Origin of the sequence: Thioalkalivibrio sp. ALJ7, assembly GCF_000376865.1 — a bacterium.
Taxonomy (GTDB): domain Bacteria; phylum Pseudomonadota; class Gammaproteobacteria; order Ectothiorhodospirales; family Ectothiorhodospiraceae; genus Thioalkalivibrio.
This window is the reverse complement of the sequence record NZ_AQXQ01000011.1, coordinates 170,011-400,696: the sequence shown is the minus strand read 5'-3', so window position 1 is coordinate 400,696 and position 230,686 is coordinate 170,011. Positions and strand designations below refer to the sequence as shown.

The window sequence follows — 230,686 nt, the reverse complement described above, 5'->3', positions numbered from 1 at the left end:
GGTCAACTTCTCCCACGTGATGGGCGACAACCTCCCGGCCTCGGCCACCGCCCACCGTCCGGAGATGGCCGGCCGTTCGTTCCAGGCCACCGGGGTGTCACTGGTGATCCACCCGCACAATCCCTACGTGCCCACCTCGCACGCCAACGTGCGCTTCTTCATCGCGGAGAAGCCCGGCGAGGCGCCGATTTGGTGGTTCGGCGGCGGCTTCGACCTCACGCCCTACTACGGCTCCGACGAGGACTGCATCCACTGGCATCGCACAGCCGAGGCCGCCTGCCGCCCGTTCGGCGAGCACCTCTACCCGGCCCACAAGAAGTGGTGCGACGAGTACTTTCACCTGAAGCATCGCGACGAGCCACGCGGCGTCGGCGGGCTGTTCTTCGACGATTTCAGCGAGGGCGGCTTCGAGCACGCCTTCGGCTACATGCAGAGCGTGGGCAATGCGTATCTGGATGCCTACACCCCTATCGTCGAGCGCCGTCACGATACCGAGTACGGCGACCGCGAGCGCCAATTCCAGCTCTACCGCCGCGGCCGCTATGTCGAGTTCAACCTGGTCTACGACCGCGGTACGCTATTCGGCCTGCAGTCGGGCGGGCGCACCGAATCGATCCTGATGTCGCTGCCGCCACTGGTACGCTGGGAATACAACTACCAACCAGAACCCGGTACGCCCGAGGCCGCACTGTACGAGCGCTACCTGAAACCCCGCGACTGGCTAGCCGAGGCCACCCGCTGAACCCAAAGGACCCGGCATGACCGCACCGATTGCCCCGTATCCCGCCGGCCGTCCGCGCCGGATGCGCCGCGACGCGTTTTCCCGTCGTCTGATGCGCGAGCACCACCTGCGCGCCGATGACCTGATCCTGCCGGTGTTCGTCACCGAGGGCGAAGGCGTCCGCGAGGCCGTGCCGTCCATGCCCGGCGTGGAACGCGTGTCGATCGACCAGCTATTGGAAGAGGCCTCCGCGGCCGTGCGCCTCGGCATCCCGGCGCTGGCGCTGTTCCCGGTGGTCCCGACGGAAAAGAAGAGCCTGGACGCACAGGAGGCCTGGAATCCGGATGCCCTGGCGCAGCGCGCGGTGCGCGCGCTGAAGTCGGCCCACCCCGAGCTCGGCGTGATCACCGACGTCGCCCTGGACCCGTTCACCACCCACGGCCAGGACGGCATCATCGACGATGACGGCTACGTGGTGAACGACATCACCGTCGAGGCCCTGGTGAAGCAGGCGCTGTCGCATGCCGCGGCCGGCGCCGACGTGGTTGCCCCCTCCGACATGATGGACGGACGCATCGGCGCGATTCGCGGCGCGCTGGAGGACGGCGGGAATGTGCACACGCGCATCCTCGCCTACTCCGCCAAGTATGCCTCCGCCTTCTACGGTCCGTTCCGTGACGCCGTCGGCTCGGCCGGCAACCTCGGCAAGGGGGGCAAGGAGACCTACCAGATGGATCCGGCCAACAGCGACGAGGCCCTGCACGAGGTCGCGCTGGACCTGGCCGAGGGTGCCGACATGGTGATGGTCAAACCGGGCATGCCGTATCTGGACGTGGTCCGCCGCATCCGTGACGAGTTCCAGCGCCCGACCTTCGTCTATCACGTCTCCGGCGAGTACGCGATGCTCAAGGCCGCCGCCGAACGCGGCTGGCTGGACGAGCGCGCCTGCGTGCTGGAGGCCTTGACCGGCATGAAGCGCGCCGGGGCCGACGGCATCCTCACCTACTACGCCCGCACCGTGGCCGAATGGCTGGCGGAGGACGCCGCCCGATGAGCGAACCGCGCCCGGATCGCTACGCAGTGGTGGGCAACCCGATCCACCATTCGCTCTCCCCGCGCATTCACACCCTGTTCGCCGAACAAACCGGTCAGTTTCTCGTTTATGACGCCCGTCAGGGCACACCCGGGCAGTTCGCCGAGGAGGTCAATGCCTGGTTCGCGGAAGGCCTGCGCGGCCTGAACGTGACGGTCCCCTTCAAGGAAGAGGCCTTCGCCCTGGCGCGCCAGCTCAGCGACCGCGCGCGCCACGCCGGCGCCGTGAACACGCTATGGCGGGACAGCGAACTCCAGATCCATGGCGACAACACCGACGGTATCGGCTTCTGCCGCGACCTGGAACGTCTGGGCTTTCAGGTACGCGACCGGCGTATCCTGATCCTGGGCGCGGGCGGTGCCACCCGCGGACTGCTGCAACCGCTGCTGGAGGGCGCGCCGGAGACCCTGGTGATCGCCAACCGAACGCCGGAACGCGCGGAGGCGCTCGCCGAGGCCTTTCGCGATATTGCCCCGGCGACTCGCCTCTCCGCCTGCGGCCTGAACCGCCTGCCCTCCCACTCGTTCGACCTCGTGATCAACGCGACCGCGACCGGCCTCGGGCAGGACGGATTGGACCTGCCCGACCACCTGGTTCACCCGGACAGCCTGGCCTACGACCTGGTCTACGGCGCCGGTGCCCAGCGCTTCCTCGCCTGGGCCCGCAACGCCGGCTGCACGCACGGCAGCGATGGCCTCGGCATGTTGGTGGAACAAGCCGCCGAAGCCTTCTCGATCTGGCGCGGGGTCCATCCCGAAACCGCCCCGGTGCTGCACGAACTGCGTCACGAAATCGACGGCCAATAGCCCACCACTTCTCCGGGTTCATGGACGGTTCACCCCGCGGACCGCAAGCTGGGATTCATCACGTCCGCTGCCTTGCGGATCACACGAACACGGGAGAACCGCCATGCAACGCATTCTCGCTCTGGCCGCCACCGGCGCCCTGGTGCTGGTGATGGGCTGCACCACCACCGATCCATACACCGGGGAAGAACGCGTCTCGCGTGCCACCATCGGGGCCGGCATCGGCGCGGCCACCGGCGCCGTGCTCGGCAGTGTCACCAGCAGCCGCAACCGCACTCAGCGCGCCATGATCGGGGCTGGCATCGGGGCCCTGGCCGGCGGCGCCATCGGCAACTACATGGACCGTCAGGAAGATGCCCTGCGCGAACAGCTGCGCGGCACCGGCGTCAGCGTCACGCGCGACGGCGACAACATCATCCTCAACATGCCGAGCAACATCACCTTCGATTTCGACCGTGCCGAGGTCAAACCGCAGTTCCAGGACGTGCTGGATTCCGTCGCTCTGGTCCTTGAGGAGTTTGACCAAACCGGCATCGAGGTGGCCGGCCACACCGACAGCACCGGCCGGGTCGAGTACAACATGAACCTCTCCGAACGCCGAGCCGAAAGCGTGGGCCAGGCGCTGATCCGCCGCGGCGTGCAGTCCGTACGCGTGCACACCATCGGCTTTGGACCGCACCAGCCGGTGGCCACCAATGAAACCGATGCCGGGCGCGAGCAGAACCGCCGCGTGGAGCTCACCCTGTTCCCGCTCACTGCCGACTCATAAGCCGTCGACCGCCCCGGAATCACCCCCGGGGCGGTCGCTTGTGCTGGACACCCCCACCCTTCCTGCGGCAAAATCCCAAACATTCGCCGCACCGTCATTTTTCGGTGTAATCGCGTCCATTGTCTACAGGATCGCTACCGATTCCCCCTGCTATGGCCTCCATTCTGCTGCTCAACGGCCCCAACCTGAACCTGCTGGGACAGCGGGAGCCGGAGCGCTACGGCGCCCAGACCCTGGCCGACATTGAGACCGACCTGCGCGACCGTGCCGAACAGGCGGATACCACGCTCGACTGCTTTCAGAGCAATCATGAGGGCGATCTCATCGACCGCATTCATGCCGCCCCCGGCGAGGGCGTACAACGCATCCTGATTAATCCCGGTGGCCTGACCCATACCAGCGTCAGTCTGCGCGATGCCCTGCTGGGGGTCGCCATCCCGTTTTACGAGATCCATATCAGCAATATCCACGCCCGCGAGCCGTTCCGCCAGACCTCGCGTCTGAGCGATGTCGCCGCCGGTCTGGTCAGTGGCTTTGGGGTCATTGGCTACCGGCTGGCGCTGGATGCGGCGCTTGCAGCTATCAAGGAATAAGAGGCTTCCATGGACATTCGCAAGGTCAAGAAACTGATCGACCTGCTCGACGAGAGCGGCATCCACGAGATCGAGATTCACGAGGGCGAGGAATCAGTCCGCATTACGCGTTCCGCCAGCGGGACCGCCGTAGCCGCCCCGGCGCCGCTGCCCGCGCCGGCACCAGCGGCCGCCCCTGCTCCAGCCGCGCCGGCCGATACCACGCCCGCCGCGCCGGAGATGGATGGTCACCGCGTCACCGCCCCGATGGTCGGCACCTTCTATCGCGCGCCCAGTCCGGGTTCGAAGCCGTTCGTCGAGGTCGGCCAGACCGTCGAGGTCGGCGAGACCCTGTGCATCATCGAGGCCATGAAGATGCTCAATCCGATCGAGGCCGATCAGGCCGGCACCATCCGCGACATCCTGATCGAAAACGGCAACCCGGTGGAATACGGGCAACCGCTGTTCATCATCGGATGAGCCCATTCGCCGGGCCCGGTCCCGGCTCCGCTGGAAACAGGTTCGAGCATGTTTGAGAAAATTCTGATCGCCAACCGCGGCGAGATCGCTCTGCGGGTCCTGCGCACCTGCCGCGAAATGGGCATTGCGACTGTCGCCGCGCACTCCAGTGCCGACCGCGACCTGAAGCACGTCCGCCTTGCGGACGAATCCGTTTGCATCGGTCCCGCGGCGTCCGGCGAGAGCTACCTGAATATTCCCGCGCTGATCGCCGCCGCCGAGGTCACCGATGCCGGCGCGATCCATCCGGGCTACGGTTTTCTGTCGGAGAACGCGGACTTCGCCGAACGGGTCGAGTCCTCGGGCTTTGCCTTCATCGGCCCGCGGGCCGACACCATTCGCCTGATGGGCGACAAGGTCTCCGCCAAGCAATCGATGCTGGAGGCCAACGTGCCCTGCGTCCCCGGCTCCGGCGGTGCCCTGGGCGAAGACGCAGACACCAACCTGGCGCTGGCGCGTGAGATCGGCTACCCGGTCATCATCAAGGCCGCCGCCGGCGGTGGTGGCCGCGGCATGCGCGTGGTGCATACCGAAGGGGCCTTGCTGAGTGCGATCTCGCTGACACGCAACGAGGCCCAGCAGGGCTTCGGCAACGACACCCTGTACATGGAAAAATACCTGGAGCAACCACGCCACGTGGAGTTCCAGATTCTCGCCGACAGCCACGGCAACGCGGTTTGCCTGGGTGAGCGCGACTGTTCCATGCAGCGCCGTCATCAGAAGGTGATCGAGGAGGCCCCTGCCCCCGGCATTACCGATGAGCAACGCCAGGCCATGGCGCAGCGCCTGATCCGCGCCTGTCAGGAGATCGGTTACCGCGGCGCGGGCACCTTCGAGTTCCTGTACGAGAACGGGGCCTTCTACTTCATCGAGATGAATACCCGCCTGCAGGTCGAACACACGGTCACCGAGCAGGTCACCGGGATCGACCTGGTGCGCGAGCAGATCCGCATCGCCGCCGGGGAGCCACTGGGCTACACCCAGGACGATGTGCGCATCACCGGCCACGCGATCGAGTGCCGCATCAATGCCGAAGACCCAACCACCTTCATGCCCAGCCCCGGCACCATCCAGCAGTACCACGCGCCGGGCGGTCCGGGTATCCGCATGGATACTCACATCTACAACGGTTACGTCGTGCCACCGTATTATGACTCGATGATCGGCAAGCTCATCGCCCACGGCAATAGCCGAGCGGTCGCCCTCGCGCGCATGCGAGGGGCCCTGGGCGAGATCGTCGTGGACGGCATCCAGACCAACGTCGCGCTGCACCACGACCTGATGATTGACGCGAATTTCCAGCGTGGCGAGACCGACATTCACTATCTTGAGAAGAAACTGAAGGCACAGGCCTGACGGCCCGCGTCATCCGGAGCCCCCATGAGCCTTGCCGAACTCGAATGCCAGATCACCCCGGAACAGGCCGAGCCACTTGAAGACACCCTGTTCGAACTGGGCGCGGTCAGCGTCGAGCTATTCGATGCCGCCGATGAGCCGCTGTTCGAGCCCCCAATAGGCACCCATCCGCTGTGGTCCACCGTGCGCCTGAAGGCGGTATTCCCGGACACGACCCAGGCCGATCTTGCGGCCGCGGCACTGGAACGCCAGGCACAGGCACCAGAGGGGATCCTGGTCCAGGCGATCGAGGATCAAGACTGGGTGCGAGCAGGCCTTGACGGCCTGGGCGCGATCCATTGCGGCCACTCGCTGTGGATTGTGCCTTCCTGGGAAGACGAGCCCGCCATTGAGGAAGGCACGTTCGTCCGCCTGGACCCTGGACTGGCCTTCGGCACCGGTAACCACCCGACCACCGCGATGTGCCTCGCCGCCCTGGCCCAACAGCCACCGCGCGATCTGGACGTCCTGGATTACGGCTGCGGCTCCGGCATCCTTGCCATCGCGGCCCTCAAACTCGGCGCACGCCAGGCCGTGGGTATCGACATCGACGCACAGGCCGTGCAGGCAACCCGCAGCAACGCCGATGCGAATGCCGTACCCCCGGCCCAGCTGGAAATTGGATTGCTCGACCATCCGGTACCGACGGCGGGCTTCGACCTGGTACTGGCCAACATCCTCGCCAAACCCCTGATCGACCTCGCGCCGGAGCTGGCCCGCGCGGCCAAACCGGGCGCACGTATTCTGCTCGCCGGCCTGCTGGAGCGCCAGGCGGATGAGGTGATGGCCGCCTACTCCGATGCCTTCGACATCGGCGTTGAAGACTGTCGCGAAGGCTGGGCATTGCTGGGCGGCCGGCGGCGCTAGCTATGTACATGAGGCACAGGCAAGAGCATGGGGCATTACGCGTACGCTTGACCCACCTCGCCTGACAGCCGAATCGGACGATGCTGGCCCGCTGCCCTGAATGCCGCGTCACCCACGCCCTGGCCAGCGGCGACAAGGTCCGCCTGCACAAGGTCCGCTGCTCTAACTGTGGTGCCGAGTTCGCCCTGTTCCCGGCGCTCGAAATCGGCGGCGCAGGAGAACGTGTGCTCGGTGAAGGGGTCGTCTCTGCCGATCGCCCCCCACCACCCCAAATCGAGTCCATCCCGAAGGTGGCATGGAAGCTCGACATTGAGGCCCCACCGAGACTTCTCAACCTGCACGCCGCCAGAGGTAGACGGACGTGGCCGGGTCTCGCCCTGGCCTTGGGGCTGCTCGCTTTATTCGGGCTACAGGTATTGATCATCCCCCCTATTGCGCCCGGTCAGCAGGCCGAGCTGGACCAAGCGCGCAGCATGCTGTGCGGCGTGATCCAATGTCCCGACTGGCACCCACCACGAGTGCCAGGGCAGGTCCGCGTCTCGACGCCCGATTTCGTGATCACCACCGACGGAACTCTGCACCTGCGATTCGAGCTCGAAAGCCCAATACGCCAAGCCTGGCCGGTCCTGGATATCCGGCTGACAGACCGGCTGGGCACCTCGCAGGGCAGGCTACGCCTGAACCCGGCCGACTACACCGACCCACAACGCCCCATGGACGCCCACCAATCCCATACCGTACGGGCGATCCTGTTGCCTCTGAACGACCGCGTCGCAGGCATCGAGATCCGCCCTCGCTAAGCCCACCCAGGGGTCTCGACCCTCAATGACCGGTACCTCTGGCCCCTGCCATTGAGCGAGAAGTCGCGCCCCTGAACTGCTAGACTCGCATGCCCCCTCGGCTGTCGGCGACCCACATGAAGATCGGAAGCCACCACTTTGCGGACCCCGTCGTGTTCCTGGCTCCGATGGCCGGGATTACGGATCGTCCGTTCCGATTACTCGCACGGCGTCTGGGCGCCAGTGCCGCGGTGTCCGAGATGGTCACGTCCGACACCCGGCTGTGGAACAGCGACAAGAGCCGGCACCGCCTCGACCATCGCCAGGAGCCCCGGCCGCGCATTGTGCAGCTGCTGGGGAACGAGCCCGGCCCGCTGGCCGCTGCGGCCCGCGAGAACGTGCGCCGCGGGGCCGACGTGATCGACCTCAACCTCGGCTGCCCGGCCAAGAAGGTCTGCAGCAAGGCGGCCGGATCGGCATTGCTGGGCGAACCGGAACGGGTGCGCGAGTTGTTGCAGGCACTCACTGAGGCCGTCACGGTGCCGGTCACCTTGAAGATGCGCCTGGGTCTGGACCGCGAACGGATGAACGGCGAAGCCATCGCCGCCATCGCCGAGGACAGCGGCATCTCGATGCTGACCGTACATGGCCGTACCCGAGCCGATGCCTACCGCGGACAGGCCGACTACTTCGCGATCGAGCGGATTGTGCGGACGGTCTCCATCCCGGTACTCGCCAACGGCGATATCACCTCACTCCAGCGGGCACGGCAGGTAATCGATATGACCGGTGCGGCCGGCGTAATGATCGGTCGTGCGGCCCAGGGACAGCCTTGGCTGCCCGGCCAGATCCGTGCAGCACTGGCCGGCGAACCGATCCCGCCGGCACCGGATCTGGCAACGCGTCTGGGCCTGATTCAGGACCACATTACCGAATTGCATACCCAATACGGCGAACCGCAAGGCGTACGTATCGCGCGCAAGCATCTAGGCTGGTATCTTCAGGGTCTGGGTCTCGACGAGGCCTGGACACGGGCGGCCCGGGCTGACCTTCTTGCCGCCCCCACCGCCAGCGAACAGTTACGGCGCCTGCGCGCCCACCTGACGGGAATCGCAAGCGAGGCTGCATGAGCACGAACATGCCACTCGAACAAGAAACGGATGTCCGGGATGCCGCACTGGCGGGCACTCTGTCCTACGACTGCGTGCTGGCGGAATCCGTGCGCCACGCGCTGGACCAATACTTCGAGACCCTGGACGGCCAAAGCAGCCACGACCTCTACGCGCTTGTAATGAACGAAGTGGAACGCCCCCTACTCGCCAGCGTGCTGGAGCGCTGCGGGGGCAACCAGAGCCGCGCGGCCGCCCTGCTGGGGCTGAACCGAGCCACCCTGCGCAAAAAACTCCGCACCCACGGCCTCGTAAACCTCAACGGCAACGGTGCTGCGACCTGACGTTCCGTTCTGGTCACAGGAAGATCGGAAAGTCAGAAAGCTTTCGCAAGATCCTGGTCCGGATGCCTTATCCGGCGATTTGGATTACCAGCAGGTTTCTGCTGCAGGACCTGTACGGCGACCGCTCCGAGATGCATGAAATTACTCGCCATCCTGCGACCACCCGCACGATCCCCCTTTCAATCTTCCCGCCTTCCTGTAAACCGCCCTTCCTTCTCCGTGTCCTCCGTGCACTTGGTGGCGCAAGAATGAACGGTTAGCCCTGCCAGGCGAGACGGTTCAGGACGGCCTGGTGCAGTTCCGGGGTGGCGGCCGCGAGGACGTTGGCCGTGTTGAGGTCGAGCTCACCGCCGGAGAGGTTGGTGAACACGCCGCCGGCCTCGCGCACGATCACTGCCAGTGCGGCGATATCCAGGATGTTCACATCGGACTCGACGATCAGGTCGATGCTACCGCGCGCCAGAAGGTGGTAATGGTAGAAGTCGCCGTACCCGCGGGTGCGGTTCACCTCGGCCGTGATTCCGCCCAGCGCCTTCCAGCCCTCGGCATTCTGCGCCAGGGACTTGAGGTTGCCGGTGGACAGCGAGGCACGGCCCAGGTCGGTGGTCTTCTCGACCGCGATCGGATCGCCATTGAGGAAGGCACCCTGGCCCTTCTCGGCCCAGGCGCGCTCGCCAAACTGGATGCCATTGGACAGCCCCAGGATCAGCTCGCCCTTGTACATCAGCGCGATCTGCGTGGAGAAGAACGGATAGCGGCGCACGAAGCTCTTGGTGCCGTCGATCGGGTCGATCAGCCAGACGTAGTCGGAATCCATATCCGACTGCCCGGTCTCCTCGCCGTAAAAACCGTGGTCCGGAAAGTGCTCGCGGATCACCTGGCGGATCGCCTGTTCGCTCTCTACGTCGGCCCGAGTCACCGGGGTGTCGTCGGGTTTGGTTTCGACGTCGACACCCGTCTCGTAGTAGTGGCGGATCACCTTCTCGGCGGCATCGGCGGCGGCCTGGGCGGCCTCCATGAACGCGCTTCGCGACATGCTCGTGTCCCCTCGGCAAAAGCCGCTATCGTACCATGAGGCAAAACCGGGGCTGATCCTGCGGCGACCCTGCCACCTTCGCGGGTTGGTTGTCGCAGCCCGGGCATGCCCCGATAATGCCGCGATTATTTCGAGGAGCATGACATGTCCAAGAAGCTGCCCGACGTCAGCAATATCGAACGCCTGGAACTGTTTGGCGAGGACTACAACCCCACCGCCAGCATCGAGAACGTGGATGGCCAGAGTCTGTCGCTGCAGATTTACTACCAGCTCGCGCTGGACTATGGCGGCATCGGTCCGAAGGCGGCAAACTCCGGCCTCCTGATGTATGGAAGCCATGCCGACGATGCCCGCGCCAACCCTGGCAAACACCCGAACATCGATCGCCTGATCGACGTACTGAACAACGACTACTACCTGTCGGTGAAGGCGGTCCCCAAGCGCGACAGCAAGGCCGGCTAAGCGCGTGCTACACCCGGTTGGCGTGAATCAGGCGCCAGCCGCGCGCGGGATGTCGATGTAAACGGGTACGGCTCGCGTAGTCGCATTCGAACTGGAACAGCCGATCGTCCGGCACGCCCATGACCCATCCCACCAGGGCGCGGATCACCCCGGCGTGCGCCACCACCAGCACCCGTTCGGCGGCCAGGCTCGCCACCGCGCTCTCGAAGCCTGCTTCTACCCGGCGCCGGAAGGCCTCCAACGGCTCGGCCCCGGAAGGGCGAGCATGGACGGGATCGGCGTAGAAGGCGCGATACTCCTCGGGCCGATCACGTTGCAACTCCACCCGTGTGCGTCCCTCCCAATCGCCGAAGCCCACCTCGCGCAGGTCTGACTCCAAGGTGATGGGCAACGCCTGGCTGCCCGCAAGATGTTCGGCAAACGCGCGGCAGCGCTGCATCGGAGAACTGACCACGTACTGCCACTCCTCCTCGCCCCGAACCGCCCGCTCCATCTGGCTCCAGCCGCGCGCACTGAGCGGGTCGTCACAGCCATGTCCTCGATAGCGCTGGCCACCCTCGGGCTCGCCATGGCGCAGCAAATCCACAATCATGCCGTCACCTCTCGAATCTCGCGCTGCAGCCGGGCCCAGTCGAAGCGGGGCCCCGGGTCGGTCTTGCGCCCGGGCGCGATGTCGCTGTGTCCAGTCAGGGCGTCGGGTCCGATGTCCTTGTAGTGCACCCGGAGCCAGCGCACCAGGCGCGCCAGCTCGGTGTACTGCACTGGAGCAAACGGCTCCTCGTCGGTTCCCTCCAGCTCGATCCCAATGGAAAAGTCATTGCAGCGCTGGCGCCCCTCCCATTGCGATACGCCCGCGTGCCAGGCCCGCTGGGAGAACGGAACGAACTGAGTGAGGCGACCCTCGCGATCAATCAGAACATGTGCCGAAACCTGCAATCCCGCGATCTCGGCGAAGTAGGGATGAGCCGCCGGGTCCAGGCGATTCTGGAACAGCTCCGCGATATGCGGCCCACCGAACTCGCCCGGCGGCAGGCTGATGGCGTGCACCACGATCAACTCCGGCCCCTGCGCCGGTGGCCGCGCGTCCTGATTCGGACTCTCCACCCGGCGCGCCGGCGGGTACCAGTCGCGGGACGAATCCAACATGGGCTCTGATCGGCTCAAGGCGCCTCCTCCGGCGGGCGGGACAGCACATCCGCCAGCGTTTCCCGCAACAACGGCAGGCGCGGCGGGGCCTCCAGGCGCCCGTGGTAGGCCCCCGAGTGGAACACGAACAGCGCCGGGAGATGGAAAACCTCGAACTCCCGCACCAGGGCGGTATCGGTCTCGACATCCACCACGAACAAGGCAGGCGAGTCCGATTCTGTCTGCCACTGCGCCAGGACACGCCCCATCACCTTGCACGAGCCACAACCCTGGCGGGTAAACAGGATGACCGCCGGACCGGACACATCCATCAAGCACTGATGAAAATCGAACTGGGTCAGGCGCGGAAGGGGTTCGGGACCCTCGGCGGATGCCGCAGTGCGCGGTACGTTGGTCAATGGATTACCCTCACCGCTGCTGTCTTTATGAATGCGGGATCGTGGGTTAGTTTACGCGCCCTGCCTCGAAGGAATCGACCGCCCCGGTGTCCGAACTCAACCCCCAACAACAGGCCGCCGTGACCACCACGGATCACCCCCTGCTGGTCCTGGCCGGCGCGGGCTCCGGCAAGACGCGCGTGATTACGGAAAAGATCGCGCACCTGATCGAAAAGCGGGGCCTGGCCGCGCGCCAGATCGTGGCCATCACCTTCACCAACAAGGCTGCGCGCGAGATGCGCGAGCGGGTGCAGGGGCGACTGTCGCGCGAGCAGTCGCGCGGCCTCAATGTCTCCACCTTTCACACCTTTGGCCTCCAGTTTCTGCGTCGCGAGCTGCAGGCCGCCGGGTTGCGCGCGGGCTTCTCCATCCTGGACCCCGGCGATTGCCGGCAGCTGCTGCGCGAGATCACCTATCGTGACGACACCGGTTCCGAGGTCGACGCGCTGATCGGCCACATCAGCCGCTGGAAAAATGACCTGATGACGCCCGTGGAGGCGCTGCACGAGGCCAGCCAGATGGCGGACGCGCCCGAGGCCATCGCCGCGGCCAACCTGTATCCGCGCTATGAGGACGCCCTGCGCGCCTACAACGCGGTGGACTTCGACGACCTGATCAAGCGCCCGGTGGACTGCCTGCGCGACGACCCGGAACTGCGCAATCGCTGGCAGGACCGCATCCGCCACCTGCTGGTGGACGAATACCAGGACACCAACTCCGCCCAGTACCAGCTGGTGCGGCTACTGATCGGCGTCAGCGATGGCCTCACGGTGGTCGGCGACGACGACCAGTCGATCTACGCCTGGCGCGGTGCGCGCCCGGAAAACCTCGTGCGGCTGCAGGAAGACTTCCCCCGTCTGGAGGTGATCAAGCTGGAGCAGAACTACCGTTCCACCAACCGCATCCTGCATACCGCGAACGCCCTGATCGGCAACAACCCGCACGTGTTCGAGAAGCGCCTGTGGAGTGCGCTGGGCGAGGGCGAGAAGATCGAGGTCATCGGCTGCTCCGACGCCGACACCGAGGCGGCGCGGGTGGTCTCCGAGCTGATGCGGCGACGCTTCCGCCTGAATGACGGCTGGGGTGACTTCGCCATCCTCTACCGCAGCAACCACCAGTCCCGGCTGTTCGAGAAACTCCTGCGCGAGCAGGGCATCCCCTATCGCCTGAGCGGCGGGCAGTCGTTCTTCGAGAAGGCCGAGATCAAGGACCTGGTCGCCTACCTGCGTCTGCTCGCCAACCCGGACGACAACACCGCCTTCCTGCGTGTGGTCAACGTGCCGCGCCGCGAGATCGGCCCGGCGACCCTGGAAAAGCTCGGCCACTACGCCAACCAGCGCGGCACCTCGCTGCTGCAGGCCGCACGCGGCGCCGGTCTGTCCGAATACATGGACGCCCGCGCCCAGGCTCGTCTGGAGCGCTTCACCGATTGGATCGACGGGTTTCAGCGCCGCGGACAGGAGGAAAGCGCGGATGCCCTGCTACGTGGCCTGATCGAAGACATCGATTACGAATCCTGGTTGCTGGAAAACAGCCCCAACCCGCGCGCTGCCACACGGCGCATGGAGAATGTGCGCGAGTTCATCGACTGGGTGGGGCGCATGGGTGGCGGCAACACCAGCGCCGAATACGGCGACGACGAGGCGGAGGATGATCAGGGCATGGACCTGGCCGACATCGTCAACCGCATCAGCCTGATGGATATCCTGGACCGCAACCGCGAGTCCCAGGACGGCAACGAGGCGGTCCAGCTCCTGACCCTGCATACCGCCAAGGGTCTGGAGTTTCCGCATGTCTGCCTGGTCGGCTTCGAGGAGGAACTGCTACCCCACCGGGTCAGCGTCGAGGACGACTCCATCGAGGAAGAACGCCGCCTGGCCTACGTCGGCCTGACCCGCGCCCAGCGGACCCTGCTGATCACCTACGCCCAGCAACGCAGCCGCTACGGCGAGAGCATCGACTGCGAGCCCTCGCGCTTCCTCGACGAACTGCCCGAGGAACACCTCGAATGGCCCGACGCCAAGCCGCCGGACCCCGAGACCCAGCAACTCACCGCCCGCGCCCACCTCGCTGGCCTCAAGGCCATGCTGGAGAAGTAACCCCCCGAAAACCGCGCGCGGTCAGTTTGGCTTGAGCAGCTTGAGGCCGACGCGGGTGATGCGGGGGCCGTCCATTTCGCGGATGACCAGGCGCATGGGGCCAAGGTCGACGGCGTCGCCCACGACCGGTTCGGCCTGGAGTTCCTGGCGCAGGTAGGCCTCCAGGGTGTCGCCCTGGCGCTCCGGCGGGACGGGGGCACCGTAGGCCATACCCACCGCGCCCAACTGGGCGTCGCCGTTGAGCGCGAATTCCCCGAACACACTGCGCTCGGTGAGGCGCTCGGGCACCTCGTCCTTCGGCACGAACAACCGGTCGAGGTCATGAAGATCGGTGGGCGCCACCATGATGTAGAGGTGGTCGCCGGCGTGCAGATCCAGCAGCTCCAGCGTCTCCAGCAGCTTGCCGCCGCGCAGGTGGGCAACGACCCGAGCCGTACCCGGCAGCCGGAAGTTCGACCAGGCCTCGCGCACCACCGGCGTGGTCTCGGCAAGGCGATATCCCACCAGCTCCATCTCCTGCTGCCCGGGGATATCCAGCTCGGTGCGCTGTACCCGCGCCGTGGTCGGCGGCAGCTCCAGACCCAGCCAGCGCGCCAGCGGGGCGACGGTCCAGCCCTGCACCAGCAGTGACAGCAGGACCACGAAGAACACCACATGGAAGAAGTAGCCGGCCAATTCCAGCCCGGCCAGCAACGGGAACAGGGCCAGGATAATGGGCACCGCTCCACGCAAGCCCACCCAGCCGATGAACAGTTGTTCGCGCCAAGGGAAATGGAACGGATAGAGGCACAGCCAAACCGCCAGTGGGCGGGCCACCAGGATCAGCACGGCCGCCAGCAGACCTGCGTCCAGCGCCACTGGCGGCAATTCGGAAGGCGCAACCAGCATTCCGAGCATCAGGAACATGCCGATTTGCGCCAGCGATGCGATGCCGTCATGGAAGCGCTTGATGTTCTGCGAGGCCTCCAGCGGGCGGTTCCCCAACAGCAGCCCGGCCAGATACACCGCCAGGAATCCGGAACCCCCGACCAGTCCGGTCAAACCGAAGATCGCGAGCGCTCCCGCCATCGCAAACAGAGGGTAAAGACCGGCGGCCATGGGCACCCGGTTGATCAGCGCCAGCAGGGCGAAACCACCGCCGACACCGACCGCGGCGCCCAGTCCCATCTGCTGGACGAACTCGATCAGCACCACCCAGCCAAAGCCCTGATCCGGCATCAGGATCAGCTCGATCAGCACGATGGTGAGGAAGATCGCCATCGGATCGTTGGCGCCGGATTCGATCTCCAGCGTAGCGCCGACACGGCTCTTCAACTCCAACCCGCGCGAGCGTAACAACGAGAACACGGCGGCCGCATCCGTGGAGCCGACAATGGCCCCCAGCAACAGGCCTTCCAGCCACGACAACTGCAGCCACCAGACCGCAAACAGCCCGGTCAGTCCCGAGGTCACGACCACGCCAACGGTAGCCAGACCCGCCGCCGGCTTCAGTCCGATGCGGAAGTTGCGTGACGGTGTCCGCATCCCACCGTCGAACAGGATGACTGCAAGGGCCGCGGAGCCGATCAGGTGGGCAAGAGTGATATTCTCGAAAACCAGACCGCCCGGGCCTTCCGGGCCGAGCAGCATCCCAATGACGAGGAACACCAGCAGCAGGGGCACCCCCAGCCGCGAGGTGATCACGCTCGAGAGGATGCTCCCCAGCAACACGATGGCGGCCAGGAAGATGATCTGGTTGGAGAGGTCCATGCATCGATCATACCGGAACGCCCATGGGTCCCGCCGCACGCGCCAGGGCCTGGCCACGGCCGTTCTAGCCGGAGGGGCGCTGTGCCTGACCGCCGTCCCGGCCGAGGCCCAGCGCGGCGTGGATGCGGTGCATTTCGAGTTCGAGAACGACCTGTTCGCGGGCGAAGATCGCTACTACACGAACGGCTTCCGGATCGGCTGGACCCGCAGCGAGGAGCGCGTCCCTTCCTGGCTGCAATCGGTGGCCGACAGCCTGCCGTTTTTCGTCCAGCGGGACGAACCAGGGCGCCTGAAGGCGGCGATCCACCTGGGCCAGAACATGTACACGCCGGAGGACATCGAGCGTACGCCGCCGGACCCGGATGACCGGCCCTACGCTGGCTGGCTGTACCTGAATTTCAGCATGGCCGAGGAACACGGCGACCGCCTGGACCGGCTGCAGGTCACCCTGGGTACAGTCGGGCCCGCATCCTTGGCAGACCGCACCCAAAGGGAGGTACACCGCTGGTCCAGCGCGCCGGAGCCAAAGGGTTGGGACCACCAGATCGGCAACGAGGCAACGCTAATGGTCGCCTACGAACGCCAGCTGCGCAGCCGGTCCCATCGCGGGGAGAACGGATGGGGCGCGGACCTGACGCCCCACTGGGGCGCCACGGCCGGAACGCCGTTCACCTTTGCGAACGCCGGCGCCATTGTGCGCGCCGGGCGCAATCTTCCACGCGACTACGGCCCACCCCGGATCGGGCCGGCGCTTTCGGGTTCCCATACCTTTGAAACCACCGCGCGTGCAGGCGGCTACGCCTTTGCCGGCGTGGATACCCGGCTGATGCTCTACGACCTGTTCCTGGATGGCCCCGTGTTTCGCGACGGGCCGTCCGTGGACAAACATCCAGTCGTAGGCGAATTCACCGCGGGGGTGGTATTCCACCTCTCCAACGTTCGCGTGGGCTATACCCATGTCTGGCGTTCGCGCGAGTTCAGTGGCCAGGCCAAGCGCGCAGCGGAATTCGGCTCGCTACACGCCACCTGGCAGTTCTGACCTCAGAAGATCGCCGCTTCCACATCGGGATAGGTCGTCGCCACCGACCGCTCGATCTTCTCCTCGAATCCCGGATAGGCTTCGATCAAATCGCCCATGTGCTCGCGCACGAGCGGTACGGTCTCGAAATCCGCCAGACCGCGCTCCACACCCTCGGCGATGCCGTCCCACAGGATCGTCAAATAGCGCTGCAGGCGCGTCAGGGTCTCTGCACCTTCCAGGCGCCCGTGACCGGGCACCACGACCTCGGGCTCCAGCGCAATGAGGTCGTCCAGCAGGTCGATCCACTGCGCCACGTCGCCATCCCAGACGGACGGCGCCCGGTCGCTGTACACCACGTCGCCCGCCAAAAGGACCCGCTGCTCGGGGAGCCAGACCATCAGATCGCCCGGCGAATGGGCACCGCCCGAGGGCATGACCACGACCTCCGTTCCGGCCAGGTCGAGCACCTCGCGTTCATCCACCATACGATCCGGGAAGGCCGGGGTGGTCTTGCCTGTCGCGCCTTCAGTCATTTCATTGAAGTTCTCGATCCAGCCATCGGCCTCGGCCTGCATACGCTCCGCGGCCGCGGAACCCGCCATGATCTCCGGTTCGTCGTCGACAAAAGCGTGATTGCCCAGCCAGTGGTCACCGTGGCTATGACTGTTCACGATCCAGCGCACCGGCTGATCGGTGACCTCGCGGATCGCCTCGCGCAGCGCCACGCCCATGGTCTCGGAGGAACCGGTATCAAATACCAGCACACCGTCATCGGTCACCACGAAGGCCATGTTCGCGTTCCACCCCAGGTTCTCGCGGCTGGGCAGATCTCGTGCGGGCGTCATTACGGCATAGACCCCGGGGGCCACCTCCTCCGCCGCCATCGCATAGTCTTCGGGTGCCGCAGGCCCCTTCGCCTGCCCGCCGGAGGCGTCATCCGCCTGTAACGGGGCCATGCCAACGATCACCAAAGCCAACAGCCAGGTCGGTATCCATGCCTTCATCGTCTGTTCCCTGCCTTGTAGTAAAGTCTGTCGCGATAACGAATGGACCTTTGGTGCGACCCAAAGTGCCGGTACATCCGTACCACTCCCCCGAATGGGTTAGCATCGACAGCTACGCTTTCCCGCGCGGAGCCAGCTGTGCAACGAATCTCTCGCACCTTCCTGACCGGCCTGGCCGCCATCCTGCCCATCGTGATCACGCTGGCCTTGCTGTGGTGGCTGGGCAGCACCGCCGAAAGGGTCCTCGGAGGCCTGCTGCAGGCCGTCCTGCCGGACCTGCTGTATTTCCCGGGTATGGGCATCCTCGTCGGCATTGGGCTGGTATTCGGGCTGGGTGTGCTCCTGCAAGCCTACGTAGTGCGCTGGCTGCTCGGATGGCTGGAAGGGCTGATGCAACGCATCCCGGTGGTCAAGACCATCCACGGCACGGTGCGCGACGTCACCAAGCTGCTATCGGGCGACATCCACAAGCAATTCGGCCAGGCGGTGCTCGTGCAGTTTCCCGGCAGCGACTTCAAGCTGGTCGGGTTCGTCACCCGCGAGGACTTCGCCGGCCTGCCCGACAACCTCGGGGGCGAGGAGACCGTGGCCGTCTACATGCCGATGAGCTACCAGATTGGTGGCTACACCCTGATGTTGCCGCGCAAACGCATCGAGCCGCTGGACCTGTCGCTGGAAGACGCCATGCGCTACGCCCTGACCGCCGGTGTCTCGGCGCGCAAGGATCCGTCCTGAAACGGCTGACAGGTTAGAATCCGCGCATGGACGAAGACACGTCAAAGCCGCGCATCCTGGTCGGCGTCAGCGGCGGCATCGCTGCCTACAAGGCTTGCGAACTGGTGCGCGAACTCAAGCGCGCCGGCTGCGCCGTGCGCGTGGTGATGACCGAGGGCGCCCAGGCCTTCGTCACTGCGCTGACCTTCCAGGCCCTGTCCGGCGAACCGGTACGCACCGGCCTACTGGACTCGGAAGCGGAATCCGGGATGGATCATATCGCCCTGGCGCGCTGGGCCGACCAGGTCGTCGTGGCCCCAGCCACCGCCGACCTGATGGCCCGCATGGCCCATGGCCAAGCGGATGATCTGCTTACCGCCCTGCTGCTGGCGACTGAAGCCCCGGTTGCCCTGGCCCCGGCAATGAACCATCGCATGTGGGCGCACCCGGCCACCCAGGCCAACCACGCACTGCTGCAAGAACGTGGGGTGCGCTTTCTCGGCCCGGATGCGGGCGACCAGGCCTGCGGCGAACAGGGGCCCGGACGCATGTGGGAACCTGCCACCATTGCCCACGCACTGCTGCACCCGGCGCCCGGGCCCCTGGCCGGACGCCGGGTGTTGATCACCGCGGGCCCGACCCACGAACCGATCGACCCGGTGCGCTTTTTGGGCAACCGCAGCTCCGGCCGCATGGGCCTGGCATTGGCGGCCGCGGCCCGGGACGCAGGTGCCGAGGTCACGCTGGTCCATGGGCCGATCGCGCTGGCACCCCCCGCGGGCGTGGACCGCATCGCGGTGGATACCGCCGCCGCTATGCACGCGGCCGTGCTCGAACAACTGCCCGAGGTCGACGTGTTCATCGCCGCCGCGGCCGTGGCCGACTATCGCCCAAGCGAATCCCAAACGGAGAAGTTGAAGAAGTCCTCGGATACGCTAACGCTCCCGCTGGAGCGCACCACCGACATCCTGGCCGACGTGGCCGCCCGCACCGACCAACAGACACCGCGACCGTTCCTGGTGGGCTTCGCTGCCGAAACCGGGAACCTGCGCGAGTACGCCCGCGGAAAGCTCGAAGCCAAGGGGCTGGACCTGATCGCCGCCAACGATGTCAGCGCCGGCCAGGCCATCGGCACGCCGGACAACGCCCTGCTGTGCCTGTGGAACGACGGCGAACGCGAACTCGCGCGCCAGCCCAAGGACACGCTGGCGCGGGCTTTGATCGAACTCATTGCCGAACGCCTCCCCGCGCGCGAACCCAATCCATCCCGCAAAGAATGACTGGCCGCAAGGAATGACTGGATGCCTGCCCCCGAAATCGACCTGAAGATCCTCGACCCGCGCATGGGCGCGGACTTTCCACTGCCCGCCCCTGCCACCGATGGCTCGGCCGGCGTGGACCTGCGCGCGATGATCGAGCAGCCCCTGACCCTGGAACCCGGCGCCGCCGAGCTGATCCCCACCGGCCTGTCGATCCATATCGAGGACCCGGGCTACGCCGGGATGATCCTCCCACGCTCGGGCCTGGGACATAAGCACGGGCTAGTGCTGGGAAACCTGGTCGGCCTGATCGATGCCGACTACCAGGGCCCACTGATGATCTCCTGCTGGAACCGGGGCACCAACGCCTACACCCTGGAAGTCGGCGAACGCCTGGCCCAACTGGTGATCGTGCCAGTCGTCCAGCCCCGCTTCCGCGTAGTCGAGGACTTCGAGGAAAGCCACCGCGGCACAGGCGGCTTCGGCTCCTCGGGCCGCGGCTGACACCGACCGAGGCGTCGACCCGCGTCAGGTCTCCAGCGCCGACGCCGGCCCGAAGAACTCGTAGCTCACCTGATCATCCGGCACACCCAGCCCGCGCAGATGGGCGCGCACCTGTTGCATAAACGGTTTTGGCCCCAGGAAATAGACATCCACATCGCGCGGGTCGGGCAACCACTCGGCGAGCTGTTCGCGACTCAGGAAACCCTCGGCATGCGGCTGGTCCCCGGCGCGCGGCTCGCTGTAGCAATAGCGCCGGGTCAGACTGGCCGTACGCCCCGCCTGCCGCTCCAACCAGTCGCGAAAGGCGTGCACGCCGCCGTGTCGTGCGCAGTGAATAAAGTGCACCTCTCGGCCCTCCGCCAGCGCCGCCTCGGTCATCGCCATCGCTGGCGTAATTCCGACGCCCGCGGTCACCAGAGCCACCGGGCGGTTGGTCGGCTGCAGCACAAAATCCCCGGCCGGCGGGAAGACGTCCAGCGCATCACCCTCCTGTACCCGATCATGCAGGAAGGTTGAGGCGACACCGCCCGGTTCGCGCTTGACGCTGATGCGCAGGGTTTCGCCATTCGCGGCCGCCGAAAGGGAATAGTTCCGGCGGACTTCCTCGCCGTCGATCATCAGGCGCAACCCGAGATACTGCCCCGGCTGATGCGGCGGCACCGGTTCTCCGTCGACGGGCTTCAGGTAGAACGAGGTGATCTCGTCGCTCTCGGGCACCTTGCGCTCGACCCGAAAGGCACGAGCACCGCGCCAACCACCGAGCTGCTGCTCATGCGCGGCGTAGACGCCTTCCTCGGCCTCGATCAGGATATCGGCAAGCTGCTGATAGGCCGCGCCCCAGGCTTCCAGAACCGGAGCCGTCGCTACATCCTCGCCCAGCACTTCACGCATCGCCTGAAGCAGGCAGTCGCCGACGATTGGGTAGTGCTCCGGCTGCACCTGTAACGAGACGTGCTTGTTGACGATCTGGCCCACCAAAGGCCCCAAGGCCTCCAGTTCGTCGATGTGCCGCGCATAGTTCAGTACCGCATTGGCCAGCGCCCGAGCCTGTTCGCCGCTGACCTGATGGGCCTGGTTGAAAAGGGGTCGAACCTCGGGATAATCCTGCAGCATGATCTGGTAGAAGTGCCGGGTCAGGGCCTCGCCACCCGCTTCTAGGAGTGGAACGGTTTTCTGAATGATCGCCTTCTGTTCGTTCGAGAGCATGTGCCAACCTTTTTTGTTGCATTTTAAAAGAAGCTTTATACCGGCCCCCACCACCGACGTCAAACGATGCAACTTATGTACATGTTTTAAGCGCGACTCACCGCACCAAGCAGACCGGGTGCTAAACTACGCGGCTGCAAAAACCGACAACCGGACCCGCCATGGATACCCAGACGGCCCATTCCGTTGCCCACGTACTGATCGAGGCGCTGCCCTACATCCAGCGCTTCGCGGGCAAGACCATCGTGATCAAGTACGGCGGCAACGCCATGACCGAGGACCACCTGAAGGCCTCGTTCGCGCGCGACATCGTGCTGCTGAAACAGGTGGGGGTGAATCCGGTGGTGGTGCACGGCGGTGGGCCGCAGATCGGGGACCTACTGAAACGCCTGGGCAAGGAGACCGAGTTCGTCAACGGTCTGCGCGTCACCGATCGCGAGACCATGGACGTGGTGCAGATGGTGCTCGGCGGCATCGTGAACCAGGAGATCGTTTCGCTGATCAACCGCTTCGGCGGGCGCGCCGTCGGCCTGACCGGGAAGGACGGGCAGATGATCCGCGCCACCCCACTACGCGACTTCGGCGCCGCGGAAGGCCAACCCACCGTGGACCTGGGCCATGTCGGTCAAGTCGAGGGCGTGGACCCAGCGATCGTGCATACCCTGGACGACAGCGATTTCATCCCGGTGATCGCTCCCATCGGCTTCGACCACGACGGCAAGGCCTACAACATCAACGCCGACACCGCTGCTGAAAAACTCGCGGTCGTGCTGGACGCGGAAAAGCTGTTCCTGCTGACCAACACCCCCGGCGTACTGGACGGCAGTGGCAAGCTCCTGACTAAGCTCTCAGCCCCTCAGGTCGACGAGATGATCCGCGACGGCACCATTCACGGCGGCATGATCCCGAAGATCCGCTGTGCCCTGGATGCCGTCCGCAGCGGGGTAAACGCTACCCACATCGTGGATGGCCGAGTGGAACACGCCGTATTGCTGGAGCTGCTGACCGACCAGGGCGTCGGCACGCTGATCAGCCGGTAACGAACCGGCCCCGGCGAGCAGGATGGGATAAGCGCCGCGAATCGCTTCGTGCTTGTCTGAATCAGGGCGAGCGCTACGAATCACGCCCGTTGAGCACCAGCTGCTGGAAGTCGCGGCGATCCAGGTCCAGGCGTTCGTGGATCGCGGATAAACGATCACGCTGACCGCGACGATACTGGCGTTCGCGCGCGATACGCGCGTCCAGTTCCTCCATCTCCGAGCGGTAACGCTCCAGCAGAGGCGATCCATCAGGGGCGTTGTCTTTCTGCCGCCGAATACGTTCGCGTTCGCGCAACAGCGTCGTCTCCTGCGCTTCGCTGCGCTGGATGGTCCCACCGATGGCACGCTCACGACGCTCGCGCAGCTCCTCGATCTCGTCCAACGACTCGTACGCTCGACGCAACTGGCGCTCGCGCGCGGCACGGTCCTGGCGCGCTCGCAGCGCCGCCTCCAGCTCGCGCTCGGCCTGCTCGCGCTCGGCAGCGGCCTGTGCCCGCTCCTCGGCACTCATCGGTGCCGGTAGAACCTCGCGCACACGGCCCTCGGAATCAAAGATGTGACGTTCACGCTGACTCGTTTCCGGCTGCGGAGTGCTGGAATAGTGTACGGTCCCGTCATCATCCACCCAGCGATAAATGTCCGCCTGAACGGGTGCCGCAAGGCCCAGCAACAATGCACCGGCCAACCCCGCCCGCCACAGGCTTGATCGCTCCCGGTTCCATGCACCCCAAATGACCATTTTCGAACACCTCGGACTCGTCTTCATCGCCATCATCGCCAACGGGTTCTCCGCGCTGGCCGGCGGCGGGGCGGGATTGTTGCAGCTGCCCGCTCTGATTTTTCTGGGCCTTCCCTACCCGGTCGCGCTGGCCACCCACAAGATCGCGTCGGTCGCACTGGGCGCCGGCGCCGGCTTGCGCCACCTCAAGAAAAGCACATTCGAGCCCGTACGCCTAGGCATTATCCTGCTGGCCGGTCTACCTGGGGTGCTAATCGGTGCCTGGCTGGTGCTTGGAATCCCGCCACGAGCCGGCGAAATCGCCCTGGGACTGCTGACCATTGGCCTTGGATGGTACTCCTGGCGCCGCCCGCAATTGGGGCAGGTGGTGCGCGAGGTCGGTTTTTCCTGGCGCCATGCGCTAATCGGGGCGGCGGGTCTGTTCCTGATCGGCGTCCTGAATGGCTCGCTCGCCTCCGGTACCGGGCTGATGGTCACCCTGTGGCTGGTGCGCTGGTACGGCATGAGCTACACCCAGGCCGTTGCCTACACCATGGTCCTGGTCGGTCTGGTCTGGAACGGCGCGGGCGCACTGGTACTGGGGACCTTCGGCACGGTGCAATGGGACTGGCTGCCGGCCCTGCTCGTCGGCAGCTTTGTTGGCGGCTATCTGGGCGCCTGGGCCGCCCAGCACTACGGCAACCGCCTGGTGAAACGCGCATTCGAGGTCGTCACCGTCCTCACCGGCATCGCCCTGCTCCTCCCCGTCCCCTGATCAATATCACCACGAAGCACACGAAGGCACGAAGAAGAGCAAGGTCAAAGGCTAGTTACCACAGAGGACACGGAGTTCACGGAGTTCACGGAGTTCACGGAGAAAATCGAAAGGCGACCAGCAGGATAGGTGACTTCCGCGGCATTCAACCCCGTTCCAGCGTGTGACCATGTGCTCGCGAATGTTTCTCCCGAACCATCTTTTCTCTGTGTCCTCTGTGTACTCCGTGGTGATAAAGGTTTTTCGCCTTTGACCTTGCTCTTCTTCGCACCTTCGTGTGCTTCGTGGTGAAAAAACCGGGTTATTCGGCGGCCTCGGTGTCCGTGGCCTTGTAACCGTTGATGAGATCGAAGTGCTCGATGCCTTCGAGGATGCCGCGCGCATGGGTCTCACCGGCGAAGAAGATCCGCTGGAAGCCGCGCAGGCTTTCCAGCTCCGGTTGGTGATTGCCAACCACCACACCCAGTAGCCGCCCTCGCAGCATGTCCTCGTCGTTGCCGGAATCGCCGGCCACCAGTACGTGTTCCAGTGGAATTCCCCACTTATCCGACAGATAGCGCACGGCCAGCCCCTTGGAGGCGCGCACCGGAAGCAGGTCGAGATAGCGGTCGTGCGAGTAGATCACCCGGGCGTGCAGGTCCTCGCGATAAAGCCGCGTCTCAATCGTCGAGACATCCAGGCTGCCGGACGGCTCGACGAAGAAGCTCACCTTGTGCGTGCGCTGATCGACATCGGGCTGCAGGACCAGGTTCTTTTCCTTTAGCAGGCATTCGCGCAGCCGGTCCGGCTCCCAGCGATGGCTGATATGCCGTGCCCAACCGCGATCCTCGGTCTGCTTGGTGCCGTAATGGATCTCGCTGCCCACCGAGGTGATCCAGACATCCGGCGTGGGCACGCCGTGCTCCTCCAGGATCGCGGCGGCGGAATCGATCCGCCGTCCCGTGGCCACGCCGAAGGCCACTCGTTTACGGTTGCGCTTGAGCCAAGTCACGAAGGCCCGCGTGGCCTTGTCGTCGCCCAGCAGGGTGTTGTCGATGTCCGTGATGACGGCCCGGTCCATCTGTGCCAAGTGTCCCGAGACTCGACGTTCGTGGTGCTTCTCCTGACGCACTTCGCGGGTCAATGTCTTCGTAAGCTTCACGTACTTATCGGCGTGCCCGTCCCAGGAGTAGTGCTGGCGCACACCCTTCAGCCCGGCACGCGAGTAGCGCTGCCAGCGCGGCCGATCGGCCAGGATGCCCTGGATCGCGTCGGCGATGCCCTCCGGGTCCAGCGGGTCGATCAACTGGCCGTTGTGGCAACGGGAGATGATCTCCTCCGGCCCCCCATCGTTGGTCGCCACAATGGGCGCCCCACTGGCGGCGGCCTCGATCAGGGTCAGGCCAAAGGGTTCCGTCAGCGCGGGGTTCACGAACACACCCTTGCTGGAGGCCACCAGCCGATAGAGATCCGGCACATCCTCGGAATCGTGGTGTTTTGGATACGCGACCTTCCCGTGCAGATCATGGCGATCGATCCGCAGGAGCAGATCGGTCAGGACATCGCGCGCGCCCTTGTCGAGATCCGCGATGTCGTCACGATTGCCGGCGACGATCACCAGATTGGCGTTCTCGCGCAGCCAGTCGTTGCCGGCGTAGGCCTCGACCAGGGCGCGGATATTCTTGCGTTCATCGGCACGCGACAGGGCCATGATCAGGGGCCGATCGGGCTTTTCCAGAAAGCGCCGGATCTCCGCCCAGATCGGCGGCTTGCGCTGCCCTCGCTTGGGCGGGTAGAAGCGCGCCAGGTCGGTACCCGGCGGGATCACCTCCATGCGCTCCGGCTGATAGTTGTCGTAGGTCGCGTACTGTTCGCCGATCTCCTGGCGGGTACTGGCGATGACCCGGTGGGCATGGGCCAGCGCCTCTTCCTCCGCGTGGATGCGAGTCGAGATGTTGTAGCGGGCCTCGATATCGGCATCGGACATGCCGCTCTCGCGCAGGCGCTCGCGCTTCACCCGCCCCAGCGAATGCCCGGTCTGCAGCATTGGCGCGCCCAACAGGTTGGAGAGCTGCACCGCCACGTGTCCGGCATCGGCGTAGTGCCCGTGGATCACGTCCGGGCGCAGACCGACGCGACGGATATGCCCCAGGGCGTTGTCGGCGAAGCAGTCCAGATAAGGCCAGAGCTTTTCCTTGCGCAGGTAGCGCCGGGGCCCGCAGTCGAGGCGTACGAGATGGGCCCCATCCCCGAGATCTTCTTCCGACTCGGCGTAATCCTTGGCCACCTTGCTGTCGACGACCCGTCGCGTCAGCAGGTCGACCCGACCGACCTGCGGGTGGCGGGCCAGGGCGCGCGCCAGTTCGACCGCATAGAGCGTCTGCCCGCCAGTATCGGCATCACGTCCAAGCTCCAAGTCCTGCCCACGGATCAGGCCGTGGACGCTGATCAGGACAAGGTAGAGGCCTTCGCCGTCGCGGGTCTTGCTCTGGGTCTTTTTCATGGCACCTCGGGTTCGGGGCTGCCGAACAGGTTCATGGTCTCGGGATTGTCGATCAGGGCCTGCGAGACCAGTACGGCGGTCGCCGACCAGGTCTGACGGTGGTTGGCACGACGTCCCACCAGGCGGCCATGGCGACCGTCGTAGTATTCCGGCCACTGGTCGCGATGCAGGCGCTCAGCCGCCACCGCGTGCACGCTGCGCGCCAGATCCGGCCGCCCGACGCGCAGCGCCGCGCCGGTAAAGGCCCACAGCAGCGCCGGCCAGTTACCCCCATTGTGATAGGACCAAGGGGTGTTCTTTGGGTCCGAGCCGGTCAGCAGGCGCCATTCCTCGCCAATCATCGCCGGGTAGCAGATCTTCACCGGCATGGTGCCGATCAGGTCCTCGAAGCGCTGCTCGAAGGTCTGCATGATCGAGCGCGACTGATGCTCGTCCGCCAGCCCGAACAGTACGGCCAGCAGGTTACCGAAACTGAAAAAGCGGAAATCCATCCGCCCCGGCCCCAGGTTGCCCACCAGATAACCGCTCTCGGAAGGCAGCCAGTCGACCAGCCAGTCCGGGATGCTCTCGGGGTAGATATTCAGGGAGTTCTCCGACTCGTGCCCGAAGTGCTCCGTGCGATAGCGATGGATATCGTTCAACCGCTCCAGATCCAGCCAGTAGTAGTGGCGGATATAGTCCGACAGCTGGTGAGTACGGATCGCGGACTGTTCACACAGGAGTTCGGAATCCCGGTCACAGGGCTCCAGCATCGCCAGCGAGGCTTTGAGCATCCCATAGAACAAGGCCTGGATCTCCAGCGGGTGGCCGAACACCCCCATGCGCCGATCGATCATGAAGCTGCCATCCGGCACCAACAGCGTCGGGAAGACCTCGAAGCGGTCCTGCAGGCAGATGCTCAGGATCAGGCGGATACCGCGCTGGACGTCGGCACTCTTGATGAAGTCATGGTCGCCCGTGCGGTTCTGGTAGGCACGCAACAGCAACACCCACCACATCATCGAATCCACCGGCGCCACGCGCCCGATCGCGCGATCGCCAAAGTCCGCCGCCAGCGATTCACGGCCATCGGCATCGGTAAACACACGGAAGCTCGCCGGCATCACCCGTGGCAAACGGCGGTGCCCCTCGATCTCTTCCTGGGTGTCGCGGATCTGCAGGATCAGCGAGAGAAAATCGCGCACCACCTCGGGCTCGTCGTTCAGCAAATAGACAAGCCCCGAAGGTACGAAATCGCGAATAAAACAGTCGGCGTAGTTCTCCGCGGGCGCGCGCTCGTCCAGGCTCGCTACGGAACCCACCGTGCGACCGCGATAGCGCACCTCGGCATCGCGTAGTAGCTGATAGGCAGATTCGAGCGTCGGGTTACGGGCATCAGGGGGAAGCTGGTTCATAACACCCGAGTCTATGGAAAGCGCGGCCGATGTGCACGCGCCGCGAAACCTGTCGCCAACGCGGAATCAGGCCGGTTCGGGGTGTTGCGGCAACGGCGGCTCGGCAGCGGGGCGAGCGAACAGGTAACCCTGGCAGTAGTCGACGCGGTCCTTCAGCCAGCGCCATTCGTCGACGGTCTCGATACCCTCGGCCACCACCTGGATATCCAGGTCGCGCGCCAGCTCGACAATCTTGTCGAGGATCTTCTGCTGATAGATATCTCCGCTGATGCCGCTGACCAGCTCACGGTCGATCTTCACGTAGTCGGGACGCAACTGCGACAGCATGTTCAGCGAGGCATAACCGGCGCCAAGATCGTCCAGGGCGACCTGGAACCCTGCCCGCCGATAGCGCTCCACGATCCGCGACAGGTGTTCGATATCAGTGACCTGGTCGCTCTCGATGACCTCGAACACGAATCCGCTGGGACCCATGCGATCCGCGGGGCGCGAATTGATCTCGCGTACCGTGGTCTCCAGGCAAAAGGCCGGGTCATAGATCGCGGTCGGGTTGAAGTTGATAAACAGCCGGCTCCCGATCCGGCGCTCGGTCGCCCGCCGGATGGCATTGATGCGCGCGGAGCGATCCAGATGAAACAAGAGTTCCGCGTTGCGCGCAGTCTTGAACAACTCCGGCGGCGGTATGGGATCCCCCGCCGGGGTCGAAGCGCGCACCAGCGCCTCGTAGGCGAAGACCTCGGAGGGGTCGGACGCCAGCACGATCGGCTGGAAATGAAAATCCAGCGCATCGTTGGCCAGAATCGCGGCGAGATCACGGGCGTTGTGGCGCGCAATCAACGTGGACAGCAAGTGGGTATCCTGCAGATGCCCCAGCCCGAAGTTCTCGCCTTCCGGGACAAAGGTCGCCCGACATCCGGCCTGTTCGGAGCTACTCAGCGCCTGCTCCAGTCGGACCAGCATCTCGCCCAGCCCACCGGTTCCCGCGACCGGCAATGCCAAAATTCCCGACGTCGGTTCGGCACAGGGCAACTGCTCGTCGACCATGCGCTGACGTAGCGCCGCACGGGTGTGCGCCAGGACCGGCGCGAGATACAGGGTGCCGGAGGCCGCCGGCAGAAGATCAATACGTTCACAATCGGGACAACCCACGACCACCTCTAGGGAAACGCTGGTTAATGTACACGCTCGCGCTCGAGTCGCTTTTGCGTGCGAAAAAGGCGCGGTGAGTGAAGTGTAGCCGAGTTACATAAGCGAGCCGCAACGCCGCTCCCACGCCAAAGCGGCCGAGCCCCTGCTTTCGTTCGTTTGCGGGGTTGGCGCCCCAGGTTCTCCGATCCTGCGTTGCGCCCCGGATCCATCCGAAACGGGCCGGTAGAACCACTACCCGCTGCACCACGCGCCTTGCCTCGGAAAACCTGGAGTGCCAACGCTAGCGTGTACATTAATCAGCGTTTCCCCTAGCGGTCTAGTCTTTCGCCAGGCCGACATGAACCGGGGATAATCGTCCCGGTCCACTGATAGGCCCATTCATCGTTCACAGACAATCGCACCGACCCGGAGGTTGCATGAGCCCATCCGATCGCCCCACGGACGCCGAGCTGCGCGCCCGACTCACGTCAGAACAGTACCGCATCGCCCGCGAAGGCGGAACCGAGCGGCCCTTCACGGGTGCGTACAACGACCACAAGGCCGATGGCATCTACCACTGCGTCGCCTGCGGTGCGCCGCTGTTCGACTCGCACGCCAAGTTCGATTCAGGCAGCGGCTGGCCCAGTTACACCGCCCCCGCCAGCGAGGCCGCCGTGGACGAACACCGTGACCGCTCTCTCGGAATGGAACGCACCGAGGTGCGCTGTGCACGCTGCGAATCCCATCTGGGCCACGTCTTCCCCGACGGTCCGGCGCCCACCGGCCTGCGCTATTGCATCAACTCCGCGGTCCTTGATTTTCATCCGCGTGCTTAAGGCCACTCTGATTCAGATGCACCGCCTGGGCCATGACGGCCCAGGCCTTCTACGAAGGGAATCCGATGTCTGGCCAGACCACCCCGCGTGAACACACCAATGTCCTGATCCTCGCGCTCGGCCAGGCCCTGTTCCTGATCGCCGCGGTGACCGTTATGACCCTCAGCGGCGTCGTTGGCGAAGGCCTGGCCACCGATCCAACCCTGGCAACCTTGCCGGTGGCCGCGATGATGGTCGGCACCCTCGTGACTACCCTGCCCGCTTCCCTGTTCATGAAGCGGTTTGGCCGTCGTACCGGATTTCTTCTGGGAGCCGGAATCGGGGGCTTCGGCGGTGCGGCCTTTGCTGCCGTCGGGGTATTTACAGAGTCCTTCTGGCTCTTTGTGTTCGGCAACCTGCTGCTGGGCGGATACCAGGCCTCCGCCATGTACTACCGCTTCGCAGCGGCGGATGTCGCCAGTGATGCCTTTCGGCCTCGCGCGATCTCGCTGGTCATGGCCGGCGGTGTGGCAGCGGCCTTCCTTGGTCCCTGGAATGCCCACCACACCCAGAGCCTTCTGCCCAGCGCGCCGGAGGCCGGGCCTTACCTCATGCTGGGTGCCCTGGCCCTGCTGGCAATGGCGCTGCTGGCCTGGCTACGCGTCCCTGCACCGCCGCCGGAGGAACGCGGGCCCGCGCGCCCAATGCGCGACATCCTGCCGCAGGGTCGCTTCCTCGTCGCCCTGACCGCCGCGGCGCTGGGTTATGCGGTCATGGTCCTACTGATGACCGCCACCCCGCTGGCGATGCGCCAGGCCGACTTCGACATGGCACAGGTCGCCCTGGTGATGCAGTGGCACGTACTGGGCATGTTCGCGCCCTCGTTCGTGACCGGCCACCTGATTACTCGCTTCGGGGTCACGCGCATCCTGGCGCTCGGCAACGCACTGGTGCTGTTCAGTGTGGCGATCGCCGCGCACGGGGAGACGCTGGCGCATTTCTGGCTGGCGCTATTCCTGCTGGGGGTGGGCTGGAACTTCCTGTTCATTGGCGGCAGTACGCTGTTGACCACTACCCATAGCGCCACCGAGAAGGGCAAGGTTCAGGGTGTGAACGACCTGACCATCTTCACGCTGGTCACGGCCGGGTCGCTGCTGGCCGGGGCGCTGCTGCGGCCGCTGGGCTGGGATGGCCTGAATCTGGCCATGCTGCCAGTGATCGCGCTGCTGACCATCGCCATCGCCTGGCTCTGGTTCGACGACGCCCGCGCCCCGGCCCGCACCTGAGCTCGCCCCACGACAACCACGAACGAGCGCGCACTGGGCCTCCTTGTCTCTGATTGGCTGGGCGTGATTCGAGATCTCGAGTTAAGAGTGCATTCGGTCAGCCGCCTGCCTCGTGATGGCAGGTCCTGGTCCGTCCTCGGGTGTTTACGGTGCCTTCGCCCCACCCCCTACCCTGCCGTGGCTAGGCCCGGATCGTCGCTTGGTGTTTACGGTGGCTCCGATCCGCATACTGCCTGGCGCTGACTCGCCAGCGCGCCCCGAGGTCCTTTCTTGCTTGCCCAAGAAAGGACCCAAAGAAGGGCACCCGGATTGCGCCCGGGAACCTCGCTCCGGACGCGCTGGGCCGGCGGCGCTGAACTCGCTGCGCCTTCGGCTCCGCTCAGACATCCAGCGCCTTCTCCCGGCCCATCACGCCCTCCGCGAGGGGCTCCATACGGGAGGGGAAGGTCAAGACATAAGGTATTCCGGCTCCACGAAACAACAATGGGCCCTGCCGCCTGAAAGCCCCCGGCGCCCGCGTGCGGGCGCGGCACGCACCGGCCCAAGGCCGAGCGTGCCCAAGATGTCCGAAGACCCAGCCTTCATCCACTGGCACGATCGTCGGGACAGCCGTTGTCTTGACCTGCCTCCCCGTTGTCGTCGCGCCGAGTGGAGAGGGTTTTCGCGGGAGAAAAGGCGCTGGATGTCTGAGCGTAGCGAGTTCAGCGCCGCCCGCGAAAAGCCTCGGAGCGAGGGAAACCCCGGCCCGCGCAGCGGGCCGGGGTCGCGGCAGTCGGGCGTGTTTCTTGGGTACTTCTTTGCACGAGCAAAGAAGTACCTCGCGGCGCGCTCGCGAGTGAGCGCCGGGCAGTATGTGGACCGAAGGCACGTAAACACCAGCAACGAACCATGGCCAGCCACATCAGGGCTGGCGACTGGCACTCGACGGTCAGGGCTCAGCGCGAGGGGCGGTGGCGGCGCGGGCACCGCGGCGCTCGCCGTCGACGTCGTCGATCTCGTCGTCCAGGTCGTGCAGGCGCCGGGTATTTGCCAGCGGCGAGGTCGTGCCGCGCGCGACCAGGCGATACGCCGCGGGGATCACAAATAGGGTGAACAGCGTGGCAAACAGCACCCCGGAAAACACCGCCACCCCGATTACGAAGCGGGTCTCCTGACCCGGTCCGGAGGCCAGGATCAGCGGAATGGACCCGGCCACGGTGGTCAGCGCCGTCATCAACACCGGCCGCAGACGCATACGTGCCGCCTCGACCACTGCCGTATCAAAGTCACGCCCACGGTCGCGCAACTGATTGGCGAACTCGACGATCAAGATGCCGTTCTTCGCGGCCAACCCGATCAGCATGACCATCCCGATCTGACTGTAGATATTCAGCGTCTGGCCCGTCAGATGGAGTCCAAGCAACGCTCCGACCACCGCCAGCGGAACCGTCAGCATGATCACAAAGGGGTGCACGAAGCTCTCGAACTGTGCTGCCAGAACCAGGAAGACCACCAGCAAGGCCAGCGCAAAGACGAACAGGATCGCCTCGGAGCCCGCGCGAAGGTCCAGCGATTCCCCCTTGTAGTCAATGCCGGCCTCGGCTGGAAGCAACTCGGCGGCCAGTTCATCCAGGGCATCCAGGGCCTCGCCCAGCGTCATGCCATCCGCCAGCCCGGCGGTCAGGGTGACCGCCCGCGAGCGGTTGTAGCGTTCCAGAGAGGACGGCCCGGCCTGCTCTTCGTAGGTCACCAGACTCGACAAGGGCACCATGTCCCCGGCGGACGAGCGTACATAGAGGTTGTCGATATCCCCCGGCGTACGCCGCTGGTCGGTCAGCCCCTCCAGAATGACGTCGTACTCCTCACCCCGGTCCACGAATGTGGTGACATCGCGCCCGCCGAGGACGATATCCAGCGTGCGGCCCACGTCCAGCATGGATACGCCCAGGTCTCCGGCCCGGTCGCGGTCCAGGCGCACATTGAGCTGTGGCTGGGTCGGCTCATAATCGAGATCGACCCGGGTCAGCCCTGGTATCTCGGTGGCGGCCTCGCGCATGGTCTCGCCCCATTCCTCGAGCTGCTCATAGTCCGGCCCGGAGATCACAAACTGTACCGGCGGGCCGACACGACCTCGCGACAGCCCTTGGCGCATGACCACCCGGGCCTCAACACCGGGCATCTCGTCAACAATGTCGCGAATCTGCTCGATGACCTCCTGCCCCGAGACATCGCGGTCATCCCAGTGCTCAAGGATCGCGATCACGAACCCGTTGTTCATGAGTTCCGAACCCCCAAAACCGCGCGGGGTGCGCACCAGGGCACGACGGATCGGGCCGTCCTCGACCAGCGGCATGATCCGGGCTTCGACCTCGGCCATCTGCTGGCTCATGTATTCGAAATTGGCCCCCTCGGGCCCGTCGACCATCACGAAAAACGCGCCACGGTCCTCCTGCGGCGCGAACTCTTCGGGAAGGGTGTCGAACAGATACCAGGCCGCCGCCAGCACGGCCGCCAGGATCGGGACAATCAGCCAGGATGCCTTCAGGCCCGTCTGGAGGGCACGCCCGTAGCCGCGCTCCAGGGCCGCAAACCCGCGCCCGATATAACGCGCAGCACCGGTTTCATCGTCCCCCTTGTGCATCAACCGCCCGGAGAGCACGGGTGCAAGGGTTAGCGCCACCAGGCTCGAGAAGAACACGGCGATCGCCATGGCGATCGCGAACTCGGTGAACAGGCGCCCAACCGTGCCCTCGAGGAACGCCAGCGGTACAAACACCGCGATCAGTACCGAGGTGGTCGCCACAATCGCGAACCCGACCTGCCCGGCCCCGCGATAGGCCGCCAGGAGTCCGGGTTCCCCCCGCTCGATTCGACGATGGATGTTCTCCAGCATGACGATGGAGTCGTCCACCACCAACCCAACCGCCAGCACCAGGGCCAGCAGGGTGAGCAGGTTGACCGAAAAACCGAACAGGGTGATCCCGATAAACGCGGCGGTGATCGCCACAGGCACGGTGACTGCGGGGATCAAGGTGGCGCGCCAACTGCCCAGGAACAACCAGATCACGAACACGACCGCGGCCGTCGCAACCGCCAGGGTGATGTAGACCTCGCGGATCGCGCCCTCGATGAACACCGACTCGTCGTAGGTGGTCACCAGCGAGGTGCCTTCCGGGAGGCTGTCCTGCAGATCTGCGGCCATGGCCTTCACGCCATTGGCCACATCCAGGACATTGGCGTTCGACTGACGGATAATCCCCAGCCCGATCATATCCTCGCCATTGCCGCGGAACTCACTGCGCTCGGTATCCGCCCCGATGTTCACATCGGCCACGTCACCCAGACGAACCAGCTGCCCCTGCTCGCCGCGTTTGAGCACCAGATTGGAGAAATCCTCCGGCGTTCGATACTGACGGTCCACCCGCACGGTGAACTCGCGCTCGACCGATTCCAGGCGCCCTGCCGGGAGCTCGACGTTTTCCTCCTCCAGGGCGTTGGAGATATCCAATACCGTCAGCTCGCGCGCCGCCAGTGCCTCGCGGTCCACCCAGATGCGCATGGCATAGCTGCGGGCCCCGCCACGTCGGACCAGGGCTACGCCATCCACGACGGAGATACGATCGATCAGGTTGCGCTCGGCGTAGTCCGCCAGCTCCAGCGCGTCCATCGTGGTACTGGACAGGTTGAGCCAAAGGATCGGGTTGGCATCGGCATCCGCCTTGGTCACCTCGGGCGGATCGATATCCTCGGGCAGGTCGCGCATTGCGCGACTGACGGCCTCGCGCACGTCATTCGCCGCCGCATCCAGATCGCGGTTCAGGTTGAACTCGATCGTAATTTGGGACTGGCCGTCCTCGCTGGAGGACTCCACAAAACGGATACCCTCGATGCCGGCAATCCGATCCTCCAGCCGCTGGGTTACCTCGCGCTCGATGATCTCGCCACTGGCACCGGGATAAACGGTGTTCACCGTGACCACGGGCGGATCCACATCGGGGTATTCACGCAGCGGAAGACTGTTGTAGGCGATCAACCCGAAGGTGATCAGCAACAGATTGAAGACAATCGCCAGTACCGGCCGACGATTGGCGACATCCGAGATGATCATTGGCCGGAGCCGCCCCCACCGGCCCCACGCGGTACGCTCGGTGGCAACACTCGAACCTCGCGCCCATCACGCACACGCGAAACGCCCTCGGAAACCACGACGTCACCCGGATCGAGCCCCGACAGAACCTCGGCGTAGCCGGGGTCTCGGCGGCCGATGCGGATGCGCACGCGCTCAACGGTTTCGTCTTCGGTCAAACGAAATACGAAGTGCTGGTCCGCCACCTGGCGGATCGCGCCCTCCGGCACGGCCAGGCGGTCCACCGGATCCAGCGACAGCCGCACATTCACCAACATGCCCGGCCGCAGAACGAGGTCTGGGTTTTCCACTCTTGCCCGCACGATCAGGGTACGAGTGGAGACATCCATACGGTTACTGACAGCCGAAACCTGCCCCTCGAATTCGCCTTGAGCACTGCGGCCATGGATCACGCGACCGAGGTCAATCACCCCGGCATGGCGCTCGGAGACCGCAAAATCCACCTTCACTGTGGCGACATCATCCAGTTCGACGACTGGAGTTCCGGGGCTCACCAGGGCCCCTGTGCTCACCTGGCGCAGACCCAGACGGCCGGAGAACGGCGCGCGGATCTCGCGGTTCGCAACACGCGCCTCCGCGGCAGCCAGTCGGGCCTCCGCTTCGCTCAATCGGGAACGCTGCTGATCGACTTGCTGCTGGGTCACCACACCATCCGCCACGCGGTCGCGCACGCGCTCCAGCTCGCGCCGGGCCTCGTCGACCTGAACGCGGATCTCGCGCACGGCCGCACGCTCTTCCTCCGCATCCAGCCGCACCAGCAACTGCCCCGCCTCGACCTCGTCGCCGTCGTCAAACAGCACCTCGACGACGCGCTCGGTCACGCTGGCCGTGACGGTGACCGATTCACGGGCCTCCACCGTGCCCAGGGATTCCACTCGGGTCTCGAAGGTCCGAGGTTCGATAACGGAAGTGCGAACGGGGGTGCGGGTGTCACGTTCGGATGGTGCCTCATCGAGCTCGGCCGAGTCGTCGCCTTCACTCTGCAGCGGGTCGATCGCGTGCCAGGCGGCCCAACCGGCCGCCACCACGATCAACAAGCCCAGCAACCACCCAATCGCCTTCACTCGGCACTCCCCTCAGCATAAGTGTGGCCCGGGGATCGCCCGGGCCACGGAACACGGCTTCGTTTTCGGTGCCGCCACAAGTGTAACGACCGTCACATTTCGTCGGCGTTCCGCAGTGCTGCGGGCAACGTCCCGAGCGGTCGGCCATGCGGCGCACTGTAATCGATCACCGGCCCCTTCGGCACGATGCCGCTGGGGTTCAGCATCGGGTGACTCCCGTAGTAATGCGCCTTGATGTGATCCATGCGTACCGTCTCCGCCACGCCGGGGCGCTGGTAGAGCATGCGCAGGTAGGCCGCCAGGTTCGGGAAGTCCAGCAGGCGCTGACGGTTGCACTTGAAGTGGCTGTAATACACCGGATCGAAACGCACCAGCGTGGTGAACAGCCGCCAGTCCGCCTCGGTCAGCCGGTCCCCGACCAGGAAGGGCTGCCGCGCCAGACGCTCTTCCAACCAGTCCAACGCCTCGAACAGACGGTCGAAGGCCGCCTCGTAGGCATGCTGGGTGGTCGCAAACCCGGAACGGTAGACACCATTGTTCACATTCTCGTAGACCCGATCGTTGACCGCATGGATCTCCTCGCGCAGGTCTTCCGGATAGAAATCCAGGGTGTTGCCGGTGATGTGATCGAAGGCGCCGTTGAACATGCGCACCAGATCTTCGGACTCGTTATTTACGATCCGGTCGGCCTGCGTGTCGAACAGTACTGGCACGGTAATGATGCCGGTGTAATTCGGGTCGGTCCGGGTGTAGAGCTCGTGCATGTATTTCGAACCGTGCACCCGGTCCCCGGTGCAACCATCGCAGTCGTCGAATGACCAGCCAGGATCACCCATGTAGTGGTGAACGACCGACAAGCCGATATGCGACTCCAGCCCCTTCAGCTTGCGCAGGATCAGCGTGCGGTGCGCCCAGGGACAGGCGTAGGAGACATACAGGTGGTAGCGCCCGGATTCGGCAGGATACCCCCCCTCGCCCAGCGGACCGGGCGAGCCATCGGCGGTCACGTAGTTGCGGTACTGCTGGTCCTGACGCACGAACTCGCCGTTCTCGTCGGACTCCTCGTCCAGCCAGCCCTCGCGCAGCTCGCCATTGATCAAGAGGCTCATGTGGGCTTCTCCAGGGTTCCGGCCCGCCGGGACACAGCACGGACCCTTCCGATGATTGTGCCCCCATCATCGCATCGATTTTATCGAAGATAAATTGCGTTAAATGGGCCTGATGGTTCGAATAAATCGAATGCTCAGGCCCGGCATCAGGAAGCCCGCAGACTGCCCTCGAAGTAGCGCGCCAGGAAGGTATCGAAATCGAGTTCATCGGCCTGCTCGATCGCTGTCTGCTCGGCGAGGCTCTGGCGCGCCAGCGCCTCCAGCGTATCGGCGCGCGGCAACGGTCCATTAAAGCGGAAGGCCTCGCGATGCTGAGCCGACAGGCGGCTGGCGTAGCGATAAAACCCCTCTTCGCGCGCCATCATGTCTTCCAGCATCCGCGCCGAAGGGGTCAGGTCGGCCTGTTCCACCTTGCCCCATTGTTCGCTGAGTGCTCGACGGTACGGGTCACCCGGCAATTCCTGATCGAGGATCGCGGCCACCGGCCGCATCAGGGCCAGCAGTTCGCGCGCCCAGTCCTGCAGCAGCACGTGCTCGTCCTGCCGGCGCAGCTCGAGCCCGGGGCGGCGGCCGTAATGCGCCACGTCCAGCAGGTTGCGGTCGATCGCGTCGAGTTCGCCGTCCGCCAGCAGGGGGCTGGGCTGCAGCAGGCAGGTCAGGGCAAACACCTCGAGAAAGCGCAGCTGGGTCTCGTCCACCCCCAGCGGGTGCTGGGCGTTGATATCCACCGAACGCAGCTCGACGTATTCGATCCCGCGCGCCTCCAGGGCATCGGTCGGCTTCTCGAAGCGCTCCAGCGGCTGCTTCGGGCGCACGGTCGAGTAGTACTCGTTCTCGATCTGCAGGATGTTGGCGTTCAGCTGGCGATATTCGCCGTCGACCTTCACGCCAATGTGCTCCCACTCCGGGCTCGGCGTATTGATCGCGCAGCGCAGCGAGTCGACGTAACCACCCAGGGAGTTGTAGTCCGCCTTGATGCCGGTATCCGCTTCCTTGCGGTTGGTGTAGCCGATATCACCCATGCGCAGGCTGGTCGCATGCGGCAAATAGGAGGTATCGTCGTCGAAGTCCTCCAGCACCGCGCCATGCCCCTCGAGAAACGAATTGCACACCGCCGGCGAGGCGCCGAACAGATAGGGCACCAGCCAGCCAAAGCGCAGCAGGTTGCGGATCATCCCCATCATCCGCTCGTCGCGGAACGCGCGGCCGTCTGTCTCGCCCAGCACATCGGCCAGGGCCGGCCAGAACTCCGGGCGTGGCGAGTAATTGAAGTGCACGCCCGCGATCACCTGCATCTTGCGCCCGTAGCGATGGCCGAGCCCGATGCGGTACACGGTCTTCATGCGTCCGGCGTTGGAGCGACCGTACTGCGCCACCGGGATCGCATTGTCGTTCGCCGTTACGCAGGGCATGGAGGTCGACCACAAGGTCTCGTCACCGACATTCGCGGCCGCGAAGGCCTGCAGGTCGTGCAGAAACCCCAGCGTCTCCCGCACATCATCGAACGGCGGGGTCACCAGCTCCAGCAAGGCCTCGGAGTAGTCCGTGGTGATATGCGGGTGCGTCAGCGCCGAGCCCAGAGCGGCGGGATGCGGGGTCAGTGCCGGCGAGCCTTCCGGGCCCACGCGCAGCGTCTCCTTCTCCAACCCGATCCGTCCGTGCAAACCGACGCCGGCCAGCGCCTCCGCCAGGCGCGCCACCAGGCCCTGCAGATTACGTTCGTCGGTTCCCACGGAAGCCATGCCCTGCACAAATGAAAACTCGGGGAACATACCCGAATGCGGCGATGGGGTCACATGCACGGGCCCACACCATTGGTTGCCCCGTGCACGCGGTTGCGCCCGATCGCGGCACGCCGCAACCTTGGCCCCACCTCGGAGCATCATAGAAGCCCTCCATGCCCACCCACCCAATCCCCACCGAACTCCTCGAACGCCTGGCCGATCGCGCACAGGCCGAGGGCGTGAGCGAATCGGTCCTTCTACAGCGCTGGCTGGACGCCGCCGCGCCCACCGCCAGCCTGTACGTATCGGCGCCGGTGAATGCGCTCGTGGAGGGGCTGTACCGCGAGGACACGACCATCGCCGACATCCTGTCGCAAGGTGACTTCGGTCTGGGCACCTTCAACGACCTGGACGGCGAGATGGTGGTGCTGGATGGCGAGGTCTACCAACTGCGCTCGGATGGACGCGCCTATGCCGTCACCTCGGACACGCGCACCCCGTTTGCCTGTGTCACCCACTTTCGCCCCTGGAGCGAGGAGATCATCGACACCCCTCTCGACTACCCAGGACTGCAAGGCCTGTTCGACCGCCTGATCCCGTCGCACAACATGGTGTACGCGATCCGACTGGATGGGCTCTTCGACTACGTCCGGACCCGATCGGTCCCACGCCAGGACGCCTACCGACCGCTGGTCGAGGTCGCGCGCGAACAGCCAGAGTACGAATTCGAAAACGTCGAGGGCTCAATGGCCGGCTTCTGGACGCCCGAGTTCATGCAGTCGGTTGCCGTGCCCGGCTACCACCTCCACTTCGTCGATGCCGCCCGCCAGCACGGCGGCCACCTGCTGGAGGCCCGCCCGCGGCAGATCCGCATTCGCCTGCAGCACTTGCCTCGGGTCGATCTCGGCCTGCCGATGACCCTGGACTATCTGACCGCCGACCTGACTCGAGACACCCGCGACGACCTGAACGAAGCGGAACACTAACTCCCGACCGTTGCCCCACCAGCAGTCTTGCTAACATTAGAGATTGCTAATCCATTTCGGGCACCGCCACCATGGAACCCACACCGCCTCGCCGTAGCTGGGACGAACTCGTTGTGGACGCCCTGCGTGCCCCCGCCACGGGGTTGTTCGTGCTCGGCCTGATACTGGGTGCAGGCCTGATGCACTGGCTGGTGGAATCGCCTCCGCCCGAGGGCGTGCTGATGGTCACCCTGCACAACGACAGCGATGTCGCCATTCGATCCGTACACTTCGACTTCGGTCACGAGCTATCGGAGTCCAGCCTTCGCGAGGGAGAAATCGGCGCGGGTGAACGCCGGCGCGTCGCCCTGAACCATGTCCCGGCGGCCGGCTTCAATGCCGAAATCCGCTACGCGGACGGGCACGTTCAGGAGTTCTGCGCCAATCGCGGCGTCGAGGGCTGGGAACAAGAAGTCCGCGTCTACCGCTGAACGGGCCGCATTTTCAGGCATCGTTACGCAGTCGTCCGCCCTCGCACACGCGTTGTACTGGCACCTCACAAGAACCTCGACAAGTCCGGCGGGAGCGCTTCCTGCGACGCGCGGTTTCGGCGTGACAGTCGAGCCCTGACCGGCCGCATTGCAGCGCAACGTCGTTGCAGCGAATTCGTCATCACACGGTCACGTGGACGATCCAGACTCCGGATTTCGAGTCTCGTGACAGGCGCCGCCGTGCACATACTGATGCTGAGTGACGTGTATTTTCCCCGGATCAACGGGGTCTCCACTTCACTGGCCAGCTTCCGCTCGCAGCTCCAGCAACTGGGCCATCGTGTCACCCTGGTCGCCCCGGCCTACCCCGGACTGGGGGCGCACCCGGGTCCGGCCCCGGATGACAAGGACCTGATCCGCATCCCGTCGCGCTACCTGATCGTGGACCCGGAGGATCGCATCCTGAAGGGCCGCCTGATCCGCCGAACCCTGCACGAGGCCGGTATCGAACGGACCGACCTGATCCACATCCACACCCCCTTCGTGGCGCACTACGCCGGATTGCGTCTCGCGCGACACTGGCAGGTACCGGTGGTCGAGACCTATCACACGTTCTTCGAAGGGTACCTGCAGCACTATCTGCCGTGGCTGCCCGCCGCGTGGCTGCGGGCCTTCGCGCGGCGCGTGTCGCGGGCTCAATGCAATGCGGTGGACCGGGTCATTGCCCCCTCGGTGGCGATGCGTCAGACGCTACTGGAATACGGCATCGAAACGCCGATTGTCCGCCTGCCGACCGGTATCGATCCGGCGGCCTGGTCCGGGGGCGACGGCCATCTATTCCGGGCCGAACGCGACATCCCCTACGGCCGCGAGATGCTGGTTCACGTCTCCCGCATCGCCTTTGAAAAGAACATCGGCTTCCTGCTCCAGATGCTGCAGCACCTGCGCAGTAAACGCCCCGACATCCTGCTATTGATCGCGGGCGAAGGGCCGGCCCGGGACGATCTGGAACGCCAGGCGGAGCGCCTGGGCCTGCAGGACAACATCCACTGGTGCGGCTACCTGGACCGGGACACCACTCTGATCGACTGCTACCGCGCCGGGCATGCCTTCGTATTCGCCTCGGCGACCGAAACCCAGGGGTTAGTCCTGCTGGAGGCCATGGCCAGCGGCCTGCCGGTCATCTCCACCGCTTGCCTGGGTACCACCGACATCCTGACTGAAGCATCCGGCGCCGAGGTCGTGCCCGAGAACCCCGCGCTCTTTGCCGAGCGGGTGGCCGCGGTACTGGATGACCCCGAACGCCAACGCGCCATTCGCGAGGCACACGGGCGCTGGGTACAGCAATGGAGCGAACGCGAGATGACCCAAAAACTGCTCGCCCTGTACCAGGAGCTGGCCGGCAGCGGCGATGCGATCGCTGGCTCACAGGCCGCGGCCACCCGAACCCACTGACCCTCTGCAAACCGTATTCCTGGAACCAACATGGCCAATGGTGGCGCAACCGGCATCACCCGCATCCTGCGAGCCTTCGTGTACTCGTGGCGCGGCCTTCGGGCGACCTTTCGTCACGAAGAGGCCTTTCGCCAGGAACTCGTGCTCGTCGTACTGCTGGCGCCCCTGACACTGGTCATTGGCAACACGCCGACCGAGCGCGCCCTGCTGTTCGGGAGCCTGTTCCTGATCCTCATCATCGAGGTCCTGAACTCCGGCATCGAAGCCACCGTGGATCGCTTCGGGCCGGAACAGCACAAGCTCGCGGCGCGCGCGAAGGACATGGGCTCCGCCGCCGTCCTGCTCGGCTTTCTGCACGCCATCGTGATCTGGCTGCTGATCCTCTGGCCCTGAGCACGTACGCCCGCCATCACCCAATCGTCATCATCCCGCCACCCGATGGTCACGCCACCGCGCGATGCTGTCGGCACGCCCCCGCGGGAGTCATCGATGGCCACTCTGGATTGCCGCACCCTGTTTCTGTCCGACCTCCACCTGGGTACGCGCGAGTGCCGAGCCGACTACCTTCTAGACCTCCTGAGAAAGGTCAACTGCGACCGCCTGGTACTGGTCGGCGACGTGTTCGACCTCTGGGCCATGCGCCGCCGCATCTTCTGGAACGCGACCCAGGCCGCCGTCGTCGAGCAGGTCATGTCCCTCGCGCTGCACGGCGTCGAGGTGATTTACATCCCGGGCAATCACGATGAACTAGTGCGGGGCTTCGTCGGCTCCGAAATCCGCGGCGTGCGCATCGAGCACGAGCTGGTGCACTGGACCGCCGACGGCCGCCGCTTCCGCGTGACCCACGGCGACGAATTCGACGGCGTCGTGCGCCACAGCCGCCTGGTCCACGCCCTGGGCGACTTCGGCTACAACCTGCTGCTACGCGGCAGTCGCTATCTGAACGGCATCCGCCGGCGCCTCGGCCATCCGTACTGGTCCCTGTCCGCCTGGCTCAAGACCCGTGTCAGCGGGGCCGCCCGCGAATACATCCGCCGCTTCGAAAACGCAGCCGCCACCGCCGCGCGCAAGGGCGGTTTCGACGGCTGCATCTGCGGCCACATCCACAAACCGAACATCGAATCCTTCGGCGACATCCTCTACTGCAATGACGGCGACTGGGTCGAACACTGCACTGCCCTGGTGGAAGACCGCGCTGGTAACCTCAGCCTTCTGCACTGGTCCGACCACGGGACCGTGGAACGCGCCGAGGCGGCCACCCCCACCCTCGACTCACTCGACCTCGAATCCCTCCTCACTAAGCGGTAACGCCCTCGCGCGCGCCTCACCTTAGACATCCGATACCACCGTCGAAATTGAGCTTTCAAGACCCTAATACGGCCTGATTACACACACCCATCTCATTGATTTTTAGATCCCTCCTGAGGTCCGACCCCGTCATTGCCGCCCGTCATGGCCGTCATTCCGCGATGCTCTCGGCGCGCCAGGAAAGCGTTTGTCACCGAGCTGTCATGCCTCTGTAGTAACTTGGCCACATGAGTGAATCACGATCCCGCCACTGGGCGGGAGCAGGCGCCGACCTGCTCCTGTTGCTGGAATCCATCGAGAACCACGAACAGGCGCAGCGCCTGGCGCGTGTGGCCGGCTGGGTGCTGGTGTTCGCGGGCGTTGTAGTGGTGATGCTGGGTGTGCTGGTCGCGCATACGCCTACCATGACGGAGGGGACGCTGGTTGCGCTGTTGGCACTGGTGGGTGGCTGGCTGCGGAGCCGGGTCGCCGCCGTGTTGCTGATGCTGTTGATGGCGCTGGGCCTGGCGACCGGGCTTGCGGTGGGTGCGGCCACGGGGGGCCTTCTGCTGCAGGTTGCGTTGTTCGGGGTTGCGCTGCGGATGGTTGAGGGGACTTTTCGGTTTCGGCGGCCTGCTGCGGCGGGGTAGGTTGGATTGGAAGGAAGCTCGAGCGTGGTGCTTTAGCGCGCTGTGGCTTCGGATGGAGGTTACTCGATCCGCTCGCCCTTTGGGCCGACCTGCGCCCGTTCAACGCGCTTCGCGCTTTTGTGCTTCGTGGCTACGCTCCTCGCAATGACGGGCGGGATGGGAGCGGGGAGACTTGAACCCACAGGTCCGGGCCGACAGGATTAGACTTTCCGCCATCCGTGAAGGAAACGCTTACGCGATGTCCGTCGTCGCTCGCCTACAAACCCGAGTGCGAGGCTTTATCTGGCCTGGCTGGGCCAATCGTATCCTGAGGACGCTGTCGATCCCAGGGTTGATCCTGGCCTCGCTGTTCTTTGCCGCGTCACTGACGCCCAGCCTGATCCCGCGCACCGACGACGTTCAGGGCATCCTGTCCGGGCTGTCACTAGCGGCGGGTTACGGGCTGGGCGTATTCCTCCACTGGTTATGGTCGTACCTGGAGCTGCCCGAGTTCAGTGATCGCACGCATAACGTGCTGGTGCTGATCGCCGGGGGTGGCGCCGCCGTGATTGTGCTGGTCTTCCTGTGGCAGGCCACCGAGTGGCAGAACACCATCCGCGAGCTGATGGAGCAGGAACCGGTAGACGGCAACTTTCCCATCCGCCTGGGGCTGATCGCCGCCGCAGTCTTCGCCGCCACCCTGGCGGTGGCCCGACTGTTTCAGCTACTGGTGCGCTTTGTGGCGATGCGGCTGCGCCGATTTATCCCGCGTCGACTGTCCAACGTGATCGGCGTGTTGGCCTCCGTGGCGGTGTTCTGGGCGGTGATCGACGGGGTCATCCTGGAATACGGTCTGCGAACTGCCGACCGCAGCTTTCAACAGTTCGACGTGCGTGACTTCCCCGGGGCCGAGCAACCCACGGACCCGTTAAAGACCGGCAGTGATGCGTCTCTGATCCCGTGGGACCCGGGCCTGGGCCGCCAGGGGCAGCGCTTCGTAACCCAGGCACCGAGCGGAGAGGAGATCGGCGCGTTTCTGGAAGCCGAGGCCCAGGATCCGCTGCGCGTCTATGTCGGGTTGAACGCCGCCGAAACCATCGAGGAGCGCGCACGCCTCGCACTGGAGGAGCTGCAGCGGATCAATGCCTTCGACCGCTCCGTGCTCGTACTGGCAACGCCCACCGGACGCGGCTGGGTCGACAGCCGCGCCATTACGCCGATGGAATACCTGCACGGTGGCGATATCGCGACCGTGGCCGTGCAGTATTCCTACCTGCCCAGCTGGCTGTCCCTGATGGCGGAATCGCAGTACGGCCACGAGACCGCGCAGGCAGTGTTCGCCGAGGTCTACGGGCACTGGAAACAGCTGCCGGCGGACGAACGCCCGGAGCTGTACCTCTACGGGCTTAGCCTGGGGGCGCTGAACTCGGAACGCTCAGCCGACCTGTACGACGTGATTGGTGATCCATTCTCCGGAGCCTTGTGGAGCGGGCCGCCATTTCGTAGCGAAACCTGGCGTGACATTACCCGCCAGCGCCACCCGGATTCCCCGGCCTGGCTGCCCCGCTTCCGCGACGGCTCGGTGGTGCGTTTCACCAATCAGGAAAACCACCTGGATATCGCCGATGCCGACTGGGGGCCGATGCGCATCGTCTACCTGCAGTACGCCAGCGACCCGATCACCTTCTTCGAGCCGCAGGCGCTGTACCGCAAACCTGAGTGGATGCAGCACCCGCGCGGGCCGGACGTCTCGCCGGACCTGACCTGGTACCCCATGATCACCATGCTGCAGCTGGCCGTGGACGTCACCATCGGCGATGCGGCGCCGCGCGGCTACGGCCACGTGTATGCCACCGAGCACTACATCGACGCCTGGAACGCCGTCAGCAACGCCGGCTGGTCCGACGAAGAACTCCGCTGGCTGAAGCGCCACCTGGCCGACTAGGCCGCGCAAACATGCACGTTACGGCGTGGCTTCGTCTGCGACCAGGCCCCGCTTGCGCAAGCTACGCCCCGTGGAGTGAACCATTGCAGCGATGAACAGGGCGTAGATCAGCGCGACGACCCCGAGGATGCCCAGGAACAGCGCGTCTGGTTCGACCTCGCCTGCGAAGACAGCGAGGAGGCTCAAAGGGACATCTGTGAGCAAGAACATCGCGACCATGCCGGCAATCACCCGCCATTTCTCTCCGCGCGCGAGGTAGCGCCCGTTCTTGCGACCGAAGGACTCGCAGGGCCATACGACGGAGACACCCAGGATCGCCATGCCGATTGCGGTGCCGATCCCCTCCAGTTCGAAATGGGCGATCGCGACGCTCGCGGCGATCATCAGCGAGAAATAGAGCAGTGCAAAGCGAAGCAGCAGACCCTTGATGGACATCGTTTCCCCTCCTTGGGATATCGGCGGATGCGCTGATTGAATCGCACCCCCCACTAAAGGCCGCACCATCCTGTGCGGCGAATAAGGGTGCCAGATCCTTCTGGCACCCAAAGCTATCGTGGAACGGTCATTCCTGTTCGGTGAACTTGGCGCCCTCGATGAGCACCGGGTAGGTGTAGCCCGCACCGAAATCGCGATCCAGGGTCAGGGTGCCGGTCACGACCACACGATCGCCGACCTCGGGCATTTCCGTCGAGGTGATGGTGATGTAGTCCCCTTCGCCCCCGGTTCCATCCACAAAGTGGATGAAGTTGCGTCCCATGATGTCGTCATTCACCCGGCCCACGATGCCTTCCAGGCGAACTTCTTCGCCATCCAACTCGGCCGGGGCCTGATTCAACTGCTCCACGGTATGAACGTCGTCAGCACTGGCAGAGGTCAGCCAGAACGATGCCACCAGAAGCGATACCAGGATTCCCGTTCGCGTGTTCATTCACTTAACTCCCGTTGCGTGCAATGTCTCGGCCGCGTGCCGACCCAACTCCGTGATTCTGGCATAGATCCCGAATCACCCGCGCAGTGCCGTTCGGCGTGAACTGTGCCACCATCCCCGCGGGCCATCGACACGGCCTTTAACGCGATCGCACTCAAGGGAGAACCTCATGCACCAGACAACCCGTATCGGCGTGGCCGTGGCCGGCGCCTTCACCTTGCTGGCCTCCGCCAGCGCCGCCCATGCCAGCCCGTTCCACGGTGCCTACGTTGGGGGGCAGCTCGGCTGGGCCAGCTACGACACCGACTACGACGAGGGCGATGGTGACGGCATTTCGGGTATCAGCGCCACCGGCTTCACTGGCGGCGCCATGGCCGGCTTCGGTACCGTTCTGGATAACGGCCTGTACCTGGGCGGCGAACTGGACTTCCAGTCCGAGGATGCCGACCTGACCGTACGCCTCGACGATGCCGAACTGGGTCAGGACATCAAGTACAGCTACGGACTGACCGGCCGGATCGGCCACGTGGTGAACGACCAGGTGTTGTTTTACGGGCTGGCCGGCTACCAGCGCGCCCGCACCGATACGCGGCTGAGCGACGACGGCGACCAGCTGGGCCGCTTCAAGAACAGCCTGAACGGCGGTCGCCTGGGCCTCGGGGTGGAATACCAGATGGAGAACCGCATGTTCCTGCGGGCCGAGTATTCGTACACGTTCTTCGAGCGCGAACGCATCCGTCCGGAACCCGGCACAACCCTGCGCTTCGACACGGACGCCTCCCGCTTTATGGTGGGCGTGGGCTACCGGTTCTAGTAACGCCGGCGAACCGATCGGAAGACGGCCCCGCTACCCTCGGAGCGCGGGGCCGTCCGATTCTTGTGCCTCGACACCGCGCACGCCACCGGTCAGACGATGTTTGATCCCTTCGGCGGCGTGATTCACGAGCAGATAGAGACACGGCACAACCAGTAGCGTCAGGACCATCCCCGCAATCAACCCACCAACCACGGTCAGCGCCAGCGGGCGCATGATCTCGGCTCCCTCACCCAGACCAATCGCCAGCGGCAGCATGCCGAGCACGGTGGTAATGGTCGTCATCAGGATGGGGCGCAGGCGCAGCGCACCGGCCTCCACCACCGCCCGCGCCGGGCTCAAGCCGCGCCGTCGCCGGCCCTGCTCGATGTACTCCACCAGCAGGATCGCGTTGTTCACGACCACCCCGATCAGCAGGATCGCCCCGATCATCACCGGCGCGGAAACCGGCGTATTCGTGGCCCACAGAATCGCCACCACCCCGATTAGCGAAAGCGGAGCGGCGGCCACAATAATCAACGGATTGGCCAGACGCTCGTATTGCACGGCCAGCACCACCAGAACCAGGAAGATCGCTAGGGCCACCACCGTCGCCATCTCGCGTTGGGTCTCCTGGATGGTCTCCCACTCGCCGCCGATCAGCAGGCTGTAGTGCTCGGGTACCTCGACCTCGGCCAGGCGCTGTTCGACCTCGGCCATCACCGAACCGACATCGCTGACCTCGGTATTGATATCGCCGTTCACCCGCACCACCCGGCTCTGGTTCTCGCGCTCGATATGGGCGGGCCCCTCGCCGATCTCGAACTCGGCCACGTCGGCCAGGCGCACAGGACCCCCGTTGTCGCGGAACAGGATCATCCGTCCCAGTGTGGCCGTGTCCTGTACATCCTCGCGCGGCAGGCGGACGCGCAAGTCGTATTCGCGGTCATCGCGTACATACTGGGTCGGTACCGCACCCTCCACCGCATCGCGGATCGCCTGACCGACCGTGCCCACCTGCAGGCCCAGCGCGGCCGCGCGATCGCGATCCACGTGCACGCGCAGAATCGGGCTCTGGTCCTCGCGCCCGACCTCGACACCCTCAAGGCCCCGGATGCCCTCCAGGCGCCCCGCGATCTCGCGGGCGATGGTGCGCATCTCGGTCAGATCCGCCCCCACCACGCCGATCGACAGGTCGTCGCCAGTCACGCTGAACTGCAACCCGTCGATACTCGGCGGGCGCACGGTAATCCGCGCCCCGGGCAGGTCCAGTTCGTCCATCGCCGCCTGTGCCTCGGCCACCCATTGCCCGGCGGTCATTTCACGCTGTCCGGCCGGGGTGAGCTGCACCGTGAGATTGGACGTCCCCGGACGCTCGTTGACCACGCCACCCCCCAGGTGCCCGCCGACCATGGCGAACACGCTCTCGACATGCGGCAGCTCCTCGAGTGCGGCCTCGATGTCGCGAGCGGCGGCATCGGTCTCGTGCGGCGGTGTACCCGGCGGCAGGACCATGCGCACGCTGACCTGACCATCGTCCACCTGCGGCAGGAACTCGGTGCCCAGCTCCCCGCCGACCTGTACCGCACCAACCAACAGGACCCCGGCGGCGCCCAGCACTACCCAGCGCGCGCGCAGCACCTTCGGCAGCAGACGCCGGTAACGTCGGCGCAGGCCCTGCACCCCGCGGTCGAAGCCGCGCAGCAGCCGGGTCCGGTCCAGCCCGCTCTCCCAGCGGATGCGCGCGAGCAGGGCCGCCAGCATCGGCACCAGCGTGATCGCCGCAGCCAGCGTGGCGATGATCGCGAACGACAGCGTCAGGATCAGCTCGCGGAAGATCAGCGCCCCGATGCCCGTAATCAGCAGGAACGGGAGTACTGCCGCGAGATTGGTCAGCGTGCCGGCGGTGACCGCCGAGACGACCTCGCCCGCCCCGTCGTGGGCGGCCTGCTCCGGCGATTTCCCGAGCTTGTCACGATGGCGGTAGATGTTCTCCAGCATCACGATCGCGTTGTCGAGCAGCAGCCCCACGCCCAGCGCCAGCCCGCCCAGGCTGATGATGTTCAGGGTCAATCCGCCCAGCCCCATCATCGCGAAGGTCGCCATCAGCGCGATCGGGATCGACAGCCCGATGATGAAGCTCTTGCGCAGGCTGCCGAGGAACAGGAACACCGCCAGCATCGCCAGCACCCCTCCGAGGACCGCCGCGGTGCCCACGGAGGACACCGCGCCACGGATAAACGGGGCCGAATCGCTGACCACCTCCCACTGGATGTCCTCGGGGATGAAGCCCGATCGCTCCAGCCGCCCGAGCGTCGCGCGCACGGCATCCACCGACTCGACGGTATTGGCCTCCGGCAGCTTGAACACCGACACGCGCGCGGCCGGGGTGCCATCCAGGCGGATGAACAGGCGCTGCTCGCCGTGGCCGTCGCGCACCTCGGCCAGCTCGCCCAGGCGCACATGCGCGGACTGCGGCCCCGGCAGCGGAATCAGCACGTTGCGCACATCCGCCTCGGAGGTGAACAGTCCTTCGGTCTTGGCCATCACGTCGAAGGTGTCCGAGGTCACCCAGCCCCCGGCGACCTCGCGGTTCTCGTCCGCCAGGGTCTCGCTGATCGCCGCCAGCGACAGGCCGTAGCCCCTCACCCACTCCTGATCCAGGATCACCTCCAGCTCCCGCTGCTGACCGCCGGAGGCCTCCACCGAGGAGATCCCGTGGATGGCGATCAACTGCGGGGCCAGCTCGTGCTCCACCCAGTCGCGAACGGCGGTCTCGGAACGCACGGTGGAGGAGAAGCCCGCCTCCCAGATCGGATCCTGCGACGGGTCGAACTTGTACAGGCGCAGGGATTCGAAATCGTCCGGCAGCTGGGTGCGCGCCAGCTCCAGGTGACGCGCCGCATCCTGCAACGCCAGGTCCAGATTGGTCCCGTATTCGAACAGCAGGTTGACGTTGGTGCGCCCCTCGGAGGCACGGCTGTAGATCCGGGTCAGGTTCTCGGTCGCCGCAAGATTGCGTTCCAGCACCCGTGTGACCTGCTCCTCCATCACCTCCGGCGCGGTGCCCGGGTGGTTCACCGTCACCCGGATGTGCGGGTACTCCACGTGCGGCAGCAGGTCCACCGGCAGGCGATCGACAAAGAACATGCCCAGCACGATCACCACCGAGGCCAGCGCCATGATCGCGACCGGCCGGCGGATGGAGAAGCTGGTCACCCGCCCGTGCGGGCGCTGGGGATCCCCTGTATCGGCCATGCCCTAGCCCCGCCAGCCGACAATGCGCACGCGCTGGCCCTCGCGCATGTCGATCGGATTGGTCGCCAGCACGATCTCGCCTTGTTCCAGGCCCTCGGTAATCTCGGTCCAGGGGCCCCGGGTCACACCGGTCTCGACCGTGCGCCGTTCCAGCTGTTCATCCACCACCACGTACACATAGCGCGCGTCATCGTCCTCGCCGATCGCCGCGGCCGGGACCGCCAGGGCGTTCGGGCGCTCGTCGACGGTCATGCGGATGCGCGCGAGGTTGCCCGGGCGCACACCGTTGTCGGCGGCCTCGGCCGGCAGCGCGATCTCCACCGTCACCTGCTGGGAATCCGGCGAGGCCGCCGGGAAGATGCGACGAATCTCGGCGACGTAGTCAGCATCAGGAAAGGCGTCCAGCCGAATGGGCACGTCCTGGCCCACGACCAGGTCGCGCACGTCCAGCTCGGACACCCCGGGTCGCAGCACCAGCGTAGTAATATCGACCAGCTCCAGCAGCGCATCGCGCGCAGCGACGGCCTCTCCAGGCTCCACCATCCGCTCGGTGATCACGCCGTCGCGGCCGGCAGCGAGCGCCCCGTAATCGACCCGCGCCTGCCACAGGGCCTGCTCGCTCTCGGCCGAACGCAGCGCGGCGCGGGCCCGTTCGTAGCTGGCGCGGCTGGAAATCCCCTCGTCACGCAACTCGGAACTGCGCGCGTATTCCAGCTGCGCCTCTTCGGCATGGGCATCGGCGCGCGCCAGCTCCGCCCGTTCCTCGGAGACATCCAGTTCCACCAGGGTCTCGCCCTGCTCGACCCGGTCTCCTTCCTCGACATGGACGGCCTCGACCACGCCATCCGCACGCGCCGCCAGACGCACCCGCGCCATCGGCTCGACCCGCGCGGAGAGGCGCAGCTCGCGCGACAGATCCCGCGGCTGAACCTCCAACGCCGCGATGGGCGTGGCCGCCTCGGCGGCCGATGGGTCAGCCGCCTCCGAGGGCTCGGTTCCACAGCCGGCGAGCCCCAGAGCAAGAGCCAGCAACAGGCCACCCGCCCTGCGGGGAACCGGCAGGACCCACAGCAACAACACGGGGAGCCGTCGGATGGACTGCGCCGGGAAGTAGAAGGTCTCGAGTTGCATCCGTCGGATTGCTCGCGGGGAGTGGGCGAATACACAGGGTAGCCGTTGTATGACCTTCGGCGCACAAAGGCGCCCACGGGCCGGTGTCAGGCGGTCAGGTCGATCTGCTGCACGCTGCCGCTACGTCCATCCTCGCCGACCCAGACGCTGGTCGCCTGCACCTGGCCCAGCAGGCTGTTGTCGCCGCCATGGCGCAGGTCAAAGGGGGTGCTGACATGCCCCAGGTAGATCGCCCCCACCCCCACCTCGCCCAATGCCAACAGCTGGTCGCGGCCCTGGGCGTCGCGGGTCCATACGCGCAGGCGGTCATAGACCGGGTCCGCCGCATCGATCCAGCCGTTGCCGTCATGATCGAAGCGGCGCAGCTCGGCGAAACCGTCACCGGTCAGCGGTCCGAACAGCTCGGAGCCGTCATCGACCTGCCCGCTGCCCGAGCGGTCGATGGCCAGAAAACCGCTACCGGGCTGGAGGAATGCCACTTGCTGCGGCGAACCATCGGCGTCCAGATCGAACTCGAAACGGGTGTCGGTCAGGGCCGCAGCCGGGGCATCGAAATTGATCACCAACGGGTCGTGCAGCTCGCCATCGACACCGCCCTGAATGCGAGTGCGCTCGACGAATTCGCGGCTCATGGTCAGGGCAATGTCGATCTCGATGGTCTTGCCGTCGGCCGTCTGCACCCGCCCCTGGGCCTGGAAGGCCGTGCGCTCGATCTCCACCCGGGTCTGCTCCACCGACCAGGCCACAGCGAGGCCGCCACCTGCCCGCGGGGCGTCCAGGCCCCTTGCTACGGGCGGTTCGAGAAATTCCGGCGGGTTCGCACCCGCTTTTGCCTCAGGCCGGAGGTCCGCCGGGTCCACGACGCGGATCTCGCGACCGGTAAAACGTTCCAGGATCAGCCGGAGCAGTTCGGTCCGCAGCTGATCCACCGAGGTCATCTCGCTGTCCGCCGGGGCCACGGCCACGAAGGGGGCGCGCATGGCCGCAACGGAGGCCGGGTCCGGCCGTTCGTCCCGTCCTGGGCCCACAATCCCGGGCGCCCCGGCGCCCTGGCGGGGCTCCGCCGGGGGCGCGGCCCCGCCCCCTTGGCTCACCGTCAGGCGCGCCTCGCGCCGGGTGGCCTCCAGCGACAGGCGCTGGCTCGAAAGCTGCATGGAGTAATCGGTAATGTGCATGGAGGTTCCCCGTCAGGACGGCTACTGGAGGGGGTAACGGCTGGTCGGCGGCAAATCTTAGCCGCCAGCGGCAAGCGGCTGCCGCGGGCGGACGCGGAGCCTCCAAACATGCGACGATCGGGCGATGAACTCGACACCGCAATTCCCGCTGCGCGGCCTGTTCCGCCGCCTGCTCGGGCCGTTCGCCGGACTGGAACCGGAGGCGATCGCCCTCGACAACGACGAGTGGGAGGCCCTGCGCCGGCGGGTGCCGTTCGTCGCCCGCCTCACACCGGAGGAACGCTCCCGGCTGCGCGAACTGATCGGGCAGATCCTGGCGCAGAAGGAATTCATCGGGATCGCCGCAGAACCCGAGCCGTGGCAGTGCCAGGTGATCGCGGCCTACGCGGCGCTGCCCGTACTTGAGCTCGGGCTTGAACCCTATCGCGATTGGCGAACCCTGATCCTCTACCCGGACACCTTCGTACCGGAACACGAGTGGGTCGACGAAGCCGGCATCGTGCATCAGGGGGCCATTCCCCAGTCTGGCGAGGCCTGGGAGCGCGGCCCGGTAATCCTATCCTGGAACGATGTCGAGCGCGATGCGGCCGTGGTGGTCCACGAGATGACCCACGTGCTGGACGCAGGCAACGGGGAGGTCAACGGCTTTCCACCGTTGCCTCGCGGGCATTCCCCCGAGGCCTGGACCAAGGACTTCTCGCGCGCCTTCGACGGCTTTGTCGCCGCTGTGGAATCGGGTCAGGTACCGGAATCCGAACTGCCGCTGGATCCCTACGCGGCCACCGCGCCGGAAGAGTTCCTGGCGGTCGCGGTAGAATCATTCTTCTTCGAACCCGGCCGCCTGCGCGAAGCGATGCCGGAGATTTACGAACACCTGGTGGCATACTTTGGCCAGGAACCCCATCGACGCGGAACGCTGATCGCCTCCAGCACGCAGACCGCAGTGGAGAACGCCCCATGATCCGCCCCACCTTTTTCGCCCTGCCCACAGCCCTGCTGGGCCTCATCCTGCTGCTGGCCGCACCGCTGGCCACCGCCGTGGATGACCTGGATAGCCATTACGTGACGCTGGAGCCGGTGGTCGTGAACATGGAGGCCTCTGATCGGGGGCGTTACCTGCAGGCCTCGATCCAGCTGGAGGGTAACAACCTGGAAGATGCCCGCCAGATCCGCGAACACATCCCGGCGGTACGCGACCGGCTGATCCGAATCCTCGGTGGTCGCAGCCCGGAGAGCCTGACCGGAAGCGGCGCCCGCGAGGACCTGCGCAACGAGGCGACGGACGAGCTGAACGCGCTACTGGAAGAGATCACGGGTTCACCCCGAATCGCCGCGTTGTACTTCTCGGACTTCATCCGCCAGTAAGCCCGCTGAAGGGCCAGGTCTAGCTCGGTTCACAGGAAGACGGGAAGATCGCGAAGGGTCTGGATGGAAGGGTTAAGGAGACGCTGATTGAATCGCACGTCCGCGCTCGAGTCGCTTTTGCGTGCGAACAAGGCGCGGTGACTGCCGTGCAGTCATTCTGCACAAGGGAATCGCAATGCCGTTCCCGCGCCCGTCTTGATCAACAACGGGCGGCCGGGCCCGCTCTTTCAATCACTTGTCGGGTTGGTGCCCCCTGTACCCCGATCCTGCGTTGCGCCCCCGAACCCATCAGAAACGGGCGGGTAGAACCACTACCCGCTGCACGACGCGCCTGGTCTCGGAAAACAGGGGGCACCAACGCGGACGTGCGATTCAATCAGCGTCTCCTTAAGTTTGATCAAGGGGTACCACAGAGGCGGGGAGAAAAGGCAAGAGCGTTTTACGCCAGCAAGCGTACCCGCAGAATGACTCACACCCGCGCGTAAAAAGGCCCCGGCGGACTTAACCGCCGGGGCCAAGAAGGGACCCTGAATAAGGGGTCACGGGTCCCGTTGGGGGCCCCATCGATCCTGTAGCAGGTGTCAGTGCGGGCGATGCAGCAGCGGCATCTCGCCACGTTCGATCATGTGCCGGATCAAGGTGGCACGGCCGGGCTCCTCCCGCTCCAGCTCCTCGGCACATTGCGAAGGTTCGTGCGCCGCTTCCGCCAGCATCACTTCAAGCTCGCGCAGATCGACCTTGGGCTCCTGAAGGTCCTCGGGTTTCGGGTTCTCCAGCATGTGGGTCTCCCAGAACATACGCGGGTGCCAGCAATGCAGCTTCGCATCCGGGTGGTGAAAGAGCTCGACACAGCGACGATTCAGTTCCTGTGGATTCATACGAATCACTCCTCGTTCCGGTGCATTCACCCTCTTGTATAGACCCCGCAATACCCGAGTTCAAGGCTCGGTTTTTGCGATGAGACTTATTCCGCAGTCTCTCCCCGGGCTGCCTCCAACGCTTCCAGGGCCTCCATCCACTGGCCCTCCAGCGTCTCCAGGCGGCTACGCAATTCGCCCTGTTCGCGGGTCAGTTCCGCCAGGCGGTCGCTGTTGTCCGCCGCGTACAGGGCGGGATCGGCCAGCTCGGTCTCCAGTGCCTGCAGGCGTTCCTGGGCCTGAGTACATTCCCGCTCCGCCTGGTCCGCGCGCTTTTGCAGCGGCTTGAGGGCCGCGCGCGCCTGCGCGGCCTGCTGCCGGCGCTCCTTCTGGGACATTACCGGGGTCTGTCCATCGGCGATTCCCGTGGTGGATTGGGACGCCGCCCCCTGAGGGGCCTCCGTGGCATCGCGTTGGCGCGCCTGCAACTCGCGGGCGTAATCGTCCAGGTCACCATCGAACTCGCTGAGCACGCCATCCTCGACCTTCCAGAAACGGTCGCAGACCCGCGCCAGGAGTTCGCGATCATGCGCGACCACCACCAGCCCTCCGGCATAGTTCTCCAGGGCCTCGGCCAGGGCCTCGCGCATATCGAGGTCCAGATGGTTGGTGGGTTCGTCCAGCAACAGCAACGACGGGGCCTGCCAGATCAACAAGGCCAGCACCAACCGCACCCGTTCGCCCCCCGAGCATTGCCCGACCGGCGCATCCGCCTTCTCGCCGGGGAACCCCATTCCGCCCAGGAAATTGCGCAGCCGCTGCTCTTCGGCCCGCGGGTCCTGGCGTTGCAGGTGTACCAACGGCGACGCCCCCAGATCCAGCTGCTCACTTTGATGCTGGGCGAAGTAACCGACTTTCAGGTTGGGCTCGACCCGGCGCTCACCCGCAGCCGGTTCGAGTTCGCCGGCCAGCAGCGTCAAAAGTGTCGATTTTCCGGCACCATTGGCCCCCAGAACACCGATTCGATCCTCCGGCCGTAGACGTAAACTCGTCGCATGCAGGCGCACGCGTTCTCCCGACCGGACCTCGGCATGGTCCAGGGCCAGCAGGGGATCCGGCAGACGCTCCGGGGTCGGGATCTCCAGGTGGATCGGCCGCGCCGCCCGGATCACCGCGACTTCGTCCATCCGCTCCAGGCGTTTCAAGCGACTCTGAGCCTGGCGCGCCTTGCTGGCCTTGGCGCGAAAGCGGCGCACGAAGTCTTCCAGGTGCGCGCGTTCGGCCGCCACCTTGGCAGCCGCGGCCTCGCTCTGAGCGATCGCCTCGGCGCGCTTGGCCTCGGCATGGGTATAGCTGCCGGCATACAGCTCGATACCGCCGCGCTCGATATGGGCGATGTGGGTACACACCGAATCGAGAAAACGCCGGTCATGCGCGATCACGATGACCGTTCCGGGGTACCGCGCCAGCCAGCCTTCCAGCCACAGGATAGTCTCCACATCCAGGTGGTTGGTGGGCTCGTCCAGTAGCAGCAGATCGGAGCGCGTCATCAGTGTGCGGGCCAGGCCCAGGCGCATCCGCCAGCCACCGGAGAAGTCCCGCATCGGCCGGGCGGCATCCGCCGTCGCAAAGCCGAGACCCGCTAACAGCCGCCGTGCGCGCGCATGGGCCGTCCAGCCGTCGATTGCCTCCAGCGCCGCGTAGAGTCGGGCCTGCTCCGCTCCGTCCGAGACCTGTTCCAGCCGCGTCTGCAAATCACGCAACTCGGCATCGCCGTCCAGCACGTAGTCCACCGCGCTGCGGTCGCTGCCCGGAACCTCCTGGGGGAGATGCGCGACCACCCAGTTCGCAGGCTGGTCGATGGTGCCGGCGTCCAGGCTCAGCTCACCCTGCAAGGCCGCCAGCAGGCTGGACTTGCCGGAGCCGTTGGCCCCTGTCAGACCTACCCTCCAACCGGCATGCACGGTCAGGCTGGCGTGCTGCAACAGCACCCGGCGGCCGCGGCGCAGCTCGATATCTTGCATCCGAATCATGCGGCGCAGTGTAGGGAGACACCGATCAATGTGCACGCGGGTCCCGACACACCCAGGGCGTCAAAAATATGCCACCCCTTGCCGCAACCGGTGGCCAGACTCTGCCGCCTGTGGCGAAATCCCGCCGTTTTTCCGGCGCATCGATCCAGAGAAATAGCCCAACTATATTGTTTTTAAATCATTTTTTACGATTGGCACGTTTATCGCTTGATGCAGGACCCAACGATCTTTGCAAGCGAGACGGCCATGAACCGTGACGGGAATGCCCAAAATCTTCGACTGGTATCCGGCAAGGGCAAGACCAGTGGTGACTCCGGAACCCCCTTTGACGCCCTGGAGTTTGTTCAGTCCCTGTCCTCCAGCCTGGAGCTGGGCACGGTATTGGCCCGCCTGCATGAGCATCTGCATTCGCAGATCCAGCACAGCGGCTGGTTCTTCATCCTGCAGGAAAGCGACGAGACCTGGTCCGGCGGCGACGAAGACCGTCACCGCATCGAGTACGGCATGAGCTTTAACGGCGAGGCCATGGGATCGTTGATCCTGATGCGCGGCCGCCGCTTCAGCGACGCCGAGCAGGAGAAGATCGAGGCCCTGCTGGGGCTGGCCGCACCGGCACTGGCCAATGCCCTGCGCTTCCAGCGCCTGAGCACGAGCCTGGAGACCGACGAGCTGACCGGGCTGGGCAATCGCCGGGCCTTCGAGAAGCAGGGCGCGCAGTGGCTGGCGGATTGCCGCCGCCAGGATCGCCCGATGTCGGTGCTGGCGATCGATCTGGACCACTTCAAGCAGATCAACGACGAATACGGACATACCGTGGGCGACGAACTGCTGCGCCTCGTGGCCCAGACCCTGATCAACACCACCCGGGAATCCGACCTCTGCGTGCGCATGGGCGGGGAGGAGTTCCTGGCGATCCTGCCCGGCGCCGACCTCAGCAGTGCGATGGAATGCGCCGAGCGCATCCGCCTGGCGATCGCCGCACTACGCACCCGCGCCACGGCAGGCGATACGTCCGGCCTGGAGAGCGACGGCCTGGTCAAGGTCACCGCCAGCGTGGGGGTCGCCACCATTGGCCGGACCTCGACCCTGCAGGCGGCCTACCAGACGGCCGACGAGGCCCTGTACGCCGCCAAAAGCGCCGGCCGCAACCGCGTCCTGGCCGGCAACGGCTAGAAATCGCTCTACGTTGCGCCCGGCTGGATAAAGTCCACGCAAGTCAGCGGGGTTGAGAGCACCGCCTGGCGCAAGGCCTCGATCGCCTCGGGACGCGGAAAGCTCGTACGCCAGGCCAACGCCACACGGCGACTGGGCGCCGGATCTTCAAAGCGCCGCACCGCCAGCAGCCGTTGGGCGTAGCGATCCGCCCCCACAGCCGTACACGGCAGGATGGTGACTCCCATCCCCGAAGCCACCATGTGGCGGATGGTTTCCAGTGAGGACCCCTCCAGATTGCGGGGTGTGCTTCCATCGGCCGTGACCGTCCGCTGGCAATCCGGACAGCGCTCCAACACCTGGTCGCGGAAGCAATGCCCGGCGCCCAACATCAGCAACGTGGCATCGGCCATATCTTCCAGATGCAGGGGTTCCTTGTCTTTCAGCGGGTGGGCGGCGGGCAACACGGCCATGAACGGCTCGTCGTAAAGGGGAAGCGTGACCACGCCCGGCTCCTCGAACGGAAGCGAGATTATGATCGCATCCAGCTCGCCCTGCTTGAGCCGTTCGCGCAGACGCCCGGTATAGTTTTCTTCGATTACCAGGGGCATGTTGGGGGCGCGCTCGCGCAGCGCCGGTATCAGCTCCGGTAACAGATACGGACCGATGGTGTAGATCGCGCCCAGGCGCAACGGTCCGGCCAGCTGATCCTGACTCTGGACGGCGACCGAGCGCAGCTGTTCCACCTCGGCCAGCACCCGCCGCGCCTGGGCAATGATCTGCTCCCCGGCCGGGGTCACACTGACCTCGCCGCGGCCACGCTCGAACAGAGTGACGCCCAGTTCCTCCTCGAACTTGCGCACGGCCACCGACAACGATGGCTGACTGACATGACAAGCCTCTGCCGCTCGGCCGAAGTGACGGGCATTAGCCACCGCGACGACATAGCGCAACTCACTCAGGGTCATCGGGACGGCCCTCCATCCGGGTCATCGGCCCCCGGTCCCTGGAACTCGCGCCCGCCATCCGGCCAGTCGAGGGTGACTCGCCTCAGCTGCCGCCCCTCTAGCGAGATCTCGCCCGGATGACGCCCCGCACCATCGGCCGAAAACTCAAAGCGATAACGCCGCTGCAGGGCCAGGCCGCGCTCACCCCAGGTCAACCGCTGCCCGATACGCACAACGGTCGCATCCAGCAGCTGCACACCCGCCCGCTCGCAGGCCTGACGCCCGACCCGCCGGGCCCGTTCATTCGCCCGCCAGGTGTCGTTTACGTAAAACGCGACCAGCGCCAGGGAGAGGATTATCATCAAGCCCGTCATGGACCGGTATGATAAGCGCATTCGAATCCGAGTTTGTCGGCATCCTCCGGCCCACCCAATCCGCAACTGCGTCGCCCCAGGCCTTCATGACAGTCAATGCCACCTCATTCTTCGATCTCGCCCAAGGCCTGCGCGAGATCGGCCAGCGCGAATTGCTGCCACGCTTCGAGGCCGATATCGCCGTTGACTACAAGGCGGACGGCAGCGTCATCACTCAAGCCGACCATGCGGTGGATGCTCGCGTGCGCGAGTTGTTGCCCCGACATGGGCAGCACGAACCCATCCTGAGCGAAGAACAGGCCCGCGGCGAACAGGCGCGCGTCCTGGAGACTGCCCCGGCGTTCTGGCTGGTCGACCCGCTGGACGGCACTTCCAACTTCGCCGGGGGCATGCCGTTCTTCGCCATTTCCATTGCCCGTATCGAGGGGGACCGGGTTACCCACGGGGCCACCTACGATCCGGTACGCGACGAACTATTCACCGCCACACAAGACACCGCGCTGGAGCTGAACGCCGCCAACCCGCCCGCGACCACACGTCCGCCGGCCGCAGAGCTGGGACGCGCGATCGCCCTGGTGGACTACAAGCGCCTGAATCCCCCCCTAGCGCGCGAACTGGCCGCCGCAGCGCCATTCCGATCGCAACGCAACCTCGGCGCCTGCGCCCTGGAATGGGCCTGGCTGGCCGCCGGCCGTGCCGATCTGTACCTGCACGGAGGCCAGGCGCCCTGGGATAGCGCGGCCGGCGGCCTAATGCTCGCACGTGCCGGGGGCGCCATGTGCTGCCTGAATGGCGGCCCCGTCTTCGGCCGTTCGCTGGCCAAGCGATCCGCGGTCGCCGCCCGTTCCGAGGCATTGCTTGCGGACTGGCGCGGCTGGCTGTCCCCCTGGTTGGCCGCCACGGAGTCTTCCCCATGATCGGCCGCCGCCGCTCTCGCCACAGCGCGCGCCTCGTGAGCAGCGCCGACTTTACCCCGCGCTATCTACCCATTGCGTGGAAGCTTGTCGCGGCGATCGCGGGACTGACGCTGGCCGGGATCGTGACCCTGTCCGCGGTAGTCCTGAACCAGGTCAGCAACGTGCTGGACAACCAGATTCGCGCACAGGCGGAAAGTACGGTCGCGCCGGTAGCGCGGACCTCAGCAGAACTGATGCTGGCCGAGGACTACCTGACCCTGGAGACCCTCCTGAACTCCCTGGTGGAAGAAGGTCGCGTCGAGTCGATCGCGGCGTACGCAATCGACCGCGGCCAGGTCGCCAGTGCGGGGACCCCGCCGGAACAGTCGTTGACCGAAGGCGTCTGGCCGCTGGCCCCGACGGTAGAGCCCTACCGACAGAATGTACGATTCCAGGACGTACAAGTGGGCTATATCGAGGCCTACATCGACACCTCGCCCATGCAGGAGCTCATACGCAACACCCTGAACGCCGGCATCGCCACGGCCATCGGGGTCTTCCTGCTGAGCCTGTTGCTGGCGATCGACATCAGCAAGCGCCTGGTCCGACCGCTGGAACGCCTGGCCGAGAGCATGCGCGCGCGGGTCCGGCCCATGGACGACCAGGGCAACCCGTTACCGATGATCCGCCAGGACGAAATCGCCCAGCTGACCGACGCCTTCAACGACATGGCCCGGGACCTGCTGCGCAAGGACCAGGTAGAGGCGGCCCTGCGCCGCTACGTTTCGGACGCCATCGCCCAGGACATCCTGGAGAACCTGGACCGGGTGGAGCTGGGCGGGCGCGCGGTGGAGGGTTCGGTTCTGTTTGCCGACATCCAGGGGTATACCGCGCTGTCGGAGCGCTGCAGCCCGGCCGCCCTGGGCCGCATGCTCAACGAATTCTTCGGCCCGATGTCAGAATGCATTGCCCGTCACGGTGGAACGGTGGACAAGTACATGGGCGACTGTACCATGGCGGTCTTTGGCCTCGGATCCGATCCCGGCAACCATCGCCTGACCGCCGTACAGACCGGTCTGGCATTGCTGGATACGGTCGCCTCGATCAACGCTGAACGCGAACGCCGCGGCGAAAGCCGGGTGGAGTTCCGCATCGGCCTGAACGCTGGAGAGATGCTGGCCGGCAACATGGGCGCCGAGGACCGCATGCAGTTCACCGTCGTGGGGGACACCGTCAACCTGGCTGCCCGCCTGGTCACAGTGGCGCCACCTGGCGGACTGGTTACGACCACCGCATTCATGGAGCACGAGCAGGTGAAGGGGCACTTCCGTACCGAAGACTGGGGCACCCACGAGCTGCACGGCGTCAGCGAGGCCGTCGCGGCCACGCGCGTGCTGCCCGGCGCGACCAGCGCATGAACCGAGCGGGCCACTCTCCCTGGCGCGCCGCCCCCCTCCTTTGGGCCCTGCTCTCAATCCTGCTGTTACAGGGTTGTGCGGCCCTGGATCCCTTTAGCCCCCCGGAACAACGTATCGAGCGCGCGCTGGAGGCGGGCGATTACCAAAGCGCCCTGGAACTGATCGATGAACACGACCCGGAACCGCGGGCCGAATGGGCCGAACGCCGCGAGGCCATCGTGGCCGACGCCGATGCCGCCGCGGAAGAAGCCATGCGCGAGGCCCGAGCGGCGTCGGCCGAGGGTGCCGTGGCCCGTGCCCTGGAGGTCCTCGAGACCGCCGAACAACAGCTGCCGGCCGATACCCAGCGCACGGACTTCATCCAACAACTGGAACGCCAGCGCCAGGTGGGCCTGCGAACCCTGGAGCAACGCCACGACACCCTCGAGGCCCGCGCGCTGGTCCAGCAACGGCGGCTGCTGGAAGTGATGCGCCCGTTGGTCCGCCAAAGTGAAAACCTGCCGGATGACCCGGAACGCCTGGCTCAACGCAGCGAGCCTCTCGCCCGATCCATGGATGCCTACGCCGCCGCCACTGATGGCGAAGAGCGCCTGGAGCTGCTTCGGCTCGCCCAGGGATTGATGCCCGAGTCCTCGCGTGCAGAACGAATCGCGGCCCTGGAACGCGAGCTACGCGAGCCGGACCGGCCCGAGGCTGAGGACGAGGTTCCGCGCTCGACGATCAACGCCCGTCTGCGTCAGGCCCTTGAAGCTGACGACCTCACCACCGCGGCACGTTGGTGCCAGAACGAAATCACCCCCGATGCCGATGCGTCCGGCCCGGATCAGGCGGCCCAACGCGCCCACCGCGTGCTGTGCGAGGAATGGCGCGAGCGCCGCGATGCACGCGCGGAACAGCTATTGGAAGAAGGCCGCAGCCATTATTCCGCAGGGCGTATCGAAGAGGCCCTGGGGCATTGGGAAGAAGGACTTGAACTGGTCCCCGAGCATGCCGGCCTGATCGCCGCGCACGAACGCGGCCTGCGGGTTGCGGAGCGGCTGGAGAGCCTGCGCGTACCGGAGCCGCTACCGGATCCGGATGCGGCGACGCCCGAGGATGTCCCGCAAGCCGAGCCCGTCACGCCGTGAGCCATGCACACCGGCATCATGGCGTCCCGCTCTGCGGGAACGTTTTTTTCGCCGTAGAATAGCGCCGCCCTACCGGACCAAGAGCCCGCCACGCATGAATCCCGCCGTCCAGGAACTGATCGCCGACGAACCCCATCGCGTCCTGCAGCTGGGAGACACCGAGGTCCTGGTGCTGGGGACTGCCCACGTATCCCGTGCCAGCGCCGACAAGGTACGCGCCCTGGTGGATACCGGCGCCTTCGACAACGTGGCGATCGAACTGTGCGAGAGTCGCCAGCGCGCAATGCTGGACCCGGACGCCGTTGGCCGCATGGACCTATTCAGCGTGATGCGCAAAGGCCAGGCGCCCATGATCGCGGCCAGCCTCGCGCTGGGCGCCTATCAGCAACGCCTGGCCGACCAGTACGGCATCGAGCCGGGTGCCGAGATGCGCGCCGCCATGGATGGGGCCCTGGACCGCGGCCTGCCGCTAGCCCTGATCGACCGCGACATCGGCCTGACCCTGCGCCGGACCTATCGCGCGGTGCGCTGGTGGGAGCGTATGGGGCTCATTGGCGGCCTATTCAGCTCGGTCCTGTCCCGCGAGAAAATCGACGAGTCCGAGATCGAGCGCCTGAAGGAAGGCGACATGCTGGAGTCCACCTTCAGCGAATTCGCCGAGCAGTCGGAAGACCTCTACCGCACCCTGATCGAGGAACGCGACCACTACATGGCCGCCCACCTGCGGCGGCTCGCGGCCAACCCAGAGACCCGGTGCATCCTCGCGGTGGTGGGCGCCGGGCACCTGCCGGGCATTGCCGAGCAGGTTCAGGACGAGTTGACCCCGCCGGAGGCGATCCTGAACGCCCTGGAGCAGTCTCCGCCCAAGGCGCGCTGGCCGAAGTTCGTCCCCTGGGTGGTGATCAGTGTGATCCTGGCCGGCTTCATCATCGGCTTTTCACGCAATCCGGACATCGGGATCCAGATGGTGACCGACTGGGTGCTGATCAACGGCGGCCTCGCCGCTATCGGGGCCATCATTGCGCTCGCTCACCCACTCACGGTCGTCACGGCAGCACTCGCCGCACCGCTAACTTCACTGAATCCCACCATCGGGGTGGGCTTCGTCGCGGCCGCGGCCGAGCTGTTCCTGCGCAAGCCGCGAGTCTCCGACTTCGCCAGCCTGCGCCAGGACACCACCACGCCACGCGGCTGGTGGCGCAACCGCGTCTCACGCGTACTGCTGGTCTTCCTGCTGACCACCCTGGGCTCGGCCGCCGGCACCTACATCGGCGGCGCCCGCGTCTTCAGCCACCTCTTCGGCACCTAACAAGGGCTGATTGATTTCACCACGAAGGGCACGAAGGCACGAAGAAGGGCAAAGGTCGGATTAACCACAGAGGGCACAGAGTCCACGGAGAAAGGGCCGGTGCTCTCAGCTGCGTTGGTTCGGTTCCGCTGTAATTCTGATGTCCGGTGACCGGCCGCCAGAGGGTGTTCTCAACCCAAGTAATGCCTTTCTCCGTGTCCTCTGTGCCCTCTGTGGTGCAAACGCCCTTGACCTTGACCTTGCCCTTCTTCGTGCCCTTCGTGGTGAACCCAATACCTACTCGGGGATGCGCAGGACGAGTTTGCCGCGGCGGCCACCGGCCTCGATGCGGCGGTGGGCCTCGGCGGCCTCCGCCAGTGGCAGGCTGTCCTCGACGTTCACCTGTAGCCGGCCGCTGGCCAGGCGCGCCAGTCCCTCGCTGACCAGGGTCGCCTGGTGCTTCAGACGGCGACGGTCGTTCTCCAGCATCGGGGTCAACATCAGCTCCAGGCTGATGCTCGGGTTGCGCAGCCGCGCCGGGTTCCAGTCGGTATCCGCTGGCGGCGCGAGCAGGGTCACCAGGTCGCCGCCATAGGCCACTTGGGTCAGGCCCTCGCGGAAGACCTCGCCACCCACCGTATCCAGCACGATGTCGAACCCGCGCCCGTCGGTGTACTGCTGAATCGCTTCCGCCGCATTGGCCTTGCGCAGGTCGACGACGTCGGCACCCAGCGCCTTGACGATGGCGACCGCCTCGTCGCGACGCACCAGTCCCAGCACCCGACCTCCCGCTGTCCGGGCGATCTGGATGGCCATCTGGCCCACCCCGCCAGCCGCCGCATGCACCAGCACACTTTGGCCCCGCTGCAGGTCGGCGCGCTCGAACAAGGCTTCCCACGCGGTCAGCCAGGTCAAGGGGAGTGCGGCGGCCTGAAGATCGGATACGGCCGCCGGTACCGGGACCACCGCCGCATCCGGCACCACCACCTTTTCGGCATAGGTACCGGGGTCGGCGCCCACACCGCCGAAACAGAAGGCGACCCGCTGTCCGGGCCGCGCGTGGTGCGCCCCGCTGCCACACTCCTCAACGATGCCCACGCCGTCGCAACCAGGGGTGTTGCGCGGTGCGCCAGGCACGATCATCCCACCCGAACGAACCTTGGTATCCACGGGATTGACGCCCGCGGCCAGCATCCGGATACGGACCTGGTCAGGTGCCGTCAGCTGTGGTTCTGCCACGTCCTCCAGGCGCAGGACTTCAGCGGCGCCCGGTTCGTCATAGACCACTGCTCGCATGGAAACTCCTTCTGCTTGGGGATTGAACGACCGGCGCGAACGGCGAGCGCCCCAGCGGCCGCGAGGTCGACAGGCCTACAGGCCGATACCAATACCGATGCCGAAGCGCACGCCGCTTGAAGGGCGCGGGGGCTCGGGCTCTGGCCATAGGTGCACGGAGTGGGCGTCCAGCACCGGGAAGACGTATTCCAGCTCGCCAATCGTGCCGTCCTCGACACCCGTCACCGTCCCTACGCCGGTCACGCGACGCCCGCTTCGGTAATCCACGGGATCAGCGAAGCCGTCGACACGCATGCGGAATCGGCCCGTCGTGGACTGCCGAGTCTGCGGCTCCTGGCGACTGAGCGGATAGCCAACGACCTCGATGAAAGTCGCCTCCGAACGGTTATCCACGCGTGCGATCACACCACCCCAGACCTGCTCGTCTTGCGGCAGATTGTCCGCGGTGACCGCGCGTGGCTCCATCTGCACCGCCGGGTCATCGGGGGCCTCCAGTGGCCCGGAAGCACAACCCGTCAGCCACAACGGCAGCAGCAAACCCAACAAAAGGATCGGCAACCTGGACATGATTACCAATACCAGGGATGTGGGTGGTAACGCCCGTAGAGGCCATAGCGTGGGCCCCAGGGATCATAAAACGGGTCGTAGAACGGATCACGGTAGGCGCGCTCTCGCGGTGGCGGGCGCCGCGGCCACAAATGCACACTGTCCGCCTGCAGAGTCACGAAGGTATAGGCGTAATCACCGATGCTGCCCTCTTCGGTGCCGTGGATCGCACCGCGCACGGTCACTTCGCGGCCTTCCTTGTAAATCTGCGGATCAAGGAAGCCTCCACTGACCACGCGGAAACGCCCTGCCGAACGATCGGACTCGCGCGGCCGCCCCTGGCGATCAAGCTCGCGCCCGACCACTTCCAGCCGGGTGCCGCCGGAGGTGTTTTCGATTGAAGCGATCACGCCACCCCAAACCACCGTCTCGCCCTTGACGGCCGCGGGGTCATCCAGCACCTGGTCGCGTTCAAGCGCCGTGGCGGGCAGCGGTGCCAGGTTCGCCGGAACGCCGGCACAGCCCCCCAGAAAGGCCAGCAAAGCAGCCACGAGAAGACCGCGCCAGGCAATAGAAGAGGCTTGTTGATTCATATCCTGTCCGACCGGCGCCGGCGAGCAAGGTTCTCCGCGCGCACCCATCACCGTGGTGCTCCATCGTGTGCCGGGTCGCATAGATCCTGCACCGCGAGCACCTCGTGTTGCGCCTCTTCCACGGCGGACAGCAAGACCTCCGGCGCCATATGCAGCGCTTCCCACACCGCCGGATCCACCGGCGGGGCATCTCCCCAGTCACGTGAGTCGATCTCGGCGAGATGGGCACCGGTGTTAGCCAGGTGCACCAGCATGACCGCCGTGCGGTGGCGCTCCGGCGCCTTCATCGGATGGTGATGCCCGGCCAGGCAGTCCACCAGGAGATCCGGCAGCCCCCAGTGCGCGGCCAGGGCTCCACCCAGCTCCGCATGATCGAAACCCAGTTCGGCGCGCTCCGCACCCTGGGGACTCAGGCCATCGCCGACATCCAGACTGGAGAGAAAGGCCCGATGGGCCGATTCCGGTGACTGCGAAAACAGCAGCAGCTTTCCCAGATCATGCAGCAGCCCGGCAAGAAAAATGCCGCTCGCCTGGCGCGGGAGCACACGCATCGCCAATTGCCGCGCAATCACCGCGCAGTAGGCCGAGTGGCGCCAGAACACTTCCAATGGGAGGCGTTCCTGGTCCGGGATGCTCGCCGTCGCCCGGGTGATCGCACTTGCCACGACGAGGCGCTGCAGGGCGTCACGTCCCAGCATGGCGATCGCCCGGTCCACCGAGTCGACCGGGCGAGCCGGGGCATAGGCGGGGCTGTTGGCGATACGCAAGACCAGGGCGACCAGCCCAGGGTCGCGCCCTAGGCTCGCGGCAATCTTGGTGGCCGTCGCGTTATCGTCTTCCAGCAGGCTTGCCACCTCGAATACAACCTGCGGCATGGCCAGCAATTTGTCAGCCGATTGGACACGGGCCTCCAGGGAATCGTTGGCGGCATTCTCGGACATTGGTCGATCCTCTTACCCGAGGCGGACCGGGAATCGAACCGCCTCACTCGTCCTGCGTCAGAACCCCCTTCAATGGGTCGTCTCTGACGCTTCTACTGTAGCGGCTGTCCCGCGCGTTGTAACCCGGCCATATGCGAACCATACTCAAGGATCCAGGTCGAATTCTCGCTGATTCGATAACCAAGGAGGTGTTCGATGTTCGCCAAACCTGCATTTGCCCCGCTCGCCGTATTGCTCGCCGGGTTGATTCCCGGACTGGCCTTCGCCGGGATTCAAACCGAAGAGATCACCTACGACCACGACGGCGACGAGATGACCGGCTATCTCGCCTACCCGGACGCGGACGGTCCGCACCCGGCCGTGCTGGTCATCCACGAATGGTGGGGCCACAACGACTACGCCCGCGACCGCGCTGAACAGCTGGCCCGTGAGGGCTACACCGCTTTCGCGCTGGACATGTATGGCAGCGGCAAGCTGGCCGACCATCCGTCCACCGCCGGCGAGTTCGCCGGGGAGATTCGCGAGAACCGCGACCTGATGCTGGGACGCTTCCAGGCCGCCTATGACTGGCTGCGTGACCACGACGCCAGCGCCGACGAGGCTCCCTCCGCAGTCGGCTACTGCTTCGGTGGCACGGTCGCGCTTGAAGCCGCGCGTGCCGGGATGGATCTGAACGTGGCGGCCAGCTTCCACGGCGGGCTGGGGACCGAACATCCGGCAGAGGCCGGCAAGATCACGGCCGAGCTGCTGACCTTCACCGGCACCGCGGACCCGATGATCCCGCCGGAACAGATCGCCGGGTTCCACGAGGAAATGCAAAACGCCGAGGCCCGCTACACGGTTGTGGAATTCTCCGGCGTTAAACACAGCTTCACCAACCCGGGGGCGGATGCCATCGCGGAAGAGTTCGACATGCCGGTCGGCTACGATGCCCGCGCCGATCACGACTCCTGGCACCACCTGCTGAACGTGCTCCGCGACCGCCACTGATAGCCGCGGATCATCACCTAACGAGACAATCTCGCGACCTCACGGGGCACCCACTTCGGGTGCCCCTTTGCGTTGCAAACGGCAACGCGAGACAGAGCGCTTCGGACCGCGCTAAAACCCGCGCAGGTAGATCGCAATCGCCAGGGCAAGGACGACGGCCAACACCCCGAAAAATGCCAACTGGAACCAGCGCCGCCGCCCCAGGCGGGTCGATTGCGCCGGCCTGGAATCGCGCGGCGGGGCCCGCAGGGCATCGTCGTCGTCAGCCGTAGCATCCGCGGGGATGTGGGGTTCCGATGAATCCACTCGCTCAACCGCCGCCGTGGTGGAAGACCCGGTCAAGGCGTGCTCCAGGTCACGGATACGACCACGCAAGTCCTGGTTGCGCGCCGCGGCTTCCGCCAGCTCGCGCTCCCGCGCCACCAGGCGCTCGCCGATATCCGAGGCGGACTCCTGGGTATCCGCACAGCGCTGCTCCGCCTCGGCCCGGGCCTTCTCGGCCGCGGCCGCACGCTCGCACTGCTGATTGCGCTCACGACGCAGGCGGTCGGCCTCGTCCTGAGCCGTTTTCAATTCCTGTTGCACCAACTCACGCTGGCGCTCCATCTCGACGAGGTCGTGATCCAGACGGACGTTCTCACCCTCCAGCTCGTGCAGCCGACTGCGCAGGCTGGCAATCTCGTCCGAGGACTCGGCCGACTCAGCCGCCTCGAACTCCGCCACACGAACCCGCAATGCCTCAAGCTCTTCCTCGCGCGCCGCGGCCTGCTCGCCGTCGGCGGCCGCCGCCTCGCTCTGAGCCCGCGCCTCGGCCAACGCCGCGTCAACCTCGCTGACCCTCGCCTGCAGAGTCGCGATCTCGCGCTCGTATTCTTCGGCGCGCTGGAAGGCGGCGGTCGACTCATCGCGCGCCTCGCCCAAGGCGTTGCGAAGCCGCTCCAGTTCCTTCTGGGCCTCGCGCTCGTTGGCGGATTGCTGGCGCAGCATCAGCTCACGACGCAGGCGTTCGATCTCGTCGCGGAGGGCTTGGACCTCGGCGGTCGCGGAGGCATCGTCCGTCACCTGTGGCTGCGGCAATAGCGTCGCCACCACCTCGCGCACACGGGTCGGGACAAAGGGCTTCATCAGCACGGCATTGGCACCCAGCGAGCGCCATTCGTTGCTGGCCTCCTCATCGCTTTCCTGGCCGGTAACGATGGCCACCGGGAGATCGGTGGGCACGTCTTCCATACCGTCGCGGACGCGCAGCAAGAGGTCCTGCCCGTCGATCCCGGGCATGGAAAGATCCGTCAGCACCAGCCCGATATCGGGATTGTGCTGCAGCAACTCCAGGGCCTGCTCACCATCGGCGGCCTCGTAGACCGTATGCTGCCCCTGCAAAATACGCTGCAGCGCGACCCGGATGACCTTGGAGTCATCCACCACGAGAATCGCGGTGCGCTTCGGGTCCGGTTTCTGATCGCTCATGCTTCCCCCTGACTGACATCCGCCCGCCGGGCGGCGGCACATCGTCCGGCCACACGTTATTTCATGTAGCCGAGCATCCCTGTAGTCGCAAGACTACGGGGCCGCGGGTCCGGATACCAGTAGGGCCGCCGGGGCAATCGGAACGTGGTCACGTTTTTCGGTGCCGAAGCGACCGACAGGGCCGCGCGTCATACCGGCTTGGATTTCCACTTGACCGAGTAGAGGTCGCGACGGCGGTCGCGCAGGTTGCGCACCGAGCCGTGATTGCGCAGTTCCTTGAGGTTGTCGAGATCGAGATCGACGATCAGGGTCATCTCGGTGTTCGGGGTCGCCTCGGCCGCCACCGCATCGTGCGGGAAGGCGAAGTCGGACGGGGTGAACACCGCAGCCTGGGAATACTGCATATCCATATTCTCGACCTTGGGCAGGTTGCCCACCGAGCCGGACATCACCACGTAACACTCGTTCTCGATGGCCCGGGCCTGGGCACAACGGCGCACCCGCAGGTAGGCGTTCTTAGTGTCGGTCCAGTAGGGGACGAACAGGATCTGCAGCCCATGGTCCGCCATCACCCGGGGCAGTTCAGGGAACTCCACGTCGTAGCAGATCAGGATCCCGATCTTGCCGAAGTCGGTATCGAAGACGTGCACCTCGTCACCGCCCTGCAGTCCCCAGTAGGAGACCTCGTCGGGCGTCACATGGATCTTGTACTGGCGATCCCAGGTACCGTCGCGGCGGCACAGGTAGGAGACATTGCGCAGTACGTCGTCGGTGTATTCGGGCATCGAGCCCGCCACGATGTTGATGTTGTAGGCCAGTGCCAGGCGCACCATCTCCTCGCGTACCGCCTCGGTGTATTCGGCCAGACGACGCACGGCCTCGGCCGGGTAGTCCTGGTTGAACGCCCCCATCAGCGGTCCGTTGAAGAATTCCGGGAACAGCACGCAATCCGCGCGGTAGCCGGAGACCGCATCCACGAAGTACTCGACCTGCTGGAACAGGGCGTCCAGGTCCACGGTCGGCCGCATCTGCCATTGAACCACGCCGATGCGTACGTCCGAGCGACTACCGCCGATCAGCTTTTCCTTCTCCTCGTAGTAGATATTCAGCCATTCGATCAGGGTGGCGTAGGCCCCGGATTTCTCGTCGTCCGGCAAGTAGTTGGTAATGATCTTGCGGACGTGGAAGTCGTTCGCCAGCTGGAAGGTCAGGATCGGGTCGGTGATCTCGTGGTTCTTGACCCGGCGCACGTACTGCTGCGGCGTGAGTTCGTCGCGGTACTGATCGTAGCCGGGGATACGCCCGCCGGCGACGATCGCCCGCAGGTTCAGCTTCTCGCACAGCTCCTTGCGCGCGTCGTACAGCCGCCGTCCCAGGCGCAGCCCGCGATAGTCCGGATGCACGAAGATATCCACGCCGTAGAGCGTGTCGCCGTCCGGGTCATGGGTGGTCAGGAAGCCGTTGCCGGTGATCTGCCAGTAGTTGTGGTGATCGCCGAAGCGCTTGTATTCCACGATCAGGCTGATCGCCGCAGCCACCACCTTGCCGTTGTCCTCGATGCAGATCTGGCCCTCGGGAAAACGCTTCACCTGGGAGCGGAACTGCGCCTCGCTCCAGGCACCGTCCAGGTCGTGATAGACCCGCTCCATGATCTCGCGGATGTCCTCGTAGTCCTCAATCCGGGTCGGGCGCAGGGTCAGGTGGTGCTGGGGATTCGCGTCGTTGTCCGCGTCGGTCGTCACGGTCAGGGCTCCGGGGGTTGAGAGAAAAACGCAGGATGCACGGTGCGCTGGCCTGGATCAAAAGATCCAGGCCAGCATCAGCCAGAAGAACACAAAGAACAGGAAAAAACCGGGGATCATGAACTGCAGCTCCCCGATCAGGCCTTCGCCAGCGGCCAGGGCAAACACGATCGACACCAGGACCGACACGATCGCCGCCACCAGGGCCGCATTCTTCAGGCCCATGCCGTCGTCAAAGGTCATCGCCACCCAGTCCGACAACCCCGGCAGCGAGACAGCCGCGGCCAGGACCAGCAGGGCCACCAGCAACGCGACCAGCGCCGATGTGCCGAGCAGGATACGCAGTGCCAACCGACTGTCGCGGCGGTCGGCGCGGCTCATGCCACGGCCTCCCGGCGACTGCGTACGTATTCACGTACGCGATTCGGATCCGGAATCCCGTTCACTTTGAACTCGGGGTTGTCACCCGTGGTGTACACCGCGATCTGTCCAACCCGGAAGATCCGATCGAAGAAGCTCTGGTCCACCTTCACGGTCCGGATCTGGCCGATGTCCAGATCAACATGCGACTTCGACAACAGCCCCCGCTCCAGGTGGACCTGGTCGGCGTCGATGCGCAGGCGGACCGAGCGCGTCTGTAGGTACCACCACAACAGGATCAGGAGGCCCAGGCCGAACGCCAAAATCAGGATCAGGCTGAGGATGAAGCCGAACGGGTGATTCCGGAACATCGCCGGTCGAGCGTCAATCGCGGATTCGCGGGCGGACATACGCAGACTCCGGTTGGGGACAGGCCGCCCCGACTTCGGGCGGGCCTGTCCAGTTTGGCGCGACGCCCCAAACAAAGCGAGCCCCGCACAGGGCGGGGCTCGCAGTTTGCCGGAAGGGAACCATAACAACCGGTCCTTCCGGATGCAGGATCGCCGGTTTACGCGGTCCGGGCCTCGCGCTCGGCCTTGGCTTCCGCCTTGGCCTCGTCGCTGTCGTCGTAGCCGATGTTCGGCGCGAGCCAGCGCTCGGCATCTTCGAACGACATGCCCTTGCGCTTGGCGTAGTCCTCGACCTGGTCGCGGTTGACCTTGCCCAGACCGAAGTAGCGCGACTCCGGATGGGCGAAGTACCAGCCGGACACGGCCGAGACCGGCAGCATCGCGTAGCTCTCGGTGAGCGTCATGTCCGCGTGCTCTTCGGGCTGCAGAAGCTCCCAAAGCGTGCCCTTCTCGGTATGCTCGGGGCAGGCCGGGTAGCCCGGGGCCGGGCGAATGCCCTGGTACTTCTCCTCGATCAGGTCCTCGTTCGGCAGCGCCTCGTCCGGGACATAGCCCCAGTAGTGCTTGCGCACGTACTGGTGCATGCACTCGGCAAAGGCCTCGGCCAGGCGGTCCGCCAGGCTCTTCACGAGGATCGCGTGATAGTCGTCGTTGGCCTTCTCGTATTCTTCGGCCTTCGCGTCGACGGCGCCACCGGCGCTGACCGCAAACGCACCCAGGTAGTCCGGGCCACCGGCCTCCTTCGGCATCAGGAAGTCGGCCAGCGAGTGGCTCGGCTGACCACGGCGCTTCTCGGTCTGCTGACGCAGGTGGTGCAGCTTCTTCAGCACCTTCGAGCGGCTCTCGTCGGTGTAGACCTCGATGTCGTCGTCATTGACGGTGTTCGCCGGAAAGAAGCCGACCACACCACGCAGGGTGACCCACTTCTCCTCGATCATGCGATCGAGCATCTCCTGGCCATCCTTGAACAGCTTGCGCGCCTCTTCGCCCACCTTCTCGTCATCGAGGATGCGCGGGTAGGCGGCGTGCAGCTGCCAGGAGTGGAAGAACGGCGTCCAGTCGATGAAGTTCTTCACCTCTTTAAGGTTGAAGTCATCGAAGCGCAGCAGCACGGAGCCGTCGCCATGCGGGTGCAGCAGCTTCGGCTCGCCCGGCAGCTTGTCGGTCTCCAGCGCCTTCGGCCTGGTCGGGGTGTAGCTGGACCAGTCGATCTGCGGCTTGTTGGAACGCGCCTTCTCCAGGGTGACCCACTGGGTCTTCTTCTTGCGCCCGGCGTTCTGCACGCGCAGCTTTTCGTATTCCTCGCGGATCTCGGCGGCGTAGTTCTCGCGCAGCTCGGGGCTGATCAGGCTCTGGGCCACGCCCACCGCGCGCGAGGCGTCCTTCACCCAGACGACCGGGCCGGAGTAGTTCGGCTCGATCTTGACCGCGGTGTGGGCGCGCGACGTGGTCGCCCCGCCGATCATCAGCGGCGTGCTCATGCCCTCGCGCTCGAGATCGGCGGCGAAGTTGGCCATCTCCTCCAGCGAGGGCGTAATCAGGCCGGACAGGCCGATCACGTCGACATTGTGCTCCTTGGCGGCCTTCAGGATCTCGGCGCCCGGCTGCATCACCCCGATGTCGATGACCTCGAAGTTGTTGCACTGCAGCACGACGCCGACGATGTTCTTGCCGATGTCGTGGACGTCGCCCTTCACCGTCGCCATCAGGATCTTGCCGTTGTTCTCGGTGCCGGTCTTCTCGGCCTCGATGTACGGGATCAGGTGGGCCACGGCCTTCTTCATCACGCGCGCGGACTTGACCACCTGCGGCAGGAACATCTTGCCCTCGCCGAACAGGTCGCCGACCACGTTCATTCCGTCCATCAGCGGACCTTCGATCACCTGGATCGGGCGGTCATAGGCCTGGCGGGCCTCTTCGGTGTCGTCCACCACGTAGGTGTCGATACCCTTGACCAGGGAGTGCTCGAGGCGCTTGGTGACTTCCCACTCGCGCCACTCGAGGTTCTCTTCCTTCTTGCCGCCGCCCTGGCCCTTGTACTCCTCGGACAGGTCAAGCAGCCGCTCGGTCGCATCGTCGCGACGGTTCAGGACCACGTCCTCGACCGCTTCCTTCAGCTTCTCGTCGATGTCGTCGTAGACCGCCAGCTGGCCGGCATTGACGATCCCCATGTCCATGCCCGCCTTGATGGCGTGGTACAGGAACACCGCATGGATCGCCTCGCGCACCGGCTCGTTGCCGCGGAAGGAGAACGACACGTTGGACACGCCACCGGAGACCAGCGCATGCGGCAGGTCCTGCTTGATGCGGCGGGTGGCCTCGATGAAGTCCACGCCGTAGTTGTTGTGTTCCTCGATGCCAGTCGCGACCGCGAAGATGTTCGGGTCGAAGATGATGTCCTCGGCCGGGAAGCCGACCTTCTCGGTCAGCAGCTTGTAGGCACGGGTGCAGATCTCGACGCGGCGCTGCTCGTTGTCGGCCTGGCCGTCCTCGTCGAAGGCCATGACCACGATCGCGGCGCCGTAGCGGCGGCACAGCTGGGCCTGCTTGATGAAGTTTTCCTCGCCCTCCTTCATGGAGATCGAGTTGACCACCGGCTTGCCCTGCACACACTTCAGGCCGGCCTCGATGATCTCGAACTTGGAGGAGTCGATCATCACCGGCACGCGAGCGATGTCCGGCTCGCCGGCCAACAGGTTCAGGAAGCGGACCATCGCGTCCTGAGACTCGAGCATCCCCTCGTCCATGTTGATGTCGATGATCTGGGCGCCGCCCTCGACCTGGTTCAGCGCGACTTCCAGCGCGACGTCGAATTCCTCGTTCTGGATCAGACGCAGGAACTTGCGCGAGCCGGTCACGTTGGTGCGCTCGCCGACGTTCACGAACAGCGAGTCGTCGGTGATGTTGCACGGCTCGAGGCCGGACAGGCGGCAGGCCGGGGCAATCTCCGGCACCTTGCGCGGGGCGTGCTTCTCGACCGCCTCGCGCATCGCGCGGATGTGCTCCGGCAGCGTGCCGCAGCAGCCGCCGATGATGTTCAGCATGCCTTGCTCGGCCCACGGACCGACGTCCTCGGCCATCTGTTCCGGGGACTCGTCGTAATCACCGAACTCGTTCGGCAGACCGGCGTTGGGGTGCGCAGAGACGTGGGTGTCGGCGATGCGCGACAGCTCTTCCACGTACTGGCGCATTTCCTTCGCGCCCAGCGCGCAGTTCAGGCCGATGGAGACCGGGTTCGCGTGACGCACCGAGTTCCAGAAGGCCTCGGTGGTCTGGCCGGACAGGGTACGGCCGGAGGCGTCGGTGATGGTCCCGGAAATCATGATCGGGAGCTCTTTCCCGAGCTCGTCTTCGAGCGTCTTGACCGCGAAGATCGCGGCCTTGGCGTTCAGGGTGTCGAACACCGTCTCGATCAGCAGCAGGTCGGCGCCGCCCTCGATCAGGGCCGCGGCCGCTTCCTTGTAGGACTCGACCAGGGTGTCGAAATCGACGTTACGCGCGCCCGGGTCGTTCACGTCCGGAGAAATGGAGGCGGTACGGTTCGTCGGGCCGAGGATGCCGGCGACAAAGCGCGGCTTGTCCGGGGTCTTCTCCGTCCACGCATCAGCGGCCTTGCGCGCGAGCTTCGCGGATTCGCGGTTCAGCTCGGGGACCAGGTCCTCCATGTGGTAGTCCGCCATCGCGATGCGGGTACCGTTGAAGGTGTTGGCCTCGATGATGTCGGCGCCGGCCTCGAGATAGTCGTTATGGATCTGCTCGATGATGTCCGGACGGGTCAGCGACAGGAGGTCGTTGTTGCCCTTCAGGTCGGACTCCCAGTCCTTGAAGCGCTCGCCGCGATAGTCGGCTTCCTCCAGCTTGTACAGCTGGATGGTCGTGCCCATCCCGCCGTCCAGGATCAGGATGCGCTCTTTCAGCGCCTTCTCGATGTCGTTTCGCGTTGCCGTCATGTGCCGTACACCATTGGTTTCGAATGGGATAAGTGTACACGCCGGGGTTCCATCCCGGTCGTGGAGCCCACCTTGGTGGCAGGCTCTTTGATGTTCTTCGCGACCCCGGATGTGGCCTGTTTGCGCCCGTGATCAGACATGTCACGATGGCGCCATGCAGGAACATCCGATCCGCTGGTTCATCACCGCTCCGCAGGCGTGCCCCTACCTGGACGACCGCGAGATGCAGAGTCTGCTGGTCGACCCGGCGGTCAGCCTGGGCGGCGAACGCTTCGGCCAGCTACTGGCCGAGGGCTTTCGCCGTAGCGGTCAATTTGTCTATCGGCATCACTGCCCCGACTGCGCCGCGTGCGTGCCGGTGCGCATCCCGGTGGCGAGCTTTCGCCCGAACCGGAGCCAGCGCCGCTGCCTGGATCGCAACCACGATCTCGCGGTCGCCATCCGCCGGCCGCCGGAGCAGCCCGGACATGTACCCGCCGCGGATCTCGACGAGCACATGCCGCTGTTCTCGCACTACCTGTCCAGCCGCCACGCAGGTGGGGGCATGGAACAGATGGGGCGCGAGGATTACGCAGGGATGCTGGCCCACCGCAACGGCCCCGTCGATCTGATCGAATTTCGCCGTGGCCACCGATTGGTCGCGGTGGCCGTCACCGACCGCACCCCACAGGCACTATCGGCGATGTACAGCTTCTTCGATCCAGATCAGCCATGCCGCGGCTTGGGCACCCTCGCAATCCTGACCCAGGTAGCCCATGCGCACCGCCTGGGTCTGCCCTACGTCTACCTCGGCTACTGGATCGACCAGGCGCCGAAGATGGAATACAAGACCCGCTTCCAGCCACTCGAAGGCCGCGTGGGTGGGGTCTGGAAGCGGCTGCCCGTCTGACGGCGGACCGCCCTCCCGGTCAGTTCCGCAATCGGCCTAGCGGGCCGGCTTGCGGAAACGAAAGATGCCCCAAGTGAGGTAGCCCGAGTTACCGCCATCGACCCAGTGCTGCAGGCCCTGCTTCATGCGGTCGATGTAGTCCTGCGAGATGTAGTTTTTCAACTCGTCCTCGCGGGACTCGAGCTCCTGCTTCACGCGGCCGTAATGGGTCGCGATCTGGCCGGAGTGCTCTTCGAAGCTGACTTCCTCCAGACCCGCCGCCTTAGCGGCCTCACGGTAGAACGCGGGGCTAGCCAGCGAATCCAGGTGGATGCGTGCCAGGATCGGGTCCAGCACGCCATCCGGGCAATCGTCGGTCTGCATCGGGTCGGTGAAGATCAGCCAGCCACCCGGCTTCAACACACGAGCGGCTTCCTGAATCACCTTCTTCTTGTTTTCGTTCTCGCTATGCAGGAACGAGTCTTCGGACCAAACCACGTCATAGGACGCGTCCGGCTCGTCGACCTTCTCGAAGCTGCCGTCGACCACGGTGATCTTGTGGTCCAGGTGGCGCGCCTTGTTGATCTCGCGATCCCGCTCGTTCTCCTTCTCGGAGAGATTGAGCGCGGTGACGTCGCAGCCGTAGTTCTCGACCAGGTAGCGGGCCACACCACCATAACCGGCGCCCATGTCGAGCACGCGCCATTCCGGCTGCGGCTCGCCGAGCAGGTCGGACATGTGGGCGACCGTGCGACGGCTGGCGTCGCCGATCGGCTCGTCCTTGTACTCGTACAGCCCGATATGGAGGTCTTCACCACCCCACACCATCTTGTAGAAGGTGTCGGCGTCCTCGCTGTTGTAGTAGTCGCGAGCGGTCTCGACTACATCGGAGTAGTTCTCGCTCATCGTTCCTCGCCCTCGATATAACGCTTGTCGGCCACGTGGATGAAGAAGTCCGGGTCGGTTTCGCGATAGGTCTCCTGGAAGTCCCCGTAGGTCTCGATCTTCTGGAAGCCAACCTCGCGCATCAGACGACGGACGTAGGCCTTGCGCAGCGGGAACATGTTCAGGAAGTACTCGGAGCCATCCGGGAACTTGTACTGGAAGCGGGCCAGGCCTTCGTCGACGTGGGCCGGCTGCACCTGAACGTTGTCGCCGCAGTAGTAATAGGTGTGCTTGGACGAGTAGCCGTGGTCCATGATGGTGTCGTAGTTACGCTGATCGAGGATCAGCACACCATCGTGGTTCAGGGCGGAATAGAACTCGGCCAGGGCCTTGCGGCGGTCGTGTTCGTTGAACAGGTGGGTAAACGAGTTGCCGAGGCAGACGACGGCGTCATAGCGACCGTAAATGTCACGGTTCAGCATGCGCCAGTCGGCCTGCACGGTGCGCAGGATGTGCCCCCGCTTGCGGCCGTTCTCGAAGGCCTTGACCAGCATCTCGGGGGCGCCGTCGGCGGTCACCACGTCGAAGCCGGCCTCGCGCAGCTGCACGGAATGGAAACCGGTACCAGCGGCCACGTCCAGCACGCGCTTGGCGCCCCGCTTCTTCAGTTCTTCAATGAAGAAGGTGCCTTCGCTCTTGGCGCGGTTATCCCAATCAATCAGGTCGTCCCACTTGTCGACGAAGCCGGTGGTGTACTCGTTGAGATAGTTTTCGGTATCGCGACGTTCGGTCGGCTTGTCGCCGAAATCCTGATCGTTCTTGATGTTCGCTGCCATGCTGGTTCCTCTTGGCTTTTGCTGCAGTTTTAAGCGTGATCGGACCCACCGCAGCCGGTCCGCCGGCACAACACCCCGCAAACGCAGTCAACCGCGACCCCCGAAACTTCCGGCGGTCTCGCCATTCGCCCGATCCGCCCAGGCCAGGCCTGGTGTTCGGGTAGCAATGCAACGGGCGCGTTGTTCGCAGCACCCGGCACCGGTCTGGCCGGTTCATCCTGTACATCCAGAGGGCTCATCATTACCCGGATGCCGAGCCGTGGTCTGGCGGGCCCATCCCGCCTGGCTCGGGGATCGCTTACGGCGCCGCACGTTGCGTCTGAACGCGGGCGTTGTGTCCGAAATCGTTTTTATACCCTGAAGGTTTTGCGCAAAAATTACAAGTTGAGGGACCGTCCGGAGCCCCTATACCGGCCCCTGCAAACCTCCATTCACGAGCTCGTCCATCAGGCCTTCGGCTTCGATATAATGGCCGTTTTGCAGCGATCCCGAGGCCCCGAATGACCCCCAGCCGACCCATCCAGCGCGCCCTGTTGTCGGTCTCCGAGAAGACCGGCGTCGTGGAACTCGCCCGCGCCCTGCACGACCGTGGCATGGAGATCCTGTCCACCGGCGGCACCGCCCGCCTGCTGGCCGACAACAACCTTCCGGTGACTGAGGTTTCCGCGCACACGGGCTTCCCCGAAATCATGGACGGCCGGGTCAAGACCCTGCACCCTCGCATCCATGGCGGGCTGCTGGGTCGACGTGACATCGACTCGGCGGTGATGGCCGAGCAAGACATCCCACCGATCGACCTGCTCGTGGTCAATCTGTACCCGTTCGAGGCGACCGTGGCGCGCCCCGGTTGCAGCCTCGAGGATGCGATCGAGAACATCGACATCGGCGGGCCTGCCATGCTACGCGCCGCGGCCAAGAACTATCGTGACGTGGCCGTAGCCACCAGCCCGGACCAGTACAGCGACATCGCGGCCGCCATCGCCGATCACGGCGAGGTCCCGCAGTCGCTGCGCTTCCGCCTGGCGGTCGCCGCCTTCGATCATGTCGCGCGCTACGACGCCGCCATCAGTAACTACCTGTCCGCGCTGGACGAAGATGGCGAGGCTGCCCCCTTCCCGGGGCAGTTGAACGCCACGTTCGAGCGCGTCGAGACCTTGCGCTATGGCGAAAATCCGCACCAGCGCGCCGCGTTCTACCGCGATCCGCTGCCGACGCCCGGCACGCTGGCCAGCTACCACCAGCATCAGGGCAAGTCGCTCTCCTACAACAACCTGGCGGATGCCGACGCCGCCTGGGAATGCGTACGCCAGTTCGAGGCCGGGGCCTGCGTGATCGTCAAACACGCCAACCCCTGTGGCGTGGCGGTCGCGCCGACCCAACTAATGGCCTACGAGCGCGCCTTCCAGACCGACCCGACCTCTGCCTTTGGCGGCATCATCGCCTTCAACCGCCCGCTGGACGGGGACACCGCCCATGCGATTGTCAGCCGTCAGTTCGTGGAGGTGGTGATCGCCCCCGAGATCACCACCGGTGCCCTGCGCGCCCTGGCGACCAAGAAGAACGTGCGCGTGCTTGAAATCCCGCCGGCCGGCGTCGGCCCCGGGCTCGACTACAAGCGCATCGGCGGCGGACTGCTGGTCCAGGATGCCGACCGCGGCAGCCTGGCCGATGTGGAACTGAAGACCGTCACCGCCCGCGCGCCCTCGGAGCAGGAGATGAAGGATCTCTGCTTCGCCTGGCAGGTCGGCAAGTACGTGAAGTCGAATGCCATCGTCTACGCCCGCGACGAGCAGACCATCGGAGTTGGGGCCGGCCAGATGAGCCGGGTGTACTCCGCCCGCATCGCCGGCATCAAGGCCGCCGACGAGGGCCTGCAAGTGGCCGGCTCGGTCATGGCCTCGGATGCCTTCTTCCCGTTCCGCGACGGTATCGATGCCGCGGCCGAGGCCGGTATCACCGCAGTGATCCAGCCTGGGGGCTCGATGCGCGACCAGGAGGTGATCGACGCCGCCAACGAGCACGATATCGCCATGCTATTCACCGGCATGCGCCACTTCCGCCACTAACAGGGAGACACTGATCAATGCACACGTTCGCGTTTACACCCCAGGTTTTGGGGGACCAGGCGCCTCGCGCAGTGGGTAACGGGTCTACCCACAAACGACGCAACGCAGGATCGGGGAACCTGGGGTGCCAACCCCGGAGGGGCTCGGCCGCTTTAACGCGCGCACTGCGTTGCGGCTCCCTTGTGCAGAGTGACTGCACGGCAGTCACCGCGCCTTGTTCGCACGCAAAAGCGACTCGAGCGCGAACGTGTGCATTGACCAGTGTCTCCCTGACCCGGACCCCATCATGAACGTACTGGTAATCGGCAACGGCGGGCGCGAGCACGCGCTGGCCTGGAAGCTGGCGCAGTCTCCGCGCGTCGAACGGGTCCTGGTCGCCCCCGGCAACGCGGGTACCGCACGCGAAGCCAAGTGCGAGAACGTCGACGTCGGCGTGACCGACATCGACGCGCTGCTGACCCTGGCCGAACGCGAGGCCGTCGCCTTGACCGTGGTCGGCCCTGAGGCCCCACTGGTCGCCGGAGTGGTGGACGCCTTTCGCGCGGCAGGCCGGCGCTGTTTCGGCCCCACTGCAAAGGCGGCGCAGCTGGAGGGTTCGAAATCCTTCGCCAAGGATTTCATGCAGCGCCACGGCATCCCCACCGCCGCCTATGGCAGCTTCGAGGACGAGCAAGCTGCGCTGGATTTCATCGCTGCCCACGGTGCGCCCATCGTGGTCAAGGCCGATGGCCTGGCCGCCGGCAAGGGCGTGATCCTGGCGCAGACCGAGGACGAGGCGCGTGCGGCCGTCCACGACATGCTGGGCGGCAACGCCTTTGGCGAAGCCGGACACCGAGTGGTCATCGAGGAGTTCCTGACCGGCGAGGAGGCCAGCTTCATCTGCATGGTTGACGGCGAGCATGTGCTGCCGCTGGCCTCCTCGCAGGACCACAAGGCCCGCGACAACGGGGACCAGGGCCCGAACACCGGGGGTATGGGTGCGTACTCACCCGCGCCGGTGGTGACAGATGCCCTGCATGAGCGCATCCTGCACGAAGTGATCGAACCGACCGTGCGGGGAATGGCCGCAGACGGTGAACGCTACACCGGCTTTCTGTATGCCGGCGTAATGATCGACGCTGCGGGCAACCCGAAGGTTTTGGAGTTCAACTGCCGCTTCGGCGACCCCGAAACCCAGCCAATCTTGAGCCGGCTGGAATCGGACCTGAGCGAAGTGATCGAGGCCGCGCTGGACGGCCGCCTGGACCAGGTAGAGGCCTGCTGGGATCCGCGTGTGGCCCTGGGCGTGGTCCTGGCCGCGGGGGGTTACCCGGGCGCCTACCGCAAGGGCGACCCGATTACCGGCCTGGACGCGGTGACGGGTGATCCCGATGCCTGCGTCTTCCATGCGGGCACCGCGATCAATGCGGACGGCCAGGTAGTCACCGCCGGGGGCCGCGTGCTGTGCGTGGTCGGCCTTGGCGGGGACGTGAAGGCCGCGCAAAAAAAGGCCTATGCGGCCGTGCAACAGATTCATTTCGACGATATATACTGCCGAACAGATATCGGCTATCGCGCCGTCGCCCGGGAGGGATAAACCCGGACCGCGGCGCGTCTACCCCTTTTTGGAGATCCGCCCGATGGCCGCCCCCGAAGTCACGCACCTGCCCAACCTCCCTAACGATGTGGAGGGCCTGCGGCAATCGATCCGCGATGCCGTGGTCCGCGTGGTCGGCGAAGACCCGCGCCAGGCCACCGAGCGCGACTGGATGGAGGCCCTGGCCTTCGCCATCCGCGAACGCATGGTGGAACGCCGCCTGCTGACCCGCCGCCAGTTCGCCGACGAGGACGTCAAGCGCGTCTACTACCTGTCGATGGAATACCTGATCGGGCGCATGCTCGAGGCCAACCTGCGGAACATGGGCATCCTCGAGCCCGCCCGCCAGGCGATGGCCGACCTCGGCGTGGACCTCGACACCATTCTCGACCTGGAAGACGACGCGGCCCTCGGCAACGGCGGCCTCGGACGTCTGGCCGCCTGCATCCTCGAATCGCTGGCGACCCAGGGTTACCCCGGCTATGGCTACGGCATCCGTTACGAGTTCGGGATGTTCCGCCAGCAGTTCGAGCCTTATCAGCAAGTGGAACACCCGGACAACTGGTTACGTTACGGCAACCCGTGGGAATTTCCGCGCTCGGATCGCAAATACACCATTCATTTCTACGGCTACGTGGTCGAACACCATCACCCCAATGGCGAGACTCGCTACACCTGGGAGGACGGCGAGGAAGTCATGGCGATGGCCTACGACTACCCGACCGCCGGCTATGGCAGACGCAACGTCAACAATCTGCGCCTGTGGGCGGCCAAGGCGACCCGCGACTTCGACCTGCGTTACTTCAACGAGGGCGACTACATCCGCGCCGTGGCGGACAAGGCCGAGTCCGAGACGATCTCCATGGTCCTGTACCCCAACGATGCCACCGCGATCGGCAAGGAACTGCGGCTGAAGCAGGAGTACTTCTTCGTCTCCGCCTCGTTGCAGGACATCATGGATCGCCATCTGGCGTTGGGCTATGACCTGGACGCTCTACCCGACAAAGTCGCGATCCAGCTGAACGACACCCACCCGGCGATCGCCGTGGCGGAATTCATGCGACTGCTGATGGACTGCCACGAACTATCCTGGGAACGTGCCTGGGATCTGACCCGGCACACCTTCGCCTATACCAACCACACCCTGATGCCCGAGGCTCTGGAAACCTGGCCGGTCGAGCTGATGGAACGCGTACTGCCACGCCACATGGGGATCATCTACCAGATCAACCATGACTTCCTGGAAGAGGTACGCCACCGTTACCCCGGCGACACCGAGCGCCTGGCGCGGCTGTCCATCATCGACGAGGGGAACGGTCGCCGCGTGCGCATGGCACACCTGGCCGTGGTGGGCTCGCACCGCGTCAACGGCGTCGCGGCCCTGCATACCCAGCTACTGCAGGAGACCCTGTTCGAGGACTTCTACAACCTCTGGCCGGAGCGTTTCGTCAACGTGACCAATGGCGTGACCCCACGCCTGTGGATGATCCAGTCCAACCCCGCGCTCACCGAGCTGCTGAGCCAGCGCATCGGCGACGACTGGCAATACGACCTGGACCGCCTGCGCGCGTTGGAGCCCTACGCCCACGATGCGGACCTGCAGAAGGCCTTCATGGACGTAAAGCGCGCCAACAAACAGCGCCTGGCAGACCTGGTCCGCGAACGCACTGGCGTGGAACTGAACCCGGACGTGATGTTCGACGTGCAGATCAGGCGCATCCACGAGTACAAGCGGCAGCTGCTAAAGCTCCTGCACGTGGTGGATCTCTACCGGCGTATACGTGCCGGCGAGGACATCCCGCCGCGGGTCGTCCTGTTCGGCGGCAAGGCCGCACCGGGCTATGCCCGTGCCAAGGGCATTATCCAGGTGATCAACGAAGTCGCGGACATCGTGAACAATGACCCAGCCGTGGGCGATCACCTGAAGTGTGTGTTCTTCCCCAACTACGAGGTCAGCTCCGCCAGCATCATCATCCCGGCGGCGGATATCTCCGAACAGATCTCGACGGCCGGCTTCGAGGCCTCCGGCACCGGCAACATGAAGCTGGCGCTGAACGGGGCACTGACCATCGGCACGCTAGACGGCGCCAATATCGAGATCCGCGATGCGGTCGGCGAGGAATCCATCTTCATCTTCGGTATGACTGCCGACGAAGTCGTCGAGCATCGCAGCAGCGGGCCCAGCCCCGAAGCCATCCTGGCGCAGCAGCCTAACCTGGCCGCCGCAGTAGAAATGATCGAAACAGGGTTCTTTACCTGTAACGACCCAGCCACCCATGGTGACCTCGGACGCTACCTGCGCCAGGAAGATCCGTTCTTCGTGATCGCCGACTATGCGGCCTACGCCGAGGCCTGTGATCGCGCGGATGCCCTGTATGCCGACCGCGCCGCCTGGGCGGAGGCCGCTATCCTGAATGTCGCGCGCATGGGCTTTTTCTCGATCGATCGTACGGTGCGCGACTACGCCAACCAAATCTGGGACATCACCCCGGAACCGGTGGCCCCGTCACGCACCAACGGGGCCGCCTGACGCGGCGCCGAGCGGTCAGTCGTCCGGCAGGCCCAGACGACGCAACCAGCCTTCGGGGTTCCCGGCGCAGACCAGGAATTCGGGGTTCAACAGGCTTTCGCGCGTGTTGTAGCGCAATTCCTGGCCGTTGAGGTCCGTCACCCGTCCGCCTGCGGCCCGCACGACCGCATGCGCGGCAGCGGTGTCCCACTCACTGGTGGGCCCCAGGCGCGGATAGATGTCGGCGGCGCCTTCGGCCACCAGGCACAGCTTTAGCGAGCTGCCCATGCTGACCAGTTCGTGCGGGCCCAAGCGGCCTAGCGCGAGCTTCAGGCGTTCCGCGCCATGCGATCGGCTGCCCGCCACCATCGGGTAATCGGTGCCCATACGCTCATGCGCCACCGAGATCTCACGCGGGGCCTGGTCTTCGTCGCGACGGATCGCCTGGCCATCATGGTGGCCGGCATAAAGACGCTGCAGCACCGGGCACCAGACCACCCCCAGCACCGGCTCGTGATTGTGGATCAGTGCCACATTCACGGTGAACTCGCCGTTGCGCTTCACGAACTCGCGGGTGCCATCCAGGGGATCAATGAGCCAGTAGGTCTGCCACTGGCGGCGACGTTCGTAGGGGATATCCTGACCCTCTTCCGAAAGCACCGGCCAGTCGGGATCGATGTCGGCCAATCCTTTGCTGAGGATGCGATGGGCCGCCAAGTCGGCCTCGGTGAGCGGCGAATGATCCGCCTTCTCGGTCACCGCAAAACGGGTCTCGTAGGTTTCGAGGATGGCATGACCGGCCTCGGCGGCCAGGGCCGAGACCTCGTGCATAAGGGCGGTGAGAGCCGCGTCCTTCGGCGGAGCATGCATGGGGAAACTCCCGTTCTCCCGAATACGGACGGGTAGCTTGGCAGTATTTTCCTCAGGCGTCGAGGTAGTCGCGAACCATATACAACGCGGCGATGGAACGCGCCTCGGTCAGGTCTTCGCGGGCCACCAGCTCGGTGAGTCGGTCCAGTGACCAGGGCACCACCTCGATGGTCTCCGGCTCGTCGCCTTCTGCGGCCTGCGGATAGAGGTCCTCCGCCAGTACCAGATGGGTCTGATGGGCCATGTAACCAGGCGCCACGGTCAACGCCCCCAGATGGGTCAAACGATGGCCCGCATGCCCCACCTCCTCCATGATTTCGCGGTTGGCGGCGGCCAGGATGTCCTCACCAGCCTCCATTCGCCCCTTGGGCAAACCGAGTTCGTAGCGGTGGGTGCCGGCGGCGTATTCACGGATCAGCAGGACGGTGCGATCGGCCTGCACCGGTGCGATGATCACCGCCCCGTGGCCACGACTGACCAGCCGCTCGAAGCAGGTACGTGCCCCGTTGCTGAACTCGAGGTCCAGCTCCTCCACTTCGAACAGGCGACTACTGGCGACCGTGCGCCGTCCCTGGACATCCGGCTTGTCTCGACTCATGCCGCCTCCGGGCGTGGTGTAGGGACCGCTTGATTAATAGCTATTGCGCAAGCGCACCAGGGTTCGCAGTTCACCCTCGAACAGGGTGTCGAACACGAAGCCATGATCGGAGGCCACCACATCGAAGCCGTCCTGCTCCTCGGGCTGGGTCTCCTCAAGGCGCAAATCAAGATCGCCCCAGCTCACCGCCATGGTTACGCGCATCGGGAAATAGCCATCCAGGAAGCGCCGCACGAACGGCCCGTTCTCCAACCGGTAGACGCCATCGCCCTCGTGCTCAACGATCTTCATGCGCGCGGTCACACAGACCTCGGCATCACTTTCCACGCCGCGCAGGTCAACGCGGTCGCCTTCAGCGCGCGCCGATTCGATGTTGCGGGTGGATTCGACCTGAAGCTCGTCGATCTTCTCCTCATTGTACACAATGACCATGCGCCGAATGGCCGCCACATCGTTGTGACACTGGCGCAGATCGGCCCAGCCATCCTCCAGCGAGGACTGCGTTATCCGAATCTGGTTCTGGTGGTGATGAGGAATGCGATCGGGCTCTTCGAGCAGGAATTTAAGCTCGGGGCTAGTGGTCTGGGTATCCTCCGGGGAGACCGTCTCGCCCCATAGGCTGTCATCCTCCAGCGGGTCATAGTCCGGGTCGCTTGGGTCCATCCCCTGGGCCACCAAAGGCAGAGACAAAAGCGCCGCAAGCAGCGGGGCCGCCCGGAACCGGGATTGGGGTACCATGGATTCCATCGTATTCACCCTCTTTTACGTTGCCATCTGTTGTGGACCGTCAAAACCCCCAAAAAAATCCGCCACACCACGCACCCTCGACCCCGGTCGAGTGGAGCCGAATCGACACCGTGCTGTTCGACATGGACGGCACGCTGCTCGATCTGCACTTCGACAATCGCTTCTGGCGCGAGCTGATCCCGCAGGAATACATCCGTTGCCAACCGGACGATCCGGAGTGCGCCCGCCGCCGCCTGGAAGACGAGATGCAGCGGGTTCGCGGCAAGCTGGAGTGGTACTGCGTCGACCACTGGACCCGTTTTACCGGCCTGGACATCCTCGGCCTCAAACGGCACCTGGCTCACCACATCACGGTGAAGCCGCATGCCGAAGAGGTTCTGAGCGCCCTGAAACAAGCCGGTCGCCAACGGGTGCTGGTCACCAATGCCCATCCGCAGGTCTATGAATTCAAGCATCGGCTGACCCGAATCGGCGACCGTCTGGATCAGATCGTCTCCGCGCACAACCTCGATTGCGCCAAGGAGGACACGTCGTTCTGGGAGCGCTTGCAGGGGGTCGCCCCGTATGACCCGGAACGCACCCTGCTGGTCGACGACAATCTTCTGGCACTGGCCAGCGCCGCGGGCGCGGGGCTGGCCGAACTGCGGGGGATGCGCTACCCGGACGAACAGGGCGACCCCATGCACTCCGAGGAATTCGAACTGCTGGAGTCGCTCGCGGACCTGCTGCCCGGCCCCGCCACCCTCGCCAACACCCGAGGTGGCACGCCGGCTACTTGACCGGTGTCGGCAGGTTGCGAATGCAATCCAGGCGGATCTGTACCGGCCGCCCCTCGCACTCGCCGTCCAGCCAGGCATAGCCATCGGCCTCGCGCACCTCGCGCGGCTTCACCTTGCCCCACCACGCCTGGCTGGAATCCGGTTCGGCCCAATTCAACTGCAGGGTCTCGCCGGTGAGGATGGCAATCTCCAGGCGTTCGGTGACGTGCTTGGGAACGGTGGTATCGGTCATCGGGGCAGTTCACGGTAGTCAGTCGGATCGGGGATGCCGGCGGCCGCGAATGCCGCACGGCGGGCCTGGCACTGCGGGCACCGCCCGCATTGGCGCGATTGTGCCAGAAGGCAGCTCCAGGTGAGGCGCCAATCGAGCCCCAGCGGGTCAGTGGCCGCGATAATCTCGGCCTTGGACTGGTCGATCAGGGGGGCCTCCACCTGCAGGCCGGGCACCAGTGTTGCGGCCAATGCCGACACCTGCTGCACGAACCCCGCCTGCGAGCCCGGTCCATGCCCCTGGTCCTCGCGGTTCAGCGCCAGCAGGATACGGCGATCACCGTGATGCTCGGCGACGTTGATGGCCAATGCCAGAACCAGCAGATTGCGCTGGGGCAGCGGCACATGACCGACCCAGTCGTTACGTCGGGTAAACGCCGCGCGCAACGACTGCAGGTCCAGCGGGATCGGGGTACAGCCATAGGCCGCGGCCAGGTGCTCGACGGCGGCCCATTCGCGCTCGGCATTGCGTTGACCGTAATCCACCCAGACGGCCCGCAGAGGGTCGCCAGCGGCATGCCGCTGGGCCAGCAGTGCGCTGCTCTCGATGCCACCGGAGAGCAGAAGCAGATCGCGGGTTTCGGACCGGCCGGTTTCCATTCGGGCACCATACACAGCAACGCACCACGGAGACAGCCACTTGATCGAACAACTACGCAGCCACTGGCAACGCCTGCTGGGGGCGGAACGCAGCGACGCCGTCGAAGGCCGTCCGGAGGATCGCCTGCAGCGCGCCGCGGCCGCCCTGATCATGGAGGTCTGCCGCGCGGACTTTCAGCTCCACCCGCAGGAACTGAAATCCGTGCGCGCCAGCCTGATCGAACTGTTCCACCTGGATAGCGATACCGCCGACGCCATGTTGGAGATTGCCCAGGAGGAAAGCGATGAACTCATCTCGATTCATCCGATGGTGCGCGAGGTGAATGACGCGTTCGATGCGGAGCAGAAGGCTGACATCATGCGCGCCCTGTGGCGGGCGGCTTGGGCCAATCATGATCTGCACAAGCGCCAGGAAGCCGTGATCCGTCACCTCGCAGACCTGCTCTACGTCCCGCACGCGACCTTCATTCGCACCAAACACGAAGTCTTGGGCGATGAGGCCGATCCGGACTGATCGGGGCGGGCGCTGATGGGTGATCCAGGCACCTTGCTGGCCGCGCTGGCCGTCGGCATCCTCGGCGGCGTGCACTGCCTGGGGATGTGCGGCGGCATCGTCGGAGCAATCTCCATGGGCCACGGTCGCCGCGGTCCGGGACTGAACCTGCTGCTGGCCTACAACATTGGGCGCATGACGAGCTACGTGATCGCCGGGGCGCTGGCCGGCTGGCTGGGGGCGACCCTCCTGGGCGGGCTCCCGGCGGGGCAGGCGATCCTGCAAGGCATCGCGGCGCTTTTCCTGATTCTGTTGGGGTTGTACCTGGCGGGCTGGTGGTCGGTCCTGGCGCGGCTGGAGCAGGCCGGCGGGCTGCTCTGGAGACGGGTCGAGCCCCTGGGTCGGCGCTTCCTGCCTGTACAACACCCCGGTCAGGCCCTGCTAGTCGGCGGGCTGTGGGGCTGGCTGCCCTGTGGGCTGGTGTACAGCGTGCTGGCCTGGTCACTCAGTGCCGGCGGGGCACTGGAAGGGGCAGCCCTGATGGGCGCCTTTGCCCTGGGAACGCTGCCCAATCTGCTCTTGATGGGGGTATTCGCCGCGCGTCTGGCGGCCTTCGTGCGGCGCCCCTGGGTGCGCCGCCTTGCCGGTGGCGCGGTCGCGCTGTACGGGGTCTGGATGCTGCTGAACCTGGTGATGTGACGCCCCGACCGGTCTGCGACCGGGGCGTCGGTAGGGCATGCTGTTGCGGCGATTAGATCGGTGTTTCCTAGTCCGCGAAGAAATCGCGCGAGAAACGAATCGGCAGTTCCCGCTCGCTGCCCGCCGGGGTGATGTCGATCGCGAAGTCGAGCGTCTCGCCGCTACGCACCGTAACCTCGGAGAGGAAGTAGATGGCGTCGCCGTCCTGGATCTCGCGGAAACGCAGGCTGCGCATCTGATCGTTCATATTGGTGGCGGACCCCGTCACATCGGCCGACACCGCCTCCAGGCCATTATCGCCACGCTCCATCACGCTGATATTGATCATGGCCCGGTTGGAACTACGGCGAACGTCATAAGCGCGCGCCACTTCCGGGGACAGGAACGTCGTGTTGATCACGTTGTAGTGGACGACGTAATTGTCAAACTCCGCCTCGTTGGCGGATGCGATCGAGGTGCCGAGAGCAACCGCCGCCAAAGCGACGAGAAAGCCGGTAATGACCCGATGCACTCTTGCCATGGATGACTCCTTTGCCTTGTTGGACAACCGAGACCCCGCGGCGGTATTGCCGCCAGAGCCCCTGTCTTCGAGTCTAGCCCGTTTTGCCTGCAATGAAACGGGGTGCGCAGCGGATGATCGGCAAGCACCTTGATCCAGATCAGAAAGATCGGACGACAATCAGCAAGATATAGAGCCCAACCAACGCGATCATCGGCGAAAAATCAATTGCACCGGTATTTGGCAGAGCACGCCGCAGCGGACCGAGGATGGGCCGGTTCACCGCGCCCGCCAGACGCATGATGGGATTGTTGGCAGCACCACCCCCAGCCTGAATCCAGCTCATTACCACCTCGACAATCAGGGCAATGATGAAGACCCAGATCACCGTGGTCAGCAATTCGCGGATCGCGGCGGCCAGGATGATCCCGATCCCGACGTCCACGCCGAGGATGATCACCCGTAGCCACACCTCGATGAACTTGAGCAGCACCATCAATACGATGGCGGCCAGATCGAAACGACCCAGCGACGGGATCACCGGTCGCAGCACCCGCAGCGGCGGGTCGGTCAGCATGACGATGGTCTGCGAGATCGGGTTGTAGTAATCGGCCCTTACCAGGCCGAAAATCGTCCTCAGGATCAACAGGATGATGTAGATCCCGAAGACAACACTTACGAGAAAAATGGCGATCTCTTGTCCGGTTCCGGCGGCGGCCATGCGGGCTCCTTGCGACAGGTCAACCGCGCCCATTCTCCGGCAAGCCCGGCGGGATGCCAAGCGAGATTACACGGTATCCAGCCAAGCAGGGGCCCACTGCAGCAGTTGCCCCGTCAACCTCAGGACTTGCCCAGGCAGTCACGCACCCGCGTCGCGATCTCCTCGATGGACAGCTCGGTAACATCCAGATGCGGAATCGTCCAACTATCGAGGAATTCCTGGATGGCCGCGCATTCGGCCCGGCATTGCGCCAGGCTGGCATAGCGGCTGTCCGGGCGGCGGCCCTCGCGGATCTGCGCCAATCGTTGCGGGGTGATCGTCAGCCCGACCAGTCGCCCGCCCAGACCCCGCAGGCCCTCGGGCATGTGCGGGATATCGCCCTGGTTCAGGTCCTCCGGGACCAGCGGGTAGTTGGCCGCGAACAGCCCGTAGTTCATCGCCAGATAGAGACTGGTCGGTGTCTTGCCGGAGCGCGAGGCACCCAGCAGGACCACATCGGCCACCGAGAGGTCCTGCACCGCCAGGCCATCGTCGTGTGCCAGGGTGTAGTTCAATGCCTCGATGCGGCGGTCGTAACGGCTGATATCGCCCATGCCGTGGGCTCGCCCGGATACGGACTGCGACGGCACCCCCAGCAGACCTTCCAGCCGCTCGACCTGCTCGCCGAAGACATCAATCACCGGGACCGGAGACTGGCGCAGGTCGGCACGCAGGTCGGCATTCGCCAGCGTCGCCACCACCAGGGCCGGCTGTGGCCCGTCTTGAGCGCGGGCAAAGACGCTGGCCAGGCGGCCGGGTGTCTGCACGAAGGGCAGGCGGTGCCAGGCCGGGTCGACATCCGGGAACTGGGTAAACAGCGACCGCGCCAGGGTCTCGGCGGTAATCCCGGTCCCGTCCGAGACTAGGTACACCTGCGGGCACTGAACGGGGGCTTCAGGCATCACCCACCTTCCCCACCTTGTCCAGTTGCTCCCAGGTGGACAGTAACGAATCGGGGTTCAGCGACAGCGAGTCGATGCCCTCGTTCATCAGCCAGACCGCCAGCTCCGGATAGTCGGACGGGGCCTGGCCGCAGATCCCGACATACTTGTCGGCCCTGCGCGCGGCGCGGATTGCCATGCTCAACAGCGCCTTCACTGCATCGTTGCGCTCGTCGAAGGAGTCCGCCACCAGCCCGGAGTCGCGATCGACCCCGAGCGTCAGCTGAGTCAGGTCGTTGGAGCCGATGGAGAAACCGTCGAAATGCTCCAGGAAGCGCGGCGCCAACAGGGCGTTGGACGGGATCTCGCACATCATCACGACCTTGAGCCCGTTCTCGCCACGACGCAGCCCTTCCTCGCCCAGCACCCGGATTACATCCTCGGCTTCAGAGAGTGTGCGCACAAAGGGGACCATGATCTGGACGTTTTCCAGCCCCATAGCGTCACGTACCCGGCTCAGGGCTTCGCATTCCATCGCGAACGCCGGACGGAAGGTCTCCGAGCGATAGCGCGAGGCGCCGCGAAAGCCCAGCATCGGGTTCTCTTCCTGCGGCTCGTAGCCAGCGCCGCCGATCAGGTGGGCATATTCATTGGACTTGAAGTCGGACAGGCGCACGATCACCGGCTCCGGCGCGAAGGCCGCCGCCAGCGTGGCGATGCCCTCGGACAGCTTGCGCACGAAGAACTCGCGCGGGCCCTCATCGAACCCGCGCAGGCGCTCGGCGACCTGCTCCTGCACCTCCGGGTCGAGGCGGTTCGGGTCCTCGGCATAGTCGAGCAGCGCCAGCGGGTGCACGCCGATGGTGCCGTTGATGATGAACTCCAGCCGCGCCAGCCCGATCCCGGCATGCGGCAACTGCGAGAAGGCGTAGGCCCGCCCCGGGTTGGCGACGTTCAGCATCAGCTTGACCGGCAGATCGGGCAATTCACCGATATCGGTCTTTTTGATCGTGTACTCCAGCTTGCCGGGGTAGACGTGCCCGTCATCGCCCTCCGCGCAGGAGACGGTCGCCTCCATGCCGTCGGAGAGCACCTCGGTCGCATCGCCACAGCCCACCACCGCGGGGATACCCATCTCGCGGGCGATGATCGCCGCATGACAGGTACGCCCGCCCCGATTGGTCACGATCGCGGCGGAGCGCTTCATCACCGGCTCCCAGTCGGGATCGGTCATATCCGCAACCAGGATGTCGCCCTCTTCCATGGTGTGCATCGCGTCCGGTGAATCCAGCACCCGCACGATTCCGGCGCCAATACGCGAGCCGATCGCGCGCCCCGTGACCATCGGCGCGGTCTCATGCGCGGCCAGCTCATAGCGCTCGCCCGCACCCAGTTCCACCCGGCTCTCCACCGTCTCGGGGCGGGCCTGTACGATAAACAGCTCGCCGGTCTCGCCGTCCTGCGCCCACTCGATGTCCATGGGTCGGCCGTAGTGCTGCTCGATGGCCACGGCATAACGGCCCAGCTGCTCGGCATCGGCATCCGACAAACAGAAGCGGTGGCGCAGATCTTCGGGGGTGTCCTCGGTCCGCGTCCCCTCCTCGGTAAGCACCATACGCACGGCCTTGCCACCTAGCGCGCGCCCGATAATGGCGCGCTTTCCGGCCGCCAGCGCCGGCTTGTAGACCTGATACTCGTCGGGGTTCACCGCGCCCTGCACCACCGTCTCGCCCAGGCCCCAGGCCCCGGTAATGAACACCGCATCGCGAAACCCGCTCTCGGTATCCAGCGTGAAGATCACACCACTGGCGCCGACATCGGAGCGCACCATGCGCTGGATGCCCGCCGACAGTGCGACCTCGTCGTGGGCAAAGCCGTTGTGTACGCGATAGGCGATGGCACGATCGTTGTAGAGGCTGGCGAAGCACTCGCGCAGGCGCTGGATCAGTGCGTCGGCACCACGTACATTGAGGAAGGTCTCCTGCTGGCCAGCGAACGAGGCCTCGGGCAGATCCTCGGCCGTCGCAGAGGAGCGCACGGCCACCGGCACATCATCCCCCAGTTGCGCGTAATGCTCGCGCACCGCCTGCTCCAGCTCGGGAGGCAACTCGGCCTGTTCGATCCATTCGCGCACCTCGCGGCCCGCCGCGCGCAGGGCCTCGATATCATCAATGTCGAGATCGGCCAGACGGGCCTTGATCTGTGCATCCAGTCCGTCCTTGGCTAGCAAGGCGCGATAGGCATCCGCGGTCGTGGCAAAGCCGCCTGGCACGCGCACCCCGGCGGCACCCAGCTGACCCAGCAGCTCGCCCAGGGAGGCGTTCTTGCCACCCACCCGGGCGACATCGTTCATGGTCAGATCGGCGAGATCGACTACCCAGTTCATGAAGGCTCCCAAACGTGGCCTTTGTGACCCCCTTAACACGGGGCAAAGACTGTGATCAGCTACACTTTGACGTTTTGCAATTCTTCAGGAGACTGCGTGACTGCACCAGCCGCCCGTCGTTTCAGCTTAACCCAATCCATCCCGCTGACCATGCTGCTCGGATTGGCCTGTCTGACGCAATCCGCCGGGGCGAACGACTCGGTTCCCTCCATGGCCATTCTGGGCGCGGTGGAGAACGTGCACATCATGGAGGAAGACATCGTTCTGGAGGCGCGCATGGACACCGGCGCCACCTCGTCATCGCTGAATGCTCTGAACAAGGAACGCTTCGAGAAGGACGGCGAAGACTGGATCCGCTTCGAGGTCGTCGACCCGGAGGACGAAGAGGCCCGCATCACCCTGGAGCGCCCAATCGAGCGCACCGTGCGCATTCGTCGCCATAGCGGCGAGTCGCAGGAGCGGCCGGTGGTGCGCATGGAGTTCTGCATCGGCAACCAGCTCCTGACCGCCGATACCAGCCTGATCGACCGCACCGCCCTGACCTACCAGGCGCTGATCGGACGCAGCCACATGGCCGGGCACATCCTGGTCGATTCCGGTGCCGAACATCTACAAGCGCCGGATTGCTCGGCGGATGATCAGTGAAGCGCTTTCACCTACCGATCCTGATCGTTCTCTTAAGCGCGATCGGGCTCGGCGTCTTCGCTTACAAGGTGAGTGCGCTGGGGATGCCTCTGCAACCGGACGCCACCGCCGAGACCTGGCTGGTGGAGGCCCGCGTGCGCTACCAGCCGACCGGTGGTGCGACAACCGTGGAATTACGCATCCCCAACCGCCTCCCCAACTTCTCGATACTGGACGAGGGTTATGTCTCGCGGGGCTACGGGCTCAACACCCTCAGTCAGGCGGACGACCGCGTGGCCCAATGGACCACGCGGCAGCCGCGCGGCGAACAGGTGCTCTATTATCGAGCGACGCTATACCGTGACGGCGACGACCGATCCGAGGCCGAATATCCCGGACCAGTGGCGGCGCCGGAATGGACCGAACCCTTCCACTCGGCGGCGGAGGCGTTGATCGACGACGTCCGGGAACGCTCCTCCAACATCCAGAGTTTTGCCTCAGTCCTGGTCAATGACCTTGCCAACGCTCCCCCTGCCTCAAATGCAGCGGTCTTCATCGAGAGCGACGACAATCGCACCCGGCGGACCGAAACCCTGATCGAACTGCTCGCGACCGCCCGCATACCCGCGCGCCAAGTGACGGCCCTGCGACTGGTCGATGGACGCCGCGACGTCGAGCCACAGACCTGGCTGGAAGTACACAACACCCGACGCTGGGTGCCGATCGATCCGGAAACCGGGACCGTCGAATACCCCGACGACGTGGTGGTCTGGTCGCACGGCAGCGCCCCGCTCCTGGAGGTCAGCAATGGCGAGAATGCCGAGGTCCGATTCGCTGTCTCGCGCGGGGTGCAGGATGCGCTAGCCACCATCCAGCGCTTTGGAGAAACCCTCGACACCCGCATTCTGGACTTCTCCACCCTGGATCTACCGCTGGGCACTCAGAACACCTATCGGGTGCTGCTGATGGTACCCCTGGGCGCCATGATCATCGTGTTCCTGCGCAACGTGATCGGCATCCAGACCTTCGGCACCTTCATGCCGGTGCTGATCGCACTGTCATTCCGTGAGACTCAGCTTCTGACGGGCATCATCCTGTTCACCCTGATCGTCTCTCTTGGCCTCGTGGTGCGCTTCTACCTTGAGCATCTACGATTGCTGCTGGTACCGCGTCTCGCCGCCGTCGTCAGCGTGGTGATCATGCTGATGCTCGCAATCAGCGTACTGTCGCACCATCTCGGCTTCGAGCGGGCCCTGGCCCTATCGCTGTTCCCAATGGTCATCCTCGCCATGACGATCGAGCGCATGTCCGTGGTCTGGGAGGAACACGGCCCGGCGGACGCGATCACCCAGGGCGTGGGCAGCCTGGTGGTCGCGGCAGCCGCCTACGGGTTGATGGCCAATCGCCAGCTGGAACACCTGCTGTTCGTGTTCCCGGAACTGTTGCTGGTGCTGCTGGCGATCACCCTGCTGCTGGGCCGCTACACCGGCTATCGCCTGACCGAGCTGTTCCGCTTTGGCCGCATTCAGGACGCCATGCGGAGGACCGACTAATGCCCGCCTGGCTGCCACGCTTTGTACGTCCGCGCCTCTTGAAGGAGCAGGGCATCGTCGGGATGAACGCCCGCAATGCCCGCTACATCGCCGCGTGGAACGCGCGGCGCTTCTACCCGCGGGTGGACGACAAGCTGCAGACCAAACAGCTGGCGCTAGACGCCGGCCTGGCGGTACCCGAGCTCCATGGTGTCGTGCGCACCCACCGCCAGATCCGCGATGTACGGACACAGCTTCCAACCTATACAGACGGTTTCGTCATCAAGCCCGCGCACGGGGCGGCCGGCGACGGGATCCTGGTCATCGAAGGCTGGCGCGGGGATCGCCCCCGCCGCGCAGGCGGCCGCGCCATGGAATTAAGCGAGCTGGACGACCACATGTCGAACATCCTGTCCGGCATGTACAGCCTGGGCGGCCGACCGGATGTCGCCATGATCGAACAGCGAGTGCGCTTTTCGTCAATTTTCGATTCGGTCTCCTACCGCGGCGTGCCGGATATCCGCACGGTGGTCTACCGCGGCTACCCGGTGATGGCGATGATGCGCCTTCCGACACAGGACTCTGACGGCAAGGCCAACCTGCACCAGGGCGCGGTCGGGACCGGTATCGACCTGGGTTCCGGCCGCACCATCGGCGGGGTACGCTACAACAAGCCCTGTCGCGAACATCCCGATAGCGAACAAAGCATCGTCGGCCTGCAGATCCCCGGCTGGGAACAGTTGATGGAGCTGGCGGCGGGCTGCTACGAACTCAGTCGAATGGGTTACCTGGGGGTCGATGTGGTCATCGACGCCGACCGCGGACCGCTAATCCTCGAACTGAATGCACGCCCGGGGCTCGCCATCCAGATCGCCAACGGCGAGGGCCTCGACCACCGCATCACTGCGGTGGAGGCGCACATGGTGGCCCGCGAGACCGAGACGCCTGCGGAGCGCGCCCGCTGGGCCGCCGAGGTCTTCGCTCGCCCCGAGAACACCCAGCGCGACGAGCCTTAAGCGCCCGCAACGGCCTCCACCCCCGCTTGAGCATGGCCGCGAAGGGAAGGGGCGTTACGGACTGCGGAGCGGTTTGGGCTATCCTAGGCGCATGACTTTTGCCGCCGAGACCAACACGCCGGACATCGAACAAGCCCTGGCGGATGCCGAGCACGTCTGTGCCCGCCAGGGTGCGCGTCTGACCGAACAGCGCAAACGCATCCTCGAGCAGATCCTGCGCACTGAGGGCGTGATCAAGGCCTACGACCTGATCAACGCGCTGTCCTCGGACGACCACTCCATCAAGCCACCAACGGTGTACCGCACCCTGGCCTTCCTGCTCGAGCAGGGGCTGATCCACCGCATCGAGAGCCTGAACGGCTTTGTCGCCTGCTCGCACCCAGGCGAGCGCCACGAATCCGCGCTGATGATCTGCGACGGTTGTGGCCAGATTGCCGAGTTTCACACCCCGGAACCCGCCAGCCGGGCACTGGAGAAAGAGGCGCAGGCAAAAGGCTTTGAGATCGACTCGCGCATGGTAGAACTACACGGCCAGTGCGCCGACTGCCGCCAGACGGATACGCTCGAATAACCCCGTCCGATACCGCTGCTGGCATGTCCCAGACACCCGATCTGGCGGCCTTCCCGCCCCTATTGCGAGCCGATACCCGTGTGATAGTACTCGGGAGCTTCCCCGGCGTGGCATCACTGAAGGCGCAGGCCTATTACGCCCACCCCCGCAACCAGTTCTGGCCCATCGTCGGGCAGATCCTGGACGAACCCTTCGCCGAGTTGGATTACCCCAACCGGGTGGAACGCCTGCTGGCCCACGGCGTGGGGTTGTGGGATGTCTATGGCGCCTGTTCGCGGGAGGGCAGCCTGGACAGCGCCATCCGGCAGCCCGTGCCCAACGACCTTGGACGACTAGTCCGTGAGGCACCGGGGCTACGCCTGATCATCCACAACGGCGCCGAGAGCGGGCGGCGTATCCACGAGACTCGCGCCCTGGGCGTCGAGGCCGTGCGCCTCCCCTCGACCAGCCCCGCCAACGCCCGCCTGAGCCTATCCGAAAAACTGGAACACTGGCGTGCCGCCTTCGCGCGTGCCGGCCTCCCCGACGTTTGAAACATCCCCCCGAGAGGGGTGTGGTCCTACACACTGCGCTTGAGAAACGAAACGTTATCTTGTAACGTTCACAGTCGAATTGTAACTCTATAACGTTCCATTCCATGTAGCAGGGAGTCCCGCCATGAACCGCCATCAGCTTCTTCTTCGCCCCACCCTTACCGGCCTCGCGGCTGTTGCCTTGACCGCACCTGGGCTCGCTTCGGCGCAATGGAGCGCCGAATCGGAAAACCGCTCGTGGGGTCTTGACGTCTCCCTGATCCTGGAAGGTGTCTACTACAACGAACTGTCGCACGGCATCAGCGATCCCGCCGGCTTCGACGATGGCCACGACCACGGGCATGACCACGGGCATGGTCACGACCACGGTTTCGACGATGGCTTCAACCTCGGCCACAGCGAACTGGTCTTCGAGGCCAATCTGGGCGACCTCTTCGATGGCGTCCTGATGCTCGGCTTCGACGACAGCGACGTCGAAGTTGAAGAAGCCTACCTGACCACCCGCGCCCTGCCCGGTGGCTTCCAGATCAAGGCGGGTAAGTTCCTGTCCGACATCGGCTACATCAACAGCCGCCACGGCCACGACTGGGACTTCGTCGATCGTCCGCTGGTCAACGAGTACCTGTTCGGCGACCACGGCTTGCAGGAGACCGGCGTTCAGGCGACCTGGGTTGCCCCAACCGAGACCTACACCCAGCTGGGCATTGAACTGCTCCAGGGTGACAACAGCTTCATCCCCTACGAGGGCGGGGGTGGTTCTCACACCACCAATGCAGGAGACGAGATTCGTTCCTCCTTCTCCAATGTCTCGGGCCCCCGTCTGATCACCGCCTTTGCCAAATTCGGCCCGGATCTCGGCCCGGACCACGCGCTCCAGTTTGGCGTGTCCGGTGGCTACGCCAACACCTGGCAACAGGAAACCGAACATGGTTCCGGTCTTGAGGAATGGGACGGTGACGCCTGGTTTGCCGGTCTTGATGCCGTCTACAAGTACAGTTCCGGGCGCGCCTACGGTCACGGCGACTGGCGCCTCCAGGGCGAGTACTTCTACCGCGAGATCGACGTTGACTACCAACGTCGTGAAGACCAGAACACTATTGCCGGCAACGCCATCGGCAGTAGCAAGGCCAAGCAAGATGGCATGTATCTCCAGGGCGTCTATGGTTTCGCACCGCGCTGGGAGGCCGGACTGCGCACGGAGGCCCTGGGCTTGACCAATCGAGGCCTACCCACGAATGAAGGGCCTGATCGCGACTTTGTTTCGCCCTCCTTTGGCACTTCCTACCGCCATAGTGCCCAGGTTACGTTCCGCCCAGTGGAACCGGTCTTCCTGCGCGCCCAGCTGTCGCAGAACGACTTCATCGATGACGACGGCCACCGCGACCGCGGGCTGGAGTTCATGCTGCAGTTGAATGTCGCCCTCGGCGCGCACGGCGCACACCGCTTCTGATGTTCGCTCGCGTGGGTCCGCTCGGACCCACGCACCTCCCAATGTTCGGCGGATACGCCGGCTTCGGGACACACCAGACACGCAACCCTTTTCCAAGGAGTCCCGCATGTTTCATCGCATGATTCGCTCTCACACCACCCGATTGTTCACGGGCATGGCAACGATCGCCCTGGCGGCCCTGTTGCTGGCACCCAGCCAGGCGGTGGCCGGCCTCAATATCGTCGCCACCACCTCCAGCCTCGGCGCCATCGCACGCGAGATTGGCGGCGATGAGGCCGAAGTCCGCGTCCTCGCGCCGCCGGACCGCGATGCCCATTACCTCGACGCCCGCCCCAGCTTCATGGCCGCCCTGCGTCGCGCCGACATGCTGCTGGAACTCGGCGCCGGCCTAGAAGAAGGCTGGCTCCCGGCCGCCCAGCGGGGTGCCAGCAACCGCGCGATCAACTCCGGCCAACCGGGCCACTTCCGCGCCGCAGACAAGGTCGAACTGCGCCGCTCGATCACCATGGACGGGCCGAACATGGGCCACGTGCATGAGGAGGGTAACCCGCACTTTAACGCCGATCCGCTGCGTATGGCCGAACTCGCTCTAGCCCTGGGTGCGCGCATGGGCGAGCTTCGCACCGACCAAGCCGACACCTTCATGGAGCGCGCCGAACGTACCGCCGAACGCCTGCGCGAACATGCCGAGGCCCTAGCCGGACAGGTAGAACCGGACCAGCGCATCGTGGTGTATCACGAGGACCTCGACTACCTGGAGGAATGGCTGCCGGTGGAGATCGTCGGCTACCTCGAACCGGCCCCGGGCATCCCGCCGACCGCGCGTCACCTGCGCAGCCTGGTCAGTGATCTCGAAGGCACCGAGGGTACCGTCCTGTACGCCGAATTCCAGCCGCCGCGAGGCGCCGAATTCCTGGAACGCAATCTCGGCTGGCCCACCCATGCCGTGCCGCTGGATCCGCCGGCCGATTCGGCGCTGGAGGGTTACCTGGATCTGATGACCACCTGGGCGCAAAGCCTGCCCCAACGGTAACCTGGCGACACAAGCCGACTAAAGGTTCGGACCCGGAAAGTCACTTTCCGGGTCCGTTATCATTTGCGCCTTCCCAACTCTGACGAGCCCACATGCCGCCGAATGCCACCCCTGCAATCCTGAGCGTGCAGTCCGCCCGGCTCGGATTTGATCGTCCGGTGCTGGGGCCATTGTCAGTTGATGTACCCAACGGTGCGCGCTGGGCCTTGACCGGCCCCAATGGCGTTGGCAAATCCCTGCTACTGAAGGCCGTTACGGGCCAGGCACGGGTGCATGGCGGCCGGCTGCACCTCGCACCCAATGTGGATGTCAGCTTGCTGGGACAGGACCATCCTCGGCGACAGCCTTGGCCCTTGTCCGGACACGACTGGTTCCGAGCAATGGGCGCCACGGCACCGGATCAACCGCGCATACAGGCGCTGCTCCACCGCCGTCTCGACCGCCTGAGCGGCGGTCAGTGGCAGTTACTGCGTCTCGCCGCCGCGTTGCACAGCGGCAGCGCACAACCGTCACGTGAGCGCTTGGTCCTGCTGGACGAGCCGGCCAACCACCTTGACGCCGAGGTGCGGGGCGACGCCGTCTCCCTGATTGCTGCACTTCCGGCCAACGCGACACTGGTCATGACCAGCCACGATGATGACTTCCTGCGAGCCATCGGCGTGGAGAACCACCCACTAGAGGGCTACTTCGATGCTGGGTGACCTCCTGCTCGTTCCGTTCGTCGCCGGGCTGCTGGTCACGGCTGTACTCGCGCTGGCCGGAGCCGGGCTGTTCCTGCGCGGCTCGGTCTGGCAGGCACTGGCACTTGGACAATGGGCGGCGGCCGGCGGGGTCCTGGCCTCCGTGCTGCACTGGCCGGTACTGCCCGTGGCACTCGCGCTAGGCGCTGGCGTAATGGCGCTGCTGCAACGCACCCCGGACCGCGAGCGTCTACCCCTTGCCGTTTTCCTGGCCGGACTGGCCGCGGTCACGTTGCTCGCGGCCAATTTCTCGCAGGCCAGCCTCGCCGCCGCGGCCTGGGCCGAGGGTCAGCTCTACTTCGCGGGACCGCAGGAACTCTGGGCTGTTGCGGCACTAGCACTCGCCAGCCTGGTGCTAGTGCTCGGCTTGCTGAAGGTATGGCGCCACGCTCAGCTCGCCCCCGACGTGCCCGCCACGCCCGCCCCGGCAGCATGGCTGCGCCTGACGGAGATCGCCTGGCTGGTGGCGGCGATCGTGCTCGGCAGCATGGTCCTGGGCCTGCCAGCCGCGCTAGCCAGCCTGCTGCTCCCGGCCTGGGGCGCCGCCCATCTGGCGCGCAACCTTCGTGGCCATTTCCTGTGGGCGCAGTCGCTCGCCCTGGCCGGATTCCTGATCGCCTGGAGTCTAAGCCTACCGCTGGACCAGCCCTTCGCCCCGGTACTCGTACTAGTGAACGTCGTACTCGCTCTCGCCGCCCGAATGGTCGCGATGTGGCGCTGAACTGACGGCCCTCGGCCTATTCAATTCGAGGGCCGACCCAGGAGTTAAAAATGCCTCTCAAAACCACGCACAAGAAAAGCTCCCACACGACTTCATCGACCCCCAAGGCAGCGGATTCGCCGATCTTCCAGGCGATCGAGAAGCTCCAGGGTGAGCGTCCCTGGGGCAGTTTTCTGGATGCCGGGACCGGGCGGAAATCGATCGAGTGGATATGTGGCCTGGACACCGAGCGCTGGACGGCCGTAACCGCCTCCAATCAGATGGCGACGACCGTGAAGAAGGCAGCGGGCACGGCCCGTCGCCGCCAGGACCGCATCATGGTCGGCAACTGGATGTCGGAGCAGCTGTTGTTTGGTGAACGCTTCGATACCGTCCTGCTCGACTACTTCATCGGCGCGATCGAAGGCTTCGCCCCCTACTGGCAGGACCGAGCCCTGCACCGGTTATGGCCCCACGTGGGCGACCGACTGTACCTGGTGGGCGTCGAACCCTACGTTCTGGTGGAACCGAAAGATACGGCCGGCGCGCTCGTGAGGGAGATCGGACGCCTGCGTGACGCTTGCCTGCTGATTGCCGGCAATCGGCCCTATCGCGAATATCCATCATCCTGGATCATGCGTCAGCTTGGAATCGCAGGATTCCGGGTTCTGGATGTCCGCTATTTTCCCATCCACTATCGCGAACGGTTCGTCAACGGCCAGCTCGACCTGTGCCTGCGGCAACTGCCGCATTTCAGCGACGAGGGTCTGGCCAAGGCCATGCACCACAAGATCGAGGCACTGCGTGAACGCGCCCTGCCTTTGGCCCGTAGCCAGGAGGGGCTGAAACACGGTGCAGACTACCTGATCGTGGCCGAACCGATGGCCGACCGGCATCGCGGCATGCCCGACGCGGCAGGCACCCCGCAGTCAGTGCCGTCCGGGCCGTAGCACGGGTCCCGCCGTCTATCCTCGGGTCTGGCGCAACGTGTCGCGCGCCGTAGCGACGAAATCCAGTATGTGAGGACGCTCCCGGTCTGCGCGGCGCATCGTGATGGCCAGGTTGCTCCACAGGCCGTCGTGACCAAGCCGGACACGACGGGTCGCGACAGGCTCACTCTCTCCCCCGTTGAGCCCCGCCTCCAGCTCGGGCAGGGCCCAATCCGGCAAAACCGCCACACCACGGCGGCTCGCTACCAGTTGCAGCAGCATCGCACTAACCTCGGCCGTCCGGCGCGGAACCGTCACCCCGGCCGGGTGCAGAAAGCGCCGATAGATATCCAGGCGCTCCTCGCTGACCGGATAAGTAATCAGGGTCTCACCGCGCAGATCCTCGGGCTCCAGGCAGGCGCGTTCAGCCAGCGGGTGGCCAGCCGGCACCACCAGCAGGTTCTCGTACTCCATCAAGTGCACCGACTCGAGCTCAGGGTCATCCACAGGGTCCACCGCAACGGCCGCATCCACATCGCCGTTGCGCAGGGCGTCCAGTGCCGTGAATCCATGGCTAAGAGTAAGATCCAGCTCCACCTCCGGCCAGTGCCGTCGAAAGGCACCTACCGCCGGCATCAGCCACTGAAAGCAGCTGTGGCACTCCAGCACCAGAAACAGTCGGCCACGTCCGCCGTCGCGGATTTGCACGACATCACGCTGCGCGGCGGTGACCTCGGGCAACACCCAGTCAGCCGCCTGCAGTAGCCGTTCTCCGGCAGCCGATAACCGCACCGGACGCGTTCGGCGTTCGAAGAGGGTCACACCTAGTCGTTCTTCAAGCTGGCGCAGCTGATGCGACAGTGCCGACTGAGTTACGCAAAGGCTATCAGCCGCGGCAGTCACACTCCCCAACCGCACGATCTCGCAAACCGCCCGCAGATGCCGGAGCTCGAGTACTCCCGACAGATCATGAGTGGAGTTCATGGTTCCCGTGAATAAATATCGTTTTACTCATGAATCAAGCATGACGAGACTGGACGCTGTGTTCAACCCGGAGTCTATAGATCCATGATCACCACCCATAATCTTGGCTTTCCCCGCATTGGCGCCCGTCGCGAGCTGAAGACGGCTCTTGAGCGCTACTGGAGCGGCAACATCAGCCGCGATCAACTGGAAACCTCGGGCCGCGAGTTACGGCAGCGTCATTGGGCCTGGCAACGCGAAGCTGGCATCCAACAGGTCCCGGTCGGCGACTTCAGTTTCTACGACCACGTGCTGGACATGATGCTGACGCTGAGCGTTCTGCCGGAGCGCTTTCATGCCGCAGCGGCCGAGCACCCGCTGGACCTAGCTTTCTACATGGCTCGCGGTCGTTCCCACAACGATGCCTTGCCCGATGTGCCGGCGCTGGAGATGACCAAGTGGTTCGATACCAACTACCACTACCTGGTCCCGGAGCTGACCCTCGAGCAAACCTTTGCGGCCATTCCGGACAGACTACGAACGGAGATCCGGGAGGCGCGCGAGATGGGTCTGCAGCCCAAGCCTGTCCTGCTGGGGCCGGTCAGCTTTCTGTACCTGGCGAAGATGAAGGATGACGGGGAGCCACTGGAACTACTTGACCGGCTCGTCCCGGCCTATCAGGAACTCCTGGAGTGGATCAGCGCAGAGCGGGTTTCTTGGGTTCAGATCGACGAGCCCATCCTCACACTGGATCTGCCCGTCGAGTGGCAGTCGGCGCTAAGGGCGGCTTACGACCGTCTCCACCGCGGCGGGCCACGCCTCTTGCTCACGACCTATTTCGGTGGCCTTGGCAGCCAGCGCGACCTGGCACTGGAACTACCGGTAGCGGGGCTCCACGTGGATGCCGTGCGCGGCGCGATGGAGGTTTCGACCCTGGTGGCCCGGCTGCCGCAGGACAAGATTCTGTCGTTGGGAATCATCGACGGACGCAACATATGGGCCACCAATCTGGAGGCCGGCCTGGACACTCTGGAGCCCGCCGTCAGCAGCCTCGGCAATTCTCGCCTGTGGCTCGCGCCCTCCTGCTCGTTGCTGCACGTGCCCGTTGACGTGGAACAGGAAACTGGCATGGACACGGAGGTACGCGGCTGGCTGGCCTTTGCGCGCCAGAAACTGGCGGAGCTGGCGATCCTCCAGCGCGGCTTGACCGAGGGACGCGCGGCCGTCGCCAAAGAGCTGGAACACAGTCGGCGCGTGCACAGCAGCCGCCAGAACGCCGTCCGTACTTGCATTCCGCAGGTTCGGGAACGGGTGGCGGGACTGTCCCCGGATGACGCCCGCCGTGCCCTGGCCTATGAACAGCGCGCACCGTTGCAACAACGCTCACTCGACCTCCCACTATTCCCGACCACCAGCATCGGTTCGTTCCCACAAACGCAGACCATTCGCCGGGTGCGCCGTGACTACCGCCGGGGTGAGCTAACCCAGGATGATTACCTGCGCACCATGCGCCAGGAGATTGCTCGCGTAATCCGCTTCCAGGAAGACATCGGCATGGACGTGCTGGTGCACGGCGAGCCCGAACGCAACGACATGGTGGAGTATTTCGGCGAGCAACTCGACGGGTATGCCTTTACCCGGCACGGCTGGGTTCAGAGCTACGGATCGCGCTGCGTGAAACCCCCCATCATCTACGGCGATGTGCAGCGGCCCAGTCCGATGACCGTCGACTGGACACGTTACGCCCAGTCCCTCACAAGCAAGCCGGTCAAGGCCATGCTCACGGGGCCGGTGACCATGCTGCAATGGGCCTTCGAGCGCGATGACCAGTCACGCGAGGCCACTGCCCTGCAGATCGCCCTGGCGCTGCGCGACGAGATCGCCGACCTCGAGGCCGCTGGCATTGGCGTGATCCAGGTCGACGAACCCGCGTTCCGGGAGGGCCTGCCGCTGCGTCGAGGCGAATGGAATCACTACCTGGAATGGGCTGCGCGCGCCTTTCGCGTCGCCACCTCCGGTGTAGCCGACGTGACTCAGATCCACACCCACATGTGCTACTCGGAGTTCAACGACATCATCGAGGCCATCGCATCCCTGGATGCCGATGTCATCACCATCGAGACCGCCCGCTCGGACATGGAACTGCTGGATGCCTTCGAGCGATCCATCTACCCCAACGAGATCGGGCCGGGTGTCTATGACATCCACTCTCCGCGCCTCCCCACGGTACAGGAGATGGTGACCCTTCTGGAAAAGGCAGCACGCGGGATCCCGGTCGAGCGGCTGTGGGTCAATCCCGACTGCGGACTCAAGACCCGCAGCTGGGACGAGGTCCGTCCAGCGCTGGAGGCAATGGTTGAGGCCGCGCGCGCCATGCGTGACCAACACCCCACAACCGAGAAGAAGTCACAGGCCAAGGCTTGACATGTAAATGCACGTGCGTATGATTCGCATTTAGATACGCAGCCCGGACAGCTGTGTGTCGCCAAGACGAAAGGTGACTTCCCGCCTTTGGTCTCTCCAACCTCCGTTAACATTGCCGCCGGATTGCACATCCGGCGGCTTTTTTATGCATACCCGGTCCCAACAGGCATCCAGGGTACGAACCGGACTCGCGGCTTCAGCGATTACCGGACGGCCAACGCGCGATGCGCGCGACGGCGTCGTGTGCATGCAGGCTCTCGCGGTGGCGGACCTGGATGCGATAGCCAGGGGCGGAGTACTCTGGGCGCAGGGCGCTGTCCAGGCGCCGTACGGCATCTTCGCAGAACATTAAATTGCGGCCGTTGGCGAGGGCGAAGGCCTTCTCGTCCACGCGCTTTACCGCCGTTTGCAGGGCGGTGCCCAGCGCCTGTTCCACGCGATCAATCAGATCGGGCAGGGGCAGCGTTGAGACCAGCGGTTCCAGACCGACCGTGACGGTTGCCTCGCTGCGCTGGCTGTGGGGCGTCGCGACGATCCCCTCGGCCCGGCCCAGCCATTCGCGCACGGTTGCCGCATCCACGGCCGCTCGCGTGAAGTCACGGTCGAACTGCTCCTGGATCGCCTGCCGCGCCAGGGCGGCGGAGCACGGACAGGTGGAGGAATAGCCCACCTGAACCTCCAGCTCCAGAGACACCGCCCCGGACTCGCTGCGCGCAGCGATCCGGAACGGGTAGCGCTTCCAGCCCGCGGCGGCACTGACCAGGGCCGGCCGTTCCAGCGGCAGCTCCCCGGCCAGACGGACCTCGGCCACGCTGGACAGGCCATCGTGCGAAGCCAGAAACGCTTCGAGCACGCCCCACAGCCGCGCAACGTCCAGCTCGCGGGACTCCAGCTGTCGCAGGGCCCCGTAGAGCCGTGACATATGGATACCGCGCGCGCCCGCGTCGTCGAGACTCACTCCCGCGCTAACCCGGGCGATCACTGGCTGGCCGGTCAGATACAGCGGAAGGGTGATGTCTTCCATACCCACCCAGTCGAGCGCGGAGGCGTGCGTAGCAGCCGACGCGGCAATATCCGGTAGCGGATCGGTCGCGGAGGTTTCCGTATCCGGCGAGGCCGGAGACACACAGGTAGAGGACATAAGACACCTTTTTGCAGGCGGGTCGACCCCATCACAGGACGGTGGCCGATCCGTGTTGTCGGGGCGCAATCGAAACGTTATGGTATAACATCCTGATCGCAACCGACGGAACCCCATGACCCGCGACGAACTGCTGGCCATGCCTGTCGCGGCCTACATGAACGAGGCCCAGCTCGCGTACTTCCGCGAGCGCCTGCTCGAAATGCGCGACGAGATCCTGGCTGACATGGAGGGCGCCCGGGACGGATTGCGCGACAACGAACGCACCCCGGACGAGCTTGACCGCGCGGCAATGGAGGAGTCGCGCCTCCTGTCGATGCGGGTGCAGGAGCGCGAAGGCCGCCTGCTGCGAAAGATCGATGCGGCCCTGCATCGCATCGAAACCGGCGATTACGGCTACTGCGAGGTGAGCGGCGAACCGATCGGTCTGCCCCGCCTGCTGGCACGCCCGACGGCGACCCTGTGCATCGAGGTCAAGGAACGCCAGGAAAAGACCGAACACGTCTACAGCCGATAGCCCCGAACACTGTCCGCAACCGAACATCAGGAGGCACCATGAAACGTCTGCCCGTTACCGTCCTTTCCGGCTTTCTCGGAGCCGGCAAGACCACCCTGCTGAACAATATCCTGCACAATCAGGCAGGCCTGCGCGTCGCCGTGATCGTCAACGACATGAGCGAGGTGAATATCGATAGCGCCATGATCCGTGGCGGTCAGGATGCGGTTACCCGCACCGACGCCCGCATGGTCGAGATGACCAACGGCTGTATCTGCTGCACGTTGCGCGACGACCTGCTGGTCGAGGTTCGCCGTCTCGCCGAATCCGGCCGGTATGATTATCTCGTGATCGAGTCCACCGGCATTTCCGAACCCATGCCGGTGGCCGCGACCTTTGCCTTCCGCGACGAGGATGGCCAGTGCCTGGACGACGTGGCGCGTCTGGACACAATGGTGACGGTCGTGGACGCCGGCGCGCTGTTGCAGGATTACGCCTCCAGCGACTTCCTGGGCGAGCGCGGCGAGTCCCTGGGTGAAGACGACGAACGTACGGTGGTCGACCTGCTGGTGGACCAGATCGAGTTCGCGGACGTAATCATTCTCAACAAGATGGACCGCGCCTCGGCGGATCAGGTGGATACCGTGCGCGGTGTGGTGCGCGCCCTTAACCGCGAAGCCAAGGTCATCGAGACCACCCACGGCAAGGTATCGCCGCAGCAACTGCTGGGCACCGGGCGTTTTGATTTCGACCGCGCCTCCCAGGCCGCAGGCTGGGCTCAAGAGATGATGGGCGGCCATACGCCGGAGACCGAGGAGTACGGCATCTCCAGTATCGTCTACCGCGTCAACCGGCCGTTCCATCCCGCGCGATTCTTCAACCTTCTGCATGAGGAATGGCCGGGCGTCATTCGCAGCAAGGGCTGGTTCTGGCTGGCCTCGCGGTCGGACTGGGCCGGCACCCTGTCGCAGGCCGGGGGCGCCCTCACCCACCACGCCGCTGGTTTCTGGTGGGCGGCGGTTCCACCAGAAAAACGTCCAATTGACGAGGACTGGTGGGAGACCGCTATTGCGCCGGTGTGGGACGAACGGTTCGGCGACCGTCGCCAGGAGATCGTGTTGATCGGTATCCGAATGGATGCCGACACCATGCTCCAGCGCCTGGATGCCTGCCTGTTGACCGATGACGAAATGGCGCAAGGGCCCGAGCACTGGGCAGCCTATGACGACCCGTTTCCCGTCTGGCGTCTCGGACAGGACCCCGAAGGAGAAGAACCAATAGATAACGAGGCCCAGGTGGTGCAACCCGCATGACATCCGCTGGAACGGCGCAACCGGATACCCGTCGCAATCCCAGCCGTCATCGTTTTGTCGACCGTGCAAGGGAATTCAAAGGGATTCATCGGAACGACGTGAATGCCCTGATCTGGCGTCGCGAGCTCGACCCGGCCCTGGCATCACAGGCTGAGCAGATGGCTGCACACCAACAAGGCATGGTGCTGGATGTGTGTTGCAGGCCGGATCAGACGCGCAGCCGCCTGCTTGATGCAAGCGGCCTGCGTCCCTTCGAGCTTCATTACCTGGCCTACGACATGGAGCAGCTAGCCCACAACTTCGCTGTCGTCGCACAGACGGTCAGCGTGCGGGTCCAGCTCGAGGTCCTGAACCACCAGCCGTGCCCCCTGTTCCATGTCGACAACAACGTGCTCCGCATGATTTGCAGCTACACCGGCCCGGGCACCGAATATGCCGACGACCGCTACGTCCGCCGTGAGCGGTTGCGTTCCGGTGACAATCCGGGCGTCCTGGGTGGCCAATCGCCCATTACCGCTCAAACGGGCGAGGTCATATTGATGAAGGGCGAACGCTGCCCCACTGCCCACGGACAAGGCGCGGTCCATCGCTCGCCCCCCATTGCGGAAGGCCATACCCGCCTCCTGCTGCGCCTCGACTGTCCTTGAGCCAGTGCGTCTCGACACCCCCTTTGTGGCCGAATTGTGAGTCCGTGACGTGCATCTCGTTCTACCATCGTTCCGACCCTTGCAATGATGAATCGTAATGCGTATGATTCTCACTTAGACATGCAGCCCGGACAGTTGTATGTCGCCTGACGAAAGGCGAGCTTCTACTGCCTTTGGTCTCTCCAACCTCCGTTAGCATTGCCGCCTGACCCTCGTCAGGCGGCTTTTTTGATGGCCATCGCCAGAGATTCGCCCAACCCCTTCACAAAGCTCAGCACAGTGGCCAAAAACTAGTGGCTGTCGCTTGACACCATTACCGCCTCACTGGAATATATGCGAATGATTCTTGTTTGCAGTAAAGGAGCCCGGGATGTTCAAACTCGATGCATGGCTGGAACGCCGCGATCCCATGCTGCGGATCGTGGACGAGGATTCGGACCGCACCGTTGCCGAATGGCAAGGCGAGGCATTGCAGGAACTACTCGAGTCCGGGGTTCTGTCACCCGGCGAATGCCAAGCCCCGCGGTCACGGGATACGGTCCACGAGCTCATCCGCGAGCTGATCCTGGAATCCTGCCTGGGTGGCATTACCGTACAGCGCCGGAGCGTCCCGTCCGACACCTCGCCGCCGCGAACGAACCACCGACGTGAATCCACACATGCCGAGGACTACACGCCCTCCGCGCACGGTCGGCCACGACAGTTGGCCTGCCCGGCCGCCCGCGAGGCACGCAGTCACAAGCCTGGTAACCGAGTCCCCGCAGTTGCCAGAGGACGGGTCCTGCACGTAGCGTTTCGCAGATGCACGCCCCCAGACTGACGCGATGAATCGCGCCGAACGCATCTTCCACCTGCACCGCCTGCTCCAGGGGCGCCAGGCCCCGTCACTGGCGCGACTGATGGAGCGACTGGAGGTCTCCCGCGCCACCATCAAGCGGGACATCGAGTACATGCGGGACTTTATGCAGGCGCCCATCGAATACGACCCGCATGCCAACGGCTATCACTACGCGGCCGATGCCCCGGCCTTCGAGCTGCCCGGGCTGTGGTTCAACGAATCCGAGTTGCTGGCCCTGCTGACCATGGAACAGCTGCTGGAGGATGTACAGCCTGGGCTGCTGTCCCCGATGATGGGTCCACTGAAACAACGCATCCGCGAGGCTTTGGAAAGCGGTGGCCACGCCCACACCGAGTTGCGCCGCCGCATCCGGATCCAGCCACTGGCCCAGCGCGCCGGCCCGGCCGAGACGTTCCAGGACATCGCCGAGGCCACCCTGAACGCCCACCCGGTCATGATCGAGTATCACGGCCGTGCGCGGAACGCCGCCACCCATCGCACCGTGCACCCACAGCGTCTGCTGCACTACCGCGACAACTGGTACCTGATCGCATGGTGCGAAACCGCGAACGACCTGCGGACCTTCGCCCTGGAACGCATTCGCGACTGTCAGCGCGTCGCTGGGCCACTCCGCGAGGTCGACGCGGCGAGCCTGGACCAGCACACCGACGCCGCCTTCGGGATCTTCACCGGCCCGGCCACCGAATGGGCCGAGCTGCGCTTCACCGCCGAACACGCCCGCTGGGTCGCCGACGAGACCTGGCACCCCGACCAAATCGGACGCCATGAGGGCTCGGCCTACCACCTGCAGGTGCCGTACTCCGATCCCACCGAACTGATTCAGGAGATCCTGCGCCATGGCGAGGGTGTGGAGGTGATCGGGCCGCCCGCGTTACGCGAGCGCGTGGCCACGGCCCTGCGCGCCGCCGCACAGCAATACGAAGGGAGCAGCCCAGCGTGATGCTGGCCGCCGTGCTGGGCAGATGGCTCGAGTGGCTGCGCCCGGCCCCGACGCAAGGCACCCTCGAAACCATCTGGGTCGCCGAAACCGCCGGGGCTCCGATGAGCAACCGCCACCAGACCCACGTGGACAATGCGGGTCTGGAGGGGGATCGATACGCTCTCGGACGCGGCCACTGGCACCCGGTCGAGTCCTGCCCGGTCACGCTGATCTGCCGCGCCGAGCTCGACCGCGCCGCGCGGAGCGCCCGGCGCCTGCGCGAGCCCGCCGCGATCACACCGGGCGAACACCGGCGCAACCTCGTCATCACCGGACTGCGGCGCAGCCCCCACGAAGGCGTGCTGGTGATCGGCCAGGTCCGCTTCGCCATCCTCCGGCCGCGCCCGCCCTGTGGCTGGCTCAATCAGGTCGTAGGCTACAACCTCGCCCGCGCACTGGGCCGCGACAGCGGCATCTGCCTGCGTACCCTCGAATCCGGCATCCTCCAAGTCGGGGACCCGGTCCGCTGGGAACCCACTTCGACGGCAACCGCCTCGAAACAATAAAACCGGGGGTGGCTCAACCTGTGAGCCACCCCCGGTGCTAAAACGGTCGCAACCTCAATCAAAGGAGCGCGACCATGCAACCGACTCGCCCGCGCAGCCAGGCCCGCCGCACCCCCGTCCTGCGGGGCTACTACGCCCAACGTGGCGCCTACAACGCCACGGCCACCACCGAAGAGCTGCTACAAACGATCCCGCTCGCGGGCTACCGCCACCACGCCGCTCCGAAGCTGTGGGAAGCCCTCAAGCGTGGGCAGGCCCTGACCCTGCGCCGCGAACGCCTGAACCCGCACGACTCGAAGGCCGTGGCAATCGACTGGATCGACCACCAGCTCGGCTACCTCCCGCGCGAGAGCAACCAGCTCGCCGCCGACCTGCTGGACCGCGACGAACCCCTGATCGCCCGTATCCTAGAAAAGCGCGACCACGCCGACCGCCACAACCGCCTGGAACTCGCCCTCTACCGCGCACGACACTAAGCGGGGGTATCAGCCGACCCAGATCGTCTTTGCGTTGACGAATTCGCGGATGCCCAGTTCGGAGAGTTCGCGGCCGTAGCCGGAATCCTTCACGCCACCAAAAGGCAGGCGCGGGTCGCTCTTGACGATGCCGTTGACGAAGGCACAGCCGCATTCCAGTCGTCGGGCCAGGGCCTCGCCGCGTACCGGATCACCGGTCCAGACGCTGCCACCCAGGCCAAAGCGCGAACGGTTGGCAAGTGCAATGGCCTGGTCGGCGTCCCGCGCTCGGGTGACCGCCGCCACTGGCCCGAAGGTCTCCTCGTCGAAGGCGGCCATGCCGGGTTCGACGTGGTCCAGCAAGGTGGGCGGATAGAAAGCGCCGGCACGATCCAGCGGCTGGCCTCCAATCACGCAGGTGGCACCGGCATCCACGCTGCGCCGCACCTGGTCATGCAACTCGTCACGCAAGTCGTCACGCGCCAATGGTCCGATGTTGGTCTGCTCCATCATCGGATCGCCAATCACCAGGGCCTCGATGGCCTTCCGGAAGCGCTCGACAAACGCATCGGCCACCGACCCTTCCACGATAAAGCGCTTGGCGGCAATGCAGGTCTCTCCGTTGTTCTGGAATCGTCCGCGCACGGCCTGCTCCACCGTGTAATCAAGATCGGCATCCGCCAGCACCACAAAGGCATCCGAACCGCCGAGCTCCAGCACCGAAGACTTCAGCGCCTTGCCTGCAGCGGCGCCTACCGCGCGGCCCGCACCTTCTGAGCCGGTCAGGCTCACACCCTGAACCCGCGGGTCGGCGATGATCCCGGCCACCGCATCGGACCCGACCGGCAGATTCTGAAACACGCCCTCGGGAAAGCCGGCCTCGGCAAACACGCGCTCCAGATGCGCGGCGCAACCAGGGACATTGGAGGCGTGCTTGAGCAACACGGCGTTGCCCGCCAGGGTCGCCGGGATCGCCTGGCGAAAGGCCTGCCAGTAGGGAAAATTCCAGGGCATCACCAGGAGCACGGTACCCAGCGGCTGCCAGGCGATGAAGGAACGCGAGGCATCCGAGGCGATCATCGTGTCCTGCAGGAAATCCGGCCCGTGGTCGGCGTAGTACTCGCAGGCGTTCGCGCATTTGTCGACCTCGGCCCGGGCCTCGGCCAGGCGCTTGCCCATCTCCTGGGTTGCGGTGGTGGCCAGCGCCTCGCGGGCCGCGCGCAGCACCCCGGCCAGGTCACGCAGCCGGGCGGCACGCTCGGCCACTGGTCGCGCGCCCCAGTCCGGCGCGGCGCTGGCGGAACGTGCCAATGCCGCCTCCAGACACGCTTCATCCATGCGCGGATAGCGTGCCAGGACCTCACCAGAGGCGGGATTGATTGCGGTCAGTTCGGTCATATTGGCGCCTCGCGCGTCAGGTCCCCGTTTAGGGGCTTGTTTGAACAATGCGGGTCAGCCGAGTATAAGACGACCCGCACTCGCTTTCGGAAGGACCTTGCCACCATGTCGATCGATTCGATTCGCAATGTCTGCCTGCTCGGCGGCACTGGCTTTGTTGGTCACCACATCATCCGCCGTCTGATTGACCGCGGCCTCAAGGTACGCGTTCTCACGCGCCGTCCGCATCGTCACCGTGATCTCCTGGTCAACCCGGAGGTCGATCTGATCGAGGGCAGCGCCCACGATCCCGCCACGCTGGAACACGTGTTCGCGGGTCAGGATGCGGTCATCAACCTGGTCGGCATCCTGAACGAACGCGGCCGCAACGGCGCTGGCTTCCGCGCCGCGCACGTCGAGCTAACCGAAAAGGCCCTGAACGCCGCAGAATCGCAGGGCATCCGCCGCTTCCTGCAGATGAGCGCGCTGAAGGCCGACATGGACGACGCCCCCAGCCACTACCTGCGCACCAAGGGCGAGGCCGAGCATGCCGTCTTCGCTCGCGACTCCATGGCCGTCACCGTGTTTCGCCCATCGGTGATCTTCGGGCCGGAAGACTCCTTCCTGAACCGTTTCGCCACGTTGTTGCGCTTCTCGCCGATGATGCCGCTGGCCCGCGCACAGGCACGCTTCGCCCCAGTCTTCGTCGGCGACGTAGCCGAACACTTCGTCGAGGCCCTGGAGGATCACGACACCTTCGGCCAGGGCTATGAGCTGTGCGGCCCGAAGACCTATACCCTCGACGAACTGGTCCGCTACGTCGGCCGCGTCTCCGGCCATCGCCGTCCGGTGATCGGTCTGCCGGACTGGGCCGGCAAGCTACAGGCAAGCATGCTGGAATTCGTGCCCGGCAAACCCCTGTCACGCGACAACTTCGCCTCGCTGACCATCGACTCGGTCTGCGACGGTGAGCAGCAACTGCCCTGCCCCACCCGGCTCGAATCCATCGCCCCCAGCTACCTGGGCGGAGGCGGCGCCGGCCGGGAGGCGCGCATGCAGGTGCTGCGAACCCTCAACCGCGGATCAGGCCGCGGCTGACCGGCCTCGCGAATCGGCAGCCGCGATGCAGACCTATCTCGTCGGCGGCGCGGTTCGCGACCGCCTGCTGGAGCGCCCGTTCTCGGAGCGCGACTACGTCGTCGTCGGCAGCACGCCGGAGGCGATGGAGGCCGCGGGGTTTCGCCCGGTCGGCCGTGACTTCCCGGTCTTCCTGCATCCCGAGACCCACGAGGAGTACGCGCTCGCGCGCACCGAGCGTAAGACCGCACGCGGCTACCACGGCTTCCAGTTCAACGCCTCGCCCGAGGTCACGCTGGAAGACGACCTCGAACGCCGCGACCTCACCATCAACGCGATGGCCGAGGATCATGACGGCACCCTGATTGATCCCTATGGCGGCCAGGCCGACCTTGAGGCCCGCCAGCTAAGACACGTCTCGCCCGCCTTCGCCGAGGACCCGGTGCGCCTGCTTCGTGTCGCACGGTTTGCCGCGCAGCTTGCCCCTTGGGGCTTCGAGATAGCCGACGACACCCGCACCCTGATGCGCGAGCTCGTCACCTCCGGCGAGGTCGACGCACTGGTGCCCGAGCGGGTATGGGCAGAATGCGAGAAGGCCCTGAAGAGCCCGGCCCCACGCCGCTTCCTGGAGGTGTTGCGCGAGGCCGGGGCGCTCGCTGTCCTGTTCCCGGAGATCGAGCGCCTGTTCGGCGTCCCCCAGCCCGCGCGCTACCACCCGGAGATCGACACCGGCGTGCACACACTGATGGTCCTGGACCAGGCCACTCGTCTGTCCGACACGCCCGAGGTCCGTTTCGCCGCGCTGGTGCATGACCTCGGCAAGGGCACGACCGATCCGGACATCCTGCCCAGCCACCACGGGCACGAGGAACGTGGGGTGGACCTGATCCGCGCCCTGGCCGAGCGCCTGCGTATCCCCAACCGCTACCGCGACCTTGCGGTGCGCGTGGCGCGCTACCACGGCTTGGTCCACCGGGTGTTCGAACTGCGCCCGAAGACGGTGATGAAGCTGGTCGACGGCCTCGACGTTCTGCGCCGGCCAGAGAACGTGGAGCCGTTCCTGTTCGCAGTGGAAGCCGATTTCCGGGGTCGTACCGGATGGGAGGACAAGCCCTACCCCCAGGCCGATGCCGTGCGTACCGCCGTGGCTGCGGCTCAAGGTGTACAGCCACAAGCGCTGATCGCCGAGGGATACAAGGGCAAGGCGCTGGGCGAGGCCCTGCGGCGCGAACGCATCCAGGCGATCGCCAACGCCCTGGGCGAGCACCCCGACGCGTAGGAGGCCAGCCCTCTGGCCGATGGGGTGCTGGAGTGGCCAATCGGCCAGAGGGCTGGCCTCCTACAACGCTTACTTGCCTGTGCCGGCGTGCGGACGTAATCTTGCGCGGCTATTGATGGTATACGAGGAAACCACGATGGATTTCGCCAAGGCCCGGATCAACATGGTCGAGCAGCAGGTCCGCCCCTGGGACGTGCTGGATACGCGCGTGCTGGACGCGATGGAGACACTCCCGCGCGAGCGCTTCATGCCCGACCCCTACCAGGCGCTAGCGTATGCCGATTCCGAGATCCCGCTGGGGCACGGCGAGAACACCCTGTCACCCGTGGTCATCGGCCGCCTGCTGCAAGCGGTGTCGCCGCAACCCACCGAGACCGTACTGGAAATCGGCACCGGATCCGGTTACGTCACGGCCTGCCTCGCCCACCTGGCCGCCCACGTCGACAGCGCCGAGCGCATCGACGAATTTCGCCTGGCCGCGCGCAATCGGCTGACGGATCTGGGCATCGAAAACGCGCATCTGCGCACCGCCACCGTGACCCCCGACTGGGCCCCGCCGCGTCCGCGCTATGACGCGATCATTCTCACCGGCGGGATGACCGAGTACGACGACTTCCTCGAACCCTATTTGACCCTCGGCGGTCGACTGTTCGTCATTACCGGCGACGGCCCGATCATGGAGGCCCAGCTCATCACCCGCACCACCGAGGACGACTGCCTCCACGAAGGCCTGTTCGAGACCCGGGTGAAGCCGCTGGCCGGCTTCGAAGCGAAGCCCGCGTTCGAGTTCTGAGCCCACTAAGTACGCCCCGGCACCTGGCACCTCCCAGGCACCCCATGCCGATGCACGCTCTGATAGGATAGGCTTTTCCTTATATCCTTCCGGAGTTGCGTCTCATGAACCGTCTGCCGTCGTTATTCGCCGCCGCCGGGCTAGCCTTACTGGTCTCCTCTCCGGCCGCCGCCTCCAGCCTGATGGAGGTGTACGAGCGCGCCGCAGCGGAAGACGCTGAATTACGCACCGCCGAGGCAGAGTACCGCAGCATTCTCGAGAATCGCCCGATCGCCCGCTCCGCGTTGCTGCCCCAGCTCACCGGGCAGGCCGAGGCGGGCGCTTTCTACCGCGACGACCGGAATGCGCCGTCGGGCGTCAGCAGCAGCACCGATGGCCGTCAGACCAGCTTCGGTATCAATCTGGCCCAGAGCATCTATGACCGCCGCAACTACATTGAACTGGCACAGGTCGATCTCGAGATCGCCCGCGCCGAGGCCGAGCTGGATGCCGCACGCCAGGACCTGATCCTGCGCGTTTCCCAGGCCTACTTCGATGTATTGATCGCGCAGGAGACCCTGGCCTTCCGAGAAGCCGAACTCGAAGCCATCGGCCGCCAGCTGGAACAGACCCAACGCCGTTTCGATGTGGGTCTGGTCGCGCGCACCGACGTCACCGAGGCACAAGCCCAACGCGATCTCGCCGAGGCCGAGCGCATCGCCGCCGAGAACCAGCTGGACCTCACCCGCGAACAGCTCGCAGTCATCACCAACACCTACTGGGACGAACTCGACATCCTGCGCGACGACGCCGAGCTGACCCCGCCGGACCCAGCTGACCCTCAGGCGTGGGTAGACATCGCCCTCGCCAACAACCTAGAACTGGCCGCTCAACGCCTCGGCACCGAGACGGCCCGCGAACAGATTCAGCGCCAGCGTGCCGAGGGCCTGCCGCGTCTGAACCTGAACGCGTCGGTAAGCGAGAACCGCTTTCACGGGGTCGACATTCCTCCGGGTGGTACCGCCGCATTCTTCGAAGGCACCGACGCCCAGGTCGGCGTGCAACTGGAGATCCCGCTTTACACCGGCGGCCGAGTGAGTGGTCTGACGCGTCAGGCGCGAGAGGACTTCCAGGCAGCCCAGGAAGGTCAATCGCTGGTCGAGCGCCGCACCACCCAGGACACCCGCAGCGCCTACCTGTCGGTGATCTCCAACAGCTCGCGCGTACGGGCGCTGGAGCAGGCCTTGGCGTCCACCCAGTCCGCATTCGAAGCCGCCGAGGCGGGGTTCGAGGTCGGCACTCGCACCCAGGTCGATGTCCTGCTGGCCCTGCGCGAGGTGTTCCGCGCCGAACGCGATTATGCCGAGGCCCGCTACGGCTTCCTCAGCGAATCGCTGCGCCTGCAGCGCGCCGCCGGTCGCCTGAGCGTGGCCGACATCGAGGCCATCAACGACCTGCTGGAGTGATGGAACGGCCTGCATCCAATTTGGGAGACCGCTGCGACCGTGCCCGCTCGCGCCTGGTCCTGATCGACCTGCAGGAGCGTCTACTGGCCGCCATGCCAGACGCCGCGCGCGTCGAGGTCGAGCGCAACACCGCACGCCTGATCGAAGCCGCGCGCCAGCTGGATATTCCGATCGAGATCTCGCGGCAGTACCCGAAAGGCCTGGGCGACCTCACCACCCGCCTGCAGCAGGCACTGCAAGGGCACGGGACGGTCACCGACAAGACCGCCTTCTCCTGCTGCGCCGAAACAGAGTTGAACGCCCGCCTGACAACCGGCGACCAGATCATCCTCACCGGTGCCGAGGCACACATCTGCGTCACCCAGACGACGCTGGAGCTTCTGGAGGCGGGGGTCACGGTGTTCGTGGTGGAGGATGGGGTCTGTTCGCGCGACGCCGGGCGCAAACGCAACGGGCTGGAACGCCTGCGCGCCGCTGGGGCTATCATTACCAACCACGAATCGGTGCTGTTCGAGTGGCTGCGCGACGCGGCCGATCCTCAGTTCCGCGAACTGAGCCAGTTGATCCGCTAATCACGAACCGGGAGACACGCAGGGATGCGCATGCTTGGAAATATTCTGCGAGGGAAACACTGATCCATGTACACGCTCGCGTTGGCACCCCAGGTTTCCCGAGACAAGGCGCGGTGCGCAGCCGGTAGTGGTTCTACCGGCAAGGGCCGCAACGCAGGATCGGGGAACCTGGGGTGCCAACCCCGAAGGGGCTCGGCCGCTTTTGAGCGCGCACGGCGTTGCGGCTCCCTTGTGCAGAATGACTGCACGGCAATCACCGCGCCTTGTTCGCACACAAAAGCGACTCGAGCGCGAGCGTGTACATGGATCAGTGTTTCCCTAGGCGCCTGGCTGATCTTGTTCGGCCTGCGCGGTCTGCTGGGGCTACAGTTCCAGTACGACCATTACGTCATCAGTGGGCTGGCGGTCATCGCCGGTATCCTGTTCATCCTGCGTCGCTAATCGATTATCTATGCGCCTGACACCCGACGAATATCGCCACCAGGATCATCGCCGCATCACCCTGCTGGGGATGTCCGGTGTCGGCAAGACGCGCCTGTCGAACATGCTGCGGCGCGAAGACTGGTTCCACTACTCGGGGGACTATCGCATCGGCACGCGCTATCTGAGCGAACCGATTCTGGACAACATCAAGGCCCAAGCAATGGCCGTGCCATTCCTGCGCGACCTGCTGCGCTCGGACTCGATCCAGATCATCAACAACATCACGGTGGACAACCTGCACCCGGTGGCGAGCTTCCTGGGCAAGCTGGGCAATCCGGAACAGGGTGGCCTGCCGCTGACCGAATTCAAGCGCCGCCAGAACCTGCACCACGAGGCCGAAGTGCAGGCGATGCTCGACGTGCCGGACTTCATCCACAAGTCACAGACGCTGTTTGGCTATCCGCATTTCGTCAATGACGCCGGCGGCTCGGTCTGCGAACTCGACAGCCCCGGGGTACTGGAGGCGCTCGCCGAGCACACGCTGATCCTGTACATCAAGGCGACCGATGAGGACGAGCGCCAGTTGATCGAACGCGCCGAACGCGACCCCAAGCCGCTGTACTATCGCGAGTCCTTCCTCGACCAGCAGCTCGCCGAGTACATGCGCGACGAGGGCCTCGACTATGTCGCCCAGATCGACCCGGACGCCTTTGTGCGCTGGGTCTTCTCGCGCCTGTTCCGCGCCCGTCTGCCCCGCTACGAGGCCATCGCCGAGGCCCACGGCTACACCATCAGCACCACCGAGCTGGCACGTGTGCGTAACGCGGCCGACTTCGATGACCTGGTCTGCATGGCCCTGGAACGGGAGGCACGCCTCTAATGCCACTCGTCGCCTACTCCGATCTGCCCACCTTTGCCCGGCTGAAGAGCGAGGGCGAGACCGTCCTGCCCAGCGACTTCGCGCAGCAGCAGGAGATCCGCGCGCTACATATCGGCCTGCTGAACATGATGCCGGATGCCGCCCTGGCGGCCACCGAGCGTCAGTTCTTCCGCCTGATCGGAGAGAGCAACCAGATCGCGCAGTTCTACATCCACCCCTTCACCCTGCCCCAGCTCAAGCGCGGGCCGAAGGGACGTGATCACGTCAAGCAGTATTACGAGGATTTCGAGGACCTGAAGAAGGAAGGCCTCGACGCGCTGATCATTACCGGCGCCAATGTGACCCAACCGGACCTGGCCCTGGAGCCGTTCTGGGAGCCCCTGGCCGAGGTCGTGGACTGGGCCTGGGACAATGTGACTTCAACGCTTTGCTCCTGCCTGGCCACCCACGCGGTACTGCAGGCCCGTTATGGCGAACACCGCGTGCACATGGGCGAAAAGCTATGGGGCGTGTTCCCGCACCGGGTCGTCGACCGCGGACATCCGCTGGTAACCGGGGTCAACACCCGCTTCGATGTCCCTCACTCGCGTTACAACGATGTCTCTCGCGAACAGTTCGAGCGCCACGGCCTGCGCGTGCTGGTGGAAAGCGAACAATCCGGCATCCACCTGGGGGCGTCCCCGGATGGTTTTCGCATGGTCTTCTTCCAGGGTCACCCGGAGTACGACTCGATCAGCCTACTCAAGGAGTACAAGCGCGAGGTCGTGCGCTATATCCAGGGCGAACGCGACACCTACCCGCCGCTGCCGGCGAACTACCTGCTACCCCAGGCGGCCGCGATCCTCGACGAGCACCGCGAACAAGTCGAGGCCGCGCTGGAACACTGCACCGAGATCCCGGCACTGCCCGAGGCGCTGCTGCTGGACCGCCTCGACAACACTTGGCACGACACCGCACTGGCAGTGATGAACAACTGGCTGGGCGCGGTCTACCAGCTCACCAACCTCGACCGCCGCAAGCAGTTTCGCGACAGCGTCGACCCGAGCGACCCGCTGGCCGGGCGCCGGTAGCGCGTCGCGCCCGCACCCGCCCCAGTCATTGCGAGGTGCCGCAGGCACCGTGGCAATCTACCTTCCGGAACCACCCGGCCCCAACGCCCTGCAAGCGTTTGGAGGTTGCTGCGGCGCCTCGCAATGACTGGGCAACGCAACGGAAAGACCTCATGACCGAAAACGACCCGGACAAGCTGCCGCGCCCGATGATCTCCCTGTACGAGACGATCGCCGGGGACGAGGATGCACGCGTCTGCAAGGACATCCCCGAAAACGCCTGCCGCGCCCAGCCGACCAACTTCTTCGTCCACCTGGTCTCCAATACCCTGAGCAAGATCGGCGACGAGCTCGCCTCGGCCCGCCTCGTGCTCGCCTGGCTGCTGGGCGCACTTGGCGCACCGGCCGCCTTCGCCGGCTTCCTGGTCCCGATCCGGGAGTCCGGCTCCCTGCTGCCGCAACTGTTCGTCGCCGCATCGATTCGTCGCCGGGCGATCCGCAAGGGATTCTGGGTCCTTGGCAGCCTACTGTCCGGCCTGGCCGTCGCCGGTATGGCCGTGGTCGCGCTGACGCTGGAGGGCACGGCCGCCGGATGGGCGATCCTCGGGCTCCTGATCGTCTTCGCGCTCTCGCGCGGGATCAACTCAGTCGCCTCCAAGGACGTCCTGGGCAAAACAATCGCCAAACATCAGCGCGGAACGGCAATGGGGTACGCCGCCTCCCTGGCCGGGTTTTTTACCCTGGGGTTGGGCGTGTACCTGACCCTCGCGAACCTGGAAGAGGCCGGCATCGGTGTGTTCGTCGCATTGCTGGCCGCATCGGCCGGGGCCTGGTGGGTGGCGGCGGCGACCTTCACCCGCCTGCGTGAGGATCCGGGTGCCACCGAGGGCGGCGGCAACGCGGTGACCGAAGCGATCCGCTCCATGCGTCTGCTTTGGTCCGACCGCGCGTTTGGCCACTTTGTGCTGACCCGAGCGCTATTGATGAGTACCGCGCTCGCCCTGCCGTTCTATGTCCTGCTCGCCGAGGATGCCACCGCGGGTGACCTCGGCACTCTGGGACTCTTGATTCTTGCGAGCGGCCTCGCCTCGGCGGTCAGCGCACCGATTTGGGGACGCTTTTCCGACCGCTCGGCTCGCTGGGTGTTGATCCTTTCCGGTTTGCTAGCGGCGGGCCTGGGCATCGCCGTGGCGCTCAGTGTTTGGTTCGCACCGATCGGCACCGAGCACGCCCTGGTGCCGGGAGGCTGGGTCTTCGCTGCATTATTCTTCCTGCTGGGCGTGAGTCATGCCGGCGTGCGCCTTGGGCGCAAGACGTACCTGGTCGACATGGCGACCCAGGAGACCCGCGCCGCCTTCACCGCGGTCAGCAATACGGTGATTGGCGCCCTCCTCCTCGTGGGCGGCCTGTTCGGCCTGCTGGCCCAGCTGGCTGGCACCGAGTTCGCGATCTTCGTCCTCGCGCTGATGAGCCTGGCCGGCGCCGCTAGCGCCTGGCTCATGGGCGAGACCTGACACCTTCTCGCGTCCTCGCCGCCAGCGAGGCAGGCTTTGCGATCTCGGTCTTGCGTGCCTCCGGCCGACCGCCTGCCTTGTTGTGGCTGGCCCTGGTTCGTCCTCGGGTGTTTACGGTGCCTCCGGTCCGCATACTGCCGAGCGCTGACTCGCCAGCGCGCCCCGAGTGACTTCTTTGCTCGTGCAAAGAAGTCACCAAGAAACACGCCCGACTGCCGCGACCCCGGCCCGCTTCGCGGGCCGGGGCTTCCCTCGCTCCGAGGGTTTTCGCGGGCGGCGCTGAACTCGCTGCGCCTTCGGCTCCGCTCAGACATCCAGCGCCTCTGATCCCGCGAAAACCCTCTCCACTCGGCGCGACGACAACGGGGAGGCAGGTCCAAACAACGGCTATCCCAGCGATATAGCTAGTAGATGATGGCTAGGCTTTCGGACATCTTGGGCACGCTCGGCCTTTGGCCGTTGCGTGCCGCGCCCGCAAGCGGGCGCTGGGGGCTTGCAGGCGGCAGGGCCGTTGTTGTGTCGCGGGGTCGGAATACCTCCTGTCTTGACCTTCCTCCCCCGTATGGAGCCCCTTGCGGAAGGGTTCTCGGGCCGGGAGAAGGCGCTGGATGTCTGAGCGTAGCGAGTTCAGCGCCGCCGGCCCGAGAACCCTGGAGCAAGGTTCCCGGGCGAAATCCGGGTGCCCTTCTTTGGGTCCTTTCTTGGGCAAGCAAGAAAGGACCTCGCGGCGCGCTGGCGAGTCAGCGCTCGGCAGTATGCGGACCGGAGGCACCGTAAACGCCCGAGGACGAACCAGGACCAGCCATCACGAGGCAGGCGGCGAACCGAAGGCACCGTAAACACGGAGCCCAATCCAAGACCAGCCACAATAAGGCAGGCGGCTGGGCGAAGCCACCCACCCGCACGCCGCAACACGCCAAGGTGATAGTCTTGGCGCCCGCTACAATACTCGCTCGCGACCGGAACTCGAATGGCACTGCTCACCCTGCGCAACATCCACCTGGCCTACGGCATGGCTGCCCTGCTCGACGGCGTCAACATGAGCCTGGAACCAGGCGAGCGCGTGGCCGTCGCCGGCCGCAACGGCGAGGGCAAATCCACCCTGCTCAAGGTGATCAACGGCGATGCCCAAGCCGATTCCGGCGAACTCACTCGCCAGGACGGGCTGACCACTGCCTATCTGACCCAGGAACTACCACCTGGGATCGAAGGAACGGTGTTTGATGTCGTCGCCGAAGGGTTGGGCGAGGCCGGCCGCCTACTGGAGCGCTTTCACCATCTCAGCCAGGCCGCCGCGGCCGGCGATATGGAGGCCCTGGACAAAATGGGGCCCGTGCAATCGCAACTGGACGCGATCGATGGCTGGAGCCTGCAGAACCGGGTCGAGACGACGATCTCGCGTCTGAGCCTGGATCCCGAGGCTCAGTTCGCGGCGCTGTCTGGCGGTCTCAAGCGCCGCGTCTGGCTGGCACGCGAACTGGTGCAGCGACCGCAACTCCTGCTGCTGGACGAACCCACCAACCACCTGGATGTGGCCGCTATCCGATGGCTGGAAGAGTTCCTGGTCGAGAGCGGACTGACGGTGGTGTTCATCAGCCATGACCGGCAGTTCATGGAAAGCGTCGCCACCCGCATCCTGGAACTGGATCGCGGCCAGATCTACGAACACCCACCGACCATCGAGGCGTTCCGTCAGCGTCAGGCCGAACGCCTGGAGACCGAGGCCACCCAGCGTGCCGAGTTCGACCGCAAGCTGGCACAGGAAGAAAACTGGGTACGCCAGGGCATCAAGGCGCGGCGCACTCGCAACGAAGGCCGCGTTCGTGCACTGCAGGCGCTGCGCCGCAAACGCGCAGAACGCCGCGAACGCAGTGGCCAGGTCAAGATGAAGCTAAGCCCCGAACAACGATCAGGGCGTCTGGTGATCGAGGCCGAGCACGCGGACTTTGGCTACGACCACCCGATCGTTCGGGACGTGAATCTGTTGCTGCAACGCGGAGATGCCCTGGGCATTGTCGGTCCAAACGGCGCGGGCAAGACCACTTTACTGCGGGGACTACTCGGTCAGTTGGAGCCACTCGCGGGAAGCGTCAAGCTGGGCACCCAGCTGGAGATCGCCTACTTCGATCAAGCCCGGGCCCGCCTGGACGAAGCCACTACAGTGCAGGACGCAGTTAGCGAAGGACGCGACCGTGTGATGGTCAATGGCGAGAGCCGCCACATCCTTTCCTACCTGGAAGACTTCTTGTTTCCGCCGGCACGAGCGCGACAACCGGTATCGGCGCTGTCCGGGGGCGAGCGCAACCGTCTGCTGTTGGCCAAGCTCTTCCTGCGCCCGGCGAACCTGCTGGTACTGGACGAGCCCACCAACGACCTGGACGTCGAGACCCTCGAGCTCCTGGAACAGCTACTGATCGAATACACGGGTACCGTGATTGTGGTCAGCCACGATCGTTCGTTCCTGGACAACGTCGCGACGTCCACCCTCGTGCTGCCCGGGGACGGCACGGTCGAGGAGTTCGTCGGCGGCTGGACCGACCTACCGGAACGGGTCACCCGACGCCTACTGGAGAGCGAAGCAGGCCGAACCACCGAGGCCCCGCCTGACGCCGCCAAAGAGGCGCCAGCCAACCCGCCACCGGCCGCGCCGGAACCGGCTGCACCACGCAAGTTATCCTACAAGGACGCGCGCGAGCTGGAGGCCCTGCCAGCACACATCGAGAGCCTTGAGGGAGAGCAGGTCAGCCTGACCACCGCCATGACCGAACCGGAGACACTGCGCGACGGGGAGCGCATGCGCAAACTGCAAGCGCGGCTCGAAGAAGTGGAGTCGGAATTGGCAGTCTGCTATGAACGCTGGGAGCAACTGGAATCCGACTGATGCATCACGCGTCACCACGTACACGAAGCGCCAACAGCACAGAACGTCAGCGGACGGCTCAACTCTCGCCACCGGCTGCCGTAACAGGGGTAGAACAAGCACCTTCCAGGCACGAGGTCCGCAAGACCGCGGCCGTATTTGCGAAGCGCCGACTGAACAGGCGCGCTGAAGGAGTCATCGCATGTTGGACAAATTCTCCATTCGGGGACTGCTGATCGCCGGCTTCGGGCTGGTCGTCGCGATCCTGATTATCAATTCCTTGCTCTCCCTGCGCGCCCTGAATGTTGGGAGCCAAGGGGTCGCCGAGCTTACTCAGTCCGATTATCCAGCCGTGGCCCGGGTCAATCAGGTCGAACAGTTGCTACAGGAGAGTGCCGCCTCGCTCGGCTTCTATCTGATGAGCGAGGAAGCCGAGCACCGCGATGCCTGGCTGCACGCCATGGAACAACTGGATCAGGCAATGAGCGCGCTGAGCCAGGATCCTGTTGTTGAGGGCTCCGAGGAACTGAGCCAGTCGGCCAGACGGGTACGCGCCAGTATCGATGCCTTTACCTCCCAGCAAGACCGCATGATCGAGATTGCGGAAGACGTGTCCGAGAACATGCCGGCTCAGGGCGTAGCCAACGCCCGAGCCAACCCGGCGACGATCCAGATGACCCAGTTGACCAGCACAATGATCAACGAGGAAATGGCGCGTCCGCGCTTCCAACGCTCCTTCGAGCGCCTGGACGAGTTCTACACCCTACGCACCAACCTGCTGCAGATTACGTCCAACCTGCGAGGCTTCATCGCCTTCCGGGATTCTTCCTTTGAGCAGAACCTGCGCCTGTACCTGGGTCAGACCCATGACGTACTCGCACGCCTGACCGAACAGATGGAAGAGCTCGATTTCGAACAGCAGATCGCGGTCGAGGATTTCGAGGGCCTCCTGAACACGTTGGATGACGCCATCCAGGAGATCGTGGAAATCCACGGCAGCGAGCGTGCCTTGCAGGATGCCTATCTGATCCGCACCGAAGTCGGCCCGGTTATTTTCGAGGCTCGCGACGAACTGCGTGGGCTCAGCGAGCGCATCACCGAACGCGCCGAACAGTCTGCCAGCGGCCTGACGGCGACCATGGGCGCCACCCAGACCACCCAGGCAGTGCTGGCCCTGATTGGTGTCATCCTGGGTGTCGCCGGTGCTGTGTTCATTATCCTGGTCGTGCGGCGCGCCCTGGCCCACTCTACGGCGGCGCTCGAGGAGATCGCCGACGGCGATGGCGACCTGAGCCGCCGCCTGGACGAGAACGGGCTGATCGAGACCGCGCAGCTAGGCCGTGCCTTTAACCGCTTCACCGACAAGATCGCCCAGGCCATCGGTCATGCGCGCGGCAGCACCGAGACGCTCAACCGCGCCACCGAGAACCTGAACCAGGAGGCCTACGGGGCCCGTGAAGCGGTCTCGCGCCAGCGCGACGAAACCGAGCGCGTCGCCACCGCGATCAACGAACTGCAAAGCAGCGCCGAGGAGATCGCACGCAACACCGACGCGACCTCCCAGGCCGGCCAGGAAGCCGGGGATGCGGTGAACAACGGCTCCGAAGTCATGGAGAAGAACGTCGAATCCATGGCCTCGCTGCTCGGCACCGTCGAGGAGGCCGCCGGCACCGTCTCCAAGCTGGGCGAGGACTCCAAGCAAATCGGGACCATCCTCGAGGTGATCCGCGGCGTGGCCGAGCAGACCAACCTGCTGGCCCTGAACGCCGCCATCGAGGCCGCCCGCGCCGGCGAGCATGGCCGTGGCTTCGCGGTGGTCGCCGACGAGGTCCGCAAGCTGGCCACCCGCACACAGGAATCCACCGACGAGATCGAGACCATGATCTCGCGCCTGCAGACCGCCACGACCAGTGCCGTGAAGGCCATGGAACAGGGTCAGGAAGAGGCCGAAATGACCATGGAGCATACCGCCGAGGTCAACGGTGCTCTACAGCAGATCCGCCAGTCGGTCACCACCATTGTGGAAATGACCGAGCAAATCGCGGTCGCCTCGCGTCAGCAGAGCACGGTGGTCGAGGACATCAACCGAAACATCGTGCAGATCTCCGACGGAGCGGATCAGTCGGCTAACACCGCCGACCGCGTCAGTGCCGCCTCCGACGAGCTCAAGCAGGTGGAAAAGGAGATCCAGCAGGCCCTGGCCCAGTTCCGACTCTGATCCGGGCTACGGGCTACAGCCCACGGGCTTCCAGCCAGACCTGGGCGGCGCGGCGCAGCCTGCGGGTGACGCCGCGCCGCCCGGACACCCCGAGCTCGCGGGCCAGCCGCGGCCAGTCGACAGGCGCGGCCAGGCTCGCCGCCAACAGGCGGCCTTCCGGATCGGCCGGCGGGGCCGCCTCCAGCTGCCGCAGCAAGGCCGGCAACGCCCACTCCAGCGGCCGCGCACGGCGTGCAAAGGCTCGGACCTCCACGAGATCGGTGGCCGGGTCGGCCGCCACCAGCGAACGGGGCGTTTCCTCGAGGCCCGCACCCACCATGGCAGCGGTGGGTGCGGGCAGGAAGCGTGAGTGCCAGACCGGCCAGTCGCGCCGGAAGGCGCGCTGAATCGACCGCAGATCGGAGGCCGTGGCCGGACGGAGTGCGCGCAGGACCACGCCGCTGACCTGACCACTGGCCGCGTCCGGCTGGATGCCCACGCGCACCAGGTCGTAGCCCGCCCGCTGCCAGAGCCGCAGCAACGCGGGCTGCAGCCCGAAGCTCGCGCCCAGCAACACCACCCCTTCGGCAACGGCCCGATCCGGGATCGCCCGCAACAGGCGGCCACCCAGTCCCCGCCCCTGCCAGCGCGGATGTACCGCGATACGCTGGATGCGCCACACGCGCTGCGCTGCCAGTTCGTAGCCCCCCAGGGCAGCCAGCGTGCAGGGCAGAAACTGGCCCTGAGGACGGCGCTCGCCCGCCCACACCCCCTCGGCCAGGGCCGGCTCGAGGCCAGGTTCCTCCTGAATCAGTACGACGCCGAACAGCGCCCCGTCCGTTACGCCCTCCAGGCACAGTACGCGCACGCCGGGATCCTCCAGCCAGCGCAGCAGATCGGACGGACGGGTACGGTAGTGCGCATCCGCCAGCAGGCCCGTCACGGCCTCCAGAGTCTGCGGCAAGTTCGCCAGGGCCGCCCCGATCGTCCAGCGCAGGCGGACGGCCTGCGCGGCCGGGGTCGTGCTTTCCGCCTCCAGCAGGAACAGCCGATTGAGCCAGTCTTCCAGCGGATCTCCCGGCGCCCAGCGCACCGGGGTCGCCATGGCCTGCACGCGCACCCGGAAACCCGCCGCCTCCAGGGTCGGCAGCGCGCGCAGACGGAAGCCCTGTCCGCTACCCTCGAACCCACCCGTCGTGGTCGACAACACCAGGCGGCGGGCGCGCCGGGCCAGACGCAACAGGCGTTCCACCGGCAAGTTCGCCGCCTCGTCGATGATCAGGGTATCCACGGGCTCGGGCGCCACCAGCAACCCGTCGGGTGCCCGGTAGAGGTGTTCCGGCGTGTCGATCCACTGGCGGGCACGCGCCAGCAGGGCGTCCACGGCTCGCGGACTCGGGGCCGTCAACGTGATCGCGGGCCCGCCGTGTCGGAGTGTGCCGCCGAGGAACTCGCCCAGGAGGGTCGACTTGCCGCGACCGCGCGGGGCGATCAGCGCCAGGCATTCGTCGGCCCCAGGATGTGCGAGACGATCCAGCGCCGCAGCCTGATCCGGCGTCCACGCAAAGGCGGGTGCCGGACGGGCCGGCACCTCGGGCAACCCCTCCGCCAATGCGGGCGCCTGAATCCAGGGTTCGGCCAGTGCCGCCCGCCAGCGCCGGGCGAATGCGCCATCACCGGTCACACCGCCGAGGATCACCAGGACACCACCGCCCCGCAACAACCCGGCCGCCGTGACCAGTGCGTCCACGTGGAGCGGGTCCCCGGCCTCGAACACCAGGGCCTGCACTTCGCGCCCCAGCCAGTGTCCGGCCTGTGCGGGCGCCACGTGCGGCAGGCCGTCGGGCACGTGCTGCCCCACCCAGAGCACCGGCCCTCGGGCTGCCGCGGTCCGGAGCCAGGCCGCGGCGGCCTGCCGGGCCGCCGGGTCGGCCGGTAGTCGGTAGAGCGAACGGGCCTCCATCTCAGCATCTCACCGGGGTCGAAGGTTGCATGGAAAAAGCGGGCTTGCGAGGGCGCAAACGGCATCTGGTCACACTGGCGCGACGAAAGTCCAGCGCACTGCCCGCGTTTCCAGGTGAATCCGTCCTCAAGTTTTCCCACCCGCAGCCGTACAAGTTTTTGCGAAGAGCAGAGAAATATCTGTACAGATCCTGTACAGTGTGAACGAATTCACGGAAAGGTAACGACGATGACCACCATAGCGCTGCCCGAACGCCTGCGCATCGACACCGCGACGGCCTGCTGGCAGGAGCTGCGCGTGGCGCTGGATGCCGGCGAGGGCCTTCAGGTGGACGCGGCGGGCGTGGCCGATATCGACGCCGCCGGTGTACAGGTGCTGCTGATGGCGCGCCATACCGCGAAATGCCATGCGCAAGTCTTTTCAATCGACGGCGCAAGCGCTGTCTTCGCACAAGCCTTCCAGGCGCTCGGCGTGGACGGGACCGTTGCCAGTACGGGGCAGGAACACGATACCGATTCAGGAGAAAACAATGGCTAAGGTTCTGGTGGTGGACGATTCCGCCTCGATGCGCCAGATGGTCGCATTCACCCTCAAGCAGGCCGGACACGAGGTCACCGAGGGGCGCGACGGCAACGACGGGCTGAGCAAGGCCCAGGGGACGAAGGCGGACCTGGTGATCACCGACGTAAACATGCCGGGCATGGACGGGCTGCAGCTGACCCGTGAGCTGCGCAAGTTGGGGGACTACAAGTTCACCCCCATCCTGGTGCTGACCACCGAGGCCGGGCCGGAGAAGAAGCAGGAAGGCAAGGCAGCCGGCGCCACCGGCTGGCTAGTCAAGCCGTTCGACCCCGACCAGCTAATGAACACCGTGAACCGGGTGCTGCGCTAGTCATGTCGATCGACATGGCCCAGTTCGTCGATGCCTTTCTCGAAGAGAGTTTCGAGGGGCTGGAGCGCATGGAGACCGAACTCCTGGCGCTCGACGGCGGCGATCCGGAGACGCTGAACACGATCTTCCGCTGCGCCCATTCGATCAAGGGTGGGGCTGGGACCTTCGGGTTCGGTGCGATCTCCGAGTTCACCCACGGCGTCGAGACGCTTCTGGACCGGATGCGCAACGGCGAACAGGAGGCCGCGCCGGAGACCGTGAACCTGCTGCTGCGCGCGGTGGACACCCTGCGCGCCCAGCTGCATGCCGCCCGCGACGGCGGCGAGGCCGATGCCGCCGAAGTGGCCGAGGTGCGCACCCTGATCGAGGCCCATCTGGGGGATGTCCCGCCCGCGGACGGCTCCATGAGCGGTGGCGGGGCCGGCAATGGTGGCGGCTCTGATGGCGACGAGTCGGGCGGTGGCTCCGGCCCGAACGGCTGGCGGATCCGTTTCACTCCCCACGCCGACCTGATGCGCACCGGGAACGACCCGCTCCGCATGTTCGAGGTACTGGAAGAACTGGGTCGGCTGGCCATTCACTGCGAAACCGACCGGCTGCCGGTCAGCGCGGAGGCCTTCGATCCGGAGGACTGCTACCTGGCCTGGACCCTCGAACTGGAGGGCGACGCGAGCCGTGACCAGATCGAGGAAGTCTTCGAATGGGTCGAGGACGAATGCGATCTGATCATCGAACCTCTCGAGGCAGGCGCCGACACACCGCGCCAATCACCCGAACCGGAGCCCGAGGGCCCCGCCGCCACGGACGACACCAGACCAGAGCCTGCACAAAAGGCGAGCGGAGGCGGCAACCGCAACGCGGAATCCAGCTCCATGCGGGTGAATACCGGCAAGATCGACGCCCTGATCGACATGGTGGGCGAGCTGGTGATCACCCAGTCCATGTTGACGGACATCAGCGAGCAGCTCGAGGAGGACCCGTCGCAGGTGGCGGCGCAAATCGAGCGCCTGCGCAACGGCCTGGCCGACCTGGAACGCAACACGCGCGAGCTGCAGGAGAGCGTCATGGGCATCCGTATGGTGCCCATCGCACAGATCTTCAACCGCTTCCCCCGCCTGGTGCATGACATCTCGGGGCAGCTCGGCAAGCAGATCGAACTGACCCTGAAGGGCGAATACACCGAGATCGACAAGACGGTGATGGAGCACCTGGGCGATCCGCTGGTGCACCTGGTGCGCAACGCAGTGGATCACGGCATCGAGATGCCCGACGAGCGCGCGGCGGCGGGTAAGCCGGAGACCGGCCAGGTCAGCCTGGAGGCCTACCACCGCGGCGGCAACGTAGTCATCGAGATCCGCGACGACGGCAAGGGCATGGATGCCGACCGCATCCTGGCCAAGGCCCGTGACGCCGGGATCGTCGGCGCCAATCAACCACTGGACCGCCACGAGATCCTGCAACTGATTTTCGAACCGGGGCTGTCCACCGCGGACCAGGTCAGCGATCTGTCCGGCCGCGGCGTCGGCATGGACGTGGTGAAGAAGAATATCCGCGGCCTTGGCGGGAACATCGAACTGGAATCCGAGCCCGGCAAGGGTTCGCGCCTGACCATTCGCCTGCCGCTGACGCTGTCGATCATGGACGGCCAGCTGCTGAAGATCGGCGACGAGACCTTCGTGATCCCGCTGATCGCGATCGTCGAGTCGCTGCAGACCCTCCCGGAAAGCGTCAAGCAGGCCTTCGGCAAACTACCGCTGTACCGGCTGCGGGACGAATACATCCCCATCGTCGACCTGGCCGCGCTGTTCGGCCGGGCCGAGCCCAGCCCGCTGCCGGAGCGCGCTCTGCTGGTGGTGGCCGAGGCAGACGACCAGCGCGTGGCCCTGCGAGTGGATGACCTGCTCGGTCAGCAGCAGGTGGTGATCAAGACGCTGGAAACCAATTTCCGCAAGGTCCCCGGCACCGCCGGCGCGACCATCCTCGGAGACGGCCAGGTGGCCCTGATCCTGGATGTCGCCGGGATCGCGCGAATGGCCGCCGGTCGCGATACCCGCGCGGCCTGACAAGGAGCCAAAAAGCATGGCAAACGACGCAACACAAAGCATCCAGGACCCGGCCGCCGCCGGCGAGGACCAGTACCTGACCTTCATCCTGGCCGAGGAGGAATACGGCGTGGACATCCTGCGGGTGCAGGAGATCAAGGGCTGGGAACGCCCCACTCCTCTGCCCAACACCCCGGACTACATCCGGGGCGTGATCAACGTACGCGGCATGATCGTGCCGATCATCGACATGCGGCGGCGCTTCGGCATGGAGCCGATGGAATACGGACCAACCACCGTGGTGATCATGCTGCGAGTGATCAACGACGACCGTGAACGCGTGATGGGCATGGTCGTGGACGCCGTCTCCGAGGTGTACAGCATCCCGGATGGCGACCTGCAGCCTGCCCCCGATTTCGGCACACGGATCGGGATCGACTTCGTGCGAGGCCTCGCCACCGTGGAAGAACAGATGATCCTGGTGCTGGACATCGACACCCTGCTGGGGCCGGGGCTGATCGCCTCCGCCGATGCCATCGAGGCGGGTGCCACGGCGTAACGCCGGCGGCCGAACGAGACGATGCGGACGATTGCGGTGATCAACCAGAAGGGCGGGGTCGGCAAGACTACTGTGACCCTGAACCTGTCACACGCCCTAGCCCTCGCCGGGCAGCGCGTGCTGGCGATCGATGCCGATCCGCAGGGCCACCTGAGCATGGCATTCGGCCTGGAAGACCCGGCCGGGCTCGACCGGGTGATGCATGGCGACGCACGTCTGGAAGACGCCTTCAGCGAGGCCGGGAATGGGCTGCAGATCGTCGCCGCCGGCCAGCACCTGCAAGAAGTGGAGAACCTCGAAACCGGTGGTGCCGAACGCGGCTGGCGGCTGCAGCGCGCCCTGGAGCCGCTGCGCCACAAGTTCGACTTCGTGCTGATCGATTGCCCGCCCTCGGCCGGACTGCTGGGGATGAACGCGATCATCGCCGCAGACGAAGTACTGATCCCGGTGGCCGGGGACTTCCTGTCCCTGAACGGGCTCTCGCGACTGATGCGCATCCTGCAGGGGATCGAACAACGCCTGGGGCAGTACCGCAAGAAGTGGATCGTGCTGTCGCGTTTTGTGGAGCAGCGCCGGCATGCCCGCGAAGTGCGCGAACGAATCGAAAAACACTTTGCGGACCAGCTATTGCCCACCGCGATCCGGGAGACGGTCGTGCTAGCCGAAAGCCCGAGCTTCGGGCAGACGATTTTCGAGTACCAGCCGCGCCACCGTGCGGCCGCGGACTTCCAGCAACTGGCCGCCGACCTGGTCGCGGCCGGCGCACAAACCAACACCCGCCCGACGGCGGCACACGCCTGAGCCGCGAGCCAGGGAGAACACGGGCCATGACCACACGCAAACGCAACAAGCTGGGCAACGACCCGCTGGGCTGGATGAACCCATCCGGCACGGCCCGCGAATCGGGCTCCGACGAGGCCTCGAGCGAGCGCCCGGCTTCGGACGAAGCCGCCCCCGAACCCCGGTCCGGCCCGAAAACCGAGACGCCGAAAACCAACAAACCCGCCCGCCGCCGCACCTCGGCCGCGCGCCATACGAACAAGCCAAGCGAGGACACCCCCATGGCCGCCAATCCGCAAACCGACGCCGCAGAAATCGACCCGAACGAGATGATGGACGGCCGCTTCATGCGTGCCGCCTGCGAGGGTTCGCAAATGGCGGTGATGATGTGCGACGACGACATGAACATCATCTACGCCAACGAGGCGGTCGTCAGCCTGCTGCGCAAACGCCGCCACATTCTGCAGCAGCACTTCCCGAGCTTCGATCCGGACAACCTCGTGGGACAGTCGATCGACCAGTTCCACAAGGATCCGTCGCATCAGCGCGCCATCCTGTCGAACCCGGCACGCATGCCCTACACCGCCGAGATCGAGGTCGGTGGACTCGAATTCAAGCTGCAGGCGTCCGGGATCACCGATGACGACGGCAGGATCATCGGCAGCATGGTCGAGTGGCAAGACGTGACGGAATGGAACGAGGCGGACCGCGAGCGCGCACGCTTTGCGGCCGCGATCAACGGCGCCTCTTCCTCGCTCATGATGTGTGACGAGAACATGACCATCACATTCTCCAACGCCGCCCTGACCGCGATGTTCCAGAAACACCGCGAGGCCTTCACCAAGGCGTTTCCAGGCTTCGACCCATACAACATGGTGGGCCAGTCGATTGACCAGTTTCACTCGGTCCCGTCGCATCAGCATTCCATCCTGAAGGACCCGTCCAGGCTGCCGTACGAAACCGAAATCAGCCTGGGCGACCTGCGCTTCTGGATTAACGCGACCGCGATCATCGACGACGAAGGCAATTACGCCGGCAACATGCTGGAGTGGCGGGATGTCACCGAGATGCGAACCGCAGAGGCCGAGATCGACGCACTGATCCGCGACGCCGCAAGCGGCAAGCTGGGTGAACGTCTCGAGGCCGAGCGCTACAGCGGGTTCACCCAAAGCGTCGCGGAAAGCGTCAACGAACTGCTAGATGCTGTCGTGCCCCCCGTTCGGGAGGGATCCCGCGTCATGCAGGCCATGGCGGAAGGGGATCTGAGCGTCCGCATGGAAGGCGAATTCCGCGGCGAGTTCGGCGAGTTCCGCGACGCCATCCATACCTCGCTGGACAACCTCGACCAGCTGGTCGGGCAGATCCTCGAGGGCGCCGGCAACGTTCGCTCGGCCTCGGCCGAGATCGCTCAGGGCAATACCGACCTGTCCCAGCGCACCGAGGAACAGGCCTCCTCGCTGGAGGAGACCGCCTCGTCAATGGAAGAGATGACCTCCACGGTCAAGTCCAACGCGGACAACGCCCGCCAGGCCAATCAGCTCGCCAGCGCCGCGCGCGACAAGGCCCAGGAAGGGGGCGAGGTGGTCGACAAGGCCGTGACCGCGATGGGCGACATCAACCAGTCGTCGAAAAAGATCGCCGACATCATCGGTGTCATCGACGAGATCGCCTTCCAGACCAATCTGCTGGCACTCAATGCTGCCGTCGAGGCTGCACGAGCCGGGGAACAGGGCCGCGGCTTTGCCGTGGTCGCCACCGAGGTCCGCAACCTGGCCCAGCGCAGCGCCCAGGCCGCCAAGGAGATCAAGACCCTGATCAACGACTCGGTGGAACGCATCGGCGAAGGCTCAAAGCTGGTCGACAACTCCGGCAAGGCGCTGGAAGAGATTGTCGACTCGGTGAAGAAGGTCAGCGACATCATCGCCGAGATCGCCGCGGCCAGCGAAGAGCAGTCCACCGGGCTCGACGAGATCAACAAGGCCGTGACTCAGCTCGACGAGGTTACCCAGCAGAATGCGGCCCTGGTCGAAGAGGCTGCGGCCGCCAGCGAATCGCTGGACGACCAATCCCGCGAGCTGCTGGACATGATGAGCTTCTTCAAGAGCGAGCAGGCGACCGCCGCCCGCCAGGTGATGCAGAAGCCGAAGGCCAGTGGCAGTGCATCACAACAATCCAAAGGCCCAGGCGCCCTGAAACGCCCGGCTTCGGCCGGCGGCAATGCGCCCGCCCGCCCAGCCCCGGCGCCTTCGCGCCAGGAGTCCAGCGAAGAATGGGAGGAGTTCTGAGTGGGGGAGCGATGCTAGATGGCCGCCTCCGAGCGCCTGACCGAACGCGATTTCCGGCGTGTTGCACAACTGACCCAGGAGCGCACCGGGATCATGCTGAACGCGAGCAAGCACGAGCTGGTCTTCAGCCGGCTCTCGCGTCGGCTTCGGGTGCTCGGCATGGACTCCTTCGAGCATTACCTGGATCGAGTGGAGGACGGCGACGAGGGTGAGGCCGAGGAGTTCATCAACGCGCTGACCACCAACCTCACCGCCTTCTTCCGCGAGGCCCATCACTTCGAGATGCTGGCCGGTCCTGTGCTGGACGAACTGGGGCGACTGCCACGCACGGGCCCCCTCAAGGTCTGGTCCGCCGGCTGCTCCACGGGCGAGGAGCCCTACTCGATTGCGATGACCCTGGCCGAGGCCCTGCCGTCACCGGATGACGTGCGCATCCTGGCCACCGATATTGACTCGCGCGTTGTGGCCCATGCCGATGCCGGTGTGTATGACGCCAACCGGGTCACCGGCATCCCGAGTGGACGCCAACAGCGCTGGTTGCTGCGCGGGAAGGGCGCCAACGAGGGCAAGGTCAAGATCCGTGACGAACTGCGCTCGATGGTCCACTTCCGCCAGCTGAACCTGTTCGACCCATGGCCGATCAAGGGGCCGCTGGACGTGATCTTCTGCCGCAACACGCTGATCTATTTCGACAAGCCGACCCAGAAGCAGTTGGTGGAGCGGTTTGCGAAGGTCCTGCGTCCGGAGGGTTACCTCGTCATCGGGCATTCCGAGTCGCTGTTTCGCGTGACAGAGGAATTCCGCTTGCTGGAACAGACCGTGTACCGGAGGGCCGCCTGATGTCTGCCCTGCCGGCGCTGCACGATCATGCCTTCGCACATATCAACCGCTACTGGGATCGCCTGCACGCAGCCCCGGCGGCCAAATTGTTGCCGGGAGAGGCCTACGTATCCGTCGCCCCGACCGAGCTGATCACCACCGTACTGGGCTCCTGCGTATCGGCCTGCGTCTGGTCACCGAGTACGGGTATCGGGGGTATGAACCACTTCATGCTGCCCGATGGCGACCGCGATCGCGGTTGGGGACCGGTTACCTCCAGCGCTACGCGCTACGGAACCTATGCGATGGAGTTTCTGATCAACGAACTGCTCAAGCTCGGTGCGCCGCGCGACGATCTGCATATCAAGGTGTTCGGCGGTGGCCGGGTCATGGCCGGCATGAGCGACGTCGGCGCGCGCAACATCGCCTTCATGCGGCAGTTCCTGCGCGACGAGGGACTAACCCTGGTCGCCGAAGACGTAGGTGGCCCCTGGCCCCGCAAGGTGGTGTTCTTTCCCGCCTCGGGACGGGCGCGGGTGAAGAAGCTTGTATCGCTACATAACAACACCCTGCTCGAACGCGAGCAGGACTACCGTCGCCGTCTGGAGAATGATCCGGTGGCCGGCGACGTGGAGCTGTTCTAGATGACCAACCGATCGCCCGTGCGGGTCCTGGTGGTGGATGACTCCGCCCTGATCCGGAAACTGCTGACCGAGATCCTGTCCGCGGATCCCGGCATCGAAGTGGTCGGGGCCGCCATCGACCCGTTCGATGCGCGCGAGAAGATCAAGCAGCTGGATCCGGATGTGCTGACCCTGGATGTCGAGATGCCAAAGATGGACGGCATCACCTTCCTGCGCAATCTGATGCGGCTGCGCCCGATGCCGGTGGTCATGGTTTCCTCCCTGACCGAGGCGGGCGCCGAAGTCACCCTGGAGGCGCTGGAGGTCGGGGCGGTGGACTTTGTCACCAAACCGAAGGTGGACGTCTCGCACGCCCTGCAGGAATACAGCGACGTACTGATCGAAAAGATCCGCTCGGCAGCCCGTATCCGTCTGCAGGCCCGTAGCGCCACGCCGGCGGCACCCCGGCGCCTGGCCAGCGCAGGCAGTCGCCTGAAGACCACCGACCGCGTGATCGTGCTCGGCGCCTCCACCGGCGGCACCGAGGCCCTGCGCGAGGTCCTGGTGGCATTACCCCCGGATGCGCCCGGCATCCTGATCACCCAGCACATCCCGGCCGGCTTCAGTCAGGCCTTCGCCGAACGCATGGACCGCAACACCGCGCTCTCGGTGAAGGAGGCCGAGGATGGCGATATCGTAATGCCGGGGCACGCCTATGTGGCGCCCGGGACCGACTACCACCTGCGTCTGGCGCGGGATGGCGCCCGCTACGTCTGCCGCCTGGACACCACCGCTGCGGTCAATCGTCACCGACCGAGCGTGGACGTACTGTTCCGCTCCGCGGCAGAACAGGCAGGGGCCAACGTGGTCGCCGCCCTGCTGACCGGCATGGGCGACGACGGTGCGGAGGGTCTGCTCGCCCTGCGCGAGGCGGGCGCCCACACCATTGCCCAGGACGAGGCCACCAGCCTTGTCTGGGGTATGCCGGGCGAGGCCGTCAAGCGCGACGCGGCGGTGCAGGTGTTGCCCTTGTCCGGTATCGCCGCGGCCCTTATCCGCGATCACCGCACCCAAGCCACCACCGGCGAATAGGAGCCAATCGTTATGGAAAATCCGCTGTCCAGACTGGCTGACATTCGCACCCAGATCGGGCTCGTGATCGTACTGATCGCCCTGTTGCTTCTAGCCACGGTTGCCTTTGCCCTGCGCTCACCGCCTCTTTTGGTACTGGCTCCGCTGGCGCTCACCGTGCTGGCGGGCCTCCTCGGCGTGGGGCTCTACCGGCGCCTTCAGGAAGAACAGGCCGCGAGCGAGCAGCAATCGCTCCGGTCCACCGCAACAAGCGGCGGAGCCGAACTCTCGGACGAGCTGGAACAGGCAATGAATTTCGAGCTGGAGCAACTGGAGGCCGAGATCGGCCGCCAGCGCGGCCTGATCGCGGAGGCGGTGCAGCAGCTGGGCACCAGCTTCAACGAGATGCACGAGATCACCGAACGCCAGATGCATTTGATGTCCGACAACATCGGCGACGAGGGCGGCGGTGGCTGGACTCAGACGCAGGTGATTACCGAACTCACCCAGAAGTCCGATCAGACCCTGCAGATGTTCATCGACACCCTGGTTCAGATCTCCCGTCAGAGTGTCGAGAGCGCGCACCACATGGAAGACATGAGTGAACACATGGACGGGGTCTTCAAACTACTGGACAGTGCGGGCGAGATCGCCGGACAGACCAACCTGCTGGCCCTGAACGCGAGTATCGAGGCGGCCCGCGCGGGCGAGGCCGGGCGCGGCTTCTCGGTCGTAGCCGAAGAGGTCCGTTCGCTATCCCAGCGCTCGGCCACCTTCCACGACGACATCCGCAAGCAAATCGACCGGGCTCGCGATTCCATCCGCAAGGTCCATGGCACGGTGCACGACATGGCCTCGCGCGACATGAACGACAGCATGAGTGAGAAAGAACGGATTACCCAGCTATTTGCCTATGCGCAGCGCGCCAGCGACGATCTGGACCAGCGCCTCCGCGAGGAGGCCGAACTGAGCGAGCGCATGAACCAGGCAGTCTCCACCGCAGTACGCTCCCTCCAGTTCGAGGACATTGCACGCCAGTCCCTGGGCACCGCGGAGGAGGCCCTGAATCACCTGCAAGAGCTGCAGGCCATCCTGCACGAGGCGCACTCCACCGAGGATGCCCGGGCCATGGCCGAGCGCGTACGTGACTGGCGCGCACGCCGCCAGGAGTCCTACCACCGGGCCGTCGATCAGCAGGACATGGGCGCCGGCGACGTGGAATTGTTTTAACGCCGCAGCGTCGAACCCCCAGTCACCCGGTACAGGACCTTCGGGACATCTGTCCGGGTCATGGCCTGATCCGCATCCAACTAGAAGGGGCAACACCCCCACCACAACACCAGGAACCGAACATGAGCATCGAACAGCACGTGTCCGACGATCAAAAGGAAGTCCGCATCCGCGTCCGGGGACGCTTCGATTTCGAGCAACACCAGGCCTTCCGTGCCGCCTACCGCGAAACCGCGGGGACCGGCGTACGCTATGTCGTTGATCTCTCGCAGACCGAGTACATGGACAGCTCCGCGCTGGGCATGCTGCTGCTGTTGCGCGAACATGCCGGGGGGGAGTTTTCCGACATCACCATTGCCGGTGCCTCGGAAGGCGTGCGCAAGGTGCTGGACATCGCGAACTTCGGGCGCCTGTTCCGTATCGCCTAGTTCATGGATATCCCCGAGCCTTCAAATTCGTCGCGTTCCGCATCCTCGGAAGACCTGATTTCTGGGGAAGGTTCGGTACTGATCGTCGACGACGATCCGCACAATCGCCGGCTGCTGCGCATGATGCTGGCCGGTTCCGGCTACCGGACTCGCGAGGCCAATACTGGACAACAGGCTGTTGACGCCTGCCGCGAGGCCCTGCCCGACCTGGTCCTGATGGACGTGATGATGCCGGAGCTCGACGGCTACCAGGCAACCCGCCTTATCAAGGCTGAGAGTGGCGAACAGTTCGTACCGATCATCTTCCTCACCGCAATGGACGACGAGAACTCGCTGTTGCGCGGGATCGAATCCGGGGGTGATGACTTTCTCAGCAAGCCACTGAACCTGGCCATCCTGAAGGCCAAGATCCATGCGATGGAACGTCTGCGCGATCTCCACACCGGGCTGCGCGAGCGCAACGAGAAACTGCTGCGCGCCCAGGCCCGCCAGGCCTGGGAGGAGGAAACCGCCGAAGGGCTTTTCTCCCGCGCGATCACCCGCCGCAACCAGGGCCTGGAACGCCTGAACGTCTACCATTGTGCGGCCAGCACCTTCAGCGGCGATGTGGTGCTGTCCGGCTTCACCCCCGATGGCGGCATGCGCGTGCTGGTTGGTGACTTCACCGGGCATGGCCTGAGTGCCGCGATCGGCACCTACCCGGTCAGCGAGACCTTCCATTCGTTGACCGCCGAGGGCGTGGATGACCAGGAGCTACTGCACACGCTCAACCACGTGTTGCACGACTTCCTGCCTCCTTCAATGTTTATGGGTGCGGTCCTGGCCACATTCGCCCCGGACGGTGGCAGTGTGCGCCTGTGGAATGGCGGCATGCCCGACGGCTGGCTATGCAATACGCGCGAAAGCCGCGCAAGGCGAATCCAATCTCAGGCGATGCCTCTGGGCATCCTGAAGCAACTGGACCTGGATACCGCTCCCCGCCCGTTCGAACTCAACCCCGGCGACTGGCTGGCGCTCGTCAGTGACGGGGTGCTCGAAGCCACCAACCGCGACGCCACGGCCTTTGGCGAAGACGCGATCCACCAGCACTGTCAGGCCTGCGACTCCGCCGCCAGTGCCTACGATCGTATTCGGCAAGCACTCGATCAGCACCGTGACGACCAGATACCGGGCGACGATATGACGCTGGTGACCATCGACTGCAGTCCCGGCGTGGTCTCCGAAAGCAACCCTCCACAGGTGAGCGCTGTCCGCGGGACACGGCGCTGGTCCCTGGAGGTCAGTGACCGGCAACTGGCCACCACCGACCTGGTTAAAGCCGCCCGCGATCAACTGCAGGCATGGTTCCCGGATTTGGGGGGCGGCCATGCCGAGGCACTGCAAACGGTAATCGCCGAGCTGTACAACAACGCCTTCGAACATGGCGTCCTGCGCCTGGACTCGGGCATGAAAGGGACGGTCGAGGGCTTCGAACAGTACTACCACGAGCGCAACGAGGCCCTGCGAGACATCCGCGGACGCATCGGCATTTCCCTGCGCCACCGCCCCATGGAGGGCCAGCACTGCATCCGCATCCGCGTGCGCGACAGTGGCCCTGGATTCGACTACGAACAGGTGCAGGAAGCGATTGAAGGTGGCGGCGAGAACCGGCTCTGGGGGCGCGGGCTGAAACTGGTGTCCCGCCTGTGCCAAAACGTCCGCCACCTCGGCAGCGGCAATCTGGTCGAAGCCGACTACCGTTGGCGGGACATGCCCGAGCACAAGGGGGATATCTCCGTATGACCTATACGCTGGAGTCCGGGAAAAGCCCCGCCCCGATCGATCTGGTCAACGCCCTGAGCGAGGCGATCCTGTTTCTCGACGCTCAGGGGCGGGTGTGGTACGCCAACCCGGCCGCCGAGCGGTTGTTCGGGGCGACCACATGCAGCCTGGACGAACGCGACCTGGGCACCCTGATGTCGCCGGTCGACCCCGCGCTCGACCTGCAAGAACGCCTGAAGACCGCTACCCGAGCCGAGGCCTGGGTACCCCGGCGCGATCCGGTGACCGTCCAGCGCGACGACGGCACTTCACGGACCGCACTGCTCGACATCGGCCTATGCCGACAGGCACAGGCCTCCTGGCGTTTTGCAGTGCTGCGCGAACAGCGCGCGGACCGTCCGCATGCCGCACCGGAACCCGAGGAACACCTGCGCGAGGCCATCGATCTTTTGACCCATCAGGTGCAGGAACGCATGCGGGCCGAACAAGCCCTGCAGGACAGCCACCAGCGGCTGCTGACCGCGCAGCGAGTCGCGCGCATCGGCCATTGGGACCTGGACACTGCAACCGACCAGATCCAGTTGTCGGCCGAGGCCAGCGCACTGTTCGGCCGGGGCGACCGGCCGCAAACCCTGACCCGAGAGGACCTGCTGGAAAACACTCACGCGGATGATCGGGCGGCGCTCTCCTTTGCACTGCTGCGCCTGACCAATGGCGAGACGAACCGTTTCTCGATCCGCCACCGGCTGATCCTGCCGGATGGAGCGGAGCGCTACATGCTCGCGGAGGGCGAACGATCCGACGACCAGCCCAACCGCATCCTCGGCATCCACCAGGACCTGACCGAACGCCAGCGCACCGAGCACGCCCTGTTCCAGCTGGTGAATTTCGACGCCCTGACCGGCCTGCCCAACCGCACGGGCCTGCGAACCCGGCTGCGGGCCACGCTGGACGAGGCGGATCGCCAGGACGAGTCGCTCGCGGTCCTGTTACTGGACATCGACCGCTTTACCTCGATCAACAGCACGCTGGGACACGACGCGGGCGACACCCTGCTGCGCGCCTTCGCCGATCGTCTGCAAAACCGCCTGCAACCACGCGACACCCTGGCACGCCTGGCCGCCGATGAATTCGCCGTCGTCCTCACCGGGGTGGACGACCTCGACCAGGCGCGCGAACGCGTGCGCGAACTGCAACAGCACTGCTCCGAACCCTTCGCCATAGGCCATGGACAACATGTCGCGACCAGCAGCGTGGGCGTAAGCCTGTTTCCCCAGGATGCCCGGGGCAAGGACGACCTGCTGCGCCACGCGACCAGCGCCCTGCACGAGGCCAAGAATGCTGGCGGGAACACATTCCGGTTCTTCACCGAGGAGCTGAACGCCCAGGCACGAGCGCAAATGGAACTGGAGCAAGGCCTGCGCACAGCCCTGCGCGAAGGCCAGTTCGAACTTCACTATCAACCCCAGTTGGCCCTCCAGGATGGTGGACGCGTGGGCGTGGAGGCACTGGTCCGCTGGCGGCACCCGCAGCACGGCATGATCTCCCCGGGCGATTTCATTCCACTGGCCGAGGCGACCGGCTTGATCGTGCCGATCGGGGATTGGGTGCTGCGTACCGCCACACGCCAGTTGGCGGATTGGGATCGCCATGGCCTGCCGCCACTGCGCCTGGCAGTCAATCTCTCCGCACGGCAGTTCGCCGATCCGAACCTGCCGGAACGCATCCTGGAAACGCTGGGGGCGGCAGGGGTCGAGCCCTCGCGACTGGAGGTCGAGATCACCGAGAGTGTGCTGGTCGAGGACATCGATGCGACCGCGGCGATGCTCCGGCGCCTGGTACAGCTTGGAGTATCCATTGCCATCGACGACTTCGGCACCGGCCAGTCGTCACTGCGCTACCTCCGACGGCTGCCACTAACCACGCTCAAGATCGACCGCGAATTCACCTGGGGCATTGGCAACGATCCCGACGACGAGGCCATCACCCGCGCCATCATCGGGCTCGCCCAAACCCTGAAGTTGCGCGTACTGGCCGAGGGCGTAGAGACGGCTCAGCAGCACGACTTCCTGCGCGAAATGGGCTGCGACGAGGTCCAGGGCTTCCTGCTCGGCCGCCCCATGCCCGCCTCCGACCTCGAACGCCAGTGGCACGAACGCCCCCCGCATGCCGGGGTAGACCTCCTTGATTCACCACGAAGCGCATGAAGGCACGAAGAAAGGCCACGTTAAAAGCGTTTTCACCACGGAGGGCACGGAGAAAACCGGGGATGATCTTGTAGCGGGTAGGAGCTGATGAGCGCCGCGAATCGCATCCTGCCCGCTGAAAATTTGTCGCCTTTCTCCGTGCCCTCTGTGGTTCAACCGCCCTTGCCCTTCTTCGTGCCTTCGTGCGCTTCGTGGTAGACAATTCAGATGTTCGAAATCTTGAAGGAGAGCAACATGCAGGATGGCCGTTTTGGTTCGGCGCTCGTGACCGGGAATTCCAGCGGGCTCGGCCTTGGGCTGACCCGAGTCCTACTGGAACAGGGCGCCCAGGTCCGCGGCATGAGTCGGCGCGGCTGCCCGGAGGCCGGGATCAGCGCAGACGAACGCGTGGACCTGAACGACTTCGATGCCACTGGTGCCGCGATGGAACGGCTGCTGGAAGGCGTCGAGGCACTGGACCTGGTCGTGCTCAATGCCGGGCTGCTGGGTCATATGCAGCGCATGCAGGACGCGTCGATGGATGAACTGCGCCTGCTGATGGATGTGAACACCTTCGCCAACAAGGTCATCCTGGATACCCTGCTGAAACGCAATGTCCAGGTGGGCCAGATCATCGCGATCTCCTCCGGCGCATCGGTCTCCGGGCATGCCGGTTGGAGCGGGTACTCGCTGTCCAAGGCCGCGCTGAACATGATGATGCAGCTCTACGCCCACGAATTTCCGGACGAGACAGCCATCAATGCCTTCGCCCCCGGCCTGGTCGATACGGCCATGCAGGATTACCTCTGCGACGAGGCCGACCGCGAAAGCTTCCCGGTCCTCCAGCGCCTGAAGGCCGCACGCGGGACCCAGGACATGCCCACCCCGGAGGACGCCGCCCGCACCATCCTCGACGTCCTGCCCCGCCTGCACCACACCACCCGCGGCAGCTTCGTCGACATCCGCCAGCTCTGATCTGTCGCCCCTTTTTGTCACCACGAAGCGCACGAAGGCACGAAGAAGGGCAAGGGCAATCGCACCACAGAGGACACGGAGGTCACAGAGAAAACCGGGGATGGCCTTGTGGCGGGTAGGATGCGGATGAGCGCAGCGAATTGCATCGATCCCGTGGAACGGCCGGCCCCCGATTCGTTTCACTGGGCTCTACGCATCCTGCCCCCCCTGAAAATTTGTCGCCCTTCTCCGCGTCCTCTGTGCACTCCGTGGTGCAATCGCCCTTGACCTTGCCCTTCTTCGTGCCTTCGTGCGCTTCGTGGTCAATCCGCTTTTGACCTGGCCCTGCCTCGTGGAGCCGCGGCTGCCCCACCGGCGTGCGGGAAATCGGCTTTGCAGCGCCAAAAAAAGTTCATTTTGGGGGTGTTGGATTTTGCCCAGGATGCGGCGTATAGTCGGAAGCGTGATTCGTGGTTGAGCGACAACACTAGGAAGTTTCTAGTTATTGAACCAGTGCTCCCGTTGATCTGTTGGCAGCATGCCGCGAACACATTTGTTTGTTACATGAAGAGGTTACAAGTTGTGAATACTGGTGTTGTGAAGTGGTTCAACGAGAGCAAGGGTTTCGGTTTCATCACCCCCGATGATGGCGGCAAGGACGTGTTCGTCCATTTCTCCGCGATCAACGGTTCGGGTTTCAAGACCCTGGCCGAAGGTCAGAAGGTCTCCTTTGAAATCCAGGAAACCGCCAAGGGCCTGGCCGCCGGGGAAGTGACCGCCATCTAAGGCGCCACATCCCAAGGCTGACGGCTCCTTCGTTGGACCGTCCGAAAAGGCCGCCTCCGGGCGGCCTTTTTCGTGCCTAACGCCCTGTATTCACCACGAAGGCACGAAGAAGGGCAAGGGCATTTTCACCACAGAGGACACAGAGATCACGGAGAAACCTGCAAAGACCTAATGCGGATACCGGCTCGGGGGCGGCAGGATGCGGTGAGCGATGCGAAACGCATCGCCTTCGGTCCGTCCGCTGGGATTGATGCGATTCGCTGCGCTCATCCACATCCCCCCACCAAACGAACCCTGCTTTTCTCCGTGTCCTCTGTGCCCTCTGTGGTGCAATCGCCCTTGACCTTGCCCTTCTTCGTGCCTTCGTGCGCTTCGTGGTGAAATCGCTCTTGACTAGGTCCTTCGTCGCGGCCTTCGTGGCGAAGGCAACGGTCCGGCGCGGGTGATTCAAGTACACTGCGGGGCTTTCCCGAAGGCTGGCCCCGCACGCGATGAACCGTCTGTTCCGTTCCACCGCCGTTGTCAGTGGCATGACCATGATCTCGCGAATCATGGGCTATCTGCGCGACATGGTGCTGGCGGTAACCTTCGGGGCGGGGGCCTCGACCGACGCCTTCTTTGTCGCGTTCCGCATCCCCAATTTCCTGCGTCGCCTGTTTGCCGAGGGCGCCTTCAACCAGGCGTTTGTCCCGGTGTTCGCGGAGTTCCGCGAGAAACGTGGTCGCGAGGCCCTGCGCGACCTGCTGGACCACACCGCCGGCACGCTCATGACCGTGGTCACCGTCGTAACACTGATCGGTGTGCTCGCCGCGCCCTTGCTGATCTGGGTGTTCGCGCCAGGGCTCGCCACACAGGAAGAGGGGCGCCAGGATCTGGCGGCACAGATGCTGCGCATCACCTTCCCCTACCTTCTGTTTATCTCGCTCACCGCGATGGCCGCCGGCATCCTGAACAGCATCGGGCGCTTCGCGGTGCCGGCATTTACCCCGGTCTTCCTGAACCTGTCCCTGATCGTGGCCGCGCTATGGCTCGCACCGATGTTCGCCGAGCCGATCGTGGCCCTGGCCTGGGGCGTGTTCATCGCCGGGGCTTTACAGCTCGCCTTCCAGATCCCGTTCCTGCTGCGCGCCGGCCTGTTGCCGCGCCCCCGTTTCCGCCGCGCCCACGAAGGGGTCCGGCGCATCGTCAAGCTGATGCTGCCGGCGATCCTCGGGACCTCCGTCGTCCAGATCAACCTGCTGGTGGACACCCTGATCGCGTCGTTCCTGGTCGCCGGCTCGATCTCGTGGCTGTACTTCGGGGACCGCTTCGTGGAACTGCCCCTGGCCCTGTTCGGCATCGCCATCGGCACGGTGATCCTTCCGCGCCTGGCACGCCAGTACAACCTGGCGGACCCGGCAGCCTTCAACCGCACCCTGGACTGGGCCCTGCGTCTGGCCATGCTGGTCGCCCTGCCGTCTATGGTCGGGCTGGTGGTGCTGGCGGTGCCGATCCTGGCGACACTCATCCAGTACCAGGCATTCACCCAGTTCGACACCTACATGAGCGCGATGGCCCTGGCCGCCTATGCCCTGGGCCTGCCCGGCTTCATCCTGATCAAGGTCCTGGCGCCCGGCTTCTTCGCCCGTCAGGACACCAAGACCCCGGTCAAGATCGCGATCATCGCCATGCTCTGGAACATGGTGCTGAACGCGGCCTTCGTGCTGCCGTGGTATCTCTCCGGCACGCCGGGGGCCCACGCGGGGCTCGCGCTCGCGACGTCGGCCTCGGCCTACATCAACGCCGGGTTGCTCCACCGCGGACTGATCCGCGAAGGCATCTATCAGCCGGGCCCCGGGCTGCGCCGACTGCGCCTGGGCCTGCCTCTGGGCCTGGCCGCAATGATCGGCGTGCTCGTCTGGCTGTCGCCGGAGTTCGGCCAGTGGACCGACTGGTCCATCCGCACCCGCCTGCAGGCGCTGACCGGGCTGATCCTGGCCGGCACCGCGACCCTTGCCGCCACGTTGTGGCTGGCCGGCCTGCGGCCGCATGACCTGTTGCTGCACGAGCCACAGACGAGCACGGATCGATGATGCCCGTCACCACCCGGGCGGGTTATACTTTCGGTTTTGCGCGGGATTGGGGCGATGCGGCTCATTCGCGGCCTGGGGCCGGCCGACAGCAAGGCATTCGAGGCAGCCGGCGTTCATGGCGCGGTGGTGACCATTGGCAACTTTGATGGTCTGCATCGTGGCCATCAGGCTGTGCTGGGACGCCTACTTGAGGCGGCGCAGGATCGCCAAGCGCCGGCGCTCTTGATGACCTTCGAGCCGCTGCCGCGCGAATACTTTGGCGCGCGCAGCCATGCGCCCTCCCCTCCCGGACGCCTGCAACGCCTGCGCGACCGCTTGATCACCCTGGGCAATAGCGCTCTGGGCACGGTCTGGGTTCTACGCTTCGATGCGCGTCTGGCACAGCTGTCAGCCGCGGCCTTCATGGAGGAGGTCCTGCATCACCGCCTCGGCGCCCGACATGTGCTGGTCGGCGATGACTTTCGTTTCGGACGGGGGCGCGAGGGCGATCAGTCGACCCTGCAGGCAGGCGGTGCACAGCACGGGTTCACGGTGGAATCCACACCGACCGTGCGCGACGCCGAGGGCCGCATCAGTAGCACACGCGTCCGCGCCGCCGCCGTCGCGGGAGATTTTGCCCAGGTGGCGGAGCTGCTGGGGCGACCCTACCGCCTGCATGGCCGGGTCGCGCATGGCGACAAACGCGGGCGGACGATCGGCTTTCCCACCGCAAATCTGCGTATGGGGCCATGGCCGCTGGCGCTGCGCGGGGTATATTCCGGCTGGCTGCGGCGGGCCTCCGGCGAGGCCTTGCCCGCCGTCGCGAACATCGGCTGGCGGCCGACCGTGGCCGGTACCGAACAGCGCCTGGAGGCCCACGTACTCCAGGGCCAACCCGGCCTATATGGCGAGGCCGTCTGCTTCGAACCCGTCGCGCAGGTGCGTGGCGAACAACGTTTTGAGGGTCTGGAGGCGCTGCGTGAACAGATCGCGCGCGACGTCGAAACCGCCCGAACCCAACTCTCGCAATTCAGCTGAAACCGGCCCACAGGGTCGATCCGGAACTCGCTCATGGCACGCAAACCGGCACCGCCGAATCCCTACAAGGACACCCTCAACCTGCCCGAGACGGCGTTCCCGATGCGCGCCGGCCTGGCGACGCGGGAGCCCGAGTGGCTGGAGGCCTGGAAAGCGGAGGATCGCTACCAGCGCCTGCGCGAATACTGCGCCGGGCGGCCGCGCTTCGTGCTGGCGGACGGTCCGCCCTACGCTAACGGCTCGATCCACGTCGGCCATGCGGTCAACAAGATCCTCAAGGACGTGATCGTGAAGAGCCGGACCCTGTCCGGCTTTGACGCGCCCTACGTACCGGGCTGGGACTGCCACGGCCTGCCGATCGAACTGAAGGTGGAGCAGAAGCTGGGCAAGGCCGGCCGCGACGTGGATGCCGCAACCTTCCGCAAGGCCTGCCGCGAGTATGCCCAGGAACAGGTGAATGGCCAGAGCGCGGACTTCCAGCGCCTCGGTGTGCTGGGGGACTGGGACAATCCCTACCTGACCATGGACTACCAGGTAGAGGCAGACACCGTCCGCGCGCTGGGCACCATTTTTAAGCGCGGCCACGTGCAGATGGGCGAGAAGCCGGTGCACTGGTGCGTGGACTGCGGCTCGGCGCTGGCCGAGGCCGAGGTCGAGTACGAGGACAAGTTTTCGCAGGCAATCGACGTACGCTTTCGCGTGGTCGACGACATCGACTTCCTGCGTCGCTTCGACGGCATCGATGGCTCGCGCGGCCCCATCAGCGTCGTGACCTGGACCACCACCCCATGGACATTGCCCGCCAACCAGGCGGTGGCCCTGCACCCGGAACTGGATTACGCCCTGGTGGAGCTGGAGCACGAGCGCATCTTGCTTGCTGAGGCTCTGGTCGAGGACTGTCTCAAGCGATACTCGCTGGGCGAAGGCCAGATCGTGGCCCGCGCCAAGGGCCAGGCGCTGGAAGGCCTGATGCTGCAGCATCCTTTCCTGGAACGTCAGGTCCCGCTGATCCTGGGTGATCACGTGACCACCGAGACCGGTACCGGGGCCGTCCACACCGCCCCCGGCCACGGCCAGGAGGACTACGCGGTGGGGCTGCAGTACAGCCTGCCGGTGGAGAACCCGGTGGGCCCGGACGGCCGCTTCCTGCCGGACACCCCTCATTTCGCCGGCGAGAACGTACATCAGGCCAACGGCCATGTGATCGACGTGCTGAAGGACCGCGGCGCGCTGATCGTGGCGGTGAAGTTCGAGCACAGCTACCCGCACTGCTGGCGCCACAAGACCCCGATCATCTTCCGCGCAACCCCGCAGTGGTTCATCAGCATGGAGCGCGCCGAGTTGCGTGCGGACGCGCTGAAGGCGATCGCCGACACCCGGTGGATGCCGAGCTGGGGCCAGGCCCGCATCCACGGCATGGTGGTCAACCGGCCGGACTGGTGCATCTCGCGCCAGCGCAACTGGGGCGTGCCGATCCCATTCTTTGTGCACAAGGAGACGAACCGCCTGCACCCGCACACCTCCGAGTTGGTGGAGGCGGTGGCGCAACGGATTGAGCAGAACGGCATCGAGGCCTGGTTCCAGCTGGATCCGAAAGAACTGCTGGGCGACAAGGCGGATGACTACATCAAGCTGAACGACACCCTCGATGTGTGGTTCGACTCGGGGGCATTGCACTCCACTGTTGTCCAGAAGCGTCCGGAGCTGGGCGATCTGCCAGTGGATCTGTTCCTGGAGGGATCGGATCAGCACCGCGGATGGTTCCAGTCCAGCCTGCTGACCAGCGTCGCCATGCGCGGCGAGGCGCCCTACAAGGCGGTGCTGACCCACGGCTTCACCGTGGACGAGAAGGGCGAGAAGATGTCCAAGTCGCGCGGCAACGTGGTCGCGCCGCAGGAGGTCGTCTCCACGCTGGGGGCAGATATCCTGCGCCTGTGGGTCGCGGCGACCGACTTCTCCGGCGAGATGGCGATCTCCAAGGACATCCTCGACCGCACCGCCGACGCCTACCGCCGCATCCGCAACACCACCCGCTTCCTGCTGGGCAACCTGAACGGCTTCGAGCCGGCCGAGCACGCCCTGCCCCTGGACGAGCTGCTGCCGCTGGATCGCTGGATCGTCGCCCGCGCCCTGCAGGTGCAGGAACAAGTGACCCGCGCCTACGACGACTACCAGTTCCACCAGATCTACCAGCGCGTGCACAACTTCTGCTCGGTGGAACTGGGCAGCTTCTACCTGGACGTGATCAAGGATCGCCAGTACACCACCCAGGCGGACTCGCATGCGCGGCGCTCGGCCCAGACCGCGCTGTACCACGTGGCCGAGGCCCTGACCCGCTGGGTCGCCCCGATTCTGACGTTCACCGCCGAGGAGATATGGGAACTCCTGCCCGGCGAACGCCCCAACAGCGTGCTGTTCTCCACCTGGTACGAGGGGCTGGCGCCACTGCCCGAGGACGCCGCGTTCTCCGATGGCGACTGGGACCGCATTCTGGAGGTGCGCACGCATGTCGCCCGCGCCCTGGAACTGGCGCGCAACGAGCAGGGTATCGGCGCCTCGCTGAATGCCGAGATCGACCTGCATCTGCCGGCCGATTCCACAGCGCGTGCGTTGCTGGAACGCCTGGGCGACGAGCTGCGCTTCGTGTTGATCACCTCCGAGGCTCGCCTGGCCAACGGCGCCGCCCCGGAAGGCGCACACAGCGCCGAGCTGAACGACGGCACGGCGCTCAGCATCGTGGTGCACAAGAGCGAGCAGGCCAAATGCGTGCGCTGCTGGCACCGCCGCCCGGACGTGGGTGAACACGCGCAGCATCCGGAACTGTGCGGGCGTTGCGTCAGCAACGTGGAAGGCCCGGGCGAAACCCGGCGTTTCGCCTGATGCGCCTGCAGGGTTCCGGCTTGGGCCCGGGCCTGGTGATCGCAGCGGCCATCGTAGCCGCCGACCAGGCCACCAAGGTCTGGGCCGAGCACGCGCTGACGCTGTTCGCGCCAGTGGAGATCACGAGCTTCTTCAACCTTTCGCTGGTATACAACCCCGGTGCGGCCTTCAGCTTTCTCGCCGGGGCTGGGGACTGGGGCCGCTGGTTGTTGAGCGGCATCGCCTTGGTCATCGGCCTGCTGATTATCGGCTGGCTGGCACGCCTGCCGCGCCAGGCCTGGTGGTCGGTGACCGCCCTTGGCCTGGTGCTGGGCGGGGCCATCGGCAACCTGATCGACCGCCTGCGCTACGGTGCAGTGGTGGATTTTCTGGACTTTCACTGGGCGGGCTATCACTGGCCGGCCTTCAATGTGGCCGACATGGCGATCGTCATGGGGGCCATCACGCTGATCGTGGCGACCTTCATCGAAGGCGACCACAGCCATCCGCCAACGCATCGGGAGTAAGCATGACCACCGCGACCAAAGGCGCGCGCATCGAGATGCACTATCGCCTGATCCTGGAGAACGGCTATCTAGTGGACGGGACCGGCGACGAACCCATTACCCTGGAAATCGGATCCGGCGAGATCCTGCCCGGCCTGGAGGACCTGTTGGTCGGCCTGGAGCCCGGCGACCACCGGGAATTTGCGATCGAGGCCGGCATCATGTTCCCGTTTCGGGATAAGGCGGCAGTGCAACAGATGCCCCGCTCGCAGTTTCCGGACGATCTGCCGCTGGAAGTGGACTATATCTACGAATTCAACAGCCCCTCCGGCGACGCCGTTCCAGGGCGTATCGAGGCGGTTGAAGACGACACCGTCACCGTCGATTTCAACCACCCGCTGGCGGGTCAGAACTTCACCTTCGAGGTGGATGTGGTATCCGTAAAGGAACCGCAATAGGTCGCGAACGACCGCAGGAGAACAGCATGAGCATGCAGGCCCAGCTCGCCAATCCGCGTGGTTTCTGTGCCGGGGTGGAACGCGCCATCGAGATCGTGGAGCGCGCTCTGGAGATTTACGGCGCGCCGCTGTACGTACGCCACGAGGTGGTGCACAACCGCCATGTGGTCGGGCGCCTGACCGATGCCGGTGTGCGCTTCGTCGAGGAACTGAACGAGGTGCCGGACGGCCAGGTCGTCATCTTCTCCGCGCACGGCGTGCCCAAACGAGTGCAGCAAGAGGCCGAGCAGCGCGGGCTGACGGTATTCGACGCGACCTGCCCACTGGTGACCAAAGTCCACCTGGAGGTGGGCCGCTACGCCCGCGAGGGCCGCGAGGTCGTATTGATCGGCCACGCCGGCCACCCCGAGGTCGAAGGCACATTAGGCCAGTTCGACGACTCGCAGGGAGGGCGCATGATGCTGGTCGAGACCATCGCCGACGTCGAAAACCTCGAGGTCACGAACCCCGATCGGCTCGCCTTCGTCTCCCAGACCACGCTGTCGATGGACGACACCGCCGGGATCATCGATGCCCTCACCGCGCGCTTCCCGAAGATCGAAGGCCCGCGCAAGATGGACATCTGCTACGCCACCCAAAATCGCCAGGACGCGGTGAAGGACCTGGCAAAGCAATGCGACCTGCTGCTGGTAGTGGGCTCCAAGAACAGCTCCAACTCCAATCGCCTGAGCGAGATCGGCGCCCGCATGGGTGTGGAGTCCTACTTGGTGGACGGCGCTGCCGACATCAACCCCGCCTGGCTGGAAGGCAAGAGCCGCATCGGCGTCACCGCCGGCGCCTCCGCCCCGGAGGTCCTGGTCAACGAAGTCCTGGACTTCCTCAAGGGCCACGGCGTCGAAACCATCTCCGAACTCTCCGGCCGCGAAGAGACCATCACCTTCTCCATCCCCTCCGGCCTGCGCCGCGAATCCGCCTGACACCCTCGTCTTTCCTGGCGCCGCTTTGTGTTCACCACGAAGCTCACGAAGGCACGAAGAAGGGCAAGGTCAAAGACGATTGCACCACAGAGTGCACAGAGGACACGGAGAAAGACGACAAAGGTTTATATGGTAGGACGCGATTCGCTACGCTCATCGGAATCCTGCCGCCCACAAAACCATCCCTGGTTTTCTCCGTGTCCTCCGTGATCTCTGTGGTTAATCCGCCCTTGCCCTTCTTCGTGCCTTCGTGAGCTTCGTGGTAAAACCCGCCCTTGACCTTATTCGGGATACATAAACGACATGGATGATCGACCGCGTTTTCGGCTGAGTATTCGCTGCCCGGATCAGCACGGAATTGTTGCGCGCATCGCCAACGCGATCGCCAACACCGACGGCTGGATCACCGAGGCAGCCCAGCACACCGACGCCGAGGCCGGCTGGTTCTTCATGCGCTGGGTGTTCTCGCTGCCCGTGGACGCCGAGCCCGCCTTGCGCGAACGCCTGGACGAACTGGCCCTCGATCTCGGCATGGACTGGTGGCTGGCTTCGGCAGACACCCGGCCCCGTGTCGTGCTGATGGTCTCGCGCGAACCCCACTGCCTCAGCGACCTGCTCGCACGCTGGAGCGCTGGCGAACTGGAGATGGAGATCCCGGCCATTCTCTCCAACCATCGGGACCTGGAGCCCCTGGCTGCCTGCCACGGCATCCCGTTCGAGCACATCCCGGTACCCAAAGAGGGCCGTGAGGGCGCGTTCGCCCAGCTCCAGCAACGCCTGGGCGAACTCGCCCCGGATGCCATCGTGCTGGCGCGCTACATGCAGATCCTGCCGCCGACTCTGTGCGATGAGTACCCCGAGCGCATCCTCAACATCCACCACAGCTTCCTGCCCTCGTTCGTCGGCGCACGGCCCTACCACCAGGCCTTCGCCCGTGGTGTAAAGCTGATCGGTGCGACCTGCCACTACGTCACCGAGGACCTCGACGCCGGGCCGATCATCGAACAGGACGTCACCCGCATCCGCCACGATGACGGCGTGCAGGATCTCATCCGCAAGGGCCGCGACGTCGAACGCTGGGTCCTCGCCCGCGGCCTGCGCTATCATCTCGAAGGCCGCGTCCTCACCCACGGCAACAAGACCATTGTCTTCGATTAATCATCGAAGGGAGCGCTTCACTGCCGCCAACTAACGCTGAACCGGACGCCACTGGCATCCAAGTCACGCCCGCACCCGTCGCCGACACGCGCCTGGACTAGACTCCGCGGGTAGCCCAAATCACAAAAGCGGGCGACGGGAGACCCAAGATGGCGAACGAAAACGGCATCCCCAGGACAATCCACTCCAGACGGTGGGCCTGGCATCAACTCCTCCTGCTGGTGCTCATGGCGGCTGCCCTCGCGCTAGGCGCCCCCTCGGCCTCGGCCGAACGGCTTCCGGACACCATTGATCGGGTCAAACCCTCGGTCGTCGGAGTCGCAACCTTCCAGCCAACACGAAGCCCGCGGGCCGACTACCTCGGGACCGGCTTCGTTATCGACGATGGCCGACTGGTCGTAACCAACTACCATGTGATTCCCGAAACGCTGGACCAAGAGCGCCGCGAACGTCTGGTGGTCATCAGCGGGGAGGGCCGCAACACAGAGGTCCACCACGCCGAAGTCGTCGCCCGCTCGGTGGATCACGACCTGGCTCTGTTGCGAATCGCTGCGCCGTCGCTACCAGCTCTTCGCCTCGGCTCATCGGACTCGGCCCGCGTCGGCGAGGAAGTGGCATTCACCGGCTACCCCATCGGGATGATCCTGGGTCTCTATCCCGCCACCCACCGGGCCACGATCTCCGCACGCACGCCGATGGTGATTCCGGCCCGGAGCTCAGCCGAGCTCGATGAACGTCGCATCCGCGCCCTGCGCAACGATCCGCCGATGGTTTTTCAACTGGACGCCACCGCCTACCCGGGCAACAGCGGGAGTCCGCTGTTCCGCAAGGGTTCGGGCGAGGTAATCGGCGTCATTAACCAGGTCTTCGTACAGGGCGGCCGCGAAGCTGCCATCGGCCAGCCCAGCGGCATCAGCTACGCCATCCCCTCCGACCGAATCCGTCCCTTGCTACAGGAATACCGCAACCAAAGCGGCAACTGACGCTCCGCAAGGTCAAGGACGAATTACAGGAAGATGGGAAGACCGGAAGAAAGGCTGGAATTTTTGGGGCTGTCATTGCGAACGTGGCACGGCAGTCTCCTGGAGGGATGCTGGCGGTAATCCTTGCAAATCGCCACGTCGCTTCGCCACTCGCGATGACCGGTCGATCGGCGGTGTCGGCATCCTGGTTGGGTGCAGGTGATCGCGATTTCAGGTTGAGGTCACCAAGACTCCCGGCTCCCTGGCAACGAATCTGAATTCCTTCCCGCCTTCCCACCTTCCTGCGAACGGCCTTTGGCCTGGTCCTCCTCTGGGCCCTCTGTGCCCTCCGTGGTGAGCCGACCTTGACCTCACCCGTGCTTGTCGGGTTCGGGTTGTACATCCGTGTCGTCTTCCTTTTCGGCGAGGAAGGCCTTGTAGAACAAGTGCCGCACCAGCAGGCCCGGCGGCATCTTGAGCCAGTGTCCGCGCAGAAACAGGAGCCCGCGAGCGGTCCCATCCTGCAACGGTGTGCTGGAGGCCGCCCGCGTCTGGCTGCCATGATGGAACATCCAGCGTGCCACCGGGTTGATGCGCCGAGCACGCGGCGAGGCCGCGAGACGCCTTACAACCTCGGGCGGAATGTCCGTACCCAGATGACGGCCACACAACCAGAGTGCCCGCTGCGCCAGCCACGTCACCTCCAGCGCATCGGCCTCGACCAGCAGTGCCTCCCAGAACCCATCGCCCTCGCGAGCGGCGAAGTGGTTCACCAATACGTGGATATCGTTAACGTCGCGCAGACCGCGTTCCCAATCGGTCTCGGAGAACAGGTGCACCATGGCGTGCAGCACCATGTGTGCTGGCGCCAGCATGCGGAAACGCCACGGCGCCGGCAGGGCCACACTCTGCTCGCGCAACCTGCCGGCATCCGGTCGGACGCGGAAAGTGCGCGGCAGGATATTGTGGTGCAGGTCGAGTGTAGTCCCCCGCTGGCGGTGGGCCAGAGGGGGCAGCTCGTGCATCCACTCGCGGTAGTAGCGCTGATCGTAGTCGTTGTGGTGCGACCCCGCCCATCCATCGAAGAAAAGCAGTGACTCTGCCCGTTCGATCTCCGCCTCCGGAAAGAGCAGGTCGATATCGTTAGCCAGACGTCCCTGTGCGTTGGGCAGATCCGCCAGCAGGTAGGCTGCCCCCTTCAGTAACACGGGCGGCGCCATTCGCGTCAGCATGCCTCGACCCAGCTCCTCCAGCTCCCAGCGCAGGGCCTCGGCACGTCGTTCCGCTACCCATGCCGCCCCCTGCAAATGCAATGCAACTGGCTCTGGAAGGTCCGTCTCCAGCCCTGCCTCCCGCGCCCGTTGCCAGAGCGCACCCAGCAGGGACGTCTCGCGTGCTGCCGCGAGCATCGTGGACCATTCCCCGTCGGTCCGCTCGGCCATGCTTTCGGGCCGCGCAAGGGCCAGGCACAGCGCTCGATTACCGTCCATCGGCCAGCCTCTGGAACACGTCCATCGCCTCGTCAAGGTCGCCGTAGACGAAATCAAACGACCGAACCCGTTCGCTCAGCCCACCCAGACCATGGAAAGCCCGGGTTCCCAGCGCCGCATAGTTGAAGGCGTTGTCAATCAGTCCGGTCAGGCATTCTCCCGGACTGCGTTCGATGAGCCGTGCCGGTACCCCTTGGCGATACTGCGGAAATATGACCCAGGCTGGTTCCGCCACCTCCCCCGCACGTTCCACGGATGCCTGCGGCGGGGACATGTGCGACACAGTACCCTTCAGTGTGTCGTGGACCGGCGCATTCAGGCGAGCATCCGGACAGAACCCGCGAATCACATCGATGGAGACATTTTTCAGGCTGACGGGCCGCACCGGACCGGACACCGTTCCGGCATCCAGATCCAGCAGTACGGATTCGTCGGTCAGAAGCCGCCAGCCATTGTGGGCCAGGGCGGCGCACAGGGTGCTTTTGCCGGAGCCAGGGGGTGCGGGCAGCAGCACCGCGCGACCACCCCGCTCGAGGGCGGCGGCGTGCAGGACGAGGCGATGCTGGACCAGGCTGGCGATGCACCAGTTCATGCCCCATTCGAGCATCGGATAGGCCTGATGATAGGCAAGCGGCTTGAACACGCTGCGCCGGTCGGACAGGAAGAGCACCTGGGGGTGATAAAACCGGCGCAGCGTACGCGGGGCGCGCAGTTCGCAGTCGAAATCGTGAAAGGCACCCGGCTCGTGCACTGGATAGTCGCGGTAAACCGAGGCCAGGCCTTCAGCTACGCTGGCAATCCGGCTGCGGATCCGCGTCACGAAGGGGCCAGTCTCCAGTAGCAAGCCGTCGCCGGCGAGACGCCGACGAACGACCGTAGGCCCCAGGCTGCGCAGAGGAACACGCTCTAGAGGCACTCCGTGCGTTCCCGGATCAGTCGATTGTGCTGCAGCGCGGCAAGCCATTCGGCAAGGATACCGGCATCGGCCGCGTTCCACTCAAGACAGTCGGACAACTGCGCCAGCACCAGCGGACCATTTTCCTGCAGACACTGGAGAATCGCCCCGGCGACAGGATCCAGGAGATGGGTGTCCCCCGTACCGGTATGGAACGCAGCCCATTGTTCGCCGCACGGACGAAGATGCACGCTGGCGCAAGACTCCAGGAGCTTATCGGACAAGGCTTGTACCGAAGCGAAGGAGGGCGGTCAGGCCGATCACGGCCCCCAGGTCGGCGTGTCCATCGTGTTTTCGAGGAAGGCTTTCACCTGTTCCGGTTCCAGGCGATCGCCGCTGTTGGCGATGTAGTGGCCGTCGACCAGAGTGTCGGTCACGATGTCCCGCACCATCTGCTCGGACAGCGGGTACCCCGGCGTATAACGCGCGTTCAGCAAGGCCGCTGCGCCGAAGCGGATGATCTGATGCTCGTGCGGGAGACCTGTGAGCCCCAGGACACTGGTGGAGGCCGCTACCGCCCCGAGCATCGTAAGCGGAATCTCCTCCGCCGAGTTGTCCGACTTACCGGGCTTACCGGGCTTACCGGGCTTACCGGGCTTACCCGAGTTACCGGGGCCGACAGACTCCGCATGCTGGCGATAGTCGTTCGTCATCCCCGGGAAACCGTAATCCGACGCAAACGCGATACCCTCTTCGACCGCCTGACGCCACGTCGGATGGTTCTGAAACGCCGCACTGTTAAGGTTCGTGCTGTTGTTGTTGGCCGAGCCACTCCAGTAGCCAGGCGTACGTCCACCGCATTCCTGCGGCTCATCATGGCGGGAGGTGTTGCCGGACACCCAGCCGGAGGGCATGCAGTTCGCGCCGGCCGCTTTCAGCGGCGCTGAATGCAGCGTCATCAGCACCGGCGCAGTGCCCAGCGCCGCCTTGCTTAGGCGCCGCCGGGTCCGACCATGCGCATTGAGCGCGTCCTGCGGCGCTTCCGAGCGCGGATCCTGCTGCTGATCGTGATTCATTCGCTTACCTCCGGGATGCTCGGCCGAGCGGCGCATCGCGCCTTGTTCCACCGAGTCCCGCATGCCATTGTTCCAAGTACGTTCAGTTTCATCCTAGCGCGAGAACTGGGCCGTGCCTACTGTTCGAACGCACTGATACTAGAAGGAAAGCAAGTTTGATACCACAGCGAGATAACGCTACAACCGACTGTTTTAAAAGGAAGCTTGTCCGCCGCAGTTTCTTACCCGCTCCGCAGCCCCGGAAACCGTAAAGAAACATGACACCCGACCTGGGCACCGACATCCGACTCGACAGCCTACTCAGCCGCCAAGCCAACCTCCTCCCGAACGCCCCAGCTCTGGAGAGTGGCTCGGACTGTTGGTCGTTTGCCGAACTCGACGATGAAACTGAGCGTGTCGCCGCGCTGTTGGTCGAGAGCGGCATCCGCGCCGGAGACCGGGTCGCCGTTTACCTCGAAAAACGGGCAGAGGCGGTCGTCGCCATGTTGGCCGCAAGTCGTGTTGGCGCCTTGTTTGTACCGGTCAATCCCGGCCTTCGCCAGCGTCAGGCGGAACACATCCTGCGCCACTCTGAGTCTCGGCTTCTGGTGACATCGAGCGCTCGCCTCGAGGCCCTGACACCCGATCCTGACTCCAGCCACCTCACGGAATCGCCGTTTCGAGTGCTGCTCGTGGACCACGGCGCGACCGACCATCCGCCACACAGCGGCGCCCTGGCCTGGAACACTGCTCCTATGGCGCGCGTCATTTCACGCCCACCAAGCACCGATCACGATCCTGTCGCAATCCTTTACACATCCGGCAGCACGGGTGCGCCCAAGGGTGTACTGCTGTCGCATCGCAATCTGCGCGCAGGGGCCGCCAGCGTGGCGACTTACCTTGAACTGGGCACAGACGATCGCCTCATGGCTGTACTGCCCTTCAGTTTCGATTACGGTCTGAATCAGCTTCTATCCAGCCTGCACGCGGGCGCCTGCTGCCGGCTGACCGAATACGTTTCCGCGGCCGCACTCGTGCAGGAAGCCGCCCTGTTCCGGGCCACGACGCTGGCCGGCGTACCCACTCTCTGGCAGGCCCTGGTGCGAGAGTCGTGGCCCGAAGGGCTGATCCACAGCCTACGGCAGATGACGAACACGGGCGGTCATCTGCCCGAAGCAACGGTCCGTGGATTGCGCGAGAAGGCTCCTGATGCCCGACTGTTCCTGATGTACGGTCTTACCGAGGCCTTCCGCTCAACCTACCTTGATCCCGACCTTGTGGACCGCTTTCCCACATCCATCGGCCGAGCCGTACCCAATGCCGAGATTGCCGTGGTCCGCAGCGATGGCTCGCGTTGCAATCCGCTAGAGGAAGGCGAGCTGGTGCACCGAGGGGCCTTCGTTGCACTCGGTTACTGGAACGACCCGGAAGCCACGGCCGCTCGCTTCCGGCCCTGGCCATTAACACCCGCGGAGCATCCCCGCTCGGAGATCGCCGTGTGGTCCGGGGATCGGGTCTATCAGGACGCGCAAGGACTTTTGTATTTCGCCGGACGCGACGACGACATGATCAAGACCTCCGGGTATCGAGTCAGTCCCACCGAAGTGGAAAGCGTTCTCCTGGAGTCGGCATACGTTGTGGAGGCCGTCGCGCTGGGCGTACCCGACGACGAGCTGGGCGAAGCGGTAGCGGTCATCTTCCAACCTCGCCAGGCATCGGTAACGCCCGCGAACCTGAGCCGGTGGTGTCGCAAGACCCTACCAGGCTACATGCAACCCCGAATCTGGGTGCCGCTCCCCGAAGGCCTACCCCTCACGGCACACGGCAAGATCGACCGCAGCTATCTGCGACGAGCACTAGAAGACGGCACGCTACAGCCTGAACCTCGGGGGGACGCGAGCTAACCACCACATGGTGACGGCCACCATCGGGCCCCAACCGCTGGCGAAAAAAAGCAGAGCATCCCGGCTCAAAGAATCGACTTGACCATGCACTAACGGCGCCGCACCCCGGCTGATATCGCTCGGCTACACTGCATTCACCACGCCTTGCATACTCGTCGCACCGAGTCAGGCGTGAACATGCACATACCTCAGCGCCTCCGGGAAACTCTAATGGCACAGACAACCGAGCTCGCCCCCCATTACTGGCCGGAGGGACTGGAGACCGACTCGCAGGGACAACTACTGATTGCCGGCCAGCCCGCCAGCATGCTCGCAATGCAACACGGTACGCCCCTATACGTTTACAACGCTGAAGACGCTGGCGTGCGAATTCAGGACCTGCGTAGCCAGCTTCCCGATGGGGTTAAGCTGCACTACGCCGTCAAGGCCAATCCGCATTCACAGCTACTGCGTCGGCTCGCCCCGTGGCTGGACGGCATGGATGTCGCCTCGGCCGGCGAGCTGCAACGCGCTCTACACGCCGGCATTGCGGGGCGTGACATCTCGCTCGCAGGACCGGGCAAGACCACGACCGATCTGCAAGCCGCCCTGAACGCCGGCAGTGTGGTCGGCATCGAATCCTTTACCCAACTGCACCAGGCGGCTGATCTAGCGCGCGGACAAGGGCACCGCGTACCCATCAGCATCCGGCTCAATCCGGACTTCCGATTAAAATCCTCGGGGATGCACATGGGCGGCGGCGCCTCGCCCTTCGGCATTGACGCCGAAGAGGTCCCCGAACTGCTGGAAGAGGCCCGGCACCTGCCCGTTTATATCGCGGGGTTTCAGATATACGCCGGCTCCCAGAATCTCCAGGCCGAGGCGATTGCGGAGGCCCAGGCGCGGTCGCTTGATCTGATCCTGAATGTCTGTCCGGGCGGCATCATCCCGGAATTCGTGAACCTCGGCGGCGGCTTTGGCATTCCGTATTTCCCCGGGGATCGGCCACTGGAGATTGCACCCATTGCCGAGGGGCTGGCCCAGCTTCAGGTTCGGCTGCACGAACGTTGGCCGGAAACGGGTCTAGTGCTCGAACTGGGCCGCTACCTGGTAGGGGAATCCGGGGTTTATCTGACACGCGTTGTCGATCGAAAGGTATCGCGTGGTGAGACCTTCCTGGTGACGGATGGCGGGATGAACCACCACCTCGCGGCCTCCGGCAATCTGGGGCAGGTAGTACGGCGCAACTTTCCGGTGGCCGTCGCCACCCGACTCAATAACCAGGCGAGCGAAGTCGTGAATATCGTTGGCCCCCTGTGTACCCCGCTCGACCGCCTGGCCAGCCAGGTACACCTGCCGCACGCTGAACCTGGCGACCTGATCGCCATCTTCCAGTCCGGCGCCTACGGCCTCACGGCCAGCCCCGTCGCCTTCCTCGACCACCCACTCCCCGCCGAGATCGTCCTGTAGAGAAATCCCACCCCACAGCTCACAGAGAAAGGCGCGGTCAAGAGCTGTTCACAGGAATATGAGATGACAGGAAGGAATTCAGATTCGTTTGTTCTAACGGTGAGGGGCTTGCGGGACGCAATGGATGGGACTGTGATCTTCGGCCGTCATCAATAGTCCGTTGCCCGAGAGCCCCCTAACGCCAAGAAATCCGTCATCGCGAGTCGCAAAGCGACGCGGCGATCCGCGAGAGATTGCCCCTGCGCTTTCCGGAAGTTGGCCGCGCGACACGCGCAATGACAGTCTGACCAATCCAGCTCTGCTTCTTATCCTCTTACCTGCCTGTAAATCGCCCTTGCCCTTGACCCTTCTCTGTGGGCTTCGTGACCACTGTGGTGAAAAACGCCCTTGAATTTCACAGGCGCCGGGCGCGGAGGATGAACGAGTGGCTCAGCCCGGCCGCCAACGGAGGAAGGGCGCTCAGAAGCCCTCGTGTGGGTCGGCTTTCCAGCACGCCCTGCAAACGCGCCAAGCGCCCCGGCGCAAGAGGAAGCCAGTACAGCGCCATCGGATCCAGCCCTGCTGCGCGGGCAGCCTGCTCCAGGCTCGCTCGCGTGTCATAACGCAGATGGGGCGGGCGACCGGCGCGATGACGGCGGTACTCCTGCACCCGTGTTGGCAGACACCGGGCATTGAGCGCATCCACCCAAATCTCACCGCCTGGGCGCATCACTCGTGCCATCTCGGCAAGGGCCGGGACCGGGTCCGAGAGCGCCTGCATAACGCCAAAACAGAGAATGCCATCGGCGGTTGCATCCGGTAACGGCAATTGGTGGATGTCCGCCGCCAGCCAGTCGATCCCGTCGGGGCTTCGATCACGGGCCTTTTGCACCGATGGCGGGGAATAATCCAATCCCACCGCCTGATACCCCTCAACCTGCAGCATTCGCGTGTAGGTCCCGGCACCACAACCGATATCCAGCCAACAGCCTTTTGGCGGACTGGCGAGCCGCCACCAATGCTGAAACTGGCGGACCCGGCTGTTCAGCCCCGTGGGGGTCCAGCCCGCAATACCGGCATCGTCGTCCCACTGGGCCCCACGCTCGACAAAGCGCCGCCGCCAACGCTGTTCGAACTCGGAATCCGTCATGCCTTCTCGCCCCCACCCACGCAGCCAATCAATTCCGCGGCCGCGACCAGCACGTGATCGCGGGATAGACCCGCCCGAGTCATTTCGTCGAACAGGCTGCGAGCCAGAATCCTTGCCACGGCCTCCGGCTCATGGGTAATCGGCCCTTCGTCGCCCTTTGCCTCCCGTGCCAGCGCGACTTGCGCAAAACTCGTACGCAGCAGCCCCTTCAAACGATGGACCAGGACCGACTTGGCCACCACCAGAGCCAGGATCAACGCCATGCGGAAATCCTCATGGGTCAACCGGTCCCGCCCCCTGGGGCTGTCGATGTTGATTACACCCAGGAGGTCCCCCTCCAGAATCACAGGAACCGCAATCACGTCCACCGGGCCGGAGCCTTCGGCCCGAAGCGCCTCGGCTGCAAGATCGGAAGCATGTAGATCCCGAATCAGCAGCCCCTTGCCCGCGCTCGCCACCCGCCCCGCGATTCCCGAACCCAGCGGTTGCCGAACGTCATAGGCCTGATCAGGCAGATACCCATGGTGCGCCTGAACCCGAAGGCGGGCGTCACCTCCGTCCGAGTCCCGCTTTAACAGCATGATCGAACAACGTTCGCATTCCATGGCATGACCCACCAGCGCTGCCAACCGCGAAAGACCCTTCTCCAACGACTCGGCATCTTCGACGAAAGAAGCCAATTCCAGCAGGCGTTCATCAAAGGTGGAAAAGGCCTCATTCATGAGTTTCGGATTCCAAAAGTCATTGATCCATGTGCACGTGCGGAAAACCGGCCACCCCTCCAGCCAATACCATCGGCCATTCTACGGTGGCCGCAATGACGCAGCAGTACGCAACCAACGCGAAGCGTGAGTTGGCCCGGTTGCCGCCCCCAGGGCCGCAGACTAATCTTCGGGTTGAATACTCGATTCACTCACACGCACACGTAGTAGCCCAGGGTCCCCCGGATCCCAGGCCACATGCGCAGCGCAACCGGACGAGCACCCGTGACACGTGTCCTGCAACGATTTCGCAGTCGTCGGCGCGATCTGGGCCTGGCAAACGCACTGCTTCTGGGACTCCACGGGGCATTGCAACGCCTGAATGATCATCTGGGTCTGGCACGCTACTACCTGCTCGCGCAGCCGGTAGGGCAGATGCATGCATCCGGCAACCGTCCGGGGCGGCTGCAAATCCGGGACATCACGGAAGACCCCGCGGCCCTGGCACAGTTACCACGAGCGACGGAGCAGGTGCGTTATCGCCAGGAACATGGTGGCGTTTGTCTTGCCGCGTTCGCAGCGAACGGCGAGACCCACATGCTGGGCTTTATCTGGCTGCTGTTCGGGCCCTATCACGAGAACGAGCATCGCTGCGTTCTGCAACCGCCGCCGGATGCGCCCTGCGCACTGGACGTGGATGTGTATGTCTTCCCCGAGGCCCGGGGCGGCCTGGTATTCGCCGAACTGTGGCAGGCGGCCGACCGCGCCTTGCAGGAACGCGGGATCGAATGGAGCCTGAGCCGAATATCGGCCTTCAACGGAAGCTCCTTGCGCGCCCATGAACGCCTGGGTGCCCGACGCATCGGAAGCCTCTACTTCCTGCAACTGGGCCGCTCCGAACTCCTGCTCACCGGCCGCCCCCCCTTCCTCGCCCTGACCCGTCCAGATGGGCACGTCCCGACCATCACCCTGCACCCTCCCGCCAACCGCGCTTAACGCCGTCAAGGGCTGTTGCACCACAGAGCGCACAGAGGACACGGAGAAGGGCCCGGTCAACGGCTTATTGACCACGAAGCTCACGAAGAACGAAGGAGGGCGAGGCCAGGGTCAAGAGCGGTTTACAGGAAGATGGGAAGATACGAAGAAATTCGGATTGATTGGTTTTAGGAGGTCGGACTTAGGGGTAACGATGATGCGACGTGACCGGTAACCGCTTCGCCAGCTGGCAACCCAAAAAACCGCTCACTCGAAAAAATTGCGTCATCGCGAGTGGCGAAACGACGCGGCGACCTGCAAGAGATTGCCGCGCTGTGCCCACAGCGACAGCCCTTTTCAATGCAGCGCCCTTCTCCCTGAACTCTGTGCCCTCTATGGTGAGCCCATCTTGACCTTGACCTCCTTCGTGCCTTCGTGAGCTTCGTGGTAAATCGGCCCTCGACCTGGCCCTTGTCCTTCCCTGTGTCCTCCGTGTCCTCTGTGGTGAATACGCCCTTGACTTGCCTCTTGGCCGGAGCCGACTGCGCCCAGGAGCAGCACCAGGTAGAACAAGAGCGCCACGCTGGGCGAGAAAAAGATGGTGCCGAAAACGCCGACCGCCAGCGCACCCAGGACGCCGGCCAGACTGCCCAGGGCAAACGCGTCGCCCCGCAGCGCCCGGCGCAGCAACAGCCAGAGCGCTGCCAGCGTCAGCCATACGAAAGCCACCAAACCCAGCAGGCCCTGATCGAGGTAGATCTCCAGCCACTGGTTCTCGACCCGCCAGGGCCACAGGTGGTCGGTCGTGAAGTACCAGTGTCGGCCCTGCGCCGCGAAATCCGCGTTGAGTAGCTGCTCACGGCCCGCGACGTCGGTCAATTGCACGTAATCAATCTCCAGAACGCTCGGCCCGCCGCCCGCGTGCGCAAGGGACAGGACCAGGCCGCGCCGGATCGGCCACGGGCGCGTATCCATTTCGCTCAGATCCAACGTCCAATGCGACTCCTTCCACTCCGCACCCGATGACACCGAGATCTGCGCGGAGACACACTCGAACGAGTGCCGGATCGGCTTCTCGCACAGATAAATCCCCAATCGACCGCCCTGATCGCTACGCACCCGAACGCCAAGGGCATACGGTTGGCTACGATCCAGCGCAACACGCTGATTCAGATACACCGAATCGCCCGTGCCGAGATGCAAGCTGTCATCAGCGAAGGCGAAATTCGCCGGAACACGGCCTTCCGGGTACGCCTGGCGATACGCCTGCGGGAACTGGCCCAGGCCACGCCCAATCCACGGACTCAAGGCATTGCCCCCCGGCAGGTCCAGCGCGAGCCGCCAGTGCGCCAGGCGCGCGTCCAGACCCTCGGCCACCTGGCTCATGCGCTGCTCGGCCACACCACCGAGCAGGGTCGGCAACAGCACGCCGGCGGCGACCAGGAGGACTGCCGCCATGGCACTCCCGCGGCCGGCCCGGCGTGTCCGCCCCCGCAGCAGCATGAGCGCGCCCACCAACAGCACCGCCGCAAGCCCGACCAGAAGGCCGAGATAGCCCCCGCGGGAATAGGTCATGGCCACGGCGTAAAGCGCCCCTAGTGCCAACACCAGAGTTGCCGCCCAGGCCAGGGGGGCACGCTGCCGCCAGGCCCAGATCAGAGCGACCGGGAGCGCGAGCACGAGGAACGTCTCGATGCTCGGGCCACCCACATGCATGTCCGTAAACCAGCCCGAGATGCGATAGGGATGGGCAAAATCCAAAAACCCCGGATAGGTGACGCGTTCCCGCAGAACCACCAGGATCGTGGCCAAGAGCCCCAGGGCCACACCCGCCGGGAACCAACGACGGATTGCCTCGCGGGGTGTCCCAGGCGCCCCGCGAACCAACGCAAGCAGGATCACCGCCCACAACAAACCCTTGGCGACCCGAAGTGCGTTCCACTCGGTTGCGTAGTGCGCCATATGGCCCGGCTCCCAGGCCGGCCAGGGCCAGAACGCGATCACCAGCGCAACCAGCGTGGAAACGACCAGCAACCCCAAAGGCCACGACACAACCCGCGGCAGATCCAACCCCTGTCGCGGGGAACGCCAGTGCCACAGGGTACCCGCAACCGTCATCAGCAGGAACAGATCCAGCTCCCCGACAAACAGCCTCCCCGTGTACAGCGACCCGTCCAGCAATGGGATGAGGGCCGGGATTACCAGAAGCCAGGCAAAGGGCCAACGGATAAGCGCCACCGCATAGGCGACCAGGCCCAACACTAGCCACCCCGTCGCCACCGGCCAGGCCGCCGCGATCCCCAGTACCACCAGCGCCAGGCCACTGGCAATCCACCTGTTCCAGGAAAACGCAAAACCGGCGCCCGGATCGAGCGGCTCTGCATGCAACTCGGGCTTCGCCTCAGGTGCTGACGGCGCTTCCGATTCGAGGGCGTACGTGGGCCGGCTCGCCCGCACAAGCCAGTGCAACGTGCCCGCACTGGCCGCAGCCGCCAAAGCAGCCAGGACCAGGCTGGTGCTGTCCGGACGCCCCGTTTCCAGGAACAGCTTGCCGGACTCGACCCACAAGGCCGTCAGCGCACCTGTCAAAGCCGCCAATCGGGCCAACCCTGTCCAGCGCGGGGAGCGGTCCAGGTACATTAACCACACCAGCACGCCTACCGGCAGATACATCAGCACGTGCAGCGCCACACTGCGCAGCGCCGCCACTTCGGACACGTGGTAGTGATAGTAGAAAGGCAGCAGTCGCGTATCCGCCAGGCGCTGCGCCGCCGTCTCCAGATCCAGGTGATACGGGCCGAACTCGTAATTCACAGCCAGCAACAGAAAGACGTAAATCGGGGCGCCCAGCGCCAGCAACGAAATACGCCACTGCTGCAACCAGCGGATCAGGCCATGGGGATGGGAGGGCAAGAAGCCGACCAATGCAACACCCACCACCATGCCCAGCGCGCGCGTAATAACCGAACGCCCCTCAGCAATACCCGAGAGGGTCATCAGGTTGGCCAGCTCCAGGGAAACGGCCACAGGAATCACGAGCACCACCGCCCAAACCCGTGCACGGCCGTTTCCCAACATCCACACGCCAATCAGCAGCCCCACCGGCATACTGACCAGGACTTCCAGTCCCAACCCGAGACCACACGCCAATCCTTCCCGGCAGGCGCCCGGTGCCACCCACCAACCCCAGGCATCGGATTGCAGCCGCTGAGCCAACTCCTCCGTCGACAGCACCAGATCGAACGGCACCAGACCGACCAGCACGTAGGCCACCGCATATCCCGCGAGCGCCAGACGCAAGGTGGCAGGGCCGGACCGGCCTAGCACCGTGAGCCAATGCGCTAACGGGCGCCGCAACGCAAACCAGGCAACGGCACCCAGCAACGCGCCCGTAAAGTTGCCCAGGATGTCAGCCCCGGCGGGATACCGGTAGGGCAACCACACCTGAAGAAACTCCACCGTCGCCGTCACCAGCAAACCGAAGGCCGCCACCAGGAAGACCGTCCCGATCACCACACCGGACCGGCGCGAGGCATACCCCACCCACGCCGCCAGGAAAAAGCCCAGCGGCAGGAACATCAGGACGTTGGACATAAACTGCTGGCGGCCGCGCGCACCCGGCCCGGTCATCTGCATATTGCTGTAGATCGCCCAGGCGCGTTCCAGCGAGAGCTCCCGGAATTCGAAGGGCAGCAGCGTCACGTAGAGCGCCGCCGCCAGCGACAAAAGGGCCCAGAACCCGCAGATGGAACGCGACCAGGGCGCCATTGGCGGCCCCATCGCCATCAACCGCCCCGGAGTTTGCGCAGGGTATGCTCCACACGGAACCGCCATCGCGGCCGTCGCAGTCGCACCTGCAGCATCTCGCCCTGGCCATTCCCCAGGCTGCGCTTGTACTGGCTGTCGCCCATCAGCAGATCGTAGCGGGCGAAGCCCTGCGTCGCCGCCAGCCCAATCGCCTGGGCATGACACACCAGTCCCGGCTTCAGCTTCGGGTCATCGCTGTAGCGGAATCCGCTTTGGTAATTGCAGATGTAGTCCCCCGCCGCCAGGTTATAGAGATACCCGACCGGGCCCTCCACGCCCTGGACCCGCAGCACCTGCGCCCGGCCATCCGGTGCACCCCGGGTAATCAGGCACTCGTGGAAGTCGCGCATAAAGGTACTGGCAAACGCGCCTGGCTTGCCCCGCGCAGTCCACTCCTCCTGATGCCACTCGACCATCGCCCGGAACCACTTCAGCGCCTGCTCTGAACCCGTGGCCCGCTCCACCGTCAGCGCGTCCTCTCCGCCGTACCCGCGCATGGCCCGCCGTATCTGATAACGGGTATTGCGGCTAAGCCCCGCCAGATAATCTTCCAGCCCACCCAATCCCTGCAGGTCCACAAAGTGGAAGGGCTTGCGGTCCACCACCTCCGGCTGCAGAGCAAGACCCTGCAATGCCCGCTCCAGAACCGCCCAGCGCTCCGCCGCCAGCCACCCCAGCGAGAATTCGTCCCACTCGGGGCCTTGCGCCAGCAGGTCCTCCAGTAGCGCCCGCAGTGCCTCCGGCTCGTGCGCTGTGTCGCCGGCCAACCCGTTGTGCTCCAGGGTCACCCGATCCAGTTCCGCGTCACCCGTCTCGTTCAGGTAGACCACGCGCGAAGGGATGATTCGGGACCGTAACGCCCCTCGCCGATACAGCGCAGCCATCAACTGCTGCCCCGCCGGCCCGGTCACCTGCACCGGCTCCGGGGTCACGCCCCCGTCGGCGGCCGCAAGCAGACAGCGGAACCAGCCATGCGTCAGAAAAGGAACAGCGGGCGCGCGCGCATCCAGCGCCACCCAAGCCGTACCGGCGTCATCAAGCGACAGGCGTGACAGCCTCCAGTCATGCATTCGTTGGCCAATCCAGAGAAGCGAACGCGTTAGTCTCGCACAAGCCACCTACGCAGAAATGCGGCCCTCGAAGTCCTCCCTAACGTTCGGCATCACACCGCATGCCACGAATCATCGAAGGCTAGGGAAACACTCGTTAATGTACGCATTCGCGTTGGCACCCCAGGTTTTCCGAGACAAGGCGCGGTGTGCAGCCGGTAGTGGATCTACCGGCAAGGGCCGCAACGCAGGATCGGGGAACGTTGGGTACCAACCCCAAGGGGCTCGGCCGCCCGTTGCTGATCAAAAACGGGCGCGCGCACGGCGTTGCGGTTCCCTTGTGCAGAATGACTGCACGGCAGCCACCGCGCCTTGTTCGCACGCAAAAGCGACTCGAGCGCGAATGCGTACATTTACGAGTGTTTCCCCAGGCTTCAGTCCTTCGGGTCGGGCGGTCCGATGAAGGCAAACTCGGCGACGCCAACGCCGCGAAAGTCCTCTTCCCGAAGCAGCACATAGCCTTCCCCCTGCAACGCCTCGCCTGCCGGGGCTGCTTGATTCCCAACAACCCAGATACTGGATCGTCCCAGCATGGTTTCATCCACACCCGGGCCTGTGTAGATGCGGCTTTCCCCAGCGGCAATCGAACGGCCTTCCGCGGCTAACCCAATCCGTTCAAGCCACGGGTCACCCAGCCGGTCATAAATCCGGCGCCACTGCTCGCTGGTTGGTTCACCCTGAATTCGAGTGATGGAACCCCATCGCGGCCCAATCCAGTACCGCTTCACCGCCCAGGCCGAGACGAAATCCGGTGCCCATACGATGTCACCTGGCGCCAGGTGACTCTGGACAAACTCGACTGCAGCGGGATAACGGTGGGACTTTTCCACCAAACTTGCGTTCCAGACGGCTAGGACGACCAGCAGCATCGTCATCAGCAGCGCGGGCGCGGATGCAGCCCCTCGCAGGCGGGTCATTCTCGCAAGAACATCGCCCAGCCGTGCCAGTGCCACAGCGCCCCCGAGCACCAGGAACGGCGTTAGCGGATACAACGCCCGCAAATGCCAGACCGGTCGCACGAAATAACTCACAGCGAGCAGGAGAAGGATCGGAAACAGAACGTAGGCGACGAACATCCAGCGCAGAGACGACCACCAGGCCCCCAGGATACTTCCCGCCAGGAGGAGCACGCCCAGCACCAACAATGCAGGGTGCTGCATGGCCGCTTGATCCAAGAGCAGGCGTGTCAGTGTGCCGACGACAACCGCCCCGTCCGGGAGCGTCATGTGGCCAACCGACCGGATCATACTGTTGAGCACCGCCGGGAGAACAGCGACCGCTACCAGCCCCTGCACCAGAATCCACCCGCGCATTGTCACCCGATGCGCTGTCGTCTGCCTCCAGAGCAACAACGAAAACACGGCCGCCGCTACAGGGATCAGCACACCGGTCGCATGGGAGTAGGCAGCCGCCACTCCGGCCAGGGCCAGCATCCAGGCGCCGGTACGTGCAGCGGGTCGGGGAGAAAACCAGAGGAGTGCGCCCCAGGACGACATTAGCGCCAGAGCCATCAACATGGGATACATGCGAAGGTCTTGGGCCGTTACGACAGCAGCGGGGACCACCAGCATCAGAAACAATGCGATCCACGCCTCGCGCTCCCCCAGACACTGCCGTGCGACCTGCCAGGCCATCACTGCCGCCGCCAGCCCCCACGCCGCAGAGTTCAGCCGCAGCCACGTATCTCCGGCATCCACCCTGGCCCACAACCACAGCTGCAAGTAATAAAGCGGAGGGTGCAGATCAAAGCGCAGCGGTCCCAGCAACGCTTCATACAGGGTTCCGGATGCAAAGGTCGCTCCGTAGATCTCGTCGTACCAGAACCAACTCTCAACCGGCAACGAAATGCGGAAGGCAAGCCCACCAACGAGCACGCCGAGGACCGTCAGCGCCATCGCCAAACGCGGATGCCGTACGAAAGGGCCTTCCCGTTTCATTCGCAAGCTCCGATGACGGGAATACACCACCCAAATGAAAAGGGGAGCACAAGGCTCCCCTTCCCATTAGGCATTACGGTGCCGCTCAGACCTTGTTACGACGCCGTGCCACCGCCCCCAGGGCCAGCAGGCCAGTGCCGAACAATACCAGCATAGCCGGGTTGGGCACCTGTACTGCTTCGATCCCGAAGCCGAAGTTCACTGTAGTGAACTCGAATTCCGGCGTAGTCAAACCAAAGCATCCGGGACCCTCCCCAGCTGCCGCACAGGTCGCGTCATCCAGGAACCCCAGACCATCCGCCACGACGCTGGTGTTGTACGTGACCCCTTCCAGCGTAAACGTCTGCTGCAAGGCTTCGAAGTTGACGATAAAAATATCGTCACAGTTATTCACGACAGGGAAGCCGCAATTGGCGACGTTGGGCGTCTCCGTAAACGTCGTCGCAAACTGCAGCGAGAGGGGCGGCAAAGATGCACCGCCAGTGACCGGCGGATCCAAGGGCGTCAGGATCAGATTGGTCAGCAACGTCGCGGTATTCAGCGTGGCGAAATTGGCCGAGATCTCACTGTTGAAGTGAGTGATACCTACAGTCGTTACAGAATCCCCCGTATTGATTGCCCCGTTTGCTGGCGAATCAATGATTTGCAGTCCGCTACGGTTCGTGTTCACACTAGGGTCGACGCTGCCGCTCGCACTCCCCCAGCTCAAGCGCTCGGAAGTCACCTCCTGGAAGCCCGTCCCTGACGTGAAGGTCGGCGCGTCCGGGCCCGCGATGATCCACTCCAGCGAAACGGTGTAATCCCAGGTATTTACGAATGCAGCGCTCGCGGGCGCTGCGGCGAAGGTCATGGCGGCTGCAACCGCCAGGCTCACTGCCTTGGTCTTGGTGCGCATATTGGCTCTCCTGCCCAGTCAATTCCGGCTTGTACCGGCTCCACTGCACGGATTGCACAAAACGGGCCATAATTCTAATTATTTGAAATTAAATAGATTTCCAGCCCCCATCCCGTCTTCGAGTTCACAAAATGTAAAATCCCCGGACAACCCACTCACGCCGAACAGCCTTGTGGACTCCGGTATCGGTATCGAGCGGAAAGGCCGTAAGATCATCGCAAAGTATTTCCACTCACGCCGGAGCCATCCAGTGTCGCCAACATCGGATCTTGTGCACCACGGGAGGAGAACGCTGCGTCCACTGGGCGTCGAGCACGCGCTCTACGCATACGGCCGGTTGAAGGGGTGGTACAAGCTTGGCCGTCCACTGCGACACCGGATGCCCACTGAAACAGCAATCGAACGGCTCAGGGAAAAGCAGCTCGTATTCTCGCTAAGTGCCGGGCGCACAGGGTCGGAGTATCTGACTCGCTTGATGGCCTTGATGCCGGACACCGCCAGCTTTCACGAGCCGGAGCCTGCCTTTCAGCGTCAGATGCGGCCGGCGCTCCGCAACCCGGAACTCGCCCGAAAGTTCCTTACCGACTACAAGCTTCCGGCCCGTGCGATGGTGGATAAAGGCACCATCGTCGAAACAAGCCACCTGTTCAGCAAGGGGTTCGTAGAACCGCTTTTGGACCTCGGCCTCGTGCCCTCGGTCGTGAACCTCCATCGCGATGCGCGCGCCGTCGCGCTGAGCTATCTCACCCGCTACACAATTCCGGCACGAACGCGATACGGCTGGACGTTCCTGCTACAGCCGGACGATCCCGGCGTGCTCCCCATCGCCGGCTGGCGGGACCTTTCCGACTATCAGCTCTGTTTCTGGTACGCACTGGAGACCGAAAGGCGGATCGATTTCTACAGCCGCATGCTCCGGGATCGAGGCGCCCTCGTCGTCGACACCTCCGCCCAAGCACTTAATGCTCAGGACGAATTCGTTCGCGTAGGGCGGCTGCTCAAACCGGCTATGGAAGATACCGAATGGGGCCGCATACTCAAGGCGCATACCGAGCTGTCAGGCAAACGGCACAATGCCAACCCCCGCGAAATAGAGGAGCGAATCGATTTTGAACGCGAGGAGAAGGAGGTACGCGAACGCGTTGAGCAGGCAGACGTGAATCAATCGTAAGGAGGCTCTTGGGAGCGCTCTGGTTTTCGCTGGAGCCAAGGCATAGCGTAGTCGGCACTCCCTAGCATGGTCTACGGCAATGCGTGGACTCCCGACCGCAATCCAGATGCTCTGGCCTTTGATCCAACCCGGAAAAAGGCTTTCGATCCTGCTGTACCACCAGGTTTTGCCGGAGCCCGACCCGCTCAAGCCGGATGACCCGGATATCGCCACCTTCGACTGGCAGATGGATCTGCTCGCCCGACACTCCAGCGTGCTGCCACTTCCCGAAGCGCTGGAGCGGCTCGAAGCCGGAACGCTGCCCCCACGGGCCACCGCCATCACCTTTGACGACGGCTATGCCGATAACCGGCTGCATGCGCTTCCGGTGCTGCAGCGCCACGGGCTGCCGGCCACCTTCTTCATAGCAGCGGGCTATCTGAACGGCGGACGGATGTTCAACGACACGCTGATCGAGGCGATCCGGCGAGCGCCAGACGGCGAGCTGGACCTCGCCACTCAAGGGTTCGGAATGCACAACCTGACGGACGCAGACAGCCGGAGAAACGCAGTCCGATCCATTATTCGCGAGATCAAGTGGCTTCCGCGATCCGAGCGGGAAGAGGCGGTGCGCGCCGTCGCCGACCAGATCGGAGCCGATCTACCGGACGACCTGATGATGACCGATGAACAGGTGTGTGAACTGGCAAACGCCGGCATGACCATCGGCGGGCATACGTTGTCGCATCCCATCCTGGCCCAGGAAGACGAAGCCACCGCAGCCCGGGAGATCACCGAAGGCCGGCAACGGCTTCAGACAATCACGGGACAACCCGTAGACCTGTTCGCCTACCCGAACGGCAGGCCCAGCCAGGATTACACGGCCCGCGACGTCGCACTGGTACGCAATGCCGGTTTCAGTGCGGCCGTGTCGACGTCGATGGGCAGCAGCAATGCCCGCTCCGACCGATTCCAGCTCCCCCGCTTTACGCCCTGGTCACGCAATCCGGCCAAATTTCTCGCGCAGTTGGTGCGAAACACCCGCCATCCGGTTACCGTAGCCTGACACCCTCCGAGTGCGATCCCGGTCGCCGGCACGCCCATGCGCGATATCGTCTTCGCTCTCCTGATCTTCGGCTCGCTGCCCTTCATCCTGTGGCGGCCATGGGTCGGTATCGCCATGTGGTACTGGGTAGGGCTGATGAACCCCCATCGCCTCGCCTGGGGGTTCATCCAGACAATGCCGGTCGCCATGGCGGTCGGGATTGCCACCCTGGTGGCGCTCGTACTGAACAAGGACCGGCGCGCGCTCCCGTTCACTCGGGAAAGCGTGTTGATGATCCTCCTGTTCGGGCACATCACCGCGATCTCTTTGTTCTTCGCCTGGCAGCCTGAGGTCGCCCTTCAGCGCTGGGACACCGTGATGAAGATCATGTTGTTCACGCTGATCGCGCCCATGCTGGTCTTTGGCAAAGTCCGAACCATGGCCGTACTGGCGGTGATCACGCTTTCCATCGCCTATTTCGGTTTCAAGGGTGGGCCTTACACGCTCGCGAGCGGGTTTGGTGGCATGGTGCTGGGACCACCGGGATCATTTGTCCGTGGCAATACGGATATCGGTCTGGCACTCGTCATGACCCTCCCGCTGGTGCTGGTCCTCGCGCGCCAGGTGTACCAGGGGCGCTTCGAGCTGCCCTTTCACTTCCCGCTTTACGAACGCTTCCACAAGCTGATCGGGCTGGGGCTGTACCTGGGTTTCTGGTTCCACCTGATCTCGATCATCGGCACCCATTCTCGGGGCGCGTGGGTCGCCCTGGCCATCACCTTCCCGCTCATCTTCCTGAAGATGCGTTACAAGGGAACCATGATCGCGACCGGCCTCCTGGCGATCGTTGTGGTCGGCGTTACGGTCCCCGACAAGATCGAGCACCAGATCGACACCCTCGTCAACTACGAAGAAGATGCGTCCGCGGGCGGGCGCTTCGATGCGTGGAACGTCTCGTGGAATGTGGCGGTGGATTACCCTCTCACCGGCTCCGGCATGAGCATCCAGCGTCTGCCCCCCGAGATCTGGCTCAGCTACCTGGATCGCGAGAACCCGGTCGTTAGTGGGCCAATCGCCGTACATAGCATCTACTTCCAGATGCTCGGCGAGCACGGTTTCATTGGGCTCGCGCTGTTCCTGATGCTGCTCGGTTTCAGCCTGCTGACCCTTTTCCGCCTGAGCCGTGAAGGGCGTCAGCGGGACGAAACCCTTTGGATTGCCGAGTGGGCATGGGCACTCGCCATCGGCCTGATCGGCTACATGGTCGCCGGCGCCTTCCTGAGCCTGGCCTATTTCGATCTCTACCTGGCCTTTATCGCCATGGCGATCGTGCTGCGCCGCGAACTTCTGGAAGCGGTTCCAATCGCCGCCCCTGTGCAGCAAGCCCGCGCGCCGCAGACAGTGGAGCCGAAAGCGGAAACCCCGAAGTCTTCCGGCACCCCGTCCGAGACAGGCGGGACGATCATGGACCCTGGCCGGTTACGCTAAGGAGCTTCTGGACGTGCCAAGCAAGCCTCCTCCTCCTTTCTGGCCGGCCCTGGCGGACAGCCCCCTTGTTTCGGTGATCGTACCGGCGTGCAACTGCGCAGACTTCCTGGAGGAGACCTTGCAGAGCATCGTCGATCAGGACTATCCCCGTCTGGAGATTCTCGTCATCGACGATGGCTCCATCGACGATACGGCCGCAGTGGCGCACGGTTTTCAGGGTCCGGTGCAACTACTGCAAACCGCGCAGCGCTCAAGCGGCGCAGGAGCCAGCCGCAACGTGGGCCTGCGGGCGGCACGCGGGGACCTGATAGCCTTTCTGGATGGGGACGATGTCTGGCTGCCCGGCAAGCTGCAGGCCCAGATCGAGTGCCTGCGGGCATATCCCGAGTGCGCCATGGTGGCCAGCGAGTTCACGCTCTGGAGCCCGGACGAGAACGGCATGTGGCGCGCCCCGGGCGCCTTCGCCCGCGAAACCGGAGAGGAAGACCCGCAGGCATTGGACCCGGAGCGCTCCGGCTGGATCTACCACCGCCTGCTGCTGGACACCATCGTCTGGACTGGAGCCGTGGTGATGCGCCGCGAACTAGTGGACACGATCGGCGAATTCCGCGAGGACCTGCGCCTGGCCCAGGATTACGACTACTGGCTGCGCGCCTCGCGGCTGACACCCATCCTCACTCTCGCGCGCTCCTTCGCGCTGTACCGACGCCACCCGCAAAGCGCCACCAAGCGCTGGGCCTCCACGAATTACGCGCTGAGCGTGCTCGACTCCGCCGTACGCCAGTGGGGGGTTTCCGGTCCAGACGGTCAAAAAATCACCCCGGCGGAACTACGTCGGCGCCGCTTTGGGCTGCACTTTTCCATGGGTTACCAACTCTTCTGGAATGGCGCCAGGGCAGCCGCTGCCCCCTCCTTCTGGGCTGCGTGGCGACACCGTCCCACCTACTGGCGCACGACACCTTACGCGCTTCTGACCGGAGCACTCTGGCTAGTTTCGCGGCTTCGTCCCGAAGCATCCGGAAAACCCCGATGATTCGTCAGGACTCCAACGACCGGCTTGCCTCGGCCAGAGGCGTCTTGGCGCCGCCATGGTCGATCGCATCCGATATGGACTGTGCCGCCTTCGACCAGGAGCGCTGAGCCAGAAACGTCTCGTAGTTCTCGCTAGGCGTTCTAAGCGCTGTTTGAACCGCTTCGCCCAGGTTCGAAAAGTCCCAAGCAACGGTTGCCCCGATCTTCTCCTGCCGCACGATAGCCCCGACCCCCCCGCTGTCAAAGGCTAACACCGGGATCCTAGCTCTGGCCGCGTTGAGCAACGTAAAAGCGAATGACCAATCCCCCATGGCGCGCCAGATCAGATCCACATCGTCGGTCCATTCCGACTCATCGAGGTCGATGTAGCGTTTCACCAAAAGCACAGATGGGGTCTTTTCACACCAATCGATGAAGGAGCGGTAATTCTTTCCTCTGGACCACTCGCCCTTCCTGAGAAACCGAGTGACTACTGCTATACGCGGGCTCCAGCCCAGCTGCCGCAAACGCTCCTCCAGCACCGGTAACAGGTCAAAATGCAGGTACTTGGGGCCGGATACGCCAGCGCACAGGATGTTCAGCTGATGCTTGCAGGCTGGATCGCGGCCAAAGAAGTTTCGAACTTGTTCCTCGAGCTCAGGCTTATTGAAACGGCGGCGCTTCGGCAAAAGCCCCATTGACATGGGAAAAACTTTGTGCCGGTGGCGTCCGAAAACCGCCGGCGCTGCAGCCATCAATGCCGGATCGGTGATCGCAATCGCCTCGGCCTGGCGGGCGTATAGCCATCGACGCAATGAACTGATCAAGGGCCAGTAGCTCTCCGTCTCTCGGTCCAGATTGTGACAAAGCCAATAGACGCGTATACCCCGGACGCGGGCAACAAGGAGTGTCAGAACATCGCCAAAGGGCTTGCCGATGGAGACGAACCAAGAGGGATTGTCATTGAGATACCGAATCACGATCACGTCTCCCCGAGAAACACCCCGCCTCGCGAGCAGATGTTTCCAGGCCGTAAACGGATAGGTGCCCCAAGCCTCGGCATCTCGACCATACTGGCGAAGTGCTTCGACGAACTGCCGCGCCTTGGGATCGTCGCCAACAAATACGATTCGCGTCATAGGGCCGTCCCATTTCGCATTATGGGCGGCAAGCGGTCACTCATTGCGCAACGCCGCCTTCCGGGTGGCAGCCCTGGACGAAATCATCGAACAATGCCTGTTCGACTCGCACACTCTGATCGCACCAAACTGGATCGGCGTCGGCGCTTTCCTGCCACCAGAAGCCGGGACATCGATTCACGGCCCAAGTGGCATACGTCAGGGTCAGTTCAAGAATCAGTGGTTTCCCATTTTTTTTGATGAAGTCAAAAGCCACCGTTTGGGCCTGAAGTCGCCGGCTGATGTCGAAAGCCATCCTCACAAGCTCCGCATCAATCCTGGCAGGGTCCCAATCGACCTGTCCACTACCGCTTGCCCGGAAATCATCAGGGCGATTGAGGCGCCTGAAACCGAACGCCCGATTGCCAACGACGGCAATCCGCGTGTCAAAATCGTTATTCGGAACAAACTCCTGGGCCAAAAAGTATCCCCGGTGCAGCTCGCGTTCATCAGAGGGGGCATCAACGTTACGCCCGCGAAGGGCGCCAATCGCCCGCCTTCCACGGCGAAGAGCTTCGTTGATCCCTCCCGAAGGGGGCAGGTCCACCCAGTACAACCCTTCGCCGAACAACCGATCCACCAGGCGCTCGGCCTGCTGCAGGTTTTCCACGAGCCGGACAGCCCCGGAGCGAATCCCCGATGCAAGCTTGAGGACGAACGGATAGTTGGCGCGCCGGACGAAGTCGAGCGCCCGGTCGCGGTCGTGAAAAAGCCAGGTGAGGGGATGAGGCAGATCCATCGCCTCGAACATTTGGGCCTGCAGCGCCTTGTCCTCCAGATGCCAGCGCGTATTCCACGAAGGGAATACCGGAAGGTTCAGACCAAACTCCACTGCATGCAGCAACGCTGCCGCGCGGGAACGCTCCTTCAATGACGGCATACATCGCCACATGAACGCATCGCATTCACGAATCCGCTCCAGCACATCAGGGCCCCAAACGTCCACCCGGACAGTTTCGACACCCTTTTGGTCGGCATAACGCTCCCATTGCTCGGAATACGACTGCCGCTCGCCACTTGGGTGCATCACGGCATCCGGCTGTATAGCAATTTTCACGTAATCCTCCGTTGATAGCCGGCAGAAATGCTCTAGGATCTAGCCTATACAAAACACGAAGAAAGTGCGGGCTTCGCGTTTCCTCGCTATACGCATCGCGTCAGCACCTACCCGTTCACCCAGTGAGAATCCAGAAAAGCCCATGAGCGCCACCAACAGCGACGAGCCAATTGACATTTTCTGGACCGGCGGCTGGGACTCGACCTTCCGCGTGATGGAACTGCTGCACCTCACGGACCGGCCTATCCAGCCGCACTACGTAATTGACCCGCGTCGACGCTCGTCTGGTATGGAAATCCTGACCATGAAGCGGATCAGCCGGGCTCTGATCGAAGAGGGCTTCGCAGAAGCGGGGCGAATACAGCCCCTTATGACGCATCAACGCGAGGCCATCCCGCATGACGAGACCATTGACGACGCTTTCCAGGAGATCATGCGAAGCCACAGGGTCGGTAACCAGTATCGCTGGCTAGCGATGCTCGTGAAGGCCGAAGGCCTTGATGGAATCGAAATCGGAATCGTCCAGGGGGATCGTATCGCCGCTGTCCTGGAAGACCACCTCATTGAATCGAACATCGACGGCTGCCCCACCATGACAGTGGAACGCGACGCAGGGGATGTCTCGGTCCTCTTCGCACACTACTCGCTTCCGCTAGCACGACGCGGTCCGCTGGAACTCCGAAAACAAGCGAAGGAACTGGGCTGGAAGGGCCCTCTCGCCAAGACCTGCTTCTGCCATACGCCCCTCTCGGGGATGCATCCGTGCGGGACCTGCCGACCGTGCGTTTTGATGCTCGAACGCAAGGGTGAAGCCAAACGAGTGGGATGGCGCGGCAAGCTGCGCTATTGGTTGATTGAACGCCCCATCCGCCTGCTACCCAGGGCCGTTAGCTGGCGGATTCGGCAATCTCAGGAGGCTCGGGCCGCGGCGAGAAGCCAGAAAGAAGCCTGAACCTACTCCGCCACCTCACCGAACGTACACCCCCGGCGTCCGCTTACCGACTCAAGCCGAGGAACCCGAGGATCCAATGTCGATTGCGCGGTCGAAGGGGTAGATCGATCAGGTCACCCATCGCGGCGAGGGGTTTGCCCCGCCGCGTCTTGTAGTAGGCCATCAGCGCGTGGTAGCGCGCCTCGCGCCAGCTCCGGTGGCGCCAGGCGCGCCGAATGGCACGATCATTTTTCAACAAATCGCAACGGCGGCGAAACTCCACTAGAGCCTCCTCTCGGCGCTCCGGGCTGGGTGGCTCCGGACGATGGTCCTCGGCAATCCAGACCGGCTCCATGTTCCAGCCGCGCACCCGTGGCCCCTCCGCTCCGTGGTCGACATCCACCGACAAGATCCATCCGTAGCGCGCTTCGGGATAGCCACTTTGATAGGAATTCCCGTGCACGTTGAACACAAAATTCCCCAACGAATACGCGATCAATCCGCCACCGTATTCCTCGACGCCCTGCACCACATGCGGATGATGCTGGATGACCAGGTGGGCGCCATGGTCGATCAACTGCCGGCTCAGTCGTACGCGATAAGGGGCGGGTGCTTCGCTGAACTCCAGATCCGCATGCAGCTGGACCACGACAAGGTCAGCGCTCTTCGAAGCTTGCCGGGTACGGGCCAGAAGATCATCAAATGGCTCCATGGGGGCCACACCGGGACCATCGCTCGCTGCATAGTCATGGGAGTTATCACCAGCCGACAGGAAAGCGATGACCTTCCCCTGGCGCTCGACCAATGTGGGAGCAACCGCTTCATGGAAGGAACGTCCTGCCCCCATCCAAGGCAAGCGGTGACGATCCAGAGTCTGAATCGTTTCCTCCAGACCATAAGGACCACCGTCCATGATGTGGTTGTTGGCCAGATTAACGACATCAAATCCGGCATCCACCAGGGTGCTGCACATGGCTGGATCAGCCCGAAGGACCTTGGCGTGTTTCCAGTGCCCCTGCTCATTTGTCAGGTCATGGGTGAAAAAGCATTCCAGATTACCGCTTAGCACATCCGGATCACCCAAGAGGGGTTGCACTCGATCGAACGGGCTCGAAGGCAAAGCCCCCGGAGTTGCCGTCCGATCCGAAATCAGGCGAACGTCGCCAACAAAACTCAGCTTCAATGCGATACCTCGCTATTCCAAGTAACGCTCAGCAGACGGAGGGCCGCGCGCATCAGGCAATCGTGGTGGCCAGCTGCATTACAGTAAGCGGATCATACAGTGCGGGCTTAGCGACTCGACAGCAGGGGCGTTATTAGGCCTCACCCCCGGAGGAGCAGCGGTGCAGGAACCCACGGCCACAAGGGCCATATCGGTGGCGCATGCCGAAGCGGAGCGCCAACCACGCCGTGTCGTGTTCTGGACCGGCGGCTGGGACTCCACCTTCCGTGTCCTCGACCTGGTGCTGCACCACGGGGAGTCGATCGCGCCCGTTTACGTGCGCGACGAGACTCGACAGTCCCTTGAGCAGGAAACCCAGGTAATGGATCGGCTCCGCCAGCTAATCAATCAACGCGCGAGCCATGGGCATCTGGGCGAGTTGCAAGTGCTAAGCGCCCAAACCACGGAACCCGACCCCGAACTTCGGCAGAAATACGCCGAACTGGTGCGCACGCGAGGCATTGGCGAACAGTACATCTGGCTGGCCGAACTGGTCCGCCAGCACGACCTGCAGGGTATCGAGGTCTGCGTGCAATACAACGAGGACTTTTTCTTCCTGGACCCGGACCTGACGCAAGGCCGGCGCGAGTACCGGCTAAAGCCGGTGCACCCAGCGCTGGATGAAGCCACCCCGGAAAGCCTGTTTAACCTGTTCAGCTTTCCAACCCTGCATATTGGCAAGGCCGAAATGCGCGAATACGCAAAAAAGCATGGGTTCCTGGACCTTCTCGAGCAGACCTGGTTCTGCCATATGCCCACGCGCTCCGGCCAACCCTGCGGATTCTGCGTGCCATGCCGGATGGTCGTTTCCAAGGGTGTCGGCGATCGCTTACCGTGGCGAGCCCGGTTCAACGGCGGCGTTGTCAGCGCCCTGGAGCATTTGCCACGAGGCTACCGCTTCAAGCGCTGGTGCAAACGCAAACTGCGCGGCTACTAAGCGAATAGGGGAGACGAAGGGCGTTGAAGGATCTCGGCAACAAGGTGGCCAGTGGCGCCGCCTGGATGATGGGGCTGCGCACCTTTCAGCGTTTCATGGGGCTGATCAGCACCGTCATTCTGGCGCGCATCCTGGTGCCGGAAGATTTCGGCCTGGTGGCCATGGCCTTTGCGCTCTATGCCCTGGTCGAAATGATTGGTGCGTTCGGGCTGGACCTTGCACTAATCCGGGACCAGAAGGCCGAACGCCGCCACTACGATACCGCCTGGACCATCAAGCTCATCTACCAGTCCCTAGGGGCTTTGGCACTGATCCTGGCTGCGCCCCATGCAGCCGCCTTCTTCGACGATGGGCGGGTGGAAGCGATCGTCTATGCCTTCGCCGCGATCTCGTTCCTGCACGGCTTCGAAAACATCGGCATTGTGGCCTTCCGCAAGGAGCTGACCTTCCGCAAGGAGTTCCTGTTCGGCTTTGGCAAGAAGGCCTCGGCCGTCGTGGTCACGATTGCCATGGCCTTCTACTTGCAAAGTTACTGGGCCCTGGTCCTCGGCTCCCTGACATCGGCGATTGTCGGCCTGTCACTCAGCTACGGCATGCACCCGTTCCGCCCCCGGCTGAGTCTCTCCGGGTGGCGTGACCTGATTGGCTTCTCTGCCTGGATCACCTTCAACAACGCGGCCATGTACGGGCAAGGCCGGGGCCCGGACTGGATCGTCGGCCGCCTGGAGGGCGCCGCCGGTCTGGGGGCCTATCGCGTCGCAAGCGACATCGCAAAACTGCCCAGTTCCGAACTCTATGCCCCCATCATGCGCGCCGTGTTCCCGGGCTTTGCCAAGGTCTCTCACGATCTGCCGCGGCTACGCCGCGGATACCTGCTGGCGCAGGGCATGGTCACCCTGCTCACCGTACCCGCCGCCCTCGGCATGGTCGGTGTTGCGGCACCTTTGATTTGGCTGCTTCTGGGCGAAAACTGGCTTGTCACCATCCCGCTGGTCCAGGTGCTCGCCATCCTGGGCGCCACGCGCATCCTGCACGGCAACCGCTTCTCGCTGTTCATGGCACTCAACAAGCCCTACTGGGTCGGGATCTTTGTCCTGGCCGATGTCTTGATCACCCTGCCCCTGATGGGCTATCTGCTGTGGGCGGGCTACGGGCTGGAGGTGGCAGTTTGGTCAAAAGTAATCGCCTCGACCCTGCTCCTGCCTTTCGGTGTCATGTTGGTCTCGCACTTCCTACAAATGCAGGGCAAGGACTTCTTCGCAGTCGTGTGGCGCCCGGTCGCCGCGTCGATTGCGATGCTAGGGGTCCTGCTGGCGACAGAGAGGGCCCTGCCCGAACTGACCAGCAGCGCGACGGGAGCCCTTCAGCTCGTCGTATTGATCCCGTTAGGGATCGCGACCTACGCACTAGTTCTGCTGGCGCTCTGGTTCTTGTCCGGGCGACCACTCGGCGCGGAAACCCGGGGACTGGAAATGGCCGTCGAGCGCAAGATCATCAAACGCCATTGGGCAATGAAGCTGACGGGTAACCATCAGCTGTTCGGCCCGGATACCGCCTCATCTTCACGATGAGCCACGTGGAAGAACAACCCGCGAGACGACACCCGGGATGCTGATCCTGCAGGGGGTGTTTGGGATGCAGGGCTCCGCCTACGGGCCCTGGAACGATCCGGCGGAGCCGAACGAATGGCTCACCATCGCTGAAAACGGTATCCACCTGCGCATCCATAGCCGTCACAAGACCTACCGTCTCGCGCGCTTACGCAGCAGCGGCATCCTCATACACGAACACCACCTACCCGCTGCGGAAGCGGAACTCCCCGAGAGGCGCGACGGCTCCTGGCTTGAGATTCTCTGGGGACCGGAAGGTGTGGAGGTAGTCTCGGATCGTATCGGGGCCATTCCGGTTCATTGGGCGATTCAGGACGGACGAACCTGGCTCGCCTCCCGCCTGACCGATCTGGCAGCCCTGATGCCCCGCACACCGGGGCCGGACCGAATCGGAGCCCTCTCCACCATCTTCCTGGACAATCCCTGGGGCAACCGGACCCTGCTGGAGGGGGTTTCACTCCTCCCTCCTGCCAGTCGTTGCCATTTCGCGAATCCGGGCCTGGCACCGCGTTGTACCCGCTATTGGTCGCCTCCACCCGTGTCCACAGCACCCACCGGGCCCATCGAGCCCTGGCTGGACGAGGCAGCCGAGCGACTCGCATCTGCGCACCAGGCTGGCGCGGCGGGCCTGGAGGCCTCCGCGGTGGCAATGCCCGTCACGGCCGGGCTGGATTCGCGCTGCAACCTTGCCCTGCACCCGGAGCTAAGCCAGCGGGCCCGCCTGTTCCATTGCCACGACCTTGGCAATGTCGAGTGGCCCTACGCCCGGAAGATCGGCCGTTACCTTGGCCGCCCGATCGAGCGGTTCGACTCGGCTGAAGGCATGCGGCACGCGGCTACCTTCGATCCGGCACTGGGCCCGGGCGATTTCAACATCGCCCACTGGCGGCTGGTTGGCACCGCACGGCGGCTCACGGAAACGGGTTCCACGGCAACAATCGACGGCTTCCTGCAGGACCTGCTGTTCAAGGCGACCTTCCTGCGTGATCAGTCGCGGGAGGCTCAGATCGAAGGGCAACTGGCACGAATGCGCTACAACGCGAAGGCGCTTGGTTTTTCCGCCGAGAGCGAAGAAGTTTCCCTGCTAACCGACTATATCCGCGAGGAGTATCCGAGTGCGGATGCAGGGCTGGATGCCAGCCAGCTGCACTACCTCGAGAACCGGAGTCGCCGCCTCGTGTACAACATCGTCCGCCTGAATCAAAACTACCTGGATGTCCGCACCCCGGCACTCGACCATCAACTGATGGACTTTGCCCTGCGCCTCCCCTGGGAACTTCGCAGAGGCTCCTGGCTTTATCGCCGCATCATCCACCGGCTGGACCCGAACCTGGCCGCGATCCCGTATGACAAGACCGGCCTGCCCCTTCTGGACCCCAGGCCCCGCTCCCGTGGCAAGGCGATCGCTCGCCAGTTGCGCCCCCTGCTCGACAGAGCCTGGCCCGGCCGACCCTTCCTTCAGCCCCCGGAGGGCAATTTCGCCCGTATCGCCCGACGGGATCAGAGTTTTCGAAGTGCGGCGGCGACCGCTCTTTCAGACTCGGAATGGCTGGAAAGCTGTCTCGGCACCAAGGGTGCGCGGATGCCCACTCAGTCAGGCAACCGCCTGGGACAAGCTGGCATCGACTGCCTCGGAGGCATGCTTACAATCAGCCTTCTGGAACGCGCCGTCAGGAAAGCCGACCGTACGGGAGATGGCGACACCACATGACGAATACCACGCTGATAGTCGGCGCCACGCCGCGTGTCGTAATTCCGCTGACCCAATGCCTCGCGATGCACGGCATTCCCGTGGTCGCGGCCTCACTAATGCCGGGCACGCCAGAGATGCGCTCTCGGTCGCTTTCCGGTTACTGCTATCTTCGTCCGCCAACCCTGTCGCCCGAGCTTTTTCGGGAGGACTTGCAGCGCGTCATCGAAGAATTTGGGGTAGACACGATTATCCCGACGGGGGACGAGGTGCTGTCAGCACTGTCGCTGCACGAGGAGGAGTGGCGCTCCAAAGTGCACCTTCTCTGCCCACCGGCGGAGACGTTCCGCAAGGTGCTGGACAAGGGCAAGACGCTGGAAGCCGCGGAAGCGGCAGGCGTGCCGATCCCGCAGACGTGCGTGCTGACGAGTCAGGATGGTCTGGGCGCGACGCTGGAGGGGTTCCGTTTTCCGGCTATCGTGAAGCCGGCGGACAAGGGCCGGGAGACGGCACTGCGCCTGCGCTACCTGGAGGATCGGGATACGCTCGACAAGCTGATGGCCTCGCACTTTCGTTCCGGGGATGCCTGGATGCTGCAGGAGTTTGTGCCGGGGCACGGGGTTGGCATTGAGGTGCTAATGCATGACGGCGAGCCGGTTGCGACCTTCCAGCATCGGCGCCTGAAGGAGTATCCGGTCGCGGGGGGTGTTGCGGCCCGCTGCCTGGGCGAGACGCCCGATCCGAAACTCCTGGACCACTCGCTGCGGTTGCTGCGCGCCTTGGGGTGGGAGGGCGTGGCGATGGTGGAGTTTCGCCAGGATCCCGACACTGGGCGTACGGCGCTGATGGAGATCAACGGGCGCTACTGGGGCTCCATCGCGCTGCCCTTGCAGTGCGGGGTTGAGTTTCCGTGGTACCAGTGGCAACTGGCACATGGGGAGACACCCGAGCCAAAGGGCTATGCGCCGGGTCGGCGGATGCGCTGGCTCGCGGGGGACGTGCTGCGCCTTCCGGAGGCGGCGGCCGCCGCACTGGGCCGCGAGTACCCGGCCCGGCGGGCCGCGGCGGATTTCGGGACATTCGCCTGGGATTTCGTGTCGCCCCACACCCGCGATGCCTTGTGGAGCTGGCGCGATCCACTACCCGCACTGGAGGATCTCGGCCGCGCCATCCGGCAGGTGAGCGCGCAGATCTGGAACAAGGTCGCGCGGCGCGTATTGCCGTGGCGCTGGTACGCCGCACTACGCCCGATCATGCGACTCGGCGCCGTGGGCGTGGTTCGCTATGCCGCGCTGGGACTACGCAGCAAGCCCCAGGCACCCGACGCAGAGACGATTCGAGCGGCACGCTCGGTGGTGTTTGTCTGCCATGGCAACATCATCCGCAGCGCGTTTGCAGCCGCCTGGCTGGAGCGGATCGTTGCGGAACGCGGAAACGCTTCCGGGATCACGATTCGGTCTGCCGGGCTGTGCGCCGAAGACGGCAATCCCGCGCATCCGGATGCGCGTGCTGCCGCGGAGCGATTGGGCATTTCCCTGGAGGCGCATCGGGCGCAACGGCTGGACCACGAGATCGTCCAGCAAGCTGATCTCATCTTCATCATGGACCGGCTGCACCGAGTGCGCATGCAACAACAGTTCCCCGAAGCGGCCAGACGCACGTACCTGTTGGGCACCCTGCACCCGGATGGCCGGTTCGCCCGCGACGGCCAGCAGATCCGCGACCCCTACGGTGAAGGCATGGAAGCTGTGACCAAATGCCTGGAGGGGCTGCGCCCCTGTGTGGAGGCATTGGCCGGGATCGGCGCAGCAAAATCCGGAGGTGCGCAATGAGCCTTCAGCAGGACGTACTGGACATGCTCGAGGCCGAGTTGGAACTGGGCGGACGCACGCGAGGGTTCGATGCGGACACTCGGTTGATGGGGGATGTGCCGGAACTGGATTCCATGGCCGTGGCCTACGTGGTCGCCGCAATGGAGGACCGCTTTGACATCCGCATCGAGCACGATGAGGTCTGCGCGGAGCTTTTTGCCACGGTGGGTTCGCTGGTGGCGTTCGTAGAGGCCAAACAGGCCGAGAACCGCTGAACGAGGTCAAGGGCGGTTTTCACCACGAAACACACGAAGGCGCGAAGAAGGGCCAGATCAAGGGCCATTTACAGGGACGCGGGAAGGCAGGGAGGAGAACGGGATTAAAAGGACTGACTTGGAGCTGTCATTGCGAGCGGAGCGCGGCAATCTGCCGGGCCAGCGCTCGGGCAATCCCTTGCTGATCGCCGCATCGCTTTGCGACTCGCGATGACTGGCCTTGGGCGTGTGGTGGCTCGGCGCGGCGTCCGAAATCGCCTTGGTTCGGACGGTTACATTGAATGCCTCCGCGCCTTCACGACCTTCCTGTAGATAGCTTCTGACCTTGACCTGGCTTTTCTTCGTGCCTTCGTGTGCTTCGTGGTGAATCTACAGCCCTTCAGGTGGATTCGTTGCGGGGCAGGAAAGCTTCCGGGGCCGGCACCGGGGCCTGCCGGACATGGCGCGCGACGCGCGCGCGCAACAAGCGGCGAAGCGGGGTGCCGTCGTTGTCGCCCGGCCCCAGGATCAGCGCGTGTTCGACCAACTCCCGGGCGGAGTCCGGCAGCCCCTCGTACCCTTCGCGGTAGATGATGTCCTTGATGGCCCGGTTTTCCATCCGGCCCTGGGCCTGGCGGTGCATGCGCCGCCAGTGGGTGAGCAGGTCGCGTGGCGACCAGGGACAGAGACGCTCGCCCTGCCAGGCGGCCTGCGGCACGGCAATGATGTGCTGCTTGTCCCAACGGTTGGCGCGCGGATCGAGGTCGTGGCAGATCCACGACCCGATCAGACCGTCACCCCGGTACAGCCCCCAAGGCTGGAACAGCCCGCGCGCCACCAGGCGCTCGACAAACTCGCCGCGCAGGGCGTGCAGTCCGCCCAGGACCCCACCGTGGCGGGTAACGAACTCGCGCATTTGTACCGCGCCGGCATGCTCGCCCGCTGGCATGCCTGTGGCCGCCGTTTGCTCGGCGGGTGCGGCCTCGCAGCGCTCGCGAAGTACCTCCAGGCCCGCGCCGTCGGGAACCACGTAACCATCCACAAAAAGGTGCCAGCGGGCATCGGGCCGCAGGCCGTGGATGTACTGGTTCCAGGCGTTGGCCTTGTCCCCCAGCGTGATCTCCACCACCCGGGCGGGATACGGCCAGCGAGCAAGCACCTCGCGCGCGGCCCCGGCCGTTCCTGTGGCGGGTCCGTTCACCACGACCGTTAGTTCCGGCGACTGCCAACCACTGGTCGCATGGCGCAGGGCTGACAGACAATCCTGAATGCGCGCCCCCTCGCGGCTGGCGAAGACGCAGATGGACCAATCCACTGCACGTTCGCAGGAGCGCGCTTGTGCCAGGCGTTCCAGCAGACTGCGGTAGGGGGTCTGTTCCATCGGTCTTGGCGGTATCCGTTCGGGATGGGCGCCAGATTAGCAGGATTGTGGGACCAATCCGGCGGCTCGCATCACGCCGGCCGGTCCCACCCGGCCAGAGGAAACGGGAGGACCGTTCATGCCGAACCATGCAATACGCAGGAGCGCGCGCTATCCAGGGCAACACGGATTAGTGTACACACTCGCGTTGGCACCCCAGGCTTTCCGAGGGAAGGTGCGCGACGCAGCGGGTAGTAGTTCTACTCGCAAGTGGCACGACGCAGGATCGGGGAACCTGGGGCACCAACCCCCACAAGCGATTGAAAGACGGGGCTCGGCCGCCCGTTGTTATCAAAAACGGGCGCGCGCACGGCGTTGCGGCTTCCTTGTGCAGGATGACTGCACGGCGGTCGCCGCGCCTTGTTCGCAAGCAAAAACGACTCGAGCGGGAGTGCGTACACTAGTCCGTGTTGCCCTAGCGCTCGTCGCCATGTGCCTGCCCGTGATCGCCGGGGCTGAATCGCGCCTGGTTTCGGATGCGACACAACTGGAACGCGCCCTGTCTCAGGCCAGTGCGGGTGGCGTGATTGAACTGCGCCCGGGCGACTACCAGCTGGAGCGTCGTATCAACCTGCGGGAGCCCGGCACCGAGGCCGAGCCGATCGTGCTGCGCGCGAGCATCCCCGGGACGGCGGTGATTCATTCCCGCCACAGCACCGCGATCAAACTGTTTGCGCCCCACTGGGAGATCCGCGATCTGGACTTTCGCGGGGATGGCGGCGGCAACCACGCCCTGCACATCGTGCGCGAAGCCGATCATGTCCTGGTCGAGGGCAACCGCTTTCGTAACTTTCACGCGGCGATCAAGGCCAACGGCGAGGGTGACCCAAGGCGTTTTCCGGACCATGTGCAGATCCGCCGTAACGTGTTCGTGAACGATGCCATCCACACCACTCGATGGCCGGTTGTCGCCATTGATATTGTCGGCGGACAAGGCTGGCGAATCGAGGAAAACTTTATCGCCGACATTGCGCAGGGCACGCCAGGCCGGCATGGCTCGCCGGGGTTCGCAAAGGGCGGCGCGGCGAACGCCGTATTCGACCGCAACCTAGTCATCTGCGAGTGGCGCCACACGGGCCAGCGCCGCATTGGGCTGTCGCTGGGTGGGGGTGGCACTAGCCCCGGTGTTCTGGACCGGCGCGAGATCGGGGATTGCGAGACCTGTCCGGAAAGCGTGAACAGCCAGATGACCAACAACATCATCCTCAACTGTCCGCAGGAACCGGGGCTTTACCTGAATCGCGCCGAGGGAGCACTGGTCGCCAACAATACGGTGTTCAACGCCTACGGCATCCAGGGTCGTTTCCCGGAAACGCGTGCGACAGTGGTGGACAATCTGATCACCGGCACCGTATGGGCGCGCGACGACGCCGAGCTCGAGACCGAAGGCAACGTCGCCACTGGCTGGTTTGACACCGCCGCTTACGTGCCAGGGCTGCGCGACGAACTGATCCAGCGGATCGGCTATTACCAGGAACGCTATCCCAGCTGGATTCCCGAGCGCATCGCGCGCTGGACCCAATCGGCCATCGAGGGTACGGCCGACTGGGCACACAACAGCCTCCTGGGACAACGCCATGCACCCATGGAGCGCTGGCTCCTGGCGCCCGGGCTGGGCGACCTGCGACTGGACGAGCCGGATGCCCGTCCGCTGGGTTCGGGCTCGGAACCACCCCGAGTCGAGCACGACTTCTGCGGGCAACCTCGCCAGGGTCGCGCCGACGTGGGCGCCATCCAGTACTCCGCCGGCACCTGCCACCTGCCCACCGAGCTCGAACGCCGCCACGGCCGCCTGTTCAGCGACCTGTAGACCTGCGCAGGTCTTTCTCGCCACAGAGTTGGCGCCCCGTCCGGGGACGAGGCGCTGTCGAGCAGCAAACCGGGGCTCGGGACGTCTGCCAAAGCGCCACACAGGAAGACACGAAGCCCGGAAGGAGGCGTAAGGGGCACTCCCATACCGGGTTGGACGCGTTGTGCTCCGGTCATCCACCGCCTCCCTGTGGGAGCGTGCTTGCACGCGAATACCGCCCGTGTCCCTGGCCACGCCCCCTTCGCGGCCAAGGCCGCTCCCACACCCCCCTCGCCGAACGGTGCGCTTCGCTGCGCTCAACCGCACCCAACCCTACGTACTGGCAGTTTGTGTCGCGCAAGGAGCCCCTATTGCAGGATGCCGATGGATCAGGCGAATCGCATCAAGCTCAGGATCACTACCGAGAAATTCTTCCAGCCTTCGTATCTTCCTGTGACGCGCCTGTGCCCGCATCACGATGCCCACGTTTCCAGAGCATTCCGATAGCGCCCTGGCGCCATCAGGTCTGCTCTGAAGAACCGGAGTCCAATTCGGCAAGCCGAACTTCCCATTTCCGGGTTGCGCCCTCGCCCGGCCAGGGTGCGGGTGGACCCGCCTGGCTGGCAGTGAGGCCAAGTGAAGAGCGGCACGAGGCGTCGGTCGACTCCGTCTCCCGCACCAGACGTCGATTTCCGGCAGGGTTGAGCCACCGTGGATGCGGCTTCCGAGAGGACGGATGCAGGTGGAGCTGGTAACGCAGGACGGCTTTGGCGTCGTCAATCTCCAGTCGCGCCGCCCACCGATACCCTGGGTGGGTCGGCGGACGCAGGCCCTGCTGACGCCCGAGATGGCCGCCGAGGAGGCGCCAGTCCAGGGTGGCTCGTAGACGATCCCAGAGTGTGCGTTCCGGGGCGCGAGTCAGACGAACCGGGCTTCCAGAACCTGTAAGCACAACTCCCGAATCGACGGCCTCCACCGTGACGGCGTCAAGCCGCGTCATGCCGAACAGCACCTCGTCCGCCTCCACGATGGGTGTCCCGCCCGCATGCCCCGGATGTTTCTTAAGGGATTCCGCACTGATCCGCGGCGGTGGCGCCACGACCGGGCGGCCGTCTACCTCCACATGGAACGGGCACATGGCCGCCTGACGCAGATCCACCATCGAGCGGCCAAATCCCTGGACCGCCTGGCCGCGTGTCGAGATCTGCGCGTCCACGCGCTCGCCCCGAAACCGCAGCAGACCGGCCTCGCGGTCTTCGTGGATTCCCTGCTCCGGGTTCCATGCAGGCGTCCAGTCCGGCAGCGAGGTTCCTGTGAGCCAGGGATGGCCGTTTATGGTTGCGGATAGTAGACCGGCGAACCAGGCGTTGTAGACGCTCAGGAACATGTAGCCATCCCACCCGGCCGCTTCACCGCAGCCGCCCCCAGGCGTCAGCCATAGGAGGCCATCGTCGCGACGCTGGCACTCAAGACGCTGGCGAATGTTGCGGGCGACGCGGAGCACCTCCTGCGCCGCATCCGGCCGCAACGCATCAGGGCGCTGCAGCAGTCCATGCAAGACCGTGAGCAGGCAGGCATCACCAAACAGGGCATGATTGCTGCGCCCGAAACCGCCGCAGTAGCCGGCATCGGTCAGGAACAGGCGCAGCCAGTCGAGGCCGCGTATCAAGGCCCGCTCCAGTTCAAGGTCGGGGTCGCGGCCCAGTGCAAGGTGCAGACACAGCAGATATTTCAGATGGTAGGCAACCGGTGTCGCGATCCCGCGCTCCGCATTCGGCCGCCGCGGGAAGTCGATGAAACCTCCCTCGCGGGTCGTCCAGCGCCGCACCTGGGCCCGCAAGCGACGCCGCTCCCACGCCAGTCGTCGCGGGCTTTCCGCCTCGCGTACGCGCAGCGCCTGCGCCAGCAGGCTCCAGTTGTTCGATGGGTAGGTCCGCGCCAGCGGACACAGCGAAAGCATGGCATGAACGGATCGGAGATCCACATCCGGGGATTCTTGCCGGCCTAGCGTCTCGGCCAGCAGCCCTATTCCAAGCCGATTGAACGGCTCATGACCTCTAGCGTGCGCCGGCATCCGCGCCCATTGCTCAAGGGGCTTTCGCCATTGGGTCCCGCTTGATGTCACCAGCATCGCGAGTGCCGAGAACACCGGGGCGTAATGGTCGGATGGCGAGGGTGCGTCCGAGCAAGGGTCCGAGAGCGTGCCATCTGCGCGGACCAGTGCCCGCAGCGCGCCGGAAACCCCTGTGGTCAATCTCAAGAGGGCACGTCGTTCTCCCTCGACCGCATCCTGTCCATCATCTCTTTGCATGCAGCGATGCTCCCCCGGTTGGCCGCCCCCTGCAAGCCCACACCCAGAGGCGTCGAGATACTTTACAACTGCTATCGCATGTAGCCGCTAGGTGGACATAACTTACTGCCATGCGGTTTTTTTGCTCCGTCGGCATAGAGATTGCTTGCATAACACCCACGGCAAAAAGGCCGAAACGCTATCAGCGTTCCTGAGGTGGAGCCTGCCAATCCTCGGGCAATTCGAGATCCGCAGGCGTGACCCGTGACTGGAGAGCACTATGTCCCTTTCTAAAAACACCCTTGGCGCGCTAGCTGCGCTCGCCATGGTTGGCCTGCCCCTGTCGGCACAAGCCGCGCCGATTACCGGTGAAGAAGTCGTATCTTCGTTCGATGCCCCGAGCACCAATGCACTGAACTTCGCTCAGGAAGTGCCCAGCCGCGAGGGCCAGGTGGCGCCCTATGTCCTGGTGACGAATTTCGGCCTGGATTCGATCACCCTGGATTTCTTTAATGACTCAGCAGCACCGGTCGCATTCTTTGAAGTGCGCCAGGACGGCGAAGTGCTGCGTACGGGAACCCCTCACCCCGTTGTTCCCGATGACTTCATCTACAGCGGTGTAGGCGTCGGAAGCTTTTATGACATGACCGAAACCAGCGTGGAATTTTCCGCCAACGACTACGTTGAAGTGCGCCTGGCCCTGGGCGGCGAACGGGACTGGGACTTCGACTGGACTCGCTTCGATGTGGAGGCTACCGAGGTACCCCTTCCTGCCACGCTGGGCCTTTTCGGACTCGGCCTTCTGGCGCTCGGTGCAGCTCGCCTCCGTCGCCGGAGTTAACGAAGAACGGGCATTTCGGCATGACCAACGCCTGCGAATCGCAACCGTTGGTCATGCCTTTCGCCTGCAAGCAGGCTCCTGCGGCGGCTAGTTGCGTGTAGGAACCTGCTTGCAGGCGAAGTTCCCGGCGGGCCCGCTGTGGTCAATCCGGCGATCTACCTTCCCTGTTGACCACTTCTTTCAGGCGCCCTACAAGCGTTGGGATGCGCGCCTCCCAGCGGTTTTCGCGGGCGTAAGCGATGATGGCTTGTCGGTCCCACTGGCTCTGCAGGGCCTCGGAGATCGCATCGCGCAGGGCTTCGCCGTCGCCGAGCTCGACCAGACGGCCGAGCCAGTCGGCGTGGATGACCTCGGCGTTGCCGCCCACGCGGGTGGTGACGGTCGGGAGGCCGCAGGCGGCCGCCTCCAGGAATACATTGGCCCAGCCCTCGAAGCGGGTGGCGAGTACGAACAGGTCAGCAGCGGAGTAGTAGAAACGCAGTCGTTCCGGGGCGATCGCGCCGGTGAAATGCACGCGTTCGCTCACGCCCTTCTCCTTCGCAAGCCCCTGTAGCCAGGCCAGTTCGTTGCCGTCGGGACCACCGCCACCCACGCAGAGATAGTACAAATCCGGGTGCTGCTCCAGGAGCGCCGGCATCTGCTCGATCACACGGTGGAAACCCTTTCGCTCGTTCAGTCCGCCGACGGTGATCATGATCTTGGCCTTTTGCGGCAAGCCAAGTTCGCGGCGACAGGTCTCGCGATCTTCGGGCTGGAAGTAATCGAGGTTGATGCCATTAGGCATGACCTGCACCTTTTCGGACGGGATGCCCATCTCTAGCGCGAGGCGGCGAAGGTCGTCCGACACGGAAAACACCCGAGCCGCGCCGTGCATAGCATGCAGCGAGAGCCAGCGACATACACGCGTGCGCGAGATGCGCAGCAACGTGCCGCGCAGGGTGATGGTCCAGGGGAGCTTGACCCAGCGGCCCAGCAGCCACGCGGCGACACCGTCCGGGTAGATGAAATGGCTGTCGATGGCGGTGATGCCCTGTTCGCGCTTCAGGCGCCGTACAAGCGGCAGGATGCTCAGCGCCAAAAACGGACCGTCGGTCCATTTCATGATGCCGGGAATACACAGGAACGGGGGGTGGTAGACATCGACCCCGTCCTGGATCTCGTGGCGCGGGATGGGCGGGCGAAAGTGCGGCTTCCAGAATCGGCGGATCAACCCCTGCCCGGGAAACCAGGCGACCGGGGCCACCACGACCAACGGGATATGCTGCGCTACGCGGAACATGCGTTCGCGCACGAACACGCCGTAGGTCGGCTGTACCGCGTTGGGGAACACTCGCGACAGAACCAGCAGTTTCATGCGGCGTCCCGACTCGAGGACGCCACTTGCTGGATGCTCTCGATCACGTGCCGGGCATTGGCCTGCCAGGTATAGCCGCGCGAATCCACCAGTGCTGCGGCCTGCTCCCCCAGTCCCTGACGCCAGGCATCGTCTGTGAGCAGGCGTTCGAGCTGCTCCGCCAGCGCGCCCCAGTCGCGAGGCGGGAACAGCAGCGCCCCCTGCTCGTGCTGGACGACCTCACGGATGTTCGGCTTGTCGGGCGCAACCACAGCACGGCCAAGGGCGAGGTATTCGAACAGCTTGATCGGGGACGCGTAGTCGGTCACATCCGGCTGCACGGCGATATCCAATGCAGCGATATGGGCCGGGATCGCATCGCGTTCGACCGGGCCGGTGAAATGCACGCAGGCCTCCAGCTCTTGTTGTGCCACCTGGTTGCGCAGCGCCGGGATGGCCGGACCGTCGCCGACGACCAGCAGGTGCAGATACGGGTGGCGCGCGCGCAGGCTGGCCATAGCATGGATCAGGCCATCGACCCCGTGCCAGGGACGAATCCAGCCCACGAATCCGACCACCCTCGCCTCTTGCAGGCCGTAGTGCTCGCGGATCGCCGAGCCGTCCACACCCGTATGGAAATGCGCTCCGTCGACGCCGTTGGGCATCACCATCAGGCGTTCGCGCGGCACCCCGCGTGCGGCGAAGATATCGGCCATGGCCTGGGTCACCACGATGGTTCGATCAGCACGGCGGCAAAGCCAGTCCTCGATGGACTGGGCCAGGCGCCGGAGAACCAGATCGCCATGGGTTTGCAGCTCGAGGCTGAGCGGGGCGTTCACCTCCAGCACCAACGGACGACGGGTAAGCCACGCGACGAGGCGTCCGGCGAAGCTGAACAGGCTGTAGCGTTCGTAGATGAAGGTCGGCCGGTGGCGCAAAACCGCCACTAGCAGCAGGATCATCGCCGGCAGGTTGTAAGCCAGCGAGAGCAGCTCGTAGAACCAGAACGGGATCGGCACGCCTCCAAGCGTAGGGCGCGCATCCCCGTCGTCCGCGGGTTTCGACGAAGGAGCCGACGGGCCCCCTTCCGGGCGCCCCGGCGCACGCCGTTGCAGTGGTGCCACCATGTGCACCTCGTGCCCGAGCTCGCGGAACGCATCGCACAGCGCACGGATGTGAATGCCCTGGGCATCCTCGCCACGGGTCCGGTGGTGGTAGAGGATCTTCACGATTCCAGGGCCTCGCTCTCGACCCAGCGGTACTTGCCGGACGGGGACGGCGCGATGTGGTCCACGAGCTTCAACCGCACCGGCACCTCGGCATGCAGGATGCCCTGCATACCCCGCGTCACCGCCCGGGTTTCGGCCTCGCCCCAGGGACCGTTTGCGATCACCTCGATATCCAGGCTTAGGTCGGCGCGCTGCACCAGCCGGTATTGCGCAACCTGCGGCATCTCGCGCATCACGTAGTTGGCGGCGGACCCGTGCACCCGACGCCCCTCGGACCCGGCCAGGAAGTCGTTGCGCCGTCCTTCCAACCGATCCAGCGTGGGCAGTGGCGAGCCGCAGGGGCAGTCCGCACCATCACCCAGGCGTCCGCGGTCACCCACACGGTAGCGTACGAATGGCATGCTATAGCCATCCAGGTTGGTGATTAGCAGGTCCCCAATGCCGTCTTCGTCGGGCTGATCGACCTCCACATGCACATGCTCGGTGGCGATATGCAGGCGCCCGTGCGGGCACTCGTGCGCAACCAGTCCACCATCGCGCGAGCCGTATTCGTTGGCGACCGGACACCGCAGGATGCCCGCGATTTGTTCACGCACCTGCGGGTAAAGCATCTCCGAGGTACAGACCACCACCTGTGGGCGCCAGCCACGTGCCAGGCCCGGATTCGCTTCGAACGTCTGAGCCACGCGCACGATCACGGTCGGATAGCCGTACACGAGCCGAGGGCGAAAACGGCCAAGGAAGCGCACATAGGCCTCCAAACGTTCCGGCGTCAGGTCGTGCGCCGACAGCACGACCTGGTTGAGGAAGTAGCGATCCTTGATGACGCGCATGCGCGAGGCCTTGCTCAGTTCGATCGGCGAGCCCCAAAAATCCACCTGCCGATCGCCCGGGCGGATGCCAAACCAGCCGCGAAAGCGGAGCTTCTGCGCGTTGTGGCGCGCTTCTTTCACGCGATCCGACCAGAACACCAGCGGCCGCCCGGTGGAGCCGCCGGTACTGGAGGGCAGCAAGGGGCCAGAAGCGTTGTCGGCCAGCAACTCGCGCCCGCGCTCGCGCACGCTGTCCCGCTCCAGCACCGAAAACGCTTCAAGGTCCGGGGGCGACCCCGCCAGGATCTCGCGATAGTAGGGAACGTTGGCCGCGCAGTGCGCGAGAAGGGCTTCCAGCTTGTTCGTGTGTTCGTGCGACAGCCATGTCCCACCGGCGCGCTCGCCCCGCTGTAAGGCACGCAAGTGGACGGGCGTCTCACGCCCGCGCAGCCTTTCATGCAATGGCCACAACAGATGCCGTGCCAGCGTCTGAGGCATCCGTAACGGCCAGTCGGGCTGCGGCAACAGTTCCTTTTGGCGGAAGGCTTCGCTCATGCGTCCAGTGCCTTCATTGGATCCGTTCGGCGGGGACATCGACCCGCTGACGCAGGAACGATTCGAACATCAGAAGTGCCCAGAGCGGGCGCGAATGGTCGGAGCGCCCACTCTGGTGTTCGTCCACCAGCTGGCGCAGGCGGTCAGGATTGAACCAGCCGGAGTCGGCCAGACGATCGCCGAGAACAGCCTGGCGCAGCGTGTCGCGCAACGGCCCACGAAACCAGTCCGCGATGGGCATTACAAACCCCTGCTTGCGCCGATAGAGCACATCATGCGGCAGATCCTGCTCGAAGGCGCGCTTGAGCACATACTTGCCCTCGCCCTGATGCAGGCGCAGGTTGGCCGGCAGAGTCGCCGCCCATTCGACGAACGGATGATCGAGTATCGGTACCCGAACTTCCAGACTGTGAGCCATGCTGGCGCGATCGACCTTGGTCAGGATATCGCCGGGCAGCCAGGTCTTCAGGTCCAGGTACTGGACGAAGTCCAACGGCTCCTCCTTCGAGGCATTGGCCGCGTGAGTGTGCAGTACCTCGCTCGCCGCGTACCCCTGAAGCTCCTGACGAAAACGCTCCGAGAAGAGTCGAGCGCGGCTGGCATCATCCACCACCGCGACGCTGCGCAGGTAGCCTTCCACTGCATCCCGCGCCAGCGCCTGGAAGGTCGCTTTGGCGCGGAACGCGCGAGGGGCCCAATCAGCCTTGGGGTAGAGCGCTGCCAATGCCCCGAATAGCGGGCGGCGCACGCCGCCCGGCAGCAAGCCGCGCAACCGCTCCTCCTGGCGAAACCCCCGGTAGCGGCGATAGCCGGCCAGTGTCTCGTCGCCACCATCCCCGGACAGGGCAACCGTCACGTGCTGCCGCGTCAGGCGCGAGAGCTCGTAGGTCGGCAGCGCCGAGCTGTCCGCAAAGGGTTCGTCATAGAGCTGCGCGAGCGGGTCGATTAGCTGCATCCGGTCCGCGTCCACCTGATCGAGGAAGTGCCGCGCACCCACCCGTTCGGCCACCGCGCGCGCATGATCGCTTTCGTTGAAACGGGGATCGCCAAAACCTATGGAACAGGCATTCACTGGCGCATCCGAGAGCTGACTCATGGTCGCCACCACGGCGCTGGAGTCCACGCCGCCCGACAGAAACGCCCCCAGCGGCACCTCCGAAACCATACGGATATCCACCGCCTCACGCAGGCGCGCGCGCAGCTCGTCCCTGGCCGCGTCCGTGCTGGCGGGACTCGAGGCGGCGAAATGAAGATCCCAGTACTGGCGCGGCCACGCTGTTTCCGTTCCAGGCTGCAGGGTCAGGGTATGGCCTGGCGGTAGCTTGCGAACGCCAGAGAAGATGCTGCGCGGATCGGGGACATAGCCGTAGGCGAAATATTCCTCCACGGCCTTGGGATCGAGGTCGCGCGAAAGCTCCGGACAGGTCAGCAGCGACTTGATCTCGGACGCGAACAGCCAGCGCCCGTCGGGCAGGTGCGCGTAATGCAGCGGCTTAATACCCAGGCGGTCGCGGGCGAGGAACAGGGTCTGCTGATTGCGATCCCAGATGGCGAACGCAAACATGCCGCGGAAGTGCTCGACACAGGCCTCGCCCCACTCTTCCCAGGCATGAACGATCACCTCGGTGTCGCAGTGCGTACGGAAGTGATGCCCGCATGCCTGGAGCTCTCGCATCAGTTCGGGGAAGTTGTAGATCTCGCCGTTGTAGACGGTGAGCACACTGCCGTCTTCGTTGCCGAGGGGCTGCTGGCCACTCGCCAGATCGATGATCGACAGCCGCCGATGTCCCAGCGCAATACCCGGCTCGAGATGCGTGCCGCCTTCATCAGGGCCGCGATGAACCTGCACCGCATTCATGCGCTCAAGCAACGAGCGGTCGGGCGTGGCCGCGTGGTCGGCGGCGAGTATGCCGGTGATGCCGCACATGGCTAGTGGTCCTTCAATGGGATCATTGCCGCTCTCGCGCCACGGGAACCCGGCGAGCCCCGTGGGCAACCAGGACTTCCTGGTAAAGCGCGGCATAGGCGTCGACCATGCGCTGCAGCCCGAAGGTCTCGACGGCACGCTGGCGTGCGGCCTGACCCTCCCGGCGGGCGCGCTCGGGGTCGGCCACGTACGCGGCGAGCACCACGCTGAGCGCCTCGGCATCGCCAGGAGAGATCAGGGTTCCGTTGACCCCGTCCTCGACCAACTCCGGCAAGCCGCCAACCCGCGATGCCACCACTGGGAGCCCCGTCGCCATGGCCTCTAGCACCGTGACCGGAATCCCCTCCGCCAGTGACGGCAGGACGAAGAGATCCAGCTCGCGTAACTGTTCCGGCATTTCGCTGCAGTTGCCGGGCAAGCTGGTCTGGTCTTCTATGCCCAGCTCCGCAACCAACGCACGCAGCTTGCCTGCCTCGGGGCCATCCCCGATCAGCACCAATCGCAGACTCGGGAATTGCTCCGGCATCCGGGCGCGCAGAAGGGCAAATGCCTGTACCAGCGTCACCTGATCCTTGACGGGTGCAAGACGCCCTACCGTGCCAATCACGCGGCACTCGGGCGCCGATGAAGGTGCGGTCAAGTCTGCAGTGAAACGTTCGGTATCCACCCCGTTCACGATGTGTTGCACTCGTTCGGTCGGGATTCGGGCCACGTCCGTCAGGTAACGGGCCAGGTGCGCGGAAACGGTCACGTGGCGATGCACCCAGGGACTCAGCCAACGACGCAGTCGGCGATACTTTGGGTTGGTGCCGTCGAGATCGGCCATGTCCCATCCGTGTTCCGCATGAACCCGAGCAGGAACCCCGCTCAAGGCGGCCACCGGCTGGCACTCGAGCGCGGCAAGGTTGGAGCTGTGGACGATATCCGGTCGCAGCCGACGCAACAGACGCCACAGCCGAAAGAACATGCCGAGCCCAAGACCCGGGGTCTTGTGGAGCGCGTGAATCGGCACGTCCTCGGGGACCCTTGCACTGAAGGCCGTGTAGTCAGCGATACAGATAATCACGTGGCGGAACTGCTCCCGTGGCAGGTGACGGACCAGCTCGATCAGGATGTTCTCGAGCCCACCGACATCGAGCCGGTACACGATATGGGCCACGAGGGGGCGTTCATCGCGGCCATCGCGAGCAAGCACATGGGGGGTGGCACTGGCCATCAACGCGAGCGGACCTCATCCAGCTGATCCAGCATCGTTGGGAGGGCATGGTCGACATACCGCCCCAGTTCGGACTCGGCCGCCTCCTGGGCATCGTCGTACTCGACATAAAACACGAGCAGGGCGGCATCATCACGTCCACCGACCAGCCGGTTCAGGGCCTCGCGCGCCTTTACCTCGTGTGGCCGGGTCGTAAGCGCCCCACCGACCCAGTACAGACGCCAGACCAGTAGCTGACGATCCGGGCCGCGCAACCGGAACCGCTCGGCTCGTACGCCATTCTCCAGAGACACCGAACCCAGCCGCTGTTGCGTCCAATCAGACTGATGACGGCCGGCAAGGATGTTGTCCCAGCCGACCATGCTGCCGTAGCGATGCTGCTCGCGGTAATAGGCGACATGAGCACCCACTGCGGGCGCCTCCTCCATGCGCGCCACCCAGCCTCCGCGCTCGGCGCGGGCATAGCGGTAGCCCGGCTGCCAGGACGCAGCGGACTCGACATCCTGAGCTTGCCAATCCGCCACCGCAAACGGTCCGGACCCGAGGCCCTGAACCTGGCCCAGGTCACGCTGGTTCATCCACTCGCTGTAGGCCGGGGCCGCTGCAACCATCAGTACGCCCAGAAGCCCCACCGTGGCCAACCGGCCCGGTCCCGAAGAACCCGCCTGATGCTGCGGTGGCTCCACGTGACCCGCCGAGGCCGGGGCACCGTCCTCGCGCCATATTGTGCCAATCCAAAACATCAGGAAGATGACGAAACCGAAAAAGAGCCAGCCATAGATCAGGTGGTCCACCCCGGCGGCGTGCTCCATGCCGCTTAAATGCCCGATCATCACGATCATGTAGGCACGCAAGCCATTGGCTACAATCGGCACCACGATGGACACCGCGACGAACACCAATCGACGCCACATGCTGCGGTACATGATGTAGGCGTAAAGCGTACCCAGCGCGACCGAGGCAATCAGATAACGCACACCCGAGCAGGCCTCCACCACCGACCAACTCCCGGTCGGTAGCTCGAACTGCAGACCATCGCGATAAATCGGAATGCCCGACAACTGGACGGCGTACACGGTGAAGTCGGCGGTGAAATCCATTAGTGGCGGGACCAGGAAGTTGCCGAATGGTACGGCGAACAACAGGTATGCGAGGGGAAACTGCAAGGCTCGCAGCACGGCGTTGCCCAGGATCAGCCAAACCACCGTTGGAATCATCAACGTCGCGGCAAACTGGCGCACCGAGGTCACATCGACCAATTCGGCCATCACCCAGGCCAGTCCCAGAAGTGCCATCGGGATTAACGCCCAGGCATTCGGCTGCGGCGTCAGACCCGCCAGTTCATCGCGCTTGAGCCAGACCAGAAAGAGCACGATGGGGACAATCAGAAAGCCGTGGGTAAAGGTCTCCGAGCGCGACCAGGTATCCACCATGGATGCATAGGTGGGCTGAAACACCAGAAGCGTGATGGCCAACAGAAGCGCCAGCACAGCCAATGGCCACCACCAGACGCGTCCGGGCAACATCCCGTCGAGCATGGACGGGGCAGTCTTCATGTCGTCTCCATACTGGGGGCCGCAGTGGATGCCACGGGTCCCTGCAGGTAGCCGTCGAGCCGCGCCAGATTGCGGGCCCAGTCGTAATCGGTTTCGACCCGTTTGCGGGCGCGCTCGCCGCGCTCCGACGGACCTTCTGCGAGTCCCCGCAGCACCGCACGGGCAAAGGCTGCGGGTTCGGCAGGGGCCTCGATCACCTCCTGCTCACGCTGCGCGGAAAGGCCCTCCAGGGCCTGTGGCGAGGCCACGACCGGGCGCGCCAGCGCCATGGCCTCCAGGACCTTGTTCTGCACCCCGCGGGCGATACGCAGCGGGGCCACGGCCAGGTCGGCATGTCCGATCCAGGCACGCATGTCCTCGACAAAACCGGTGACCATCACCCCAGGCAGGCGCCCAAGTTCGGTCACTGCCGGGGCCGGTCGACTGCCCACGATGTAGAACAACGCATGTGGTTCCTGAACACGGATTTCCGGGAACACCTCGCGGGCAAACCACACTACGACATCGACATTGGGCCAGTAGTCCATGGCTCCGCTGAACACCATCACGCGGCTGTAGGGAGGGTAGGGATTGTGGGCCGGTACCCGGTCCGGCGCGAAATGCGCATGGTCGACCCCATTGTTCATGGCGTGAATACGCTCCGCACTCTCGGGTGCACGCTCGCGAAATGCTTCGGCCTCATCGGGCGAGACAAACAGGCTGGCCGAGCTACGGGCGGCTTGCCGGCGTTCGTAGGCTAGCAAGCGGCGCCCCTCCCGGCGATAGATCGCGCTCAAAGGCCAGGGCCGGGTCGCGGCGTACTGGGTCCACTTATCCGAATCGACATCCACAAAGTCGGTGACCTGAACGACCCCCGGATGGCGCTCCAGGTACTGGCTCATAGCGGAAGAAAAGATCAGCGCCCGCGAGATGGAATGACGCTCAATGGTGTCGTCGACCCAGCGCTGTAGACCCCGGTCGCGATACCACGGCAGCGTCAGCGGCGCGCCGGTCGCGAGCCCTCCCAGCGCCCGCAGCCGGGCGCGCCGGCTATCCAGAGGACGGATGCAGGTGCTGGCACACAGTCCCTCGACCTCGGCCGTATGCACGAGGTCATCGGGATCGTCGACGAAGGTGCCCAGGTGCACACGGTAGTGCTGCGTCAGATAGCGCAGGATGTGATGCGAACGGATCTTGTCGCCCTTGTTCGGCGGCCACGGAATCCGATGCACCAGATATAAAAGATCATCCATAGGGCGTGTTCACCACGAAGCTCACTAAGGCACGAAGAAGGACATTCAATTCAAAGGACCAGTCGTTTGAGGCCATCCTTGAGGCGCACACTGTTGAAATTTATCAGCAGGGCTTGCGAGATATTGGCGAGTTTCATGTATGTGAGGGTTTGGGCCTCGTGAATCCTTTGCAGGGCGTCCACGCTTTTCAGCTCCAGCATCAGTCTGTCCTCGACAAGAATGTCGATACGGTAGCCACAATCCAGCTCCTGCCCTTTGTACGTGACCGGTATCGGAACCTGAGAGACGCAGTACAGATCGGATTCCAGCATTTCGTGCACTAGGCATTTCTCGTAAACCGACTCCAAGAGCCCCGGCCCAAGCTCGCGATGTACCTCAATCGCCAATCCAATGGCCTTCTTCGATAGCGGGTCGAATTCCATTTCTTCCCCATAGTCACTTGCTGGTTTCCCTTTGTGTCTTCGCGGTCAACCCGCTCTTGCAGTAGCCGCTCTCCGTGCGCCCCGTGGCCCCGGTGACAAGCCCAGCGCTGCATTTGAACTTGCCTTGGCATTCCTTCGTGTCTTCGTGTTCTTCGTGGTAAATCCGCCCCTGACCTTGACCTGCTCGGTGTTCTCTATGGCCGCGGTGCTGGAAAGGCTCTTCAACCGAGGGAGCGGGAGAGCTTGGGGCCGAGCCAGTTGGCGACGGGCAGTGGCAGGTGCTGCCAGGCCTTGATGAAGTAGCGGTACTTGGGGTTGAGCGGGTTTACGTCGGGCATCTCTCGCGCGCGCACCAGGTGATACTCGTAGTACAGCGGCAGCGGCTCGAAGCCCCAGTTCTTCTTGAAACTGAACGATCCGGTATCACGCTTGCTGCGACCGAAGTCGTATATACGGTATCCGTCCTCACAGGCGCGGCGCATCAGCTCCCAGTAGAGGAAGTCATAGCCCGCGACCTGGCGCGCTTCGGGCGTACCTGCGCCGTAGTATGGAAGTACCTCGTCACGGAAGTAGAAGGTCACGACGCTAGCGACCGGGTCACCGTCGTGCAACGCCGTGAGCACTCTGCATTCCTCGCCAAACACGGCGAGCAAAGTCTCGAAGTAGTGTCGGCTGAAGACCGGGGTCCCCATACGCCGCACGTTGGACGCGAAGATTGGATAGAAGCGCTCGATATCGGGCTCGAACTCGCTCGTCAGACCTGCCTTGATTCCCTTGCGCACCATGCGGCGCTGCTTGCGGGGAATCGCATTCATGTTGGCCTCGACCTCGGGCTCCATCACCTTGCGGAAGGTGAAGTACAGATCGTTCTTGGTTGGCCGGTCGGGATACTGCGGCTCCAGATGGCGGTATTCCAGGTAATCGACCTGCAACTCCTCGGCAAGTGACCGGGCGCGCCGGTCCAGGGCCTCGAAGGCCTCTGGAGTCTGCGCGGCAATGCCGCCATAAACACCAAACGGGATCGAAGCCAGGGCGTCGCCGAACAGACGCGACCGCACGCGGACCAGCGGCAGCACGCCCTGAACATCCCCGCCCTGCTCCGCATAAAGAAACCAGACGGGATGCCCGAACGCGCGCTGCATGACTGTTGCCCAGCCGGCGCGGTGGAAGAACGTAGCCTGCGGGCAGTCATCGACGAAGGCATCCCAGCGCGCATGGCCGGTCGAATCGAGTGTGCGAACCTGGATGCGCAGCGCGCCCGTTATCCGTTCCTGGTCTTCAGGCGACTGATACACGATCGCCCTCCGAGGAGGTCAAAACAGGTGCCCGCAAATCGAGGGGGACGGCGAATACCCGATCCATTCGATCCCATCGGAAGTCCTGCAACAGGCGATCCAGACGCGCCTCCATACGGTGCAGGTTCACGTAGTGCCGGAAACGCGTCTTGGCGGTAACGCCGGAAATACGCGGCTGGCCGGGGTCGATCTCCCAAGGGTGGAAATAGAACACTGCAGGCATCGCATCGACCCGCTCGATCCGCTGCAGGGCCCGTCGCGAGATGGAGTAGGGAAGGAGCCGGAAGTAGCCGCCGCCAGCCGCCGGCAGATTTCGGCCGGCCATGCGCAGTGTCGCTGGCGGGAGTTCCAGGATGCCTCCGTCCAGTGGACGATGGGGCTCGCGGGGGGCGCTCGGCATCCCGTAGTGATCGTGGCGGACCGGGTAAATGCTTGAGCTGTAGTCGTGCCCTGTCTCGTCCAGAATCTCGAGCGCCCAGAGGTTGTCGGCACCAATGGAAAAACTGGGTGCGCGATAGCCCCGGATAGGGGACCCGGAAAGGTCCTCAAGCAACCCGCGCGCGCGGATCACGTCGGCGCGGAATGCTTCAGGCGTGAGATCGGTTACGCGCTGGTGACCGTAGCCGTGGCTGGCCAGCTCATGACCCGCCTCGACGATGCGCCGAATAGCCTTCGGGTAACGCTCGGCGATCCAGCCCAAAGTAAAAAAGGTGGCATAAGCACCGCGGCGATCAAACAGGTCAAGGATCCGATCAAGATTGCGTTCAATCCGGCACTCGCGTCCATCCCAGGAGTCCCTCGGGATCTGCGGGGCCAGGGCGGAAACCTGAAAGTAATCCTCGACGTCGACCGTGAGTGCATGCTTCATCGGCGCACGGGCTGGGGCGGATGACATGACGTAGCCGCTCCCTAATGCCCGGTCCCGGTGCCGCGCGGAGGCTCCAGGTCGTACTGGTCACGCAGCGTTTCGAGGACTTCCTGCGACAAACGGAAGCTGATCGAGATATTGCGCTCGATCCGATTCAACCGCTCATGCAATGCCTCAATGTCCTGTTCAATACGGACCAGCGCCAAGCGGTCCTCGACGCGGCCTTCGCCGTTCTCCAGTTCCTTTTCCTCATCCGCCGAACGCTCGGTGGTTGCAGTGGGTGGCGCGGCCTCTTCCAGTGGATCCTGCCCCAGATCTTCCTCAATCTCGTCGATCACGACTTGGGCATGGGCGCCATCCAGATGGGTGCGTTCTTCCAGGTAGCCCATTAACAGCAGGCGATCGCAGAAGGTATTCACCTTGCGCGGGATACCGCTGGTGTATTCGTGGATGCGTGGCCAGATGTCGTCGGCGAACTCCGGGCAATGCTCCCAACCCACCCGGGTGAGCCGGTGTTCGATGTAGGCACGGGTATCGTCCTCATCCATCGGGCCCAGGTGGTAGGTCGCGATCACCCGCTGGCGCAACTGCTGCATGTTCTCGCTGCGCAGCAGACGCCGAAATTCGGGCTGGCCGAGGAGAAAACTTTGCAGCAGAGGGCCATCGTCTCCCTGAAAGTTCGACAGCATGCGCAACTCCTCGACCGCATCCGGGCCGAGGTTCTGCGCTTCGTCCACCACCAGGAGCGCCCGTTGCCCACGGGCGCGCGTATCCTTTAGAAAGGCTTCAAGGCGCCGCAGCTGGCCGGCCTTGTGGTTGGGGGCATCATCCAACCCGAATGCGAGGCAAACCGAGCGCAAGAGGTCCTCGGCGTCCAGTTGTGTGCTGACGAGCTGTGCCGCCACCAGCGGTTTGTCATCAAGCATCTGGAACAGGCTGCGTACCAGCGTGGTCTTGCCGGCACCGATCTCCCCGGTGATGACAATGAAGCCTTCCTCCAACTGCACCCCATATTCGAGATAGGCCATCGCGCGGCTGTGGCCCTTGCTCGCGTAATAAAACCGCGGGTCAGGGCTCAGTGCGAAGGGGCGAGCTTCCAGTCCGTAGAATTCTTCGTACATGGCTAGAATTCCTTGGTCAGGGTGCCGATGATGGAATTCTCTCGGTACTCGTTGGCCGCACTGTCCGAGTCTTGCCGCTGGTGGCGGTAGGACAGTCGCGCGCTCAGATCGGGAGTGATCTCGCGCGTGACGCCCGCCCGCAGGTACCAGCGATCATCCTCGCGGTCGGTTCCGAGAAAACGGGTCCGGGTATAACCCGTCGCCAGTTCCGTAGTCGTGCGCGGCCCGTAGCGCCACTGCCAGGAAGCGTTGACTCCAGTCCGACGATTGTTGTCCTCGAACAGGCCGAAACCACTGCGAATCTCTGACTCGCGCTGAGTCTGAAAGGCATTGACGCCGAATACGCTGCGCCCTGTGTCATAGCGCCAGGAGGCACGCCACGTCTGAGTGAAAAAGTAGTCTTCGACCAGGGCCTCGTCGGTCAGGCCGGCGAGCGCTAGCAAGAAGCTAATCTCATCCAAGGTGAACTGATCGAACAGGTCGTCGACCGTCGTTCCCAGTTGCTCCGCCAGGACATCGAACTGGGCACCACGCCGGTCACGCGTAGAACCGATGCCCTCGTTATAGCTGACGCGGTAGCTTGCGCGGCGGCTTCGATGATCCACAGACAGCGCGCGGGTCTTGCCGAAAAAGCGCTCGCCGTAGCGCGCCTCAATGTTGGTCACTCGGGTCGGCGCCCAGCCAGCACCGACCTCCCAGAAACCGCCATCGTCGTCGTCGCGGGTCGTGGCATAGTCGTTGAACTCCTCCCCGACCGTGCCAAACAACCGCAATGAGCGGCCAAAGCGATAGCCCGCCGTGGCACTAATCTGACTAAACTCGCCTTCGACACCATCCTCGTAACGTTCCTTTTCGTAGAACGCCGCGAGCTGCCAAAACGGCCGATTGAAGGCGGCACCACTATCAAGGGTGTATTCGGCGCGATGGGCATCGCTATTGTTGCGATCACTTCGGTGGTAGCGAATCTCGTCGTAGGTATATCGGATTTCCTGATTGGCAAAGCTGCCGTAACGCGTGCGCAATACCGGCGAAATGCTGTAGCGAGTGGTTTCCTGCAAATTATCACGGGGCGTGCTAGCCCCGATGCCGACGGGGCCCAATAGCGAAGCGGCGTTTTCGGTACGGGTAGCGCGAGCCTCGAGGAACAGCGTATCGGGAACAATCTCCCAGTCGTTGCGAGCACGCAAGGAATGGGTCGCGCGGTCTTCGCGCGACTCGTTCAAGTAGCGACGGGAGTTCAGGCTATAGTCGATCCGAGTATCCATGGTCGGGCCATCCCGACGCAGGGAAATACCAGGGCGGACCGTGCCGATCAGGTCCGACTCCTCTTGCCCGCGCGGGGCCAGGAGGACGTTGTCGGTGACCTCGGCGGAGACGCTCACTCGCGGCGTGATCTCCCAGTCACTGGCAAGCGCTGGTGTTGCCACCAGGCCGAGCACAACGAACCACGAACCCGCCCGCAGCACGCCATGTTCGCCTAACCCCAGGGTGGTCTCAGGCCTGTTCACGCGCATCCATTTCATGATCCCGCCCCCCGTAGTAGTAACCGCCGGCATAGCCCATACCCGGCGACGGGGCCGCCCGGTTGAGCATCGACAGCACCACATCGCATGACTGCAGCTGATCCATCGCCCGTTCCACAGAAGATGCGGGCGTCGTATCGGCATCCACGACCATGACAACCTGGCCCATGTGATGAGCGAGGACCCCAGGCTCACTGGTGGCCAGAAGAGGAGGGGAATCGAACAGGATGATCCGGTCGTCATACCGCTCGTGGAGATCATCGATCAACCGCATCATGGCATCGCTGGCCAGGATCTCGGTGGAGCGTCCGTGGGGGCGACCCGCCGGAAGCACCGTCAGGCCCTCCACATTGGTGCGCAACAGGACATCCGGAATATCGAGATTGGGGTCGGTCAGGACATCCATCAGACCGCGGTCCGCCTGGAACCCCATCGTGCGGGGGATCGCCGGCCGCGCCACATCGGAATCGACGAGCAGAACGGTCCGGTCCACCTCCATGGCAATGCTGAGCGCCAGGTTGGTCGAGGTAAAGGTCTTGCCCTCACCGGGTAGCGCACTGGTCACCATGATCAGGCGGCCCTTGGGCACCTTCATCGCCGTGTGCCGCCCGAAGGCATTGTTCAGCAGCGGCCGCTTCATCATGCGGAACTCCTCCGCCGCCGACGTGCGCCCTTCCCCCGGAACGACAATCCCCTGCTTGCGCAACCAGGCAAAGTCGATATGCGCCTCACGCGAGCGGGGGACCTTCGGGGCGGAGGCCTGTTCAGCCTCTTGGGTAGACGTTTCGATCCGAGCCTTGTCCGGACGTGCCCGGTTCTTGTCGAGTGCCTTTTCGATAATGCTCATGCGGCGCCTCTCAGCGTCGTTTGCGAGTCGCGGCGCTCGCAGCCACTGCCAAACTCATCGTCTGACCTGGCCGACCACAGTCCTCTGTATGGCACTGCGTTCATCGCAACACCCGAATCAGGTCATCGATCACATTCGCCGAACCGGTTAGGTAAAGGGTCATCACTGCAGCAAAAACCAATAACAGACTGCCTACCCCCAGCGCGAAGAACACAAGCTCCGAGAAACGCCGCCGCCGGTGATTGGATGTACGCACCCGCGACACCGTCCCCAGGACCGGACGCCCCGTGACCTCAGCCAGCTGGCGGCTATCGCCCACCGTGCGACGCATCTGGGAGAGCAGAAAAGCAAAGCCGGTGCCGGCCCCCAGACCCAACAACAGGATTCCCGTGGCCAGCAAGGGTCGGTCGGGCGAGGCCGGCGCACTCGGACGCCGCGGTGGCTCGAGGACACGGAAGTCCACCGAGTCAGTCTGCATCTCGACCTCTCCGGACATGACCGCCTGCTCGCGACGGTTCTGGAGCTGACGGTACGAATCGCGCAGGACGTCGTAATTACGTGTCAGCGAAGTCAGTTCGGACTCCACGGCCGGTGCCCGATCGACGTCCCCTTCCAACGTTTCCACGCGTTCCTCGAAATCCTGAACGCGTGTACGCAGCGACGCGAGTTCGCTCTGCGTCTCGGTGATGGCGACCTCCAACGGATCGCTGCCTCCCGACCCCGGCATCTGGATCGTGCTCGGATTCCGTGCGTACTCAGCGGCTTCACGCTCCCGACGTTCTTCCAGTTCATTCAGGATTCTCCGAGTCGAGACCACGTCCGGGTGCTCGTCGGTAAAACGCTGACGCATGGCGTCCAGGTTTTCCTGCATGTCGTTGATACGCCGGTCGAGCTCCGGGTTCTGATAACGCGCCACTGCGGCAGGCCCAGAACTCTCCGCGGCACGGCGTTGCAAAGTCTGAAGGCGGCTCTGGGCCTCGCGCTCCTGCAGACGTACCTGACGCAATTGTTCTCGGGCGCGCTCCAAGCGGCTGTAGAAGTTGCCATCGCCGCTGAGGAAACGAGCGTTATCGCGCTTGAACTGCTCGATCTCTTCCTCTTTCTCCTGCAACTGACGCTCGTAACTTTCCAACTGACGCTCGATGAACTGCTGGGACGTGGTCAGGTCCAGACGCGAATCCCCCATCCCCCGCTCCATGAACAGATTGACCGTCTCACGCACGACCTGATGAGCCACGTCGGGGTTGTGATGGCGGAAGCTGACCCGATAGATGTTGTCGCGCTGTCCGCCCTCCAGGGTCAGGCCCGAGCGCAGCAGTGAGACATGGGCATCCAGGCTGGAATTGCCGATAAGCACATCAAGATCGCTGTCGCGCGCGATCTGTTCCAGGTTGTCGCGGCTAAGAAGCGTGCTGGTGATCATCCGCAGTCGCTGCTCGGTGTCAGGGCGCACCGTCATACCGCGTAACAGGGGGTCCAGAACGGACTGGGTGTTCACAAAGACGCGCGAATCGGCTTCGTAAACGTCCGGGAGGTTGTGCACGTAGACCCATCCGACCAGACATACGAGCCAGGCGATCGGCAGGATCCACCAGCGCCGCCGCCAAGTCGCACGCGCATGCTGCAGAAATTCGTGGACGATCTTTTCCATGCTGCCTGGATTCCAGCCAACCGCACACGTGCGGGATGCATGCACCGTTGCGACTGCCCCATCGGGTTCGTCGCGGCCCGGTCCCTATCCACGCGGACGCTTGGGAAAAACGGCCACGCGAGTCAATGCCCTCATTGAAAAGCCTTTCCATGACCCTGTCCACAAATGTCGGCTTTGTTTACACAATGAGCGTTAGTTTGGCGTGGCTCCGCGCCCAGACCCGGCTTACTATTACGTTGGAACAGTGCCTTGCATCGAGTGGCGCGTATATTGCTTTAGTCCATTGATGCGATTTGCCTGCGACCCCATCGAAGGAAGAGTGCCGTATGAACCACGAGGAGCTCGCCCAGGAACTCGCCGATTTCTGGCTGCCTGCCCTGGAAGGCCGCGACTGGAAGGGGCGGCTGGAGGTTCTTGACGAGATCCATGCACAGCTCTACCAAGATCTGCCCACCCTGGAAGAATACGATGCCATTGCGTCCCGCTTCGTGGCAGCCGTGATCGAGCAGCTCGGGGCACCACCAATCCGGGAGGCCGCCCAGGCCCAGATCTACGCCACCTCCTCCGACGAGGATCACTGGGGGGCCGCCTTTGCATGGCAGTACGGTCTCACCGAAGACATCGAGCCCTCGCCGGACCTTGACACCCCGGACCACGAGCGCCGCCGCTGGCCCCGGAAGATGGTCGACAAGCTAACCGAGGCCTGGATTCAGGGTGAAGCGATCCGGTGCCGCCTGATTGACCTCTCCCGCGGGGGTGCCCGGATTGCCACGCTTGGCGGCAGCGCGCCACTGCCTCCTGGCACTGAGATCCACGTGGCACTCCCGGAGGATCGGATCCGCGAGGCTATCGTGGTCTTTAGTGAACGCGGCAGAGTGGGACTGCAATTTGCGGGCTAGAATCGGACACAACGCAGGTGACCCCACCGGAACCAAACCATAACTTTACAAGGAGCGATGCCGCCTACAGGGGCGTGCGAGCTCTCTACCCAAGAGACTCTTTCGATTCATGCACCGAGATGCCCCATTACGCGTTTACCAAGCCCGATCCGACGCACTGAAATGGGCTCATTTCAGAATGCGCTACCAAGTCTACTGCGTCGACAACGCGTTTGAGCCTCAGGAGGCGTATCCCGGGGGGCTTGAGACAGACGAACACGACACATACGCCGAGCATTTCCTGGTTCGTGCGGGCTCCTATCACGGGCGGGGACGCTGGGTAGGAACGATGCGCCTGATTCCGCCCTCACCCGGCACACCGGAAGGGGGCCCAACATCCCTTGAGGTATCCCGCCTCATCGCTTGCGATCCACGCCACCGGGGGACCTCCCGGGTGTTGTACTACCTTTGTCAGGCGGCCCAGGTCTACGCTGTCGACCACGGCTACGCCAGTCTGTCATTTCTGGTCCGCCCTGCACTGGCGCGAATCCTCGGTCGCCAAGGCCTACCCCTGGAGCAGGCCGGAGACCCCTGTGACCACCGGGGCTTGCGCATTCCCTATCGCGTCGACGCGGCTTCGGCAGCGACCGCCCTCAGAGACTGGCGCAAACGGCTGGGAATCCCGGCAGCCATCCAGGAGGCACACTACACTCCGATGTATTGGCCTCCGGCAGAACCCGACCCGACACTTTCGGTGATGACGGCCCAGGCCTTTCAGCAACTCCAGAACGGCTGACAGGGAAGGCTTACCGTGGACGAAGAACCTATCACCCAGGCATTTCACCGATATTTCGACCTCAGCCAGCCACAATTTCCGGACGAGGTTGAGCCCGCCTTTCGCCTGCGTTACGAAGTGTACTGCCGAGAATTCGGCTTCGAACGCGAGGAGGATTGTCCGAATGGGCTGGAGTCGGACGGGTACGACTCCCGGTCCTGGCACTGCCTGATGCATCACCGATCAAGCGGAGCCTCGGCCGGTTGCGTTCGCATTGTGCCGACCAGCGCAACGTCTGGTGCCATGTTGCCGATGGAGGAGCACTGCCGCGACAGTTTCTGGGATGTGCCTGAGCGCCCGGACCGCCTTGATCGAGAGTCCATCTGCGAGGTATCGCGACTCGCCGTGCACGGTCTGTTCCGACGTCGTCAGGGGGAACACCAAACGCCCCTGGGTGATGTTCGCTCTCTGGAAATCCCGCCCAATCACGTGCGGACCTTCCCGATCCTGGCCCTGAGCCTGTTCATGAGTGCCACCGCCATGGCCACGATTCACGAAAAGGAACATGCCTTTGCCATGATGGAACCCGCCCTGGCGCGCATCCTGCGCCGTTCCGGGCTGCCCGCCACCCAGATCGGCGAATTGCAGGATTATCACGGCCAGCGCGCAGCATTCCATATCCATCGCGACACCGCGAAGCAGGGAATCGAGAATTCGGCACTGCTAAGGGACCTGTACCTTCATGCGTACCACCGCCTGAGCACAGTGGGTCAATCGCCGTTCGCCGAAAGCGATTGCCTGCGAGCCGCTTGATGAATGCCTTCGATTACGACACGGCCTTCACGCGAACCGTGGGATGGGTCACTCGCCCCGAACTCCACACGCTGCGTGAGAAACGTGTTGCCATAGCAGGCCTTGGCGGGGTTGGAGGAAGCCACCTGCTGACCCTGGCGCGCCTGGGCATAGGTCATTTCCACATTGCCGATTTCGACCACTTCGAGCTGCACAACATGAACCGTCAGGCGGGCGCATCCATGTCCCGACTGGGGCAGCCAAAGGTCGAAGCTTTGCGCGACCTCGCTCTGGATATCAACCCCGAGCTGGACATCCGAATATTCCCCGAGGGTGTGTCCACAACCCGGATGGATGCGTTTCTGGAGGGAGCTGACGTCTATGTGGACGGACTGGATTTCTTTGTCTTCCAGACGCGCCGGGACATGTTTGCCGCCTGCCAGCAACGGGGAATCCCGGCCGTAACCGTTGCCCCTTTGGGCATGGGCGCCGCCCTGCTCAACTTCCACCCAAGCGGCATGACCTTCGATACGTACTTCGACCTCCGCGACGACCTGGACGACGAAGCCCTCTCAGTACGGTTCATGATGGGTCTGGCACCGGCCATGCTGCACATGGGCTATCTCGCCGATCCCGACGCCGTCGACCTGGCCGCTCAGCGCGGCCCATCAACTCCGATGGCCTGCGAGCTGTGTGCAGGGGTAGCCGGAACCGAAGTCCTGAAGATCCTCCTGGGGCGCGGCCGCGTGACCTGGGCCCCCCGGGGGGTTCACTATGATGCCTACCGCCAGCGACTGGCACGCACTTGGCGGCCAGGCGGAAACCGCAATCCACTGCAACGACTGCTAATCGGGATTGCCCGCCGCCGCCTCGCCCGATTACGTGACCAACGTCTGGCAAGGTCGTCTTCGGAAACGGGGTAAACCCATGAAATCAGCGATCCGACAAGCTCTGGTTGTCCTCACCAGCCTGGTGATGGCTGGACTTGTGGCACCCGCGGGAGCGGACTCACTAGAAGAAGGCCAGGCACTTGCTCAGGCGATCTATGATCGTCCCGACGGCCAGGATGCCGTGACGCGGGGTACCATGACATTGACCGGAGAAGGGCGTCGCGAGCGCGTTCGGGAGAGCTTTGAATACCGCCTGGACGGCGAGCCCGGCGAGAGCTGGAATCTGATCCGCTTCACTTCGCCAAGCAACATCGCGAACACCGCCCTGCTCGTCCACAACCATCCCGGCGGCGATGTCGACCAGTGGTTGTACCTGCCTGCGACACAGCGTGAACGGCGCGTCTCCAGCGAGAACCGGGGCGGCAGCTTCGTCCAGTCGGAGCTGTACTTCGAAGACCTTGAGGATCGCGAACCCCACAAAGACGAACACCGCATCATCGGAAAGGATGAGTTCGAAGGCGTCGAGGTCACGATCCTCGAAAGTATACCGGTGGACTCCGGCAACTCGGTATACAGCAAGCGCGTCAGCTGGGTGCACGAAGAAACGCTCATCCCCGTGCGGATCGATCTTTACGAAGGCCGGGATGAGCCATCCAAACGCATGGAGGTGCAATCAATCGAGGAGGTCCAGGGCTACTGGACCGTGATGCGAAGCAGCATGACCGACCTCGATAGCGGCCGCGTAACGATCCTGGAGGTCCGCGAAGTCGTCTACGACAACGACCTTCCACGCGACATCTTCACCTCGCGCGGGCTGGAGGATCCACAACGTGCACAACGCTACAACCCCTGATCGAACCATGGCTCTCTGGCGGCTAGGCCCTGGATGGGTCCTGCTGGTCACGCTGGGCATGGCCGCGCCCACCGCCGGGGCCGATGACGACACGGACACCGCGTACACCGTGCGCGATCAGGACACGCTCTGGAGCGTCGCCAGCACCCTGCGACCCGACGACAGCGTCACCGTGCAACAGATGATGCTCGCCTTGCACGCGCACAATCCTCACGCCTTTGGGAATGGAATCGACCAGTTGCGAACCGGCGCGACACTCCAGATCCCACCCGCTGAAACCGCCCAGGCATACGACCCCGCCTACGCCCAAACCAAGGTCGCGGAGAATCAGGCATCGGGCGTTGCACCCACACCCCAGGAGGCTAGGCATTACGTCGTACAGGAGAGTGACACCCTGTGGAGTGTGGCCCGGCGCCTGCGCCCAGACCCGGCCATGGACATCGCTGTAATGGCCCGCGCTCTGTTCGAGGCCAATCCACAGGCATTCGACAACGGCATGGACAACCTGCGCGCAGGCGCGTCGCTACAGGTCCCCGAAACCAAGGCTCAGACCATGTCGGCCCGCATGGATGGGCCTGAAGCGTCCACAAAGCCCGCAGACGGCACCATACAAGTCAGTGAGTCACGCAACTCCGATCCGACGGAAGCCAGCAACTCCACTCCGCGCGGCTTTACCTTCGGAGCGGATCGGGACAGTGAAGAAGAACGTCCCGCGGAAACCGACGACGACTCACCCTGGAACCTGCGGGTGGACGACATCATGGTGGAAGCCGGGATCCTCGGGGCCTCCGACCGTCCCGTGGATTTCACCCAGCACGGACGCGCAGTGGTATCGGCATCACGCCCACTGAATGATGCGTGGGAGCTGCGCTTGGGTGCGCGCGCCGATGCCGAGCTGCAACAGGGCGGCGACTACCCGGGCACATCGCGCCTCCGGGCCGACTATGACGAGAACTACCTGCGCTACCGCGGGGAGCAAACGCGCTTCACGATCGGCACTCAACGGATCCTGTGGGGGCGCGTGGACGAGATCCCGCCGACCGACCGCCTGAGCACCAAAGATCTGACCCGCTTCGGGCTCGATGATCACGCCGATCGCCGGCGTGCGAACCCGGCCATCCGAGCCGAATATTTCCGGGGCCCGTGGCATGTGGACCTGGTCCTGCTGCCCCTTTTCCGCGAGGCGGAATTGCCCGATCGCGACAGTCTGTGGCACCCGGTCGACCGCAACCGAGGGCGGCTACTCGGGCTTCCTGTGCAACCGGAGCTCTCGCCGATCATCCAGGAGGCCCGGCTGGATGACGATGTCTCCGGGAGTGGCGGGGGCGGGGTCCGCCTGGCGCGTTCCGGCCGTGGTGTGGACTTCGCCGCGACAGTCCAGCGCGCGCGCCACTCGGAACCCTATTATCGCTTCGACGACGAGACCCGTCAGGCCATCCTCGCGGGGGGGCCGCCATCCGACCAGCCAGTCCTCGAGGCTGTACACCCCCGCACCTGGGTGGTCGGCGGTGATGCCGCCTTTGCCGTAGGTGCCTGGACCTGGCGCGCCGAGGCGGCGTGGCTAAGCGATGTGCCTGTCACACGCGAGGATGATCTGCGCCAGGACACGGTTCGCGGCGTTGACTGGGTCGTGGGCGCCGAGGGCTTTCCGGGCGACGGTGACTTCCGCATGACCACTCAGCTGGCGGGCCAGCACCTCGTCGATGCCGGAGATGTGCTGGATGCTCGCGACAGCTACTTCCTCACGGGCGAATTCGAAACGCCCCTTGCTGCCCACACCTGGCGCGCAAGCTTGCGCTATTCACTGGGCCTGAATCGGCGCGATGTCTACCTGAATCCGGAATTGGCCTGGATCGCGAACGAGCCGATGGAACTGTACATCGGCGCCCACTGGCTCGACGGCGACGAGGAAACAGCGGGCGGCTTCTACCGCGCTAATCGAATGCTGGTGATTGGCTGGCGAGGTCAGTTCTGATGCGCTGGATGCTTGGGCATCCCATCTTGGCCCTGATTCTCCTTGCCCTACTGGTCCTGCTACCCGGCCCCGTCCTGCTCCAGGTCGACTTTAACAATGCACCCGAGGTCTACTTCCCGGAGGATGCCCCTGCGGTCCAGTTCGATCGCGAACTACGTGAGCGTTTTCCTCAAGATCAGGTTCTGGTCGGGCTTTTTTCGGGGCCGCATGTGTTCGAGGCGGCATTCCTGGAACGTATAGCGGGGCTGTCACGAGCGCTCGAGTCCGCGCCGTCGGTGGAGCGGGTGCTCACCGTCACCACCCTGGATCATATCCGGGCCACCTCGTTCGGCTTCGCGGTCGACCCGCTTATCGACGCAGACGATCTGGACAGCCGAACCCCCGAGGAATGGCGGGCTCGCACACTGGGGGACCCGTTTGCGCCAGGCTTGGTTGCGGGACGAGACGGCCAGGCTCTGGCGGTGGTGGTCCGCCCGCATGCCCTGGACAACAGTCTGCAACGCCTGCAACTGGAGCGGCTGCTGCGCGACACCGTGACGGCGCATGAACTGGATGACGATCTGACGGCGATCGCCGGGCACATTGCGCTGGACGTTGCCCAGCTACGCGCCATGCTGACGGACTTGGCACTGCTGGTGCCCGGCACCATGACGATCGGGCTCCTGTTGTTGTGGTGGCTCTTTCGTCGCTGGCTTGTGGTGGGTGTGGCGGCCGCCACGATCAGTGCCGTTACCGGACCCGCAATCGCCCTGCTGATCCTCCTCGAAAGGCCATTCACGCTGATCTCGGCGATCCTGCCGCCGCTGCTCACGGCGCTAACGGTGGCGATGCTGATGCATTTCTTCAATGCGTTGCTTCATGCGGCGCAACGAGGATACGAGGGAAAACAACGGGTACAACACGCTCTCGATGCTGTCGCCCGCCCCACGTTGTTCATGGCCCTGACAACGGCCGCCGGGCTGGCCTCCCTGAATGTCAGCAGTATCCGCCCGATCGGGACCTTCGGGTTGGTCGGCGCGATCGGCGTGTTGCTTGCGGCCGCAATCGTACTGTGGCTTCTACCCGCGCTAATGGCACGCTGGGATCGCGGTGGCTGGCGCACACCGCAACGCAGTCTGCGCCAGCTGGACCGCTTTACGGGGCAACTGGCCCACCTCGCCATCCGCCGGGCCGGCTGGGTGGTCGGGGGTGCCGCTTTGCTGTTAGCGCTCGCGTTACCTCAGGTTCGGCATGTCGAGGTCGAGACCGACCTCTACGCGTTCTTTCAGGAGGACCACCCCATTACCCAGTCCACCCGTGCGGTGGAAGAACAGCTTTCCGGCGTGATGGCCCTGGAGGTGGTCTTCACCGGACCGGAGTGGGACAGCCTCCAGGCGCCCGAGCGTCTTGAAGCCATCCACGCGACCCAGGCCTGGCTGGATGCCCGGCCCGAGGTGGATTACAGCCTGTCACTGCCGGACCTGGTGGCCGAGATGCATTGGGCCTTCAACGAGGAAGATCCGGAGTACCGGTCGATCCCCGATGACAGCGACCTGGTCGCCCAGTACCTGTTCATCTATGACGGGCGCGACCTGTACGACGTGGTCGACCGCGATTTCGAGCGCGGCCGTTTGCTGCTCAACCTGAACGCCCACGGCGCGGGCGAGATCAATGCCCTGATGCGCGACCTGCGGGCTCACCTGGAGGCCAACCCTCCGGCCGATATGGACTGGGATATGGCCGGAATGGCGCGCCTGTTCGCAGACCAGGAACGCCTCCTGATCGAGGGCCAGCTCCACAGCCTGTATGCCGTAGCGGGCTTGCTCGCTCTGCTGATGCTGTTGATGTGGCGCTCGATACCCCTGGCGGTCTTCAGCATGGTCCCGAATCTGGCCCCGGTAGCGATGATCTTCGCCCTGATGGGCCTGCTTGGGATCTGGCTGGACATGGCCACCGCCATGATCGCCAGCGTGGCCATCGGGATCGCCGTCGACGACACCATCCACCTGCTGCACGGCTACCTTCAACGACGCAGGTCCGGTAGTAGCGTGGCCTGGGCGCTCGCACGGACCTTCCGGCGCACGGGCCGGGCCGTCACCGCAACAACGATCGTACTGGTCGGTCAGTTCATACTGCTGGCGCTATCTGACTTCCAGCCCACCGCAGCCTTCGGTCTGCTAACCGCCTTCGGGCTCATAGCAGCGCTCATCTTCGACCTGCTGGTCCTGCCCGCCTTGCTCGTCCTGAGCCACCGCCTGGGTCAACGCTTCGCCCGTACCTGAAGCCGCGGCACACCCCGCACCAAGTCCAAGTGCCGTTCACCACGGAGGACACGGAGAAGGGTCAGGTCAAGGGTGAGGGCGTTTAACAGGAAGGTGGGAAGAGCGGAAGGAAAGATGATGGTTGGCTGGGCCTGGGTATATCCGGTGGATGAGAGGCGTGACGCGACCGGGGGTATCCAAACGATGGCGCATTTATATGCCCCAGGGCGTTCGCGGAGCCGTGCAAGTTCTGGACTAGCTGGTTCGATAACGGTACTCGGGATACTGGAGCCGGAGGGGTCTGCCGTGTGACTGGATGAATGGCTGAGGGAAGACCGGGTCCTGCAGGATTCGTTAGGACCCAAGGTCCGGAGGCTTTCGTAACCGGTTGGTCCAGCCTCCCAGAGAGCAACGTGTGGTACCTCGCCTCTCAGGGTGACGCTTCTCTGAACCGGCAGCCGCTTCGCCTCGCCCTCCACCAAACCGGCCCGGCGCCAAGGCGACTTATTCAGAAATTTTTACAGTGCCCCATGCGTTCGCTCGAGTCCGATCGAACGAAAGCCCACGCACGACCACACTCCACATCAAAACCCTTCTGCTCTTCCCACCTTCCTGTTAAACGCCCTCACCCTTGACCTGGCCCTTCTCTGTGTTCTCTGTGGTGCAGACATAAAAAAGCCCCCGTCCGGAGACGGGGGCTTGGAAAGATCTTCCCTCAGGGGGGGCGGGAAGATCGTCCAGGGTCAGGCGCTCAGGTCACCTTTGGGGGTGCGGCGACGGGTCGCCATGAAGCCCAGGAACAGCAGGCCAGTACCCAGCAGGATCAGCATACCCGGCTCCGGCACTTCATAGCGCACGGTGCTGTTCAGCTCAGTCTGGCGGACCAGCGGGCCATTCTCGCCCAGCTGGACAAGCTGGTCAGCGGTCGGGATGGGCGGATCCACGTTGGTGTCGAGGCGCCAGTGGATCGGGATGCCCGAGCCGCCCTCCTCGCTCGCGATATCGTAGAACGTACGACCGGAGTTCACGTCCACGAAGAAGTTCTGCACGAACTCGCTATCCGCCCAGGTGTCGTCGAATACCAGACGACCGAGCAGATCCAGGTTGCCCGCCTGCAGGTTGGACCCCTCAACATTCATGCGCATCACCTGGATACGATCACCCGACGCGCCATCCTCGAAGAAAGCATCGAAGTATCCGCTGGTGTAGCGAATACTGAGATCGCCATTGCCAGTGTCGTAGACCTCACCCTCAATCATGTAGTCGAAGGTCAGGCCCCAGCCGGTACCATCGAAGAACCAGTCGTCGGACGTAAAACCGTTACGGGCATTGCTGCCACCCACGCCACTCACGAAGTTCAGGTTCACAACGTTCTTGTCACCGACGTCATCGGGGAACGCCAGGGACACCGAAGACTCTCCATCAACGGCTGTAAAGTTACCCGACGAGAAGCCCAATCCAGACATCACGCTGTTGATATTGGTATCAACGATCTGCGTGCCGGCCACGTTCGGGTCCCCGAAGTAAAACGAGGTAGCCAGGGTGTCACTCGTGCCGAGGGTGTTGATCGCACCGGTTTGTGTGCTGCCGTTGCCACTGAAGTCGTTGCCGACATCAATGACGAAGGGACCTGCCAGCGCGGGGCTGGCCATTGCCATCCCCAGTGCCGCAGTGAGAAGTAAGCTTTTGTAGTTCATCGTCATGATCCTTTAGCGATGCCCATGGTGGACTCACGCAATGTGAAGCAGGGACCGTGCCACTTTTGGATTTCGGATTTTTAATGCTTAACTAACAATAATTTACCGAAACGCCGGCGTACTTGCGGGGCCGCCCTGCGTCGTGAATTCAGGAAGACTGTAAAGTCGCTCGACAGCACGTGCGGCTCCTGCAACCAAGGGTTATCCCAGCTCGTCCAGTAACGACTGGGCTTCGTCTCGTTCCGGGAATGCGCCGCCATCCGCGAGCACGCTCTGCAACAGCTCACGGGCACCTTCGGAGTCTCCGGCGGCATGCCGGGCGCGGGCGAGGTTGTACCCGATGCCCGGGGTGCTGGAGGCATCGGCATAAGCACCCTCCAGAACATCGCGGGCACCATCCGGATCGCCGCTGTAAAGAAGAACGACACCCAGCGTGTCCAGCACGGCCGGGTCTGTCGGCGCGAGGTCGGCTGCCCGCCGGGCATAGTCCAGCGCCTCGTCGGTTGCGTCCTCACGCAGCAGCCAGGCCAGGTTGTTCAGTGCCACGACATCGTTCTCGCGCTGGGCCAGTACGGTGCGATAGGTCTCGCGCGCCGCGTCGTTCGCACCCAACGTGACCTGGGTCGAGCCGACCAGATGGCGTGCCCCTAGGTCTTCCGGATGATCGGCCAGCCAGGCTTCGAGTTCCTGCAGACCTTCTTCCGCCATGTCCCCACGCATACGGGCCTGATGGCGTTCGATGACCCACTGGCGGGTGGACTGACGCTCCAGTGCTTCGGTGTACCGGGCTGCGGCGGCCCCGTGATTTCCCTCACGCGCCAAAAGCCAGGCATCGCGGGCGATGACATCCGCGCGCTCGCCATCGGCTTGCAGCAAAGGTTCCAGAGCCTCGCGAGCCTCTTCGGTGCGATCCGCCAGCGCCAGCTGATGCACCAGGGCCTGCCGAGCCGCAGCATGCTCAGCGTCCTGCTCCAACACCCCGCGCAGGGCTTCGATCGAACCCGCCCCGTCGCCCGTAGCCGCAAGGACACGAGCAAGCCGGAACCGGAAGTCGACATTCTCCGGGCGCAGTTCAACGAGTCGCTGTAACGGAGGCAGGGCCTCCGCAGACTGCCCAAGGCGCTCGCGGACATCCGCCATGGCAAACAGCACCTCGGGTTCGTCCGGGTGACGCTCCAGGGCAGCCTCCAACGTGCTAATCACGTCCTCGGGGCGATCCTGCGACATGTGCAGCCGCGCCAACATCAGGTGCGGCTGTACTTGATCCGGGTGATGCCGGATCGCACCTTCCAGCCAGCCCCGGGCCGTTTCGTCATCGCCGCCGGCAATGGCCATTCCGGCCAGGCGCATTGCCGAGGCCGAGTGGCCAGGAACCGCTTCCTGGAGGTCTTCGAACACTTCCCGGGCCGCACGCTGGTTACCCAAACGCAGCTCCAAAGAACCCAGATTCATGGCGAGGCTGACGCTTTCCGGTGCGGCCTGCAGGCCTTCCTGGAACGCGAGACGCGCCTCGTCGATCCGTTCCAGACCCAAAAGGGCTGCGCCCTGGATGTTGTACCCCTGGGCCATTCCCGGGTCCTCGCCGATCATCTCCTCAGCGATACGCAAGGCATCGGAATACCGACCCTGCCCCAAATGATCCAGGGCTCGGGCTTCACGGTCCGACTCCGGATCGGCTTCCAGCAGTTCGCGGGCCTCGGCATCATCCCCTCGTTCGAGGAGTGCACGTGCCAGCATACGACGCATTTCGGGTGAATCCTGGCCTTGCTCCAGAGATGTACGAAGGAACTCGACACCACGATCCGGCTGTTCGGAGTCGAGGTACAGGGCGGCTAGCATGGAACCTAACGAGGGAATCAGCTCGGGATGCCGTTCCAAGGCATCTTCCAACCGGTTACGGGCGGCGGCCGGGTTATCCTGCTCCATGTGGAGGCGCGCCCACAACCGATAGGTCATCGCCGTGCCTTCGCCCAGCGCGCCGTGCCGCTGCAACTGGTGTTCCGCCTGACCGAAGTTGCCGTTCTCCAGGTGCACCGCAGCCAGGTAGGGCATCGCGGGACGATAGTTCCTATGAGCGGATAGCGCCTCTTCGAGGTAAGGCTGCGCGGCATCGAACCGTTCTTGCTGAAAGTGCACAAGGCCCTGCAGGAAGTGCCCGCCTGGGTGCCCCGGGGCACCCTCCCGCAAGAACTCCGCGTCGCGCGAGGCATCGTCAAATCGCTCCAGCTCCAGGAGAGTGAGCCCCCGCTTGAGACGGTCCGCGATTTGCGCCGGACGCAGATCCAAAGCCCGGTCGTACCCGGAAAGTGCCCCCTCGACATCGCCTTCCCAGCGAGCCACGTCACCGATCAGGGTCCAGGCCGGAGCCAGCGCTGGATCAGTGTCGGTTGCTCGCTGGGCGGACGCTCGGGCCGCGTCTGCGTTGCCCTCGCGAAAAGCGATGCGAGCCTCGGCCAGGTGAACCAGCGCCAAATCCGGCGCCTGCTCTCGAGCTTTATCCAACCGCTCCAATGCCTCATCCATCTGCCCCTGCTGGATATGCGCAAGGGCTCGATAACTTAGAAACTCGGCGGCATCCCGCTGCGATAACTCCCCAGGTGTGGGCAGTTCGAGGATGTCGGGCAGACGGTCCAACTGGAAATACGTGCGCGCCAGAGGGAGCACCAAGGCCTCGGACGAGTCCTGTCGGAAGGCCCGCTCCAAGTGCGAAACGGCCCCGCTGTGCTGTCCATCGGCAAGATAGGCTCGGCCTAGTGCGGCCCGAGTGCCGGTGCGATCCTCCAGTCGCAATGCGTTGCGGTATTCGATAATCGCCGAGGCATAATCGCCGGCATCCATATGTTGTTCAGCGCGATCGAGGTAGTCCGCCTCACTTGCGCTGCCGAAGCTATCGCAGCCGGCGGCCAGCAAGAGCGCCAGGGCCAGGATCACCGACATCCCGGCGCGGCGTAAGCCGGCTCCGGGGAAATAGTGCAGATTGGCGCCAGTCATCGTGTGTCCCTCAATCCAAGTTTATCGAGCAGGCTGTAGAGCGTGGGGCGGGTAACCCCCAGCAGATCGGCGGCCTGGGCAATGTTCTGGTTGCTGCGGGCCATGGCCCGCAGGATCGCGTCGCGCTCCGCGCTGTCGCGGATCTCGCGCAGACGGGGCGATGGAGCCACAGTGTCCAAGTGGTCCAGTCCCAGGTCACGCGCTGTGATCATGGGACCATCAGCCATGATCACAGCGCGGCGGATTACGTTTTCCATCTCCCGAACGTTACCCGGCCAGTCGTAGGTTTCGATGGCGTCGGTGGCATCGCGCGTGAACCCCTTTTGGTTCCTTTTCTGTTCCCGGGAAAAGCGGTCCAGCAGAGCATGGGCGATCAGGCTCGGGTCCCCCTGGCGCTCGTTGAGCGGGGGGATGGTGACCGTGATCTCGCTGATTCGGTAATAGAGATCTTCGCGGAAGGTACCGTCCCGAATCAGTGACTGCAGGTCCTGATTGGTGGCTGCAACAATGCGCACGTCGACAGGGATTTCAGCGCGCCCACCCAAGCGTTCCACCTTGCGCTCCTGCAAAAATCGCAACAGCTTGGCCTGCAAGCTCTGCGGCAGATCGCCAATCTCGTCGAGGAACAGAGTTCCGTTATTGGCGTGCTCGATCTTGCCAATGGTCTGCCGGGTCGCCCCGGTAAAGGCGCCCTTCTCGTAACCGAACAGCTCACTCTCGAGAAGATTCTCGGGGATTGCAGCGCAGTTGATCGCGACAAACCGCTCCTTGGCGCGGTCACTCAGATCATGCAGCGCACGGGCCAGGACTTCCTTGCCGGTCCCGCTACTGCCCAACAACAGGACAGTCGCATCCGAAGGAGCCACCCGTTCTACCATTCGGCAGACCTCCAGCATGCCCGGGTCGGCCGTCACCAGACCTGACAACGGGCTACGGGAGTTGCGGGACAGCGCGCGATTTTCGGCTTCCAGCTCGAACAGCTGGGCAGCCCGGTCCACGATCATACGCAACAGGTCGGATTCCACCGGCTTGATGTAAAAATCGTACGCGCCCAGCGAGACAGCCTTAAGCGCATTGGCGCGATCATCATTGCCGGTGACAACGATCACCTTGGTCTCCGGTGCGGCAGTCAGGATCTCCTGCAACAGCTCCAGTCCCTCGGATGCATTGGCCGGGTCCGGCGGCAGTCCGAGATCCAGCGTCACCAAGGGGGGGCCATGGCGGCGGATCTGGGTCATCGCGTTCGCACGATCTTCGGCTTCCAGGACCTCGTAGCCATCGAAACACCAGCGCAACTGGCTACGCAAACCCTCGTCGTCCTCGACGATCAACAATTTTGTCAACGAGCTCACGCCTCCTCCGCCTTCAAGGTCTGTTCGTCCACCAGGCCGGACCCACGCAGGGGTAGGCGCAGGATGAAGCGAGTGCCCTCCCCGGTAACACTCGACACATCAATGCGACCGCCCATAGCGACAATGCGATCACGCGCCTCGTATAGGCCGATTCCCATCCCTGCATTCCCCTTGGTGGTTTGGAATGGGCGGAACAGGCGGTGCTTGAGAAAGTTCTGATCCATGCCCTCACCGTTATCCTCTACCAGAACCATCGCCCAGGGTCCCTCCGTGTAGAGCCTGAGCGTGATACGGCCGTGATCGTCGGTGGCCTCCTGCGCGTTACGTACCAGATGCATCAGCACATTGCGCAGGGCATCGTGATCAGCCATCACAGCGACTTTATCTTGCGCTTCCAGCACTGGCTCCGGACGCAGGTCGGCGCTGGCACGCACAACTTCCTCCAGCAAGGGCGCCAGATCCACCGAGCGTTTGGGGGCACTGGGGCCCGGCTGGACCTGGCGCAGCTGCAGCTGGGTGCGTTCAAGCCGTTCACGTGCATTGGCAACCGTCCGGAACGCATCACGGACAAAATCGGGATTTCCGGCATGCCGCTCGGCATTCGAGCAGACCAGCGACAACTGGGCCGAGACGTTCTTCAAATCGTGCACCAGAAACGCGGCCAGACGGTGGAATGCCTCGAATTGGCGGGCTTCCAGTAGTGCCTCGTCGGTCTGAACCAGCGCGACATACACCGCAAGCTGACGTCCCGCCGTCTTAAGCAGGTCGCGCTCCTCCCATTCGATCTTGCGCGGCGCCCGAGGTCGCGCCAACACGGTAAAGCCCTGAAGGGTATCGCCCTTTAATAAAGGCACGACCGCCCAATGACGAGGATTGTCGAGAAGCCAGTCGGGCAACTCGAGTTCACGGTAAAAACCTGGATCCCGTCGGTATTCGTCAAGGTCGATGACCCAACCCGTACGTTCAAGGAATTGCGCGAGATTACTTTCCGGTGGTTCGGGCGCATAGTCCGGCTCACCCAGATTCAGCACACCGTCCAAGCGGTAGCCACCATCCCGCTCCCGCACCCACAACAGCCCGCCCGGGCTCTCCACCAACTCGCCAATAGCGAGTATGGCGCGCTGCCGAAAAGGCAACTCGTCACCTTCCGCCGAAAGCGTGCCGGTAAAGCGCAACCACTCCTGGCGATAATCAAACGAGTAACGAAAAAAGTGCTTCGACAGGAACACACGCAGCCGCGCCCGCAGTGCCCCGGAGGTAATGATCACTGCCAGCAGAACCACGGCCCCGAACAAGAACGTGACCTGAAGCAATCCACCCAAATCGCCACCTACGTGACGCAGGTAATAACCTGCAGCGCCGACGGCTAGCAGATAGAGCCCCGCCCCTGTGAGGGCAGCGGTATGGAAAAGAAGCTG

At 64.6% G+C, this 230,686-nt stretch carries 197 protein-coding genes and 5 pseudogenes (2 of these 202 running past the window's edge); 120 read left to right on the top strand and 82 right to left on the bottom strand.

Annotated elements, in window-relative coordinates; all coding sequences use genetic code 11:
* The 11 genes from hemF to D002_RS0108120 form a co-directional block, all read left to right on the top strand.
* Window positions 1–742, top strand: partial view of an oxygen-dependent coproporphyrinogen oxidase gene (hemF, locus tag D002_RS0108170; RefSeq protein WP_018141430.1) — the 3' portion only. It extends 188 nt beyond the left edge of the window; only the last 742 of its 930 coding nucleotides appear in the window; its start codon lies off the left edge, out of view; its stop codon occupies window positions 740–742.
* Between the two features lie 16 nt (window positions 743–758).
* Window positions 759–1,775 carry a porphobilinogen synthase gene (hemB, locus tag D002_RS0108165; RefSeq protein WP_018141429.1) on the top strand — a complete coding sequence of 339 codons (1,017 nt, stop codon included), beginning with the start codon at window positions 759–761 and terminating at the stop codon, window positions 1,773–1,775.
* Window positions 1,772–2,620, top strand: a complete 849-nt coding sequence (aroE, locus tag D002_RS0108160) for a shikimate dehydrogenase (RefSeq protein WP_018141428.1) — start codon at window positions 1,772–1,774, stop codon at window positions 2,618–2,620. Before hemB ends, aroE begins: the two co-directional genes overlap by 4 nt.
* 103 nt (window positions 2,621–2,723) lie before the next feature.
* Window positions 2,724–3,389, top strand: a complete 666-nt coding sequence (locus D002_RS0108155) for an OmpA family protein (RefSeq protein WP_018141427.1) — start codon at window positions 2,724–2,726, stop codon at window positions 3,387–3,389.
* Window positions 3,390–3,541: 152 nt separating this feature from the next.
* A complete protein-coding gene (aroQ, locus tag D002_RS0108150; RefSeq protein ID WP_018141426.1) occupies window positions 3,542–3,982 on the top strand; it encodes a type II 3-dehydroquinate dehydratase in 441 nt (146 codons plus the stop codon).
* Between the two features lie 9 nt (window positions 3,983–3,991).
* Window positions 3,992–4,441 carry an acetyl-CoA carboxylase biotin carboxyl carrier protein gene (gene accB, locus D002_RS0108145; RefSeq protein ID WP_018141425.1) on the top strand — a complete coding sequence of 150 codons (450 nt, stop codon included), beginning with the start codon at window positions 3,992–3,994 and terminating at the stop codon, window positions 4,439–4,441.
* A gap of 48 nt (window positions 4,442–4,489) precedes the next feature.
* Window positions 4,490–5,836 carry an acetyl-CoA carboxylase biotin carboxylase subunit gene (gene accC / locus D002_RS0108140; RefSeq protein ID WP_018141424.1) on the top strand — a complete coding sequence of 449 codons (1,347 nt, stop codon included), beginning with the start codon at window positions 4,490–4,492 and terminating at the stop codon, window positions 5,834–5,836.
* A gap of 24 nt (window positions 5,837–5,860) precedes the next feature.
* On the top strand, window positions 5,861–6,742 hold the full coding sequence (prmA, locus tag D002_RS0108135) for a 50S ribosomal protein L11 methyltransferase (protein ID WP_018141423.1): 882 nt from the start codon (window positions 5,861–5,863) through the stop codon (window positions 6,740–6,742).
* A gap of 80 nt (window positions 6,743–6,822) precedes the next feature.
* The gene (locus D002_RS0108130; RefSeq protein WP_018141422.1) at window positions 6,823–7,542 is read left to right on the top strand and encodes a DUF3426 domain-containing protein; all 720 of its coding nucleotides are present in this window, start codon (window positions 6,823–6,825) and stop codon (window positions 7,540–7,542) included.
* 116 nt (window positions 7,543–7,658) lie between these two features.
* Entirely contained in the window at window positions 7,659–8,651 is a 993-nt protein-coding gene (gene dusB, locus D002_RS0108125; RefSeq protein WP_018141421.1) for a tRNA dihydrouridine synthase DusB, read from the top strand.
* Entirely contained in the window at window positions 8,648–8,974 is a 327-nt protein-coding gene (locus D002_RS0108120) for a helix-turn-helix domain-containing protein (RefSeq protein WP_018141420.1), read from the top strand. Before dusB ends, D002_RS0108120 begins: the two co-directional genes overlap by 4 nt.
* 256 nt (window positions 8,975–9,230) lie before the next feature.
* Here the strand turns inward: D002_RS0108120 and D002_RS0108115 are convergent, their stop codons facing one another.
* The gene (locus D002_RS0108115; protein ID WP_018141419.1) at window positions 9,231–9,992 is read right to left on the bottom strand and encodes an inositol monophosphatase family protein; all 762 of its coding nucleotides are present in this window, start codon (window positions 9,990–9,992) and stop codon (window positions 9,231–9,233) included.
* A 162-nt stretch (window positions 9,993–10,154) separates the two neighbouring features.
* Here D002_RS0108115 and D002_RS0108110 point away from each other — a divergent pair, with 162 nt between their 5' ends.
* The gene (locus tag D002_RS0108110; protein ID WP_018141418.1) at window positions 10,155–10,472 is read left to right on the top strand and encodes a DUF2322 family protein; all 318 of its coding nucleotides are present in this window, start codon (window positions 10,155–10,157) and stop codon (window positions 10,470–10,472) included.
* Window positions 10,473–10,479: 7 nt separating this feature from the next.
* Here the strand turns inward: D002_RS0108110 and D002_RS0108105 are convergent, their stop codons facing one another.
* From D002_RS0108105 to D002_RS0108095, 3 genes are read right to left on the bottom strand one after another with little or no spacing between them, the layout of a single operon-like run.
* Window positions 10,480–11,064 (bottom strand): histidine phosphatase family protein, encoded by a 585-nt coding sequence (locus tag D002_RS0108105; RefSeq protein ID WP_018141417.1) that lies wholly within the window; start codon window positions 11,062–11,064, stop codon window positions 10,480–10,482.
* Window positions 11,061–11,618 carry a 1,6-anhydro-N-acetylmuramyl-L-alanine amidase AmpD gene (ampD, locus tag D002_RS0108100; protein ID WP_018141416.1) on the bottom strand — a complete coding sequence of 186 codons (558 nt, stop codon included), beginning with the start codon at window positions 11,616–11,618 and terminating at the stop codon, window positions 11,061–11,063. The genes D002_RS0108105 and ampD overlap by 4 nt, the downstream gene beginning before the upstream one ends.
* A 14-nt stretch (window positions 11,619–11,632) precedes the next feature.
* Window positions 11,633–11,959 carry a thioredoxin family protein gene (locus tag D002_RS0108095; protein WP_196800116.1) on the bottom strand — a complete coding sequence of 109 codons (327 nt, stop codon included), beginning with the start codon at window positions 11,957–11,959 and terminating at the stop codon, window positions 11,633–11,635.
* Between the two features lie 143 nt (window positions 11,960–12,102).
* On the opposite strand from D002_RS0108095, the gene D002_RS0108090 reads away from it, so the two are divergent.
* The gene (locus tag D002_RS0108090; RefSeq protein ID WP_018141414.1) at window positions 12,103–14,154 is read left to right on the top strand and encodes a UvrD-helicase domain-containing protein; all 2,052 of its coding nucleotides are present in this window, start codon (window positions 12,103–12,105) and stop codon (window positions 14,152–14,154) included.
* A 21-nt stretch (window positions 14,155–14,175) separates the two neighbouring features.
* Here D002_RS0108090 and D002_RS0108085 read toward each other — a convergent pair whose 3' ends face one another.
* Window positions 14,176–15,903, bottom strand: a complete 1,728-nt coding sequence (locus tag D002_RS0108085; RefSeq protein WP_018141413.1) for a potassium/proton antiporter — start codon at window positions 15,901–15,903, stop codon at window positions 14,176–14,178.
* Between D002_RS0108085 and D002_RS0108080 the strand changes: the two genes are divergently transcribed.
* Window positions 15,902–16,942: a lipid A deacylase LpxR family protein gene (locus D002_RS0108080; protein WP_018141412.1), complete on the top strand. Its 1,041-nt coding sequence runs from the start codon at window positions 15,902–15,904 to the stop codon at window positions 16,940–16,942. The two genes, D002_RS0108085 and D002_RS0108080, sit on opposite strands and share 2 nt — an antisense overlap.
* A 2-nt stretch (window positions 16,943–16,944) precedes the next feature.
* Here the strand turns inward: D002_RS0108080 and D002_RS0108075 are convergent, their stop codons facing one another.
* Window positions 16,945–17,880 (bottom strand): MBL fold metallo-hydrolase, encoded by a 936-nt coding sequence (locus D002_RS0108075; RefSeq protein WP_196800115.1) that lies wholly within the window; start codon window positions 17,878–17,880, stop codon window positions 16,945–16,947.
* 186 nt (window positions 17,881–18,066) lie between these two features.
* Between D002_RS0108075 and D002_RS0108070 the strand changes: the two genes are divergently transcribed.
* From D002_RS0108070 to dut, 3 genes are read left to right on the top strand one after another with little or no spacing between them, the layout of a single operon-like run.
* Window positions 18,067–18,663, top strand: coding sequence for a DUF502 domain-containing protein (locus tag D002_RS0108070; RefSeq protein WP_018141410.1), 597 nt, complete (start codon window positions 18,067–18,069; stop codon window positions 18,661–18,663).
* 26 nt (window positions 18,664–18,689) lie between these two features.
* Window positions 18,690–19,922, top strand: a complete 1,233-nt coding sequence (coaBC, locus tag D002_RS0108065; protein WP_018141409.1) for a bifunctional phosphopantothenoylcysteine decarboxylase/phosphopantothenate--cysteine ligase CoaBC — start codon at window positions 18,690–18,692, stop codon at window positions 19,920–19,922.
* 21 nt (window positions 19,923–19,943) lie between these two features.
* Window positions 19,944–20,405 carry a dUTP diphosphatase gene (dut, locus tag D002_RS0108060; RefSeq protein WP_018141408.1) on the top strand — a complete coding sequence of 154 codons (462 nt, stop codon included), beginning with the start codon at window positions 19,944–19,946 and terminating at the stop codon, window positions 20,403–20,405.
* A 24-nt stretch (window positions 20,406–20,429) separates the two neighbouring features.
* Here the strand turns inward: dut and hmpA are convergent, their stop codons facing one another.
* Window positions 20,430–21,611, bottom strand: a complete 1,182-nt coding sequence (hmpA, locus tag D002_RS0108055) for an NO-inducible flavohemoprotein (RefSeq protein ID WP_018141407.1) — start codon at window positions 21,609–21,611, stop codon at window positions 20,430–20,432.
* 161 nt (window positions 21,612–21,772) lie between these two features.
* On the opposite strand from hmpA, the gene argB reads away from it, so the two are divergent.
* Window positions 21,773–22,651 carry an acetylglutamate kinase gene (argB, locus tag D002_RS0108050; protein WP_018141406.1) on the top strand — a complete coding sequence of 293 codons (879 nt, stop codon included), beginning with the start codon at window positions 21,773–21,775 and terminating at the stop codon, window positions 22,649–22,651.
* A gap of 73 nt (window positions 22,652–22,724) precedes the next feature.
* Here argB and D002_RS0108045 read toward each other — a convergent pair whose 3' ends face one another.
* Entirely contained in the window at window positions 22,725–23,390 is a 666-nt protein-coding gene (locus D002_RS0108045) for a DUF4124 domain-containing protein (RefSeq protein ID WP_196800110.1), read from the bottom strand.
* Here D002_RS0108045 and D002_RS0108040 point away from each other — a divergent pair.
* Entirely contained in the window at window positions 23,383–24,144 is a 762-nt protein-coding gene (locus tag D002_RS0108040) for a sulfite exporter TauE/SafE family protein (RefSeq protein WP_018141404.1), read from the top strand. The genes D002_RS0108045 and D002_RS0108040 overlap by 8 nt on opposite strands.
* 301 nt (window positions 24,145–24,445) lie before the next feature.
* Here D002_RS0108040 and D002_RS0108035 read toward each other — a convergent pair whose 3' ends face one another.
* The 3 genes from D002_RS0108035 to D002_RS0108025 form a co-directional block, all read right to left on the bottom strand.
* Window positions 24,446–26,626, bottom strand: coding sequence for an HAD-IIB family hydrolase (locus D002_RS0108035; protein ID WP_018141403.1), 2,181 nt, complete (start codon window positions 26,624–26,626; stop codon window positions 24,446–24,448).
* Window positions 26,623–28,020, bottom strand: coding sequence for a glycoside hydrolase 100 family protein (locus D002_RS0108030; protein ID WP_018141402.1), 1,398 nt, complete (start codon window positions 28,018–28,020; stop codon window positions 26,623–26,625). The genes D002_RS0108035 and D002_RS0108030 overlap by 4 nt, the downstream gene beginning before the upstream one ends.
* Window positions 28,021–28,086: 66 nt before the next feature.
* A complete protein-coding gene (locus tag D002_RS0108025) occupies window positions 28,087–29,169 on the bottom strand; it encodes an EAL domain-containing protein (protein ID WP_026181608.1) in 1,083 nt (360 codons plus the stop codon).
* A 416-nt stretch (window positions 29,170–29,585) separates the two neighbouring features.
* On the opposite strand from D002_RS0108025, the gene msrB reads away from it, so the two are divergent.
* Window positions 29,586–29,984, top strand: coding sequence for a peptide-methionine (R)-S-oxide reductase MsrB (msrB, locus tag D002_RS0108020; protein ID WP_018141400.1), 399 nt, complete (start codon window positions 29,586–29,588; stop codon window positions 29,982–29,984).
* 65 nt (window positions 29,985–30,049) lie between these two features.
* A complete protein-coding gene (locus D002_RS0108015) occupies window positions 30,050–31,249 on the top strand; it encodes an MFS transporter (protein WP_026181607.1) in 1,200 nt (399 codons plus the stop codon).
* A 379-nt stretch (window positions 31,250–31,628) separates the two neighbouring features.
* On the opposite strand, the pseudogene D002_RS13965 reads toward D002_RS0108015, so the two are convergent.
* The 5 genes and pseudogenes from D002_RS13965 to gshA all read right to left on the bottom strand — a co-directional run bounded on the left by D002_RS13965 (window position 31,629) and on the right by gshA (window position 39,281).
* Window positions 31,629–31,834: pseudogene (locus tag D002_RS13965) on the bottom strand (hypothetical protein).
* Window positions 31,835–32,177: 343 nt separating this feature from the next.
* Window positions 32,178–35,336, bottom strand: coding sequence for an efflux RND transporter permease subunit (locus D002_RS0108010; protein ID WP_018141398.1), 3,159 nt, complete (start codon window positions 35,334–35,336; stop codon window positions 32,178–32,180).
* A complete protein-coding gene (locus D002_RS0108005) occupies window positions 35,333–36,439 on the bottom strand; it encodes an efflux RND transporter periplasmic adaptor subunit (protein ID WP_018141397.1) in 1,107 nt (368 codons plus the stop codon). The genes D002_RS0108010 and D002_RS0108005 overlap by 4 nt, the downstream gene beginning before the upstream one ends.
* Window positions 36,440–36,531: 92 nt before the next feature.
* Window positions 36,532–37,548: a glutathione S-transferase family protein gene (locus D002_RS0108000; protein WP_018141396.1), complete on the bottom strand. Its 1,017-nt coding sequence runs from the start codon at window positions 37,546–37,548 to the stop codon at window positions 36,532–36,534.
* Between the two features lie 146 nt (window positions 37,549–37,694).
* Entirely contained in the window at window positions 37,695–39,281 is a 1,587-nt protein-coding gene (gene gshA / locus D002_RS0107995; RefSeq protein ID WP_026181606.1) for a glutamate--cysteine ligase, read from the bottom strand.
* Window positions 39,282–39,445: 164 nt separating this feature from the next.
* Between gshA and budA the strand changes: the two genes are divergently transcribed.
* The 7 genes from budA to D002_RS0107960 all read left to right on the top strand — a co-directional run bounded on the left by budA (window position 39,446) and on the right by D002_RS0107960 (window position 46,044).
* Window positions 39,446–40,258: an acetolactate decarboxylase gene (gene budA / locus D002_RS0107990; protein ID WP_018141394.1), complete on the top strand. Its 813-nt coding sequence runs from the start codon at window positions 39,446–39,448 to the stop codon at window positions 40,256–40,258.
* A 71-nt stretch (window positions 40,259–40,329) separates the two neighbouring features.
* The gene (locus D002_RS0107985; protein ID WP_026181605.1) at window positions 40,330–40,728 is read left to right on the top strand and encodes a hypothetical protein; all 399 of its coding nucleotides are present in this window, start codon (window positions 40,330–40,332) and stop codon (window positions 40,726–40,728) included.
* Between the two features lie 252 nt (window positions 40,729–40,980).
* Window positions 40,981–42,183 carry a glycosyltransferase gene (locus D002_RS0107980; RefSeq protein WP_018874051.1) on the top strand — a complete coding sequence of 401 codons (1,203 nt, stop codon included), beginning with the start codon at window positions 40,981–40,983 and terminating at the stop codon, window positions 42,181–42,183.
* A 30-nt stretch (window positions 42,184–42,213) separates the two neighbouring features.
* Entirely contained in the window at window positions 42,214–42,576 is a 363-nt protein-coding gene (locus tag D002_RS0107975; protein ID WP_018141391.1) for a diacylglycerol kinase, read from the top strand.
* A gap of 96 nt (window positions 42,577–42,672) precedes the next feature.
* Window positions 42,673–43,491 (top strand): UDP-2,3-diacylglucosamine diphosphatase, encoded by an 819-nt coding sequence (locus tag D002_RS0107970; RefSeq protein ID WP_018141390.1) that lies wholly within the window; start codon window positions 42,673–42,675, stop codon window positions 43,489–43,491.
* Window positions 43,492–43,718: 227 nt separating this feature from the next.
* A complete protein-coding gene (locus D002_RS0107965) occupies window positions 43,719–44,120 on the top strand; it encodes a hypothetical protein (protein ID WP_018141389.1) in 402 nt (133 codons plus the stop codon).
* A 238-nt stretch (window positions 44,121–44,358) separates the two neighbouring features.
* The gene (locus D002_RS0107960; protein WP_018141388.1) at window positions 44,359–46,044 is read left to right on the top strand and encodes an alpha/beta-hydrolase family protein; all 1,686 of its coding nucleotides are present in this window, start codon (window positions 44,359–44,361) and stop codon (window positions 46,042–46,044) included.
* Between the two features lie 18 nt (window positions 46,045–46,062).
* Here the strand turns inward: D002_RS0107960 and D002_RS0107955 are convergent, their stop codons facing one another.
* Both D002_RS0107955 and D002_RS0107950 read right to left on the bottom strand, forming a co-directional pair.
* On the bottom strand, window positions 46,063–46,479 hold the full coding sequence (locus D002_RS0107955) for an ABZJ_00895 family protein (protein ID WP_018141387.1): 417 nt from the start codon (window positions 46,477–46,479) through the stop codon (window positions 46,063–46,065).
* A gap of 127 nt (window positions 46,480–46,606) precedes the next feature.
* Window positions 46,607–46,972 (bottom strand): hypothetical protein, encoded by a 366-nt coding sequence (locus D002_RS0107950; protein ID WP_018141386.1) that lies wholly within the window; start codon window positions 46,970–46,972, stop codon window positions 46,607–46,609.
* A gap of 169 nt (window positions 46,973–47,141) precedes the next feature.
* Between D002_RS0107950 and D002_RS0107945 the strand changes: the two genes are divergently transcribed.
* Window positions 47,142–47,786, top strand: coding sequence for an outer membrane protein (locus D002_RS0107945; protein WP_018141385.1), 645 nt, complete (start codon window positions 47,142–47,144; stop codon window positions 47,784–47,786).
* 33 nt (window positions 47,787–47,819) lie between these two features.
* Here D002_RS0107945 and D002_RS0107940 read toward each other — a convergent pair whose 3' ends face one another.
* From D002_RS0107940 to D002_RS0107930, 3 genes are all read right to left on the bottom strand, one after another.
* Window positions 47,820–51,023, bottom strand: a complete 3,204-nt coding sequence (locus D002_RS0107940) for an efflux RND transporter permease subunit (protein WP_018141384.1) — start codon at window positions 51,021–51,023, stop codon at window positions 47,820–47,822.
* Between the two features lie 3 nt (window positions 51,024–51,026).
* Entirely contained in the window at window positions 51,027–52,154 is a 1,128-nt protein-coding gene (locus tag D002_RS0107935) for an efflux RND transporter periplasmic adaptor subunit (protein ID WP_018141383.1), read from the bottom strand.
* Window positions 52,155–52,240: 86 nt separating this feature from the next.
* Entirely contained in the window at window positions 52,241–53,329 is a 1,089-nt protein-coding gene (locus D002_RS0107930; protein ID WP_018141382.1) for a hypothetical protein, read from the bottom strand.
* A gap of 124 nt (window positions 53,330–53,453) precedes the next feature.
* On the opposite strand from D002_RS0107930, the gene D002_RS0107925 reads away from it, so the two are divergent.
* On the top strand, window positions 53,454–54,290 hold the full coding sequence (locus D002_RS0107925) for a zinc-dependent peptidase (RefSeq protein WP_018141381.1): 837 nt from the start codon (window positions 53,454–53,456) through the stop codon (window positions 54,288–54,290).
* Entirely contained in the window at window positions 54,287–54,694 is a 408-nt protein-coding gene (fliL, locus tag D002_RS0107920) for a flagellar basal body-associated protein FliL (RefSeq protein WP_018141380.1), read from the top strand. The genes D002_RS0107925 and fliL overlap by 4 nt, the downstream gene beginning before the upstream one ends.
* 581 nt (window positions 54,695–55,275) lie before the next feature.
* On the opposite strand, the gene D002_RS0107915 is transcribed toward fliL, so the two are convergent.
* Both D002_RS0107915 and D002_RS0107910 read right to left on the bottom strand, forming a co-directional pair.
* Window positions 55,276–55,572, bottom strand: coding sequence for a hypothetical protein (locus D002_RS0107915; RefSeq protein WP_018141379.1), 297 nt, complete (start codon window positions 55,570–55,572; stop codon window positions 55,276–55,278).
* Between the two features lie 86 nt (window positions 55,573–55,658).
* Window positions 55,659–57,584 carry an ABC-F family ATP-binding cassette domain-containing protein gene (locus D002_RS0107910; protein WP_026181603.1) on the bottom strand — a complete coding sequence of 642 codons (1,926 nt, stop codon included), beginning with the start codon at window positions 57,582–57,584 and terminating at the stop codon, window positions 55,659–55,661.
* Window positions 57,585–57,830: 246 nt separating this feature from the next.
* Between D002_RS0107910 and D002_RS0107905 the strand changes: the two genes are divergently transcribed.
* Entirely contained in the window at window positions 57,831–58,757 is a 927-nt protein-coding gene (locus D002_RS0107905) for a GGDEF domain-containing protein (RefSeq protein ID WP_026181602.1), read from the top strand.
* Between the two features lie 8 nt (window positions 58,758–58,765).
* Here the strand turns inward: D002_RS0107905 and D002_RS0107900 are convergent, their stop codons facing one another.
* Both D002_RS0107900 and D002_RS0107895 read right to left on the bottom strand, forming a co-directional pair.
* Window positions 58,766–59,704 carry a hydrogen peroxide-inducible genes activator gene (locus D002_RS0107900; RefSeq protein WP_018141376.1) on the bottom strand — a complete coding sequence of 313 codons (939 nt, stop codon included), beginning with the start codon at window positions 59,702–59,704 and terminating at the stop codon, window positions 58,766–58,768.
* Window positions 59,701–60,057, bottom strand: coding sequence for a DUF3301 domain-containing protein (locus tag D002_RS0107895; protein WP_018141375.1), 357 nt, complete (start codon window positions 60,055–60,057; stop codon window positions 59,701–59,703). Before D002_RS0107895 ends, D002_RS0107900 begins: the two co-directional genes overlap by 4 nt.
* 86 nt (window positions 60,058–60,143) lie before the next feature.
* Here D002_RS0107895 and D002_RS0107890 point away from each other — a divergent pair, with 86 nt between their 5' ends.
* From D002_RS0107890 to D002_RS0107875, 4 genes are all read left to right on the top strand, one after another.
* On the top strand, window positions 60,144–60,974 hold the full coding sequence (locus D002_RS0107890; RefSeq protein ID WP_026181601.1) for an inositol monophosphatase: 831 nt from the start codon (window positions 60,144–60,146) through the stop codon (window positions 60,972–60,974).
* Window positions 60,971–62,371, top strand: coding sequence for an adenylate/guanylate cyclase domain-containing protein (locus D002_RS0107885; protein WP_018141373.1), 1,401 nt, complete (start codon window positions 60,971–60,973; stop codon window positions 62,369–62,371). Before D002_RS0107890 ends, D002_RS0107885 begins: the two co-directional genes overlap by 4 nt.
* Window positions 62,368–63,498, top strand: a complete 1,131-nt coding sequence (locus D002_RS0107880; RefSeq protein ID WP_018141372.1) for a hypothetical protein — start codon at window positions 62,368–62,370, stop codon at window positions 63,496–63,498. Before D002_RS0107885 ends, D002_RS0107880 begins: the two co-directional genes overlap by 4 nt.
* A 94-nt stretch (window positions 63,499–63,592) precedes the next feature.
* Window positions 63,593–64,807: a TraB/GumN family protein gene (locus D002_RS0107875; protein ID WP_018141371.1), complete on the top strand. Its 1,215-nt coding sequence runs from the start codon at window positions 63,593–63,595 to the stop codon at window positions 64,805–64,807.
* A 276-nt stretch (window positions 64,808–65,083) separates the two neighbouring features.
* Here D002_RS0107875 and D002_RS0107870 read toward each other — a convergent pair whose 3' ends face one another.
* From D002_RS0107870 to D002_RS0107855, 4 genes are all read right to left on the bottom strand, one after another.
* Window positions 65,084–66,082 (bottom strand): zinc-binding dehydrogenase, encoded by a 999-nt coding sequence (locus D002_RS0107870; RefSeq protein WP_018141370.1) that lies wholly within the window; start codon window positions 66,080–66,082, stop codon window positions 65,084–65,086.
* 75 nt (window positions 66,083–66,157) lie between these two features.
* Complete coding sequence (locus D002_RS0107865) at window positions 66,158–66,649, bottom strand: Slp family lipoprotein (protein WP_026181600.1); 492 nt, start codon at window positions 66,647–66,649, stop codon at window positions 66,158–66,160.
* Window positions 66,650–66,651: 2 nt separating this feature from the next.
* Window positions 66,652–67,221, bottom strand: coding sequence for a Slp family lipoprotein (locus D002_RS0107860; RefSeq protein WP_026181599.1), 570 nt, complete (start codon window positions 67,219–67,221; stop codon window positions 66,652–66,654).
* A 47-nt stretch (window positions 67,222–67,268) separates the two neighbouring features.
* Window positions 67,269–68,162, bottom strand: coding sequence for an HDOD domain-containing protein (locus D002_RS0107855; protein WP_018141367.1), 894 nt, complete (start codon window positions 68,160–68,162; stop codon window positions 67,269–67,271).
* Window positions 68,163–68,357: 195 nt separating this feature from the next.
* On the opposite strand from D002_RS0107855, the gene D002_RS0107850 reads away from it, so the two are divergent.
* A complete protein-coding gene (locus D002_RS0107850) occupies window positions 68,358–69,152 on the top strand; it encodes a dienelactone hydrolase family protein (RefSeq protein ID WP_018141366.1) in 795 nt (264 codons plus the stop codon).
* A gap of 111 nt (window positions 69,153–69,263) precedes the next feature.
* Here D002_RS0107850 and D002_RS0107845 read toward each other — a convergent pair whose 3' ends face one another.
* The 5 genes from D002_RS0107845 to metH form a co-directional block, all read right to left on the bottom strand.
* Window positions 69,264–70,619 (bottom strand): response regulator, encoded by a 1,356-nt coding sequence (locus D002_RS0107845; RefSeq protein WP_018141365.1) that lies wholly within the window; start codon window positions 70,617–70,619, stop codon window positions 69,264–69,266.
* A 188-nt stretch (window positions 70,620–70,807) separates the two neighbouring features.
* On the bottom strand, window positions 70,808–72,361 hold the full coding sequence (locus D002_RS0107840; protein WP_018141364.1) for a bifunctional GNAT family N-acetyltransferase/carbon-nitrogen hydrolase family protein: 1,554 nt from the start codon (window positions 72,359–72,361) through the stop codon (window positions 70,808–70,810).
* A gap of 57 nt (window positions 72,362–72,418) precedes the next feature.
* Entirely contained in the window at window positions 72,419–72,742 is a 324-nt protein-coding gene (locus tag D002_RS0107835; protein WP_018141363.1) for a hypothetical protein, read from the bottom strand.
* A complete protein-coding gene (locus tag D002_RS0107830; protein ID WP_018141362.1) occupies window positions 72,739–73,131 on the bottom strand; it encodes a PH domain-containing protein in 393 nt (130 codons plus the stop codon). The genes D002_RS0107835 and D002_RS0107830 overlap by 4 nt, the downstream gene beginning before the upstream one ends.
* Before the next feature lie 158 nt (window positions 73,132–73,289).
* Window positions 73,290–77,081: a methionine synthase gene (gene metH, locus D002_RS0107825; RefSeq protein WP_018141361.1), complete on the bottom strand. Its 3,792-nt coding sequence runs from the start codon at window positions 77,079–77,081 to the stop codon at window positions 73,290–73,292.
* A gap of 154 nt (window positions 77,082–77,235) precedes the next feature.
* Between metH and D002_RS0107820 the strand changes: the two genes are divergently transcribed.
* Entirely contained in the window at window positions 77,236–77,970 is a 735-nt protein-coding gene (locus D002_RS0107820; protein ID WP_018141360.1) for an arginyltransferase, read from the top strand.
* Between the two features lie 36 nt (window positions 77,971–78,006).
* On the opposite strand, the gene D002_RS0107815 is transcribed toward D002_RS0107820, so the two are convergent.
* Both D002_RS0107815 and D002_RS0107810 read right to left on the bottom strand, forming a co-directional pair.
* The gene (locus D002_RS0107815) at window positions 78,007–78,855 is read right to left on the bottom strand and encodes a methyltransferase domain-containing protein (RefSeq protein WP_018141359.1); all 849 of its coding nucleotides are present in this window, start codon (window positions 78,853–78,855) and stop codon (window positions 78,007–78,009) included.
* Entirely contained in the window at window positions 78,852–79,670 is an 819-nt protein-coding gene (locus D002_RS0107810) for a class I SAM-dependent methyltransferase (RefSeq protein WP_018141358.1), read from the bottom strand. Before D002_RS0107810 ends, D002_RS0107815 begins: the two co-directional genes overlap by 4 nt.
* Before the next feature lie 500 nt (window positions 79,671–80,170).
* On the opposite strand from D002_RS0107810, the gene purH reads away from it, so the two are divergent.
* The 3 genes from purH (at window position 80,171) to D002_RS0107795 (ending at window position 85,842) form a co-directional block, all read left to right on the top strand.
* Window positions 80,171–81,736 (top strand): bifunctional phosphoribosylaminoimidazolecarboxamide formyltransferase/IMP cyclohydrolase, encoded by a 1,566-nt coding sequence (gene purH, locus D002_RS0107805; protein WP_018141357.1) that lies wholly within the window; start codon window positions 80,171–80,173, stop codon window positions 81,734–81,736.
* Between the two features lie 286 nt (window positions 81,737–82,022).
* Complete coding sequence (purD, locus tag D002_RS0107800) at window positions 82,023–83,312, top strand: phosphoribosylamine--glycine ligase (RefSeq protein ID WP_018141356.1); 1,290 nt, start codon at window positions 82,023–82,025, stop codon at window positions 83,310–83,312.
* Window positions 83,313–83,355: 43 nt separating this feature from the next.
* Window positions 83,356–85,842: a glycogen/starch/alpha-glucan phosphorylase gene (locus D002_RS0107795; RefSeq protein ID WP_018141355.1), complete on the top strand. Its 2,487-nt coding sequence runs from the start codon at window positions 83,356–83,358 to the stop codon at window positions 85,840–85,842.
* 15 nt (window positions 85,843–85,857) lie between these two features.
* Here D002_RS0107795 and cysQ read toward each other — a convergent pair whose 3' ends face one another.
* Genes cysQ through D002_RS0107780 form a run of 3 tightly spaced genes read right to left on the bottom strand, consistent with a single transcriptional unit; the run spans window position 85,858 to window position 88,027 of the window.
* Window positions 85,858–86,691, bottom strand: coding sequence for a 3'(2'),5'-bisphosphate nucleotidase CysQ (cysQ, locus tag D002_RS0107790; RefSeq protein WP_018141354.1), 834 nt, complete (start codon window positions 86,689–86,691; stop codon window positions 85,858–85,860).
* Between the two features lie 52 nt (window positions 86,692–86,743).
* Window positions 86,744–87,289 carry an ADP compounds hydrolase NudE gene (nudE, locus tag D002_RS0107785; RefSeq protein WP_018141353.1) on the bottom strand — a complete coding sequence of 182 codons (546 nt, stop codon included), beginning with the start codon at window positions 87,287–87,289 and terminating at the stop codon, window positions 86,744–86,746.
* A gap of 33 nt (window positions 87,290–87,322) precedes the next feature.
* Window positions 87,323–88,027 (bottom strand): hypothetical protein, encoded by a 705-nt coding sequence (locus D002_RS0107780; RefSeq protein ID WP_026181598.1) that lies wholly within the window; start codon window positions 88,025–88,027, stop codon window positions 87,323–87,325.
* A gap of 41 nt (window positions 88,028–88,068) precedes the next feature.
* Between D002_RS0107780 and D002_RS0107775 the strand changes: the two genes are divergently transcribed.
* Entirely contained in the window at window positions 88,069–88,815 is a 747-nt protein-coding gene (locus tag D002_RS0107775) for an HAD family hydrolase (protein WP_026181597.1), read from the top strand.
* On the opposite strand, the gene D002_RS0107770 is transcribed toward D002_RS0107775, so the two are convergent.
* Together D002_RS0107770 and D002_RS0107765 are read right to left on the bottom strand one after the other, a co-directional pair.
* The gene (locus D002_RS0107770; protein WP_018141350.1) at window positions 88,808–89,047 is read right to left on the bottom strand and encodes a hypothetical protein; all 240 of its coding nucleotides are present in this window, start codon (window positions 89,045–89,047) and stop codon (window positions 88,808–88,810) included. The genes D002_RS0107775 and D002_RS0107770 overlap by 8 nt on opposite strands.
* On the bottom strand, window positions 89,044–89,685 hold the full coding sequence (locus tag D002_RS0107765) for a 7-cyano-7-deazaguanine synthase (RefSeq protein WP_018141349.1): 642 nt from the start codon (window positions 89,683–89,685) through the stop codon (window positions 89,044–89,046). The genes D002_RS0107770 and D002_RS0107765 overlap by 4 nt, the downstream gene beginning before the upstream one ends.
* 40 nt (window positions 89,686–89,725) lie before the next feature.
* On the opposite strand from D002_RS0107765, the gene D002_RS0107760 reads away from it, so the two are divergent.
* Both D002_RS0107760 and D002_RS0107755 read left to right on the top strand, forming a co-directional pair.
* Window positions 89,726–90,199 carry a TerB family tellurite resistance protein gene (locus tag D002_RS0107760; protein ID WP_018141348.1) on the top strand — a complete coding sequence of 158 codons (474 nt, stop codon included), beginning with the start codon at window positions 89,726–89,728 and terminating at the stop codon, window positions 90,197–90,199.
* Window positions 90,200–90,214: 15 nt separating this feature from the next.
* Window positions 90,215–90,877, top strand: coding sequence for a sulfite exporter TauE/SafE family protein (locus D002_RS0107755; RefSeq protein ID WP_018141347.1), 663 nt, complete (start codon window positions 90,215–90,217; stop codon window positions 90,875–90,877).
* Between the two features lie 67 nt (window positions 90,878–90,944).
* On the opposite strand, the gene D002_RS0107750 is transcribed toward D002_RS0107755, so the two are convergent.
* The 4 genes from D002_RS0107750 to ppsA form a co-directional block, all read right to left on the bottom strand.
* Window positions 90,945–91,397: a DUF4426 domain-containing protein gene (locus D002_RS0107750; protein WP_018141346.1), complete on the bottom strand. Its 453-nt coding sequence runs from the start codon at window positions 91,395–91,397 to the stop codon at window positions 90,945–90,947.
* 139 nt (window positions 91,398–91,536) lie between these two features.
* On the bottom strand, window positions 91,537–92,097 hold the full coding sequence (locus D002_RS0107745) for a YggT family protein (RefSeq protein ID WP_018141345.1): 561 nt from the start codon (window positions 92,095–92,097) through the stop codon (window positions 91,537–91,539).
* A gap of 119 nt (window positions 92,098–92,216) precedes the next feature.
* A complete protein-coding gene (locus tag D002_RS0107740; protein WP_018141344.1) occupies window positions 92,217–93,038 on the bottom strand; it encodes a pyruvate, water dikinase regulatory protein in 822 nt (273 codons plus the stop codon).
* Window positions 93,031–95,403, bottom strand: a complete 2,373-nt coding sequence (ppsA, locus tag D002_RS0107735; RefSeq protein ID WP_018141343.1) for a phosphoenolpyruvate synthase — start codon at window positions 95,401–95,403, stop codon at window positions 93,031–93,033. The genes D002_RS0107740 and ppsA overlap by 8 nt, the downstream gene beginning before the upstream one ends.
* A gap of 150 nt (window positions 95,404–95,553) precedes the next feature.
* Here ppsA and D002_RS0107730 point away from each other — a divergent pair, with 150 nt between their 5' ends.
* The 10 genes from D002_RS0107730 (at window position 95,554) to D002_RS0107680 (ending at window position 104,552) form a co-directional block, all read left to right on the top strand.
* Complete coding sequence (locus tag D002_RS0107730) at window positions 95,554–96,048, top strand: RimK/LysX family protein (RefSeq protein WP_026181596.1); 495 nt, start codon at window positions 95,554–95,556, stop codon at window positions 96,046–96,048.
* Window positions 96,045–97,580, top strand: a complete 1,536-nt coding sequence (locus D002_RS0107725) for an inactive transglutaminase family protein (protein ID WP_018141341.1) — start codon at window positions 96,045–96,047, stop codon at window positions 97,578–97,580. Before D002_RS0107730 ends, D002_RS0107725 begins: the two co-directional genes overlap by 4 nt.
* The gene (locus D002_RS0107720) at window positions 97,580–98,575 is read left to right on the top strand and encodes an alpha-L-glutamate ligase-like protein (RefSeq protein WP_018141340.1); all 996 of its coding nucleotides are present in this window, start codon (window positions 97,580–97,582) and stop codon (window positions 98,573–98,575) included. The genes D002_RS0107725 and D002_RS0107720 overlap by 1 nt, the downstream gene beginning before the upstream one ends.
* A 91-nt stretch (window positions 98,576–98,666) precedes the next feature.
* On the top strand, window positions 98,667–99,146 hold the full coding sequence (locus D002_RS0107715; protein ID WP_018141339.1) for a transcriptional repressor: 480 nt from the start codon (window positions 98,667–98,669) through the stop codon (window positions 99,144–99,146).
* Between the two features lie 23 nt (window positions 99,147–99,169).
* A complete protein-coding gene (locus D002_RS0107710; RefSeq protein WP_026181595.1) occupies window positions 99,170–99,679 on the top strand; it encodes a DNA-deoxyinosine glycosylase in 510 nt (169 codons plus the stop codon).
* Between the two features lie 124 nt (window positions 99,680–99,803).
* Window positions 99,804–101,129 (top strand): hypothetical protein, encoded by a 1,326-nt coding sequence (locus tag D002_RS0107705; RefSeq protein WP_018141337.1) that lies wholly within the window; start codon window positions 99,804–99,806, stop codon window positions 101,127–101,129.
* 154 nt (window positions 101,130–101,283) lie between these two features.
* Window positions 101,284–102,162: a metal ABC transporter substrate-binding protein gene (locus tag D002_RS0107700; protein ID WP_231362933.1), complete on the top strand. Its 879-nt coding sequence runs from the start codon at window positions 101,284–101,286 to the stop codon at window positions 102,160–102,162.
* Between the two features lie 92 nt (window positions 102,163–102,254).
* Window positions 102,255–102,863 (top strand): ATP-binding cassette domain-containing protein, encoded by a 609-nt coding sequence (locus D002_RS0107695; protein ID WP_018141335.1) that lies wholly within the window; start codon window positions 102,255–102,257, stop codon window positions 102,861–102,863.
* Window positions 102,853–103,623, top strand: a complete 771-nt coding sequence (locus D002_RS13115) for a metal ABC transporter permease (protein ID WP_018141334.1) — start codon at window positions 102,853–102,855, stop codon at window positions 103,621–103,623. Before D002_RS0107695 ends, D002_RS13115 begins: the two co-directional genes overlap by 11 nt.
* Before the next feature lie 50 nt (window positions 103,624–103,673).
* Window positions 103,674–104,552 (top strand): hypothetical protein, encoded by an 879-nt coding sequence (locus D002_RS0107680; protein ID WP_018141333.1) that lies wholly within the window; start codon window positions 103,674–103,676, stop codon window positions 104,550–104,552.
* A gap of 15 nt (window positions 104,553–104,567) precedes the next feature.
* Here the strand turns inward: D002_RS0107680 and D002_RS0107675 are convergent, their stop codons facing one another.
* Window positions 104,568–105,515: a LysR family transcriptional regulator gene (locus D002_RS0107675; protein WP_081610837.1), complete on the bottom strand. Its 948-nt coding sequence runs from the start codon at window positions 105,513–105,515 to the stop codon at window positions 104,568–104,570.
* A gap of 84 nt (window positions 105,516–105,599) precedes the next feature.
* Here D002_RS0107675 and metE point away from each other — a divergent pair, with 84 nt between their 5' ends.
* On the top strand, window positions 105,600–107,918 hold the full coding sequence (metE, locus tag D002_RS0107670; protein ID WP_018141331.1) for a 5-methyltetrahydropteroyltriglutamate--homocysteine S-methyltransferase: 2,319 nt from the start codon (window positions 105,600–105,602) through the stop codon (window positions 107,916–107,918).
* A gap of 196 nt (window positions 107,919–108,114) precedes the next feature.
* Here metE and folE2 read toward each other — a convergent pair whose 3' ends face one another.
* Window positions 108,115–109,059, bottom strand: a complete 945-nt coding sequence (gene folE2 / locus D002_RS0107665) for a GTP cyclohydrolase FolE2 (protein ID WP_081610836.1) — start codon at window positions 109,057–109,059, stop codon at window positions 108,115–108,117.
* A 115-nt stretch (window positions 109,060–109,174) separates the two neighbouring features.
* Between folE2 and dksA the strand changes: the two genes are divergently transcribed.
* The 7 genes from dksA (at window position 109,175) to D002_RS0107630 (ending at window position 114,335) form a co-directional block, all read left to right on the top strand.
* On the top strand, window positions 109,175–109,576 hold the full coding sequence (gene dksA / locus D002_RS0107660; protein ID WP_018141329.1) for an RNA polymerase-binding protein DksA: 402 nt from the start codon (window positions 109,175–109,177) through the stop codon (window positions 109,574–109,576).
* A 38-nt stretch (window positions 109,577–109,614) separates the two neighbouring features.
* Window positions 109,615–110,868 (top strand): zinc metallochaperone GTPase ZigA, encoded by a 1,254-nt coding sequence (gene zigA / locus D002_RS0107655; protein WP_018141328.1) that lies wholly within the window; start codon window positions 109,615–109,617, stop codon window positions 110,866–110,868.
* Entirely contained in the window at window positions 110,865–111,515 is a 651-nt protein-coding gene (locus tag D002_RS0107650; RefSeq protein ID WP_018141327.1) for a DUF1826 domain-containing protein, read from the top strand. Before zigA ends, D002_RS0107650 begins: the two co-directional genes overlap by 4 nt.
* A 370-nt stretch (window positions 111,516–111,885) precedes the next feature.
* Window positions 111,886–112,335, top strand: coding sequence for a hypothetical protein (locus tag D002_RS0107645; RefSeq protein ID WP_018141326.1), 450 nt, complete (start codon window positions 111,886–111,888; stop codon window positions 112,333–112,335).
* Window positions 112,336–112,339: 4 nt separating this feature from the next.
* Window positions 112,340–113,314, top strand: a complete 975-nt coding sequence (locus tag D002_RS0107640; RefSeq protein ID WP_018141325.1) for a YafY family protein — start codon at window positions 112,340–112,342, stop codon at window positions 113,312–113,314.
* An 11-nt stretch (window positions 113,315–113,325) separates the two neighbouring features.
* The gene (locus D002_RS0107635; RefSeq protein ID WP_026181592.1) at window positions 113,326–113,859 is read left to right on the top strand and encodes an MOSC domain-containing protein; all 534 of its coding nucleotides are present in this window, start codon (window positions 113,326–113,328) and stop codon (window positions 113,857–113,859) included.
* Window positions 113,860–113,933: 74 nt separating this feature from the next.
* Window positions 113,934–114,335 (top strand): HIRAN domain-containing protein, encoded by a 402-nt coding sequence (locus D002_RS0107630; RefSeq protein WP_018141323.1) that lies wholly within the window; start codon window positions 113,934–113,936, stop codon window positions 114,333–114,335.
* Between the two features lie 9 nt (window positions 114,336–114,344).
* Here D002_RS0107630 and D002_RS0107625 read toward each other — a convergent pair whose 3' ends face one another.
* Complete coding sequence (locus D002_RS0107625; protein ID WP_018141322.1) at window positions 114,345–115,712, bottom strand: NAD-dependent succinate-semialdehyde dehydrogenase; 1,368 nt, start codon at window positions 115,710–115,712, stop codon at window positions 114,345–114,347.
* A 105-nt stretch (window positions 115,713–115,817) separates the two neighbouring features.
* Between D002_RS0107625 and D002_RS0107620 the strand changes: the two genes are divergently transcribed.
* The 11 genes and pseudogenes from D002_RS0107620 to D002_RS0107570 all read left to right on the top strand — a co-directional run bounded on the left by D002_RS0107620 (window position 115,818) and on the right by D002_RS0107570 (window position 129,801).
* Complete coding sequence (locus D002_RS0107620; RefSeq protein ID WP_018141321.1) at window positions 115,818–116,789, top strand: complex I NDUFA9 subunit family protein; 972 nt, start codon at window positions 115,818–115,820, stop codon at window positions 116,787–116,789.
* A 25-nt stretch (window positions 116,790–116,814) separates the two neighbouring features.
* A complete protein-coding gene (locus D002_RS0107615) occupies window positions 116,815–118,047 on the top strand; it encodes a multifunctional CCA addition/repair protein (protein ID WP_018141320.1) in 1,233 nt (410 codons plus the stop codon).
* 136 nt (window positions 118,048–118,183) lie between these two features.
* Window positions 118,184–118,840, top strand: a complete 657-nt coding sequence (locus tag D002_RS0107610; RefSeq protein WP_018141319.1) for a protein-L-isoaspartate O-methyltransferase — start codon at window positions 118,184–118,186, stop codon at window positions 118,838–118,840.
* A gap of 104 nt (window positions 118,841–118,944) precedes the next feature.
* On the top strand, window positions 118,945–120,285 hold the full coding sequence (locus tag D002_RS0107605; RefSeq protein ID WP_018141318.1) for a TolC family outer membrane protein: 1,341 nt from the start codon (window positions 118,945–118,947) through the stop codon (window positions 120,283–120,285).
* Entirely contained in the window at window positions 120,285–120,857 is a 573-nt protein-coding gene (locus D002_RS0107600) for an isochorismatase family protein (RefSeq protein WP_018141317.1), read from the top strand. Before D002_RS0107605 ends, D002_RS0107600 begins: the two co-directional genes overlap by 1 nt.
* 451 nt (window positions 120,858–121,308) lie before the next feature.
* A complete protein-coding gene (locus D002_RS0107590) occupies window positions 121,309–122,160 on the top strand; it encodes a hypothetical protein (RefSeq protein ID WP_018141315.1) in 852 nt (283 codons plus the stop codon).
* The gene (locus D002_RS0107585; protein ID WP_018141314.1) at window positions 122,160–123,230 is read left to right on the top strand and encodes a homoserine O-succinyltransferase; all 1,071 of its coding nucleotides are present in this window, start codon (window positions 122,160–122,162) and stop codon (window positions 123,228–123,230) included. The genes D002_RS0107590 and D002_RS0107585 overlap by 1 nt, the downstream gene beginning before the upstream one ends.
* Before the next feature lie 152 nt (window positions 123,231–123,382).
* Window positions 123,383–124,723 (top strand): MFS transporter, encoded by a 1,341-nt coding sequence (locus tag D002_RS0107580; RefSeq protein WP_018141313.1) that lies wholly within the window; start codon window positions 123,383–123,385, stop codon window positions 124,721–124,723.
* Between the two features lie 411 nt (window positions 124,724–125,134).
* Window positions 125,135–125,339 (top strand): annotated as a pseudogene (locus D002_RS13960) (hypothetical protein).
* A 354-nt stretch (window positions 125,340–125,693) separates the two neighbouring features.
* Entirely contained in the window at window positions 125,694–127,604 is a 1,911-nt protein-coding gene (locus tag D002_RS0107575) for an ATP-binding cassette domain-containing protein (RefSeq protein ID WP_018141312.1), read from the top strand.
* A gap of 181 nt (window positions 127,605–127,785) precedes the next feature.
* On the top strand, window positions 127,786–129,801 hold the full coding sequence (locus D002_RS0107570; protein ID WP_018141311.1) for a methyl-accepting chemotaxis protein: 2,016 nt from the start codon (window positions 127,786–127,788) through the stop codon (window positions 129,799–129,801).
* Window positions 129,802–129,814: 13 nt separating this feature from the next.
* On the opposite strand, the gene D002_RS0107565 is transcribed toward D002_RS0107570, so the two are convergent.
* The gene (locus D002_RS0107565; RefSeq protein WP_018141310.1) at window positions 129,815–131,743 is read right to left on the bottom strand and encodes a GNAT family N-acetyltransferase; all 1,929 of its coding nucleotides are present in this window, start codon (window positions 131,741–131,743) and stop codon (window positions 129,815–129,817) included.
* 228 nt (window positions 131,744–131,971) lie between these two features.
* Between D002_RS0107565 and D002_RS0107560 the strand changes: the two genes are divergently transcribed.
* The 24 genes and pseudogenes from D002_RS0107560 to D002_RS0107450 all read left to right on the top strand — a co-directional run bounded on the left by D002_RS0107560 (window position 131,972) and on the right by D002_RS0107450 (window position 158,189).
* Window positions 131,972–132,280 (top strand): STAS domain-containing protein, encoded by a 309-nt coding sequence (locus tag D002_RS0107560; protein WP_018141309.1) that lies wholly within the window; start codon window positions 131,972–131,974, stop codon window positions 132,278–132,280.
* Window positions 132,273–132,635 (top strand): response regulator, encoded by a 363-nt coding sequence (locus tag D002_RS0107555; protein ID WP_018141308.1) that lies wholly within the window; start codon window positions 132,273–132,275, stop codon window positions 132,633–132,635. Before D002_RS0107560 ends, D002_RS0107555 begins: the two co-directional genes overlap by 8 nt.
* Before the next feature lie 2 nt (window positions 132,636–132,637).
* Window positions 132,638–133,031: pseudogene (locus tag D002_RS13955) on the top strand (Hpt domain-containing protein); the annotation flags it as partial.
* A 65-nt stretch (window positions 133,032–133,096) separates the two neighbouring features.
* A pseudogene (locus tag D002_RS0107550) lies at window positions 133,097–134,698 on the top strand (chemotaxis protein CheA); the annotation flags it as partial.
* 16 nt (window positions 134,699–134,714) lie between these two features.
* Entirely contained in the window at window positions 134,715–135,236 is a 522-nt protein-coding gene (locus D002_RS0107545) for a chemotaxis protein CheW (RefSeq protein WP_018141306.1), read from the top strand.
* A gap of 21 nt (window positions 135,237–135,257) precedes the next feature.
* Window positions 135,258–136,037, top strand: a complete 780-nt coding sequence (locus tag D002_RS0107540) for a ParA family protein (RefSeq protein ID WP_018141305.1) — start codon at window positions 135,258–135,260, stop codon at window positions 136,035–136,037.
* A gap of 26 nt (window positions 136,038–136,063) precedes the next feature.
* Window positions 136,064–138,301, top strand: coding sequence for a methyl-accepting chemotaxis protein (locus D002_RS0107535; RefSeq protein WP_018141304.1), 2,238 nt, complete (start codon window positions 136,064–136,066; stop codon window positions 138,299–138,301).
* Window positions 138,302–138,319: 18 nt separating this feature from the next.
* Entirely contained in the window at window positions 138,320–139,141 is an 822-nt protein-coding gene (locus tag D002_RS0107530) for a protein-glutamate O-methyltransferase CheR (RefSeq protein WP_018141303.1), read from the top strand.
* On the top strand, window positions 139,141–139,764 hold the full coding sequence (cheD, locus tag D002_RS0107525; protein WP_018141302.1) for a chemoreceptor glutamine deamidase CheD: 624 nt from the start codon (window positions 139,141–139,143) through the stop codon (window positions 139,762–139,764). Before D002_RS0107530 ends, cheD begins: the two co-directional genes overlap by 1 nt.
* Window positions 139,765–140,835 (top strand): chemotaxis response regulator protein-glutamate methylesterase, encoded by a 1,071-nt coding sequence (locus D002_RS0107520; RefSeq protein WP_018141301.1) that lies wholly within the window; start codon window positions 139,765–139,767, stop codon window positions 140,833–140,835.
* A gap of 12 nt (window positions 140,836–140,847) precedes the next feature.
* Window positions 140,848–142,044 (top strand): methyl-accepting chemotaxis protein, encoded by a 1,197-nt coding sequence (locus D002_RS0107515; RefSeq protein ID WP_018141300.1) that lies wholly within the window; start codon window positions 140,848–140,850, stop codon window positions 142,042–142,044.
* A 122-nt stretch (window positions 142,045–142,166) separates the two neighbouring features.
* Window positions 142,167–142,472 (top strand): STAS domain-containing protein, encoded by a 306-nt coding sequence (locus D002_RS0107510; protein WP_018141299.1) that lies wholly within the window; start codon window positions 142,167–142,169, stop codon window positions 142,470–142,472.
* Window positions 142,473–142,475: 3 nt separating this feature from the next.
* A complete protein-coding gene (locus tag D002_RS0107505; protein WP_018141298.1) occupies window positions 142,476–144,254 on the top strand; it encodes a SpoIIE family protein phosphatase in 1,779 nt (592 codons plus the stop codon).
* Window positions 144,251–146,440, top strand: coding sequence for a bifunctional diguanylate cyclase/phosphodiesterase (locus D002_RS0107500; RefSeq protein ID WP_018141297.1), 2,190 nt, complete (start codon window positions 144,251–144,253; stop codon window positions 146,438–146,440). Before D002_RS0107505 ends, D002_RS0107500 begins: the two co-directional genes overlap by 4 nt.
* Before the next feature lie 234 nt (window positions 146,441–146,674).
* Window positions 146,675–147,394: an SDR family NAD(P)-dependent oxidoreductase gene (locus D002_RS0107495; RefSeq protein WP_018141296.1), complete on the top strand. Its 720-nt coding sequence runs from the start codon at window positions 146,675–146,677 to the stop codon at window positions 147,392–147,394.
* Window positions 147,395–147,955: 561 nt separating this feature from the next.
* Window positions 147,956–148,159: a cold-shock protein gene (locus D002_RS0107490; protein WP_018873518.1), complete on the top strand. Its 204-nt coding sequence runs from the start codon at window positions 147,956–147,958 to the stop codon at window positions 148,157–148,159.
* Window positions 148,160–148,650: 491 nt separating this feature from the next.
* Complete coding sequence (gene murJ / locus D002_RS0107485; protein ID WP_018141295.1) at window positions 148,651–150,231, top strand: murein biosynthesis integral membrane protein MurJ; 1,581 nt, start codon at window positions 148,651–148,653, stop codon at window positions 150,229–150,231.
* Window positions 150,232–150,285: 54 nt separating this feature from the next.
* Window positions 150,286–151,248 carry a bifunctional riboflavin kinase/FAD synthetase gene (locus D002_RS0107480; protein ID WP_018141294.1) on the top strand — a complete coding sequence of 321 codons (963 nt, stop codon included), beginning with the start codon at window positions 150,286–150,288 and terminating at the stop codon, window positions 151,246–151,248.
* 33 nt (window positions 151,249–151,281) lie between these two features.
* The gene (gene ileS / locus D002_RS0107475; RefSeq protein WP_018141293.1) at window positions 151,282–154,128 is read left to right on the top strand and encodes an isoleucine--tRNA ligase; all 2,847 of its coding nucleotides are present in this window, start codon (window positions 151,282–151,284) and stop codon (window positions 154,126–154,128) included.
* The gene (gene lspA, locus D002_RS0107470) at window positions 154,128–154,634 is read left to right on the top strand and encodes a signal peptidase II (protein ID WP_018141292.1); all 507 of its coding nucleotides are present in this window, start codon (window positions 154,128–154,130) and stop codon (window positions 154,632–154,634) included. The genes ileS and lspA overlap by 1 nt, the downstream gene beginning before the upstream one ends.
* A 2-nt stretch (window positions 154,635–154,636) precedes the next feature.
* Window positions 154,637–155,071, top strand: coding sequence for a peptidylprolyl isomerase (locus D002_RS0107465; protein ID WP_018141291.1), 435 nt, complete (start codon window positions 154,637–154,639; stop codon window positions 155,069–155,071).
* A 26-nt stretch (window positions 155,072–155,097) separates the two neighbouring features.
* On the top strand, window positions 155,098–156,048 hold the full coding sequence (gene ispH / locus D002_RS0107460; RefSeq protein WP_018141290.1) for a 4-hydroxy-3-methylbut-2-enyl diphosphate reductase: 951 nt from the start codon (window positions 155,098–155,100) through the stop codon (window positions 156,046–156,048).
* Between the two features lie 303 nt (window positions 156,049–156,351).
* A complete protein-coding gene (gene purU, locus D002_RS0107455) occupies window positions 156,352–157,206 on the top strand; it encodes a formyltetrahydrofolate deformylase (protein ID WP_018141289.1) in 855 nt (284 codons plus the stop codon).
* Between the two features lie 227 nt (window positions 157,207–157,433).
* Window positions 157,434–158,189 carry a S1C family serine protease gene (locus tag D002_RS0107450; RefSeq protein ID WP_026181590.1) on the top strand — a complete coding sequence of 252 codons (756 nt, stop codon included), beginning with the start codon at window positions 157,434–157,436 and terminating at the stop codon, window positions 158,187–158,189.
* A gap of 350 nt (window positions 158,190–158,539) precedes the next feature.
* Here D002_RS0107450 and D002_RS0107445 read toward each other — a convergent pair whose 3' ends face one another.
* Genes D002_RS0107445 through D002_RS0107430 form a run of 4 tightly spaced genes read right to left on the bottom strand, consistent with a single transcriptional unit; the run spans window position 158,540 to window position 161,629 of the window.
* Window positions 158,540–159,658, bottom strand: a complete 1,119-nt coding sequence (locus D002_RS0107445; protein ID WP_018141287.1) for a nucleotidyltransferase family protein — start codon at window positions 159,656–159,658, stop codon at window positions 158,540–158,542.
* The gene (locus tag D002_RS0107440; RefSeq protein ID WP_026181589.1) at window positions 159,648–160,553 is read right to left on the bottom strand and encodes an HprK-related kinase A; all 906 of its coding nucleotides are present in this window, start codon (window positions 160,551–160,553) and stop codon (window positions 159,648–159,650) included. Before D002_RS0107440 ends, D002_RS0107445 begins: the two co-directional genes overlap by 11 nt.
* Before the next feature lie 11 nt (window positions 160,554–160,564).
* Window positions 160,565–160,837, bottom strand: a complete 273-nt coding sequence (locus tag D002_RS0107435; protein ID WP_155996163.1) for an HPr-rel-A system PqqD family peptide chaperone — start codon at window positions 160,835–160,837, stop codon at window positions 160,565–160,567.
* A gap of 36 nt (window positions 160,838–160,873) precedes the next feature.
* Window positions 160,874–161,629 (bottom strand): hypothetical protein, encoded by a 756-nt coding sequence (locus D002_RS0107430; protein WP_018141284.1) that lies wholly within the window; start codon window positions 161,627–161,629, stop codon window positions 160,874–160,876.
* Window positions 161,630–161,886: 257 nt separating this feature from the next.
* Here D002_RS0107430 and D002_RS0107425 point away from each other — a divergent pair, with 257 nt between their 5' ends.
* A complete protein-coding gene (locus D002_RS0107425) occupies window positions 161,887–163,512 on the top strand; it encodes an acyl-CoA ligase (AMP-forming), exosortase A system-associated (RefSeq protein ID WP_018141283.1) in 1,626 nt (541 codons plus the stop codon).
* Window positions 163,513–163,722: 210 nt separating this feature from the next.
* The gene (locus tag D002_RS0107420; protein ID WP_018141282.1) at window positions 163,723–164,961 is read left to right on the top strand and encodes a pyridoxal-dependent decarboxylase, exosortase A system-associated; all 1,239 of its coding nucleotides are present in this window, start codon (window positions 163,723–163,725) and stop codon (window positions 164,959–164,961) included.
* A 394-nt stretch (window positions 164,962–165,355) separates the two neighbouring features.
* On the opposite strand, the gene D002_RS0107415 is transcribed toward D002_RS0107420, so the two are convergent.
* Both D002_RS0107415 and D002_RS0107410 read right to left on the bottom strand, forming a co-directional pair.
* Window positions 165,356–166,090 carry a class I SAM-dependent methyltransferase gene (locus tag D002_RS0107415; RefSeq protein ID WP_018141281.1) on the bottom strand — a complete coding sequence of 245 codons (735 nt, stop codon included), beginning with the start codon at window positions 166,088–166,090 and terminating at the stop codon, window positions 165,356–165,358.
* The gene (locus D002_RS0107410; protein ID WP_018141280.1) at window positions 166,087–166,812 is read right to left on the bottom strand and encodes a GAF domain-containing protein; all 726 of its coding nucleotides are present in this window, start codon (window positions 166,810–166,812) and stop codon (window positions 166,087–166,089) included. Before D002_RS0107410 ends, D002_RS0107415 begins: the two co-directional genes overlap by 4 nt.
* Window positions 166,813–167,076: 264 nt before the next feature.
* Between D002_RS0107410 and D002_RS0107405 the strand changes: the two genes are divergently transcribed.
* Entirely contained in the window at window positions 167,077–167,787 is a 711-nt protein-coding gene (locus tag D002_RS0107405) for a hypothetical protein (RefSeq protein ID WP_231362926.1), read from the top strand.
* Between the two features lie 372 nt (window positions 167,788–168,159).
* Here the strand turns inward: D002_RS0107405 and D002_RS0107400 are convergent, their stop codons facing one another.
* The 4 genes from D002_RS0107400 to D002_RS0107385 form a co-directional block, all read right to left on the bottom strand.
* Window positions 168,160–171,534, bottom strand: coding sequence for a VanZ family protein (locus tag D002_RS0107400; protein WP_155996159.1), 3,375 nt, complete (start codon window positions 171,532–171,534; stop codon window positions 168,160–168,162).
* A 17-nt stretch (window positions 171,535–171,551) separates the two neighbouring features.
* Window positions 171,552–172,643 carry a GNAT family N-acetyltransferase gene (locus D002_RS0107395; protein ID WP_018141277.1) on the bottom strand — a complete coding sequence of 364 codons (1,092 nt, stop codon included), beginning with the start codon at window positions 172,641–172,643 and terminating at the stop codon, window positions 171,552–171,554.
* Between the two features lie 413 nt (window positions 172,644–173,056).
* Window positions 173,057–174,577 (bottom strand): glycosyltransferase family 39 protein, encoded by a 1,521-nt coding sequence (locus tag D002_RS0107390; protein WP_018141276.1) that lies wholly within the window; start codon window positions 174,575–174,577, stop codon window positions 173,057–173,059.
* Between the two features lie 127 nt (window positions 174,578–174,704).
* Window positions 174,705–175,514 carry a THxN family PEP-CTERM protein gene (locus D002_RS0107385; protein WP_018141275.1) on the bottom strand — a complete coding sequence of 270 codons (810 nt, stop codon included), beginning with the start codon at window positions 175,512–175,514 and terminating at the stop codon, window positions 174,705–174,707.
* Between the two features lie 379 nt (window positions 175,515–175,893).
* Here D002_RS0107385 and D002_RS13110 point away from each other — a divergent pair, with 379 nt between their 5' ends.
* From D002_RS13110 to D002_RS0107365, 4 genes are all read left to right on the top strand, one after another.
* Window positions 175,894–176,685 carry a hypothetical protein gene (locus D002_RS13110; RefSeq protein WP_155996156.1) on the top strand — a complete coding sequence of 264 codons (792 nt, stop codon included), beginning with the start codon at window positions 175,894–175,896 and terminating at the stop codon, window positions 176,683–176,685.
* A gap of 79 nt (window positions 176,686–176,764) precedes the next feature.
* Complete coding sequence (locus D002_RS0107375; RefSeq protein ID WP_038055407.1) at window positions 176,765–177,730, top strand: polysaccharide deacetylase family protein; 966 nt, start codon at window positions 176,765–176,767, stop codon at window positions 177,728–177,730.
* Window positions 177,731–177,766: 36 nt separating this feature from the next.
* Complete coding sequence (locus tag D002_RS0107370) at window positions 177,767–179,197, top strand: putative O-glycosylation ligase, exosortase A system-associated (protein WP_018141272.1); 1,431 nt, start codon at window positions 177,767–177,769, stop codon at window positions 179,195–179,197.
* A gap of 13 nt (window positions 179,198–179,210) precedes the next feature.
* Window positions 179,211–180,230, top strand: coding sequence for a glycosyltransferase (locus tag D002_RS0107365; RefSeq protein ID WP_018141271.1), 1,020 nt, complete (start codon window positions 179,211–179,213; stop codon window positions 180,228–180,230).
* A 4-nt stretch (window positions 180,231–180,234) separates the two neighbouring features.
* On the opposite strand, the gene D002_RS0107360 is transcribed toward D002_RS0107365, so the two are convergent.
* Entirely contained in the window at window positions 180,235–181,347 is a 1,113-nt protein-coding gene (locus D002_RS0107360) for a glycosyltransferase (RefSeq protein WP_018141270.1), read from the bottom strand.
* Window positions 181,348–181,387: 40 nt separating this feature from the next.
* A complete protein-coding gene (locus D002_RS0107355; protein WP_155996153.1) occupies window positions 181,388–182,443 on the bottom strand; it encodes a RimK family alpha-L-glutamate ligase in 1,056 nt (351 codons plus the stop codon).
* A 142-nt stretch (window positions 182,444–182,585) separates the two neighbouring features.
* On the opposite strand from D002_RS0107355, the gene D002_RS0107350 reads away from it, so the two are divergent.
* Window positions 182,586–183,395 carry a hypothetical protein gene (locus D002_RS0107350; RefSeq protein ID WP_018141268.1) on the top strand — a complete coding sequence of 270 codons (810 nt, stop codon included), beginning with the start codon at window positions 182,586–182,588 and terminating at the stop codon, window positions 183,393–183,395.
* Between the two features lie 43 nt (window positions 183,396–183,438).
* Here the strand turns inward: D002_RS0107350 and D002_RS0107345 are convergent, their stop codons facing one another.
* Window positions 183,439–184,557: a CapA family protein gene (locus D002_RS0107345; RefSeq protein ID WP_255349319.1), complete on the bottom strand. Its 1,119-nt coding sequence runs from the start codon at window positions 184,555–184,557 to the stop codon at window positions 183,439–183,441.
* Between the two features lie 160 nt (window positions 184,558–184,717).
* Between D002_RS0107345 and D002_RS0107340 the strand changes: the two genes are divergently transcribed.
* From D002_RS0107340 to D002_RS0107320, 5 genes are read left to right on the top strand one after another with little or no spacing between them, the layout of a single operon-like run.
* On the top strand, window positions 184,718–185,533 hold the full coding sequence (locus tag D002_RS0107340) for a hypothetical protein (protein WP_231362924.1): 816 nt from the start codon (window positions 184,718–184,720) through the stop codon (window positions 185,531–185,533).
* Window positions 185,534–185,556: 23 nt separating this feature from the next.
* A complete protein-coding gene (locus tag D002_RS0107335) occupies window positions 185,557–187,104 on the top strand; it encodes a lipopolysaccharide biosynthesis protein (RefSeq protein WP_018141266.1) in 1,548 nt (515 codons plus the stop codon).
* Between the two features lie 37 nt (window positions 187,105–187,141).
* The gene (locus tag D002_RS0107330) at window positions 187,142–188,854 is read left to right on the top strand and encodes a hypothetical protein (RefSeq protein ID WP_018141265.1); all 1,713 of its coding nucleotides are present in this window, start codon (window positions 187,142–187,144) and stop codon (window positions 188,852–188,854) included.
* Window positions 188,851–190,665, top strand: coding sequence for an ATP-grasp domain-containing protein (locus D002_RS0107325; protein WP_018141264.1), 1,815 nt, complete (start codon window positions 188,851–188,853; stop codon window positions 190,663–190,665). Before D002_RS0107330 ends, D002_RS0107325 begins: the two co-directional genes overlap by 4 nt.
* Window positions 190,662–190,919, top strand: a complete 258-nt coding sequence (locus D002_RS0107320) for an acyl carrier protein (protein ID WP_018141263.1) — start codon at window positions 190,662–190,664, stop codon at window positions 190,917–190,919. Before D002_RS0107325 ends, D002_RS0107320 begins: the two co-directional genes overlap by 4 nt.
* A 379-nt stretch (window positions 190,920–191,298) precedes the next feature.
* Here D002_RS0107320 and D002_RS0107315 read toward each other — a convergent pair whose 3' ends face one another.
* Window positions 191,299–192,279: a hypothetical protein gene (locus D002_RS0107315; RefSeq protein ID WP_018141262.1), complete on the bottom strand. Its 981-nt coding sequence runs from the start codon at window positions 192,277–192,279 to the stop codon at window positions 191,299–191,301.
* A 430-nt stretch (window positions 192,280–192,709) separates the two neighbouring features.
* Here D002_RS0107315 and D002_RS0107310 point away from each other — a divergent pair, with 430 nt between their 5' ends.
* Window positions 192,710–194,128, top strand: a complete 1,419-nt coding sequence (locus tag D002_RS0107310) for a chondroitinase-B domain-containing protein (protein WP_231362923.1) — start codon at window positions 192,710–192,712, stop codon at window positions 194,126–194,128.
* Window positions 194,129–194,627: 499 nt separating this feature from the next.
* Here D002_RS0107310 and D002_RS0107305 read toward each other — a convergent pair whose 3' ends face one another.
* On the bottom strand, window positions 194,628–196,067 hold the full coding sequence (locus tag D002_RS0107305) for a hypothetical protein (protein WP_018141260.1): 1,440 nt from the start codon (window positions 196,065–196,067) through the stop codon (window positions 194,628–194,630).
* Between the two features lie 610 nt (window positions 196,068–196,677).
* Here D002_RS0107305 and D002_RS0107300 point away from each other — a divergent pair.
* A complete protein-coding gene (locus D002_RS0107300; protein WP_018141259.1) occupies window positions 196,678–197,238 on the top strand; it encodes a PEP-CTERM sorting domain-containing protein in 561 nt (186 codons plus the stop codon).
* Between the two features lie 142 nt (window positions 197,239–197,380).
* Here D002_RS0107300 and D002_RS0107295 read toward each other — a convergent pair whose 3' ends face one another.
* From D002_RS0107295 to D002_RS0107230, 14 genes are all read right to left on the bottom strand, one after another.
* Complete coding sequence (locus D002_RS0107295) at window positions 197,381–198,592, bottom strand: glycosyltransferase (protein ID WP_018141258.1); 1,212 nt, start codon at window positions 198,590–198,592, stop codon at window positions 197,381–197,383.
* Complete coding sequence (locus D002_RS0107290; RefSeq protein WP_018141257.1) at window positions 198,589–199,800, bottom strand: glycosyltransferase family 4 protein; 1,212 nt, start codon at window positions 199,798–199,800, stop codon at window positions 198,589–198,591. The genes D002_RS0107295 and D002_RS0107290 overlap by 4 nt, the downstream gene beginning before the upstream one ends.
* Window positions 199,797–201,167 carry a phenylacetate--CoA ligase family protein gene (locus tag D002_RS0107285; protein ID WP_018141256.1) on the bottom strand — a complete coding sequence of 457 codons (1,371 nt, stop codon included), beginning with the start codon at window positions 201,165–201,167 and terminating at the stop codon, window positions 199,797–199,799. Before D002_RS0107285 ends, D002_RS0107290 begins: the two co-directional genes overlap by 4 nt.
* 13 nt (window positions 201,168–201,180) lie before the next feature.
* Window positions 201,181–203,094 (bottom strand): XrtA/PEP-CTERM system amidotransferase, encoded by a 1,914-nt coding sequence (locus tag D002_RS0107280; RefSeq protein WP_018141255.1) that lies wholly within the window; start codon window positions 203,092–203,094, stop codon window positions 201,181–201,183.
* Between the two features lie 22 nt (window positions 203,095–203,116).
* Window positions 203,117–204,310, bottom strand: coding sequence for a TIGR03088 family PEP-CTERM/XrtA system glycosyltransferase (locus D002_RS0107275; protein ID WP_018141254.1), 1,194 nt, complete (start codon window positions 204,308–204,310; stop codon window positions 203,117–203,119).
* Complete coding sequence (gene xrtA / locus D002_RS0107270) at window positions 204,310–205,866, bottom strand: exosortase A (protein ID WP_018141253.1); 1,557 nt, start codon at window positions 205,864–205,866, stop codon at window positions 204,310–204,312. Before xrtA ends, D002_RS0107275 begins: the two co-directional genes overlap by 1 nt.
* Window positions 205,863–207,098, bottom strand: a complete 1,236-nt coding sequence (locus D002_RS0107265) for a TIGR03087 family PEP-CTERM/XrtA system glycosyltransferase (protein ID WP_018141252.1) — start codon at window positions 207,096–207,098, stop codon at window positions 205,863–205,865. The genes xrtA and D002_RS0107265 overlap by 4 nt, the downstream gene beginning before the upstream one ends.
* A gap of 50 nt (window positions 207,099–207,148) precedes the next feature.
* Window positions 207,149–207,520 (bottom strand): GxxExxY protein, encoded by a 372-nt coding sequence (locus D002_RS0107260; protein ID WP_018141251.1) that lies wholly within the window; start codon window positions 207,518–207,520, stop codon window positions 207,149–207,151.
* Window positions 207,521–207,741: 221 nt separating this feature from the next.
* Complete coding sequence (locus D002_RS0107255) at window positions 207,742–208,767, bottom strand: FemAB family XrtA/PEP-CTERM system-associated protein (protein WP_231362932.1); 1,026 nt, start codon at window positions 208,765–208,767, stop codon at window positions 207,742–207,744.
* A 31-nt stretch (window positions 208,768–208,798) separates the two neighbouring features.
* A complete protein-coding gene (locus D002_RS0107250; RefSeq protein ID WP_018141249.1) occupies window positions 208,799–209,710 on the bottom strand; it encodes an XrtA system polysaccharide deacetylase in 912 nt (303 codons plus the stop codon).
* Window positions 209,711–209,724: 14 nt separating this feature from the next.
* Window positions 209,725–210,804 (bottom strand): XrtA/PEP-CTERM system-associated ATPase, encoded by a 1,080-nt coding sequence (locus D002_RS0107245; protein ID WP_018141248.1) that lies wholly within the window; start codon window positions 210,802–210,804, stop codon window positions 209,725–209,727.
* Between the two features lie 2 nt (window positions 210,805–210,806).
* Window positions 210,807–212,318, bottom strand: coding sequence for a TIGR03016 family PEP-CTERM system-associated outer membrane protein (locus D002_RS0107240; protein ID WP_018141247.1), 1,512 nt, complete (start codon window positions 212,316–212,318; stop codon window positions 210,807–210,809).
* A complete protein-coding gene (locus D002_RS0107235) occupies window positions 212,299–213,174 on the bottom strand; it encodes an XrtA-associated tyrosine autokinase (RefSeq protein WP_018141246.1) in 876 nt (291 codons plus the stop codon). The genes D002_RS0107240 and D002_RS0107235 overlap by 20 nt, the downstream gene beginning before the upstream one ends.
* A 100-nt stretch (window positions 213,175–213,274) precedes the next feature.
* On the bottom strand, window positions 213,275–214,825 hold the full coding sequence (locus D002_RS0107230; protein WP_018141245.1) for an XrtA system polysaccharide chain length determinant: 1,551 nt from the start codon (window positions 214,823–214,825) through the stop codon (window positions 213,275–213,277).
* Window positions 214,826–215,151: 326 nt separating this feature from the next.
* Between D002_RS0107230 and D002_RS0107225 the strand changes: the two genes are divergently transcribed.
* From D002_RS0107225 to D002_RS0107195, 8 genes and pseudogenes are all read left to right on the top strand, one after another.
* Window positions 215,152–215,724 (top strand): PilZ domain-containing protein, encoded by a 573-nt coding sequence (locus D002_RS0107225; RefSeq protein WP_018141244.1) that lies wholly within the window; start codon window positions 215,152–215,154, stop codon window positions 215,722–215,724.
* 109 nt (window positions 215,725–215,833) lie between these two features.
* Window positions 215,834–216,091 (top strand): annotated as a pseudogene (locus D002_RS13850) (GNAT family N-acyltransferase); the annotation flags it as partial.
* Window positions 216,092–216,157: 66 nt separating this feature from the next.
* Window positions 216,158–216,499, top strand: coding sequence for a hypothetical protein (locus tag D002_RS13845; protein ID WP_231362937.1), 342 nt, complete (start codon window positions 216,158–216,160; stop codon window positions 216,497–216,499).
* 15 nt (window positions 216,500–216,514) lie between these two features.
* The gene (locus tag D002_RS0107215; protein WP_018141242.1) at window positions 216,515–217,291 is read left to right on the top strand and encodes a PEP-CTERM/exosortase system-associated acyltransferase; all 777 of its coding nucleotides are present in this window, start codon (window positions 216,515–216,517) and stop codon (window positions 217,289–217,291) included.
* Window positions 217,291–218,193, top strand: a complete 903-nt coding sequence (locus tag D002_RS0107210; RefSeq protein WP_018141241.1) for a ThiF family adenylyltransferase — start codon at window positions 217,291–217,293, stop codon at window positions 218,191–218,193. The genes D002_RS0107215 and D002_RS0107210 overlap by 1 nt, the downstream gene beginning before the upstream one ends.
* 52 nt (window positions 218,194–218,245) lie before the next feature.
* Entirely contained in the window at window positions 218,246–219,013 is a 768-nt protein-coding gene (locus D002_RS0107205) for an outer membrane lipoprotein-sorting protein (RefSeq protein WP_231362931.1), read from the top strand.
* Between the two features lie 58 nt (window positions 219,014–219,071).
* On the top strand, window positions 219,072–220,988 hold the full coding sequence (locus tag D002_RS0107200; protein WP_026181585.1) for a FimV/HubP family polar landmark protein: 1,917 nt from the start codon (window positions 219,072–219,074) through the stop codon (window positions 220,986–220,988).
* The gene (locus D002_RS0107195) at window positions 220,988–223,249 is read left to right on the top strand and encodes an RND family transporter (RefSeq protein ID WP_018141238.1); all 2,262 of its coding nucleotides are present in this window, start codon (window positions 220,988–220,990) and stop codon (window positions 223,247–223,249) included. The genes D002_RS0107200 and D002_RS0107195 overlap by 1 nt, the downstream gene beginning before the upstream one ends.
* A 722-nt stretch (window positions 223,250–223,971) precedes the next feature.
* On the opposite strand, the gene D002_RS0107190 is transcribed toward D002_RS0107195, so the two are convergent.
* From D002_RS0107190 to prsK, 4 genes are all read right to left on the bottom strand, one after another.
* Window positions 223,972–224,925: a PEP-CTERM sorting domain-containing protein gene (locus D002_RS0107190; RefSeq protein WP_018141237.1), complete on the bottom strand. Its 954-nt coding sequence runs from the start codon at window positions 224,923–224,925 to the stop codon at window positions 223,972–223,974.
* Window positions 224,926–225,126: 201 nt separating this feature from the next.
* Window positions 225,127–227,916 carry an XrtA/PEP-CTERM system TPR-repeat protein PrsT gene (prsT, locus tag D002_RS0107185; protein ID WP_018141236.1) on the bottom strand — a complete coding sequence of 930 codons (2,790 nt, stop codon included), beginning with the start codon at window positions 227,914–227,916 and terminating at the stop codon, window positions 225,127–225,129.
* Window positions 227,913–229,259 carry a PEP-CTERM-box response regulator transcription factor gene (gene prsR, locus D002_RS0107180; protein ID WP_026181584.1) on the bottom strand — a complete coding sequence of 449 codons (1,347 nt, stop codon included), beginning with the start codon at window positions 229,257–229,259 and terminating at the stop codon, window positions 227,913–227,915. Before prsR ends, prsT begins: the two co-directional genes overlap by 4 nt.
* Window positions 229,260–229,264: 5 nt before the next feature.
* On the bottom strand, window positions 229,265–230,686 hold the 3' portion of the coding sequence (prsK, locus tag D002_RS0107175) for an XrtA/PEP-CTERM system histidine kinase PrsK (protein WP_026181583.1). It continues 660 nt past the right edge of the window; only the last 1,422 of its 2,082 coding nucleotides appear in the window; the start codon falls outside the window, past its right edge; its stop codon occupies window positions 229,265–229,267.

Bases quoted from the DNA above. Each gene is read 5' to 3' on its own strand.
- ppsA (WP_018141343.1), bottom strand. From the start codon at position 95,403: ATGAACTGGGTAGTCGATCTCGCCGATCTGACCATGAACGATGTCGCC.
- D002_RS0108035 (WP_018141403.1), bottom strand. From the start codon at position 26,626: ATGAAAAAGACCCAGAGCAAGACCCGCGACGGCGAAGGCCTCTACCTT.
- D002_RS13115 (WP_018141334.1), top strand. From the start codon at position 102,853: ATGCTGGGTGACCTCCTGCTCGTTCCGTTCGTCGCCGGGCTGCTGGTC.
- D002_RS0107415 (WP_018141281.1), bottom strand. From the start codon at position 166,090: ATGACGGATTCCGAGTTCGAACAGCGTTGGCGGCGGCGCTTTGTCGAG.
- D002_RS0107535 (WP_018141304.1), top strand. From the start codon at position 136,064: ATGACCACACGCAAACGCAACAAGCTGGGCAACGACCCGCTGGGCTGG.
- xrtA (WP_018141253.1), bottom strand. From the start codon at position 205,866: ATGAAGACTGCCCCGTCCATGCTCGACGGGATGTTGCCCGGACGCGTC.
- D002_RS13110 (WP_155996156.1), top strand. From the start codon at position 175,894: ATGCCCACTGAAACAGCAATCGAACGGCTCAGGGAAAAGCAGCTCGTA.
- D002_RS0107730 (WP_026181596.1), top strand. From the start codon at position 95,554: ATGCTGCTCGGATTGGCCTGTCTGACGCAATCCGCCGGGGCGAACGAC.
- D002_RS0108075 (WP_196800115.1), bottom strand. From the start codon at position 17,880: ATGGCCCCGTTACAGGCGGATGACGCCTCCGGCGGGCAGGCGAAGGGG.
- D002_RS0107330 (WP_018141265.1), top strand. From the start codon at position 187,142: ATGCTGATCCTGCAGGGGGTGTTTGGGATGCAGGGCTCCGCCTACGGG.
- dusB (WP_018141421.1), top strand. From the start codon at position 7,659: ATGAAGATCGGAAGCCACCACTTTGCGGACCCCGTCGTGTTCCTGGCT.
- D002_RS0107420 (WP_018141282.1), top strand. From the start codon at position 163,723: ATGGCACAGACAACCGAGCTCGCCCCCCATTACTGGCCGGAGGGACTG.
- purH (WP_018141357.1), top strand. From the start codon at position 80,171: ATGACCCCCAGCCGACCCATCCAGCGCGCCCTGTTGTCGGTCTCCGAG.
- D002_RS0107230 (WP_018141245.1), bottom strand. From the start codon at position 214,825: ATGGAAAAGATCGTCCACGAATTTCTGCAGCATGCGCGTGCGACTTGG.
- D002_RS0107295 (WP_018141258.1), bottom strand. From the start codon at position 198,592: ATGAAACTGCTGGTTCTGTCGCGAGTGTTCCCCAACGCGGTACAGCCG.
- D002_RS0107260 (WP_018141251.1), bottom strand. From the start codon at position 207,520: ATGGAATTCGACCCGCTATCGAAGAAGGCCATTGGATTGGCGATTGAG.
- D002_RS0107720 (WP_018141340.1), top strand. From the start codon at position 97,580: ATGCCCGCCTGGCTGCCACGCTTTGTACGTCCGCGCCTCTTGAAGGAG.
- ileS (WP_018141293.1), top strand. From the start codon at position 151,282: ATGGCACGCAAACCGGCACCGCCGAATCCCTACAAGGACACCCTCAAC.
- D002_RS0107375 (WP_038055407.1), top strand. From the start codon at position 176,765: ATGCGTGGACTCCCGACCGCAATCCAGATGCTCTGGCCTTTGATCCAA.
- D002_RS0107590 (WP_018141315.1), top strand. From the start codon at position 121,309: ATGCGCCTGACACCCGACGAATATCGCCACCAGGATCATCGCCGCATC.
- D002_RS0107190 (WP_018141237.1), bottom strand. From the start codon at position 224,925: ATGAACTACAAAAGCTTACTTCTCACTGCGGCACTGGGGATGGCAATG.
- D002_RS0107195 (WP_018141238.1), top strand. From the start codon at position 220,988: ATGCGCTGGATGCTTGGGCATCCCATCTTGGCCCTGATTCTCCTTGCC.
- zigA (WP_018141328.1), top strand. From the start codon at position 109,615: ATGAAACGTCTGCCCGTTACCGTCCTTTCCGGCTTTCTCGGAGCCGGC.
- D002_RS0107425 (WP_018141283.1), top strand. From the start codon at position 161,887: ATGACACCCGACCTGGGCACCGACATCCGACTCGACAGCCTACTCAGC.
- D002_RS0107400 (WP_155996159.1), bottom strand. From the start codon at position 171,534: ATGGCGCCCTGGTCGCGTTCCATCTGCGGGTTCTGGGCCCTTTTGTCG.
- D002_RS0107250 (WP_018141249.1), bottom strand. From the start codon at position 209,710: ATGTCATCCGCCCCAGCCCGTGCGCCGATGAAGCATGCACTCACGGTC.
- folE2 (WP_081610836.1), bottom strand. From the start codon at position 109,059: ATGTCCTCTACCTGTGTGTCTCCGGCCTCGCCGGATACGGAAACCTCC.
- D002_RS0107950 (WP_018141386.1), bottom strand. From the start codon at position 46,972: ATGAACACGCGAACGGGAATCCTGGTATCGCTTCTGGTGGCATCGTTC.
- D002_RS0107930 (WP_018141382.1), bottom strand. From the start codon at position 53,329: ATGCACATTACCGATTACTCCATGCAGCTTTCGAGCCAGCGCCTGTCG.
- D002_RS0107900 (WP_018141376.1), bottom strand. From the start codon at position 59,704: ATGACCCTGAGTGAGTTGCGCTATGTCGTCGCGGTGGCTAATGCCCGT.
- D002_RS0107275 (WP_018141254.1), bottom strand. From the start codon at position 204,310: ATGGCCAGTGCCACCCCCCATGTGCTTGCTCGCGATGGCCGCGATGAA.
- D002_RS0108115 (WP_018141419.1), bottom strand. From the start codon at position 9,992: ATGGAGGCCGCCCAGGCCGCCGCCGATGCCGCCGAGAAGGTGATCCGC.
- D002_RS0108130 (WP_018141422.1), top strand. From the start codon at position 6,823: ATGCTGGCCCGCTGCCCTGAATGCCGCGTCACCCACGCCCTGGCCAGC.
- D002_RS0107265 (WP_018141252.1), bottom strand. From the start codon at position 207,098: ATGGATGATCTTTTATATCTGGTGCATCGGATTCCGTGGCCGCCGAAC.
- D002_RS0107280 (WP_018141255.1), bottom strand. From the start codon at position 203,094: ATGTGCGGCATCACCGGCATACTCGCCGCCGACCACGCGGCCACGCCC.
- D002_RS0107510 (WP_018141299.1), top strand. From the start codon at position 142,167: ATGAGCATCGAACAGCACGTGTCCGACGATCAAAAGGAAGTCCGCATC.
- D002_RS0107770 (WP_018141350.1), bottom strand. From the start codon at position 89,047: ATGACCGATACCACCGTTCCCAAGCACGTCACCGAACGCCTGGAGATT.
- D002_RS0107410 (WP_018141280.1), bottom strand. From the start codon at position 166,812: ATGAATGAGGCCTTTTCCACCTTTGATGAACGCCTGCTGGAATTGGCT.
- D002_RS0107885 (WP_018141373.1), top strand. From the start codon at position 60,971: ATGATCGGCCGCCGCCGCTCTCGCCACAGCGCGCGCCTCGTGAGCAGC.
- D002_RS0107860 (WP_026181599.1), bottom strand. From the start codon at position 67,221: ATGAATCAACAAGCCTCTTCTATTGCCTGGCGCGGTCTTCTCGTGGCT.
- D002_RS0107545 (WP_018141306.1), top strand. From the start codon at position 134,715: ATGGCAAACGACGCAACACAAAGCATCCAGGACCCGGCCGCCGCCGGC.
- D002_RS0107835 (WP_018141363.1), bottom strand. From the start codon at position 72,742: ATGAGCCGCGCCGACCGCCGCGACAGTCGGTTGGCACTGCGTATCCTG.
- D002_RS0107795 (WP_018141355.1), top strand. From the start codon at position 83,356: ATGGCCGCCCCCGAAGTCACGCACCTGCCCAACCTCCCTAACGATGTG.
- D002_RS0107540 (WP_018141305.1), top strand. From the start codon at position 135,258: ATGCGGACGATTGCGGTGATCAACCAGAAGGGCGGGGTCGGCAAGACT.
- D002_RS0107850 (WP_018141366.1), top strand. From the start codon at position 68,358: ATGTTCGCCAAACCTGCATTTGCCCCGCTCGCCGTATTGCTCGCCGGG.
- D002_RS0107520 (WP_018141301.1), top strand. From the start codon at position 139,765: ATGACCAACCGATCGCCCGTGCGGGTCCTGGTGGTGGATGACTCCGCC.
- D002_RS0108110 (WP_018141418.1), top strand. From the start codon at position 10,155: ATGTCCAAGAAGCTGCCCGACGTCAGCAATATCGAACGCCTGGAACTG.
- D002_RS0107945 (WP_018141385.1), top strand. From the start codon at position 47,142: ATGCACCAGACAACCCGTATCGGCGTGGCCGTGGCCGGCGCCTTCACC.
- D002_RS0107765 (WP_018141349.1), bottom strand. From the start codon at position 89,685: ATGGAAACCGGCCGGTCCGAAACCCGCGATCTGCTTCTGCTCTCCGGT.
- D002_RS0107755 (WP_018141347.1), top strand. From the start codon at position 90,215: ATGGGTGATCCAGGCACCTTGCTGGCCGCGCTGGCCGTCGGCATCCTC.
- metE (WP_018141331.1), top strand. From the start codon at position 105,600: ATGATCACCACCCATAATCTTGGCTTTCCCCGCATTGGCGCCCGTCGC.
- D002_RS0107625 (WP_018141322.1), bottom strand. From the start codon at position 115,712: ATGACCGAACTGACCGCAATCAATCCCGCCTCTGGTGAGGTCCTGGCA.
- D002_RS0107745 (WP_018141345.1), bottom strand. From the start codon at position 92,097: ATGGCCGCCGCCGGAACCGGACAAGAGATCGCCATTTTTCTCGTAAGT.
- D002_RS0107300 (WP_018141259.1), top strand. From the start codon at position 196,678: ATGTCCCTTTCTAAAAACACCCTTGGCGCGCTAGCTGCGCTCGCCATG.
- D002_RS0107680 (WP_018141333.1), top strand. From the start codon at position 103,674: ATGCCTCTCAAAACCACGCACAAGAAAAGCTCCCACACGACTTCATCG.
- D002_RS0107580 (WP_018141313.1), top strand. From the start codon at position 123,383: ATGACCGAAAACGACCCGGACAAGCTGCCGCGCCCGATGATCTCCCTG.
- D002_RS0108155 (WP_018141427.1), top strand. From the start codon at position 2,724: ATGCAACGCATTCTCGCTCTGGCCGCCACCGGCGCCCTGGTGCTGGTG.
- D002_RS0107235 (WP_018141246.1), bottom strand. From the start codon at position 213,174: ATGAGCATTATCGAAAAGGCACTCGACAAGAACCGGGCACGTCCGGAC.
- D002_RS0108010 (WP_018141398.1), bottom strand. From the start codon at position 35,336: ATGATCATCTCGGATGTCGCCAATCGTCGGCCGGTACTGGCGATTGTC.
- D002_RS0107620 (WP_018141321.1), top strand. From the start codon at position 115,818: ATGTCGATCGATTCGATTCGCAATGTCTGCCTGCTCGGCGGCACTGGC.
- D002_RS0107225 (WP_018141244.1), top strand. From the start codon at position 215,152: ATGAACCACGAGGAGCTCGCCCAGGAACTCGCCGATTTCTGGCTGCCT.
- murJ (WP_018141295.1), top strand. From the start codon at position 148,651: ATGAACCGTCTGTTCCGTTCCACCGCCGTTGTCAGTGGCATGACCATG.
- D002_RS0107965 (WP_018141389.1), top strand. From the start codon at position 43,719: ATGAGTGAATCACGATCCCGCCACTGGGCGGGAGCAGGCGCCGACCTG.
- D002_RS0107445 (WP_018141287.1), bottom strand. From the start codon at position 159,658: ATGGACGGTAATCGAGCGCTGTGCCTGGCCCTTGCGCGGCCCGAAAGC.
- D002_RS0107650 (WP_018141327.1), top strand. From the start codon at position 110,865: ATGACATCCGCTGGAACGGCGCAACCGGATACCCGTCGCAATCCCAGC.
- D002_RS0107605 (WP_018141318.1), top strand. From the start codon at position 118,945: ATGAACCGTCTGCCGTCGTTATTCGCCGCCGCCGGGCTAGCCTTACTG.
- D002_RS0107640 (WP_018141325.1), top strand. From the start codon at position 112,340: ATGAATCGCGCCGAACGCATCTTCCACCTGCACCGCCTGCTCCAGGGG.
- cysQ (WP_018141354.1), bottom strand. From the start codon at position 86,691: ATGCATGCTCCGCCGAAGGACGCGGCTCTCACCGCCCTTATGCACGAG.
- D002_RS0108120 (WP_018141420.1), top strand. From the start codon at position 8,648: ATGAGCACGAACATGCCACTCGAACAAGAAACGGATGTCCGGGATGCC.
- purD (WP_018141356.1), top strand. From the start codon at position 82,023: ATGAACGTACTGGTAATCGGCAACGGCGGGCGCGAGCACGCGCTGGCC.
- D002_RS0107975 (WP_018141391.1), top strand. From the start codon at position 42,214: ATGGCCAATGGTGGCGCAACCGGCATCACCCGCATCCTGCGAGCCTTC.
- ampD (WP_018141416.1), bottom strand. From the start codon at position 11,618: ATGTTGGATTCGTCCCGCGACTGGTACCCGCCGGCGCGCCGGGTGGAG.
- accB (WP_018141425.1), top strand. From the start codon at position 3,992: ATGGACATTCGCAAGGTCAAGAAACTGATCGACCTGCTCGACGAGAGC.
- D002_RS0107450 (WP_026181590.1), top strand. From the start codon at position 157,434: ATGGCGGCTGCCCTCGCGCTAGGCGCCCCCTCGGCCTCGGCCGAACGG.
- D002_RS0108030 (WP_018141402.1), bottom strand. From the start codon at position 28,020: ATGAACCAGCTTCCCCCTGATGCCCGTAACCCGACGCTCGAATCTGCC.
- dksA (WP_018141329.1), top strand. From the start codon at position 109,175: ATGACCCGCGACGAACTGCTGGCCATGCCTGTCGCGGCCTACATGAAC.
- D002_RS0107610 (WP_018141319.1), top strand. From the start codon at position 118,184: ATGGATTTCGCCAAGGCCCGGATCAACATGGTCGAGCAGCAGGTCCGC.
- budA (WP_018141394.1), top strand. From the start codon at position 39,446: ATGCCCACCCACCCAATCCCCACCGAACTCCTCGAACGCCTGGCCGAT.
- D002_RS0107560 (WP_018141309.1), top strand. From the start codon at position 131,972: ATGACCACCATAGCGCTGCCCGAACGCCTGCGCATCGACACCGCGACG.
- D002_RS0107910 (WP_026181603.1), bottom strand. From the start codon at position 57,584: ATGATTCGGATGCAAGATATCGAGCTGCGCCGCGGCCGCCGGGTGCTG.
- D002_RS0107515 (WP_018141300.1), top strand. From the start codon at position 140,848: ATGGAAAATCCGCTGTCCAGACTGGCTGACATTCGCACCCAGATCGGG.
- D002_RS0107495 (WP_018141296.1), top strand. From the start codon at position 146,675: ATGCAGGATGGCCGTTTTGGTTCGGCGCTCGTGACCGGGAATTCCAGC.
- D002_RS0107955 (WP_018141387.1), bottom strand. From the start codon at position 46,479: ATGTCCATCAAGGGTCTGCTGCTTCGCTTTGCACTGCTCTATTTCTCG.
- D002_RS0107575 (WP_018141312.1), top strand. From the start codon at position 125,694: ATGGCACTGCTCACCCTGCGCAACATCCACCTGGCCTACGGCATGGCT.
- D002_RS0107615 (WP_018141320.1), top strand. From the start codon at position 116,815: ATGCAGACCTATCTCGTCGGCGGCGCGGTTCGCGACCGCCTGCTGGAG.
- D002_RS0107360 (WP_018141270.1), bottom strand. From the start codon at position 181,347: ATGACGCGAATCGTATTTGTTGGCGACGATCCCAAGGCGCGGCAGTTC.
- D002_RS0107970 (WP_018141390.1), top strand. From the start codon at position 42,673: ATGGCCACTCTGGATTGCCGCACCCTGTTTCTGTCCGACCTCCACCTG.
- D002_RS0107700 (WP_231362933.1), top strand. From the start codon at position 101,284: ATGGCAACGATCGCCCTGGCGGCCCTGTTGCTGGCACCCAGCCAGGCG.
- msrB (WP_018141400.1), top strand. From the start codon at position 29,586: ATGAGCCCATCCGATCGCCCCACGGACGCCGAGCTGCGCGCCCGACTC.
- D002_RS0107960 (WP_018141388.1), top strand. From the start codon at position 44,359: ATGTCCGTCGTCGCTCGCCTACAAACCCGAGTGCGAGGCTTTATCTGG.
- D002_RS0107245 (WP_018141248.1), bottom strand. From the start codon at position 210,804: ATGTACGAAGAATTCTACGGACTGGAAGCTCGCCCCTTCGCACTGAGC.
- D002_RS0107240 (WP_018141247.1), bottom strand. From the start codon at position 212,318: ATGCGCGTGAACAGGCCTGAGACCACCCTGGGGTTAGGCGAACATGGC.
- D002_RS0107465 (WP_018141291.1), top strand. From the start codon at position 154,637: ATGACCACCGCGACCAAAGGCGCGCGCATCGAGATGCACTATCGCCTG.
- D002_RS0107305 (WP_018141260.1), bottom strand. From the start codon at position 196,067: ATGCTTTCGCTGTGTCCGCTGGCGCGGACCTACCCATCGAACAACTGG.
- lspA (WP_018141292.1), top strand. From the start codon at position 154,128: ATGCGCCTGCAGGGTTCCGGCTTGGGCCCGGGCCTGGTGATCGCAGCG.
- D002_RS0107740 (WP_018141344.1), bottom strand. From the start codon at position 93,038: ATGCCTGAAGCCCCCGTTCAGTGCCCGCAGGTGTACCTAGTCTCGGAC.
- D002_RS0107570 (WP_018141311.1), top strand. From the start codon at position 127,786: ATGTTGGACAAATTCTCCATTCGGGGACTGCTGATCGCCGGCTTCGGG.
- argB (WP_018141406.1), top strand. From the start codon at position 21,773: ATGGATACCCAGACGGCCCATTCCGTTGCCCACGTACTGATCGAGGCG.
- D002_RS0107675 (WP_081610837.1), bottom strand. From the start codon at position 105,515: ATGAACTCCACTCATGATCTGTCGGGAGTACTCGAGCTCCGGCATCTG.
- nudE (WP_018141353.1), bottom strand. From the start codon at position 87,289: ATGAGTCGAGACAAGCCGGATGTCCAGGGACGGCGCACGGTCGCCAGT.
- D002_RS0108105 (WP_018141417.1), bottom strand. From the start codon at position 11,064: ATGATTGTGGATTTGCTGCGCCATGGCGAGCCCGAGGGTGGCCAGCGC.
- D002_RS0107750 (WP_018141346.1), bottom strand. From the start codon at position 91,397: ATGGCAAGAGTGCATCGGGTCATTACCGGCTTTCTCGTCGCTTTGGCG.
- accC (WP_018141424.1), top strand. From the start codon at position 4,490: ATGTTTGAGAAAATTCTGATCGCCAACCGCGGCGAGATCGCTCTGCGG.
- D002_RS0107875 (WP_018141371.1), top strand. From the start codon at position 63,593: ATGAATCCCGCCGTCCAGGAACTGATCGCCGACGAACCCCATCGCGTC.
- aroE (WP_018141428.1), top strand. From the start codon at position 1,772: ATGAGCGAACCGCGCCCGGATCGCTACGCAGTGGTGGGCAACCCGATC.
- D002_RS0107315 (WP_018141262.1), bottom strand. From the start codon at position 192,279: ATGGAACAGACCCCCTACCGCAGTCTGCTGGAACGCCTGGCACAAGCG.
- D002_RS0107695 (WP_018141335.1), top strand. From the start codon at position 102,255: ATGCCGCCGAATGCCACCCCTGCAATCCTGAGCGTGCAGTCCGCCCGG.
- D002_RS0108015 (WP_026181607.1), top strand. From the start codon at position 30,050: ATGTCTGGCCAGACCACCCCGCGTGAACACACCAATGTCCTGATCCTC.
- metH (WP_018141361.1), bottom strand. From the start codon at position 77,081: ATGACGGCAACGCGAAACGACATCGAGAAGGCGCTGAAAGAGCGCATC.
- dut (WP_018141408.1), top strand. From the start codon at position 19,944: ATGCCTGCCCCCGAAATCGACCTGAAGATCCTCGACCCGCGCATGGGC.
- D002_RS0107585 (WP_018141314.1), top strand. From the start codon at position 122,160: ATGCCACTCGTCGCCTACTCCGATCTGCCCACCTTTGCCCGGCTGAAG.
- D002_RS0107925 (WP_018141381.1), top strand. From the start codon at position 53,454: ATGAACTCGACACCGCAATTCCCGCTGCGCGGCCTGTTCCGCCGCCTG.
- D002_RS0107285 (WP_018141256.1), bottom strand. From the start codon at position 201,167: ATGAGCGAAGCCTTCCGCCAAAAGGAACTGTTGCCGCAGCCCGACTGG.
- D002_RS0107530 (WP_018141303.1), top strand. From the start codon at position 138,320: ATGGCCGCCTCCGAGCGCCTGACCGAACGCGATTTCCGGCGTGTTGCA.
- D002_RS0107325 (WP_018141264.1), top strand. From the start codon at position 188,851: ATGACGAATACCACGCTGATAGTCGGCGCCACGCCGCGTGTCGTAATT.
- D002_RS0107210 (WP_018141241.1), top strand. From the start codon at position 217,291: ATGAATGCCTTCGATTACGACACGGCCTTCACGCGAACCGTGGGATGG.
- D002_RS0107855 (WP_018141367.1), bottom strand. From the start codon at position 68,162: ATGTCCGAGAATGCCGCCAACGATTCCCTGGAGGCCCGTGTCCAATCG.
- D002_RS0107820 (WP_018141360.1), top strand. From the start codon at position 77,236: ATGCAGGAACATCCGATCCGCTGGTTCATCACCGCTCCGCAGGCGTGC.
- D002_RS0107780 (WP_026181598.1), bottom strand. From the start codon at position 88,027: ATGGTACCCCAATCCCGGTTCCGGGCGGCCCCGCTGCTTGCGGCGCTT.
- prmA (WP_018141423.1), top strand. From the start codon at position 5,861: ATGAGCCTTGCCGAACTCGAATGCCAGATCACCCCGGAACAGGCCGAG.
- D002_RS0108045 (WP_196800110.1), bottom strand. From the start codon at position 23,390: ATGGTCATTTGGGGTGCATGGAACCGGGAGCGATCAAGCCTGTGGCGG.
- D002_RS0107370 (WP_018141272.1), top strand. From the start codon at position 177,767: ATGCGCGATATCGTCTTCGCTCTCCTGATCTTCGGCTCGCTGCCCTTC.
- D002_RS0107555 (WP_018141308.1), top strand. From the start codon at position 132,273: ATGGCTAAGGTTCTGGTGGTGGACGATTCCGCCTCGATGCGCCAGATG.
- hemB (WP_018141429.1), top strand. From the start codon at position 759: ATGACCGCACCGATTGCCCCGTATCCCGCCGGCCGTCCGCGCCGGATG.
- D002_RS0107430 (WP_018141284.1), bottom strand. From the start codon at position 161,629: ATGAATCACGATCAGCAGCAGGATCCGCGCTCGGAAGCGCCGCAGGAC.
- aroQ (WP_018141426.1), top strand. From the start codon at position 3,542: ATGGCCTCCATTCTGCTGCTCAACGGCCCCAACCTGAACCTGCTGGGA.
- D002_RS0107905 (WP_026181602.1), top strand. From the start codon at position 57,831: ATGAACCGTGACGGGAATGCCCAAAATCTTCGACTGGTATCCGGCAAG.
- D002_RS0107915 (WP_018141379.1), bottom strand. From the start codon at position 55,572: ATGAATCCACAGGAACTGAATCGTCGCTGTGTCGAGCTCTTTCACCAC.
- D002_RS0107935 (WP_018141383.1), bottom strand. From the start codon at position 52,154: ATGCAACTCGAGACCTTCTACTTCCCGGCGCAGTCCATCCGACGGCTC.
- D002_RS0107815 (WP_018141359.1), bottom strand. From the start codon at position 78,855: ATGAGCGAGAACTACTCCGATGTAGTCGAGACCGCTCGCGACTACTAC.
- purU (WP_018141289.1), top strand. From the start codon at position 156,352: ATGGATGATCGACCGCGTTTTCGGCTGAGTATTCGCTGCCCGGATCAG.
- D002_RS0107395 (WP_018141277.1), bottom strand. From the start codon at position 172,643: ATGCATGACTGGAGGCTGTCACGCCTGTCGCTTGATGACGCCGGTACG.
- cheD (WP_018141302.1), top strand. From the start codon at position 139,141: ATGTCTGCCCTGCCGGCGCTGCACGATCATGCCTTCGCACATATCAAC.
- D002_RS0107980 (WP_018874051.1), top strand. From the start codon at position 40,981: ATGCTGAGTGACGTGTATTTTCCCCGGATCAACGGGGTCTCCACTTCA.
- D002_RS0107890 (WP_026181601.1), top strand. From the start codon at position 60,144: ATGACAGTCAATGCCACCTCATTCTTCGATCTCGCCCAAGGCCTGCGC.
- D002_RS0108040 (WP_018141404.1), top strand. From the start codon at position 23,383: ATGACCATTTTCGAACACCTCGGACTCGTCTTCATCGCCATCATCGCC.
- D002_RS0107480 (WP_018141294.1), top strand. From the start codon at position 150,286: ATGCGGCTCATTCGCGGCCTGGGGCCGGCCGACAGCAAGGCATTCGAG.
- D002_RS0107870 (WP_018141370.1), bottom strand. From the start codon at position 66,082: ATGCGAGCAGTGGTCTATGACGAACCGGGCGCCGCTGAAGTCCTGCGC.
- D002_RS0107705 (WP_018141337.1), top strand. From the start codon at position 99,804: ATGAACCGCCATCAGCTTCTTCTTCGCCCCACCCTTACCGGCCTCGCG.
- D002_RS0107715 (WP_018141339.1), top strand. From the start codon at position 98,667: ATGACTTTTGCCGCCGAGACCAACACGCCGGACATCGAACAAGCCCTG.
- D002_RS0107710 (WP_026181595.1), top strand. From the start codon at position 99,170: ATGTCCCAGACACCCGATCTGGCGGCCTTCCCGCCCCTATTGCGAGCC.
- D002_RS0107205 (WP_231362931.1), top strand. From the start codon at position 218,246: ATGGCTGGACTTGTGGCACCCGCGGGAGCGGACTCACTAGAAGAAGGC.
- D002_RS0107350 (WP_018141268.1), top strand. From the start codon at position 182,586: ATGAGCGCCACCAACAGCGACGAGCCAATTGACATTTTCTGGACCGGC.
- D002_RS0107810 (WP_018141358.1), bottom strand. From the start codon at position 79,670: ATGGCAGCGAACATCAAGAACGATCAGGATTTCGGCGACAAGCCGACC.
- ispH (WP_018141290.1), top strand. From the start codon at position 155,098: ATGAGCATGCAGGCCCAGCTCGCCAATCCGCGTGGTTTCTGTGCCGGG.
- D002_RS0107565 (WP_018141310.1), bottom strand. From the start codon at position 131,743: ATGGAGGCCCGTTCGCTCTACCGACTACCGGCCGACCCGGCGGCCCGG.
- hmpA (WP_018141407.1), bottom strand. From the start codon at position 21,611: ATGCTCTCGAACGAACAGAAGGCGATCATTCAGAAAACCGTTCCACTC.
- prsT (WP_018141236.1), bottom strand. From the start codon at position 227,916: ATGACTGGCGCCAATCTGCACTATTTCCCCGGAGCCGGCTTACGCCGC.
- D002_RS0107600 (WP_018141317.1), top strand. From the start codon at position 120,285: ATGGAACGGCCTGCATCCAATTTGGGAGACCGCTGCGACCGTGCCCGC.
- D002_RS0107940 (WP_018141384.1), bottom strand. From the start codon at position 51,023: ATGGCCGATACAGGGGATCCCCAGCGCCCGCACGGGCGGGTGACCAGC.
- D002_RS0107200 (WP_026181585.1), top strand. From the start codon at position 219,072: ATGGCCGCGCCCACCGCCGGGGCCGATGACGACACGGACACCGCGTAC.
- D002_RS0107390 (WP_018141276.1), bottom strand. From the start codon at position 174,577: ATGGCGCTGACGGTCCTCGGCGTGCTCGTTGGTGGGCTTGCCTTCCGC.
- D002_RS0107845 (WP_018141365.1), bottom strand. From the start codon at position 70,619: ATGAGCGATCAGAAACCGGACCCGAAGCGCACCGCGATTCTCGTGGTG.
- fliL (WP_018141380.1), top strand. From the start codon at position 54,287: ATGATCCGCCCCACCTTTTTCGCCCTGCCCACAGCCCTGCTGGGCCTC.
- D002_RS0107645 (WP_018141326.1), top strand. From the start codon at position 111,886: ATGTTCAAACTCGATGCATGGCTGGAACGCCGCGATCCCATGCTGCGG.
- D002_RS0107865 (WP_026181600.1), bottom strand. From the start codon at position 66,649: ATGTCCAGGTTGCCGATCCTTTTGTTGGGTTTGCTGCTGCCGTTGTGG.
- D002_RS0107880 (WP_018141372.1), top strand. From the start codon at position 62,368: ATGAACCGAGCGGGCCACTCTCCCTGGCGCGCCGCCCCCCTCCTTTGG.
- D002_RS0107500 (WP_018141297.1), top strand. From the start codon at position 144,251: ATGACCTATACGCTGGAGTCCGGGAAAAGCCCCGCCCCGATCGATCTG.
- D002_RS0107895 (WP_018141375.1), bottom strand. From the start codon at position 60,057: ATGACGGGCTTGATGATAATCCTCTCCCTGGCGCTGGTCGCGTTTTAC.
- D002_RS0107320 (WP_018141263.1), top strand. From the start codon at position 190,662: ATGAGCCTTCAGCAGGACGTACTGGACATGCTCGAGGCCGAGTTGGAA.
- D002_RS0107385 (WP_018141275.1), bottom strand. From the start codon at position 175,514: ATGCGCACCAAGACCAAGGCAGTGAGCCTGGCGGTTGCAGCCGCCATG.
- D002_RS0108080 (WP_018141412.1), top strand. From the start codon at position 15,902: ATGCATCGATCATACCGGAACGCCCATGGGTCCCGCCGCACGCGCCAG.
- coaBC (WP_018141409.1), top strand. From the start codon at position 18,690: ATGGACGAAGACACGTCAAAGCCGCGCATCCTGGTCGGCGTCAGCGGC.
- D002_RS0107830 (WP_018141362.1), bottom strand. From the start codon at position 73,131: ATGTCCGCCCGCGAATCCGCGATTGACGCTCGACCGGCGATGTTCCGG.
- D002_RS0107985 (WP_026181605.1), top strand. From the start codon at position 40,330: ATGGAACCCACACCGCCTCGCCGTAGCTGGGACGAACTCGTTGTGGAC.
- D002_RS0107505 (WP_018141298.1), top strand. From the start codon at position 142,476: ATGGATATCCCCGAGCCTTCAAATTCGTCGCGTTCCGCATCCTCGGAA.
- D002_RS0107630 (WP_018141323.1), top strand. From the start codon at position 113,934: ATGCAACCGACTCGCCCGCGCAGCCAGGCCCGCCGCACCCCCGTCCTG.
- D002_RS0108085 (WP_018141413.1), bottom strand. From the start codon at position 15,903: ATGGACCTCTCCAACCAGATCATCTTCCTGGCCGCCATCGTGTTGCTG.
- D002_RS0108000 (WP_018141396.1), bottom strand. From the start codon at position 37,548: ATGAGCCTCTTGATCAATGGCGAGCTGCGCGAGGGCTGGCTGGACGAG.